We start from the raw sequence: 225,200 nt of genomic DNA, 5'->3' as shown, positions 1-225,200 counted from the left end.
ACATGCTCGGGTTCGTCGCTGCTGTAAGCCCCCTCGCGGGAGCCAGTCGCCCACACCAGATCGGTGCGCAGCGGCTGGCGCGTGAAGGTCTGGGTCAGCTGCCGCTCCAGCCGCGCCTGCACGGCAGCACCGAAGCGCGCGTCCAGCGCCTGGGCCTGCTCGATCCAGCGCCGGTTGCTGGCTTCATGCGCCGGCCAGATGCAGCGCCGGTAGCCGGGCGCCGCCGCATCGAGCTGCTGCGCCAGCGGCTCCGGCACACCTTCCAGACCCTGGGCCCGGACCCGACCGTCATCGGCCTGGCGCAAGGCCTGCTTGATGGCGGACAGGCCCTCGTCAAACAAAGGGTGGCGTCGTTCAAACTGCCCTGCGTAAAAATCGCGTGCCTGGTTCAAGGCGGTGTGCTCGCCTTCTTCCAGTGTGCAGGCGGCCTGCTCGGGCGGCAGCGCCTCCCTGCGGCGCGAGGCATCGAGCAGGAAGTGGTGCAGATTCATCAGGAAACTGCTGTGGTATTCGAAGCGCAGGCGCTGCGCCGGTGGCGCGGCTGCGGGTGGCAACGTCGCCGCGGCGGCCGGATTCAGCGGCCAGCTGCCCAGGGTGGCCAAGGCCGCCCACAGCAGGCCGGCGCCGAGCCGGCGCTTGTGACCGCTGCTCCACACGGCCCGCGTCAGGCCAGCATCGTCATCTGCGAATCTCTCGGGCATGCGTAAGTCTCCTGGCAGGGCTGGGTCTCCGCGACAGAGTCTGGGCGGCGGGCTCGCGAAACCGGTGTCGCGCAGCATAGCCAGCGCTGCGCGGCCGCTTGCGCGCATTGCGCACGAAGGGCCAGCCATGGCAGGCCGGGTGGGGTCGTGGGTCGGATACTGCGCGTTCCCAAAAAGTCGCTCTGACCATGCACCGCCCCTCCGTCCGCATGCCCCTGCGCCCGAGCTTTCGTCTGCGCTATTCCCACCAGGCCCTGGCCTTGTTTCTGGTCCTGCTGGCCGCGCTGTGGCTGTTGCTGGCCCACGCCATGCCGGCGCCGCCCAAGCAGGTGGGCATTGCCACGGCCTTCAAGGGCGGGGCATACGAGCATTTCGGCCAACGCTACCAGCAGGCCTTGCAGGCCGAGCACATCCGCTCGACCCTGCTATCCAGCCAAGGCTCGGTCGAGAACCTGCGCCTGCTGGCCGATCCCGGCTCCGGCGTGCACCTGGCTTTTGTGCAGGGCGGTGTCTCGAACGCGCAGCGCAGCCCCGGCCTGGTCTCGCTGGGCCGCATCAACCACCAGATCCTGTGGATCTTCCACCGTGCCGAGGTGCCCTTCGACACGCTGACCCAGCTCAAGCAGCGACGTCTGGCCGTGGGCCCGCAAGACAGCGGCACCCGGGTGCTGGCCGACCAGGTGCTCAAGCTGCACGGCATCTCGGCCGGCAATGCCCAGTTGCTGCCCCTGGCCGGCGAGGCTGCCGCCGAGGCCCTCCTGAGCGGCCAGGTCGACGCCATCTTCATGGCCTTTGCCGCCGACTCGCCCCTGGTGCAGCGCCTGTTGCACGATCCGCGCGTGCAGCTGCTGAGCCTGCGCCAGGCCGAGGCCATCACCCGGCACCTGAGTTTTCTGGTGCGCCTGGTGCTGCCGCAAGGCGCCATCGATCTGGAGCACAACAAGCCCATGCGCGATATCGAGCTGCTGGCCACCACCAATGCCGTGCTGGTGCGCGAGGACCTGCACCCCGATCTGGTGCAGCTGCTGACGCGCCATCTGGTGGCCGAGCATGGCCAGGCCGGCTTGTTCCAGCGCGCCGGCGAGTTCCCGCTCAGCAGCGACCCCGAGTACCCCATGGCCCCGGCGGCCCTGCGCTACTACAAGCAGGGCCCGAGCTTCTTGCAACGCCTGCTGCCCCTGTCCATGGCCGTGCAGGTGGAGCGTTTGGCGGCCCTGCTGCTGTCGGCCGCGGCGCTGTTCTTTCCCATCTTCAATTACGCGCCGCGCCTGTACCGCTGGTGGATCCGCGAGCGCCTGCACCTGCCCTACCGCCAGCTGCGGGCGCTGGAAGCGCGCCTGCAGCACCGCCTCGATGCAGACGAAACCGCCGCGCTGCTGAACGAGCTTGATGCCTTGAGCGACAGGGTGCGGCAGCTGGGCGTTCCCTCGCGCCACTCCGACCTGTTCTTCGAGCTGCAAAGCGACATCCAGCTGGTGCGCATGCGCCTGCGCGAAAGCCCGGCCGGCAACCCAGGCACGCGCGAGCGGCAGGCTGAAACCCAAACGCTGGCGGCCTGAGCCCTCAGCGGCAGGGACGAGTTTCGCTAGGCATGCTCGGGCGGGCGGATCCGCCTGGGGGTGTCGATGCTGCATCGCTCATCCAAAAACCCTCCCGCGCCTGCCTTCGAACCCTGGACATGACGTCGCAAATGATCGTGCCGACAGACCTTCATGCAACCCGGTCGGGCACATCCCCCTGCATGCGACACTGCCAAGGCATCGCCTCAGGAACCCGCCACCATGATTCTTTGTCCGCCATCGCAGCCGGCCTTCAGCGCCGCGCGCCCCCAGCCATGAGCGCGGGCGGCAAAGCCCACCGAGGACCGGTGGATGTGGATGACATCGACGCTTTCGATGCCCTGATCGATGCCCGCTCGCCGGCCGAGTTCGCGCTCGACCACCTGCCCGGCGCCATCAACTGCCCGGTGCTGGACGACGAGGAGCGGCGCATCGTCGGCACGCTCTACAAGCAGCAAGGCGCTTTCGAGGCGCGCCGGGTCGGCGGTGCCATGGTGGCGGCCAATCTGGCGCGGCATCTGCAATCCGACATGTTCAAGAACCAGCCCATCGGCTGGAAGCCCCTGGTCTACTGCTGGCGCGGCGGCCTGCGCAGCGGCTCCATGGTGCAGTGGCTGCGCCTGGTGGGCTGGGACGCGCAGCAGCTGGCCGGCGGCTACAAGCGCTTTCGCCAGCATGTGATGGCGCAACTGGACCTGCTCTGCCCCCAGCTGCCCCTGCGCGTGATCTGCGGCCCCACCGGCAGCGGCAAGACCCGCCTGCTGCAGGCGCTGGCCGCACAGGGCGCCCAGGTGCTGGACCTGGAAGCGCTGGCCTGCCACAAGGGCTCCATGCTGGGCGAGCTGCCGGGCCAGGCCCAGCCTTCACAGAAGGCCTTCGACACGGCGCTCTACACCGCCTTGCGCGGCATCGATCGAGGCCGGCCGGTTTTCATCGAGGCCGAGAGCCGCAAGATCGGCCGCCTCAGCCTGCCCAGCGGCCTGCTGGCGCGCCTGCGCGACAGCCCCTGCATCGAGCTGCAGCTCACGGCCGAAGCACGGCTGGAGTTCCTGCTGCGGGACTATGCCTACCTGGGCGAGGACGGCGCCGGCCTGGCCCGCATCCTGGACCGCCTGCGGCCCAGCCATGGCCACGAGACCGTCAATCGCTGGCAGGACTGGGCGCGCCGCGGCGAGCTTTCGCCCCTGTTCGCCGAACTCTGCCGCCTGCACTACGACCCGCATTACGCGCGCTCGCAGGCAGCGCAATTCCAGCAGTGGCCGCAGCGGCAGGCCCTGCGGGCCGAGGGCCTGGCGCCGGCGCAGTTGAGCGTGCTGGCGCAGCGCCTGCTGGCGCTTCAGTCCTGAGCACGGGGCGGCGCCGAGCGCGGCTCGCGCGCCTCCTTGGGCTCCAGCTCGGCCTGGCCCAAGCGCCGCATGGCTTCGCGCAAAAAGGCCATCTGCTCATCCACGGTGCGGCAGCTCCGGCACATCACCAGGTGCAGGCGGAACTGCGCCCGCTCGGCCGGCGCCAGCGGGCGGTCCTGCCGGTCGCTGATCAGGCGGGCCACCTCGCGGCAATCGAGCATCAGCTTGGCACTCATGGCGCCACCCCGAACCAGTTCTTGTCCAGGCATTCGCGCAAGGACATGCGCGCCCGGTACAGCATCACGCCGCAGTGGTTGCTGGTGATGCCCAGCTCGCCGCAGATGTCCTCGACTTCCTGGTCCAGGCCCTCGCGCATCATGAAGACGCGGGCGACCTTGGCCGGCAGGCGGTCGATGCAGTCCTGCAAGGTGGCGAAGAACTGCTGCTGCTCCAGCGCCCGCTCGGGCTCGCGCCAGGCGGCAGGCCGCTCCTGCCAATGGCCGCTGCTGGCGAACAAGGCGTCCAGGGCCTCGTCCATGCTCTGCTCGTCGAGCGGTTCAATATGGACCTCGCGCCCGCGCTTGCGCAGCAGGTCGATGATCTTGAACTTGAGGATGCCGGTGGCATAGGTGCGCAGCGAGCTGCGGCCTTCAAAGGCCTCGGGCTTTTCCAGAATGGCAAGAAAGGTCTCGGACACCGCGTCCTCGGCCAGGCTGTCCTGGCGCAGCTGCAGCTGGGCAAAGCGCAGCAAGGGCTGGTGCAGTTCCGCGAGTTGGGATTCCAGAGTCATGGGCAGGCCGGTGGCGAGGAATGGAGCTTGCGCTTGGTCGGCGAAAGACTGGTCCACATTACAGCGCAGAAGTCAGCGCATAGGTCAGCGCACAAGTCGGGCAGCGCCGCGGCGACAATCGCCGCCATGAGTTCCAACGCTTCGCCCACCCGTTTTCGGCTCTACCTGAACCTGATCCGCTGGGATCGCCCCGCCGGCTGGCTGCTGCTGCTCTGGCCCACCCTGGCGGCGCTGTGGATGGCGGCCGATGGCTGGCCGGGCTGGCATCTGCTGACGGTGTTCACCCTGGGCACCATCCTGATGCGCTCGGCCGGCTGCTGCGTCAACGATGTGGCCGATCGCGATTTCGACAAGCATGTCAAACGCACCGCCCAGCGCCCGGTCACCAGCGGTGCGGTCTCGGTGAAGGAAGCCCTGGCCCTAGGGGCAGGTCTTGCCCTGCTGGCCTTCGGCCTGGTGCTGACGACCAATGCGCCCACCATCCTGCTGTCCTTCGCCGCCCTGGCCGTGACCCTGGTGTACCCCTACGCCAAGCGGGTGCTCAACATGCCGCAGGCCGTGCTGGGCGTGGCCTTCAGCTTCGGCATCCCCATGGCCTTCTCGGCCGCGCTGGGCGGCACGGAGTGGAGCCTGGCCGCCGTGCAGGCCTCGGTGCCGCTGGCGGCCTGGGCCCTGCTGGTGGCCAATCTGTTCTGGGTGCTGGCCTACGACACCGAATACGCCATGGTGGACCGCGACGACGACATCCGCATCGGCATCAAGACCTCGGCCCTGACCCTGGGCCGCTTCGACGTGGCCGGCGTGATGGCCTTCTACGCCATCTACCTGGCCGCCTGGACGGCCCTGGGCCTGCGCCTGGGTCTGGGCCGGGTCTTTCTGCTGGGCATCGCCGTGGCCGCGGCCCAGGTGCTGTGGCACTACACCCTCATCAAGGACCGCAGCCGCGAGGGCTGCTTCAAGGCCTTCCGCGAGAACCACTGGCTGGGTCTGGCGGTGTTCGCCGGCACGGTGGCCGACCTGGCGCTGCGCTGAGCGGCCCCGAGGCTTGAGCCCGGGGCCTGCCAGGCTGGGGCTCAGTGGCGGTGGCCGTGCTTGGCGCTGAGGCTCGGTTCCGGCGATTCGGGCCAGAAGCCCACAACCGACAGATCCTGCCAGCAGGCGGCCGCCGCCGCGTCCTCATGCCAGCCGCGGCCCGTGGCCTGACCCTTGGCCTGAGCGGCCTGCAAGGGATCCAGGGCCTTGGCGCTGGCATCGGCCAGCTCGGCCCAGTGGCCGCGCGCCACGCTGTCGCGGGCGCTGCCGGCGGCGCTGGCGAAGCGCTGGCTCAGACGCTTGAGCTCGGCGCGGATCTGGGCGCGGCCATCGTCCATGCCCGCGCCTTCGCCCAGGCGTGAGGCCAGCAGCTCGACGTAGGAGCGCTGCAGATTGCGGCGCGCGGCCTGCGGGCTGCTGCCCTGGGCCAACTCACCGAAGACACCGCCGCGCAGATCGGCCAGCAACTGCTCGACGCGGTAGGCGCGCTCGCCGAGTGCGCTCTCCTGGCCTTGCAGTCGCACCAGGCGCGAGCGATCGAGCAGGTGGCTGAGCATGCCGCGCTGCAGGTTCAGCAAGGCGCCGCTGGGCAGGGACGGGGTCAGGCGCTCGACCACGGCGGGCTCGAACAACCAGCTCGGGGTCTTGAACAGCTGCTCGTTGATCAGGGCCACGGCGCGCGCCTGCTGGGCCTTGCTGGCCGGCTGGCTGATGGCGCCGGCCTGCGAGCCATGCTTGTTCTGGTAGTCATATCCGCCCACCAGCGCGGCCACATGGCCCAGCTCATTGCGCCACTGGCCCCAGACGGCCTTGTACAGATCTTCCAGATCGCGGTCGCTCTCGCCGGCGCGCAAGGCCATTTTGGGCAGGTTCTTGACGATGCGCTGCAGGTTCTTGGTGCCCAGCTCGGTGGCGCGCACCGCGTCGGCATCGCCCACGGCCTCCATCACCACGCCGTAGTCGCCATCGCCCTTGGGCGACTGGAAGCGCAGCCAGGGCTTGCCATCCTGCTCGCGCGCCCAGGCGTCCAGCACCGGCTTCTCGGCGGCCGGCGTGCTGGCCGTCGGGATGGGGGTGTAGCCCCATCGGGTGGCGTAGATGTCGTAGGGGCCGACCTTGGGGATCAGGAGGGCCGGGGCTATCTTGTCCTCGGGCTGGACCACATAGTTCATGCGGCTGTAGTCCATGATGGAGGAGACATGGCCCATGGTGGACAGCCACTTCGCATCGCGCAGCTTCTCGAAGGGGTACTGCGAGCTGGCCTTCATATTGTGCTGAAAGCCCAGCGAGTGGCCGACCTCATGCGTCACCACATAGGCCACCAGATCGCCCATCAGGTCGTCCGGCAGGGGCAGCTGCTGGGCGCGCGGATCGACGGCACCGGCCTGCGTGATGTACCAGTCACGCAGGATCTTCTGGATGTTGTGATACATCACGATGTTGGCGTTCAGGATCTCGCCGCTGCGGGGGTCGCTGAGGTGCGGGCCGTAGGCATTCGGGATGGACGAGGGCACCCAACGGATGATGCTGTAGCGCACGTCCTCGGGGTCGAACTCGGGGTCTTCTTCCTTGCTCGGGAAGGGCCGGGCCTGTACGGCATTCTTGAAGCCGGCGGCCTCGAAAGCCACATTCCAGGCCTCGATGCCCTTCTTGACGTAGGGCACCAGGGCGGTCGGCGTGCTCTTGTCGATGTACCAGATGATGGGCTTGACCGGCTCGCTCAGGGCCGCCGCCGGGTCCTTCTTTTCCAGGCGCCAGCGGGTGATCAGGCGCTCGCGCTCGACGCCATGGCGGTCGCTGCCGAAATCGGTGCGGCTGACATAGAAGTAGCCGATGCGATCGTCCATCAGGCGCGGCATCATGGCCGGCTCGGGCAGCTCCACCAGGCTGTAGGCCAGGTTCATGGTGGCCGAGCGGGCCGGGAAATGCGGCGGCGCCTTCATCGGGCCCATGGGCGTCTGGACCATGGCCGGGGCGCTGTAGGTGTGGACGGCGTCGATGCGCAGGCTGCCCGGGAAGGCGCGGCTGCTTTCCACAAAGCTGCGCGAGGCATCGAGCGAGGTGCCCTGGATCAGGCGGCGGGCGCTGAAATCACCGACCTCGGAGGTGAACAGGCGGCTGACCTCGATCACCGGCGCGCCATCGGCCGCGAAGCTCTCGACATTGAAGGCCAGCAGGATGGCGTCGCGCTGCGAGTCGCGCACCGCCTCGGCATTGGGCCGGTCCGAGCCCGAGACGAAGGCATGGTCCACCGCATGGAAGTAGACCTTGTTGCCCTTGAGGCTGAAGCGCACCACCTCCTGGTTGAGCGACTTGCCGACATGGTCCACATCGGAGGGCACGGCGGTGGCATTGGCCACCATCAGCAGCTGCTTGTCGAGCAGCTTCTTGGGAATCTCGAAGTACAGCTTTTGCTTGACGCTGTGCAGGGTGATCAAGCCCTTCTGGGTCTTGGCCTCCTTGGTGATCACCTTGTCGTAGGGCTTGGGCTCGAGCGCGGCCTCGGGGCCGGCCGGGGCGCCTGGCTTGGCCGCGGCTGCGGCGGCATCAGCAGCAGCCGCCGGCGTCGGGGTGGGCGCGGGTGCGTCCTGGGCCAGGGCGCTGCTGCTCAGGGCCAGGCCGGCGGCCAGGGCCAGCAGGCTGCGCGCGAAGGGAGAGTGGGTGGGGTGTGAGTGCTTCATGGTTGGGGCAGGCAGGGGTGGGGAGAGAAATCAAAGGGTGCGCCCGGTCTCGCCCGCAAGGCGCCGGCCTGTTCTGGGCGGCCACCTCGGGGTTGGGGCTGGGGGCTTGGGCTTGGAGCGGGGTGGTCTGCGGGCCGCGCCGGCGCACGGCAGCAGCCCGAGGGCTCCGCGTTAGAAGCGTTTGCGCAGGGTGAAGGTGTAGCGCAGCATGCGCGGGTCGACGCTGCCGTTGACATTGCCCGTGGGGCTCAGCGGCGGGGCGGTGTCCAGCGCATTGATCAGGCCGAAGGAAAGCCGCGTGTTGTGCAGCCAATGGCCGAGCCAGCCCTCGCGGTCGTGCAGCCCGCCGGTGCCGAAGTCGTACCAGACATTGGTGTTGAACTGCTGTGTCTTGGGGTAGTCGACCACGGGCGGGAACAGGCTGACCGGGAAGCCAGCCTGGCGGATCATGGTCACGCTGGCGCCCAGGCCACGGTAGCTCCAGCTCAGGCTGCTGACCGAGCGGGTCGGGCGCAGCCGGGCCGAAACGTAGGGGCTGGGCGTGGCGGCCGGTGTGGCCATGCTTTCCAGGCGATCGGTCTTGGTGATCTTGCTGCTCAGGATGAACTCGCCCCAGCTGGTGTTGCGCTGGAAGCGCAGCGCGTAGTCGTAGCCCGAGCTGCGGAACTTGGCGATGTTCATGGAGCTGTTGTCCACCCCGTTGATGCGGCCCACGGTGTAGCCGGCGGCGGCATCCGCAGCGCTCAGCGGCGCGCGCGTGTAGGTCTCGGGGAAGTAGAGCAGGCGCTCCTGGCGGGTCAGGCTGCCGACGCGATCGAGGATCTCCGACTGCCAGCGGTCGACCGACAGCGAGAAGCCCTTGGCCGCCTCCCAAGGGGCCTCGAACACCAGGCCGATATTGCGGTGGGTGGAGGTCTCGGGCTTGAGATTGGGGTTGCCGCCCACGGTGGTGGGCAGCACGCCGACAAAGGCCTCGTTCTTGCGGTAGGTGTCGATCAGGGCGCTGCTGCCGGTGGCCGGCACGCTCTGGTTGCTGACAAAGCGCGGCCGCGTGATGTCGATCAGATAGGGCACCCGAAAGGCCTCGTTGTGCGAGGCGCGCAGGGCCAGCCAGGCCGTGGGCTTGAAAAGCAGGCCGTACTGCGGCTTGGTGGCGGCACCGAAGTCGTTGTAGTGGTCGCGCCGCACCGCACCGGTGACGGTCAAGGTGTGGGCAAAAGGCAGGCGCAGATCGGACTTGGTGGACAGCAGCGGGATCGCCACTTCCAGGTACTGCGCATCGACCTTGCGGTCCTGCTTGGGCTCGGCCGCCTCAGACCCGCTGGACAGGGTCGAGCTGTTGAAGAACTTGACCGATTCGACACGCTGCTCGGCCCCCAGGGCCAGATTCACCGGGCCAGCCGGCAGCTGCCAGATCGGGCCGTCCAGCGCCAGCGCCGTGCTGCGGGTGCGCGGCTGGTCCTGGCGCGCATCTTGGAAATACAGGGCCTCGAGCACACCAGCCGCATTGGGGCCCTTGCCCGTGCCCTGCAAGGCCAGGCTGTCGTGCAGCAGCACCGGTTTGCTGGCGCTGTTGATGGCGGCGGTCAGCTTGCCGCCGTCGAACTGGTAGACACCCTCGGGCAGCTCGGGGTTGCTGCGCGCATCAGCCAGGCTGAAGTGATAGCGCCAATCCCCGGGCAGATCGCCGCGCACACCCAGGGTGGTCGATTGCTGCGAATAGCGGTAGTGGCGCGCCGGTGTGCCCTGCTCCCACAGGTACTTGTCCACCATGATGGGCACGCCAAAGGGGTTGCCCGGATAGCCGGCGGGGATGCGGGTGTTCAGACGCACCGGATCGCCGGGCGCCTCCGATTCATTGCGCGACCAGTTGTAGCTGGCATACAGCGTGGCCCAGGGGGCGAACTGGTAGTCGGCATACAGATTGGCCACCTTGCGGGTGTAGGGGTTGATCGCGTTCAGGTACTTGGCCGCGTCATAACGCTCGGTTGCAGCGGCGCCGGCGAAGTCCTTGACCGTGGCTGTGCTGCCATTGGCGCCGGCAGGAATAAAGGCCGTGGACGCCCCGATGCCCGGCAGCTGGCCGCTGACCGCGCTGACCATGCCGCCAATGGGCGCGTTGTTCCTGGTGTTGTCCGCGCCGCCCCAGGGGCGGCGGTCGTCCGAGGCCAGCCACTCGCGGTCGCGCAGGGCCAGCGCGTTCTGCTGCTCGACGGACAGCATGCCGCGCGCCGAAAAGCTGCCCTTGCGGAAGGCATGGCTCAGCGCCAGGCGGTCATTGGCGGCATCGCGATCGACGGTGTTGTCACGCGCGTACTCGAGCTCGGTGCCCGAGTAGCGCTTGCGGGTGATGATGTTGACCACGCCGCCTACGGCATCGGCGCCGTAGATGGCGCTGCCGCCGCCGAGCAGCACTTCCACGCGCTCGATGGCCGACATCGGAATGCCGGTCGCCTCATAGGCCTCGGCCACGGTGCGCGAGCCGGTCTTGGGCAGGCGCATGCCATCGACCAGGATCAGGGTGTTGCCGGCGCCCAGGCCGCGCAGGTCGAAGAGCAGGCGGCCGTCCGGCGCGCCGCGCGAGCTGTTGCCGTCAAAGCTGGCCGATGCGCCGACCGAGAGCTGCGGGATCAGATTGCGCAGCTCGGCCAGGGTGGTGACGCCGGAGCGCTCGATCTCCTGGCGCGTCAGCACCGTGACCGGATTGACGCCCTGCTCGCCGAGGATGGAGCGCAGGTGCGAACCCGTGACCTCGACGCGCCCGATGGTCTCCAGGCGCCGCACCACATACTCGCCGGTGGCCACTTGCACGCCCACGGCCAGGCGGGTGTCGGCGAGTAGGCGCTGAAAGGCCTGCAAGGTGGTGAACTCGCCACTGATGCGGTTGGTGCGCACGCCGCTGAGTTCGTTCTCCTTGAAGCTGACCGAGACCCCGGCCAGGCGCGCCGCCTGCTGCACCGTCTCCAGCGCATCACCGGCGGCCAGGTCAAAGCTGTGCACGCGGGTGGCGGCTTCGGCCAGCACCGGCGCCGGGCGGCGCGGCTCAGGCGTCTCGGCGCTGTCGCCGCCGCGGCCCAGCTCGGCAGCGGCCGAGGCGGCCGACGCGCGCGGGCCCGGCGCCGGGCCACCGGCAGCCCGCAGCGTGGCGGCGTTAGGGCCGGTGTCGATGATCTGCAGGCCGCTGCCTTCCAGCAGGCGGGCCAGCGCCTCACGCGGGCTCATCACGCCGCTGACGGCCTTGCTGTTGAGGCCGCGCAGCAGCTCGGGGGCGTAGAGCAGCTGGAAGTTCAGCTGCTTGACGAAGGCCTGCAAGGCCTGCGCGGCCGGCTGGGCGGGAATCTCAATGGCCTGGGGCTTGGCGGCGGCGGCATCGGCGCCAGCCGCAGGCTGGGCTTGAGCCTGGGCCGGCAGCTGCAGCGCCAGGGCGGCGGACAGGGCCAGGGGACGGAGGTCAAAAGAACGGAATCGGGGCTGCAAGATCAGGGCTCCAAAAGACAAGGTGGTTCGGGCGTCGCGCACAACTGCTGTGTCGACGCGCCAACGATCACCCACCCCCAAAGGACAAACCCTGATATCGGTTTTCCGCGCTAGCAAATGTCAAATTCGACTGATGCGCCAGCGCTGGTCCTGCAGCTTCACCTTGAGGCCGAAGCCCTGCTCCAGGCTGCGCAGGAACACGGCCACATCGCGCGTGGCAAAGGCGCCCGAGATGCGCAGATCCTGCAGCGTCGGGTCGGCCAGCTCGATGGGCTCGGCGCTGTAGCGGTTGACCTCTTCCAGCGCCAGGCCCAGGCTGCTGTTGTCGAAGACGATGCGGCCCTGCTGCCAGGCCAGCTTGCGCTCCAGCTCGGCCGGCGAGGCCAGCGAGAGCTGGGTCTGGCGCAGCTGGTCCAGCGCCACCTGGCCGGCACCCAGGCGCAGAGGCTGAGCATCGGGCTCACCCTCGGCCTTGGCCGCCTTGCGCAGCTCGACCACACCCTCGTAAACCGTCACCTCGACGCTGCCGTCGCGGTGGCGCTGCACCAGGAAGCGCGTGCCCACGGCCCGCACCACGGTGTGGCCGGCCACCACCTCGAAAGGCCGGCTCTTGTCCTTGGCCACCTCGAACAGACCCACGCCCCGCTCCAGCACCACGCGCCGGCGCGACTCGCCGTAGACCACGCCCAAGGACGAGGCGGCATTGAGCTCGGTGCGCGAGCCATCCGGCAGCAGCAAGACCTGCTGCTGCCCCACCGGCGTGGCGTGATTGGCGGCGAACTGGCGCTCGGGCGGCGCCTCGGCCCAGGGCTGACGCAGCATCAGCACCAGCAGCAGGCAGGCGCCCGCCAGGCCACCGACGGCCGAGGCCCAGAGCCAGGGGCGGCGGGGCCGTGCCGCGCGCGCCGGGGCCGGCTGGGCCGGTGCTTCAGGGAAGCGCGCCTGACCGGCCGCCGCCCAGATCAGCGCGTGCTCATCGAGCAGGCGGGCATGGGCCGGATCGCGCGCCAGCCAGTCCTTGAGCTGCTGGCGCTCCGCCGCGCCGAGCTCGCCGGCGTCGATGCGCACCACCCAGCGGCGCGCCTCCTCGGCCGGATCGGCCTGGCGCCCGAAGGGCAGCACCTGGCCTTCGGCCGGTGTCGGCAGGTCGGGGCTGTGGCTCATCGGCGCTGGCCCTCCCGGCGCTGCTGCTGCTGCTGAAGCTCGCCATCATGTTCGGCCATGGCCTCGTGACAGAGCTGCAAGGCACGCGTGATGTGGCGCTCCACCGTCTTGGGCGAAATGTCCAGGCGGCGCGCAATCTCGGCGTGCGAGAGATTGTCGACCTTGCGCATGCGAAACACTTCCAGGCATTTGGGCGCCATGCGCGCCATGGCTGCTTCCACGGCCGCCACGCGCTGACGTTGTTGGATCAGGGCTTCCACACTGGGCCCCGTGTCCTCAACGCGCAAGTCGTCCCATTCCCCCACAGCGTCGGTGGCGCGAGCGATGCGCTTGCGCAGCTCCGTCAAAGCCAGATTGCGCGCCACCGTGTAGAGCAAGGCCTCGCTGACCGGTGTCTGCTCGCCCAGCTCGGCGGCATAGACGCGCAAGAACGCCTCCTGCGACACCTCGGCCGCCTCATCGGCATTGCCCAGCAGGCGCTGAACATAACGTTCCAGCAACTTGCGGCGGGCGCGGTAGATGTCGAGAAGGCTCATGGGGCGGCGACTATATGCCATCCCGGATGCCGGGCCACAATGCGGCATGCACAGCTCGCCCTGGCCGCTCGACGAGGCCCTGATCCTCGCCCTTGACGTCGATTCCGAAGCCCAGGCCCAGCGTGTGCTCGCCCGTCTCGGCGGCGGGCCGCGGGCGCTGAAGATCGGTTTGCAGACCTTGTGCAGCGTCGGCCCGGCCTGGGTGGCACAACTCCGGGCGCAAGGCCACCGCCTGTTTCTCGACCTCAAGCTGCACGAGATTCCAAACTCGGTGGCGGCCGGCGTGCGCGCCGCCGGGCGCCTGGGTGCCAGCCTGGTGACCGTGCACGCTTCGGCCGGCAGCGCCGTGCTGCGCGCCGCGGTCGCCGCCGCCGAGGAGTTTCCGCAGCTCCAGGTCCTGGCCCTGACCGTGATCACCAGTCTGCGCGACACCGATTTGCCCGAGATCGGCCTGCCCGCGGCGGTGGATGCGCAGGTGCTGCGCCTGGCGCTTCTGGCGGCCGACTGTGGCTGCCATGGCATCGTCGCCTCGGCGCAGGAGCTGCCTTTGCTTCGCCCGGTTCTGCCCGCCCACCTACTGCGCGTGACACCCGGCATCCAGCTGCCCGGCACCGCCGCCAACGACCAGGCCCGCGTCGTCAGCCCCGCCCAGGCCGCCGCCGCAGGCGCCAGCCACATCATCCTGGGCCGCAGCATCAGCCAGGCGACCGACCCGGCTGAAGCTTGGGCGCAGGCGCGGGCTGAGTTTGCTAGAGGATGGCTTGCCGCGACAGGACCCGAGGTATCGGGACCACCTCAGTCGAAGGGGTAGCGCACGCCCACCTGGGTGCGCAAGGCGTCCATCCAGGCCAGGGTGGCCAGGGTTTCGGACAGCGGCATCTGGGGGCTCTCGGTCAGGCCGGCGCGCAGGCAACGGCTGACTTCGAGGATTTCGCCTTCAAAACCGTTGATCTGGAAAGGCAGGTGCACGGTCTGTGGCGCCTGGCCGGCCAGGGTCAGGCGGGCCTCGGTGGCTTCCCAGAACTGCTGGGGCAGCTCGATCAGACCGCGCTCGCCAAAGATGCGCAGGCCGTTGTCGGCCATGCCATCGAAGGCACAGACGAACTGCGAGCTGATGCCACCGGGGAAATGCAGGGTGGCGGCCAGGCGCTGGTCCACGCCGGTGGGCGCCAGCACCGCCTGCGCCTCCATCCGCAGCGGCTCGGGGCATGCGCCCAGCGCCTGCTGCAAGACCCAGCGCGTCATGCTGAGGTTGTAGATGCCGATGTCCAGCAGCGCGCCGCCGGCCAGGGCCGGGTCGAAGCAGCGGCTCTGGGCATCGAAAGGAATGGAGAAACAAAAGCTGGACTGGACGCCTCGCAGCGGCCCGATCAGGCCGGCCTGCAGCCATTGCTGCACTTGGGCGTAGACGGGCAGAAAGCGGGTCCAGAGCGCTTCCATCAGAAAGGCCTGGCGCGCTTGCGCCAGGGCCAGCAAGGGCCGGGCCTGGGCAAGACCCGGCACCAGCGGCTTTTCACAGAGCACGGCCTTGCCGGCCTGCAAAGCCGCGGCCACCGCCTCGCCATGCTGGGCATGGGGCGTGGCGATGTAGACGGCGTCGATGTCGGGGCTGCTGAGGGCGGCGCGCAGCTGTGCCTCGCCCGCGGCCTGCTGCAGGCGCGGCTCGTGCCGGCCCGCAGCGCGGTGGGCCGAGGCAAAGGACCGCGCCCGGGCCAGGTCACGGCCCAGGATCAGGCTCAGCTCTTGATCGGGCAGGCCCTGCAGGGCCTGAACGAAGCGCCCGGCGATATTGCCGGGGCCGACCACCGCCCAGCGCAGGGCTGGCTGCGCCTCGCTCACGGGCGGCTCAGCACCGGCGCTCAGGCGCGCGCAGCGGCTTTGCCGGCGGCCTTGCGGGCGACGGGCTTGACCGGAGCTTTTGCCGCCGCCTTCACTGCTGTCGTCTTGGCAGCGGGCTTGGCAGCGGGCTTGACGGCCTTGGGAGCGGCCTTCGGTGCAGCCTTGGCGGCCGGCTTGGCCTTGCTGGCCTTGCTGGCCTTGGCCGCCGGAGCCGCCGCCAGGATGGACTTCAGCTGCTCCTTCAGGACCTTGGCCTCGGCGCGCTTGGCGCGGGTGGCCGCGCGTTGGTAGGCTTCTTCGGCCGATTCACGCAGGGCCACGGCCTTGGCCAGGGCGGCTTGGTACTTCTCCACCGTGTAGGTGTTCTCGGTGCCGATGTAGACGCTGCGGCCGCGCGGCGCGCCGCCAAAACGCGGCAGAGACACGGCAAAGCTGCAGTCGCGGACGCGGCTGCTGGCACGTTGACGAACGATGGGGCCGGAGATACCGACCGGCAGACCACTGCCCTTGTTGCCGCTGGGGCGGCGTTGCAGGCGCGAGGGCGCCGGCATGGTGGCAATGCGGCTCAGCAAGGCCTTGGTAGCCTCTGCCAGCGCTGCGGCGGCGCCGCTGCCATCTTGCGAGTGGTCAGAGAAAAGTTTGGTGCCGCCATAACGCAGCTGCCAACCGTGCGTCGACTGGTGGTCGATACGCTGAATACATTGCGGCACTGCGAAGCGCTGGCCGCTGAAAATGACGACGTCACGAGTTTTCATGAGATTCCTCAAAACAGCTGATGAACCTCCCTACCTTTTATTCTAGGGCCTATTGTTACGCCTCTTTACACACCTAACGCGACCAACTGTCGGCATATTTCCGGCCAGTTCCGGCACAAATAGCTCCATCACCCGTAACTGAGCGCCGCAGCGGCTGAAAACAGAGTTGCGTGACCACAACATTTGAGCCGATGCGGGGCTGCCCGTGGCGGCCAACCACTGCTTTTGCATCTGCCGGCGGGTGTGACCATGGCGGGACAGGCGGCGCGGCTGCAGCTCGCTGCGCCGCACCCGGGGGTCGGCATAGAGCAAATTGGCCAGCGGGCGCGGGCCCAGGCCCTTGAGCGCACGCCATGGGCCGGCCAGGGCGCTCTGGTGCAGGCTGGAACGGGCCCAGACCAGGGGCCGGCCATCGACGCTGAGAATGACCTCGCGCACCACCGTGCAGCCGCGGCGCGGCAGGCCCAGGGCCTTGAGCTCGGCCGCCCGCAGCGGCGCAGTGCGCTGGCTCAGCACCGTCACCTCGAAACGTTCACCCAGGCGCGCCAGGCGCCGGCTCAGCGAACCCGGCGCATGCAGCCATTTGCGCAAACTGTCGCGGCTGGCTATGCCCAAGATGCGGTCCTCAGGCCCGGCGACAGGGGCCGGCGCGTGTTGGGGGTCAGGTCCTGCACCGGCTCAGCCCGCAAATTCGTCGCCCAGCTCACGGGCCCGCTGCTGCGCCGCCCGCACGGCCCGCTGGACTGCAGCGCCGACCTGGTCGGCCTGCAGGCTGCTGATGGCCGCAAAGGTGGTGCCGCCCTTGGAGGTGACCCGCTCGCGCAGCACGGTGGGCGATTCGCTCGACGCCAGGCCCAGGGCGGCGGCACCGCCGCAGGTGGCCAGGGCCAGCTCGCGGCCCTGGGCTTCGCTCAAGCCCATGTCCACCGCCGCGGCCGTCATGGCCTCGACGATGTAGAAGAAGTAGGCCGGGCCCGAGCCCGACAAGGCGGTGACGGCGTCCAGATCCGCCTCGGCCTCGACCCAGAGGCTGCGGCCGGTGGGCGCCAGCACCTGCTCGACCCGGGCGCGGTCTTCGGCCGACACGGCAGCGCGAGCGAACAGGCCGGCGATGCCCTGGCCGATCAGGGCCGGGGTGTTGGGCATGGCGCGGACGATGCGCTCACTGCCGGTCTTGGCCGCCAGGGTGTCGCTGCGGATGCCGGCCATCACCGACAGGTGCAGGGCGCCCTGAAGCAGGCCGGCCAGCGGCGCGGCCGCCTCCCCGAACAGCTGGGGCTTGACGGCCCAGACCACCAGGCTGGCCTCGGCCAGGCTGGGCTCGGCCGCCGCCAGCACATGGAGGCCGGGGAAATCCGTCTGCAGGCGGGCGCGCTGCGGCTCGTAAGGCTCGACCACCCAGACCCGGTCCGGCTTGAGCCCGGCGCGCAGCAAACCGCCGATGATGGCGCTGGCCATATTGCCGCCGCCGATGAAAGCAATGGGAGAACTCATGGCGCTTGCCGTCTTGTATCGATGGAAGGCATGAAGTGTAGGCCGGGCTCAGGCCGACTCAGGCCGAGCCCCGATGGTCAAGCCGCAGGCGCCCCGCTAGGCTCTCCGGGTCGTTCGCCTCGCCCCGGCTGCATGCGCAGCCGATCCACAGTCCAAACCCCGAGGCGCGACGGAGGAGAACTCAGCCATGACCGAAACGACGATTCAACAGGAGCGGCCCGCCCCCGCCATGGAGGCTCTGCCCGCCTTTCAGGAGCTGCCGCCCGAACAGATGATCGAGCGCGCCCGCCGAAACTACCAGCAGCTGCTGCGCCGCCGCACCGTGCGCGATTACGACAGCCGGCCCGTGCCGCGCGAGGTGATCGAGCAATGCCTGCTCGCCGCCGGCACCGCGCCCTCGGGCGCCAACCAGCAGCCCTGGCATTTCGCCGTCATCAGCGATCCGGCCATCAAGCACCAGATCCGCATCGAGGCCGAGGAAGAAGAGCGCACCTTCTACAACGGCCGCGCGCCCGAAGAATGGCTGCGCGCCCTGGCGCCGCTGGGCACCGATGCCAACAAGCCTTTTCTGGACGAGGCGCCGCTGCTGATCGCCATCTTTGCGCAGAAGTACGGCATCGACGCCCAGGGCGAGCGCTTCAGCCACTACTACGTGCCCGAGTCGGTGGGCATCGCCACCGGCTTCTTGATCAGCGCCCTGCACGACGCCGGCCTCGCCACCCTCACCCACACGCCCAGCCCCATGGGCTTTCTGAGCAAGATCTGCGGCCGGCCGGAATCGGAGAAGCCCGTCATCCTGCTGGTCGTGGGCTACCCCAAGCCGGGCTGCCTGGTGCCGGTGCATGGTGGCATCAAGAAGCCGCTGGCGGCGATCAGCAGCTGGCTCTGATCAGGAGCCGCCGGCCAACTGCTCCAGCAGGCGCCGCTCCCAGGCCGGCTGCTCGTTGACCGACACCCAGCCCGAGGCCGCGGCGCGGTAGACGTAACGCGGCCCGCTGGCGGCGTCGGCATGGCGCTGACGCAGCGGCGCCCAGCTGGCTGCCGCCTGCTCGGGCCGGCCCAGGCGGGCCTGGGCGGCGCCCTGGATGATCAGGGCCAGGTCAGCCCAGGGGTCCAGGGCCCGCGCGGCCTCGGCCTGGCGCAGGGCTGAAGCGGCATCGCCGCTCAACAGCGAAGCCCAGGCCTGCAACGCCAGCACGCCGGCATCCTTGGGGTCCAGCAGCGCGGCTTCCTTGAGCTGGGCACGGGCGGGCTCCAGCCGGCCGGCGCGCAAAAGATCGCGGGCCAGATCGCGGCGCAGCTCCACCAGGCCGGTGCGCAGGCGCAGCGCCTGCTCGTAGACGGCAAAGGCCTCGTCCCAGCGCTCGGCCTGGGCCAGGGCGGCGGCCTTGCCCCAGAGGGCCTCGGGGCTGTCGCTCTGATAGGCCAGGGCCGACTCAAACGCGGCCAGGGCCGGCGCGGCCGCGCCCAGGCGCAGCTGGTGGGCGCCCAGGGCCAGGTCGACCCGCTGGCGGTCTTCGCCCGTCAAGCCCTGGGCTTGTGCACTGAGTTGGGCCGTCAATTCGGCCAGGGGCTGGCCGCTGTGCCACAGCGCGTCCAGGACTGAGGTGAGCACGGCGCCGCTGCGCGGATAGCGGCTCTGCAGCTCGGCCGCGAGTTGGTGCACCGCCGCGGCGTCACCGGCCAGCGAGGCACCGTAGAGCGATGCCGTCAGCACCAGCTCGTCCTGCGGCGCCACGGCGCGGGCGCGCTCGAAAAAGCCGCGCGCGGCGGGCAACTCGCCCGACTCCAGCCGGTGGTGGCCGGCGTTGACCAAGGCGATGGGCAGGCTGGCACGGGTGTCGGTCTGATCGAAGAGGCGCTGCACCAGGGCCTGCAGCTCGGGGTCCATGGCCTGCAGGCGCTCACGCACGATCTCGCGCGTGTCGAAGGCGTCGCGGCGTGGCGAGTCGAGGGCATTGGCGCCCTCGGCGAAATACTCCCAGACCGAGCCGCCGGCATAACGCGACAAGAACGCATTCTTGCTGCGCTCATCGCGCAGCTTGGCGCGGCGGTAGAGCTCCTGGATCTCGCGGGCCGTGTCGGCCGTCAGCACGCCGTGGACCTGGTGGCTGAGCTCATGCAGCACGGTGTTGTAACGGCCGAAGATGGAGCGTTCCACGTCCTCGATGCCGGTCACGGTGTTGAAGCCGCCCATGCCGCGCACATCGTCCCAAAGCCGCGAGTCGTAGCCGATGCGCTGGTCCTTGAGTGCTTGCGCGCCAGGGGTTTCGGACAGGCGCATGTCCAGAGGCTTGATGAAATGCGTGGCGCCACCCTCGACCAGCACCGGAATGAAGGCCTTCCAGGGCGCCAGCGACAGAGCCACGCGCTTCTGATGGCGCGGCGAGAGCTGGGCCCAGTTCAGCACATAGCGCTCGATGGCGGGCACCTGGGGCATGGGTGTGGCGGCAAAGCGGGCTTCATCGGCGGCCCGGTGCGGGTCCTGGCGCAGGCGCAGGCCTTCGATGGCCTTGGCCAGCACGGCATGGGCACGGCCATGGCCGGGGCAGCGCGCCAGAGCGCTGGCGGCCAGGCGGCGCGCGGCCAGCAGATCGCCGCGGTCAAAGGAGCGCGCAGCGCGGCGGATCAAGGTGTTGGCGGCGGCAAAAGCGGCCGGTGACTCGGCCGCCAGCTCGCTGTAGTTCTTGCGGGCATAACCATTGCCCAGGTGGTAATGCGCCTGCTCGTGCAAGGGGTCCAGGGCCACAGCACGCTCGGCGGCGGCCACGGCATCGGCCGTGCGGCCCAGGCGGATCAAGGTCTCGGCCAAGGCCTGCTCGCCATCGGCACTGGGCTGCAAGGCCAGGGCCTGCTGATGCAGTGCGAGGGCGCCATCGTAGTTGCGCCGCTGGTAGGCCAGCTGGCCCTGACCGCGCAAGACCGCCGCCCGCTCGGCCACGCTGCGAGCCTGCGCTAGCGCCCGCTGCAAGCACACCTCGGCCCGGTCCAGCTCGCGCAGATCCAGGGCCAGGCGCGCCGCCGCCAGCAAATCGGCGGCCGTGGCGGCGCTGCCTTCCTCCAGCACCGCCGCCGTGCGCCGCCCCACCTCGGCCAGGTTCTCGCTTGCAAACAACCAGCGATACATCAGCTCGCCCTCGCCACTGCCCAAGGCCTGCCCGGCCGCATGGCGGCGCAGCAAAGTCTGCAGCTGCGGCTGAGCCGCGCGGTAGTCCTGCTGCTGCAGCTGCTGGCGCAGACGCTGGAGGGCGGGGGCACTGAGCGGCGCCGCTTCGGCTTGCGCCCGGGCTGCCCCCGGGGGCTGGGCCGGGGCTGGCAATCCACTGGCAACCAGGGCCAAGCCGACCAGGCCCGAATGACAGACCTGGCGAAGCAGGGGCAGGCGGCGCATCAGTGCAAACCAGCCAGCAATGCCGCGTTGCCGCCCGCGGCTGCGGTGTTGATGGTCAGGGTCTGCTCGGCGCTAAAGCGGTATTGCTGCAGCGGGTCTTGCACCTCGGGGGCGGTGATCAGCGGGCGGATGGCGCCGCTGTCGGCGGCCAGCTGGCGGGCCAGGCTGCGCTCGGTCGCAGAATCGGGTGCGGCCAGGATGACACCGGAGACACGCTCGTCGTCGAGCAGCGCGGCCAGGGTGGCCGCACCGCCTTGCGGCAGCACCAGCAAGGCCTCGGCCGGCAGGCCGGCGGCGCGCAGGCGTTGCTGCAGGCGCTCGGCCTCGCCCGGCTTGTCGCTGAGCAGGGCCACGCTGTTGCCGGCCACCAAGGCGGCGGCCAGGGCCAGGGCCAGATCGGGCGCTGCAGCGCCTTGGGCCAGCAAGAGCAGCACGCCGCGGCCGTGCAGGCGCAGCTCGTTGCTCTCACCGGTGGGGCCGGGCAGGCGCTGGTCGGCCAGCACGCGCTCGGCCAGGCTCAGGCGGGCGTTGACCTGCAAGCCACCGGCCTGGCCGTCGAAGGCCTGGCGCAGCACGGTGGCGCGCTCACCCAGGGCGCGGGCGCTCCAGACCTCGTGGCCGGCAGCCAGGGCTGCCACCGTGGCAGCCACGCCTGCAGCGGGCGCGCTTTCGGCGGTCAGCACGGCGGGCACGGCCGGGGCCGGCACCAGGGGCAGGGCGCAGAAACGATAGAGGTAGTTCGGGCCGCCCGCCTTGGGGCCGGTACCGGACATGCCTTCGCCGCCAAAGGGCTGGACGCCAACGACCGCGCCGATGATGTTGCGGTTGACATAGACGTTACCGATGCGGGCCTTGTCGGCCAGGCGCAGGGCGCGGCTATCGATGCGGGTCTGGATGCCCAGGGTCAGGCCATAGCCCAGGGCATTGATCTGTTCGACCACGGCATCCACATCGCCACCCCAGCGCACCACATGCAGCACCGGGCCGAAGATTTCCTGGCGCAGGGCGCTGATGGCGGGGATCTCGAAAGCCACTGGCTGGATCAGGCGCGGCAGCGCGTCGTGCACCGGGGCCTCGGCGATCAGCTTGGCCTCGCGCTTGAGACGGGCCACATTCTTGGCGATGTTGTCGAAGGCCTCGTCGTCGATGACCGGGCCGACATCGGTGGCCAGCTCGGCCGGGCGACCGACCCACAGCTCTTGCAGCGCGCCCTTGAGCATCTCGATCACGCCATCGGCAATGCTCTCGTGCACGCACAGCAGGCGCAGGGCCGAGCAGCGCTGGCCGGCCGAGCGGAAGGCCGACTGCACCACGGCATCGACCACCTGCTCGGGCAGGGCGGTCGAGTCGACCACCATGGCGTTGATGCCACCGGTTTCGGCGATCAGAGGCACGACGGCGCCTTCCTTGGCGGCCAGGGTGCGGTTGATGATCTGGGCCACTTGCGTGGAGCCGGTGAAGCAGACGCCGGCCGTCTGCGGCGCCGCCACCAGGCCGGCGCCGACAGTTTCGCCAGCGCCATGCAGCAGCTGCAGCGCGCTCTGCGGCACGCCGGCGGCGTAGAGCAGCTCGACGAACTGCTTGGCAACATAAGGCGTTTGTTCAGCGGGCTTGGCGGCCACGGTATTGCCCGTCACCAGGGCGGCGACGACCTGGCCGGCAAAGATGGCCAGGGGGAAGTTCCAGGGGCTGATGCAGACGAAGACACCGCGGCCTTGCATGCGCGGGCCGTCTTGCTCGGCCTGGTCGGCGTAGTAGCGCAGGAAATCGACGGCTTCGCGGACTTCGGCCACGCAGTCGCCCTGGGTCTTGTAGGCTTCCTTGACCAGCAGGGCGCAGAACTCGTGGATGCGGCCATCGAGCGCATCAGCGGCGCGGCGCAGGATGTCGGCGCGCTCATGCGCAGGCGTGATGTTCCAGGCGCTGAAACCGGCTTGCAGCTGGGCCATGGCGGCCGCCACGTCCTCGGCCGTGGCCTCGGGCACGGGCTGGACTTCCGTGCGAGCCAGGGCGTCGAGGTAGACCTGGCGCTGGGCCAGATCGGTCAGGTCGGCGCCGGTGGAATTGGCACGGCCCTGGCCCTTGGGATCCTGGTAGAGCGCGCGCGGCAGCGGCAGGGCGCTGTAGGGCTGCACCTGCTCCAGCGGCGAGCCGAGCAGCTCGGGCACCTGGACGTTGACGTCGGCCAGCTGATGGACGAAAGACGAGTTGGCGCCGTTCTCCAGCAGGCGGCGCACCAGATAGGCCAGCAGGTCGCGGTGCTCGCCGACCGGGGCGTAGACGCGGCAGGGGATGGTGCCGGCCCTGAGCACCTCGCGGTACACGCCTTCACCCATGCCGTGCAGGCGCTGCATCTCGAACTTGGCGTTGGCCGTCTTGGCCATCTGCACGATGGCGGCGATGGTGCCGGCGTTGTGGCTGGCGAACTGCGGGTAGATCACATCGGCGTGCTGGATCAGGGCCTGGGCACAGGCCAGATAGGACACATCGGTGTGCTGCTTGTGGGTGAACACGGGGTAGGCGGCCAGACCCAGCTCCTGGGCGCGCTTGATCTCACCGTCCCAGTACGCCCCCTTGACCAGGCGCACCATGAAGCGCAGATGGTGCTTCTTGGCGATGGCGGCCACCTCGTGGATGACGGCCAGGGCGCGGGTCTGGTAGGCCTGCACGGCCAGGCCGAAGCCGCGCCATTGCGGGTAATGCGTGGCGATGCGGGCGGCCAGGGCGTCCAGCACATCGAGCGAGAGTTCGAGGCGGTCGACTTCTTCAGCGTCGATGGTCAGGTTGATATTGGCCTGCGCGGCCAGGGTGATCAGCTCCCAGACGCGCGGCAGCAGCTCGGCGAACACGCGCTCGCGCTGTAGCACTTCGTAGCGCGAGAACAGGGCGCTGAGCTTGATCGAGATGCCATCGGCCGACTCGGGCGAATCCGCCTTGGCGCCGGCGGCAATCGCCTTGATCGCGCCGATGTAAGCCGCGTGGTAGCGGCGCGCATCGGCTTCGGTGCGAGCGCCCTCGCCCAGCATGTCGTAGCTGAAGCGCAGCATGGGCTGGGCTTTGCGCGCCGAAGCGGCCTCGTCCATGGCCTCGCCGATATTGCGGCCCAGCACGAACTGGCGACCCAGCAGCTGGATGGCGCGCACGGTGGCGCTCACCACGGTCTGCGCGCCCAGGCGGGTCAGCAGGCCGCCCTGGCCTTCGGCATCGGGCAGGAATTTCTTGGACAGGGAAATGGCCGAGGCCGAAAGGCTGGACCAGAGCTTGTGCGGGCCGTCCGAGCCGCCGTCAAACTGGCCGCGGCCCAGCTGGTCGGCCGTCAGGGCGATGGCGGTGGGCGCATCGGGCACGCGCAGCAGGGCTTCGGCCAGGCGCATCAGGGCCAGGCCTTCCGAGCTGGTGATGGGGTATTCGCGCAGCAGCGATTCCATGGCCCAAAAGGGCGCGGGGTTGGCGCGCACCTGCTCCACCCAGGGGCGGGCTTGTTCGATGACGGCGGGCCAGTTCAGGCCGGCGCCCAGGCTCTGGGCCAGCGCGTTGACCACGCCGATCTCGTCGCGGTAGGGGTCGGGCAGGCGGGCGGCTTCGGGCGGCAGGGCGAAAGCGGTCATGAAAAACCTCGTAATGGGCGAAACTAGCGAAGCGTCGAACTTTATGTGGGCTGGCCCTGAATTAAATTCAGAACATCAGCACACGCCTAGTCGAAAATTCAGCATGAGCAGCGACACCCCCACCCTGGACAAGACCGATGCCCGCATCCTGCGTGTGCTGCAGGCAGACGGCCGCATCTCCAATCTGAAGCTGGCCGAGGCCGTGCACCTCTCCCCCACCGCCGTGCTCGAGCGCGTCAAGCGCCTGACCCGCGAGGGCTACATCCTGGGCTATGAAGCGCGGCTCAACCCCGAAAAACTGGGCGCGGCCATGCTGGTCTTCATCGAAATCCTGCTCGACCGCACGGTACAGGACGTGATGGACAACTTCAAGGCCGCCGTCCAAGCCCGCCCTGAGATCCTGGAATGCCACCTCGTGGCCGGCGGCTTCGACTACCTGCTCAAGACCCGTGTGTCCGATATGGGCGCCTACCGCGAGTTCATCGGCAGTGTCATCTGGACCCTGCCCGGCGTGCGCGAGACGCGGACCTATGCGGTGATGGAGGAGGTGAAGAACACGACGGCGTTGCCGATTTGAGCGGCAAGCGACCGCCCCAAGTTCAGCCCCCAGCGGCCGGCAAGGCACGCAGGCCCAGGCGGCCCATGCCCAAGGACCCGACCAAGGCACCCGATGTCTTGCTGAACACGACTGCGCTGAAGCGGCAGCCCAGATTTTTGAACACGGCCATGGAGGGCACATTGGTAGCCCGCACATGGGTGACCAGGCGGCTCAGGCCCTGCTCCCGCATGCCCTGCTCGGTGGCGGCGATCAGCAGCTGCGCCGCGCCCCGGCGGCGGAACTCGGGCCAGGTGTAGAGGAAACCGAGGAAACCGTCGCCCGCGGACAGATGCAGGGCCAGCTTGGGATCGTCCACCGCACAGACCGGGCCGGTTTCGATATTGAGCTGGGCCACCACCGCCTCGCCACACAGCAGGACATGGATGCTGCAGCCGCGCTGCAGCAGACGCTCGGGTTCCGGCCCCGACTGAGCGGCGATCTGCGTGGCCGTGCCGGCCGGCAGGCGCGCCAGATCAGCCAGGCTGGAGAGGCGCTGATAGGCCCAGCCCTCCGGCAACTCTGGCGCCGCCGCAGCCGGCAGGGCCTTGCTGGCGAAGCGAAACACCTCCAGCCCGCTGAGCAGCTTGAAAGCGAAGAACGCCGAGGCCGTGAGGCCGCCCGGGCCGAGCAGGAAAGACAGGCGTTGATTCATGCGGCGGCAGTGGCTCAGGCCAGCGAATCCAGGCGGACCGTCCAGGTCGGCAGGGCTTTCTTGGCCACCCAGGCCAGCAGGCCACCGATCAAGCCCGGCTTGAACAACATCACGTCATGCAGCAAGGACGCCTCCTGCGCACCCCAGCGCTGCTTGTAGCCCGAGTCGCCCTGGCCCCAGTCCAGCAAGCGCTTGCCACGCGCGACAGCGTCCTGCAGCACATCAAAGGTCAGGATGGAACCGGGGCTGTGGCTCTTCCATTGTTCGTCGTAGGAGTTGGCGATGATGTAGACCGCGGTCTCGGTCTCCAGATGCGCCGAGAACGCCACCGGCTGGCCGCCGCAGCGCAGCACCCAGAACACCGCCTCCGAGTGGCCATCGGGCTGCTCACCCATCAGCGCCCAGAAACGCTGGTTGGCCGGGCCGATGAACTTGAGTTCGCCGCCCTTCTTGGCCAGCCAGGATTGCGACTCGATGCCGGCCAGGGTGTCGAGGATGTCGAGCGAGCGGCCCATCACATGGCGCTCCACGCTGAGCTCGCCCACCGTCTTGCCCAGGCGCCGGCGCGAATACTCGATGTTCTTGATCAGCGAGTTGCTGAACTTGGGCTTGAGTCCTTCCATGCCTTGCGAGAGATCCAGCTCGAAGACCGCACCGGTTTCCCGGCACAGCGCGCGCCAGCCTTGGCGGCTCAGTTCACGCAGGACGGAGTGCAAAGCGACATCGCGGCTGGACACCGGCCCGAAGCGCAGCACGGCGCCGGGCGGATGGGCAGCCAACTCGCGCCCCAGCGCTTCGGCCGCCGCCAGGCCAGGCTCTTTCTGCGCCCCCACAAACAGGGTTCGGAACGGCCAGTAATAGCCCGCCAGCGAGTGGATGGAAAACAGCGCGATCTTCTGCTTGGCGAAAGGCACAAAGGCCTGGATGGCGCCGTGCTCACGGCTCACCACATGGCACAGCGGGCCACTCCAGCCACGCCCGGGCAAAAAGGCCTGGGCCCAAGCACGCAGACTCCTGGGGCTGCAAAAGGCCTGGTCCTTGAGCTGGTGCGTTGGCCAGGTACCGGTTTGAGACAAGGCCTCGTCACTGATGAGCGCTGGGCCCTCCGATGTTTTCATGTAGCTTCCGACTCAAGAATCAAAACCCGGCGCACCGGCGGCAGCAAAGCCTCAGGCACCGAAGCGCATCCACTGGCGGATGCGTGTCTTCAAATTGTGGCGCTCGAGAAACTCGCCGAATTTCTCGACCGCGGCATTGAAATGGCGATGCCCCTGCACCAGCAACCAATGGGCCAGACTGCGGCGAATGAAAAACACATCGGCACATTGCCGATGGCCGGTGGCGAACAGCTTTTTGTGCTCGGATTCGCCCTCGGTGAAATCGAAATACTTGTGCTTGCCTTCGGCAAAAATGGTTTCCAGCGCCTGCCACTGCAGCACCGTGCCGACCGACAGTTTCATGAAACTGGGGTCGTAGCCCAGATAGGAATACACCAGCACGCCTTCTTCGATCGGGCAGTACAGATAAGAAACGGGTTTGCCCTCGTGGAAGATGATGTAGGCGCGCACGAGATCCTGCGCCGCCAGTTGCATCACCTCGGCCGTGAATGCCTCTGAATTGGGAATCCCGGCGTCGAGCAGTTTCTCCTGATAGGTCAGGGCCGACACCTGGCGGGCCAGTTTCAGAAACTCACCCATCTCCTCGGGGCGTGTGTACTGGCGCCAATCCAGGCTGCCACCACAATGCTCGGCAAATTTCTTGATCTTGCGGTTGATGGTCGAACGCGTCTTGGCCGAAAACTTGGCCTTGTAGTCTTCAAAAGACTGGTTCAGGTCGATGAAATAACGCGGGTAATGCTGGCGGACATACACCAGATAATCACCCTGCGTGCTCAACACGGGCAAGGTGGCCTGCACCGGCAGCGAGCGAATCAGGTAACCCGCGCAATCGGCCGGCAAGGCGCGATCCGGCGCCACGGGCTGCAACACCGGCTCACCGGGGTCGGACAGGCGCACCTGGCTGCATTGCAGGTTCAAATTGAAGCGAAACCAAGTCCAGTCGCTGAACTGAAACTTGAAAGGTACCTGCGCGACAAACCAGGAATTCACTGATATCTCCGGCGATACGCTTGTTCCAGCGTTCGCATCCCGGTTTTCCAGCGTGTGGAAGCCAAGGGCAAGGGTTGGGTTTGCACCGTGCGGGCGTTCAAGCCATGAAAGCCTGACATATTGAAATGGGCACGATTGTCGCTGACGAAACGGCACAGCTTTTCGAGGCGTTTGACGACCACCGCATCGGCCCGGTTCTTGGCCGGATTCAGCAACTCAAAGTTGTGCGAGAGGATGACGAACTCGGACTGGCCGCGCTCCAGCGCCTGCCAGAGCAGGGTTTCCATCTCGGCGCTGGAGGAGGCCGTCAGCTGCGCGTGGCGCAGGCGGCCAAAGCCGTCGTCATAGACGGTCATCGGATGCTCCAGCACGCCATCGAAAGCGCAGCAATCGGTCAGCAGGGTTCCAGGCACCAGGCCGCTGTCCGGGCCAAACATGGTGGCGTTGTAGCTGGAGTCGTGGACGATGCCATGCGCCTGCAAGGCCTGCAGGGTCAGGTGATTGAAGCCAAAGCTGCCGGCGCGGAAGGCATTGGGGCGCCGGGCGCCCGCCTGGGCCAGGTAGTCCAGGCCGATGCCGATCAGCTGGGTCTGCTCGGCCAGATCGAACATGCGCAGGTACTGCCGCTTGTGCGTGCTGTTGGGCAGGATGGTGTTCGGCCGGCCCTCGTCCACCCACTCGGTGTGCAGATGCAGCTGCACCTCATGGCCGGCGGCCTCAATCATGCCAACGATCTCTCGCAGCGGCTCGATACCGAAGCGCGCAGCGAACAGGGGCTCGACAAAGAACACCCCCGTCAGGCCATGGTCACTGAGCAGTTTCAGTTGGAAGGGCAGGCCAAAGTTTCCGGCCGCCGTCGGCCCGTACACATAGCTCTGGAAGGCGGCGGGGAACTTGGAATCGATATCGTTCCAACCGTCACACCACACCTCCACATCGACTGTGTAAAAAACATTGAGCATCAGCAGATCCGTTCCGTCCTTTTCGCGCTGCGGCAGCATACGCGACTTGCTTGAACTTTCTGCTCGCGGCAGGCCCTCGCTTGCGGGTGCCTCCGCGTGAATTCGACCGCTGATCCAGCCTCATTTCTTTTCGGTGGGCACGCCGGTCAAGTCCCCCTCTTCTGGGGGGATGCCTCAGCGAACACCCCCCCACCCTCCCCCATCGCACGCCCCGAAGTGTGATGGGAAGCACGAATCGCGTCGCCGAATATGAATTCCAGACGCCGGCGCAGGCTACTCAGCCTGGCAGCCGGCAGCGGCAACACAAGCAAGCCCTCTGGAGACTTTCATCATGCGCATCCATGCTGCCCTGCCCCCGGCCACACTCCAACGCAAGGCCCCGCTTCCAGGCGACGCTGCCGAGCCGATTCACAGCTGTGGCTGGTTCGAATCGTCCTACGAGCTGAGCCAGGGCCTGCAGGTCACCGAAGGCGGCGATGATGACGAAGGTCTGCTGGCCGAACTGTGCATCGCGACGCTCAGCTTCATGCCGATCTCGGCTGGGTCTCTGGGTGACGCCGCCAAGCCGACCTGCCACTGAGGCCCCTCAAGCCAACACTCAAGACGTCGGCTCTTGCAGGTGCTGCAGTTCCGGCCCAGCCTCGGGCTCCTGAAGATCCCGCCGATCGACCGGCTGCTGACGGCCCGACAACTGCAGCGCCCAATGGGTGACCCAATCATGGCTGCGTGACGGCGGCGCCATCGAGGGCATCAGCAGCAAGAGCGCCAAGGCAGCCATGGGCAGACCGCGCGGCAAACCGCGCCGCAGCGTCGGCGCCAGCCACAAGCTGGCGCCACTGGCCACGGCGCCGAGCAGAAAACCGGTCACCGACTCTGAAACAGAGTGCGCACCAACTTTCAGGCGTGAGTAAGCAATCAAAGCCGCCAGCGCGTAGGACAAGCCAATCCAAGCCCAAGTAGCGGTCGAAAACCGACCTCGGTCGGATTCACGATCCGCCCGAACCGAGACAGCCGGAGAAGCCGCCAGCGCCAGCCAGGTCAGCAGGGGCAAGACCGCTGCGGCGAACATGGAATGCCCGGAAAAACCGGTGAAATCCCAGCGCGCGATGCCCAGGCCCCAGCCCATGAAAGCCAGCTTGCTGGCCGTGGTCACGCCGATCACAGCGGCCAACAAGGCCAGAGCGCGCCAGGCCCAGGCCCTTTGGGCGGCGCGCGCTCCCGCACTGCGCCAGACCCAGGCCAGGCCCAACAAGGCCAGCGGAAGTAGAAACTGCGCCTCGCCCAGGCGGGTCAGCCAGGGCCACAGCGTGACGGCGGAAGATGCAAAGCCCCAATTCATCGTGCCGATCCTAGCGCCTGCACGCGCCCTCAGCGGTCGGCGCCGGGCGCTCCGCGCGCTTCAGCGAGACCTCTGCCACGCAGAACCCTCGCCTGAAACCGGACCGACGATCACAGCGTCTTCATCGAGAGGGTGCCGTCCTCGGTGATCAGGCTGAGGCTCATGAAAGGGCCGAGGCTGCCATCGGCCAGCACCTGGTGGCATTGGCTGCCCACCCGGGTGAAGCCACTGGCCACCACTTTGGAACTGCGATTCAGACACAGCAGGACCCGACCGCCCTCTTCCTTCAGCTGCCAGGTGTCGACGTAATTGGCCTCCACAGCGGCGCCCGGCGCGCAACTGACGTACTCGAACCCGCTGCCATTGGCGCCACTGTCGCCGACCTTGGCCGCGCGCGAGAAGCTGCCCTTGGTCTGGGCCTGCTCGCAGGTGTCATCGCTGCGTGCGCTGACCGCCTCGGTCTGCATCACGGTCGCGTCAAAAAACAGCTCGCCCATGGTGTTGGTGGTCTGCCCATTGACCGTCAGCTTCATCTCTTGCTGCGTGTAGGTGTAGGCCTTGCCATTGACCGGGAACACCGCCGTGCCCGTCTTGGGCGCCACGCTCAGGACCGCGCTGACCGGCACAGCGCCAACAGTTCCGCTCAAGCTCCAGCTCTGGGCCTTGGTGTAGTACTGGCTCATCGTCGCCTGCAAGTCATAGCTGCTGGGCTTGACCGGCTCAGGCGTCGTGTCGTTCCCCCCACCGCCGCCGCCGCAACCCTGGATCAATCCCAGGCTCAAGGTCAGGGCAGCCCAAAGACTGGTGCGCGTGGGGACAGACGAAAACAAAGATGTGTTTGAAGCAGAGGTCGGCTGGAAGAACATGGAGGCGCTCGCAAGCAGGGAGTCAATCGGCGGCCGGATTGCAGCCCGGCTCACCTTCGCAGTCCATCACCCGAAATGGGGAGACTTCAGTACAACTCCGGCACCACCATCTCCGGCGGCACGGGTTGGCGTTCGTAATCCTCGTGTCGCTCGCGCGAGGGCAGGATGACCGGCGGGTGCGGGATCTCGTGGTACGGCATCTGGGCCAGCAAATGGGCCATGCAGTTCAGGCGGGCCTTTTTCTTATCGTCGGCCTGCACCACCCACCAGGGCGCCTCTGCAATGTGGGTGCGCTCCATCATCACTTCCTTGGCCTTGGTGTAGTCCTCCCAGCGGCGGCGCGACTCCAGGTCCATGGGGCTGAGCTTCCACTGCTTGAGCGGGTCGTGGATGCGGCCCAGGAAGCGGGTGTGCTGTTCCTCGTCGGAGATCGAGAACCAGTACTTGATGACCTGGATGCCGGCGCGCACCAGCATTTTTTCGAACTCGGGCACCGAGCGGAAGAACTCCTCGTACTCGTCGTCGCTGCAAAAGCCCATGACCCGCTCGACGCCGGCGCGGTTGTACCAGCTGCGATCAAACAGCACGATCTCGCCACCGGCTGGCAGATGAGAGATGTAGCGCTGGAAATACCACTGCGTGCGCTCGCGGTCGTTCGGTGCGGGCAATGCCGCCACCCGGCAGACGCGCGGGTTCAGGCGCTGGGTGATGCGCTTGATCACGCCGCCCTTGCCCGCGGCGTCGCGGCCCTCAAAGATGATGACGGCCTTGTGCTTGCTGGCCACCACCCAGTCCTGCAGCTTGACCAGCTCGCCCTGCAGGCGGAACAGCTCCTGGAAATAGGCGCGGCGCTGCAGGCGCTGCTCGGGCGTGAAGCGGCTGCGGATCGCGTCTTCATCGAAGCCGCGGTCGTCAATCTCCATCTCCAGCTCTTCGTCATAGCTGTCGATCAGGTCCGCCTGCATGCGCTGCATCAGGTCGGCGGGGTCCACATTCGAGTTCGGCGGCGTGCTCATGGTTGGGCGGAAAGAAGGGAGGGGGGAACACAGAGGGAGCAAAGAAAGCGCCCACCTCGACATGGACAGCCTGCCTGCGCGGCATGACAGGCGCGTGAACTCAGGCCTTCACCAGCTCCAGCGCTGGTTGCTGCCGCCGTTGCAGCTCCACAGCAGCACCGGCTGCTTGGGCCGAGCGCGGCCTTCCTTGATGTCCAGGCATTTGCCGTTCATGCGGCTGCGGATCTCGCTGCCCTGACGGGTCCAGCGCTGGTTGACGCCGCCGCTACAGGGCCAGGCGATCACGCGCGCGCCGTCCTCGCGGTTGCCTTCGGCCACATCGAGACACATGCCGCCCACGCGCAGCTCGCCGCGGTTGCTCCAGCTGAAGCGCTGGTTGTTGCCGCCGTGGCAGTTGAAGACGATGGCCTCGGTGCCGCGCTCGACCCGGCCCGACATGTCCAGGCACAGGCCGTCCTTGCCGCGGATCTGGCCGCTGCCCCATTGCGGGCGGTCCGGGCCCTGCCAGTCACCGTCGTTGTTGTTGCTGTTGTTGTCTTTGTCCTTGCCCGATTTGGAGGCCAGCAGGGCAATGGCCGCCACGGCCGCCACACCCGCCACCACGGCACCGGTGCTGATGCCCGAAGACTCCCTGCCACCGTCTTCGCCGTTGATGGCATCGCCAAACAGCTTGAAGCGAGCCGAGCAGCCGTCATTGACCCAGAGCTCGCGGTTGCTGAGGTCGAAGCCCCAGCTGCGGTTGAAGCGGCAGGCACCGCTGATCTGATGGTCCAGCTCCACATCGCGCACGCCTTCGTCGAGGCGCAGGCTTTCATAACGGCCGCTGGAGCGCAGCTCCACGGTCTTGAGTTCCACGCCGCGATCACGCGGCTCCGCAGCCCAGGCGGGCGCGACAGGCGCCGCGAGCAGCGCGAACGCACTCAGGCTGCAAACAATGGAACGACGCGGGTGCTGGGGGCTCATGCGGGTTTCTCCTCGGGCAGAACTGGGCTGCCAGCGGCAAGCCACCCCGGGAGCGTAACGCAAGGCCGAGGCGGTCTCCGCCATCTCGCCCCGCCGAGCGTGCACCAGCCGGCTCAAGCCAGCTGCAAATGCCGCAGCGTGCGGCGCGGCCCGTCGGGCAAGGCATGTGGGGTCAGCACAAAGTCCTCGGCCGGCATGGGGCGGCCGTAGTGCCAGCCCTGGGCCCAGTCGCAGCCCTCGCGCTGCAGCCAGGCGGCCTGCTCGGCGGTTTCCACGCCCTCGGCCAGCACATCGAGGTTGAGGCTGCGCGCCAGCACGATGACGGTGCGGGCGATCGCCGCCACATGGGCGTCCTGGCCCAGCTCGGAGACGAAGCTGCGGTCGATCTTGAGCGTGCGCACCGGCATGCGGCGCAGATAGGACAGCGAGGAATAGCCGGTGCCGAAGTCGTCGATGGCAACCCGCACGCCGCGCGCGGTCAGCGCGCCCAGCAGCTCGATGGCGGCCTCGGCGTCCTCCAGCAGCAGGCTTTCGGTCACCTCCAGCTCCAGGGCCTGGGCCGGGCAGCCAGTCTCGGCCAGGATGAAGTCCACGGTCTCGATGAAGTCGGGCTGGCGCAGCTGGCGCGCCGACACATTGACGGCCACCTGCTGCGGCTTGCCCGGCTGGCCCTGCCAGCGCGCGGCCTGGGCGCAGGCGGTTTCCAGCACCCAGCGGCCGATCGGGATGATCAGGCCGGTGTCCTCAGCCAGGGGGATGAACTCGGCCGGCGAGATCGGCCCGCGGGTCGGGTGGCGCCAGCGCAGCAAGGCCTCGGCGCCGATCAGGGCGCCGTCGGACAGGCGCACCTGGGGCTGGTATTCCAGGCGGAACTGCGCCGCCTCATTGGCATGGCGCAGGGCATGGGTCAGCTCAAAGCGCTGCTGCACCGCCTGGGTCAGCTCGGGCCGATAGGCCTGCACAGTGTTGCGGGCATGGGCCTTGGCCCGGCACATGGCCGCCTCGGCATTGCGCAGCAGCTCGTCCACGCTGACGCCATCGGCCGGGAACAAGGCCAGGCCGATGCTGGCGCCCAGGGTGAAGCTCTTGTCGCCCAGCAAGATGGGCTCGCGCATGGCGTCGATCAGGCGCTCACCCAGGCGCATGGAGGTCTCTTCGTCCACCAGGCCGGACAGCACGACCACGAACTCGTCCGCGCCCACCCGGGCCACCGAGTCGCTGGCGCGCACCACATTGATGAAGCGGGCAGCGGTTTCCTTGAGCACGGCGTCGCCGGCGGCATGGCCGGCGATGTCGTTGACGTCGCGGAAGCCGTCGAGGTCGATGTAGAGCACGGCCACGCAGGTGTGGTCGCGCTGGGCCAGGCCGACCTGGCGCTCGATGCGGTCGCGCAGCAGGGCCAGATTGGGCAGGCCGGTCAGGCGGTCATGCAGCTTCTGGTGCAGCAGCTCGGCCTCGGTCTTCTTGATGCGCGAGATGTCGGTCAGCACCGAGAGGTAATGCGGCTGGCCGTGGCTTTCGGCCGGCGGCACCTTGACGATGGTGCCCCAGAGCGGCACGGTCTCGCCGTTCTTGTGGCGGTCGGTCAACTCGCCGCTCCATTTGCCGTGGGCCTCGACCTCGGCCCAGAGGCGCTCGAGGAAGTCCGGGTCCTGCTCATTGAGGCGCAGGTAATGCGGCATGCTGCCTTCCAGCTCCTCGCAGCTGTAGCCGGTGATGGCGCACAGGGCCGGGTTGACGTCGCGGATGCGCAGATCGGCATCCATCACCATGATGCCTTCGCCGCAGTGCTCGAAGACCGTCACCGCGCGGTGCAGCTGGCTCATGGCCTCGCGCAGGGCGGTGACATCGCGCGCCACCCCGACCTGACCCAGGCACTGGCCCTCGTCGAACACCGGCGCCTGCACCACGTCCAGGCAGGCCCGGCTGCCATCGGCCTGGGTCAGCCAGCTCAGGGTGCGCTGCGGGCCGGGCTTGCCCGGTGGCTGCGGGCCCAGGGCCTGGCTCCAGGCCGGGCGCTCGGCCAGCTGCTCGTCACGGCGGCCCACCAGATCGGCTTCGCGCAGGCCTGTGCATTGCTCGAAAGCCGGATTGCAGCCCTCGTAAGCGCCATTGGCATCCTTGAAATAGACCGGGTCGGGAATGGCATTGAGCAAGGCGCTCAGCTTGGTGCGTTCGCGCCGCACCAGCAGCAACTCGGCGCGGCGCTGGCGCAGCTTGAGGCGCTGGAACTGCACCAGGCCCAGCACCAAACCCAGGCCGAGGGCGCCCAGCAGGCCAAACACGCTGAGCCAGAACATGGGGCTGCGCAGGTCCAGGGCGATCACATCGCCGCCGCTCACCTGCGCCCAAGCCGCCGGGGTGCAGCCCAGCAGCCAGATCGTGCGTGCCGCCGGTCGCAGTCGCGCCCGCCAGCGTTGAAAAAATTCGCTCATGCCTGAAACCCGTCTCGTCGGTCAGGACTCGCCTTGCGTCACCGCGGGGTCACCGCTGAGCGCTGCGTCTTGCCTGTTGTGATGTGTCGATCCGACGTCACCCCGCACCACAGGTGACCCCTCGTTCTCGCCGTTTCGGTAGTGTCCGCGGCGCGCTTGAGGGTGGCTAGGGTTTACAGGGACGCTGCGAGCCGGGTTCCCTGCAAGATTGCACGCTTTGCATCCAATTCGCCGGCCTCGAGTGCGCCGCCGATCACATGGACGCGGGCGCCTGCCGCACGCAGCGGTGCTTCCAGCTCGCGCAGCGGCTCCTGGCCGGCGCACAAGATGATGCTGTCGCAGGCGATCAGCTGGCTGTCGGCATGCTTCTCGCCGTAGCTGACCCACAGGCCTTCGGGGGTGATGGCCTCGTAGTTGACGCCGGACAGCATCTCCACCTGCTTCATCTTCAGCGCGGCGCGGTGGATCCAGCCCGTGGTCTTGCCCAGGCCGGCGCCCGGCTTGCCGGCGCGGCGCTGCAGCAGGGTGATGGCGCGGGCCGGCGCGGCCGGCTCGGGCCGCACATAGCCGGCACGCAGCTGGACCGGATCACCCACACCCCATTCGCGCTGCCAGGCGGCCAGGTCCTGCGTCAGCGAGTGGCCGTCCTCCGCGCCCGCTTCGGCCAGGTACTCGGCCACATCAAAGCCGATGCCGCCGGCGCCAACGATGGCCACGCGCGCGCCCACGGGCTTCTTGTGCCGCAGCACGTCGATGTAAGTCAAGACCTGACCCCGTGCCTGGCCTTCGGCCTGGCCTTTGATGCGAGGGTCGCGCGGCGTCACGCCGGTGGCCAGCAGCACTTCGTCAAAGCCCAGCAGCGCGTCGGCATCGACACGGCGGTTCAGGTGCAGCTGCACACCGGTCAGCTCGATGCGGCGCGCGAAATAACGCAGGGTCTCGCGGAACTCTTCCTTGCCCGGGATGCGGCTGGCCATGGTGAATTGGCCGCCGATCTGCGCCGCGGCGTCGAAGAGGTGAACCTCATGCCCGCGCTCGGCCAGGGTGGTGGCCGCCGCCAGACCCGAGGGGCCGGCGCCGACCACGGCGACCTTCTTGCGCGGCGCCTTCAGCGCGGCAATCGGGATGATGGGCAGCTCCTGCTCGTGGCAGGCACGCGGGTTGACCAGGCAGGAGGCGATCTTCTGCTGGAAGGCATGGTCGAGGCAGGCCTGGTTGCAGGCGATGCAGGTGTTGATCTCGTCGGCGCGACCCTCGCGCGCCTTCTTCACAAAAGCCGGGTCGGCCAGGAAAGGCCGGGCCATGCTGACCATATCGGCCGCGCCCTCGGCCAGCAGGTTCTCGGCCACCTCCGGCATATTGATGCGGTTGCTGGTGATCACCGGCGTGGTGATGCCCTCGGCACGCAGGGCCGCGCGCAGCTGGGCGGTCACGCCGGCAAAGGCCGCGCGCGGCACCGAGGTGGCGATGGTGGGCACGCGCGCCTCATGCCAGCCGATGCCGGTGTTGATAAGCGTCGCGCCGGCCTTGACCACGCCGCGCGCCAGCTGCAGCACCTCGTCCCAGCTGCTGCCGTCGGGGATCAGGTCCAGCATGGACAGGCGGTAGATGATGATGAAGTCCGGCCCCACGGCCTCGCGCATGCGGGTGAGGATCTCGAGCGCGAAGCGCATGCGATTGGCGTAGCTGCCGCCCCAGGCGTCCTGGCGGTGGTTGGTGTGGGTGACCAGGAACTGGTTGATCAGATAGCCCTCGGAGCCCATCACCTCGACGCCGTCATAGCCGGCCTCGCGGGCCAGCTTGGCGCAACGGATGAAGGCGCGGATCTGCCGCTCGATGCCGCGGGCCGAGAGCTCGCGCGGCGTGAACGGCGTGATCGGCGACTGGATGCGCGAGGGCGCCACGCACAGCGGCGAATAGCCATAGCGGCCGGTGTGCAGGATCTGCAGGGCGATCTTGCCGCCCTCGGCATGCACGGCCTCGGTGACCACCCGGTGGCGGCGCGCCGCGCCGCTGGTGGCCAGGGTGCCGGCGAAAGGCTTGGTCCAGCCCTCGATATTGGGCGCATAGCCGCCGGTCACCATCAGGCCCACCTCGCCGCGCGCGCGCTCGGCGAAATAGGCGGCCATGCGGTCAAAGTGCTTGCGGCCATCTTCCAGGCCGGTGTGCATGCTGCCCATCAGCACGCGGTTCTTCAGCGTGGTGAAGCCCAGGTCCAGCGGTTCAAGCAGGTGCGGGTAGTTCATGGCGGCGGCTCGCTGAAGGTGGCTCTTGGTGGCAGGACAAAAAGGCTGCGGGCGATGCTAGCAGCGCACCCCTGCGGTGCGCGCCGTCGGGCGGGGCTTTGGAGAGCTGCCCCCAAATGTAAAGAAGCGGCCCAGCAACACAAGTTCACTGCGGCGACACAGGGGCACATGGGCGAGCAACACGCAGCCCGCCCAATCGCGCCGGTACGCCCTGCCCCGATTCCTTTCTTCTCTCTTCTCTATTTTTCGGAGTTCTCCTCGATGCGATTCAAGCAAATCTGGGGCTCAGGCCTGAGCTGCCTGGCCCTGAGCGCGGTCACCCTTCTGAGCGCCTGCGGCGGCGGCAGTGGCAGCAGCAGCAACACCCAAGTCCGCCTGCTCAATGCCAGCGTGGGCTACAGCTCGCTGGACCTGGCCGTCAACAGCACGACGCTCAACACCGGCGTGGCTTACGGCAACGTGGGCAGCTATGCCAGCGTCGACATCAACGCCACCAGCTCGCAGATCCAGACCACCGGCGTGGGCGCCACCGTGGCCAACCTGACCCCCACTCTGGCGGCCGACAGCCACTACACCTTGATCGCCTACGGCTGGGGCGGCGCGGTGCGCAACAGCCTGCTGCAGGAGACCGAGACCGCCCCCGATGCCAACAAGAGCAAGCTGCTGGTCTTGAACCTGGCGCCCGATGCCGGCGCGCTGGACGTCTACATCACCGCCGCCAACAACAGCGACAGCCTGGAGACCGCCACCCCGGTGGACAGCGCCATCGCCGGCGGCACCGGCAGCGGCTACAACACCCTGAACTCCGGGACCTTCCGCATCACCCTGACCGGCAGCGGCAAGCCCAGCGACATCCGCCTCGACCTGCCCAGCGTCACGCTGGAATCCACCGGCGTGGCCACCCTCGTGGCCACCGCCACCTCCGGCGGCCGCCTGGTCAATGGCATGGTGCTCAAGCAGCAGGGCGCCGTCAGCAACCTGCCCACCACCAAGGCGCGGGTACGCGTGGCCGCCACCCTGGCCGGCTCCGCCTCGGTGAACGCCAGCATCGGCGGCCAGAGCGTGCTGCCCTCCACCCTGGCGCCGCAGATCGGTGCCTACACCACGGTGGAGGCCGGCGCCCCGGTGCTGGACCTGCGCGTCAACGGCATCGCGCTGAACACCAGCAACCCCACGCTCAAGGCCGGCGGCGACTACACCCTGCTGGTCTGGGGCACAGCCGCCAGCCCGCAGCTCAGCGTGCTCAGCGATGACAACCGCCTGCCCACCGCCAGCGGCACCGCCAAGATCCGGCTGATCAATGGCCTCTCGGGCGCCAACACCGGCCTGGGCATGGCGCTGGACTACAGCAGCATCGCCAGCAACATCACGCCGGGCAGCGCCTCCAGCGCCGCCGTGGTCAACGCCAGCGCCACCGCCTCCCTGCTGACCGTGAACTCGCCCGCCTCCGCCACCGCCATCTACAGCAACGCCAGCCTGATCGTGCCGACCAGCGCGGTGTTCAGCCTGTTCATGATGGGCGACCCGGCGGCGCCGATCGGCCAATTGGTGCGCGACGACCGTTGAGCACCTGAGGCGGGGTGTTTGGCTGGCAAGATGCCGGCCATGCCCTCGCCAACGCTCGCCACTTCCGTCTCCTCCGCCCCTCACCGCCTCAGCCTCTGGGCCGGCCTGGCCGTCATCCTGGCCTGGGGCCTGAACTTCCCGCTGCAGAAAACCCTGCTCACGGCCATGGGCCCGGAGGGTTTTCTGTTCCTGCGCTTTGCGCTGATGCCGGTATTGGTGACCGGCCTGCTGCTGCAACAGCATGGCCTGCGCTGGCCGCGGGTGTCGCGCGCCGACGCCTGGGCGCTGCTGCGCCTGGGCTTTCTGGGTCAGGGCCTGCACCTGGCCCTGTCCAGCTACGGCATCCATTTCTCCACGCCCTTTTCCAGCTCGGTGCTGCTGGCCTGCGGGCCGGTATTCACCCTGCTGATCCTGCGTGCCTGGGGCCTGGAGCGCCTGCGCCGGCCGCAGCTGCTGGGCATGGCGGTGGCCGCCGCGGGCGCCCTGCTCTTCATGTCCGACAAGCTGCTGGCCGCCAACTGGCGCGCCGGTGGCGGCGACCTGGTACTGCTGACGGCCGCTGCCTTGTTCAGCTACTACACCGTGGCCGCCAAGCCCCTGATCGAGCGCCACGGTGCCGTGCTGGTGATGTGTTATGCCTCACTGGCCGCCACCGTGCCGGTGCTGGCCTATGCCACGCCCGCCGCCCTGCGCGTGGACTGGGCCGCGCTCAGCCCCTGGATCTGGCTGGGCGCGCTCTGGGCCATTGTCGTCATCGGTTTCCTGACCTGGCTGGCCTGGGGCTGGGTCAATGCCCAGCGCGGCGTGGCCCGCACGGCGCCACTGATTTACCTGATGCCGCCCATCGCCGGCGTGGCCGCCTGGCTCAGCACCGGTGAAACCTTCAGCGCCGTCAAGCTGGCCGGTGCCGCCCTGGCCCTGGGCGGCGTGGCCTTGGCCCAGTTCGCCGGCCAAAGCCGCCCCGCCCCTGTCGACACCAGCCCCGCCGCCACATGACCCTCGCGTACACCATCGAGGCCTTGAACGCCGCACAGTTCCCCGAGTTCCGCGCCTATCTGCACGAGCATCTGCAGGACAACGGCAGCCCCGAGACCGGCTACTTCCAGCCCCAGCCGCGCGGCCAGGCCGAGTTCCCGGCCGAGCGGGCCGCGGCCTTCGAACGCGGTCTGGGCATCGCCGTGGGCCAGCCGGGCTGGCGTCGCGCCTGGCTGGCACGCCGCGTGGCCGATGGGGCCATCCTCGGCCACGTCGACCTGCGCGCCCATCCCATGCCCCATGTCGAACACCGCGCCCAGCTGGGCATGGGCGTGCATGCCAGCGCGCGCCGCCAAGGCCTGGGCCAGGCCCTGATTGCCCACGCCCGCGACTGGGCGCTGGACCAGGGCAGCCTGTACTGGATCGATCTGCAGGTGCTGAGCAGCAACCCCGGCGCCCAGCGTCTGTATCAGCGCATGGGCTTTGTGCTGTGTGGCGAGCGGGCCGATCTCTTCCGCATCGATGGCCGGTCCCTGGGCGACCTCACGATGAGCTTGCGCCTGCGGCCCGCGACGCACACGGGCTGAGCACCCGGCCGGCGCGCGCCCGCTCCACCCCGGCCTCCAGCGCCAGCCGGCCATTGACCCAGACCGCCTCGATGCCGCGGGCCGGGCGGCAGGGGTCGGCATAGTCCGCCGCGTCCTGGACCACCGCCGGGTCGAAGAGCAGCAGGTCGGCGGCGGCGCCCGGCCGCAACTGGCCACGCTCGTGCAGCAGGCCGAAGCGCTGAGCACTCTGGCCGCTCATCTTGTGCACCGCGCGCTCCAGGCTCAGCAGGCCGCGCTCGCGGCTGTAATGGGCCAGCACGCGCGGGAAGGCGCCCCAGAGCCGGGGGTGGGGCTGGCGGTCGTGCGGCAGGCCGTCCGAGCCGATCATGGCCAGCGGGTGGGCGAGGATGCGATCGACATCGTCCTCGCACATCTGGAAGTAGCAGGCCCCGCCCGGCTGCAGGCGACGGCAGGCCTCCACCTCCGTGACGCCCCATTCCGACGCCACCTCGGCCAGCCACTGGCCGCTGCGCTCCGGATGCGGCGCCGACCAGGTCAGGCGGATGGGCGTGTGGCCATCCACCAAGTCCTCGCGCAGCACGGTGGAACCGGCCAGATAGGGGTAGACATCGAGGCCCAGGTCCTGGCGCCGGGCCAGGCGCTCGATCAAGGCCAAGGTCTCGATGGCGCGGCCCCATTGCCGGTGGCCGGCGCATTTGTGGTGCGAAATCTGCAGCGGCAGGCCGGCCTGGTGGGCGGTGTCGGCCGCCTCCTCGATGGCGGCCAGCACGCCGGCCATCTCATCGCGCAGATGGGTGGCGTAGATGCGGCCGCTGTGGCGCGCGGCCACCCGGGCCAGGGCCAGCAGCTCCTCGGGCGGCGCGGCGGCGGCCGGGGCGTAGAAGGTGCCCGAAGACAAGCCGCCGGCGCCCTCGGCCAGGGCCTGATCCAGCAGCGCGCACATGGCGGCCAGCTCGGCCGGGCGGGCCGGGCGATCCAGCTCGGGCATGCAGGCCGCGCGCAAGGCGGTGTGGCCGACCAGGGCCAGCACATTGACCGCCGGTTGCGCGGCCTCCAGTGCCGCCCGGTAGTCGGCGAAACGCGCGTAACGGTAGGCCTCAGCGGGCAGCAGGTTCAGCGGCGGCGGCAGCGCCTGATCCGGCGCCAGGCGCAGCGGCACCAGCGAGATGCCGCAATTGCCCACCACCACGGTGGTGACGCCCTGGCTGAGCTTGGGCCGCATGGCCGGGTCCAGCAAGAGGGCGGCATCGTCGTGGGTGTGCACATCGATGAAGCCCGGCGCCAGGGCCAGACCCTGGCAATCGCGGACCGACACATGGCTGCCCACCCGGCCGGACAGATCCGGGCCTATCTCGAGGATGCCGCTGGCGTCGAACAGCAAATCACCGGTCCAAGCCGGGCTCAGAACGCCGTCCACGATCAGCGCGCCGCGCAGCAGCTGCATGGTGCCTGCCTCAGAAATGCGTCAACACCGCATCGACGATGCGGTAGTCCTCGCCCTCGACGATGGGCAGCCAGGTCCATTTGTCGAAGGTGGTGCAGGGGTGGGAGATGCCCAGGCCGACCCGGTCGCCCACGGCGGGCACCGCAATGGCCGGGTCCTGCGCGTCCCAGCGCAGGTAGGCATGCTGGTCGTTCATGGCTTCGATGCGCCAGCCGGCCGGGGCCGGGCCGGGCTGCAGCTGGCCCAGCGGGGCCCAGGCGATGGGCGTGGGCATGCCCTGGTCGTACGAAAGATCACGCCGGCCCGCGCCCAGCAGGGCCAGGCCCGGCTCGGGGCAGGACAAGACCTGGCACCAGACCTCCAGCGCGCCTTGCAGGCCGGGCTCGCCGGCTTCCGACAAGCCCTCGGCCGCGATGCGCGGCGCGGCCACATCGACCAGGCGCTTGTACAAACCATGGTCGTGGGTGATGTAGCAGCCCGAGCGCAGCAGACCGCGCCAGCGGTGGCGGCTTGGCGGGCGCAGCGCGCCACAGACCAGATCAAACAGCGCCGAGCCGCCGGCCGAGATCAAGAGCTCCTGGCCATCGGCCAGCTCGAACAAATCTTCCGCCTCGCAGGCGGCCAGCAGGGCATGGGCGCGCTGCGTCCATCCTGCCATCCAGGCCCGGTCGGCCTCGTCCTCGCCGCGCGCCCCCAGGCCCTCGTAAAAGGCCAGGCCCACCAGGCGCAGGCCCGGCGCGGCTCGGACCTGGCGGGCCAGGGCCAGAGCCGCGTCGTGATCACGCACGCCGCAGCGGCCGCCCTCGGAGCCCAGCTCCAGGAGCAGCTCCAGCGCTGGCGCCCCGGGCCCCTGGCGCCCCTGCCAGGCTTGCAAGAGCTGGCACTGAGCGGGCGAATCGGCAAAGCTGGCCACGCGCAGGCCCGGGGTCTGGCGCAGCAGCTCGGCCAGCAGGCCCAGCTCAGCCTCACCGAGCAGTTGGTTGGCGATCAGTGCGCGGCGCACGCCGCCGGCCTGCACGCCGATGCGCAGCTGCTGCACATTGGCAAAGCTCAAGCCCCAGGCGCCGGCATCGAGCTGGCGGCGAAAGAGCTGCGGGCTCATGGTGGTCTTGCCATGCGGCGCCAGGCTCAGGCCGCGCTGGCTGGCGAAGCGCTGCATCCAGGCGATGTTGTGGGCCAGGGCCTCGCGCCGCAGCAGGGCCAAAGGCATGGGCATCTCAGGCCCCAGCGCCTGCCAGCCCTGGGCGGCCAGCGCGCTCAAGAGCAGGGGCGCCTGCAAAGGCGGAAAGCCCTTGAGCCAGGGGCCGAGCAGCTCGTGGCTGCGCTCGGGGTGGTGAGGTGAAACGGAAAGGGTGGGAGCGGTCTTGGTATCCATGCACCATCATCATCGCTGCACAGCAGCCGGCAGTGGCCCGGCCATCTCAAGGTCAGCTTAAGAAGCCGCAGATCGCCCTCGTTCCGGCCGGCCAAGGGCGACGGAGCGACCTAGACTGCGGCGCCATGAACAGCAGCCGCCTACCCACCGAAGAGCCGATCAGCCACCTTGAATACCTGGGCGTACCGCCCACGGCCAGTGATCAGCAGCCCCGCCCGCTTTCGCCCGCCGTGCGCGCCGGCGATTTCGTCTACGTCTCGGGCCAGGTGCCCACCGATGTGCATGGCGAGGTGGTGGCGGGCGGCATCGAGGCGCAGACCCGCCAGGTCATGGCCCATCTGCAAGCCGCCCTGGCCCTGGCCGGCTGCACCCTGGACGATGTCTGCAAGACGACGGTCTGGCTGCAGGACGCGCGCGATTTCGGCGCCTTCAACCGCGTCTATCTGAGCTATTTCCCGCGCGGCAAACCGGCCCGCTCCACCACCGAGGCGCGGCTGATGATCGATGCGAAAGTGGAGATCGACGCGGTGGCCTACCGGCCCGTGGCGGCGATCACCAGAACCGGCTGAACCAGGACGGCTTGCGCCGGGCCTTGCGCTTGAAGCGCAGCAGGGGCAGAGATTCAGGCTCCAGCAGGCGGGCATCCACCAGACCCTCCAGGTGGTAGCCAAAAAGCTCGCGCAGGGCCGCATCACCGAGCTCCAGCGGATGAAAGGGCAGCGGATAGGGCGCCTCGCCCGCGGCCAGCTCGTCCGGGTCATCGACCGGGTGGGCGCCGTCCCAGAACGGCAGCTCGAAGGCCCAACGCGTGCCCTGGTCCTCGATCAGCCCGTCGTCGGGCGCCACGCTGAGGGCTCGCAGCAGACGCCCCTCGCGCCAATGCGCCAGAGCCAGCCAATCGGCGGCGCTGTGCATGGCGTGCAAGAACACATCGCGCCCCTGCGCGTGGGCCAGAAAGCGCGCCTCCAGCGTTGAAGGCCGATCGAGCGCAAACTCCTTGGCCGCCAGCACGGTCAAGCCGCCCGAAAAGCAGCCCACCAGCAGCTCCTCATCGGGCGGCGCCGTCCAGCCCAGGTTGCCATCGGCCAAGGGCTGCAACTCATCCGCAGCGAACAGCTGCGCGGCCACACGGGCACTCTCGGCACGGTCCAGGGCCGGCCGCGCCGCCAGCTGGACGCGCGCCTGCCCTGCATCCGCGTAAACCAACATCCAGGTTTTGGCACCCATGTATCCGACTCCTATCCATCTGCATCAAGCTGGCAAGGGGCAAGCAGCTGCATGCTCAAAGCGCCGCATCGATGGGCTGCCAAGTCCCATGCACACGCGGCGGGTTCAATTCGAAGCGATAGAAATTGCCGCCGCCATTGGCCGGCTGGTCCCAGCGGCGCGAGATGGGCAGGCCGGCCAAGTGGCAGTAGAGCAAAGTGCCGACGGCACCGTGCGACAGGATGGCGACGGCGCCCCCTTCATCGCCTTCTCCGCCCTGGCTGGCGTGGCTGCGGGCCACTTGCTGCACGGCGCCCACGATGCGGGCCTGGGCTGCCGCTGCGGTCTCCCAGCCGCGCACCGACTGCTCGGGCCGGGCGAAAAATTCATCGGCCACCTGCTCAAACTCCGCCGGCGGCAGGAAGCCAGTGGCGGAGCGGTCGTTCTCGCCCAGGGCCTCCAGCACCTGCACCGGCAGGCCCAGATGCCCGGCCAGGATCTCGGCACTGTCCAGGGCCTTGCGCTCGGCGCTGGAGAAGATCGCCCCGATGTTCCCCAGCCAGGCCTCTTGCTGCTTCAGCGCCGCATGCATGCGCCGCCGGCCCAGCTCCGACAGCGGCCACTGCGGCACCGGCACCTCGGCGCTGATCTGCACATTGGGGTGGCTGATGAAGTAATAGCGGGTGTTCTTGCCTTCGCTCATGCTGCGCCTGTCGCTTCCCCGGGCTGGCTGCGATCACGCACGCCACAGCCTCACCAGCCAGGACCGTGGCGGCGCCCGCTCCGCCGGCAGCGGCGGCACGCCACGCGCCAGCAAGGCCTGCTCCACCGCAGCCAGGCCGGCCTTGCGCGCAGCGATCAGAGGCGTGGCCTGGTCAAACTCCGAGGGCAGGTCGGGGTTGGCACCGGCCTGCAGGAGATAGAGCGCCACCGCCTCCTGCCCGGCCAGAATGGCCGCCACCAAGGGGGTGCTGAGAAACTCCGGGTGGGCGTAGTTGATGTCCACACCGCGCTGGACGTGGTACTCCACCAAGGCCAGATCGCCGGTCTCGGCCGCCTCGAACATCTCTTTCCAATTGCCTCCGGACATGGCCGGTGCTCCCTTCAGGTGAAGCCCGAAGCCTAACTCAGCGCTTCGACGCTGCCCAGCTGGGCAAACACGGGCAGGAGCCTGCGCTCAACGCAGGCCGCACAAGCCCCCCTCCGGTACAGCCCCCGAAACAGCCCCCGGTCTTGAGACAACCTGAAGACAAGCTTGAGACAGGCTGCACATGGCCGAAGCCATGATGGACGCATGTCGATTGCGTTCATGGATGAGGGCGAGGCCGCTGCTGCAGCGGACCTCAAGCCACTGAAGCCACTGCAGACCTGGGGCCACAGCCTGGTGCCCTGGCCCGCAGAGCTGAAGGGCCGGACCGGTGAGTTGCCCCTGGCGGGCTGGTGCTGCCCGGAAGAGGGGCCGCTAGCCCTGCGCGCACTGGCACGGCGCCTGCTTCCCGATTTGCAAACGACGGCAGCTGCGGAGGGCAAGGTCTGGCTGCGCCTTGAGATCAGCGATACAAGCCCTGCGATTCCGCAGCTGGGCGATGACGAGTCCTACCGGCTGGAGATCGCCACGGCCGAGGGCGAAATCCGCCTGAGCGCACCCCGCCTCTGGGGCGCGCAGCACGGCCTGCACACCCTGAGCCAGCTGCGGCATGGCGCCCTGCTGGCGGGCCGCACGACCCTGCCCGGCCTGCGCATCGAAGATGCACCCCGCCACCCCTGGCGTGGCCTGCTGGTCGACGTGGCACGCCGCCCCCTGCCCTTCGAAACCCTGACGCGCTTACTCGACGGCATGGCTGCAGCCCGGCTCAATGTGTTGCACTGGCATGTCTGCGACGACCAGGCCTGGCGCCTGGCCTCCGATCGCCACCCCGAGCTGGCGGCGCGCGCCGGCGCCGGCTTCAGCTACAGCCTGGACCAGGCCCGCAGCCTGGTGGCCCAGGCGGCCGAGCGCGGCATCCGCGTCGTGCCCGAGCTGGACCTGCCCGGCCATTGCTGGGCCCTCGGCCTGGCGCGGCCGGATCTGCTGTGCCCGCCCGCGCCCCAGCAGGCGCAGCGCGGCTTTGGCATCTTCGGTGCGGCGGTGGACCCGCGCCAGGAGGCGCTTTACGACTTCATCGCCAGCTTGCTGGACGAATGGGCCGAGGTCTTCCCGGACGCCTTTGTACACATCGGCGGCGACGAGCTGACGCCCGAGCCCTGGCGCCGCCTGGGCCTGCCCCTGGCCGAGACGCAATCGGGCTATGTGCGGCGCATGGCCGAGCTGCTGGCCGCACGGGGCAAGCGCCTGGTGGGCTGGGACGAGCTGCGCGGCCCGGGCCTGCCCGAGGCTGCGGTGCTGCAATGCTGGCGCGGCGCGGCGGCGCTGCAGGCGGACGATGCTCCTGGGCAAGACCTGACCCTGGCCCTGCTGCGCTCGGCCGGTTTCTACCTGGACCAGTTCCACAGCGCCGCCTTCCACTGGCGCACGCCGCTGAGCCAGCCGGCCCCTCCCTCGCCTCCCCTGGCCCCGGGCGCGGCGCGCTGGCGGCTGCAGGCGGCGCTGACCCTGCACCTGCTCCAGGCCGAGCTGCGCTGCGATGCCCGCGGCCGCGCCCAGCTGCTGCTGCAAGCCCAGGGCCCGGGCAGCCTGCACAACGAAGTGCCGCTGCACACCCTGAGCATCGAGGGCACCGGCACGGCCGACCTGCCCTGGCGCCTGCGCGCGCGTGGCGATTGCGATCTGGGCGAGCTGGAGCTTTGGTGCACGGTGGTCGCCCAGGGCCCGGGGGAAGGCGTGCTGCGCCTGGGCAATCTGCGCCACCGCTGCACCCTGCAGGCGCTTGAGCCGACCGAGGATGAAGCCGCCGCGCGAGCCACCACGCACATCGCCCCGCGCCCGCGCCTGCTCGGCGGCGAAGCCGCACTCTGGAGCGAGCTGGTGGCGCCCGCGCAACTGGACCTGCGGCTCTGGCCGCGCCTGCTGGCCGTGGCCGAGCGACTGTGGAGCGACCCGGCCCCCGAGGCGGCGGCGCTTGAATCCACCTTGCCAACCCGGCTCGGCGCCGCCCAGGCTTGGGCCGAGCAGCATGTCGGTGTGCAGGCACGCGCCAGCATGCAGCGCGCCTGGGCCGCGCTCTGCGAGGGCGATGCCGGCGACGCGCTCAGCCTGGCCGGCCTGGCCGCACTGCTGGAACCGGCCGGCGGCTATGCCCGCCACCACGACAAGAAGCGTGAGGGCCGCTACCACCTGGACGAGCCCCTGAACCGCCTGGCCGACGCACTGCCGGCCGAGAGCGCCTGGGCCCTGCGCCTGAACCAGATCAGCCTGCCCGACGCCTGCGCGCAGCTGCAGCGCTGTCGCGAGGCCCTGCCCGAGTGGCAGGCCCTGCTGCAGCGCCATGCCCGGCTGCGCCCGCTGCTGCCCTTGCTACCGACGCTGGCGGCCCTGCTCGACCTGGGCCTGCGGCTCTGGCAAGACCTGGCCCCGGGCGCGCTGCCGGCGGCGGAGCGCGCGCAGGCCCAGGCCACCCTGCATGCCGCAGCCCAGATGGTGGACGAGCTGGTGCCCGCCCTCGTGCAGGCCCTGCAGACCCGGCTGGATGCGTTGTGAGCGCCTGCACCGTGTCCATGCAACGCCGCGAACTGCTCGGCCTGGCCGGCGCCCTGGCCTGGCCGCTGGGCAGCCGCGCCGAGGCGGGCCCGCCCGCCCTGGAGCTGCTGCACTGGTGGACCTCGGGCAGCGAGGCCGCCATGCTGGCCGAGCTGCGCCGCAGCGCCCTGGCCGCCGGCCTGCCCTGGAAGGACACACCGGTGGCCGGCGCCGGACACGCCAACACGGTGCTCAAAACCCGCTTTCTGTCCGGCCACCCGCCGGCGCTGGCGCAGATCGACAAGTCTGTGCGGCTCTGGGGCGAGGCCGTGCCCCTGGCCGACCTGAGCCCGGTCAGCGCCGACTGGCCGCGCCTGCTGCCGGCCGCCATCGACCGCGAGCTGCGCTGGCAGGGCCGGCCCGTGGCCGTGCCGCTCAATGTGCACCGGCTCAACAGCATGTGGAGCAACCGCCGCCTGCTGCAACGCCTGGGCCTGGCGGCGCCGCGCAGCTGGGACGAGTTCTTCCAGGTGGCCGAGGCCTTGCAGCGGGCCGGCGTCATCCCCCTGGCCATCGGCAGCTCGGTGGGCCAGAAGCTCAGCGTTTTCGTCAATCTGGTGCTGGGCCGGGGCGGGCCGGCCTTCTTTGAGCGCGCCCTGGTGCAGGGTGACGCCAGCCTGCTGGGCGGCAGCGCCATGCTGGACATGCTGCGCGAGTTCAAACGCATCAAGCGCTACACCGATGCCGCCCAGGTCAGCCGCGACTGGGCCGGCGCCACCGGCCTGCTGCTGCAGGGCCGGGCCGCGCTGCAATTCACCGGCGACTGGGCCAATGGCGAGTTTCAGAAAGCCGGCTGGCAGCCCGGCGAAGACTACGACTGCCACGCCGCACCGGGACATGCCGATCTGCATTACTTCGAATTCGATCGGTTGCTGTTCTTCAAACCCCAGAGCCCCGGGCACGCGCTGCTGCAACAGCGCCTGGCCGCGACTCTGATGCAGGCCGAGGATTCGGCGCGTTACGCGCGGATCAAGGGCGGCATCCCGGTGCGGCGCGATGTCAGCCTGGCCGGCTTCAACGCCTGCGCCCGGCAAAGCCATGCCGATTTCCGCGCGGCCGAGGCCAACGGCCGACTGGTGCTGGCCCTGGGCGCCCGCCTGCCCGAGGCCGGCTACGGCGCGCTGCGCGATGTGGTGGCCGCCTGCTGGGCGAGCGAGCGGCTGACGCCCGAGCTGGCGCAGAAGCGCTTGCTGCAGGCGGCCAAGGTGCGCGATTGAATCTGGAAAAACGGACGATGCATTTGCAACTCACCCGATGGCGATTCAGCGACCGTGCCACGGCCCTCTGGCTGATCACACCGGGCCTGCTACTGGGCGCCCTGTTCTTTTACGGCTTTCTCGGCTGGACGGCCTGGCTCTCACTGACCCGCTCGGGCATGCTGCCCAGCCATGAGTTCGTCGGCCTCTTGCAATACCAGCGCCTGTTCGAAGACCCCCGCTGGCTGGCCGCGCTGTGGAACCTGCTGCGCTTCGCCAGCCTCTTCGTCGCCCTGCCCCTGCTGATCGGCCTGGGCCTGGCCGTGCTGCTGGACCAGAAGCTGCGCGCCGAGGGGGTTCTGCGCTGGATCTATCTGCACCCCATGGCCTTGTCCATGATCGTCTGCGGCAGTGCCTGGCGCTGGCTGATGGACCCCGATCAAGGCCTGGCCGAGGGCCTGCGCGCGCTGGGCTGGACGAGCTTCCGCTGGGACTGGCTGGCCGATGAAGACATGGCCGTGTATGCCCTGGTGGTGGCCGCCGTCTGGCAGATCAGCGGTTTTGTGATGGCGCTCTTCCTGGCCGGCCTGCGCGGCATCGACGAGAGCCTGGTGCAAGCCGCGCGCCTGGACGGCGCCTCGGGCTGGACCCTGTACCGCCGCGTGCTGCTGCCGCAGCTGGGGCCTAGCCTGTTCTCGGCCCTGCTGATCCTGCTGCCGGCGGCCATCAAGACTTTTGATCTGGTGGTGGCGCTGACCGAGGGCGGGCCGGGCCAGAGCAGCGAGCTGCCGGCCTTCTATATGTTCCAGATGGCCTTCGAGCGCAGCCGCCTGGGCCTGGGCGCGGCCAGCAGCATGGTGATGTTGATGATGGTGCTGGCCGTGGCCCTGCCCTATGCGCTGGCGCGCTCGCGTGGCGATGCCCGCAGGAGGGCCGGCGCATGAAAAAAACCTGGCCCCTGCGCGCGCTGCTGCACGCCCTGGCCCTGGCGGTCGCGCTGCTGATGGCCGGGCCTTTGCTGCTGATGTTGATGAACAGCTTCAAAAGCGGGGCCGAGCTGAGCGCGGGCCACTTCATGGCCTGGCCGCAGGCCTTCAGCGCCCAGGCCTGGCGCGAGGCCTGGGTCTTGCTGCACGGCAGCTTTGCCAGCAGCCTGATGCTGGCCGTGCCGGCCGTGCTGCTGTCCAGCCTGCTGGCGGCGCTGAACGGCTTTGTGCTGTGCAAATACCGCTTCCGGGGCGAGCAGTGGGTGTCGCTGCTGCTGATCGTGGCCTTTTTTCTGCCGGTCAAGGTCTATCTGCTGCCCCTGGCCATCAGCATGGCCAAGCTGGGCCTCAGCAAGAGCCTGGGCCTCTTGATCGCCATCCATGTGATCTACAGCCTGCCCCTGGCCCTGTTCTTCCGCAACCATTTCCTGGGCTTCCCGGACGAGCTGCTGCAGGCCGCGCGGCTGGACGGCGCGGGCTTCTGGGCCTTGTTCACGCGCCTGGTGCTGCCGCTCTCGCGGCCCATCTTCGTGGTGGTGATCATTCTGCAGTTCACCACGCTGTGGAACGAGTACCTGTTCGGCCTGGTCTTCGGGCCCGACGAGGCCCGGCCCATCACCGCCGCCCTGGCCCAGCTGGCCGCCCACAGCGAGGGTGGCGTGCGCGCCTACAACCTGGAGATGGCGGCCGCCCTGCTGGCCGCCCTGCCCACCCTGGCCGTCTACCTGATCGCCGGGCGGCACTTCGCCCGCGGCCTGGTGGCCGGTGCGGTGAAGGGTTAGGCCATGTCCTCGTTTCATTCCCTGGAAGCTCTCCCATGACCGGCGGCCTCAGCCTTTCCCACATTCACAAGCACATCGGCAAGCAGCCGGTGCTGCACGACATCAGCCTCGACCTGGATGAGGGCGAGATGCTGATCCTGGTGGGCCCCTCGGGCTGCGGCAAGTCCACCTTGCTGAGCCTGATTGCCGGCCTGCAGCAGGCCGACGGCGGCGAGATCCGGCTCAAGGGTCGGCGCATCGACACCCTGGCGCCGCAGGCGCGCGACATCGCCATGGTGTTCCAGAACTACGCGCTCTACCCGAATATGAGCGTGGCCCAGAACATCGGCTTCCCGCTGGAGATGCAGCGCTGGCCGCGCGCACGGCGCGAGGCCCGGGTGCGTGAGGTGGCCCAGCTGCTGCAGCTGGAGCCGCTGTTGCAGCGCCGCCCGGCCCAGCTCTCCGGCGGCCAGCGCCAGCGCGTGGCCATGGGCCGGGCCCTGGCGCGCCAGCCCCAGCTGTTTCTGTTTGACGAGCCCCTGTCCAATCTCGACGCCCAGCTGCGCGCCGAGATGCGCAGCGAGATCAAGCTGCTGCACCAGCGCCTGGGCACCAGCGCGGTCTACGTCACGCACGACCAGGTCGAGGCCATGACCCTGGGCCAGCGCATCGCCGTGCTGAAGGATGGCCGCCTGCAGCAAGTGGGCACGCCGCAAGAGGTCTACCAGCGCCCGGCCAATCTCTTCGTGGCCGGCTTTCTGGGCGCCCCGGCCATCAATCTGCTGCCCGCCCGCGCCATGCACGACGGCAGCCTGCAGCTGGACCTGGGTGACGCCGCCCTGCCCATCAGCTGGACGCCCTCGGGTCCAGCCTGGCCCGCCTCACGCCTGCGCCCGCTGGCCGGCCGCAAGCTGATGCTGGGCTGGCGCGCCGAACAGCTGCGCCTGGTGCCGCCTGAATTCGAGGTCAGCGATGGCCAAGGCCTCGTGCTCTCCGCGCCCCTGCTGCTGGTCGAACCCACGGGCGCCGACAGCATCCTGCAGCTCGAACTCGGCCCCACGCAGCGCCTCAGCCTGCGCTGCCCCGGCTGGCAGGCCGAACGGCCGGGCACGCGCCTCAGCGTCTACCTGCCGGCAGAGGCTTGCCTGGTGTTTGAGGCGGAGAGTGGGGAGCGGGTGGGGTGAAGCTGGTCCGGTTGGCTGCTGGAGCCAGCCTTCCGCCCTATCCACCCGGGCGCAAATCAGCGCCGATTCACTTCGGTGTGCGCTTGGATCGCGGTCGGGACGAATGATCCGGCGGGATTGCGAGGCGCGGCTGCGGCGCGGCCATCACCTTCAGGCTGAAGCGTTGCGTCGCCGCCCGGCCCCCTTCCGCATCGGACAACACGGCCGCGCGGAAGCCCAAAGTGCCGGCCCGCGTGGGCACGCCGCTGAGCAGGCCGCCGGGGCTGAGTGTCAGGCCCGCGTCCTCCAGATCGCCACTCAAGAGCAGAAAACGCAGCGCTTCGTCACCACCTCGGGCAGGCAGCTGCCGTGCGTAAGGTCGCCCCAGCACAGCCGCCGGCAAAACGACCGCCTGGGCACCCGGCTTCGCCTGTAGGGGCTGCTTGTGCGCGGGCTTTGATTGCGGAACTCCGCCCGCGGCTTGCACGAGCAAGGGATTGAAACTCAGCAGCGTGAGTGAGCACAACAGCAGAGGCAGGGTGCAGCGAAGGCGCATGGATGGATGGAAGGAGGGAAGGATGCGAGGGATGGGTGAGTGAATGCATGTGGGCCGAGCCAGCGAGCGCGGGGCAGCTGGCCCTGCTCCGCATTATTTGCTCTGCTTTCGCTTCACAGGGCCTGCGCGCCCGGCTTGACCCATTCCACCCTGAAGTCCTCACATTCCTGCGCCTCAGGTGGCTCCCAGAGCTGGCTGGCCATGTCAAAGATGGCATCGGGGACCACCATGGAAAAGGTCGGGCCCTGCTCGGCATTGCGACGCTGCACGCGCTCGCGGCGCAGCTCGGTGGGCGCATCCAGCACGTGGATGCACAAAGGATGACCGGCCGCGATGACCTGTCGGCAAAACGGCAGCCGGGCCGCGCGCTGGATCAAGCCGAGTTCGAGGATCACATCGTGACCTGAGTCCAGCAGATGCTCAGCATGAGCCCAGATCAGGCGCAGCAGCCGGTCCTTGCGCTCGAGGTACCAGGGCAGCCAGTGCTCGGCCGGCCGGTCCGGGCTGAACAGCGCGGCAAACCATGCGTCCAAGGCGATGTGCACGCCCTGCCCCTGCAGCTCCAGGCCGCGCGCGTAAGTCGACTTGCCCGCGCCCACCGGGCCTTCAATCAAATGGACTTGAGCCATCGCGGTCCTTGAGGGTCTCCGGAAACTTTACACTCAGCCCGCATCAAGAGCGGGAATGAACAGCACCTGGCCACGGGTGGTCAGCTCATCCTGGCGCAAACGCTTCAGCGGCGCGTACTCTGCCGATTCATACATGGCCTGCGCCGCCTCTCGGGACGGAAATCGCAGAACGGCCGTGAAGTTGCCGCCCAGCGCCCCTTCCATCGCCTCGGCCTGCGGTGTGGCCGCCAGGAACTGAGCACCAAACTGCGCGGCAAGGGCGGCCATCTTGGAGGCGTAGTCGGCGCGGTAGCGGGCGAAATCGTTCACTTCGAACTGCACAAATACCAGCAGGGCTTGGGTCATCTTCATCTCCGATCTCGGGTGACATGAGAACGCCGCCATCGGCGGGCGCAGTTTGCCACCTGGAAATCTAGCATTGGATTCAAGCGGACTTGCGCCCTGCGGCCGCCAAGCGCACCGCCGTGCGCCGGTTCTTTCAATCCAGCTTTTCGAACCCCCAAACCCCACGGGCCTGCGGAAAACCCTCGCCGCCCAGAGCCGCCGCCCAGAGCCGCCGCCAGGGCCAAGCGCAGCGCGCCCAGCGAAGAAGCCCAGTTGGGCAGGCCGCTGCTGTGATTGAGCAGGCAGCGCAGCGGCGTGCGCACCAAGGTTGCGGCAGGAAGCGCTGCGTCGACACCAGCAGCAGGTTGCTTGCGCAAGTAACCCTGGGCCAGGTAGCGGGACAGCGGCGCGTCCAGATCGAGCAGGCCTTCGCGTACCAGCTGCAAGGCCAGGTAGGCCACGGCCGGCTTGGTCAGCGAGACCGCTTGAAAAAAGGGCGGCGGCGCTGCCTCACGCGATTCCCTCCCGTGCGAGGTCTCGCCACAGCCGGTGCCCAGCAGACGTGGCGCCTGCGGCTGAGCGCCCTTCAGGGTGACCAGGTGAGCCAGGCAGATGCCTTGCTGGGCGGCCAGCGAGTCAAGATCCCGGCCACGGAAGCTGCGCAGATCGCGGCTGGCGCAGCCGCTGCTGCCCAGGGCCGACAGGCCAGCAAGCATCAGATGGCGGCGGCGTGGATCGAAGAATCTGGAGTCCATGAAGGCAGGCCCGATCACGCGGCCAGGATGCGCCGAGCTGGCGGTGCGGCGGACTCCAAACGCTGAATTCGACGCCACCCGGTTCCGGCAGGAGGGCTCGCCGCAAGCGCCCCGGCGTAGCGCGCAGCGGCTCAGCTTGGCTTGGCTCGGCTCCGTCCGATCCTCAAGCCGCCACCATCACCTCCGCACAGGCCGGGCTTGGCACCGGCACATACTGGCCGGCAAAACGGGGCAGGCCGGTGGCGGCATCGACGGCAAACACCGCCACATGGTCGCTGCGCTGGTTGCAGACGTAGAACCAGCGGCCGCAGGGCGAAAAACGGGCGCTGCGTGGGTAGGAGCCGCGGGTCCACTCGTGGGTGAGCAGGCGCGGCGTGCCATCGGCCGCCAGGGCAAAGACGGCGATGCTGTCGTGCAGGCGGTTCAGGGCGTAGAGGAAACGGCCATCGGCCGATGCGATCAGGTCGGAGGCGAAGTTGCTGCCGGCGAAGCCCTCGGGCAAGGCGCTGATCTCGAGGCGCTGGCTCAGGCGGCCGCTCTGCGGCTCCAGCTGCAGCCAAGCCAGGGTGGACGCTTCTTCGTTGAGCAGATAGAGCTGAGCCGCATCGCGCGGGTGGAACACGAAATGCCGCGGGCCGGCGCCGGGGCTCAGGGCCAGGTCTTGCCTTGGGCCCAGGGCGCCGGTTTCCGTGTTGAAAGGCCACACCGCCAGCCGGTCGCGGCCCAGATCGCTGGCCAACACCCAGCGGCCATCGGGGCTGCTCAAGGCCATGTGCATGTGCGGCGCTTCGTGGCCGCTGATGGCATAGCTGCCCGGTGGTGCCTTGGCGGCACGGTCGGGGCCGGGTCGGCAGTCTTCGGCCTGGCTGCGATTGCAGCTGGGGTGCAGGCCCACGGCGCTGAGCCGGCCATCGGCGGCGCGGCGCAGCACGGCCAGATCGGCACTGCCGTAGTGCGGCACGAAAACAAAACCTGCGCTCGGATGCAGGCTCAGGTGCACGGGGCCCTGGCCGCCGCTGGGCAGGCTTTGCAGCAGCTGCAGCGTGCCATCGGCCTGCTGGCGGTAGACATGGACGCTGCCGCCGCCTTCGTTGGCGGTGTAGAGCAGGCCGGGCTGCCTGGGGTCGGCCTGCAGCCAGCTGGGACTGTGCGGATTGGGCGTCAGGCCCGCGGGGCGCAGATGGCCCGTGGCCGGGTCGGCCACGAAACCGTAGAGGCCTTCACAGTGCGGGGCATAGCCGCCGACATAGACCTTGAAGCCGGCGCGGGCCGCAGCGCCAACCGGAGCAGCTGCCCCCGCCAGCGGGGACAGGGCGGCCATCAGCAGCAAAGCCCGGCGCTGCCGGGCGTGAAAGAAAGCAGGGTTGCAGGCGTCATCGGTCACGGGTGTGGGAGATTGGCGGGCCAGGGGTCAATCCAGGATGCCGTCATCCAGGCGCGCGCAGTATCGATCAATCCGCGGGCGGGCCGCTTGCTCCAGCCCATGGGCTCAGCCACGGCCGTGACAGCGCCGGCAGAAAAATGCGGGCGCTGCCGGGGCCTCCCAGCCCGGCAGCGCCCGCTCAAAGCCTCCGGCTGCAGGCGACCGGAGGGAGGAGACACACAGACATGACAGGTCATCCCTGGAGCGGCCCTCAAGCCGCCCCGGGGCCTGCGAGCGATCAGTAGTTGACGGTCGCACGCACGCCGAACATGCGCGGCGGGTTGTAGCTGTTGAAGGTGTAGCCGCCCGCCATGCCCTGACCCATCCAGTTCTTGACGATGTTGTTGCTCAGATTGGTACCCCAGAGCTCGACATTCCACTTGTCGCTGGTGGGCGCGAAGCGAACCGAAGCATTCCAGTTGGTGTAGGCCTTCTGGAAGTCACCGATCTTGTCGTTGTCCAGATTGCGCACGGTGAAGTACATGCGGCTCTGGTAACGCATGCCGATGGTCGGCGTGATGCTGTACTCACCCACATGCATGTCGTGCGAGTAGTTCAGGGCGAAGGAGGTCTTGGGCGCGTAGGGCAGCTGGTGGCCGGTCACGTCCAGGATGCGGCGGCCGCGCTTGCTGGGATCGGTGCCCAGGTAGACCGGCGCGCATTCGGGCGCGCCGAACTCCTTGCGGTAGCCGCACATCCAGCTGTCGTCATAGGTCGGGTAGGACTTGACCTTGGCGTCCAGCCAGGCGAAGTAGCCCGAGAAGTTGCCACCGGTCCAGGGCAGCAGCTTGAACTCCAGCTCCAGACCCTGGATCTTGGCGTCACCGATGTTCTCGGTCTTCCAGGCGTTCACCACATCGCAGGCCGGTTCCCAGTCCGCGCAGGTGCGGGTCAGCTTTTTCTGGCCCACGGCGGTGGAGCCGGTCACATGCATGCCCTTGTACTGGGTGTTGAAGTAGGTGGCGCTCAGCTCCAGCTTGTTGGCGAAGTGGCGGCCCTTGTAGCCCAGCTCGAAGTTCTTGGTGGTCTCGGGGCCGTAGTCCAGGAAGCTGTATTTCTTGCTGCCGCCGTCCACGCATTCGCCGCCGCCGCAGGTGTCGAACTTGTCGCCAAAGCCGCCCGGGCGATAGCCGGTGGCGATGGAGGCGAAGACCATATCGGTCTTGCTCAGGTCGTACTGCATGCCGAAGCGGTAGGTGGTCTTCTTCCAGCTCTTGCTGTAGCTGTTGACGACCGGCTCGGGGTAGACACCCAGGCCGGCGAAGGGGCCCATGCCCAGGGTCAGGTCCGTGCCGTTGTGCGGGGTGCACAGGCCGGGCTCGCAGCCGGGCTTGTACTTGCCGTTGTAGTACCAGGGCGTGCTGGCATCCCAGAGGCCGGCGGAGATGCCGCCGTTGTCGCTGCGCTTGTCGCGGCTGAAACGCACACCGGCCGTGGCCGTCAGGCGGTCTGTCAGGGCCAGGTCGCCCTGGGCGAACAGACCCTTGGATTCGATCTGGCGATCGGGCTGGGCATAGAACTGGCCTTGCGGCATGGCATAGGGCGCAGCGACCAGATTGTCCTGGGCGAAGTTGATCGCGTTCTTCTCGTTCAAGAAGAAGGCGCCGGCCACATAACGCCAGTTCTTGGTCTGCTGCTTGAGCTGGAACTCATGAACCCAGGACTTGTAGTTGGAGTCCAGGGTGTAGCTGGCCTGATCGATGGCGTGCTGGCGGCCCCAGTTGCCCCAGGGCTGCATGATGTCGACCTCGCTGTCCAGCCAAGCCTGGCCACCGTCGTCGTCGTGGTGCTGGGCGCGCTTCTGCACCGCGTAGGCGACCTTGTAGCCCAGCTCCGTTTGCTCATCGAGCTTCCAGACCAGGTTGCTGCGCACGGTGTCGATGGTCATGTCGATCTTGCCGGGCACATTGATGATGGCGCTCCACTGGCCCTTGGGACCGCAGGCCCATTTGGTGCCTTCGGCCATTTCGCAATCCTTCAGGCCCACTTCGCCGGCGCCGCTGTTCTGGTAGTGCTCAAAACCGCCGGTCCATTCCAGCGCCTTGCTGATGGCCCAGCGCGCCGTCAGGCGGGCGGCCCACTGGTCGGAGTTGCCGTAGGCATCCGAGGCATCGACCTTGCGGTTCAGGCGCTGGTCGGTGTCGGGCTTGCCATCGGGCGTGAACTTGCCCTTGCCATCGGGTGTGGGCAGCTTGACGCCGCGGTCGCGCAGGTCCTGCTCCTGGTCGATGTAGCTGTTGCGCTTGTCCACCATGAAGGCGGCGCGCAGGGCGAAGTTGTCACCAAAGCTCTGGTTGTGGACGGCGCGCAGCTGCTTGGCGTTGTAGTTGCCCAGCTGCACCGAGGCCCAGCCGTAGTTGCTCTTGAAGTCGGGCTTGGCCGGGATGATGTTGACCACGCCGGCGGTGGAGTTGCGGCCGAACAGCGTGCCCTGGGCACCGCGCAGCACTTCAACCTGGTCCAGGTCGAACATCAGCGCCAGCGAGCCCTGGGGCCGCGGCGAATAGATGCCGTCGATATGGATGCCCACGGCCGGGTCGCCGATCTCGGTGAAGTTGGTCGAGGTCACGCCGCGGATGGAGGCCAGCACGCCCGAGTCGCCGCTGGACAGGCCCAGCTGCAGATTGGGCACGTAGCCGCTCAGATTGAGCAGTTCCTTGACGTTCTCGCGCACCAGGTCGTCGGCCTGCAGGGCCGTCACCGACACCGGCGTCTTGAGCGCGTCGGTGCTGACTCGGGTGGCGGTCACGGTGACCTGGGGCAGCTCGGTCTTCTCGACCTTTTTGGCGTCCTTCTTGTCGTCCTTGCCGGCATCGGCGGTCTGGGCCAGGGCCGGCAGGCTCAGCAGGCTCACCAAGGCGGCGGCCGCCAGGGCGGTGGGTTTCATCAGGCGTTGTGCGCGGGGTTCAGCGGGGCTCATGCTTGTTGTCTCCATGCGTTTGTGCGAAAGATCGTTTGTCTCGGTTCCATCACGTCAAGGGTCGGCCAACTGCTCCAACACTGACTCATCCACTTCTTGCTTTTGTGTCCCTTGTCTTCACTCGTTCATGCCATCGGTCCTTCCGTGATTCGTTCCTGGCGCTCAGCAACCCAGGGGCTCGCTCAGCGGCACCGCCAGCAGCGTGCTGGCTCGGCGGTAGAAATCGATGCGGCGGTTCAGCTTGCGCAAGGTGTCGGGGTCGGCACCCTTGTCGCACTCGATCACGCCGTTGATGGCGCGGGTGGTGGCGCCAAAACCCTTGCCGGCCCACATGGCCTCGTGGGCCGACTGCGGCGCCACGCCGGGCTGGGTCATCCAGTACCACAGCGCCGTCTGCCAGGCCACCTTGGAATCGCGCGCCACGCGGTCGGGGTCGGCCCAGAGGTCCAGGCCCAGGTGATCACCGGCGGCCTTGTACTGGTAGTTCCAGCTCAGCTGGATGGGGCCGCGACCGTAGTACTGCTGGCCCGGGGCGCAGCCGATGCCATCGTCGCGGCGGCAGTAGTGGTCCCAGTTTTCGCGGCGGTATTCGCGCTGGGCCTTGAGCTGGTCGGACTCATGGGCGATCTGGCCCAGAAAAGCCGCCATCTCCTGGCGCTTTTGCTGCTCGCTGCCGCGAGCAGCAAAGCCCGGGGTCTGGCGTACAGCCTCGGCAAAGCCTTCGTAGCTGTAGAAAGCAATGCGTTCGGGGAAGAGCTGATCGAACTGCGCCGGGCTGGGCAGAAACTGAGCCTGAGCCTGAGCTTGGCCCTGTGCCAGCGCCGCCGCCGGGGCCGCCAGCGCCAGCAGGCTTGTCACGAGCAATTGCAGCGAAGTCGTCATGCCGAACACAATGAGATGAAGGTGGAAGAATGGGCTGTGGAATGCAGCACCGCCCTGCACAGGCACACAGCCTGGCTCAGCGTCTGCATTGCACTATCCGCCCACCCGCCTACACAGCGCGCAAAGAGACTGTTAAGACCTCCTTAAGACCAGATCGAGACCCCCAAAGCACCGGCTGCCGCAGAGCGGCCAAGCATTGCTAGAGTCCGCACCATCATGAAAATCTGTTTGGTCGAAGACGATCTGGAACTGGGCCGGGCGGTGCAAGCCCTGCTGCAGGACGCCCAGCACGAGGTGATCTGGCTGCGCCGCGTGGCCGATGCCCGCTTCTGGACGGCCGAGCAGGAGTTCGATGCCGTGGTGCTGGACCTGGGCCTGCCCGACGGCAACGGCATGGACCTGCTGCGCAGCCTGCGCCAGGCGGACAAGAAGCTGCCCCTGATCGTCATCACCGCGCGCGACAGCATCGAAGACCGGCTCAGCGGCCTGGACAGCGGCGCCGACGACTACCTCGTCAAGCCCTTTGCCGGCCCCGAGCTGCTGGCCCGGCTGCGCGCCGTGGCGCGCCGTGCCGGCATCGAGGAAGGCGATGACTCGCCCCACCAGTGGCAGATCAAGGACCTGGTGCTGGACGAGCACCGCATGGTGCTGAGCCGCGGCGGCGAGCGCATCAACCTCTCGCGCACCGAGTTCGCCATCCTGCTGACCCTGCTCAAGCTGCCCGATCGCGTGGTCACGCGCCGCCAGCTGGAGAGCAAGACCCTGAACCAGACCGACGGCCGCAGCCTCGATGTGCACATCTCCAATCTGCGCCGCAAGATCGGCGAGGGCTATATCCGCACCGTGCGCGGCATTGGCTACCTGATCGAGCAGAACGCGTGAGCCTGCTCGCTGCCGCGCCGGCCACCCGCCGCCCCGCCCACCGCTCGCTGTTCCGGCGCAGCCTGGGCGCGGTGTTTGCGGTCATCTTCCTGACCTGGGCGGCCTTGATCGCCCGCGAGCTGATCGACATCGGCCTGCTGCAAAGCCGCAACGGCCAGGCCGAGAACCAGCTCTGGGCCGAGCTGGCCAAGCTGCAAGCCCTGCCCCGGCTGGACCAGCCTCAAGCGCTGGAGGCGCGCATGGCCGAGCTGGACGGCCTGCTGCGCGACGAATGGCGCCACAAAGGCCACCGTCCGCCCTTCTACCTGCTGCAGGTCTGGCACGAAGGCCGCCTGCTGCTGCGCCGCGACCCCGACCTCAGCGGCCGCGACCGCAGCCCGCCGCAAGAGGGCGTCTACGCCAGCGATTCGCGCTGGCTCTACGCCGAGGCCAGCGAGCCCGAGCAGGGCCTGATCGTGCGCCGCTGGCAGGAGAAGCCGGGCGACTGGCATTTCTCCGTGGCCGGCTTCAGCTACTACGCCCGCCCCCTGCTCTACGGCCTGCCCCTGCTGATCCTGCCGGTCTGGCTGCTGTTCCGCCTAGGCTTTGCGCCGCTGCAGCGCATCGGCCAGCAGATCTCGCAGCGCTCGGCCAAGGACCTCTCACCCCTGCCCGACTCGCCCTATGTGGAGCTGGCGCCCCTGGTCAATGCCGTCAATTCGCTGATGGCGCGGCTGCAGCTGCGCCTGGAGCGCGAGCGCGAGTTCCTGCTCGACGCGGCGCATGAGCTCAAGACACCGCTGGCCGTGGTCAAGCTCAGCGCCGAGGCCCTGGACGGCGGCCAGGACACCGAGCGCCGCGCCGAATCGGCCCAGCGCCTGCGCCAGGGCGTGGACCGCGCCACCCACACCGTGCACCAGCTGTTGGCCCTGGCCCGCTCGGGCGCCGATGCGCTGGACATGGCCCAGCGCGAGCATGAGCTGGTGGCCCTGGTCAGCGACCGCGTGGTGCTGGCCAGCCCCATGGCCCTGAGCCGCCAGATCGAGCTGGAGCTGCAGGCGCCCGAGGAATGCTGGCTGCGCGTCAACCGCGAATCGGTCGGCGCCCTGATCGACAACCTGGTGGACAACGCGATCAAGTACTCGCCCGCCGGCGGCCATGTGCTGGTGCGCATCAGCGACACGCCCGAGGCCGTGCAGCTGGAGGTGCTGGACCAGGGCCCGGGCATCCCGGCCGAGCTGCAGGCCAAGGTGTTTGAGCGCTTCTACCGCATCCCAGGCCAGGAGCAGCATGGCAGCGGTCTGGGCCTTGCCATCGTCGAGCGCGCCGCCGCCCAGCATGGCGCACGGGTGCAGCTGGGCACCGGCCTGGAGGGCCGCGGCCTGGGCGTGGCCGTGCGCTTCCCGCGCGAGGCTGGCGCGTCGAGCAGCCCGCCCGCGCCTTCGGGCGAGGCCTGAGCCCGGTAGGACAGCGCGGCAGCGGCAGCAGCGACCTCGCGCCGCTATAGTGCCGCCCTCCCCCGCCCCGCCTTCTTCGCCCTCCCCAGCCCATGAGCCTGGCCGACCTCCGCGCGGCGCTGCACGCCGAACTGGCGGCCACGCCCGAGTACTACGACTTCAAGGTCCTGCGCAGCGAGCGCGAGGGCACGCTCTGGCGCGTCAGCCTGGAGCCGGGCTATGTGTTCGCTGAAGGCCAGCGCCCGGGCACCGCCTCGGCCCTAAGCCTGCTGGATGACAGCCTGGACGGCGCCGCCGCCTGGTGGGGCGCGCCGGTCAAAGGCGGCGCCAGCGTGCTGGCCGTGCTGCCCGAGGATGACCAGCTGCTGCTGCAAAACGCCAGCAGCCCGCCGCCCGGACCGGACGCCCTGATCCGCCTCTACCCCAGCCGCTTCCTCAAGGCCGTCAGCGATGCCTGGTGGGACACGCCCTGGGCCGAGCGCGCCCTGGCCTGCCTGCCGGCGCTGCAGCGGCCCGCCGCCTGGCCCGAGGGCCCGCTGCTGACGGGTGCACCGTTTCGCTGGCTGCGCCCGGGCCAGCGCCAGGCCCTGGGCTTGCTGCAGCAGCAAGCCGCCTTCCTCTGGGGCCCGCCCGGCACCGGCAAGACCACCACCCTGGGCGTGATGCTGGCCGAATACCTGGAGCAGCGCCCACAGGCCCGCGTGCTGCTGCTCTCCAGCACCAACCAGGCCGTGGACCTGGCCACGCTGGCGGTGGACAAGGCGCTGGAGAAAGGCCGACGCGAGTCCCTGCGCGCCAGCGTGCAGCGCCTGGGCACCCGCTTCGACGCGGCGGCCTTTGAGGGCCGCGAGCACCTGATCCCGGCCCAGGACCGCGAGCTGATCCAGCGCCTGGCGCGCGCCGAGGCCGCCCGGCCCAGCGGCCGCGCCAGCGCGGGCGAGGCCAGCGCGCTGAAAGCCTGGCACGACCGCGTGCAAGACCTGCGCGAACAGCTGCGCGCCTCCTCGCTGCAAGTGCTGCAGCGCTGCCGCCTGGCGGCCATGACCACCACCCGCGCCGCCTTCACGCTCAAGACCCTGCGCGCCCTGGCGCCCGAAGGCCAGGACGACAGCACCCCGCCCTTCGACCTGTTGGTCTTCGACGAAGCCAGCCAGGTCAGCCTGGCCCATGCCCTGGTGCTGATGCCGCTGGGCCGGCAATGGCTGTTCGCGGGCGACCCGCAGCAGCTCTCGCCCGTGCTGCGCAGCCGCGAGCGCGAGGCGCGCCGCTGGCTGGGCCGCTCCGCATTCGCCGAGATGCCGCGCCAGGGCCCGGCCCTGGCCTTGCTGGACGAGCAATCGCGCATGGCCGCGCCCATCAGCGATTTGGTCAGCCAGCTCTTTTACGAGGGCGCTTTGCGCGTGGCGGCGGACGCCAGCGCCTCGCCCGCCTGGCTGCAGGCGCGCCAGCGCCGCTTCGCCGAGGTGCCGGCCGAGACCCACATCCATGTGCAGACCATGCGCGCCTCGGGCGCCTGGTCGGCCGCCGACCGCGGGCCGCTGCGGCGCGAATCGGCCGAGGCGATTGCCGACATGATCGAAACCGCTCTGGCCGAAGACCCCGGCGGCGGCTGGCAGCCGCATGAGCTGGTGGTGCTGACGCCCTTCCGCGCCCAGCGCGCCCTGATCCGCCAGCGCCTGCGCGCCCGCGGCCTGCCCGAAGCGCAGATCAAGGTCAGCACCGTGCACCGCGCCCAAGGCAGCGAGGCGCCGGTGCTGCTCTTCGACCCGGTGGACGGCAGCCAGCCCTTTTTGCAAACGGACGAAGCCCAGCGCCTGTTCAATGTGGCCTGGAGCCGCGCGCAGGCGAAGTTGATCGTCTTTCTGGCGCCGGGCGACAGCGCCCACAACCCGTTTTTGGCACCCATCGTCCAGCGCCTGCGCCTGGCCGGCGACACCCGGCCCGTGCACGCCCTGCTGGAGCTGGCCGCCCAGCCCGGCTTCCCCGCCAATGCGCTCGGTTTGCGCGTCAGCGCCGGCCGTCTGAGCGGCGAGATCAGCCAGCTCAGCCCCGACGGCCGCCAGCTCGTTTTGATCAACGAGCGCAGCGGCGCGGCCGTGCCCATCGATGTGGCCTTCTGGCGTGCCAAAGCGCTCGCCCAAGCGCAGGCCTCAGCCGGGTGACAATGCCCGCCATGGCACAAGGCAAACGCATCTCCGTGGACATCGACGAACAAGCGCTGTCCTCCATCCGCGCCCTCGGCGCGGCCGCCAAGCAGGCCCGGCTCGCCGCCGGCGAAGGCCAGGCCACCGCGGCCACCCGCCTTGGCGTGCATGTGCAGACCATTGCCCGGATTGAGTCTGGGGAACCCGGGGTGTCGGTGGGCCACATGCTGGGCTTGTTGGCGCTGTATGGCTTGGCGGTGACGCTTCAGCCACCAGGCAGCCACTGAAACGCAAGTCAAACGCTGCGCGGTGCCTACCTGCTGAACTCCCGCACTTCACACAAGGACAAGCCCGCATGCAGCACACCGGTTCCTGTCACTGCGGCGCCGTCCGCCTTACCTTGCCTGCCACGCCCGAAACGGCCACCTCCTGCAACTGCTCGCTGTGTCGACGAGTCGGCGGCCCCTGGGTGTATTTCGAGTGGGGCACGGTGACGATTGATGCGGCGCCTGATGCCATGCAGGCTTACGTCCAGGGTGACAAAACCCTGCGCACCATGCGCTGCCGGCACTGTGGCTGCGTGACGCACTGGGAGCCGATCTCCGCAGAGCCGGGCGGCAAGCACGGCGTGCATCTGGGCAACTTCGACCCGGCCTTGATCGCCTCGGTGCGAATTCGCAGGTTCGACGGGGCGGAAACGTGGAAGTTCTTGGAAGAGTGAGATGCTCCGCCGGGCCAGTGTGGTCGCTCAGGGAGAAGCTATTTTTGAACTTTAAGTTGGCTAACCCGCGCGCGACTTGCTGAACCCAAGCTTGGGCAGAATTCGCTAGTGATCGGCAGATAACAAGTTAGACATCCACATGACCGTCCGCGAATCATCCGCACTCGACAATGCCGCTGAGTTTGAATGGCAGGCGGACGACATATTCGGCCGCATCGCCACGCGGTACGACAGACTTTGTGACGCTTTCAGCTTTGGCATTCATCGCCTGTGGAAGCGGAAAGTCGCGCGGCGGATCGCTAGCGAGAACTGGGATGTTCTCCTTGACGGCGCCACTGGAACTGGTGACATCATTCTTCGCGTTTTGACGCAGGAAGGCGTCGAAGGGCGAACGATCCTGGCGTCGGACGTGAGCGCAAAGATGCTTGCCATCGCAGGGGAACGGTTGAGTAGGCATTCCGCTGCAGTCGTTCTAAAGCTATTGGACGCCGAGAACATGCCGTCGGTCCCGACGCATAGCGTCGATGCCTATTCGATTTCCCTCGGCCTGAAGATCTGCAACCGACGCCTTGCGTTGCAGGAGGCGTTGCGAGTGCTCAAGCCTGGTGGTCGTCTCATCATTCTGGAGGCTTCCAACATTCCCTGGGCAGTCTTGCACCGTGTGTACTTGGCATACATGTCCGTTTGCATGCCGGTTCTAGGCTGGCTGGCGACTGGCGGCGATGCTTCTGCGTACAAGTATTTGCTGCAAGGCATTCGAGAATTTCCAACTGCTGAAGGTCTGGCCGAAGAATTGGAGAACATGGGCTTCGAAAACGTTGTGTTCGAACGGCTGTCGCTTGGTATCGTCGCCATTCATACCGCCCGTTCGCCGAGCGAGGAAAACGGTGCCTAGCCAGTCACTCAATCGGACCCGTACCGGCATCACCTCTACGGGCCTCATTTCATTCTGGCCCTGCGGCGTGCTGCCGACGAAGACAAGTACAAGGTCAAGGACCCCATGCCAACTCTGACTCCCTGCGCATGGCCACGCCGCGCAGCCACCCTGCTGCTCCTTGCCTTCGCCCTGTCAGGCTGCGTCCAAACACCGGTGATCTCGCCCCAGCCCTCCGTTCACGCCCAAAGCCTAGACGACACAGTGCGGCTTGCCATGGCCGCCACCGGCACCCGGGGGCTCGCGCTGGCTGTGGTCGACGACGGCCAGCTGGTGTTCACCAAGGCTTACGGCGTGCGCAACGCCAGCGGCGACCCGCTGCAGGAAGACACCGTGATGTACGGCGCCTCGCTGACCAAGGCCGCCTTCGGCTATCTGGTGATGCAGTTGGTCGAAGAAGGCAAACTGGGCCTGGATGTGCCGATGGCGAACTACCTGCCGCAGCCGCTGCCAAGCTATGCCTCGCCGGACATCGTGCGGCGCTACTCCGCGTTTGCGGGCCTGGCCCGCGATGAGCGCTGGCGCCGGTTGACCGCTCGCATGCTGCTCACGCACAGCAGCGGTTTTGCCAATTTCTACTTTCTGGAACCGGACCAGCAGCTGCGCATTCACTTCGAACCGGGCAGCCGCTATGCCTACTCCGGCGATGGGCTGATCCTGCTGCAATTCGTGCTGGAGCAGGGTCTGGGCTTGGATGTCGGTGCGGAAATGAATCGGCGGATCTTTGCGCCAAACGGCATGAGCCGCAGCAGCCTGATCTGGCGTCCCGACTTTCGGCCCAATCTGGCCGACGGCTTCACCCTGGACGGGCTGCCGGAGCCTCACGACGAGCGCAGCCGGGTGCGCGTCTCGGGCTCCATGGACACCAGCATTGCCGATATGGGCCTTCTTGCCGCCAGCTATGTGCGCGGCGATGGCCTGAGCGCTGCGGCGCGCGCCGAGCTGACCCGGCCGCAACTCCCGATCACCACGCGCAGCCAATTCCCTTCGCTCCAGCCGACCCTCGCCACGACGGCCTTTCCATCACTCGGCGCTGGGCTGGGGGTGATCGCGTTCACCGGGCCGCAAGGTGCTGGCTTCTTCAAAGGCGGGCACAACGACTCCACGGCCAATATGTGGGTCTGCATCGAAGCAAAGAAGCGCTGCCTGGTGATGCTCTCCAACGACGTGCGCGCCGAGCCCGCGTTTCCGGCCTTGGTGCGGTCCATCTTGGGCGAAACCGGCCTGCCCTGGACCTGGGAGTATGGCGACATGAAGTTCTGGTCGCCGGAACCTTGAATCCCGTCCGGACGATTGGTCTCAGGACTGCGCTGAAAGAAGGAAGGCTCAAACCGCCCGACCCGCGCTCGCCCATAAAATGGCGCCACAAGCAGAGCCCGTTGAGGCGAGGGAGAGTTCATGATTCGTTCACCACTTGCAGTTGCCGGTCTGGCCGCGGTGATCCCTATGGCCTCATATGCCGCCGACTCATGCGCCCTACAGGCCGCGCAGCAGCTGTCGCAGGGACAGTTCAACGAGCTGGCGGCGATGTTCGCCGAGCCCAAGGACAAGGTGAGCCTGGCCCGAGCCCTCGAGGACTTGGCGCGCCCGCTGGGCTCGGTCCAGGAAGTGATTCCGCAGCCGCGTCAGACTGCGGGTCTGTCCACCCGGCAGTCTGTCGCGCCGACCGCCCTGCAAACAAGCGCCCCGTTCGAGGCCAGTTGGGCGCTCGCCATCACGCAAGGCGGTGCACGCTACGAACTCCAGGCTTCGTCGCAGCCGGGATCTTCTTGCACGCTGCTGGCACTGCATGTGAGCCGTCTGGTCGGTGAGTGAGTAAGTGACTGAACGACTGAACAAGTCGAGTCGACATTGCGCACAGCGACCGGACATGACTTTTCGCATCAGGGATCCACACTGGCATAACAGACCAAATCAGCGTCCATCCCGACTCGATCCATTCATCCATCCAGCCCGCCCGATACCGCTCCATCCCATGCAACGCGAAACCAAACTCTTCGCCTGGTTTGCCATCACGCTCGGTGCTGCAGCCATCCTGATGGGGCTGGCGGCTCTTTTGGGTCGGCCCCTCCAGGCATCCGGCAGCAGCTGCAAAGCCATCTGTGGGCTGAGCCTGCTGTTCACAGAGCTGCTTGGCGACCGCGCGGGGATGTGGGTGGGCGGCCTGCTCTGGATGGCCGTGGGCCTCGGGTTCTTCGGTTTCGGCTGGCGGCTGCTCAAAGAGCAGGCGGCTGGATAAGTTCGCCTTGAGCAGCAGCTTTGCCATCGGCATCTTGGTCCTGGTGAGCATCGCCATGCTGCCAGCTGGCCTGGCGGCTGCCATCCGGCAGCTGGTGTTCGTGGGGCGCGCGCGCAAGGTGGAGGGGCGAGTCGTCAGCGAACACTGCTACCGCATGTTTGGACGCAAGCGACGCTACTACCGCGTGGAGTTCGAGCTTTCAACGGGGCAGCGCGCTCAGTTGCGGAGCAGTGTGGCCACCTCGCCCAAGATAAGCCCCAAGCTGGGCCAGGCCGTGCCGGTGCTGCTCATCGAGCGGTCGGGGCGCCAGCCCAAGGCGAAGATCGGAACCTGGCTGGAGTTGTGGTTCTCCTCGGCACTTTTGCTCTTCTTCGGCTCCATCGGATTCCTCGCGGTCGCCCTGGCAAGCGCTTCCAGCATCTGAGTCACCGCGACTCATCATCAATCCCGCATGAAACTCATCGTGGCTGTACATTTCGAGGACGCGCAGGCGACCCGTGCCAGGGCTGCTGCGGTGGCTTTCGACGCCTGGGATGCGGCGGAAGCGACCCGCACTTACCTCTCGCGCATCGCCCATGTCGAGCCGGCGGTCCGGGGAATGCTGGACTTGCGCGAGCTGCCCTGCGTGATGCAACTGCTGCGCGAGCACAAGCTGGAGCCAGAGCTCATCTTGATCGACGGTTTTGTGCATCTGGATGCCGACGAAACGCCGGGCCTGGGCCAGCACATCTTTCACGCACTGGGCGGCAGCGTGCCCATCGTCGGCGTTTCGAAAAAGCGCCTGCCAGGCCTGACCGCACAGTTCGAGGTGATGCGGGAGGAGGAGACGCAGCCGCTGCTGGTCACCTGCGCGGGCATCGACATCGGCGCGGCCAAGGCTCGCCTGCGGGCCATGCACGGCAGGAAGCGCGTGCCCACGCTCATGAAACTCGTCGCGCGCCTGGCGAAGAACAAGGACTGACTGCGGCCGGCGTCAAGACCATGCAAGGCGTTCTCTTCATCTGCAGCATGAACCGCTGGCGCAGCCCCACGGCCGAGCAGATCTTTTCCGAGCATCCTGGCATCGAGTGCAGCTCCGCCGGCCTGAACCATGGCGCTGAAAATCCGCTGACACCTGAGTTGCTGGCGTGGGCAGACCTGATTTTTGTGATGGAACGCAGCCACAAAGACAAACTGGCCCGTGACTTCAAGCCCCATCTGCTCGGCAAGCGTGTGATCTGCCTGAACATCCCCGACAACTACAAGTTCATGGACCCGGCCCTGGTCAAGCTGCTCCATGCAAAAGTCGACAGATTTCTGCCGCGGGCCGCTGAGCGATCTGCCTGAGCGCGCCGAGAACCGGGCGGCCCTGGCGCGGGGCCAGTGCATCTCTGCCGTGCCCACTCATATTGATCGCATGGGAAAGGAGAGCTCTTTCACTGATACCAGCGAGCCGCCCAGTGCAGAATCTTGCTCAAACTGCGCGCAGCCTGCCCTTGAACTGCAGAGCAGAACGAGCAACTGCTGGTCGTGCCCTTGGCCGGCCCGTTTGACCAGGAAGCGTTCCATGAACATCTTGAAGCGAAGCAATGTCAGGGTCATCGGTGAGACCGGGCCCGTGCTGCTCTATGCCCATGGCTTCGGCTGCAACCAGGACATGTGGAGCCGCGTCACGCCCGCCTTTGCCGGCACGCACCGTCAAGTGCTGTTCGATTACGTCGGCAGCGGCCACTCGGATCGTGCCGCCTTTGACACCCAGCGATACACCGAGCTGAGTGGCTACGCCCGAGACGTCGTCGAGGTTTGCGACGCGCTGGGGCTGCACGAAGGGGTGACCTTCGTTGGCCATTCCGTCAGTTGCAGCATTGGCATGCTGGCATCGATCGCGCGGCCTGAGCTGTTCAGCCAACTCATCCTGCTGGGCCCATCGCCTTGCTTCCTGAACGATCCGCCCGGCTATTTCGGTGGCTTCGAACGCGAAGATCTGGAGGGCTTGCTGGCCCTGATGGACCAGAACTACATGGGCTGGGCCCAGTACCTGGCGCCTGTCGTCGCCGGCGCCTCAGGAGCAGGCGAAGTGGCGAGCACCCTGAACGACAGCTTTTGCTCCACAGACCCTGCGGTGGCCCGTGTGTTCGCGCGCGCCACCTTCTTTGCGGACAACCGCGCGGACCTGCCCAAGGTGCCACGGCCCTCGCTGCTCTTGCAGCACCACCGCGACAACCTGGCCCCCGTGAGCGTCGGTGAGTATCTGCACGCCCACATGCCGGCAAGCACCTTGCGCATCCTTGAGGTTGAGGGTCATTGCGCACACATGAGCAACCCCGCACTGGTGATCGAGGCGATGCAGGAGTACCTGGCTTCGTCCACCGCCGCCTCAGCCGCCTGATGTGAAGCCTTCGCCATGACGCCGTGGGACGAGCTGCCTTGCGCCGTGGTGATCACGGCTGCAACGGGCCGCGTACTGGACGTCAACTCTGAGCTTCTGATCCTGGCGGGCGGCTCGCGCGAGAGCCGCATCGGTGCGTCGATCGAAGACCTGCTGCCGCCCGCCGGCCGCATCTTCTTGCAAACCCATGTGTGGCCGACCCTGCTGCGCGATGGGCGCATTCAGGAGATTCACCTGCAGCTGAGCTGCGCCGACCGCACGCGCGTGCCCGTGCTGTTGAATTGCAGGCTGGGTGCGCATCTGGGCCAGCCGGCGTACTACTGGACCCTGTTTGCCGCGCGAGATCGCCACCGCTTCGAGGCCGAACTGGTCGAGCAGCGCAATCTGGCGGAAGCGACGAATCGAGCACTCGTCGAGAGCCAGCGCTTCATCAAGGCCATCACGGACGCCATTCCAGGGCTGGTCGCCTACTGGGACAAGGATCTGCGCTGCCGCTTCGCCAACAAAGCGTATGAGGACTGGTTTGGACGGCGCCCCGATGAGTTGCTGGGTGTGTCGCTGAGAGACCTGCTGGGCGAGCATGTGTTCGGCTTGAATGCGGTCTACATCGAAGGCGCGCTGGCGGGCCAGGAACAACAGTTTGAGCGCCAACTGACCAAAGCCGACGGCAGCATCGGCCACACCTGGGCTCACTACATACCGGACGTCGTCAACGGGGAGGTTCAAGGCTTCTTCGCGACAGTCAGTGATGTCACCGCCCTCAAGTCGACGCAGCTCGCACTCGAAGAGGCGCAGAGACTGGGGCAGACCGGCAGTTGGAGCTGGCGTGTGGACGGTGACCGGGTCGTCTGGTCGCCGCAGATGTATGCCATCTTGGGCTGCGACCCGAAGGCGCCCGCCCCAAGCTTCGCAGAGCAGGCCAGCCTCTACGAAGCGCAGGACTACGCCAGGCTCGGCGAACAGGTGGGGCGCACGCTGCAGACCGGCGAGCCTTACACCTTGGAGCTTCGCTACCGTCAGCCCAGCGGCCAGGGCGGCTGGCTGGAGGCCCGCGGCGAAACCGTTCGCGGCATGTCGGGCCAAATCACCGGCCTGCGCGGGACCGTCCAGGAAATCACGCAGCGCCGCGAACAGCAACTGGCGCTGGAACTGGCGCAAGACCGCTTGCAAGCGATGTACGAAACCACGCCGGCCATGCTGCATTCGATCGATGCCCAAGGCCGCTTGCTGCACGTCAGTGATGCCTGGCTGGCTTGCCTGGGCTACCGCCGCGAGGAGGTGATCGGGCGGCCGTCCGCAGACTTTTTGACTGAAGAGTCCCGCATTCACTCGGGGCAAGAGGTTCTTCCTCGTTTCTTTGCGACCGGCCGCTGCGACGACGTGGCGTATCAGATGGTGACGCGGACGGGCGAGCTCGTGGATGTGCTGATGTCGGCCATCCTCGAGCGCGACGAGGAAGGCCAACCGGTTCGCAGTCTGACCGTGGTGCAGAACGTGACGCTGCGTCGGCGTGCCGAGCGAGAACTCGCCAAGGAACACGAGCGCCTGCGCAATCTGATCGAAGGCACGAACGCTGGCACCTGGGAGTGGAACGTTCAGACAGGAGAGGTGATCGTCAACTCGCGCTGGGCCGCCATCCTGGGCTGGTCCGTCGAAGAGATCGGCGCTGTGACGAATCAGTTCCGCGCCGAGATTGCACACCCCGACGAACTGCCTCTGACGCGAAAGCTCCTGCGCGAGCATTTCAAGGGGAACAGTGACGCCTACGTGGCTGAGGTGCGCCTTCGCCACCGCGACGGTCATTGGATCTGGGTCGAGGACCGCGGGCGGCTGATCACGCGCACGGCAAACGGACGCCCGGAATGGGTGTTCGGCATCCAGATCGACATCACCGAGCGCAAACGCCGCGACGAGGTCGTGCTGCGCCTCAGCGCAGAGTTGGCGGAACAGCATGAATTGATGCGGGTCACCTTGGAGTCCATTGGTGACGCGGTCATCACGACCGACGCCGCAGGCTTGATCAACTGGCTCAATCCCGTGGCCGAGCGGATGACGGGCTGGCTGTCCTCGGAGGCGCTGGGCCGGCCGCTGCTGCAGGTCTTTCAGATCCTCAACGAAGAAACCCGCGAACCCGCACCTGATCCGGTGGCCGCATGCATGGCCGAAGGCCGCATCGTCGGCTTGGCCCACCAGACGATCCTGATCTCGCGGGACAACACCGAGTACGGCATCCAAGACTCTGCCGCCCCCATCCTGAACGCGCAGGGAGAGATGCTGGGCGTCGTTCTGGTGTTCCATGACGTCAGCGAGCAGCGGCGCTTGAGCGGCGAGATGACCTATCGCGCCACCCACGACGCGCTGACCGGCTTGGTCAATCGGGCCGAGTTTGAGACTCGCATGCTGCGCACGCTGCGCCAAGCGCAGGAGAACGACAGCCATCACGCGCTGATGTACATCGATCTGGATCAGTTCAAACTGGTCAACGATGCCTGCGGCCATGCGATCGGCGATCAGCTGCTGCAACAGGTCAGCAAGCTGCTGGCCGATGCCGTGCGCACTCGCGACACCCTGGCTCGCCTCGGCGGTGATGAGTTCGCGATCATCCTGGAACACTGCACGATGGAGCAGGCGAATCGCGTCGCTCAAAAGATCTGCGACCGCATGGATGATTTCCGCTTCGTCCACGAGGACCGGCGCTTCCGCATTGGCACCAGCATCGGCCTTGTGCCCGTGGACAAGCGCTGGTCCAGCACCGCGGCCATCCAGCAGGCCGCGGACACCTCGTGCTACGCCGCCAAAGAAGCAGGTCGAAATCGTGTCCACGCCTGGTTCGACAGCGACGCCGCCATGCGCGCCCGGAGCCACGAGATCCAGTGGACCTCCAGAATCGAGAGCGCGCTGGATGGCGATGGTTTCGAGCTGTTCGCGCAACGCATCGAATGCCTGAAAGGGCAGGCGCAAGGCATTCATGCTGAGGTCCTGCTGCGCATGCGCAACGCGGATGGAACCCTGGTTCAGCCTGGCTCCTTCCTGCCAGCGGCCGAACGTTTTCATTTGGTCTCGCGGGTGGATCGTTGGGTGCTGAGCCGATCGGCGCAGTGGCTGCGAAACCTGGCTTCGCCCGAGCGCATCGAGAGTCTGAGCGTCAACCTCTCAGGCCAGTCGGTCGGAGACCGGGCCTTCCATGCCTGGGCCTGCGAACTGCTCGCCCAGCTGGGTCCCGCGGTCTGTTCCAAGCTGAGCCTTGAAATCACCGAAACCGTTGCGGTGACCAACCTCGCCGACGCGGCGGTCTTCATCGAGCAGGTCAGAGCAGCCGGGGTGAAGGTTTCGCTGGACGACTTTGGTGCGGGCGCCTCCTCCTTCGGCTATCTGAAGGCCTTGCCGGTGGACTACCTCAAGATCGACGGACAGTACATCCGCACCTTGGTCAGTGACCCGCTGAACGACGCTGCAGTTCGCTGCTTCATCGATGTCGCGCGGCTCATGGGCTTGAAGACCGTGGCCGAGTTCGTGGACAAGGCGGACGTGTTGGATCGCCTGCAGGCCATCGGGGTGGACTATGCGCAGGGCTATCTTCTGCACCAACCCGAGCCCATCAGCGGCTTGCTAGAAGCCAGGGCACAAGCAGTCACCTGAAGAACAAAGAATCGCTGCGCCACGCTCATGAATCTGGTCGCGCGCCTGGCGAAGAACAAGGCTTGAATGGAGCAGCGGGCGGGCGGGCCAGTGTGAGAATTTCTGGCCTGAGCTTCCCCCTATACGCTCCGCACCTCAGCGCCTTCTACAAGCCCCGTTTGGACGGACATGTCTTCGATTCCCTTTCCGACCCGCGCCGCCACGTCCCTCGTACTCATCGGCGCTCTGGCCCTGGGCGCGTGGTTCTGGTGGCCCGCCAGCAACGACACCGTGCCGATGCCCAAAGAAGAACAAGCCATGGCGACAGCGCCCAAGGCGTAAGCGTCCGGCCAACCCGTCTTGACGACAATGTCGAGGTCAGCCCATCGAGGTCGGCTGCCAGCGATGCGGCAGCAACTCGGCGACGCGACTGGCCGGCGTCGTCGGCAGCCGCTCCAACACATCGCGCAGATAGGCGTAGGGGTCAAGCCCGTTGAGCTTGGCCGAGTGGATGAGGCTCATCACGGCCGCAGCCCGCTTGCCCGCACGCAGGCTGCCGGCGAAGAGCCAGTTCTGCCGCCCCAGCGCAATCGGCCGGATGCGGTTCTCCACCCAGTTGTTGTCGATGGGCAGATCGCCGTCGTCCAGGTAGCGCGTCAGCGCCGCCCAGCGTTTGACGCTGTAGTCGATGGCCTTGGCCGTGGCCGAGCCGTCGGGTACTTTCTGCCGCTGCAGCCGCAGCCACTGATGCAGTGCGTCGGCGACGGTCCTGGCCTGGCTCCGGGCTTCAAGCCTGGCCTCGCTGCCGGCATCGACCACGCTGCGCTCGATGTCGTAGAGCTGGCCGAAGAACTTCAGCGCCTGCTCGCCGACCTGGCTGCCGTGGTTGGCCCAGAGCTCGTGGAACTTGCGCCGGGCGTGCGCCATGCAGCCCACTTCCGTCACGCCCCGCTCGAAGCAGGCCTTGTAGCCGGCGTAGTCGTCGCAGATGAGCTTGCCTTGCCAGCCGGGCTGGTCGTTCGCCCCCGACAGGCCCAGGAAGTCGCGCGCATGCTGGCCTCCCCGGCTGTCGGCGAAGTCGAAGACGACGGCCTGCAAGGCGCTGAACTGCGTGGTGCAGTAGCTCCACAGGTAGGCGCGATGCGTCTTGCCGTCCCTCAGCTGCGCCTGCTTGAGCATGGCCACCGGCGTCTCGTCCGCGTGCAGCACGCCCTGACGCAGCAACTCGGCGCTCAGCGCATCGACGAGCGGCTGCAACTGCACGCCGCATTCGCCCACCCACTGCGCCAGGGTCGAGCGCGCGATGGCGTGCCCGGCTCGCTCGAAGATGGCTTCCTGGCGGTACAGCGGCAGGTGGTCCAGGTACTTGGCCACCAGCACTTGCGCCAGCAGCCCTGTGGTGGGCAGGCCCTTGTCGATGACGTGCGGATCGACCGGCGCCTGCACGATGCGCTCACAGCACAGCATTTGCACACCCACTTGCCACGGACATGGCGCTCGACCGTGAAGACGCCGGGCTGGTAGTCCAACTTCTCGGCCACGTCTTCGCCGATACGCTGCATCGGCGTGCCGCAGCCGCAGGTGGTGTCTGTGGGCTCGTGGCGAACCTCGCGGCGCGGCAGGTGCGCCGGCTGCTTCTCGCGCCGGGGCTGCTGGCGCTCGCTCGCCGCCTTGCCTGGCTGCAGGGCCTCGATCTCCGCCGCCACCGCCGCCAGATCGCTGTCCAGGGTCTCGTCCAGCAGGCTCTTCTGCTCGGCGCAGAACTTCTCGCTTTGCGCGGCGAACTTCAACCGCTTGAGGATGGCGTTCTCGTGCGTGAGCTTGTCGATGACGACCTGCTTGAAGGCCGCATCGGCCCGCGCCGCGCGCAAGGCGGCGCGCAGTTGCTGGACATCGAGGGCGTCAAGGTCGTCGGCGATCACGCAGGGCATCGTGCCTGGCCAGGCCACCCCTGGCCATCGGCAGATGCCGCAATGGACGAGCAGTCCTACAGCACGGTGATGACGCCGGCCTCGCCGATGCGCTGCCAGGGCAGGCCCAGCACCAGCGCGTCCAACTGCGCCTTGGTGAGCGCCAACATGCCGCCGTGTTGGGGCCAGATGAAGCGGCCGGCATTCAGGCGCCGGGCCGCCAGCCATATGCCGATGCCGTCATGCACCAGCGCCTTCATCCGGTTGGCACGTCGATTGGCGAACAGGTAGGCGTGGTGTGGCCGGGCTTCGCCGAAGACCAGGACCACGCGGCTCAGCGCCGTCTCGGTGCCAGCGCGCATGTCCAGTGGCTCGCAGGCCAGCCAGATCGCGTCCACCCGGATCACCGCAGCAGCTCGCGGGTCCAGGCGGCGAAGTCCGCCGCGGCGCTGGCCGGCCAGCTGACGTTCATCGTGAGCGAACCGCGGCGCAGTTCAACGCGGATGTCTGCCGGTGCCTTGTCAGGCACGGCCATTGCTGCAAGCGGCAAGGCGATGAACTCGCCTGTTCCGCCGAGGGACTCGGCCTTGCCGCCCTCCCGGGCTATTTGCCGCCAGCGGTGCACGACATTCGTGTTGATGCCATGGGCCATCGCCACCTTGGCCACCGACATGCCCGGCTCGCGGCATTCGGCCAACACCTGCGCCTTCGTCGCCGCGCTGTAGCGCCGTCTCGTGTCTGTCTTCTCGCTCGTCATCGTGTCCACCTAAGCTACGTGGACACGATCCTTCCCGTTCCGCACGACGGATTCAAGATGACTTGGCTGGACGCTTACCCCAAGGCAGCGGAAGCCGTGCTCGCAGCGCCTGCGGCCTTGCCTGTTGGCAACGCTGCCTTGGCGGCCTCAGCGCCCGGGGAGCAGGCACGGCGGCCTGAGGCTTCACCGATTGGCTCGGAGGGCTACGGCCCGCACATCGACCGCGCCCGTGACGGCGCAAGCCCCAAGGCCGCATGGCAAGCTGTGGCCTGGCTGCAGGCTTGCCGCCAGAACGCCTCGGATCTGCAGGCCTACCAGCAAGCGAGAGACGACGGCGCCGTACCTGAGGTCATGACGCGGCTGATCGTTGAAGCACAGGCCGAAGCGCGCCGCTGCCAGACCGTCACGGCGCCACACCAGGCCTTGCTGCCAGAGCTGGCCTTGCGGGCGATGCGCGGCGGCATCGCCGGTGCGGGCGCGGCCTATGCCGGCGATCAGGGTTTCGAGCAGGCCGACGCGGCCCTGCAAGCAGAGCTGCGCAGTGCGATCCGGCGCGACGCCAATGCAGGCGAACACATGACCCTGATCAATGCGGGGCTCTCGGACGCCGCCTGGGGCCTCAGCTACGAGGAGCGGCTCAGCTATCTGCTCGCCTTCGGTCTGCTCTCCGCGGGCGGGCCGCAGCACCTGCAAGCCCTCGGCAAGAGCGGCCAGATCAAGATGCCCGCACCCAACAGCGCGCAGGCCGCCGCCGCCCAGGCCGCGGCGCAGAAGATTGCAGACGCCGCCAAGGCGAAGGCGTCTGTAGGTCCTTGATCTCGCCGGCAGGAACTGAGGGCCTGCCCGCCCGCGAATGGTTGGGTTCGGCTGAAAGCCGATTGGCGCAGACGTTCTAGGCACCCTGCCGATACTGCCCCCGATAGCCCTGCGGCGTGAGCCCCGTCGTCTGCTTGAACATGCGGTGAAGAGCCGCCTCGTTGCTGAAGCCCAGATCTTCGGCCAGGCGCTTCAGCGGCTCGGGGCCGCGCGAGAGGCGCTCGGCCACCTGGCGCAGCTTGACGCGGCGCAGCCAGGTGGCGACGGGCAGGCCGGTGGCAGCTTGCACATGTCGGCTCAGGGTGCGCGGTGACAGCTTCAGCGCCGCTGCGGCGGCCGCCACGGTCAGCGCCTCGGCCGGGGTGCGCTGGGCCCAGAGCAGCAGCTCGCGCAACCAGGGCTCGCGCAGGGCCATCAGGCTGACCGCGGCAAAAGCCGGGTGGCGCTGGCGCGGCTGGGGCAGCATCAAGACCTCCTGCACCTCGCGCAGGCTCTCACTCTCCATTCGGCGCGCCAGCTGATCCAGCATCAGGGCCAGGTAGCCGTTGGCACCGGCCGCAGTGACCGTGCGGTCGCTGTCCACCAGGGCCTCGTCGAACTGCCAGGCCACCTGCGGGAACAGCGCTTGCAGATGGGGCGCCAGCCACCAGGTGGCCGTGGCCGCCTGACCCTGCAGCCGGCCGCTGGCGGCCAGCAAGGGCACGCCTGCGCAATAGCTCCAGAGCGCGCAGCGGGCAGGCAAGGCGCGCAGGGCGGCGATCTCGGCACGGCGGGCCTGCAGGGTCTGTTGCAAGCCTTCCAGGGAACTGACCCAGAGGCCGGGCAGCAGCAGAGCATCGAGTTCATCCGCGCTGTCGACCAAGGCGCCCTCGGGAGTCAGCGTCGGCCCGCCCTCGATTCCACCACTGATTCCATTCACCGACCGGCCATCCACCGTCAACCAGCGCCAGCGCATCAACTCCCGGCCGGCGCGCAGATGGGCCGCGCGCAGCAAGTCGGCCACGGCGAACAGTCCGGCCGGCATGCAGCCCTCGAACAGCAGCAGGCCCAGGGTGAAGGGTGGGCTTGCGGCCGTGCGGCGAATTGAAGATGGCATGAATGGCAAATTTAATTTCCGATTCAGCCATTTTGCGATCAGGCTGAACTTTCAACAATGGCGCCATCCCCTCTCACACCGGCCCGCCATGAAGATCACCCAGCTCCGCAATGCCACCGTCGTGCTCGAGTTCCACAGCCAGGGTCAGGACATCACGTTCCTGGTCGACCCCATGCTGGCCGAGGCCAGCGCCCTGCCCGCCCTGCGCTACTTCGGCGGCCAGCGCCGCCGCAACCCGCTGGTGCCGCTGCCGCCCGGCAGCCAGGCCCTGCTGGGCCGCGTCAACCACGGCCTGATCACGCATTGCCAGCGTGGCCACTTCGACCATCTGGACCGCGCCGGCAAGCGCTGGCTGCGCGAGGCCGCCGTGCCCGTGCTGGCCATGCCGCGCGACGCCGCCTACCTGCGCCAGCGCGGCCTGCAGGTGCAGGCCCTGCAAGGCCCGGGCCGCCAGCCTCTGCTGCCCGCCCAACTCAGCGGCGCCTTCATCACGCCGATTCCCTGCGTGCACGGCCGCGGCATGGCCGGCCTGCTGATGGAGCATGGCCATGGCTATCTGATCGAGGTGGCCGGCGAGCCCAGCGTCTACCTGGCCGGCGACACGGTGATGTGCGCGCCGCTGCGCGATTGCCTGAGCACCCTGCGCCCCGATGTGGCGGTGCTGCCGGCCGGCGGCGCGCGCTTCGACCTGGGCGCCGAGATCCTGCTGACGCCCGAGGCCCTGATCGAGGCCGCTGCGCTGTGCCCGGGCACTCAAATCGTCGCCAACCATCTGGAGGCGCTGGACCATTGCCCGGGCACGCGGGCGCGGGTTCGAGAGTTGGCGCGGGCGGGCGGGATGCAGGATCGGGTCTGGGTGCCCGAGGATGGTGACACGCTGAGCTTCCAAGCCCGCGCAATCACAAACGACGAGCGACTCAGTCCTTCAGGTACTTGTCATAAATCGCCTGAAAGCGACCCGATTCCTTCAGCTGCTTGAGACCCTGGTTGAAGTCATCGCGGATTCGGGGGTCGCGGAAGACCGGGCGGTAATCCTGCGGGTTGAGCTTGACGAAGGCGGTTTCGTCCACCGGCTGCAGCTCGGTGAAGCCTTCGCTTTTGAGTTGCAAAGCGAAATACTTGAAGATGTTGCGGTCGCTGAGCACCACGTCGTAGCGGCCCAGCATCAGGGTCTTGACCTGAACCGACTGGTCGTTGATCTCGGTGTAGAGCCCGGCGCGGCGCACCGGCTCCAGCCACTCGGGATAGCGCTTGATCGCCCCGGCAAAGGACACCACGCTCAAGCCCTTCAGATCCGCAGGCGTGCTGATCTTGATCTGGCGCCGGCTCAGGGTGATGAAGACGTTGTCGTAGAGCACGGCCGGGTCGGCATAGTGGCCGCCTGCGCTGCTGAGGTCCTGGCCCAGGTCGGTCATGACCGCATCGACCGTGCCATCGCGGAAGGACACCGGGATGCGCGCAAACGGGAAGTACAGGGGCTTGAGCTGGTGGCCCTTGTAGGCCAGTGCAGCGCGAATCACCTCCAGCTCGATGCCGCTGTCGGTCTTGGGGAAGCAGAACGGCGGGATCTTCTCGCCAAAAGCCATGCGCACTTCGGCGGCTTGGGCGGGGCCATCGGGACACAGCAACAGTAGCGGCCCTATCAACAACAAGCACGCCGGCCAAAGCCGCGAGGCCTGGCCGCTACGGCCCGAATCGCGCACGCGTTTCAGCATCCTCATCATGGAGCGAGCCTTCCACCAGGGTTGAACTCAAGGCCTCGGTGGAAGGCTATCACGGCCGCCGCGCTTCAGGACGGCAGGGCATCCCCTGAACGTGGACGCGAGCGTCCGCCAGCCAGCAGGACCGCCGCCAGACCCAGGCCCAGCAAGACGGCACTGGCCGGCTCAGGCACGGGCTGGGCCTCGAAGGCCACCTCGCTGAGCATGGTGGCGGTGTCGTGGCGCAGGACCTGCAGCTGCAGGCTGCTGCCGACAAAGCCGGGGCCCAGATTCAGCACCGAGGCAAAGGGCGCGTCGCCAGCCGGGTCGATGATGTCAAAGCTCTGCGACTGGCCGCCCACCGTGACGATGAAACCGCGCGGTGTGGCGACATTGCCATAACCGTTGGCATCGTCGTGCCAGATGGTCAGCTGGCTGAAGACCAGGGATTCGCCGAAGTGGAAGGTGATGACCGGGTCCATGGCCGACCAGCCGACGTAGGGGCCCGTGCCTTCGAGGTTCTCGACCCGGTCCCAGCGCTCGGTGGCGATGATGCCGTCGGTCAGGTCGCCCAGTCCGCCGCTCAGCGGCGCGAAATCGAGCTGGGTGTTGCCGCTGCCGCTGTAGCCGCGGTCCCAGTAATTGAAGCTGCCGCCGCTGGCGGTGCCGTAGCCATTGGGCATGTCGTAAGTGGTGGGCGACACCGGCGCGGCCAGCGCCGCGGCGCTTGAAAGGGCCAGCAAGGCGGTGGCGCTGACTAGCAGGCGGCGGAAGGTCGGGCGACGAGCAAGAAGACGGTTCATGGTGAACTCCTGTGTGGATGCGTTGTGGAACTGAAGTCAAAGGAAGTGGAATGAATGAATGAACGAGGAAGGAGCCCCGCTCCGCCCTCTGCCACTCCTTCAGTCCTTACGCATTCCGCCGCCCACAGCGGCCACACAGAGATCGACAAACTAGGGGTGCACCCCGCTCCAGCGCCGCAGCAGCAGCAAGACCAGCAGCATCGAGCCGCCCGTCGCCAGACCCAGGCCCAGCGAGGCCGGGCTCAGCGCGGCGAAGCGGAACACCTCGCGCAGCGGCGCCAGCCAGAACACCGCGGCCAGCAACACGGCGGTGGCGGCCAGCACCTGCCAGAGCACGCGGTTGGGCCGCAACAAGGCCTCGCGCCAGCGCCCGCTCAGGCTGCGGCTGGCCAGGATCAGGGCGATATTGCAGCTGACCAGGGCCAGGAAAGCCGTGCCCCGCACCGCCTCCTGGCTCATCGGGCCACGGCCAAGCAGGACGGCGTACAAGCCGCCCACCACCGCCAGGATCAGCGCGCCCTGGGCCACGCTCCAGGCGATCAAGCGGCCTGAGAACAGGGGCGCGGCCGGGTCGCGCGGCGGCCGGCTCATCACATCGGCCTCTTCTTCTTCGGCCTCGAAGACGATGGAGCAGACGGGGTCGATCAGCAGCTCCAGAAACGCAATGTGCACCGGCGAGAGCAGAAGCGGCCAGCCGAACAAGAGCGGCAGCAGCGACAGGCCGGCAATCGGCACATGCACGGCCAGCACAAAGGCCATGGCCTTGTGCAGGTTGTCGTAGATGCGGCGGCCCAGGCGGACTGCGCCGACGATGGCCGAGAAACGGTCGTCCAGCAGCACCAGGCTGGAGGCCTCGCGAGCCACATCGGTGCCACGCCCGCCCATGGCAATGCCGATGTGGGCGGCCTTCAGCGATGGGGCGTCGTTGACCCCGTCACCGGTCATGGCCACCACCTCGCCCTGCGCCTTCAGCGCCTCGACGATGCGCAGCTTCTGCTGCGGCTTGATGCGCGCGAACACGCTGGCACCCGCCGCCAGGCGCTGACGTAGGGCTTCATCGGACAGCTGGGCCAGCTCCGGCCCGGTGATGACGGGCTGGGCCACATCCAGGCCGGCCTGGCCGGCGATGGCGCGCGCCGTGGCCGGGTGGTCGCCGGTGATCATGAGCACGCGCAGGCCGGCGGCGCGGCATTGGGCAATCGCCTCGGGCACCTCGGGGCGCAGCGGGTCGGCAAACGCCAGCAGCCCCAGGAAACGCAGGCCGGCGAAGCCCTGCGGCCCGGCCGGCCAGGGCGGACCCGGCAGCGCTGCATCGGCGCAGGCCACGCCCAGCACGCGCAGGCCGCGCTCGGCCATGGCCTGCGTCTCGGCCGCCACCTGGGCGCGCTGCGCCTCGCTCAGGCCGCAGAGTGCCGCCACCGCCTCGGCCGCGCCCTTCAGCGCCAGGCGCGAGCCGGCCAGGCCCTCGCCCTGCCAGACATGGCCCATGGCCGGCAGCTCGGGGCTGAGCCCGTACTCATGCACCAGGCGCCAGCCGGGGTGGCGGCGCTCGGGGGGCAGCTGGGTCTCGGCCAGGCTGTGCAAGGCACGCTCCATCGCGTCGATGGGCGCGATCTCGCTGGCCAGCACGGCCACGTCCAGCATGTCCATCAAAGCCTCGGGCAGCGCCTGCCCGCCTGCGGCCACCCAGCGCACAGGCGTCTCGCCGAGCGCGGCCAGCTCGGCCACGGCCATGTCGTTGACGGTCAGCGTGCCGGTCTTGTCGCTGCACAACACGGTGGCGGCGCCCAAGGTCTCGATGGTGGCGGCGCGGCGCGCCAGCACGCGCTGCTGCGACAGGCGCCAGGCGCCCATGGCCATGAACACCGTCAGGATCAGCAGGAACTCCTGCGGCAGCATGGACATGGCCAGGGTGATGCCGGCCAGCACGCCGCCCAGCCATTCGCCGCGCAGCAGGCCGAAGAGCAGCAGCACCAGCACGCTCAAGGCCAGGCCCAGGATGGAGAACAAGCGCACCAGGCGACGCGTCTGCTGGTGCAGCGGCGTGGGCGGAATCTCGATCTCGGCCAGCGAGCTGCCGATGCGGCCGATCTCGCTGCGCACGCCAGTGGCCGTCACTCGCGCCAGGCCCTGGCCACCCACCACCAGCGAGCCGGCAAACACCCGGCCGGCCTCCTGCTCGGCGCCGGCGCGCTTGTCCACGGCCAAGGATTCGCCACTGAGCAGGGATTCATCGGTCTGCAGGTCGTGGCTGCTGAGCAGCAGCGCATCGGCGGCCACCCGGTCGCCCTCCTCCAGCAGCAGCAGATCACCACACACCACCTCGCGGCCGGCGATGCGCTGCGCCTGGCCGCCGCGCCGCACCAGGGCGCGCGGGCTGGTCAGGTCGCGCAGGGCCTCCAGAACCTGGGCCGTGCGTTGCTCCTGGCTGACGCTGATGATGACCGTCAGCAACACAAAGGCCAGCAGCATCAGCGCCTCGCCGCGATTGCCCAGCAGCAGGTAGATGGCGCCGGCCGCCAGCAGCAGCTGCAACATGGGCTCGCGGATCAGCTCGGCCAGGATGTGCCAGACCGTGCGGTGCTGGGGCGGGCTCAGCTCGTTGGGCCCGTCCTGGGCCAGACGGCGCGCCGCCTCGGCGGGGCTCAGACCTTGCTGGCTGTCGTCGTCAAGGGCCGGGGGCGCTGGATGTGGCTTCATCCCCTCAGAGTATGGCCAGGGATGTGACCGCGGCATGTAGGAGAGCGCCGCGCTGGGACATGCCAGCCAACTTCAGATAGCGCTAAGCAAGCGCGCGCAGCATGGAGGCATTGCCTCAGTCAGGACCCGCGCCATGCCCCGTTTCCCCAAGATCAAGCGCCATTTGCTACGGCCCCTGCTGTTGGGGGCCGCCCTCCTCGGCACCAATCTGGCCCGCGCCGCCACCCCGGCCGAGCTGCTGGATGGCTATGTGGCCGCGGCCCAGGCGCCGGCCGATGCCCGCCGCGGCCAGGCGTTTTTCACCCAGCGCCACGTTGCGGAGTGGAGCTGCGCCTCCTGCCATCAGGCTGTGCCGACGCGGGCGGGCCTGCACGCCGGCACCGGCAAGGAGATCGGCGCCCTCGCACCGGCCTTCAACCCACGGCGTTTCAGCGAGCCGGCCAAGGTGGAGAAATGGTTCCGCCGCAACTGCAAGGACGTGTTGAACCGCGAGTGCAGCGCCGGTGAAAAGGCCGATGTGCTCGCCTGGCTGATGACGCTCAAACCCTGAACCGAAAGGCTCACCCATGAACACAAGCACCGCCCGACTCCGCCGGCTCGCCTTAATCGGCCTGGCCCTGGTGGCGCCGCTCTGCCCCGCCGATGAAGGCCGGCGCCTGAAGGTGCCGCTGCTGCCTGCCTACCAGCAGGAATGCGCGGCCTGCCACATCGCCTACCCGCCGGGGCTCTTGCCGGCGGCGTCTTGGCAGCGCATCAGCCAGAACCTCGGCAAGCACTACGGCAGCGATGCCTCGCTGGACCCCGCCACCGTGGCGCAGCTGAGCCAATGGCTGAGCGCCAATGCCGCCACAGGCATGCGCAGCCGCGAGTCGCCACCCGAAGACCGCATCACCCGCAGCGCCTGGTTTGTGCGCGAGCACGATGAAGTGCCGGCCGCCACCTGGAAGCGCGCCTCCATCAAAAGCGCTGCCCATTGCGCCGCCTGCCACGGTGACGCTGAACAAGGAGATTTCAATGAACACCGCATCCGCATTCCCAAGTGAGGGCGACACCGGCTCGCCCGCCCCGGCGCCGCAGCGCCGCGTCATCGACGCACCGACGCGCGCCCTGCACTGGCTGCTGGCCTTGAGTTTCAGCGGCGCCTACCTCTCCGCCGAGAGCGAGCGCTGGCATCTGCTGCACATCACCCTGGGCTACACCGCCCTGGGCCTGGTGCTGGCGCGCCTGCTGTGGGCGCTGCTGGGGCCACGCCGGGTGCAGGCTTCCGTCTGGTGGGGCAAGGTCCGCACGCTGCCGGCGCAGCTGCAGGCCTGGCGGCAGGGTCGCGGCTCGGTGCCGGCGGGCTTTCAGGCCCTCAATGCGGTGCTGGTGCTGGGGCTGCTGGCCACGCTGATGCTGGCCACGCTCAGCGGCATGGGCCTGGAGCTGGAATGGTGGAGCGCGAGGGCCGAATGGCTGGACGAGGCCATGGAAGAAGGCCACGAGCTGATGGGCAATCTGGTGCTGGCCCTGGCACTGGCCCATATCGGCCTGGTGCTGGGTGTCAGCCTGCTGCGGCGCCAGAACCTGGCCGGCCCCATGCTCAGCGGCAAGGCCCCCGGCCGCGGCCCGGACCTGGTGCAGCGCAATGGCGGGCTGCTGGCCACGCTGATCGTCGCCGCGGTGCTGGGCTTCTGGGCCTGGCAGTGGCAGCAAGATGCACCATGGGGCGCGGGCCCCGACCGAGACCGGGCCAGCAGCTCACAGGGCCACGCCGAGGCCAAGGCCGGAAGCCATGACGACGACGATGATGACGACTGAATGAATGAGAGAAAGAAGCGGTAGGCCGGCGATCCCGGCCCGTCCGTCACATCAGGCTTGAGCGGCTGGAGCCCCGCGCCCCGCGCCCTGCGCGGCGCCGGCTGCCCGCCAGGGCCAGCAAGGCGATGCCGCTCAGCGCCACGGTGCCAGGCTCGGGCACGGCATTGCCGAAGACCTGCACGTTCACATCGCTGGTGAAGGCGCCGCCGACGCAGCCGGCATCCTGGCCGGTGCAGGCAAAGCCGGTGAAATCGGCGGTGCCGGGAATGCTGTCGCTGAGTTTGAACAGGCGGTAGCGGTCGTCGGCACCGGGTTGCGGCAGGCCGCTCAGGGCGGCGTTGCTGGCATGGGCAAAGGTGCCGCGGCCACCGTCCAGATCGATGCCGAACTGCACCAGGGTGTTGGACGCGAAATGCAGGCCCAGGTTGTCGAAATCCACGCGGTAAAGCGCGCGCGGACCCTCGGGGCTGTCGAAGGTGCTGCCATCGACATAGGCCACGCGGGTGGCGCTGATGCTGGGGCCGCTGCCGCTGCCCGGGGTGGCGTCGCTGCCGCTGCTCAGGTTGGAGAAGGCCAGGCGCTGCAGGCCGTCGCCATCGGCGTCGCCGATGTAGAAGGACAGCGAGCGGTACAGATCGCCCAGAAAACTGTCGGTGGCGCCGCCCACCACCCAGGTGCTGATCTTGCTGACGTTCCAGCCGAGCAGGCTGTTGCCGAGCTGGAAGTCATCGCCCGCGAACTCGCGCGGTGCGCCCGCATTGACGGCGGTGTTGCTGCGCGGGCTGCCGGCCGGGCTGTTCAGATTGGCCGTGGGCAAGCCGCGATCCACCAGCAGCGTGGGCGTGGCCAGGGCGCTGCCGGCGCTGCCCAGGAAGAGGCTGGCGGCGGCCAGGGCACCGAGGGCCAGGCGGCCGGGCATGGCAGCAAGAGAAAAGGCGTTCTTCATCATCGTCATCGGGGCACTCCATCCACTCGGGGGATTCTCGTCATCAACAAGGGCAAGGGCGGCAGCCTCATCAGCGCCGAACCGGCCGGATTCAGGCGCTGGCGGGCGGCGACCCCGGCCTCTGCAGCGAGGGTATCGCCTGGGGCCGCGCTTGTCCCCCCTAGGTCATGGGAAAAACCCGGCCTTTTCACCACGGTTCGCCCCCGGGGGCAGCGGTGGGAACAGGGTCAGGTCTTGCTCGATCTAGGTGTCGCCGCAGCCGGGCGAATCTCGACCGTGGCCTTGAGCGTCAAAGGCACGCCCTTGCGCAGCGAGCACACGCCCACCACCGAGCGCACATGGCGGCCCCGCACCGGGCCGAAGACCTGGTGCAGCAGATCCGAGGCGCCGTCCAGCACCTCGGCATGGGCCTCGAACTCGGGCACGGTGTGAAGCGAACCCTGCAGCTCGACGAACTGGACCACCTCGTCGAGCGAGCCGAGCTCGGCCCGCAGCGCCGCAATCAGCTCCAGCGCCGCCGAGCGCGCGAAGGCATAACCCTGCTCGGCGCTGAACTCGCGGCCCAGCTTGCCGCGCGGCAATACCCCGTCCACCGGCGACGGTGCCTTGCCGGACAAGAACAGCCAGGGCCCGCTGCGCAGCGCAGCCACATAGTTGCCGGCCGGCGCGCTGCTTGGGGGCAGGACCAGGCCCAGCTGGGCGAGACGTTGTTCGGTGCTCATGGGTGGGTGAATGCGTGATTGGGTGAACGGGTGAAGGAGTGAAGATGCGTGCTCAATCGGCAGGGCTGGGGTCAGGGCTGCGGATCAGCTCGCGCCAGGCGTCGGCGCCGATCCAGCGCGCGCTGGGCTCGGGGCGCTCGCGCAGGCGCTTCGCGATGAGCAAAGCCCGGGCGCGTAGCACCGGGTTGCGCTTGCCGATCTGGCGCAGGGCCCAGCTGACCGATTTCTTGACGAAGTTACGCGGGTCGGCCGCGGCGGCTTCGATTCTTGGAAATTGCTCGCTGAAGGCCTCGTCCGAGCAGGCCTTGTCATGCACGGCCAGCACCGCCAGCAGCGAAAACGCCGCCCGCTTGACGAACTCTGCCTCGTCCTCCGCCCAGACCTCGATGCGGCCCCAGGCCAGCGGCGTGCGCCGAAAGGCGTTCAGGCAGGCCTGATCGCAGACGTCCCAGGACTCCATGCTCTGCGCCCAATGGTCCATCTCGGCCGCACTCAGACGCTCCGGCTCTGCCAGCAAAGAAGCGAGGATCTGCGCCTCCGGAATGCCGCTGTCCCAGAGCGCCAGCGCCAGCGCATGGTCCTGGCCCAGCGCCTTGCCCAGACTGCGCAGCGTGGGCACCGCCAAGCCCAGGCGCTTGGCCCCGGTCAGCCCGAAGCGCGCCATGCCCGCCAACTGCTCGGGCCGCGCCTCGGCCCGCAAACAAGCCAAGGTCTTTTCCAGGCGTTGCGGGAGGGAATCGCGAGAGGGTGAAGGCGGCACGATTCGGAGCTGGGGTTTGGCGGGCGGCATGGTGGGCTGGGATTCGCTGGCTGGGGCTCCATCATGCAGGGGAACAAGGAGTCTGCGTCGCCCGGGACCGCAGACGCCACGCGGACAGCTGCGCTGGGTAGATCACCCGCGTCAAACTCGATTCATTTCCAGCACGTAGACTGTCCATGCCACTTGACGTTATGGCCCGGCAAAGTCGGCTTTCACCCGATCTCCCATCCTTGGTTGGTTCGCCACAGCCGGGCACCGTCACCCTACCCTGTCCTGTCCCCGGGAGGCCCACATGATCATCGTCACCACATCGTTCAGCTTGCCAAGGCCGCTCAGCGGCGAAGAAGCACGCCAGATCTTTCTCAGTACCGCTCCCAAGTACCTGGGCGTGCCTGGCCTGCTCCGCAAGCACTATGTGCTGTCCGAAGACGGCCAAACCGCGGGGGGCGTCTACTTGTGGAACTCTCGCGCCGAAGCCGAATCGATGTACACCGAGGCCTGGCGCGTGTTCGTTCGCGAGAAGTACCAAACCGAGCCTGTCGTTCGCTATTTCGAGAGCGCGGTCACGGTTGACAATGGATCGAATCAGATCAGCGCTTGAGGGCCATCGGGGTCAAACGTGCGGTGGAGAGAGAAAGCACACGCCTCGGTCGCGGGCGGTGCGAAGAACACGGGCCTTCCTCGATCCGTATCGGCCCCCGTGTTTTCCCATCGTTCAATCAAAGCCCTGACCTTCTGCCCCACACTCAACCAGCGGAGTTCCCATGAAAATCACCGTCACCACCCTCGTCCCCGCTCCCCTGCCTGCGGTCTGGCTGGCCTACACCACGCCCGAGGACATCAAGGTCTGGAACACCGCCTCGCCGGATTGGCACACGACCGCGGCCACCGTCGACCTGCGGCCGGGCGGCAAGTTTTCTTCGCGCATGGAGGCCAAGGACGGCTCCTTTGGTTTTGATTTCGCGGGCGAGTACACGCACATCGCACCGCATCAGCGCATCGAGTACGTGTTTGGCGACCGCAGCGGCATCGTCGAGTTCAGCGAGAGCGCCGCAGGCGTCCAGGTGACGGTCACGTTCGACGGCGAGACCACCCACTCGGAAGCGCAGCAGCGCACGGGCTGGCAAGCCATCCTGGACAACTTTGCGCGCCATGTGAAGGGCAAGCTGGCGGCGGAATGAGCCCCAGCCCTATCGGGCGAGAATCACCGCAACATGACCGAACCGAGCAGAGCCCGAGGAAAGGCAGCTGACCCACCATGCAACAGGTGATCCATCACATCCCACCCCGCGCAGCCGCGCGCATCGTGGCCGCCGTCGGCGGAGCGCTGGCCTTGGCCGGCATGCTTCTGGCCGGCCTGCTGAGCATCTGGCTGCCCGGTGTCGCCACGTTCCACAACATGCCCATGGCTCTGGCCTTGTTCCTGGTGCCGGTCGGCTGGTGGCTGAGCCTGTACCTGAGCACCTGGATCGTCTGCGGCATGTACAACCTGTGCGCCCGTCACTTCGGCGGCATCACTCTCGTTCTGGACGACGCCACCGCGGTTCAGCGTCCGCGCTGAGGGCATGACATGGCCGACAGGCTGCCCGCATGAGAAGCCTTGCGCTGATCGTTGGGGGCCTGTTCGCCCTTGTTCACCCCGCATGCGCCCAGCAGCCCGAACGCCATCCCCCGGCCGGCATGGTGGGCGTGCTGCGCTGGCCCGGGCTGTTCGGCGCCGATCCCTGCGACCCGACGCCGGCCAAGCCTGTCCCGATCTTTGCAAAACCTCGGGCCAAGGTGCCCATCGGCACGCTCGAGCTCGTCCGCGCGGCGAAGCCTGAACCGGAGGGCGGTTGCAGCAGCGGGCGAGTTGTGGGCCTGCGACGGTATGGTGCCCCGCAGGCCGAGGCCCTGCCGACGATCGAGATCGAGTACGAGCAGCCGGCCGCCATCGCCATCGCAAGATCGGGCCCCTGGTGCCAGCTGCTCCTGCGCTCGGGCAGCGCCTGGGTCCATGAATCTTGCGAAACAGGCTTCATCTCGCTCGAAGCGCTCTGGGCCGACAAGCCCTGGCTCTACCTGCTGGAGGGCGCCATCGAACAGGCGCGCAGCCAGCCGGGCAACTCAGGGCAGAGCCTGCAGATTGGCGATCGCGCCAAGGCCCCGGCCTTGCGCTCGGCCCATGTGCTGGGCCGCCGCATCGTGGATGGGCAGACCTGGCTGCATCTGGCCGCAAGCGGGGTGAAGGAATGCGAGCGCAGCCCCCTGCCGGATGAAGTGTTCGAGCTGTGGCTGCCGCTGCGGAATGCGGCCGGCCGGCCGAACCTCTGGTTCCACGCGCGTGGGTGTTAGTTCGCGAGCCCTACAGCGCCTGCCGGTAGCGTTGACCTTTGAAGCGCAGCACCAGCTCGCGCGTGCCGATTTGTTCGAGTACATGCTCGGGGCCGAGCTTGGCGCCTTCGCGCAGCACCTCGCCATTAGCGATCACGAAACGGCTGGCCGGGTCTTCGGAATAGACGGAACCGCTGATCGCCAGCTTGGGCAGCTCGCGTCGCAGGCTCTCGGGCAACTCGGCCAGGCGCGGGATGGGCGCGGCCTCCGTGGGCGCGCTGGCCTTGGCGGCCAGCACTGGGGCGGAAGCGGAGGGCTTGAGCGCGGTGACGGGCGGCGCGATGACGGGCGCCGGGGCCGCAAGCGGCGGAGGCGGCAGCGTTGGGACCGCAATTCGTGTGGATGTCGGCGCTGATGCCGGCAATGTTGGGGCAGTGCCAGCGACGGCTGGCAGCGGCGGCGCCTCGGCACGCTGCTGCTGCTGCGGCAGCTGACCGACAGGCCCACTGACAGGTACATCCGCCGGGCTGCTGCCGCCGGCCCACCAGCTGCCCACGCCGACCCCCACCAGCAGGAGCACAACGACGGCGCCGCCAGCGGCCCAGAGCCGCCCTCGGCGCGGGCTCAGAGCAGCGCCCACCGCGGCGGCGCCGCCTGCGGGTGGCTGGGCGTGCAGGCCGGGGACCTGGCCGCGCTCGCGTTCGCGGTCGGCTTCGGCACGGCGCAGGGCGTCGAGGATGTAGGACATGGCGGCTCGTTTGATCTCTCTTCTATCGTTCGTTCGGTCGTCCGCTGCGTTCAGCGCGCTGGCGCCAGCCGCGGCTCGTCCACACCCGCGGCGCGGTTGAGTTGCATCAGCGTGATCGGGCCGACGCGGCCGTCCGGCTGCAAGCCCTGACTGGCTTGGAAAGCCTGGATGCGCGGGCTCAGCTCGGCCCAGCCGGGCAGCACAGCGGAAGCGGCAGCAGGGGCGCCGCCCGGCACGGCGCTGCGACTCAGGGCGTCCAGCTGGCCGGCCAGCCATTCGCGCAAGGGCCCGGCATTGGCGGCCCGCTCGGCATAGCCCGGCGGCGCGCGCCACAAGGTGCTGAACTCACCGCGCCAGGCGCTGGCCAGCTCCGCCAGCGCCAGCCGGCGCGGCCGGCCGTCCACCCACAGCGTCAGCTCCTGCCCGTCCAGGCCCACCAGCGCGGCCAGGGCCGGCGCCTGGCCCGGGCGCTGCAGGGTCAAAAGCACCGGCCGGTCCATCAAGCGGATCAGGGACAGGCTGCCGCTGACGCTGCGGTAGCACTGCAGGCCTTGCAGGGCGGCCGCGTCACAGGGTTTTGCCTCGTTCGGCGCCAGGGGCAAGCCCCAGCGCTCGGCCAGCGCGGCCCAGGCGCCAGCATCGGATGGCGTCCAGTCGGCCAGTTGCAGCGGCTCGGCAGTTGGCCGCTCGGGCGGGGGCATGCTGCTGGCAGCCGAGGCCGGCGGCGCCGCGGCGCTGGCGGCGGCCGGGACCGAGGAGGCCGCGGCAGAAGCCGGAACTGAAGGGGTCGCAGCCAACAAAGCCGCCGAGCTGGCGGCTTGTTTTCGTCCTGCCGAAGATTGCGTTTGCACGGCCCAAGTCAGCCCGGCGCCGACCAGCACCACCGCCGAGAGCACCGCCAGGCCGAACCCCAGACGCGGCAACCCGCGCCCCGGGCTGGCCGGCGGCGCATCGAACACCTCAGCCGCGGCCTGGCGCACGATGGCCGGCGTGACCTTGGCCTGGCTGCCGGCATAGGCCCCCAAAAGCGCGCGATCACAGAGCAGGTTGATGCGGCGCGGCACGCCGCGGGTCAGGCGGTGAACCCTGCGCAGGGCGGCGTGATCCAGGGGCAGCGGTCCGGTGAGGCCGGCCACTTTCATGCGGTGCTGGATGTACTGGGCCGTCTCGGCCTCGGACAGGGCGCCCAGGTGGAAGCGCGCAATCACGCGCTGGGCCAACTGCTCCAGCTCCGGCCGGGCCAGCATGCCGCGCAGCTCGGGCTGGCCGATCAGCACCACCTGCAGCAGCTTGCGCGTGGCGGTTTCGAGATTGGTCAGCAGGCGCAGCTGCTCCAGCACATCGGCCGAGAGGTTCTGCGCCTCGTCGATGATCAGGACGTTGTTGCGACCGGCGGCGTGCTGGGCCAGCAGGAAAGCGTTGAGCGGGTCGAGGTAGTCCTTGACCGTCTGCGCGCCCGCGGGCACCGGCACATGGAACTCGTCGCAGATGGCCTGCAGCAGCTCGCGCACCGTGAGCTTGGGGTTGAAGATGTAGGCGACGTTGCAGTTCGGCGGGATCTGCTCCAGAAAGCAGCGGCAGACCGTGGTCTTGCCGGCGCCGATTTCGCCGGTGAGCAGCACGAAGCCGCCGCCGCCCTCCAGGCCATAGAGCAGATGGGCGAGGGCCTCGCGGTGGCGCTCGCTCATGAAGAGGTAATGCGGGTCCGGCGCGATCGAGAACGGGGCGTGTTTCAGGCCGAAATAGGACGCGTACATGGGGCGGCAGGATAACCGCTGCCTCGGCCGGCGCCGGGAATGGCCAAGCCACCCGCTTCGGCCGCCTGCGGTGCGATAAGCGCATGGCATGCGCCACAAAACGCCTAAGCTCAGGAGCGCCCCGCATAGGCAGGTTTTGCGCAGACGCCGCACAATCCTGCATCTGCTTGCAATCCAACCCTCCATTCATCCCACCGCTTCGCGCCGACCCGGCACGGGGTGGCCCAACGAGTGACCGACACCACGATGAGCCTCGCCACCGCTTCCCAAGCCCGCAGCCCCCTGCTGCGCCCGAGCACCCTGGCCCGCGCTGCGGCGCTGAGCCTGGCCTTGATGAGCGCCGGAGGCGCCAGCACCTGGCTTCCCGCGGCCCAGGCGGCCGCCAGCGCCACGGCCAGCGTGGCCTGGCAGCCGGCCGCCGGTGATGCCGACATCGAACGCGCTTTCGCTCAGGCCCGCGCCGAGAAAAAGCCGGTGCTGCTGTACTGGGGCGCCAAGTGGTGCCCGCCCTGCAACCAGCTGAAGGCGACCCTGTTCAACCGCGTGGATTTCATCGAACAGACGCGTGCCATCGTGCCGGTGCACATCGACGGTGACCTGCCCGGCGCGCAAAAGCTGGGCACCCGCTTCAAGGTGCGCGGCTACCCGACCATGATTCTGTTCAACCCCGAGGGCCAGGAGCTGACCCGCCTGCCGGGCGAGATCGATGCGCCCCAGGTCATCAAGGTGCTGCAGCTGGGCCTGGCCGGTGGCCGCCCGGTCAAGAGCGTGCTGGCCGATGCCAAAGCCGGCAAGAAGCTGAACGCCAACGAGTGGCGCCTGCTGGGCTTCTACTCCTGGGAGACCGATGAGCAGCAGCTGGTGCCGCCGGCCGAGCTGCCGGGCCTGCTGGCCCAGCTGGCCGCCGCCTCACAAGGCGTGGACGCCGACACCGGCACCCGGCTGTGGCTCAAGGCCCTGTCGGCCAATGACAATGGCAAAGCCCTGAAGGTCGATGCCGCCCTGCGCGAACGTGTGAGCAAGGTGCTGGAGAGCGCCGAGCAAAGCCGTGCCCAGATGGATGTGCTGGCCTACGGCGCGACGGACATCGTCAAGACCCTGGCCCCGGCCGCCGGCGCGGAGCGCAATGCCCTGCTGGCGCAGTACGAAACCGCGCTGAAGCGCCTGGAAGCCGATGCCACCCTGTCGCGCGGCGACCGTCTGCAAGCCCTGCTGACCCGGGTGCAACTGGCCCGTCTCGATGTCGCACCGACCGAGCTGCATCCCAAGCTGAACCCGGCCCTGGTCAAGGAAGCGAAGGACCACGCCGCCCGCGCCGCCCGCGAGATCACCGATGGCTACGAGCGCCAGGCCGTGATCACCTCGGCCGCCTACCTGCTGGGCCAGGCCGGCCAGTGGAAGGACAGCGACGATCTGCTCAAGGCCAGCCTGAGCAAGAGCCACTCGCCCTACTACCTGATGAGCTCCCTGGGCAGCAATGCCAAGAAGCAAGGCCGCAAGGACGAGGCCCTGAAGTGGTACGAGGAGGCCTTCAACAAGAGCGAAGGCCCGGCCACCCGCCTGCAGTGGGGCTCCGGCTATTTCGCCGCCCTGACCGAGCTGGCGCCGCAGGACGCCGCCCGCATCGAGAAGACCGCCGCCCAGCTCTTCAACGAAGCGGCGCAGGACAAGGGCAGCTTCTACGAGCGCAGCGCCCGTTCGCTGCAGAAGGTGGGCAGCTCGCTGGCCAAGTGGAACGACAAGGGCCAGCATGATGCCGTGCTCAGCCGCCTGAAGACCCAGCTCGACGGCATCTGCGCCAAGGTCGACACGGCCGACAAGCAACGCGAAACCTGCGAATCGCTGGTGAAGGCACCCGGCAAGAAGGCCTGAGCGCGCAAGCAGCCCGACCCCGCCGATCAAAAAGCCGGCTCGTGATGGCGAGCCGGCTTTTTCTTTTTCGGATGCCTGCGTGCGGCGCGGCGCTCAGCGCTGGGTGACCACGACCTCGGGGTCGAAGCGCAAGACCTTGTTGAAGGCCGGCACCCCCCCTTGGATGAGAGCCACCAGCACCAGACTCAGCTCCCAGCGCAGGGACTTGCTGGCCGGTGCCTTGACCGTGACCGGGTCGGAACGCAGCACATATAAGCCATCCACGGCTTCCATGGGGCTGCTGAAGGCCAGCGTGGTCCAGGGGCTCTCCTCGCCCTCCGCCTCGAAGGGGCTCAAGGTCTGGTTGCTGCCACCGGCCTCGTTGAGCACGGTGTAGAGCTTGGCTTCACGGACCGTGTAGTTGACATCGGCGTACTCGTTCGCGAACGACATGATCAGCTCGACACGGAAATCGTCGCCTTGCTGCAGCTCGATGGCCCCCGCGTTCTCGGGCCGGGTGCTGAGTTCGCCGGGATTGACCCAGACGAGATTGCGGCTGATCTGCTCGCCGTTGAAAGACAGTTTCAGGACCTTGGTCATCTTCATATTCGAACCTCCTTGATGAATCGTCACTGGGCTTGCTGATGGTGATAGCGCCGCTCGCTGCGCAGGGCCGCCAATGTCGGCTCCTGCTCGATGAGATGCGCGGGGTAGCCCGCAGCGCGGGCTTGCTGCAATCGGGTCAGCGCCAGATCGCGCTGCCCCGAAAGTTCGGCGGCCAGGCTGGCCCGGAACAGGACATCGGGCACCAGCGGCGCCAGCTGCAGGGCGCGCTGCGTCCAGTCGGCCGCGCGCTGGCGGTCCTGGCTGCGCGCGGCGTAGAGGCCGGCACGGCTGAGCAAGGTGGCGTCCTTGGGGTAGCGCGCCAGCAGGGGCTCGATCAGCTGCAGGGCGCGGCCATAGCCCTCGCGCGCCTGCTCGCCACGGCCGGGCAGCAGCAACAAGGTGTCGGCCCAGTTGGCCCACATCAGGTAGTCGCCGGGCCGGCCCTTGTCAGCCGACAAGGCGGCTTCAAAGGCCTCAGCCGCCTGCACGTATCGGCCGCGGTTGTAGAGCAGATTGCCGAGGTTGGTGTAGAGCTGGCTGCTGGGCCTGGCCTTCAGGCCTTGTTGCAGCAAGGCCTCGGCTTCATCGGCCCGGTCGGTGCGCAGCAGCACCGCGCTCAGATTGGCATAACTGTTCACCCCGCCGGCACGCTGGGCGATGCTGCGGCGGAACAGTGCTTCGGCAGCGGCCAGATCGCCCTTTTCGTAAAACACCGTGCCCAGGTTGTCCATCAAGCGGCTGTCCTGGGGGTGGCGCTTGAGCGCGCTCTCGAACAGCAGCTGTGCTTCGTCCAGCCGGCGCTGGCGGGTCAGGAACATGCCGTAGCCATTGATCACCTGCACATCCTGGCCGTCCAGCAGCAAGGCCTTGGCATAGGCCGACTCGGCCTCGGCGCTGCGGCCCTGCAGCTTGAGCACCATGCCACGGGCCGCATGGCTCAGGGCCAGCATGGGGTCGTGGCGCAGGGCCAGCTGCGAGCTGGCATCGGCACGCTGCAGCCAGGCCTCGTCCACGCTTTCGTTGTGATAGCGGGTGGCATAGGCCAGGGCCAGGGTGGCCTGCACCCAGGCATGCTGGGGCTTCTCGGCGGCCAGCTGTTCCAGCAAGGCCAGGGCTTGCTCGAGCGCACCCAAGTCTTCGTCCGAACCTTGGATCAGCTGCTCCGCCTGCGCCAGGCGCTGCGGCCAGGGCGCCGGCTGGCCCGGCAGGTGCAGATAGCCCTGGCTGGCGGCCAGGCCCAGGCCCAGCAGCAAGGCCGCCGCCCCGCTCCACAACCAGCGGCGCGTGCCGGCCGCGGCAGGCGATGGAGGCAGACCCTCAGCCTGCAGCAGCGGGCGAGCGGGCGCGGGCACCGAGCGCGGGCGCGGGAAGGTGCTGCCCGGCAGCCAGCCGTCCTGCAGAGTGAGCAGGGCCTCGTTCACCTCGGCCATGCTGGCCGGGCGCAGCTCGGGCTGGCGGCTGACCATGCGCTGCACCAGGGCGGCCAGCGGCGCCAGGCCGGGCGGCAGCTCGGGCAGGGCCAGGATCAACTCGCTGCCATGCAGCTTGTGGTGGGCCAGGGCCAGAGGGTCGGGTTCCATGAAGGCACGCTGGCCGCTGAGCATCTCACCCAGCACCAGGCCGAGGGCGTAGATGTCGCTGGCCACGCTGGCCGGCCGGCCCAGCATCTGCTCGGGCGCCATATAGGCCAAAGTGCCGGAAAACAGGGGCTGGGCGCTGGCGCCTGAAGTGCCGAAGGTGCCCGATACGCCGGGGCCCAGGGTGGCCATGCGGTCGATCAGCCGGGCCACGCCGAAATCGAGGATGCGCAGCCGGCCGCTGTCATCGATCATCAGATTGGCGGGCTTGATGTCGCCGTGGGCGATGTTCAGCTGATGGGCTTCGGCCAGAGCTTCGCTGGCTTGCAGGGCCCAGTCCAGGGCCTGCTCCACGCTCAGCGGGCCGGCCGCCAGCACACGGCTGAGGCTGCGACCCTGCACCCGCTCCATGACGATGTGACCGGCGCCCTGGTCGACGAAGACGTCGTAGACGGTAACGAAGGCGCGATGGCTGACGCGGGCGGCCAAGCGGGCCTCCTGCACCCAGGCCTCGGCATCGCCGGCGGCGCCGACCTGCAGGTTGAGGCGCTTGAGGGCCACGCTGCGCTGCAGGCGGCTGTCCCAGGCGGCGTAAACCGCGCCATAGCCGCCCTCGCCCAGCAGCTCGCGCAGCTCATAACGGGCAAAGTCCACACGGCCGGCGCTCGGCAGCAACTGGGGTGCGTCCACCCAGCCCCGCAAAGGCAGGGGCTCGGTGCTCTGAACCGTCGACTTGTCCTCACCCCCGTCCCGCATGCGCTGCGCATCCCCAAGCTTGGTGTGATGTTTCAAACTGAAACACACCACCCCGAGCTAACGCCAAAGCTGCGGGGTGTCCGCGTCATTCTCAGCGGCGGCAGGCCGGGCACCGCTCAGGGTTTGCACCGGACGCCCCCAGTTTGAAAACCCGGGGGCCTCAGGCGCTCAAGGGCAGCTGCGTGGGCTGCTGCTGTTGCCGCTGAGTTTCTGCAGTTGCAGGAGGTTGAGCAGCTGGCCGTCTTCGCTGCGCAGCTCCAGCTGCAGGCCCGGCACGCTTTCCAGATTGGACGGAGGCAGGGCCTTGACCGCGCCGGTGGCCAGCACCGGCTGGATCAGCTTGGCGTTGAGGTAGCCGCCGAAATACAGCGGCACTGCGCTGCCCACCTGGCCCCATTCGCCAGTGAAACTGACGCGCGGGCAGCCGCCTTCCAGGCTGATCTTGTTGCCCTCGAGGCTGAGCACCCATTCGGGCTGGGCACTGCTGTCGCTGGCGTACTGGATCTTGGTGGTGCCCGGGTGGTCAGCGGCCACGGCGTTGCTGTTGATCACCGGCGGCTGGCAGTTGAGCAAGCCAGCCCAAGCAGCACTGCACACCGGCACCGGCTGGGCGCCGGCCTGAACGGCAAACTCGCGCGGCTCGGCGGTGCGACCGGTCCCCCCGACGCCCGGACCGCAAGCGCTCGACAGCGCCGCGATCGTGAGCGCCAACACATGCTTGGGTTTCACGGCTTCTCCCCCTCGTTCATCGATTCAGAATAGAAATACACACCGAAGCGCGCCCGCTGGTTTCTGTCGCCGCGGGGCGCGGTCTTGGCGTCTTCATCAAAACGGATCTGGGCTTCGCGCAGCACCTGCTTCAAGGCCTGAGGCCAGGCCTGGCGCGCCACCTCGTGCAGCTGATGGGCGGAAGCTGCGGTGATCTCATCCACGAACACCGCCTGTTCCAGGAACTTGGCCTCGCCCTGCAGATTGGCGCTGGCCGCGGCCAGGGCGTCGCTCATATTGTTGGCATACATCCAGGCCATCTCTTCCATGCCCTGGTGGGGCGTGAAGCCCGCCTCGTTCAGGCGCAGGCCTTCGGCGCTCTCCTCGACGCCCCCGAGGCGCAGGAGTTCATCGAGCAGCGCGCGCGGGCGGACATCGCTGCTGACCCGGGCGACCAGGGCGTCGAAGCTGTCCTCGCTGCCGCTGCGCGGCAACACGCGCGGCTGGCCCTGGGCATCGACAAAAGGTGGCAGATTGAGCCAGACACCCACCACCTCGGCCGCCAGGCTCAGCGGGCGGGCCAACTCGGCCTCGTCCACCTTGGGCTCGGCCGGGCGGGTCAGGTTGCGCACATCGCGGCGGTGCACACCGGAGAGCAGGCTCAAGGCGCTGTCGGTCTGCGGCATCTGGCGCTCTTGCAGCTCGCGCTGCGCGGCCGCCAGGAACTCTGTCTTGAGCGCCTGCGCAAAAGCCGGGTAAGCCACGCCGCGCTTGACCAGCATGCGGATCAGCGGCCGCATCACCTTGAGGCTGGCTTCCAGGGTCAATGTGGCGACGGACTTTTTCATCATCATCGGAGTCATCGGGCAGGGCTCCGCCGGGCGATGCTGCGGATCGAGATCAGGCGCTGGGCCTGCGGCAGGGCGGTCGGCATGGCGATGGACGAACGTGGAGGGTCCATGCAGCCCGAGGGCTGCGACGATGGTGTGGAACATTGTCCCACACCCCTCCCCTCGCTCACCAGCGGCTGCTGAGATTCACGGCCAGCAATCGCCCTTGTCGTTCGGCATAGCTGCCGCTACCCCGCAGCTCCAGGCTGCGGTGGTTCAGGGCATTGCTGAGCAGGAGGCGCAGGGTGCTGGGCTGGCCGCCCAGCTGCAGCGGCCAGCGCAGGCCCAGGTCCAGCTCGCTGAGGGCGGGCAGCTCGACCCGGTTGTCGCGCGTGGCCGGCATGCGGCCGGTGTGCGAGAAACCGGCGTCGAAACTCAAACCGCCGAGTGCGGCCGGGCGATAGACCGCGTTGAGCTTGAGGATGCGCTCGGCCTGGCCCACCGGCCGCGGGCCGACCCGGCCCAGGGCCACGCCCTCGCCGCGCACGCGCGGCTGCATCAGCACCGCACCGGCCACCAGCTGCCACTCGGGCGCCGGCCGGCCGTTCAGCGAGAGCTCGAGGCCGCGGTGGCGCACATCGCCGAGCTCGGTGTAGAGCTGCTGGGCATCGAGGTTGTAGTAGGGCTTGCGCACATCGAACACGCCCGCCACCAGCTTCAACCGCGGGCTCATCTGCCAGCGCAAGCCGGCATCCATCTGCGTGGTCAGGATGGCCGGCAGGGCCTGGTTGCGGTTGCTGGCGTTGCCGGGCGCCACGCCGCTTTCCTCCAGGCCGCGAGTCAGGCCGGCGTAGGCCGCCAGCTCGGGGCTGAAATGCCAGGCGGCGCTGAGGTTGTAGAGCCAGGGCGTGGCTTGAGTTTCGGTCAGCGGCAGGCCGGGGCGGTCGACGCGCTTGCGGTAGTCGCTGTGCTGCAGGCCGGCATTGAACTCCAGCTGCTGGTTCCAGCGCAGCTCGTAGGACAGGCCCAGCCAACGCTGCTTGACCTCGTCCAGGCTTTGCGCGCCGAAGGCAAAGGTGGGCTGCGGCGGCTGGAAGGGCTGGAGCTGGCTCATCGTGCCGTAGTCCAGGCTTTGCGAACCGCCGGTGCGGCGGTCGCGGGCGCGGCCGGCCAGCTGCAGATGCAGGCGCTGCGCCCAGGGCGCCGGGGCGAAGGCCCAGCTCAGGCGCAGCTCGCCGCTGTTGGAGGCCACGCGGCTGGCCGGGTCGGCAATCACCAGGCGCTGGGCCTGGCCCTGCGCGTCCATGCCCAGCAGCAGGTTGCTGAAGCTGGCGCGGTCGTCGTTTTCGGAGTGGAAGATGCCCGCGCGCAGCTGCCAGGCCGGGTTGAAGGCATGGCGCAAGGTGGCACCATAGTTGCGGCCGACGCCGCTGTAAGCCGCCCAGTCGGGGCCCTTGAAGACCCGCGCCTCGCCCAGCGGCGGCAGGCTGGGGGTGGCGCTGGAGACCTGCGGGCCCATGCGGTCGTAAGGCGTGTCGATGGCCGAGGCGAACACCATGGCCTCGGTGTGCACATCGGGTCGCCACCAGAGCGCAAGGCTGCCGGTGGTGAACTCGCCATCGGTGCCGTTGCCGTATTCGACATGGGCTTTGGAGAAGCCACCGGTCACGGCCCAGCGGCCGTCGGTGCTCAGCGGGTGGCTGAAGTCCAGATCGATATAGCGGCCCCGCCACTGGTCCAGGCCCAGCACCAGCTGCGCGCTGGGCTCGGCGTCCGGGCGGCGCAGGCTGAGGTCGACGATGCCGGTGGGCGCGGGGAAGACAAAGCCCTGGGCCGAGAGGCCGACGCGCACATTGCTGGACTGGCGCAGGCGCGCGCTCAAGCCCCAGACCTGGTCGAAGTACAGGCCGTCGATGCGCACATTGCCGGCCGCCGTGGGCGAGAAACCGCGCACGCTGCCGCTGGTGTAGAGGCCGATGGTCTCGCGGCCGATGCTGGTGCCGAAGGCATCGCTGGCGGCTTGCACCGCGGCGTCATTGGCGCGCGCGGCCAGCGGAGCCAGAGACAAAGCCGCCATCATCGTCAACAGGCCGGCGGCCAGCGGGGTCAGAGGCAGGGCGGGAGCAGCAAAAGAGCGATCGGGCATGGGGCGCAGCGCAGAAGCAGGCAAAGCTGCGCAGTGTAGGTGGCAGGTCCGCCGCAGGCGAAAGCCATGGCGGCCCACCCGCTCAAGCCAGGCCCAGCGCCGCCAGCTTGCGCGCCACCGTTTGAAAACGCAGATCGGGCGCCTCGGCCCAGGCGCGCACCGGCTGCCAGGCGGCGGCATGAACCTCGGCCAGCTGCGGGCGCAGCGGGGCGCGGCTGTCGGCCAGCAGCAGGTAGGCGTAGTCATGGTGCCAATGCGCACCTTCCTGCTTTCGCGGGTTGGCGGGGATGGCATGGCTGTCGATGTCCAGCGGCAGGGCCAGGCCGCTGCCAGCGTCGACGTATTCGGGGTGCGGCTGCAGGGCCTGGACCCCGGTTTCCTCGCGAGCCTCGCGCAGGGCCGAGGCCAGCAGGGGATCGGCCGCCTCGTTGGGCTCGAAATGCCCGCCCGGCTGCAACCAGCGCTGCAGGGTCTTGTGATGGATCAGCAGGAGCTGGCGGGTGGCGGGGTCCAGCACGATGGCGCTGGTGGTGATGTGGCCGCGCATCTGGGCGCGGTTGAAGGCATCGCCCTCAGGGTCTTGCAGCTGGGCCTGCAAGGCTTGCAGCCGCGCGCCTTCTTCGGGAAAGCGCTGGCTCAGATAGGCCTGCAGGATCAGGCAGGCCTGGGCGTGAACAGGGGAGCAGGAGGTTGACATGGGGCCATTGTCTGATCCCTGACTTGAAAGAGTGAGTAAGTGAACGGGTGCACGGTGGGGTGAACGAGTGAACAGGTGAACAAGTGAAGGGGCTGCGCTCCACCATTCACCATTCACCATTCACCATTCACCTGTTCACCCGTTCACTTCAGCAAGCCTTCGGCCTTCATCGCTTCCTGCACCGCCGGGCGGGCCGCCACGCGGGCGCGGAAAGCCACCAAATGCTCGAAGCCGCTGACGTCCACACCGACGTACTGGCCCCAGTTGCTGACCACGAACAGGTAGGCATCGGCCACCGTGAACTGATCGCCCATCAAGTACTGCTTGCCTTCCAGCTGGGCGTTGACCCAGGTGAAACGCGCCATCAGCGCGGCGCGGGCAACCGGCTTGTAATCTTCCGGCGTGGCCGGGTTGAACAGCGGCGAGAAGCCCTTGTGCAGCTCGGAGGTGATGTAGTTCAGCCATTCCTGCAGGCGGTAGCGCGCCATGCTGCCGGCGGCCGGAGCCAGGTTCGAGGCGGGCGCCAGGTCGGCGATGTACTGGACGATGGCCGGGCCTTCGGTCAGGCGCTCACCGTTGTCCAACTCCAGCACAGGCACCGAACCCTTGGAATTGATGGCGTAGAAATCGCTGCCGTCCTGCAGCTTCTTGGTCTTGGTGCTGGCCAGCACCAGATCAAAACTCAGGCCCGCCTCGCGCAGGGCGATGTGCGGGGACAAAGAGCAGGCGCCAGGGCTGTAATAGAGCTTCATGGTTCAGGTTTCCTTGCGAGAACTTGCCGGCGGACCTGCCGGCAAAGCCCGAACCATACGCCGGATTGGCGACTCTTGCAGGCAGGCGCCCAACGGCCGCCGGGATCAATCCTGCGGCACAAAGATCCAGAGCAGCAGGTAGACGAACAAGCCCGTGCCCACGCACAGCACCAGCAGGGTGAAGAGCAGGCGCCAGACCCAGGAATCCAGGCCGGTGATGCGAGACAAGCCACCGCAGACACCGCCCAGCCAGCGATCCTCGCGGCTGCGGCGCAGCTCGTTCAGGCCGTTGGCGGCCGGCGCAAAGCCCGCGCTGGTAGAAGCGCCTGGCGCTGCCTCGCCGCTCAGCAGCCGGGCCTTGGCCTGCGCGAACTCAGCGTCACTGAGCACACCGCGCTGGTGCAGCTCGGCCAGTTTGTGGAGTTCTTCGGCGACGGACATCTGGGTTCCTCCTTCTGAATGCCGGGGCCGTCATTGCCCCAGGCCTCAATCTAACGCCATCGGCGGGCTGAGTCCGTGCGCTGCGACAAACTGCAGCGCCGGGCGACTGAACGGCCGCCCCGCATTCCCCGCAGCTTGTCGCCGCGTTCCGCCATTCGCCGCAGGCAGGAGTCAGAGCGCTGCAAGCGCTGCCCATAATCCGCCCCCATACAAGCACCCAAGTCTGGAGACGACGCTGATGTGGAAACAAAGACAAGGAACAGGAGCCGCCCCGCTGCTGAGCGGCCTGGCCCTGCTGCTGGGCACGGGCCTGGCGGCGGCCGCCGCGAGCGAAGGCGGCACGAGCAAGCCGGGCAGTGGCCCCACCCACGCCTGCCGCATCGAAGGCATGCCCAATGAGATGCAATGCGGCAGCGTCATGCGGCCGCTGGACCCGGCCAAGCCGCAGGGCACGCAGATCGAGATCCACTACCTGGTGGTGCCCGCCATGGCGCGCAACAAGCAGCCCGACCCGGTGCTGATGCTGGCCGGCGGCCCCGGCCAAAGCGCCATTGCGGTGGCACCGCGGGTGCTTGGCGTGCTCAAGCGCTTGAACAACCGACGTGACCTGGTCTTCATCGACCAGCGCGGCACCGGCAAGTCTGCCCCGCTGCAATGCGCCGATGACAGCAAGCTGCCGATCGCCGAAGCCCTGGACCCGCAAGCCCAGGAGCGCCGCCTGCGCGACTGTCAGGAAAGCCTGAGCCGTCTGCCCCACGGCGATCTGCGCCTGTACACCACGACGATCGCCATTCAGGACTTCGAGGCCGTGCGTGAACAGCTGGGCGCGCCACAGTGGAACCTCTACGGCGCCTCTTACGGCACGCGTGCGGCACTGGAATACATGCGCCAGTTCCCGAGCAAGGTGCGCCGCGCCCTGATCGACGGCGTGGCGCCGCCGGACATGGTGCTGCCCGCCAGCTTCTCGACCGACAACCAGGCCGCGCTGGATGCCGCCTTCAGCGCCTGCGATAAAGAACCGGCCTGCCAGGCCCGCCACCCGCAGCTGCGTGCCCAGTGGCAAGCGCTGCTGGCCAGCGTGCCGCGCCAGATCACGGTGCGTCAGCCCATGACCGGCAAGCAAGAACAGTTCACGCTGACCCGCAGCCAGCTGCTGCGCGCCGTGCGCGGCCCGCTCTACATGCCAGCCCTGGCCGCCGCCCTGCCCGCCGCCATCGGTGAGGCGGCCGAAGGCCGCTTTGACGGCCTGATGGGACTGACCAGCACCATGAGCTCGAACAAGAGTTCGCGCCTGGCCATGGGCATGCATTTCTCGGTGGTCTGCGCCGAGGACCTGCCTCGCCAGCCGCAAGCGAGCGACAAGCCGGGCGCCGACTACGGCAACAGCGACGCCCTGCTCTACAGCGCCGCCTGCAAGACCTGGCCCCGCGGCGAGGTGCCCGAAGCCTTCTACCAAGTGCCCAAGGCCGCCATGCCCGTGCTGGTGCTCAGCGGTGGCGCCGATCCGGTGACCCCGCCACGCCACGGCGAGCGGGTGACAAAAGCCCTGGGCGACAAGGCCCAGCACATCGTCGTGCCCGAGGCCGGCCACGGCGTGGCCACCATCGGCTGCATGCGCGATGTGATGTTCCGCTTCTTCGACGCCAAGACCGACGCCGCCGCCCTGCCCCAGGACGCCGCCTGCGCCACCCGCATCCCGCGCCCGCTGGCCTTTGTGCCGGTGCAAGACGCTTCTGCCACCAAGGTGCAGCCATGATCGAAATCAAGAACGTCAGCAAGAGCTTTGTCAGCGCCAGCGGCGGCTCTTCTCTCTTCAAAAAGGGCAAGAAGCAGACCGTGCAAGCGGTGCGCGATGTCAGCCTGCATGCGCCGAACGGCCGCATCACCGGCCTGCTGGGCGCCAACGGCGCCGGCAAGACCACCACCTTGCGCATGCTGGGTGGCTTGTTCGAACCCGACCAGGGCCAGATCAGCGTCGATGGCATCCAGGTCAGCCAGGCGCCGCGCCAGGCCCTGGCCCGCATGGGCATTCTGGGCGATGCGCACGGCCTCTACCCGCGATTGAGCGCCCGCGAAAACATCATCTACTTCGGCCGCCTGCAAGGCATGGAAGCCGATGCGGCCAACGCCCGCGCTGAGGAGCTGGCGCGGCTGCTGGACATGCGCCATATCCTGGACCGCCGCAGCGATGGCTTCAGCCAGGGCGAGCGCATGAAGACCGCCCTGGCCCGCGCCCTGGTGCATGACCCGGCCAACATCGTGCTGGACGAACCGACCAACGGCCTCGATGTGCTGGCCACCCGGGCACTGCGCGAAGCCCTGCGCCATCTGCGCTCGCCCGAAGGTGGCGGCAAGTGCATCGTCTTTTCCACCCACATCATGCCGGAGGTGGAACAGCTCTGTGAGCATGTGGTGGTGGTGGCGCAAGGCCGCAGCGTGGCCGAAGGCTCGGTACCGGAGCTGCTGGCCCTGGCCGGCGAGAAGCACTTCGAGGACGCCTTTGTGAAGCTGGCCTTCACTCAGCAGCAGCAACAGCAACAACAAGAGGTGGCGGCATGAGCGCGAGCATCACCAGCAGCAACAACAACAGCGGCAGCTCCAGTCTGCTGAGGAACTTCTGGATCGTCTTGCGCAAGGAGGTGGTCGACGCCTTGCGTGACCGCCGCACCCTGATGCGCCTGTCCATCCCCGCCGTGCTGATGGGCCCGCTGCTGCTGCTGGCGCTCTCGGGCCTGATCTCCTCGCTGGAGGGCCAGGCCGACAAGCGCGAGGTGCAGGTGGTGGGCATCGAGCATGCGCCCAGCCTGCGCAACTTCCTGGAGCGCCAGACCTACACCCTGAAGCAGGCCCCGGCTGACTACGAAGCACGCTTGCGCGCCAGCACCTTGCTGGAGCCGGTGCTGGTGATCGGCAAGAACTTTGAGGCCGAACTGCTGGCCGGCGACAAGCCAACGGTGGAGCTGGTCAGCGACAGCGCCAACCAGCGCGCCAGCGCCGGCGTCGGCCGGCTGGAACGCCTGGTCAACGCTTTCAGCCAGGAGCGCGCCGCCCTCAGCCTGGCCTTGCGCGGCGTCTCGGGCGAATTGCTGCAGCCCGTGGCCATCGAGGAACGCGACCTGGCCAGCGTGCAGGCCCGCGCCGCCCGCATCACCGGCATCATCCCCATGTTCATCATCATGGCCGTGCTCTACGGCGCCCTGACGGCCGCCCTGGACAGCACGGCCGGCGAGCGCGAGCGCGGTTCACTGGAGCCCTTGCTGATGAACCCGGTGCAGCACATCGCCCTGGTGCTGGGCAAATGGGGTGCGGTGGCCTTGCTGGGCATGGCGGTGGCGTTGATTGCCTGCGTCAGCTTCGTGCCGGCGCAGTGGCTGCTGCAGAGCGACAGCCTGCAAGCCATGTTCCAGTTCGGCAGCTATGAGGTGATCGCCTTCCTGCTGCTGCAGCTGCCGCTGGCCGTGGGCATCAGCGCCGTGCTGATGGCCCTGGCCATCCGCTCCAAGACCTTCAAGGAAGCGCAAGCCGGCAGCACCATGGTGATGACGGCGGTGAGCCTGATGCCCATGGTCACCCTGCTCAACCCGGGTGGCGAAGCACCCTGGTATCTGTGGGTGCCCGGCCTGGCGCAGAACACCTTGATGATGCTGGTGCTCAAGGGCGAGACGCTCAGCGCCGCCCAGGTCCTGCCCGGCGTCGCCGTGGGCCTCGCCCTGATGGTCGGCGGCCTGCTCTTCGTGGCACGTTCCATGCGCGGCGCGGTGTCCAAGTAAGCACGGCGGCGTCTCCCGTCTTCTTTCTCTCTCCAAAACAAGCCCGGGCATGCCCGGGCTTTTTCATGGGTACAGGGAGGCGGGGAACGGCACATTGCGGACCTCGGCTGTCTGGATCTTTCTCGCTGCGGTGTCTCGTCCCGCCGCCGGGCTCATGGTTCGCGGGTCGGCTCTGTGAGCCGACTTCCCTCGCTGCTCACTGCGCGGCTCAGCGGCGCCAAACACCCTCCGTTCGCTGCGCTCACTATGGTCAAACAGTGGCGCCGAGTCAGAGCTTGAAGCGCGCGGGTACACGCGCCTGAGCCGCTCCGCTGCGCCCTCGGCCGCGCACAAATCGCCCGTCGGCGGGCCGAGCCACCTCCGAAGTGGGTGTTCTTCACCGACGAGGGGTACATCGACCGCGATGCAAGCGCCCTGCAGCCCGGGCCGCTGCCGGGCGATTTGTGAAGGGCCGAGCAGCGCAGCGCCTCGGGGCGCGCACGTACTCGTGCGCTTCAAGTTCTGACTTGGCGCTTCTGTTTGAACGGAGCGAACGCAGGGAGCGAAGTGAGTTATGCGCCAGCCCCGAGGCGCGAGCAGCGCAGGGAAGTCGGCCCGCCAGGGCCGACCCCGGAACCATGAGCCCGGCGGCGGCACGGGCTGCAGGGCCTCACGAGCAAAACCACCAAAGGTTGCTTCGTGCCGAGAGCTGCCCTCAATGCTGCCCGAGCGCTCGCTGAACTTCGTACTGCCAGGGCAGGGTGTGGACGATCTCGTTGAGCTGGCGGGCGGATTCCAGCGGAGCCAGCACTTCGCCTTCGGCGTTCAGGAACTGGAGATTGGTGACCAGGGCGAGAGGGTCCACCATGGCCACCACACCCGCCGACATGCTGACCCAATCCCAAGCCACGCCGGCGACGGTGTCGCCGTCGTCACCTTGCCACAGGGTTTGTCCCATGGCGGGCCGCCCACCTTCGCCTGGAACCAGCACCTGGGTGCTGCGGTGCGCAAACTGCAATCGCGGCGCATGCTGCGCCTCACAAAGAACCCGCGGCCATGCGTACACCATCCAAGCTGGAGTCATAGAACAATCACTTCGAATTGCTAATGTGGATCAACGAGCGGACAGACTTGCGTAACTGTTTGTGCAGTGTGCAAGCAGCGTTTTCGGCACGCCAGCTGTAAACCTTGCCAGGGGTATAACCGAGTTGACCGCGAGCCCGCGGTTTATTGCAATGCGCGCCATGGACGGGAGCAATTCAATGCTGCAAGGGGGTTATCAGGCGGTGCTGGAGGCACGCAGCCGCGAGGAGTTTCGCCACGAGGTGATCCGCTTCGCGCAAAGCCTGGGCTTCTCCACCGTGTCAGCCACGGTGGTGCTGGATCACACCGTCGGCGAATCCGAGTTCGAGACGGTGGACAACACGCCGGAGTCTTTTTCCTCGGTGTTTGCAGATCGTTCGAGCTGGCGCCAAGACCCAGTGATGCAGCACTGCAAGCGACACAGCGTGCCCATAGTCTGGAATCAGAAAACCTATGTGGCGTCCGGGCAGGCTGAGATGTGGGAAGAACAAGCTCGCTTCGGCTATCACACAGGGATTGCCTTGGCTCTGCACCTGCCGGAAGGCCGACACTTTTTCCTGGGCGTGGACCGAGACAGCGACTTGCCCCGCGAGCCCGTAGCCATGACGCAGATGGTTGCCAACCTACAGCTGTTTGCTGTGTACGCACAAGAAGCCGCGTGGCGCGTAGTCATGCCCAAAGGTCACGAGAGCGTCACATTGCCCAGCCGACTCACTCCGCGCGAGCTGGAATGCCTGCGTTGGACCATGGATGGCAAGACGGCTTGGGAGGTCGGCACCATCCTCAGCATTACCGAGCGCACCGCCGTGCTGCACCTCAACAACGCCATGCACAAGCTGGGCTGCACCACCAAACATCAGGCGGTGTTGAAGGCGCTGCGCATGGGCTTGATCCGTTGAAACCCGAGTTCTCTCGCAAACCCGCAGCCCTGGCGCTGCGAGGCTGACATAACCTCCAGGCTTCGCGCAACTGTAAGAGTTGACAGTTTCCCTTCGGACGCAAGCTTGCTGAAATAGCGACAAGCACTCGTGGGAGTGAGTTCTTAGAACGGATTCCATCATGAACCATCAAACCCGCACTGAACTGGATTCTTCTGCATCGACACCCGTGGAACTGACCTTGGAACAACTGGCCCACGTGGCAGGTGGTGGTCCCAAGGGTGGTTGGGGCCCGCTGCCCGGCGCCCCCGTGGTGCCCGATGCACCGACGCCAACCGAAGCGCCTGTCCCCGGCCCCAAAGGCGGCTGGTAATCCCTTTCTCGCTGTCACCCCCCGCTCCTGAACCGAGCGGGCTTTGACGGGCAAGAAGGTAGCAAAGACCGGTCTTCGCCACACATGCTGTTCCGCCGCGAGGCCTTGCAAGGCCAGCAGCACAGCGGCTTGGGCAGGGTGCACGTCCTGCCACCGCTGTCTCTCACACTGCTCACGGCGGTTGCCGTGGGCAGTGTTGCTTTGGTGCTCGCGTTTCTCTGTACGGCGGAGTACACCCGCAAGGCCCGGGTCAGTGGCTATCTGGTGCCGGACCGCGGCGTGCTGCGCATCCAGGCTCCGCAATCGGCCACGGTGCTGAGCCGCGAGGTCGGCGAAGGCCAGGCGGTCAAGGCCGGCGATGTGCTGTTTGTGCTGGCCCTGGACAGCGCCAGCCAGACCATCGAAGGCATCGCCCAGACCCTGCAAAGCCGTCAGCTGAGCCTGCAAGGCACGGCCAGCCAGCAGCTGGCCCTGGTGCGCACCCAGTTGCAAACCCTGACTCAGAAACGCGCCGGACTGCTGCGCGAACAGGCCCAGCTGCAGGTCGAGCGCCAGCTGCACGGCGAGCGCCTGGCCCTGGCGCGCGAATCGCTGGAGCGGCAGGAAGACCTGGCCCGCAACCACTTCATCTCGCCCGCCCAGCTGCAGAGCAAACGCGAGGAACTGCTCGGCCTGCAATCGCAGACCCAGGCCCTGGCCCGCCAAGGCGAGGCGCTGCAGCGCGATCTGCAAGCGACCGAGGCGCAGATGCGCGAGCTGCCGCTGCGCAGCGAAGTGCTGCAGGCCGAAATTGCCCGTGACCTGGCCGAGCTGAAGGAGAAAGGCCTGGAGACCGAAGGCCGGCGCCGTCTGGTGCTGCGCGCACCCAGCGACGGCATCGTCTCCACCCTGCTGGCCGAGCCCGGCCAAAGCATCCAGGGCGGCGCGGCCCTGGCCCAGCTGTTGCCGGCGCGCACGCAGATGCAGGCCCAGCTGTTCGCGCCGTCCAGCGCAGTCGGCTTTTTGCAGGCACAACAAGCGGTGCAGCTGCGCTACCAGGCCTTTCCGTACCAAAAATTCGGCCAGCAAAGTGGGCGCGTGCTTCAGGTCTCGCGCACGCCCCTGGCCCCGGCCGAGCTGGCCACCCTCAACCTGCCGGCCGCGCTCAGCCAGGGCGCGGGCAGCGAGCCGCTCTACCGCATCACGGTCAGTCTGGACCACCAAACCGTCAGCGCCTACGGACAGCCTCAAGCCCTGGCCGCCGGCATGCAGCTCGATGCCGATGTCATGCTGGAGCGGCGCCGCCTTATCGAGTGGATTTTCGAACCCCTGCTGAGCCTGGCCCAACGTGTCTGATCCCGCGCCCTCCACCGACGCCGCCCCCGGCATGCTGTCCCGTCTGCACCTGGGCTGGCGCCGCCGTGGCCGCGTGCCGGTGATTCTGCAGACGGAAGCGGCCGAATGCGGCCTGGCCTGCCTGGCCATGGTGGCCAGCGCGCGCGGCCTGCACCTGGACCTGCCGGAGCTGCGCCGGCGCTTTTCGCTCTCGCTCAAGGGCGCGACCATGGCCGACCTGCTGCGCATGGCCGCGCCCCTGGGCCTGGCCGGCCGCGGACTGCGCGCCGAGCCCGCGCATCTGGCCCGGCTGGAGCTGCCGGCCATCCTGCACTGGGATTTCAACCATTTCGTGGTTCTGGTTGAGGTGCGCGGCCAGCAGGCCCTGATCCACGACCCGGCCCATGGCCGGCGGCAGATCTCTCTGGCGGAGCTCTCGCGCCACTTCACCGGCGTGGCCCTGGAGCTGCGCCCTGGCCCGGACTTCACACCCCAGGCTCCGGCGCCACGCCTGCGCTGGCGCCAGCTGTTCGGCCGCATCAGCGGGCTCAAGCGCTCGCTGGGCCAGATCCTGCTGCTGGCCCTGGCGCTGGAGCTGCTGGCCCTGCTCTCGCCCTTTTTGCTGCAGTGGGTGGTGGACGGGGTGCTGGTCAGCGCCGACCGCGACCTGCTGGTCACCCTGGGCCTGGGATTTGGCCTGCTGGTACTGCTGCAAACAGCCATCAGCGCCCTGCGCTCCTGGGCGGTGCTGGTGCTCTCGGCCTCGCTCAATCTGCAGTGGCTGACCCAGGTCTTCGGCCACCTGCTGCGCCTGCCGCTGGCCTGGTTCGAGAAGCGCCATCTGGGCGACATCTGGTCGCGCTTTTCCAGCGTGCAGCAGATCCAGCGCACCCTCTCCACCCGTTTCGCCGAGGCGCTGCTGGACGGCGCCATGGTGCTGCTGACCCTGGCCATGATGGCCGTCTACTCGCCGCGGCTGAGCGCTGTAGCGATGACCGCGGTGCTGGGCTATGGCCTGCTGCGCTGGGCTTACTTTGGGCCGCTGCGCGAGGCCAGCGAAGAGGCCCTGGTATTTGAGGCCAAGCAGAACAGCCACTTCCTCGAATCGCTGCGTGGCGCCCAGGCCATCAAGCTCTACAACGCCGAGGCCGAACGCAGCGCCGCCTTTGCCAATCTGGTGGTCGAGCAGATGAACGCCAGCATCGCCACCCGACGGCTGGACCTGGGCATGGCGGTGGGCCAGCGCCTGCTGTTCGGCCTGGAGCGCGTGGCCATCGTCTGGCTGGGCGCCTTGCTGGTGCTGGACCGTGAGCTCTCGGTCGGCATGCTGTTCGCCTTCCTGGCCTACAAAGAGCAGTTCAGCGCCCGTGTGGCCGGCCTGATCGACAAGGGCGTGGAGCTGAGCATGCTACGCCTGCAGGGCGAGCGCCTGGCCGACATCGTGCTGAGCGCAGCCGAGCCGGCCGACCTGAGCGCGGGGCCCAAAGTGAGTGCCGGCTCTCCGGAAGCGCTCGAACTGGTGGACCTGAGCTTTGCGTACGCCGAAGGCGAGACGCCGGTGATCCAGGGCTGCAGCCTGCGCATCGAGCCCGGTGAGGCCGTGGCCATCGTCGGCCCCTCGGGCTGTGGCAAGACCACCTTGCTCAAGCTGATGCTGGGCATCCACAGCCCGCAGCGCGGCGAGATCCGCATTGGTGGCCGGCCGCTGGCCCAGCTGGGTCTGGCTGCCTGGCGCGCACGCATCGGCACCGTGATGCAGGACGACCAGCTCTTCGCAGGCAGCATTGCCGACAACATCAGCTTCTTCGACCCCGAGGCCGACGCGGCCTGGGTGCAGGAATGCGCCCGCATCGCCTGCGTGCACGAGGACATCAGCGCCCTGCCCATGGGCTACCAAAGCCTGGTCGGCGACATGGGCAGCAGCCTCTCGGGCGGGCAGCGGCAGCGCGTGCTGCTGGCGCGCGCACTCTACAAACGGCCGCACTACCTGTTTCTGGACGAGGCCACCAGCGCGCTCGATGTCGAGAAAGAACGCCAGCTCAACGCCTCGCTGCGCACGCTCAACCTGAGCCGCATCGTCATCGCCCACCGGCCGGAGACCATCGCCTCGGCCCAGCGCATCATCGCCCTGCAAGGTGGGCGGGTGGCGCAAGATCTGCGCAGCGTGCCGCCGGCCAGCAACCAGGCCGGTTGAGCAGGGGCTATTGCCGCCATCGAGATTGCCAAATGGACGGCGAGTCGCCGCGCTTTTAGCATTCGCCTATTGAAATCAAAGCATCAATAGGCGAACCCACCATGGCCAAAACCGCAAGCTTCGGCGTCCTCCATCTGGGCACCTCCTTCGGCGTCACCTACGCCTTGACCGGCAATGTGGCCGTGGCCGGCGCGGTGACCTTTGTGGAACCGGCCGTCAACACGGTGATGCACCACTTCTTCGACAAGTACTGGGGCCACCCGCGCTTGAAAGCCTGGTTCGCCGGGCGGCGCCTGCGCCGCAACGCGGGAGCAGCCCAGATCAATCCGGCTTGACCTTGGCCCGGTTCAGCACCGGCTTCCAGCGCTGCTGTTCCTGGGCAATGAAGGCGGCGAACTGAGCGGGCGTGTTGCCCACGGCCTCGGCCGAATCGGCGCTCAGGCGCTCGGCGGAGGCGCTGCTGCGAATGGCCTTGGCCGATTCCGTGGCCAGGCGGTCGAGATGGGCCGGGGCCAGGTTGGTCGGCGCGAGCAGGCCGTACCACTGCGTCATCTCGAAGCCCGGAAAGCCCTGCTCCGCCACGGTCGGCACATCGGGCAGCTGCGGCAGGCGAGCTTTAGAGCCGGTGGCCAGGCAGCGCAGCTTGCCGGCCTTGATGAACTGCAGCACGGCCGGTGCGCCGACCGAGGCGGCATCGAGGCGGCCGGCCAGCAAATCGGTCAGCTGCGGGCCGGTGCCGCGGTAAGGCACATGGACGATGAAAAGCTCGGCCGCCATCTTCAGATACTCCATGGCCAGATGGCCGGCGCTGCCATTGCCGGCCGAGCCGTAATTCAGGCGGCCCGGCTTGCTGCGCGCCAGAGCCACAAATTCCTTGAGGTTGCGCGCCGGCACATCGGGGTGGACCACGTAGAGGCTGGGCACCTTGGCCAGCAAAGTGACGGGCTTGAAGTCCTTGACCGGGTCGTAGGGCAGCTTGTCGTAGATGAAGGGGTTGACCGCCAAGGTGCCGATATGGCCCAGCACCAGGGTGTGCTGGTCATCGGCGCGGGCCACCTCGGCCATGGCGATATTGCCGCTGCCGCCGGGCTTGTTTTCCACGTAGACGGTCTGGCCCAGGGTCTTGCCCAGCTCGAAGGCGGTGGCGCGGGCGACGATCTCCGAGCTGCCGCCGGGCGCAAACGGCACGACCAGGCGCACGGAACGGCTGGGCCAGGCCGCCTCGGCCCAGGCTGGCAAGCCCAAGCCGGAGGCCGCACTGGCCAGGCCGCTTCGCAGCAAAAATTGGCGGCGGGCCCGCGAGTCGGGGGAAGCGTGAGGGTCGTTCAAGTCCTGGGTCATGGCTCTTGTCTCCGTGGGGTGTTTTTGGGGAAACTTTGTTGAGCCAGTCTAGGACGCAGGCCTGTCAAGGCGCTGTCGCCTGCTCCATCCAGCCCAGCCAGCGCATGGCCTGCTCACGCGATTCGCCGCACATCTGCTCGCAGGGCTGCAGGGAGCCGCAGACGGCGGGGCGATCCGGGTGTCCGAAGATCTGGCAGCGGTCTTGCGCATCGAGCTGGATGCAGCGCACGCCCGCCGGCTTGCTGACCCCGTTGATGACGGGCATGCCCGGGATGGGCGAGCTGATCGAAGGCGCTATGCAGCAGGCGGCGCAATGGGGACGGCAATTCATCGCGATATTGTCGGCGCAGGGATGGCCTGCGGCCGTGACTTATCCACAGCCGATCCGTAAAATCACGGGTTTGCCCGCGCCAGCTTTGGCGCTGTGGAAACGGGTCCGAATCACCCAAGACCCTGCGCAAAAAATGCGCAGCCGATCGGGCCACTATGAAAGCAGCAAGCCCCATGCAATACCCCAAGGAATTCGATGTCATCGTGGTCGGTGGCGGACATGCCGGCACCGAAGCGGCGCTGGCCGCCGCCCGCATGGGCTGCGCCACCCTGCTGCTCACCCACAATATCGAGACCCTGGGGCAGATGAGCTGCAACCCCTCGATCGGCGGCATCGGCAAAGGCCATCTGGTCAAAGAGGTGGACGCGCTGGGCGGCGCCATGGCCGCGGCCACCGACGAGTCGGGCATCCAGTTCCGCATCCTCAATGGCTCCAAGGGCCCGGCCGTGCGCGCCACCCGTGCCCAGGCCGACCGTGTGCTCTACAAAGCCGCCATCCGTCACCGCCTGGAAAACCAGCCGAATCTGTGGCTTTTCCAGCAAGCCGTGGACGACCTGCTGGTTGAGTCCGACGGCCTGGGCGAGCGCGTGGTGGGCGCCGTCACGCAGATGGGTTTGCAGTTCCGCGCCCGCGCCGTGGTGCTGACGGCCGGCACCTTCCTCGATGGCCGTATCCATGTCGGCCTGGAGAACTACAGCGCCGGCCGCGCCGGTGACCCGCCGGCCATCAGCCTCTCGGCCCGGCTGAAAGAACTGAAGCTGCCGCAAGGCCGGCTCAAGACCGGCACGCCACCGCGCATCGACGGCCGCAGCATTGATTTTTCCAAGTGCGAAGAGCAAGGCGGCGACCTCGATCCCGTGCCCGTGTTCAGCTTCCTCGGCGACGCCGCGCAGCACCCGCGCCAGCTGCCCTGCTGGATCACCCACACCTCGGAGGCAACGCACGCCATCATCCGCTCCGGCTTCGACCGCAGCCCCATGTTCACCGGCGTGATCGAAGGCGTCGGCCCGCGCTACTGCCCCAGCATCGAGGACAAGGTCAACCGCTTCGCCGACAAGGACAGTCACCAGATCTTTCTGGAACCCGAGGGCCTGACGACCCACGAGTACTACCCCAACGGCATCTCCACCTCCCTGCCCTTCGACATCCAGCTGGCTGCCGTGCGCTCGATCCCGGGCCTGGAGAACGCCCACATCATGCGGCCGGGCTATGCCATCGAGTACGACTACTTCGACCCGCGCGGCCTGAAGTCCAGCTTCGAGACCCGCGACATCGGGGGCCTGTTCTTTGCCGGTCAGATCAACGGCACCACGGGCTACGAGGAAGCCGCGGCCCAAGGCCTGTTCGCCGGCCTGAACGCCGCCCTGCAGGTGCGCGGCCAAGGCCCCTGGTTGCCGGGCCGCGACCAGGCCTATCTGGGCGTGCTGGTCGACGACCTGATCACCAAGGGCGTGACCGAGCCCTACCGCATGTTCACCAGCCGCGCCGAGTTCCGCCTGCAACTGCGCGAGGACAACGCCGACATGCGCCTGACCGAAATCGGCCGTCAGCTGGGCCTTGTGGACGACATCCGCTGGACCGCATTCAACCGCAAGCGCGACGCTGTTTCACGTGAAACAGAGAAGCTGAAAGCGACCTGGGTGCACCCCAGCATCCTGCCGGCGGCCGATGCCGAGCGTCTGGTCGGCAAGGCGCTGGAGCGCGAATACAACTTCATCGACCTGCTGCGCCGCCCGGGCGTGGTCTACGACACCCTGGCCGAAGTGGCGGCCATCGCCCGCCCGGAAGCCGCTGTTTCACGTGAAACACTGACTGCCGATTTGGGCAAGACCATGGCCGACGCCGTCATCGAGCAGATCGAAACCAGCGTCAAGTACGCCGGCTACATCAACAAACAGGTCGAGGACGTGGCTCGTGCGGCCAATCTGGAGAACCTGCGCCTGCCCGACGAACTGGACTACAACGAGATCCAGGCCCTGTCCTTCGAGGTCCGCCAGAAGCTCAACACCCACCGGCCTGAGACCCTGGGCCAGGCTTCTCGCGTTTCGGGCGTCACGCCCGCCGCCATCTCCCTGCTGCTGGTGCACCTGAAGAAGAAACGCTTCAAGGGCTTCAGCGACGCCCACGACAAGGTCGGCGCATGAGCCACAGCGAACCGGCGCTCGATCTAGAGCGCGCCGCCCTGCTGGTGATCGATATGCAGTGCGGCGCCTTCGATGGCCGGCTTTGCCCGCCCATGCCGGACGGCGACGCCCTGCTGAGCGCCTGCCGCAGCGCCCTGGACTGGGCCCGCCGGCAGCGCGTGCCGGTGTTCTGGATCCAGCACTCCGAGCCCGGCGGACCGATGGACGGCCCCGGCTTCGACATCGATCCGCGCCTGAACCCGGCCGCCGAAGAACCCCGCTTCACCAAGACCGTGCCCGATGCCTTTGAGGAAACGAGCCTGGCCCAAGCCCTGCAGCAGGCCGGGCGCAGCCAGCCCATCCTGATCGGCTTGCAATCCGATTGCTGCATCGAGGCGACCGCCCGCGGTGCACTGGCCCAGGGTTTGAAACCTTGGCTGGTTCCCGACGCCCACCACACCTGGCCCGACCAAGGCCTGAGCGCCGAGGCCTTGCGCGACCAGGTCTCGCAAGCGCTGGCACAAGCCGGCGTGCCGCTGATTCCTCTCTCCACGCTGTACACGGTGACCCACAAGCAAAGCCACTCCGCATGAGTTCCGACGCCCTTTTTGCCCCCTTGCACGATGCCGCCCAGACCCTGGGCCTGAACCTCAGCGACGCTCAGCTGCACCAGCTGTTGGCCTACCTGGCCATGATCAGCAAGTGGAACAAGGTCTACAACCTGACCGCCGTGCGCGAGCCCCAGGCCATGCTGACCCAGCATCTGGTGGACAGCCTGAGCCTGCTGCCCGCCCTGCGCCGCCATCTGCAGAGCACCGGTCAAAGCAGCCTGCGGCTGATGGATGTGGGCAGCGGCGGTGGCCTTCCGGGTGTGGTGGTGGCCATCTGCGAACCCAATATCGACGTCAGCTGTGTAGACGCCGTGGCCAAGAAGGCCAGCTTCATCAAGCAGGTGGCGGCCGAATTGCGCCTGCCCAATCTGCATGGCGTGCACTCCCGCGTGGAAGCACTGGACACCCCGCCCTTCGACCTGATCACCTCGCGCGCCTTCGCTTCCCTGCTGGACTTCACCACCCTCACCCGCCAGCACCTCAAGCCTGGCGTCGAATCCGGGGCGATTTGGTTGGCCATGAAGGGGCAACATCCGGCGGAAGAACTGGCCGCCCTGCCCGCCGACCTGGATGTGTTTCACGTGGAACAACTGCAGGTTCCTGGCCTCGACGCCCAGCGCTGCCTGATCTGGATTCGCCCCAAGGCCTGAGAAATTTCTCTGCGCCGCAGCCCTGAGGGCCCCGCGCCACAAAAGCAGCCCCCATCTCCCGCTACCATCACGCCTGCTTAGAAAAACGAGACCATGGCCAAGATCTTCTGCGTTGCCAACCAAAAAGGCGGAGTCGGCAAGACCACCACCACCGTCAACCTCGCTGCTGGCTTGGCCAAGGTCGGCCAGCGCGTGCTGGTGGTGGACCTGGACCCGCAGGGCAATGCCACCATGGGCTCGGGCATCGACAAGCGCGCACTGGAGCTCAGCGTCTACGACGTGCTGCTGGAATCGGCCTCGGTGAAAGAGGCCAAGCAGACCAGCGAAAAGGTCGGCTACGACGTGCTGGGTGCCAACCGCGAGCTGGCCGGCGCCGAAGTCGAGCTGGTCGATCTGGAGCGCCGCGAACGCCGCCTCAAGGCCGCCCTGGCCGCCGCCAACGACGACTACGACTTCGTCCTGATCGACTGCCCGCCCTCGCTGTCCATGTTGACCCTGAACGGCCTGTGCTGCGCCCACGGCGTGGTCGTGCCCATGCAGTGCGAGTACTTCGCGCTCGAAGGCCTCTCGGACCTGGTCAACACCATCAAGCAGGTGCACGCCAATCTCAATGCCGACCTGCAGATCATCGGCCTGCTGCGCGTGATGTTCGATCCGCGCATCACCCTGCAGAACCAGGTCAGCGATCAGCTCAAGCAGCACTTCGGCGACAAGGTGTTCGACACCGTGATCCCGCGCAATGTGCGCCTGGCCGAAGCGCCCAGCTACGGCCTGCCCGGCGTGGTCTTTGATCCGAGCTCCAAAGGTGCCCAGGCTTTTGTCGATTTCGCCCGCGAAATGGTGCGCCGCGTCGGCAGCATGTGAAGTGAATGGGTCGGCGATGAGCGAAGAGGCTGCGCTGCCGTCCGGCGACTGGGACCTGGCCTGGCGGGCCGAACAAGCCGGCCTCAACGCCAGCGCCCCGCCCCAGCAGCAGCGCGTCGAAGGCTGGCTGATCCGCCTCTCCCCAGGCAAGGCCAAGCGCTCGCGCTGCATCAATGCCCTGGAAGCCGGCAGCCTGCCGCTCGATGACTTGCTGTCGCGCTGCCAGCATGCTTTCCAGGCCGCTGGCCTGCCGCTGATCGTCCGCCTCACGCCCTTCACCCAGCCGGCCGATCTGGACGCCACCCTGGCCGCCAAAGGCTGGCCCAGCTATGACGCCGCCGATGTCATGACCCGCAAGGATCTACTGGGTCTGCCTGAGACCCTGGCACCCGGCCTGCGCCTGGAGCGGCTCAGCGCCACCGAATACGCGGCCTTGGTGGGCCAGCTGCGCGGTTCCAGCGCCACCGAGATCGCCGCCCACGCCGAGCGCCTGCAAGCCTCGGCCGTGCCCTATCTCGGCCATGCCTTGCGCACCGCCGAAGATGGGCGTTTGCTGGCCCTGGGTCAGTACGCTCGGGAAGAGGTCATGGTGGGCCTGTACGACATCTTCACGCCGCCCGAGGCACGTGGCCAGGGCCATGCCACCCAACTCTGCGCAGCCCTGCTCCGCGCGGCCCAGGCCGAGGGCGCGCAGCAGGCCTACCTCCAGGTGGGCAGCGACAACCACAGCGCCCAACGCGTCTACCAGCGCCTGGGTTTCCGGCTGGCCTACCGCTACCACTACCGCTCGCCCGAACCGTCGATTTGAGCGGTGCCTGCGCGAACCAAATCAATCGCGCGGCTTCCAGACCTTGAGCAAGGTGTGGCGTGTGAAGCCCGGCACGAAATCGTGCACATGGCTGATACAGACGTAGCCGAGGTGTTCGTAGAGCGCGGCCGTCTCGTCGGACAGGGTTTCGATCAAAGCGTCGACACAGCCGCGACGCAAGGCCTGGGCCTCGATCTGGCGCAGGCAGGCACTGCCCAAGCCCTGCCCGCGCAGGTCCTCCCGGACCCACAGGTAGTCAACATAAAGCCGCTGGAACTCGGTGCGGCCGCTGGCGCCCACCAGCAGCTCGCCCTGTTCATCGAAGCGTGCGCAGGCGATGTTCTGCGCATCGCTGCCCTGGGTCTGCTGGCGGCCGAACAGGCGCACGCGCTCACGCAAGCCCTGCACCGCCGACGGCGAGACCTCCTCATCGCGCCACCAGCGCTCGGCCTCTCCGCGCGGCGCCGGGCTCACACCAGGCCCAGGCTTTCTTCCAGCCCCAGATGCACATTCATGGCCTGTACGGCGGCGCCGCTGGCGCCCTTGCCGAGGTTATCCAGGCGGGCCATGACGAGGATCTGCGTCTCCGAGCCGAAGACGAACAGGTCCACCCGGTTCGTGTCATTGCAGCCCTGCACATCGAAGAAGCCCTCGGCAAGGGTGTCGGCATCGCGCAGCGGCATCACGCGGATGAAGCGCTCGCCCTCGTAATGCGCGGCCAGGGCTTGCTGCACCTGCTCGGCCTGGGTGCCGGCACGCAGCTGGCTCAGGTGCAGAGGCACGGTCACCGCCAGGCCCTTGTAGAAATTGCCGACGATGGGCATGAAGACCGGCGCAGTCTTGAGGCCGGTGTGGGCCATCATCTCGGGCAGGTGCTTGTGCGCCAGGCCCAGGGCATAGGGGCGGGGCGAGAGCAGCTTGGTGTTGCCGCCCGCTTCGTACTCGCCAATCATGCCCTTGCCGCCACCGGAATAACCGGTGATCGAGGTGGCCGAGACCAGGGCCTCGGGTGCCAGCAAACCGGCATCGACCAGAGGGCGCAAAGCCAGGATGAAAGCGCTGGCATGGCAACCCGGGTTGGCGATGCGCTTGGCGGTGCGAATGGCCTCGCGCTGGCTCTTGCACAGCTCGGGCAGACCGAAGGCCCAGCCGGGCACGGTGCGGTGCGCGGTGCTGGCGTCGATCAGGCAGGTCCTGGGGTTGCTGATCATGGCCGCGGCTTCACGTGAAGCGGCATCGGGCAGGCACAAGAAAGCCACATCGGCGGCGTTCAGCAGGCGCGCGCGCTCGGCCGGGTCCTTGCGCTTGTCGGCGTCGATGCGCAGCACTTCCACATCCTGACGCGCGGCCAGGTACTCATGGATGCGCAGCCCCGTCGTGCCCTCTTGTCCATCCACAAAAACCGCGTACGTCATGACTTCTCCAGCACAATCAAATTCAAGAAAGAAGTGAAAGCATAAGGCAAACGAATGAAAGCAAGCACCGTCCTCCTGCTGCCCGGCTGGTTGAACTCCGGCCCTGGGCATTGGCAAAGCCTCTGGGAGGCGCAACTCGGCCACCAGCGGGTTGAACAATCCGACTGGGAGCGCCCGCTGCGCGGCGACTGGATGGCGCGCCTGGATGAGGTGCTGCAAACCCAGGCGGAGCCCGTGGTCCTGGTGGCCCATTCCCTGGGCTGCCAGCTGGTGGCCAGCTGGGCCTCGCATTCCGGCCACACGGCGCGCGTGCGCGGCGCCCTGCTGGTGGCGCCGCCCGACACCGAGGCACCAGGCACTCCGCCGCAGCTGCACAACTGGCGCCAGATCCAGCGTGCCCGACTGCCCTTCCCCGCCATCGCCGTGATCAGCAGCGACGACCCTTTCTGTACGCCCGAGCGCGGCGCGCAGATGGCGGCCGACTGGGGCGCCAGCCTGGTGATGGCTGGGCCGCGTGGGCACCTCAATGCCGATTCCGGCCTGGGCAACTGGCCCAAGGGTCAGGTCTTGCTCTCCCAGCTGATGCCCCAGCCCGCATAAGGGACAATCAATCCATGGTCACCAAGAAACCCAAAGGCCTCGGCCTCGGCCTCGAAGCGCTGCTCGGCCCCAAAGTCAACGAAGCGGAAGCCGCCGCCGCCCGCGAAGGCAGCCCCAGCCAGCTGCGCCTGGAGCAGATGCAAGCCGGCAAATACCAGCCGCGCACGCGCATGGACGAAGGCTCGCTCTACGAGCTGGCCGAGAGCATCAAGGGCCAGGGCATCATGCAGCCCATCCTGGTGCGCCCGATCGCCCCGCCCTCGCCGCTCAGCGATGTGCGCTATGAGATCATCGCCGGCGAACGCCGCTTCCGCGCCGCCAAGCTGGCCGGTCTGCGCGAGGTGCCGGTGCTGGTCAAGGCCGTGCCTGACGAAGCCGCGGCCGCCATGGCCCTGATCGAAAACATCCAGCGCGAAGATCTGAATCCGCTGGAAGAAGCCCAGGGCCTGCAGCGCCTGGTCAACGAGTTCCACCTGACCCATGAGCAGGCCGCGCAAGCCGTAGGCCGCTCGCGCAGCGCCGCCAGCAATCTGCTGCGCCTGCTGCAACTGGTCGAGCCGGTGCAGAACATGCTGATGGCTGGCGACATCGACATGGGCCATGCCCGCGCCCTGCTGCCGCTGGACGGCGCGCACCAGATCACCTGCGCCACCGAGATCGCCGCCAAGAAGCTGAGCGTGCGAGATGCCGAGAAGCTGGTCGCGCGCCAGGGCGCCGGCCGCCAGACGCCACTGCTGCGCGTCAAGAACGACAAGAGCCGCGACCTGCTGCGCTTGGAAGAGGAGTTATCCGACCTGCTGACCGCGGTGGTCGAGGTGCGGGTCAAGAAGCGCACCAAGCGCGGTGAACAGGGCGAACTGTCCATCCAGTTCGGCTCCCTTGATGAGCTTAACGGCTTGATCGAACGCCTGCGCAAAAGCGAGTGAATATCGGTGTGAGGAAAGCGCATCAAACGCCTTCACACCAAACTTTTCAGATCGGCGTAGCATCAGACCGTGGCTTGATTTCGAGCCCGGTTTGAACCCCGGAATCAAGAGCGGAAATTGCCGCTCTTTTCAGGGCTTCAGCAGGGTCTTGAACGGCCAAGCTTGAATCACTGCCGCTGCACCTCGGAAAGCTCTGATGACGCCCCCAGCCACACGTGGCCGGTGCGCCAAGGGACTTCATCAGAACTTCCCAGGCGATGCGCCGACGAGCCATGTCTGCGCGCTGCCCGGGACCTTACCGGAGGTCAGCATGGACGTGATCAGCAGCTTCACCAAGCGCTACGAGCGCACCCGCGTCGAAGAGCTCTCGCTCGAGGATTACCTCAACGAGTGCAAACGCAACCCCCTCGCCTACGCCACTGCGGCCGAGCGCATGCTCAAGGCCATTGGCGAGCCCGAGATGGTGGACACGCGCCACGACGCCCGCCTGTCCCGGCTGTTCGCCAACAAGACCATCAAGATCTACCCCGCCTTCGCCGAGTTCTACGGCCTCGAGGAAGCGATCGAACAGGTGGTCAGCTACTTCCGCCACGCCGCCCAGGGCCTGGAAGAGAAGAAGCAGATCCTCTATCTGCTGGGCCCGGTGGGCGGCGGCAAGAGCTCCATCGCCGAGCGGCTCAAAAGCCTGATGGAACAAGTGCCTTTCTACGCCCTGGCCGGCTCGCCGGTGAACGAATCGCCGCTGGGCCTGTTTGACGTCAACGAAGACGGCCCCTTGCTGGAGCAGGAGTACGGCATCCCTCGGCGTTATCTGAACCGCATCCTCAGCCCCTGGGCGGTCAAGCGCCTCGACGAATTCGGCGGCGACATCCGCCGCTTCAAAGTGGTCAAGCGCTACCCCAGCGTGCTCAAGCAAGTGGGCGTGGCCAAGACCGAGCCGGGCGACGAAAACAACCAGGACATCTCTTCCCTGGTCGGCAAGGTGGACATCCGCAAGCTGGAGACCTATGCCCAGGACGACCCCGATGCCTACAGCTACTCGGGTGGCCTTTGCCTGGCCAACCAGGGCCTGCTGGAGTTTGTGGAAATGTTCAAGGCGCCGATCAAGGTGCTGCACCCCTTGCTGACCGCCACCCAGGAAGGCAACTACAAGGGCACCGAGGGCTTCGGCGCCATCCCCTTTGACGGCGTGGTGCTGGCGCACAGCAACGAGAGCGAGTGGAAGACCTTCCGCAACAACAAGAACAACGAGGCCTTCCTGGACCGCATCTACATCGTCAAGGTGCCCTACTGCCTGCGCGTCAGCGAAGAGGTCAAGATCTACGAGAAGCTGATCCGCGGCTCCTCGCTGGCCGAAGCCAAATGCGCCCCAGGCACGCTCAAGATGATGAGCCAGTTCGCGGTGCTGACTCGGCTGAAGGAGCCCGAGAACTCCTCGCTCTATTCCAAGATGCAGGTCTACGACGGCGAAAGCCTCAAGGACACCGACCCACGTGCCAAGAGCTTCCAGGAATACCGCGACTACGCCGGCGTCGACGAGGGCATGAGCGGCATTTCCACCCGCTTCGCCTACAAGATCCTGTCCAAGGTCTTCAACTTCGACAGCGCCGAGGTGGCGGCCAATCCGGTGCACCTGATGTATGTGCTGGAGCAGCAGATCGAGCGCGAGCAGTTCCCGAGCGAAGTGGAGCAAAAGTACGTCGGCTTCATCAAGGAAGCGCTGGCGCCGCGCTATGCGGAGTTCATCGGCAAGGAGATCCAGACCGCGTATCTGGAGAGTTATTCCGAGTACGGCCAGAACATCTTCGACCGCTACGTCACCTACGCCGACTACTGGATCCAGGACCAGGAGTACCGCGACACCGACACCGGCGAGGTCTTCGACCGCGTGGCCCTGAATGCCGAACTCGAGAAGATCGAGAAGCCCGCGGGCATCAGCAACCCGAAAGACTTCCGCAACGAGATCGTCAACTTCGTGCTGCGCGCGCGCGCCAACAACGCCGGCAAGAACCCGGCCTGGACCAGCTACGAGAAGCTGCGCACGGTGATCGAGAAGAAGATGTTCTCCAACACCGAGGAGCTGCTGCCGGTGATCAGCTTCAATGCCAAGGCCAGCGCCGACGAGGCCAAGAAGCACGAGAACTTCGTGCAGCGCATGGTCGACAAGGGCTACACAGCCAAGCAGGTGCGGCTGCTGTGCGAGTGGTACTTGAGGGTCCGCAAGAGTTCTTGAGGACGAGGACGAGGCCACGCAGGAGCAAGCACCCATGCTGCAGCAGATCATCGACCGAAGGCTTTCCGGCAAGAACAAGTCCATCGGCAACCGTGAGCGCTTCCTGCAGCGCCACAAGGCCCAGATCCGCGAGGCGGTGCGCCGCGCGGTGGACGGCCGCGGCATCCGCGATCTGGAGCGCGGCGAAGATGTGCACATCCCCAAGAAGGACTTGAGCGAGCCCGTCTTCGGCCACGGCGAGGGCGGCGTGCGCGAGGTGGTGCGGCCGGGCAACAGCGAGCATGTCAAAGGCGACCGCATCGCCAAGCCCAAGGGCGGCGGTCAAGGCCAGGGCGGCGGCCAGGCCAGCGATTCCGGCGAGGGCGAGGACGACTTTGTCTTCCACCTGAGCCGCGAAGAGTTCATGCAGGTGTTCTTCGAAGACCTGGCCCTACCCAATCTCGAGCGCACCCAGCTGGCCGAAACACCGGAGTGGAAAAGCCATCGCGCCGGCTTCACCAGCGATGGCACGCCAACCAACCTCCATGTGGTGCGCTCCATGCGCGGTGCCCTGAGCCGCCGCATCGCCCTGGGCACTGGCAAGCGCCGCGAGCTGCACGAGCTGGAAGAACGCCTGGCCCTGCTCAAGCGCGAGAACCCGGCCGATCTGGAAGTGCAGCGCATGCTCAAGGAAACCGAGGATCGCATCGCCTTCCTCAAACAGCGCATTGCAGCGATTCCTTTCCTCGACCCCATCGACCTGCGCTTTCGCAACCGCGTGCGCACACCGGTGCCGACCAGCCGGGCCGTCATGTTCTGCCTGATGGACGTGTCCGGCTCCATGGACGAAAGCCGCAAGGATCTGGCCAAGCGCTTCTTCATCCTGCTCTACCTCTTCCTGACCCGACATTACGAGAAGATCGATGTGGTCTTCATCCGCCACCACACCCAGGCCCAGGAGGTGGACGAGCAGAACTTCTTCCACGCCACCGAGACCGGCGGCACCGTGGTCTCCAGCGCCCTGGTACTGATGGAGGAAATCATCCGCGCGCGCTATCCCAGCAGCGAATGGAACATCTACGGCGCCCAGGCCAGCGATGGCGACAACTGGCACCACGACAGCGGCCGCTGCCGCGAGCTGCTGGCCCAGCAGATCCTGCCGCTTTGCCGCTATTTCGCTTACGTGCAGGTGGCCGAGCAGGAACAGAACCTCTGGGACGAGTACAGCAAGCTTGCCGAAGAGGTGCGCCACTTCGCCATGCGCAAGGCCACCGAGGCCGCGCAGATCTACCCGGTCTTCCGTGAACTCTTCAAGAAGGAAGGGGCACAGGCATGAGCCAGATCGAAAACCGCCGCCAGATCGGCATCGCCCCCTTGACCGATGAATACGGCGGCCGCCGCACACGGGCGCCCCTGCGCGAGATGAAGCCCGCCGGCCCCCGCCCGGCCCAGCCCCTGCCCTCGCCCAGCGACTGGACCTTCGAGCTGATCGACGAGTACCACGACGTCATTCGCGCCACCGCCGAGCGCTACGGCCTGGACACCTACCCCAACCAGCTCGAGATCATCACCGCCGAGCAGATGATGGACGCCTACGCCTCGGTGGGCATGCCGGTCAATTACCGGCACTGGAGCTATGGCAAGGAGTTCATCGCCACCGAGCGCAACTACAAGCGCGGCCAGATGGGCCTGGCCTACGAGATCGTCATCAACTCCGACCCTTGCATCGCCTACCTGATGGAAGAGAACTCCATGGCCATGCAGGCCCTGGTGATCGCCCACGCCAGCTACGGCCACAACAGCTTCTTCAAAGGCAATTACCTGTTCCGCATGTGGACCGACGCGTCCAGCATCATCGACTACCTGGTCTATGCCAAGAACTTCGTCGCCGACTGCGAGCAGCGCCACGGCCTGGCCCAGGTCGAGCAGGTGCTGGATTCCTGCCATGCGCTGATGTCCTACGGCGTCGACCGTTATCGCCGCCCGGCCAAGCTGTCCCTGGCCCAGGAACGCAGCCGCCTGGCCGACCGCGAGGCCCATGCCCAGCTTCAGATCAACGAGCTCTGGCGCACCCTGCCCAAACGCGTCGAGAAGGGCGATGAAGCCGCGGCTACCCGCCGCTTCCCCGACGAGCCGCAAGAGAACCTCCTCTACTTCATCGAAAAGAACGCACCCCTGCTGGAGCCCTGGCAGCGCGAGATCGTACGCATCGTGCGCAAGATCGCCCAGTACTTCTACCCGCAGCGCCAGACCCAGGTGATGAACGAGGGCTGGGCCACCTTCTGGCACCACCGCCTGCTGAACCAGATGTATGACGACGGCTATCTCAGCGACGGCATGATGATCGAATGGCTAAAGTCGCACACCAATGTGGTGGCGCAACAGCCCATGGCCAATCTGAACCCCTATGCCCTGGGTTTCGCCATGTACACCGACATCAAGCGCATCTGCGAAAAGCCCACCGAGGAAGACCGGCGCTGGTTCCCCGACATCGCCGGCGGCGACTGGTTGCCCACGCTGGACCATGCCATGCGCAACTTCAAGGACGAGAGCTTCATCGGCCAGTACCTGAGCCCGCATCTGATGCGCGAGTTCCGGCTCTTCTCCATCCTCGACGATGAAAAGCAGTCCGAGTACGAGATCTCGGCCATCCACGACGAGAGCGGCTACCAGCATGTGCGCGAAGCCTTGTCGCGCCAATACGACCTCAGCACCCGCGAGCCCAATATCCAGGTCTGGAACGTCAATCTGCGCGGCGACCGCTCCCTGACCCTGCGCCACACCCAGCACATGGGCCGACCTCTGCACGACAGCGCGCAAGAGGTGCTCAAGCATGTGGCCCGGCTCTGGGGCTTTGGCGTGCAGCTGGAGAGCGTCAACGAGGCCGGCGACATCAGCCGGCGCTGGAGCGTGCCGGCGCCGCCGCACGGATGATGAGGCCACCGAGCCGCCCTCGGGTGGGCTCGGTGGCTCTGCCAGCCCCGGAAGGGAGCATCCAGCAGCACCTGGCACAAAGCCACCTAACTCACCACTCAGGGGGAATCTCGGCGTCACACAAGCCCCGTACCATCACCAGCCTCAAGACTCGGAGGCTGAGATGATGATCACGACCCGGACGCTGACCCCTCGCACCGCTTTCCCCAAGCATCGCATCGCCACGCCTGCGGCCTGGTTGCTGATCGGCCTTGGCAGCCTGGGCCTCAGTGCCTGTGGCGGTGGGGGCGGCAGTGACAACACCCAGGTCGTTCCCGTGCCAACACCGGTGCCTGAGCCGACCAAGCTGATTGCCCCGCCGACCACGGCCGGCACCCTGGCCCAAAGCAGCGAAGTGGCGCAGGACAGCGTCAAGGCCACCACAGCCGCCGCGGCCGACCTGGTGCGCCGCAGCGAGGACCCCAGCAATCTGTTCCTGCCCTTCGGCGAGCTGATGAGCGGCCGCCAGAACAGCCCCAAGCCCAGCGCCGCTGAACCCGAGCGCCGCAAGATCCTGGAGACCACCACCGTCAGCTGCAGCAGCCTGGGCATCAGCGTCATCCGCAACTGCAGCGGCTCCATCGTGGTGGACACCAATGTGAGCAACAGCGCCACGTCCTTGCCGGCCGGCAGCTACATCAGCATGCGCTTTGACAAGATCAGCGGCATCGCCGATGGCCAGAGCCTCAGCATCGACGGCGGCATGCGCATCGATTTCCTGACCGCCATCAGCAATCTCGACAACCCAGGCAACAACGTCCGGCTGCAGCTGAGCTTCGACAAGCTGAGCGCCTCCGGCGGCGGCGAAAGCTTTGGCCCGTTGACAGCCGTGGCGCTCCTGGAAGTGGACGGCCAGGGCAAGCCCAGCCTGACCCTGAACGGCGTGCAATACGCGGGGCTGAATGAGCTCAGCGTCACCGACGCCAACAACTACAGCCTCGGCCACAGCAAGCTGCGCAGCGCCCACTGGAGCGACAGCAAGGCGTTTGTGGACACCCAGTTCAGCAACTGGCAGACCAGCAACGGCCGCCCGCTGCAAGGCTCCAGCGCCACGCTGACCACCGGCAAGGACAGCGCCTTGATCACGGTGGAATCGAGCAGCAGCAGCCAAGTCAGCTACCGTGTGCAGCTGAGCAGCGGCGGCGTGGCCAAGAACTACCAGGTGCTGGCCAGCTACAGCGGCAGCACGCTCAGCTACAGCGTCAAGGCCTTGTGATCCCGCGCGAGCTGCGGGCTGCACAAGCCCTCAGCTCGCAAAGATCTTGCCCGGGTTCATGATCTGGGCCGGGTCCAGCGCCGCCTTGATGCTGCGCATCAGGGCCACCGCGCCCGGCCCGGCCTCGTCGAGCAGAAAGCCCTGCTTGTGCAGGCCGATGCCATGCTCGCCGGTGCAGGTGCCGCCCAGACGCAGGGCGCGGGCCACCATCTGCGCGCTCAGGCGCTCGGCCAGCTCCCGCTCCGCGGGTTGCTGCGGGTCGATCAAATAGCCCATATGGAAATTGCCGTCGCCGACATGGCCGACGATGAAATAGGGCAGATCGGTGGCCTCGACCTCGCGCACCGATTCATTGATGCTCTCGGCCAGGCGCGAGATGGGCACGCAGGTGTCGGTGGTCACACAGCGGCAGCCGGGGCGGGTCTGCAGGGCTGACAGGTAAGCATGGTGGCGGGCTGTCCACAGCCGCGTGCGCGCCTCGGGCGTGCTGGCCCATTCAAAGGCCTCGCCGCCCTGCTCCGCTGCCAGCGCCTGCACGCTCTGCGCCTGCTCGGCCACGCTGGCGGCCGAGCCATGGAACTCCATCAGCAACATCGGTGATTCACGCAGGCCCAGATGGTCATGGGCATTGACGGCGCGCACGGCATGGGCATCGAGCAGCTCGCAGCGGGCGATCGGAATGCCCATCTGGATGATGGCGATGGTGGTCTGAACCGCGGCATCGATGCTGGGGAAAAAGCAGATGGCAGCCGACACCGCCTCGGGCAGCGGATACAGACGCAAGGTCAGCTCGGTGATCACGCCCAGCGTGCCCTCGCTGCCCACGAACAAGCGGGTCAAGTCATAGCCGGCACTGCTCTTGCGCGCGCGGCTGCCGGTGCGGATCTGCTCGCCGCTGGCGGTCAGCACGGTCAGGCCCAGCACGTTCTCGCGCATGGTGCCGTAGCGCACCGCATTCGTGCCACTGGCGCGTGTGGCGGCCATGCCGCCCAGCGAGGCATCGGCCCCCGGGTCGATGGGAAAGAACAGGCCGCTGTGGCGGATCTCCTGGTTCAGCTGCTGGCGGGTCACGCCGGCCTGCACGGTGACCGTCAGGTCCTCGGAATGCAGCTGCAGGATGGACTTCATCCGGCTCAGGTCCAGGCTGATGCCGCCCTGCACCGCCAGCAAATGACCTTCGAGTGAGGTGCCGGTGCCGTAGGGAATGACGGGCACGCGGTGCTGCTGCGCCAGTTGCAGCACGAAGGCCACCTCCTCGTTGCTCTCGGCAAAAACCACGGCATCGGGCGGCGCCACGTCGAAGGGCGACTCGTCTCGACCATGCAGTTCGCGCTGAGCCAGTGCGGTGCTGCAGCGGGCACCAAAGCGCCGGCGCAAAGCCTGCAAGACCTCGTCCGGCAGAGAAAACGGTGCCTGCGCAGAATCGGCCAAAGCCCTCATTCGCTGAGCCGGATGCTGCGGTAGTTGGGATCGGCCTGGATCTCAGCCTCACTGAACGGCAGCTTGATCCAGGCACCACCCTTCATGTAGATGTCCGAATAGACCTTGGTCTGGTCCGAGAAATGGGGCGAGAGGATGTGGCTGGACTGCGAGTAGGTCAACACCCCCTCGGCCACCGGTCCCTTGGCATCGAAGGTGACGAACTGCATATAGCTGTTGCCGTAGACCGGGTCACCATACAGGCCGGCATTGAGATTGCCGCGGACATTGTTGAAGGTGTAGGGGCCGCCAGGAATGGGGATGGGTGCGCTGTCGCGCACGATGATCTGCCGACGGGCCGTCACCTCTTCGAGCGGGATGTTCTGGGTGGCGAACCATTGCACCGCATCGGCCAGCAAGGTGGCCGCTTTGCTGTTGGCGGTGTTGAAGCCGCGCGGGGTGTCAACCGGATCGGCCGGGTTGTAGGCCACGCGCCAGTAGCTGGCGTCCTTGAGCTCACCCGAGAGTTCGTAGAACTTGCGGAACAGCAAAGCCCCCGGGTCGAGCAGGCCCTCGGTCTTCTTCCAAGCGGCCAGCACGGCGCAGGCCTTGCTGAGATCGGTCAGCTTGCCTGTGCTGTCCTTGGTGCTGGGCGACGTGCCGCTGCAGGCCGCGGCCAGGAACTCGTCCAGCCATTGCTCGGCCTTGAAGAAACGGGCCTTCTGGTAGACCTGCTGCAGCTGGGCCAGGGTGAAGCCCTTGCCGGCCAGGCCATCGCGGCCCTCGATGCGATCCAGGGCCTGGGCAATGCCCATGCGGGTGCGTTCGCCTTGAGGAGCGCCTTCGGCATTGGGGCCGGTGGCGATGATCTTGGGGTAGCCGCTCAGCCGCACCTGATCGTTGGGCAGCCAGTGGCTGTCGTTGGCGTTGACGATGAAGTCATCGCGCAAGACATAAGGCCGCTGGGCCGCGGGGATGGCGCCATTCCAGTTGCAGGCCGACTTGCTGCCATCCATCAGCACCAGGCCACGCGTGGCCAGCAGGAACTGACCGGTGGGGCTGTTCACGCAGCTGGCCAGCTGGGCGTCGCTGACATTGGCCGCCACCGAGTAATTGGCATAGAGCGCGCGGCCGCTCTTGTCCGCAGCCATGGTGTTGACCCAGGGCAAGGCGTTGAAGGTGGCCAGGTTCTCGCGCAGGCTCTCGGCGCTGCTGGCCTTGCCGTTGAGCAGGGCCTGGTCCAGCAGCTTGGTGTTGCTGTAGTTGGCGTCACGCAGCGCGAAGCCAGCCGCACCGCTCCAGGCAAAGCTGGCGCCATCGCTGACCATCGGTCCAAAGTCAGTGCTGTAGAGCGTGCGCGTGATGGTCTTGAGGCTGCCATCGGGCTGCAAGGCCTGCACCGACAGCGGCGTCTGGCTCATGGGCTTGTAGCCCCCATCGACCCAGTAGCGCGTCGGATCGGCCGGATCAAGCTTGAGCTGAAACAGCGTGAAGCGGTTGTCGGTCGAGAAGGTGTGGGTCCAGGCCACATCCTTGTTGAAGCCGATCAGGGGCACCACCGCGCCGAGCAGCGTGGCCCCCATGACGTCGTACTTGCCTGGGATGGTCAGGTGCAGCTGGTGCAGACGCAATGCGCCCCACCAAGGAAAGTGCGGGTTGCCCAGCACCATGCCGGCCCCGCTCTGCGTGGCACCCTTGCCCAGGCCATAACCATTGGAGCCGATCACATGCTCTTCCAGCTGGCGCAAGCCCTGCAGCAGGGGTGTGCGCGCCAGGGCGAGCTGGGTGGACTTGGCGCGCAAGGCCTTGGCCGACAGCAGCACCGGCTCGGCGCCCGCCGGCTTCACCAGCGGTGGCTGGGCGCTGCCCAGGGCGTGAATGAACTGCAGCGAGCTGCCGGCGATGGCCGCCTGGGTGAAGCGGAAGTAGGCGTCGTCCTCGTTCATCGGACGCACCCAGGCGGCGCCCTTGCATTCCAGCGGCAGGCCGTTCAAGCCCTTGTCGCTGAGGTAGCGGTTGTAACCGGCCACAAAGCCGGCGACCAGATCGCGCACCTCCGCACCGGCTCCGTTCTTCATGGCCTGCGCCTGGGCTGGCGTCATCAAGGCCTTGTAGAAAAAGTCCGAGGACAGATTGGGCGTGAAGTCGCCAAACTGCCCGAGGTAGTTGACCGGTTTGCCGTTGGCATCGACATCGCCAAAAAAGCGCGAACGCTCGCCACGCAGGGTGATGATTTCCTGGGCAAACAGGCAGATGTGATCCTGGGCAAAGGCATAGCCATAGCCATAGCCCGCCCCCTTGAAGCTGTCGGCCTTGATGTGCGGCACACCGTAGCTGGTGTAGCGGATCTCGGCGGAAAACTCAGGCGCCGAGATCGGCTCAGGCGCCAAAGGGTTGCTGTCGCCATTTCCGCCACAAGCACAGAGCAAAGCAGCGCTGGCCAGGGCCGAAAACACAGGGTTGATACGGAGAGGGTTTCCCGAACTTGTACGTATTTGCACGAAGTTGTCTCCAATGTGACTACCGTCCGTGGGTAGATCGCTCTAATTCGCTATCTGCGCGGGCGCTAATTTGTAGCCCCAGGCTATCATCAAAATGGTAAAAAGCCCATCAAAAGGGCGTACCACGACAACACTGGAGACATTATGAAATTCAAGCTTTCCGCGCTTGGCATGGCCGTCATCGGCGGCCTGTGCGCCCAATCCGCCCTGGCCTCCGGCTACCACTTCGGCTCGCAATCGGCCTCGGCCCAAGGCACGGCGAACGCCAACACCGCGGAAGCTTCGGACGCTTCGGTGCTGTTCTACAACCCGGCCGGCATGACCCGCCTGGACGGCACGCAAGCCTCCGGTGTTCTCAACGTGGTCCTGCCCAAGGGCACGTTCGAAGACCAAGGCAGCATCACCAGCTTTGGCCTGCCCACCAAGGGTGGCAACGGCGGCAAGTTCGTGCACACCACCGCCGTGCCCCATGCCTACCTGACCCACAAGCTGAACGCAGACACCTCGATCGGCATGGCCTTCTTCGTGCCCTTCGGCTCCAAGAGCGAGTACGACAAAGACTGGGCCGGCCGCTACAACAGCATCGGTACCGAGCTCAAGACCATCGCCCTGAACCCCTCGATCGCCTTCAAGGTCAATGAAAAGCTGAGTGTGGGTGCAGGCCTGACCGCGCAGTACATCGAAGGCAATCTGGCCAAGGGTGCGGACTTCGGCTCCGGTGCACTGGCCCTGATCATCGAACAGCAGGTCGCGGCCAACTCTGCCCCCGGCGTGCCGGTCGATATGGTGCGTGCGGCCGTCATCAACCGCCTCGGTGGTCTGATCAAAGCCGCTTCCGGCAACCCGCTGTACTCCGGTGGCGTGGAAGTGGAAGGCAAGGATTGGGGCCTGGGCTTCAATCTGGGTCTGATGTATTCGCCCAACCAAGACACCCGTTTTGGCATCGCCTACCGCTCCAAGATTGCGCACAAGCTCAAGGGCGAAGCCGTCTGGAACGTGGCCACCCCGGCAGCCAACCTGGCCACGCTGCTGAACGGCGCCCTGCCCGGCGCTGGCACCACGGTGCAGCAACGTCTGGTCGGCCTCTACACCAACAGCGACGCCAGCCTGAAGGTCGACACGCCCGAGTCGCTGTCACTGTCCTTCTTCAAACAGCAGGACAAGTTGGCCGTGATGGGTGATGTGACCCTGACCCGCCACTCGCGTTTCAGCGAACTGCGCATCGATTTCGCCAACAACCTGCCGGATTCGCTGACCCCGGAGAACTGGATCAACACCATCCGCGGCTCCTTCGGTCTGAACTATCAGTGGAGCGACGACCTGAAGCTGCGCGCCGGCATCGCCTACGACCAAAGCCCGGTCAAGGCCACGACCCGCACCCCTTCGATTCCTGACAATGACCGCACCTGGATCTCCGGTGGCCTGAACTGGAAGCTGGACAGCAAGAACTCCATCGACTTCGCCCTGAGCTTCATCCGTGTGGCCCCGAGCCAGATCGATATGTACGACAACGGTGCCCAGGTCAACGCCGCGGGCTCCGCCGTCTGCAATCCGTCCGGCAACACCTCCAGCTGCGCCACCATCAAGGGCCGCTACAAGCTGAACTCGGCCCTGCTGGGTCTGCAGTACAACCGCCAGTTCTGACGCGATACCGCTCACGCGGCGCCTCGGCCTGCCAAAGCCACCGGCTCACCCCGGTGGCTTTTTTCTTGCCTCCTGCAAACAAACACGGGCGAAACAAGGGCTGACTGTCAAAGCCGTGGACGACAGCGCCAGGCCGTGACACCATGGGCGTATCGGCTGCTCTGCCGATGTTTGTCAGTTCGATGGAGGCTTGAACACCATGGCTGATCTCTCGACCCTGCTGATCTTGCTGGCTTTGCTGCTGGCTCTGGTGGGTGCTTTGCGGCTGGATCTCTTGCGCCTGGCCGTGAAAAACCTGTTGCAGACGCTCATGCCCGAAGCCAAACCCTTGCGTGACGACCCCGGCTTGAAAGTCAGTGCGCCCGCCGAGCCACCGCGCCACGCACAAATGGCCGGCCACAAGCCGGCTTTCCATCGCAGCGGCCGTCGCCACTGAAGCCACCGGGCCATTGAACTTGGGGCAAGATGCCGGCTTCTTCACAGACCACGCCGGACCCGGCAAGCCCCATGGCCAATCGACTTTCCAATATTGCCACCCGCACCGGTGACGACGGCAGCACCGGCCTCGGCGATGGCAGCCGCGTGCCCAAGGATCACCTGCGCGTGCAGGCCATGGGCGATGTGGACGAGCTCAATTCCAACCTCGGGGTGCTGCTGGCCGAGCCCCTGCCCGAGGATGTGCGTGAGCTGCTGGTGACCATCCAGCACGAGCTGTTCAATCTCGGCGGCGAGCTGTGCATGCCCGGCTACGAGTTGCTCAAGGAAGGCGCCGTGCTGCGCCTGGACCAGGCCCTGGCCCATTACAACGCCGCCCTGCCCCGGCTCAAGGAGTTCATCCTGCCGGCCGGCACGCGCAGCGCCGCCATCGCTCACGTCTGCCGCACCGTGGCCCGCCGCGCCGAGCGCGCCGTGGTCACCCTGGCCGCCTCGGAGACCATCAACGCCGCGCCGCGCCAGTACCTGAACCGCCTGTCCGACCTGCTCTTCGTGCTGGCCCGCGTGCTCAACCGTGCCAACCTGGACGGCCTGGGCGGCGACGACATCTACTGGCACAGCGAGCGCCTGGCCCGCCTGGATCAGGACGAAACACCGAGCTCCGACGCCTGAGGCTTGCCTCAGGCAGCCAAAGCATCGACCGCCCCGCGCAAGCGCTTGGCATACGCCGTGCGCAAGCTGGCCGGCCCCAGGACGTCGACCTGGCCGGCATGGCGCAACAAGTCCATCAAGAGCTCGGTGGCATCGACATAGGGCACCTCCAGGCGCCAGCGCCCGTCGTCCAGCCACTCACTGCGCTGGCTCGGGTGCCATTCCTCCTTGCTCACCCATTGCGCGGCCTCGGCGCTGAACAGCAGCTGGGCTTGCTGGGCCTGGGCGCCGGCAAATATGCCGTAACCCTGATCCAGCTCCGCCTCCAACTGCTTGAGCGGCACGGCCTTGGCGCGCTCTGACAGCAACTCAACGCCCTCCATGGCATCGAGCGCAAAGCGGCGAAAGCCCTCGCTGTCATGGCACCAGGCATCGAGATACCAGGTGTTGCGGTAATGAACCAGGCGCTGGGGTGACACCGTGCGGCGGCGCAGCTGCCCCGCCCGACCACCCTGGCTGCGGCTGCGATAGCCCATGCTCAGGCGCTGGCGTTTGACCACGGCACTGCCCACGGTCTCAAAACACTCGGCCACCACGCGGCGGCGGGCCGTGCTGATCAGCTTGATGCGCTGGGTCAGCTCCTTGGCCTCGGCCTCATCCACACCCAGCATGCTGGTCAGCTTGTCGAACATGGGTTGCAGATGTCGGCTCAGGATGCCCTCTTCGTCCAGGCTGGACAGCATCTGGTGCATGGTCAGCAAGGCATGCAGCTCTTTCTCGCTGAACCAGACCCCTGGCAACTCGTGCTGGCGGCCCCGCCATTGCTGGCCGAAACGGTAGCCATTGGCGCTGGCGTCGTATTCGATGGGCGCGTCCATGCGCTCACGCAGGTACTGCAGATCACGCTTCAAGGTGGCCGGTGACACCTCCAGTGTCTCCAGCAAGCTGGCAAAACTGACGCATTCGCGGCTGCGAATCATCATCTCGATCTTGTAGAAACGCTCGGTGCGATCCATGCGATCTCCTGTTTTTCGGTAGCTCACGTCATGAGCCAGAGAGCCCAGACACTGTGCCACAAGGTCGCTCAAGTTCGTGGTGACCGGCACCAGGAGATTTCCCATGGCATCGATCGCAGCACGCACCCTCACCCCCGTGAACGCCAGCGCCACGCCGGGCGCCGCACGACAACAGGATCTGGCCTTCATCCACGTAAGCCCTGCCACTTCAAGCCCGGAAGGGCAAGACCTGACCCCAAACTCGCCGCTGCCGGCCCACCAGGCCCTGGGCCAGGCGCTCGGCTGGGACTATGCCCACCACGGCCTGACCCCGCCGGTCGAGCACCTCTACCCCAACTCGCCCTTGCGCCAGGGCTGGCTGGCCGGTGCCGCCACCTTCGGTGCTCGCACCCTGCCCGCCACCATCCACACCCAGCGCTGGCTGGCCCTGCGCAGCCATGCCTGGGCACGCGGCCGCAGCTTTGAGCTGGTGCAGCTGACGCCCAATTTCCTGCAGCAGATCGACTCGGCGTTCTGCCCCATCCTGCGCCAGGCGCTGAATGACAAGCCTGCCGATGCACTGCAAAAATCCATCGACCGCGTGCGTGACGATGCCGGCTATGCCGCCGGCAATCTGGTCAACCTGAGCCGACAAGCCAATGCCGCCAAGGCCAGCCATGATTGGCACAGTGCATCAGCCCTGGCGAGCAGCCTGCAACAGGGTCCGATCCGACAGACAGCGGGACTGGACGCCACACAATGGGCCCGCATCGCCACCCTGTGCAGTTTTGTCACCGCCCTGCCCCACGAGGAGGCTGCACGCATCCCGCTTCATGTCTTGCCACCCAACCGCTTGCGCCTGTTCAACCCCATCCAGGCCTTGCAAGCCCTGGTGACGCGCCAACTGGCGCGCCCCGGTTGGAGCCAGCGCCTGGCCCGCATCGAAGCCCTCCTGCCCAGCGACAAGCTGCGTGGTGACTTCAACCGCTTTGTGCTGGCCCTGGCCCCCCGTGTACTGGCCGTGAAGTCACTCGATCGCGAGGAGGACATCCGCTGGGCCCTCGAGGATGCATGGTCAGACTCGCTTCTGCAGCGACGTTGGACCCTGTTCGCCCTTCAACTGAGCCCGGCGCAAGCCGAAGCACTGGTGCAACGGGCGGCCGCCAAGAAGCTCAGCGCCCAGTATGTGCAAAGCCACTGCGAACACAGTGCCACCGAGGGTTGGGCCTTGGAATACCACGGCTACTGCCCGGCCGCCATCCGGCCGCGTCTGCACTGAACCTCAAGCCGTGATCGGGAGCCTCAGCCCGGCAGGCCCACAGTGAGCCGTTCCAGTTCCCCGGATTGATCCTGCAAAGCCACGTGGTAACCGCGCTCACCGAACCAGCTCGCCCATTGCCGGGCGAGTTGCTTGCTGGTGAGCCAGGGCCCGGATCGGTCGAGGCGCACACGATTGGCGCGCCGCTCGTAAAACACCACCCGCCACATACCGGTGGTCGGAGAACTTTGGTCGAATCGATTCATGATGCTGAGGCGCGCAGCCTAGCAGACTAACCCGTTACATCGTGTCCAGCAGATGACAGGCCGGCGAGAAACTCTTCGCCGCTCACGCCCTTCAAACCCGGGAGCTGACGGCGGCTGATCAAGCGCTGGCCGCGCAATCTCAGAGCCGGGTCACTGCACAACCACAGCTCGGCCTTGGCATGCTGCGACAAGGCCAGTTCCAGGGCGTGCGAAGCCTCGCGCGAACGTCGCCGATCCGCTTGCGCGGGTGGCCCCACCACCTCGGCGTAGGGCAGGAAATCAGCCAAAAGCTCCTGCTGCTGGACCTCGCTGAGCGCCAGGCGAGGAAAACGCAAGGCCGTGATCAAGGCCTGCGCCATCTCGGCATTGACCAAGGGCACACAAGCCCCGGACTGCCAAGCCTGACGCAGCGCCTGAGCGGCGTCATCGCTGCACAACAAGGCCTGCAGGAGCAGAGGCAGGTCCAGGACGACGCGGCGGGCCTGCACGGCTTTCATGGACCGCGTGCGGACCCGACTCACCGCTTCACCGCCTTGGTGCGCGCGAAGACTTTTTGCGCCGACACCGGCTTGGGGCTCGCCTGCTTGCGGGTGGCGCTGCGGGGTTTGGGCGCTGCTTTCGCGGTCTCAGTGGTTTTCACCGCTGCCGCCTTGCGTGTTTTTGCCGCCGCGTTTCTTGTTGCGATCGATTTCGCGGCACTCAATGGTTTTGCCAGCGTTTTTTTGACCGGAACCGTTTTTTGAGCTGCAGGCTTTTTTCCTCCGGAGGCTGCTTTTTTTCGAGCCGGGGTCTCGATGGTTTTGTCGGCCCAGCGCAGGGCGGACTCGATGGTTTTGGCGTCGATGTCGAGCTCGGCGAGTTTGGCGCGCAGCGCGTCGCCTCGCTGGATTCGCACGGGGGTCAGGATGATTTGGCCGGCTTGGGTGTGGACCTCGAAGTACTGCACGGGTCCCAGGGGCTGGGTCACGCTTTTCGGAAGCGTCAATTGATTCTTGGAAGTCAGCTTGGCCAGCACGTGTCGTCAATTCAGAAAGTAAGGGGGCATTACTTTACCCTCTCCTTGCTTTGACTTTGGCCCGTCGCCATCGAAAAACACACGCATCTCTTCAGCTGCAAGAATCCGCTTGAATGAAGCGCTAGGTCTTTCAAAAAAATGGACGAAAAAAAACCAGCAACCCGAAGGCCGCTGGTTGTCATGAGGCTGGAGAAGCTCAGGCGCCAAAGCGCCGATGCGCTCAGACCAGGGATCGATGCAAGCGCAGTTCTTCCAGACGAACGCCACCGACTTCGGTGGTCTTGGCGCTGCCCAGCTCGCGCTTGAAGCCGGCCAGGTCAAAGAAGCGCAAGGCACGTTCATTGCGCAGATAGGTCCACAGCGTGACCTTGGTGCAGCCTTCTTCTTGCAGGCCATCGCGGGCCGCATCCCACAAGGCCAAGCCCACGCCCTTGTCCCAATGGATGGGGTTCACATACATGGCCCAGATCTCGCCGGTGCTCGAAGGCGTGCCCTTGTCGCGCGAACGGTCGAAACCGACAAAGCCCATCAACTCGTTGTCGATATGAGCCACCACCACCTGGGGCTCGCACAGATCGATCGCTTCGCGCCAGAAGGCTTGGCGCTTCTGCACCGACAGGGCGTCCAGCACGGAATCGGGCAGCAGACCTTTGTAGGCGTCTTGCCAAGCCGCGACATGGATTTCTGCAATGCCCTTGGCATCACGCAGCGTGGCGGGGCGAACCTGAATACTCGACATACAAGAAAGAACTCAAAAGGAAACCAAGAACGAACCACTCCCGAAGTTCCGAACCACCAGCCGCCATCGGCTCAGACCGGGCGGCAAATGCTCTTGTGCGGGAACACGAAACGGAAGGGCGGTATTTTGCTTGCCATTGCGCGCCGGGCTGGCGCTTGACAGCGCGATATTTTCTAGGCCGAAAGAAGAAGGGCCTGCGCCCCCAGCCTGGCCTTGGCATGCGCTTGCACGGCGCGCTTCAGGGCCGTCTTGCTGCTGCGCTGCAGACAGGACAAGACCGCATGGTCCACCGCCAAAGGCCCCAGATCCGCGGCGAAACGCTCGGCCACGTCCTGCTTCATGCGCAAGAGCAGGTGGGCCGTGGTGCTGGCATCGGCCAGTGCACGGTGGGCCCGGCCCGAATCGGGCAGTTGGAAATGTCGCGCCAAGGTGCCGAGCTTGCAGTTGGGCGCATCGGCATAGAGACGGCGTGCCAGGAGCACGGTGCAGACAAACTCGTGTGCAGGATCCGGCTCGCAACCCGCCCAAGCCATCTCCGCCTGCCAGAAGCCGCGATCGAAGGAGGCGTTGTGGGCCACCAGAGGGCAGCCACGGGTGAACTGGGCCAGTTCGCGCATCACCTCAGCCGCCGGCGGGGCGTCGTCCAGCATGGCGTTGCTGATGCCAGTGAGTTGCTCGATGAAAGGAGGCACCCAGACGCCAGTGTGCATCAAGCTCTGAAAACGATCGACGATCTGACCACCCCGTACCAGCACAGCGGCAATCTCGGTGGCTCGGCCACCACTGCCAGGGCCCAGACCCGAGGTTTCAAAGTCGATGACGGCCACCGTCTCCACGCCTTTGCTGAACACGCTCATGCTTTGGCGGGCACCGGGTGCTTGATGGCATTGAGGGCCAGCTTGCGTTCGACAGCGGCGGCGATATCCACCGAACTTTGGTCGGCGATCTGCAGCAGGTAGAGCAGGACATCAGCGATCTCTTCGCCCAGATGCTGGTGCTTGGCGGGGTCTTGGGCAATGGCTTGGGATTCCTCGGGCGTCAGCCACTGAAAGATTTCCACCAGCTCAGCGGCTTCCACCACCAGGGCCATGGCCAGGTTCTTGGGGGTTTGATAGGGCTGCCAGTCGCGTTCGGCAGCAAAGCTGCGCAAGCGCTTTTGCAGGTCTTGGATGTCCATGGGATGCAAGTGTGGCATGCCCTCAGCCCGCTTCCAGCGCACTGTGCAGCTTCTGAAGAATCTCTCCCCTTCTCTTATTCATAGGTATTTCAATTTTTTAAGTTGGTAGTCTTAGTAGAGGGCGATCTTTTCTGTGGACAAGTGGTTTTTCATGAATGAGCTCAATGGTTTAGCTCACTTCAAACCATGTGGGTACGACCCGGGATTGAAGACTGCACAACCGACAACAAGTCCGGACTTTCCACTTTCCCTGTGGATAAACCCCTGCTTGTCCTTTTTTTATCCACAAGCTTGTGCCTTGACAGCCTGAAATCCACCGACGTCCTGTTTCCGACCGGCGACAACTTGTCCCGCGTGTGACAAGTTCCTGGAGGATTCACTCTAAATTCAGGTTTTTGGAGCGAATTCAGGCCTCGTTCTGGGGCAAACACGCAGAACCCCGGGCCAAGTTGGTGCCTAGAGTTCGCTTCAGCCCCAAGACGAGGCCCCGATCGGGGCCCGGCCTCCCTCTTCGCAAAAGCAAAGGTTGTCCCATGCAACAGTTTCAGAAGCTCCTCGTTCCGCTGGCTGCCGCCCTGGCCTTGAGTGCCTGCGGTGGCAATGGCGACCCGGTGCCCGACGCTCCCGCGCCGGCCAAGATCACGGCCGTCAAGGTCTTCGGTGACAGCCTGGCCGATTCCGGCACTTTTGGCTTCCGATTCACTGTGCAAGGCGCCGACACGCAGATCTATCCGGAACGCATTGCCGCCAGCATGGGCAGCAGCCTGTGCAATTACTACGCCTTCACCGGTACCACCTTCACCACCAACAGCAAGCCGGGTTGCAGCAACTACGCCATCGGTGGCGGTGTGATCAACCAGACCAATGCCTCCGATCCGCGCGGCATCGTGCTGCAGATGATCACCGCCTCTTTGTCCGGCCCCTACAAGGCTTCGGATCTGGCCCTGATCGATGGCGGTGGCAATGACGCCGCTGATCTGGTCGGCGCCTACCTCAAGGCTCCGACAGACAAGGCCGCTGCCTTCTCGACCCTGTTGGGCACGGTGCTGAGCGCCAGCCAGGTCACCACCATCGTGACCGGCGGTGCGGCCACCATGGCCACTGGCGGCGCCACTTACATGGAAGCCCTGGCCGACAAGTTTGCCGATGGCATTCAGAGCTATGTGCTGGGCAAGGGCGCGCAGCAGGTGGTCGTCCTGAACCTGCCCAGCATCACCATCACGCCGCGCTTCCAGCGCGTGCTGGATGGCATTGCCCTGGCCAGCGGTGGCGGCACCGCCGGTGCCACGGCTCGCGCTCAATCCGAAGCCTTGTTCAAGAGTTGGATCACGGCCTTCAACAAGCGTCTGGAGAGCCGCTTTGCCGGTGAAGCCCGGGTTGCCGTGGCCGACTTCTACAGCATGATGAACGACCAGTTCGCCGATCCGGCCAAGTACGGCCTCAGCAACGTCAAGACACCGGCCTGCCCGCAAACCGGCACCGGCGCCGATGGCCTGCCGACCTACACCTTCCCGACCTGCACGCAAACAGCGCTGTCGGCCAGCATCCCGGCCGGCGTCAGCGGTGGCGCCAACTGGTGGAAGACTTACGCTTTCTCGGATGGCTTCCATCCCACTCCGGCCGGTCATCAGCAGATCGCCGATCTGGTGAACCGCAGCCTGGCCGCCAAGGGCTGGAAGTAAAAGGAACGCGATTCAGCGAACCATGCACGGGCTCTTGTGGCCCGTGCGGACAAAAAAAGGGGAGCTTCAAGCTCCCCTTTTGTTCTTCATGCCTTTCGACCCGTACTTCACTCGATGCCGATGACCTTGTGCATCTGCACCGACATGCGCCATTGCGGGTGTTGCATGCAGTAGTCCACCACCTCGCGGGTGTGCTGGGTCTTGAGCACGCTGTCCAGCGGCTGCAGGAAGAAATGCTGGAAGTCCAGCCCTGCAAAACGTTCGGGCCGCGCCAGCGGCTGGGGGTAGACCAGCTTGAGCTCATGGCCGCGGGTCAGCACCAGTTCGGCATCGGCCTTGGGGCTGACGCAGATCCAGTCCAGGCCTTCGGGCGCCGGCTGCGTGCCGTTGGTCTCGACGGCGATCTCGAAGCCGCGCGCATGCAGAGCTTCGATCAGAGGCGTGTCGAGCTGCAGCAGGGGCTCCCCCCCGGTGCAGACGACATAAGGCTTTCCAGGCCGGTCTGCGGGCCAGCGCGAGGCAATCGCGTCGGCCAGGGCCTCGGCGGTGGCGAACTTGCCGCCGCCCTGGCCATCGGTACCGACGAAATCGGTGTCGCAGAAGTTGCAGACGGCGCGCGCGCGGTCTTCCTCGCGCCCGCTCCAGAGGTTGCAGCCGGCGAAGCGGCAGAACACCGAGGCCCGGCCCGCTTGTGCGCCCTCGCCTTGCAAGGTGTAGAAGATTTCTTTGACGGCGTAGGTCATGCGTGTGTGCTTGCTTCGTTCGCTTCGTGACGTTCAGACCGGGATCAGGTCCACTGCGGTGGCCACGCTGACGATGGAACCGCAGCCGCGGGTCTCGTACATGTCCACACGGTCCAGCTGCGGCAGGTCGACCCGGGCCTTGCCCAGCACCCAGGCCGCCAGGCTGGCGGTATCGCCATCGGGTAGATCGGCAATCTCGTAGAGCGGCCGGTGGTCGATGGCCTTGAAGATGGGGTCGAACAAGGTCTTCACATCGCCAAAGTCCACAGTCCAGCCCATCACCGCATCGAGCTCGGCGCTCAGGTGCAGGCGCAAGGTGTAGGTGTGGCCATGGATGGCGCGCAGCGGGCTGTCGGCCGGCGCGGCCTTGAGCTGGATGGCGCTGTCCAAGGTCAGCTCTTTCCAGATGCGGTAGTTCTGGCCGTCGAAGTTGGCGCCGCAGGAGCCCGTCTCGTAGACGGTCAGCCAACTCAGCTCGGGCAACAGCGGCTTCATGCGCGCCCACAGCCAGGCCGAGATCACCTCGCTGGTCGGGTTGCTCAGGCCCTCGATCTCGTTCAGGCAGTGGTAGTTCAGCTCGGCATGGAAGGGTGCCCAGACCTCGTCCAGATGGTCGTAGTCGATGCTGATGTCGCGCTCGCCCAGGTCCTGGTTGGCATGGACGATCACCTCGAAACCATGGCCGTGCATGCGGCCGCATTTGTGGCCCATCGGCACATTGGGCAGTTTGTGGGCCGCTTGAAAACGGTAGCGGCGCCAGACATGGGCCATGCCCTTGACGTCCAGATCGACCCCGCTGTGCTGGGTGCTCTGGATGCCCACTTGCTGAATGCCGGGCACGCCGAACTCATGCTCCAGGCGCAGGCGGATCCAGCGGGCGATGTTCTCGTCGGTGGGTTGTTCGATGGTCTGGTTCAGCAGGGCATGGTCCAGCGGCGCCACGCAGGCTTCCAGCCGGCGCCGCAGTTCTTCCACTTCGGCGCCTGGAAACGGCGCCCAGCCCGCGGGCAGCTGGGCTCGGATGGTGGCGAAATAGCTGTGCCCATGCAGGCCGCGGCTGCGGTGGCCCGAGGGCAGCGCCGGGATTTGGCAGGCCGACTCAAAGCCAGAGGAGGCGGAGTACAGGGTGTCGGTGTTCATCAAAGACTTCGCCTTGCAATATCAGTATGGTTTTTAGATTTTTAAGAATGGTAGTCGTAGTAAGGGTGAACCCTGGCTGTGGACAAGCGCAATTTTCTCAGTCCTGACAAGTGTTTGGCAGCTTCCAAAGCATGTGGACGCCAGGCCTTGAACTTTTCACTCGAGAGATAACAACTTTGGATGCAAGCGCCGGCCTGTGGACAAGCGGGTACTTGTTCAAGATTCGTCCACAAGTTTGTCCACAGGGTTCGACTGACCCTGGACCATGCCCTGGTGGTGGCTGAGAAACACCTCCCCCTCGAACCAACGGGTCCAGTTGGCGGCGCGCAGGCGGTCCAGCACGGGGCCCTTCACCTCGCTCAAATCCAGGCGCAGGCCCTGGCGTTTGAGGTGGCTGTGCAGCTCGCGCAAGGCCTCCAGGCCGCTGAAATCGATGCTGTTGACCGGGGACATCAGCAGCACCACGCGGCGCATCGGCTCAGCCCCCGGTTCGGTGTGGTTCAAGAAACTTTGCACCACCTCCGCCAGGCTGCGCGCATTGGTGAAGAGCAGGCTTTCATCGATGCGCAGGCCCAGCACGCCGGGCTGGCATTGCACGGCATGCCGGCCGACATTGCGGTAATGCTCGGTGCCGGGCACCCGGCCGATCAAGGCCACATGGGGCCGCGCCGTGCGCTGCAGCAGCAGGGCGATGGAACCCAGCACGCCCAGGGCCAGGGCCGCGCTGACGCTCCAGCACAGCACGATGGCAGCCACGCCGGCCATCAGCAGCGCCTCGGCGCGGGCATAGCGCCAGGCCTCGACAAAGGGTTGGAACTTCAGGCCAGAGAGCACGGCCACCAGAATCGTCGCCGCCAGCACCGATTTGGGCAGCGAGGCCAGCGGCCCGGCCAGCAAGCCCATGGCCAAGCCCATGAAAAGGGCGACAAACACGCCGCTGAGCCGGCTGCGGCTGCCGGCTTCATGCAGCAAGACGCTGCGCGAAAAACTGCCCGCCACCGGCATGCCGCCGCTGAAGGCCGCACAAAGATTGGCTGCCGCCAGGCCGCGCAGCTCGGCGCCGGCCTGCACTTTCTCGCCGCGCCGGCGCGCCAGCGATTCCGCTACCACCAGGCTGGAGACGTAAGTGATCAAGGCAATCAGCAGGGCGCTGGGCGCCAGGTTCCACCACAGTTCGGCTTCCGTGCGTGGAAGGCTGGTGTGCAAATCCATGGGCGGCAAGGTGCCGACCAGGGCCACGCCGTGTGACGCCACATCACCCGCGCTGGCTGCAGCCATGGCGAGCAACAGCAGACCCATGGGTGCCAAGCGCGCCAGCCCCGGCCGCAACCAGCGCCGCCCGGCCAGCAAGAGGCCGCAGGCCAGCAGGCCGAAGCCGGCCGTCCAGCCATGCCAGGCAAAGCCGCTGCTCTGGGCGCTCTGCCACAAGCCGGGCAATTCAAAGCCTTGCGCCGGGCTGCCCAGCAAGACCGGCAGCTGGCTCAGTGCAATCGTCAATGTCGCTCCGGTTTCAAAGCCGTGCAGCACCGGCACCGAGAGCAGCGAGGCCAGGGCATCCAGGCGCAAGGCCGCGGCCAGCAGCAGGATCAGGCCCACCTCGGCCGCCAGCACCAGGGCACCTTCCGAGGGGCTGACCCCCGGCGGCAGTGCGCCCAAGGCCTGGGCAATCATCAGGGCCAGCACCGCCACTGGGCCGACCGCCAAGACCGGGCTCGATCCCCACAAGGCATAGGCCAGCAGAGGCAGCAGGCTGGCGTAGAGTCCGATCTGCGGCGGCAGGCCGGCCAGCATGGCATAGGCCAGGCTTTGCGGAATCAGCAGCACGCTGACCACCAGGGCTGCCATCACGTCGGCGCGCAGGGCATCGGGTGAGCGCTGCAGCAAACGACGGCGCAGTGTGGCCAACCAGGGCTCGGAGGCAGAGTTCATCGGCCGGATTGTCTCAGCCGCTGGGCTGCCTCAAGCCGCTCCGGGCCCGAGGATCTGCTGCAGGCTGACCTGATCGTTGGAGCAGGCGGCTTCGAAATCCGCCGCGATCGATTCCAGGCTGGCGCGGTCGGCCGCACGCACGGCGGCAATGCCCATGGCCCGGTTGCGGCCGCGTGATTTGGCGGTGTACAGCGCCATATCGGCCCAGTTGACCGCCTGCTCCCAGTGCAGGGGCAGCTCGCCCGGTGGCAGCGGGAAATGGGCAAAACCCAGGGACACGGTGATGCGCAGCGGCCCGTCGGCGCTGTGCACCGGCGTGTCGGCCACCGTGTGCAGGATGCGCTCGGCCAGCGAGGCCAGCTGCTCACTCGTCACCGCGGAGGCGAAGACCAGGAATTCCTCGCCGCCCCAACGCACCACCAAATCGCCTTGCCGAACGGCATGCGAGAGCCGCCGCGCCACCTCGCAGATCACCACATCGCCGATGCCATGGCCATGCTGGTCGTTGACATGCTTGAAGTGGTCGATGTCCACCATCAGCAGGGCACCGTGGAAATCCTGTTGCGTCTGCTCGTTCATCACGGCCAGGAAATGGCGGCGATTGGCCAGATCGGTCAGCGGGTCGCGCTCGCTTTGCGCGCGCAACAGCAGTTCATTGGCCTTGAGTCGCTGGTTGGCCAGGTGCATGCGTCGCACCATCACCCCACCCAAGAGCAGTGACAGGCCCAGCAAGACCGCCACCGCATAACTCACCTGGCTGGCCAGCTGGCGGTTGCTGAGCTGGCGGTCGACCAGGGCCTGCTGGCTGACCAGCAGGTTCAGATCGCGTTGCTTGCGTTCGCTGTCGTACTTGATCCTGAGCTGCTGCATGGCCGACTCACGGTTGCGGGCATTGAGCTGGGCACTGAGCTTGCGTTCCTCGTGGTAAGCCAGGATGGCCTCGCGGGGGCGGCCCACCGAGGCCCAGGCCTCGCCCTGTTCGCGCAGCTGGGTCGAGAGCTGCACCAGATCGGTGTTGCCCTGGTTCAGCTCGCGCAGCCGGGCCAACTCCTGGCGGGCCTGCTCGAACTGACGCAGCTGGATGCGCGTCACCACCATATTGCTGCGGATGACCCGCTCAAATCGCGCGTCAGGCAGGCTCGACAACATGGCCAGAACCGGTTGCGCGGCCTGCAGGGCACGCAAGGGCTGGCCGACCTGCATGTAGTAGTCGTTCAGGCCGATGTAGAGCTGGGCCGTCAATCGCTTAGAGCCGGCCTCACGCGCCAGCGCCAGTCCTTCATCGAGGGCCTGGCGCTGGGCTTTGCGGTCTCCCACGCGTGCCGCCAGGATGGCTTCGTTGGATTTCACCTGACCCATGGCTTGCGGATCACCCTGGGCGGTCTGCAAGGCCAGCGTTATCCAGCGCCGACTCAGCTCGGGCTGACTCTGGTCTTGATAGAGCATGGCCAGGGTGGCCATGCTGAAAGCGCTGCGGCGGTGGTCTTCGGCCGCCTGGGCCAGCTCCAGCGCATATTTCTGGCCGGCTTCGGCGGCCGAGACTGCGCCCTCGGCCATCTGCGTGCGGGCCAGCAGGCGCAGTGCCGTCCAGGCCAGGCGATAGTCGCAGACTTGCTGGGTGACAGCTGACTTCAGCGTCTGGCGCGGGCAGTTGCGTTCCAGCGTCTGCAGGGCCAGGCGGGCCCACTCGGCCGTGCTTTGCAGGTGGCCATCGCGGTTGGCGATCTCGCCGCGCAAAACCTGGCTGCGCGTCAGCTGGCCGGCCTGCAGGGCCAGCTGATCGGCCATCTTCTGAGCGCCGATCCGGTCGCCATGAACCAGGCGGACCATGCCCTCCGCGAAATCGATGCGCGCTTCCTGTTCGGGGCCGGGCCGCTCTGTCCCGGCCAGCTCCTGGCGCAGTGTCTGCAGGGCATGCAGCACCTCATCCAACTGATCGTCTTCGCGCCGCACCAGCTGATCGAGCTGGCTTGGCAGGGCGGCAGCCAGTGCCTGCGGTGGCTGAGCTGCCCAGGCCGAACCCAGCAGCAGGCCGGTGCCGAGAATGCTTGCGTGCAGCGCCCGCTTCACAGCCGGCTCTCCTCGAAACGGGCCGGGCCGTTCAGGGTCAGCAGCTGGACCTGACCCGATTGCCAGGCGGCTTCCATGCCCTTGGCCAGCTCCTGCAGGCCGTCTTCATCGCTGGCCTGCATGGATTCAATGCCATAGGCCTTGTTGCGGCCATGGGCCTTGGCTAGGTACATGACCGTGTCCACCAGGTCGATGGCGCGCTCCCAGTTGACTGCCACCTCATGCGGCGCCACCGGGAAGCTGGCAAAGCCGATCGATGCCGTGACCGGGATGTGTTGCGCACCATGCCGCACCGTGGGTGCGGCAATCTGGTCGAGCAGGCGCTGGGCCAGGGTGCTGGCATAGCTGACCTCGCGGGTCTCGACCAGGATCAGGAACTCTTCACCGCCCCAGCGCACCACCAGGTCTTCATCACGCAACGTCGCTTGCAAGCGGCGGGCGATTTCAATCAGCACCGTGTCACCGGCGGCATGGCCATGCTGGTCGTTGATGCGCTTGAAATGGTCGATGTCGATCAGGAACACCGTGCCGCTCAGCATGCCCTTGTCGGCCAGGCGTTTGATGGCAGCCTGGAAATGGCGGCGGTTGGCGAGGCCGGTCAGCGGGTCGCGCTCGCTGGCCATCTTGAGCGCGGCATTGCTGTGCGCCAGAGCTCGGTTGGTCTTGCGGATGCGTTGGTAGGCCAGGCCCAGCAGCACGGCAGACAACACGATGCAGCCGCCCAGCGCCGCCCACAGGCGCAGCTGCAGATCGCGGGCGCGCAACTGCTCGGTCTTGAGGCTGTTGTCGCGGTTGAGCAGCTCGATTTCCTTGGCGCGGCGTTCGTCTTCGTAGCTCTCCTGGATCTCCAGCAGGGTCTTTCGGGTTTCGTCGCGCAGCACCTTGTCGATCTTGCGGCGGTGCTGGTGAAACGCCTCCACGGCCGCGCTGAGGTCGCCGGCCCGCTCCAGATGCATGCCCAGCTCCAGCCAGGCATTGGCGACGATGGTGTCGGCACCCCGTTGCTCGTCGCGCGCCAGGGCAGCCAGCACCTCGCGCTTGCCTTCTTCCACACGGCGCAAGCCGATCTTGGCGATGCCCCGGTTGTGGCGGGCCAGCAGCTCGTAGTCGATGTGCTGGGTGGCCAGGGCCAGAGCCAAGGCCTCATCGGCGAACTTGAGAGCCTGGCTGTAGCGGCCCTGATTGAGGTGGAAATCGGCGAAATTGCCCAGGGCCAGCGAGGTCAGTGTGTCCGAGCCTGCCTGGCGGGCGGCATCCAGGGCCGCCTGCTTGGCCTGCTGTGCACCGTCCATCAAGCCCAAGGTCTGCAGCACGATGCCGCGCATGGTGTAGATGTCGTAGAGCAGGGCCGGGCTGGGGTCTTGGTCAACCTCGGCCAGGGATTTGTCGCTGAACTGGCGGGCCAGGTCCAGCTGTTGTGCCTGGTGGTAGATGAAGGCCAGGTTGCTCAGGGTCTGGGCGCGGCGCCAGGGTTTGCCGATCGCATCGGCCAGCCTGAGCGCCTCGGTGGCATTGGCAATCGCTGCGTCGACATCGCCGGTCTCGCTCTGCACAAAGGACAGGAAATCATGGCAGCGCAGCAGCAGCAGCGGCCCGGTTTCTTGCACCGTGTAGCCGGCCAGGGGGGCCATGGTGCGCTCGGCCTGGCGCAGCCCGTCGCTGAAGCGCTGCTGGCGGGCGCGGATGTAAATCAGGGCCAGGTTGGCAGCGCGCCGATTTGCTTCGTTGGGCCACTCTTCCAAGTCCTTGATGATGCTGGCCGTCAGTGCGGCATCGCGCATCTCGGTACTCAGATAGCCCCGCAAGGCCAGCAGCTGCACACGCGCCAGACTGCCCGGCGCGGTGCGTGGCTGCATCTCATGCAGCACATGCTCGCTGGCCGCCGGGTGGCTGCGCCCTTCGCGTTCGACGCGCTCGAGCTCGTCCCAGATGGGGTCTTGCTGTTCGGTCTGAGTGTTCTTGCCGCTGGTTTGCTGCGCCCGGTTCGAGGCATCCGGCTCGGGCACGCCGGGCTGGCAGGCGGTCAGCCCGAGCAAACTCAGGCTCAGCAGCCAGCCGGCACAGGCCGGCATGGCGCGCGCCCGTGCAGGCACAGGCGATTCAGCCTTCGTGAAAACGGATGCTCGGCTCATTGACGGCGGTATCGGCACAGCAGGGGTCGAATTGAGTGCAGGCTCAGGGGTGGTGAGCAATCAAGCGGTCAAGACCGAGAACAAATGGACAGGCCGGGATGGGGCCGCGGATTTCTTCCAGCGTGGTGCGCAAGAAACCCGCTGCAGTGAGCCGGTCACACCCGACCCGCGATCTCAGGCCCGGCCCATGGACCGCCCGGGCAGTGTAGTGAGCGCATAGCGCCCAGTTCCCGGTGATTTCCCCGGGGTTGGGTCGGCGGCGGGGCCTCAGCGGGCTTGAACCAGCACCATGGTGGCCTGCATCAAGGCCACAACCTTGAAGTCGCGGGCGTCCTCGCTCAGAAAGGCCCGCACCTCGCCGCTGCACACGGTCAGCAGGCGGCCGGCGTTCTGCACCTTGCCCACGGCCAGGAAATGCGTGCCGATGGCCGGCCGCATCAGATTGATCTTGAACTCGGCCGACACCACCTCGAAGCCCGGCGCCGCCAGGCTCAGCGCCGCGTAGCCGCAGGCGCTGTCGACGATGCTGGTGATGGCGCCGGCATGGACAAAGCCCTGCTGCTGCGAGACTGCGGGCGAGTTGGGCATGGCGATGTGCACCTCGCCCTCGCCCACCCAGGCCAGGCGGGCGCCGAGGGTGCGCATCAGGCCCTGGGCCTCGAAACTGCGGCTGATGCGGGCGGCGCGGTCTTCGCAGTCCTCACTCATGGGGCAGCCCTTCGGCCATGGCCAGCAAGGTTCCGAGCATCACGAAGGCAATGGCCACCAGCAGCGCCAGTCCAAGCGGCTTCAGCCAGGACTTGCGCGGGTAAGTGCGTCCGTAACGGGCCAGCACCAGGCCAACCTGTTCCTTGCCGTTGGCGTAGTACCAGGCCACCAGAAAGACCAGGCCGGCGACACGCGTCAGCAAGTCTGCCGCTTTCTCACTCGGCAGCACGGCGCTCACACCGACCGTCACCACGAGGAACACCAGATAAGCCCAGACCCACTGCAGCGAGCGCGCCGCCTTGTCGGGATGTCCCATGGCCAGCCAGTTGGATCGCTGCAGCAGGGCGCCAAACACGGGGCTGAAGATCAAGCTCCAGCTGGCCGCTGCGTTGGGGTTCCACAAGCGCGGCGCCGTCGCTGCGGGTGGTTCGATGGGTGCTGAATCGGGGGCCAGGGACGGCGATGCATCGATCATGGGCTGCGTTCCTCGTGGTCTTGAAGCCGGGCTTTGAGTCAGGCTATGAGCCGGGCTGGATCTGGAAACACCAGCATAACGGGGGATCGGGACGTCAGGCGGCGGGCTGGGCGCTCGTCATCCGCTGCGCCAGGATCACCACATCCACGGTGGCCTGCGAGGCGTTGGCGGGGCTGGGCAGGCGTTCGAGCTCAAGATCGCCAAAGCCGGCCGCCGCGAGCCAGCTGGCAATCGTCTCCGGCTGGCGGTAGAACAGATGCACCCGGTCGCCGCTGCTGCTCAGCTGCACGCCGCTGTCGGCCGGGTCACCGGTGATGCTGCTGAGCAGCAGGTGGCCACCGGCGCGCAGCAGGCGGGCCAGCTCGGCCAGCACCTGGCACGCGTCGTCGTCGTTGAAATAGCTCAGGCCGAAGCAGAAGGCCAGGGCGTCGAAACCAGGGCTCAGGGCCGACAGGTCGCGGCAGTCGGCCTGGTGCGTGGAGATGCCGGGCAGGCGTTGCTGCGCGGTGGCCAGCATGGCGGCCGATTGGTCGACGCAGAGGATGTCGGCATCGGGCCGGCAGCGGCGCACAAAAGCCGCCACATTGCCGGGCCCGCAAGCCAGGTCGAGCAGGCGCGGCGCCTTGTCGGGCAGGCGATCGACCAGGGCCTGGTAGTGGCGGTCGTAGTCGCGCAGCTCGAAGTATTTCTCGGCATAACGCTGGGCATGCTTGTCAAAGCAGGCCACCGATTCGGCGTTGTAGTCCTCGGACACGGCATTCCTCCATGGGCTGCCGATATTAGCCGCCGAGGAAACTTGCGCTCAGCGCTGGAAACGCAGCAGGTGGCCGCTGTACTTTTCGGCCGCCTCGGGCGCCGAGCGCAGCAGGCGGTCGTCCAGCGCGAAGCCCAGGCCGGCCATGCGTTTGCTGAAGGCTGGGCGGTTGCCGCGGTTGGGATCCACGACCAGCACCTCGCAATGCGGCAAAGCGTGGCGTTCGATGAAGCCACAGAGTGCACCGCCGTCGTCGCGTTCGTAGAGGATGTCGCTGCCCATGATCAGGTCGAAGCGGCCCTGCACGCGCGGGCGATGGCGGCGTGCTGCGGCCGGATGGCGCTTGGCGCTGGCCGCGGCGGTGGCCAGGGCAAGGAGCTCCTCGTCCCAGCTCTGGCCCGACCAGTCGCCGTGGCAGTAGCGCATCGGCGGCAGGTCGTTGAGCCGCAGGTTTTCCATCAAGAAGTGGCCGGCCAGGGGGTGGCAATCGCTGGCCGTGACCAGGGCGCCGCGGCGGTGGCTGACCAGGCTGGCCAGGCCCAGGCCGCAGCCGATTTCCAGAATGCTTTCGCCCTCCACCAGGGGGCGCAGGGCCATGGCCTCGGCCAGGCGCAGGCCCGAGGGCCAGAGCAGGCCGAACAAGGGCCAGGTGGCCGAAGAGATGCCCAGGGCTTCGGCCTCACCGAGGGGATCGCTGAACTGCTGGCGGTCCAGCAGGGAGCGGATCTGCAGATCGGCCACGCCGGCAATGGCGATGGATTCCAGCTTGTAGGCCAGCGCCGGGTCGGCGTCGGTCAGGGTCAAAGCCGTGTCAGACATGGCGGGAGCTTTCGAGTTGCATGCACACATCCAACCGGAATGCTCGGGACTTTCTTTGGGTGAACGGGTGAACAAGTGAGCGGCGCTGCGCGCCTGGTGAACCCGTCACCCTCACCCCTTCACCCCTTCACCCCTTCACCTGTTCACTTGTTCACTTGTTCACGACTCACCGCCGCCCGCCCCGCGTCTGCCACAGCGGCTTCTTGCCCTTCAAGTGGCGCTCGATGCCGTCGTTCAGGCGGCTGCGCAGGTCCACCACCTCGGCCACCTGGCCGTAGACGCCGGGGAAGCGCAGGTCCAGCCAGAGCCAGAGCGTGCAGCTGCGCAGGGCCTGCTCCATGCGGTCGAGGCGGCTGTGTTCGTCCACGTCCTGCAGGAACCAGGGCGAGCCGGCCTTGCCGTTGAGGGCGTGGCGGTGGGCCCAGTCCAGGTACTCCTGCACCTGGGCATCGGTGCGGCTGTCCACCGGCGCTTGCGCGTAGATGAAGCGTTGCTTGAGCGTCAGGCCGCCCGCGGCCTGGTCGAGCTGGGCGGCCAGGTCCAGCATCTGCTCCAGCTCGGCCACGGCGAAGTGGGCGTCGTCCAGGCGCAGCTGTTCCATGAAGACACTGAGCACCTCGCGCAGGCGCTTCAAGCCCAGGCGGCTGGCAATGGTGTTGACATGCCACCAGTTCGGCGCCACCGCGGCCTTGAAATCGCGCGGTGCCCGCGGCTGCTTGGGCAGCAGCTCCTTCAGTACCTTGGCGGCCTGCGGTTCGGCCTCGCGCAGCACGCCGCAGAAGCCTTCGTCGTGCATGCCATAACGCCCAGCCCGGCCGGCGATCTGGTGCACCTCGGAGACGGTCAACGCGCGGTCGCCCTGGCCGTCGAACTTGCTCATGGTGCTGAACAGCACGCGCCGGATCGGCAGGTTCAGGCCCATGCCGATGGCATCGGTGGCAACCAGGATGTGGGCGGCGCCGTTGGCAAAGCGCTCGGCCTCGCGCCGCCGCACCTCGGGCGGCAGCGCGCCGTAGATGACCGAGACCGGGTGGCCGGCTTGGGCGATCTGGTCGCGCAGCATCAGCACCTCGCGGCGGCTGAAGGCCACCACGGCGTCGCCTTTTTTCAGCGCGGCGATGGGCACGGGGGCGGGCAGCAGCTGCACCTCCTGCTTGCGCTCGAAATGCCGGACCGTGCAGCGCTCGCCGCACAGGCCCAGCAGGCTCTCGATCGCCGGCACGGCATAGGCGGAACAGATGATGATCACCTCATTGGCCGGCACCGCGACGATGGCTTGGGTCCAGGCCCAGCCGCGGTAGAGGTCGAAGAGCATCTGCGCTTCGTCGATCACCGCCACGTCGATGGGCTTGTTGGTGTTGACCATCTCGATGGTGCTGGAGACGACGCGGGCGCCATCGGCCGGCACGTTCTCCTCGCCCGTCAGCAGCGAGCAGGGCACGCCGCGGCCGACCAGACGGTCGCGCCCTTCCAGGGCCAGCAGGCGCAGCGGCGCCAGGTAGGCGCCCTCGTGGGCTCGCGCCAGGCGCTCGAAGGCGGCGTAGGTCTTGCCGCTGTTGGGTGGGCCCACGTAAAGCGTGACCGTGCGCTGCAGGCGGCGCGCGGCATCAAAGGTGTCGGGGTAGCCCTGGAAGGCCAGCTCGCTGTTCAAACCGGCCAGGGTGTTGAGCTCGGCAACGCGGTGCTCCCAGCGGTCCTGGGCGCGGGTGCAGCCGGCCTTGAGCAGCTCGAAAGCCTGGGGCATGGCGCATTCGGCCTGCAGGCGGGGCAGCAGGGAATCGAGATGCTCCGGGTGGCCGGCCTCGCTGCGCGCCAGCAGCTGGGCCAGATGGGCTTGCAGCTCCGCCGCGTGGGCATAGGGCGGTTGCTGGCCCAGGGCGGCCTTGAGGGCGTGCAGGTCGCCGTCGCGGTAGAAGGCCCAGACCGGGCCGTCGTCCTCCAGCGGCACGCGGAAGGCCACCGGGATCTGCCAGCCCGGCAGGGCCAGCTTGAGGTTGAGGCGGCAGAGCCGGCTCCAGCCCTGGCCCTCACGGCTCAGGCCCAGGCCGTCCAGCAGCACCGTGCGCTGCTGCATCAGCGCGCGCACGGTGGGCGCGGTGCCGACGACATCGAGATGCGCCAGGGCCACGGCCATCAGGCGCGGCGCGATCCAGCGGCTGGGGCGGGCACCGGCCACGGCTTTTTGCAGCAGCACCAGGCCGGCGCGGTCCAGCGCCGCCTCCTGGGCGCTGGCCTCGCCACTGGCGGCGCCGAAATCAGCCGGCGTCAGCACCTGGGGCAGTTGGTAGGCCGCCTGGCGGATGCGCAAGAGCTGCTCGGGCCCGATGCCGGCTGGCAGGCGGCTGGCGTGCTGCGGCCGGGGCAGGTTCAGGGGCACAGGCTTGCCGGCAGACGCCGCCGACGCGGGCTCGGCGCGCGACGGATCCGGCGAACCGGCGGAAGAAGAAGTCGTAGAAAAAGGATCACTCACCCTGGGAGTGGACCACATGTTCAAGCCGCCCTGGCCGCTCCACAATGCGCGCCAAGCGAGCTTTGCAAGGAACCCCGTGCTATGTCGACCCCGAATCCCGTCCCCGCCACCGCGCTCGAGAGCGCGCCGCCTGCCGCTTCGGCCAGCGCCGCCCCGGCCGATTCGTCCTACATGCTCCTGATCGTGGAGCCCCTGGGTCAGCGCCAGGCGCGCGGCCGCGCCGGGGGCGAGCAGGCCTATGCCCGCATGCTGGCCTTTGGTGCCGATCTGCAGGCGCGTGGCCTGCTGGAAGCCAGCAACTCGCTCGCTTCCACCCGCCAGGCGGTGCGCCTGCAGGTGCGCGAGGGCCAGACCCAGCTGACCGATGGCCCGTTTGCCGAGGCCAAGGAAATGATCGGCGGCTTCTTCCTGCTCAAGAACTGCAGCCGCGCCCTGGCTCTGGAAATGGCGGCCCGCTGCCCGGCGGCCGAGTGGGCCACGGTGGAGGTGCGCCAGGTCGGCCCCTGTTTCGAGGACGCAGAGCCGGCCTGATCCTCAGCGCTGAGGAGGGATAGACGGACGGACGCACGGAAAGTTCGTGCGAGCTCCGCCCCGGTGATGTCGAAAACGCAGGGCCTGCTTCGTCGTGTGGGCAAGGGCGGCCAGAGGGCGCGCCTCTGGCCATGCGGCCTCATCGCTCAAACCCAGTTCGGAGAAAGAAGCTCTTTATGGTCCTCACCCTGTTCAAACTGATCGGCGGCCTTCTGGTCCTGTTGCTGCTGGTCTTGCTGTTCCAGGCCTCGCGCCAGCCGGACCATTTCAAGGTCGAACGTCAGCTGCGCATCCAGGCCTCGCCCGAGACCTTGTTTGCCCTGATTCAAGACCTGCGCCAGTTCAACCGCTGGAACCCCTACGAGAAGAAAGACCCGCAGATCCAGGGCCAGTACAGCGCCCAGACCGCCGGCCCCGGGGCGCGTTACGCCTGGCAAAGCAAGGAAGTGGGCGAAGGCAGCCTGGAGATCACCGAGCTGCAAGCCCCGCAGCGTGTGGCCATGCGCCTGGATTTCATCAAGCCCTTTGAGGCCCACAACCAGGCCGAGTTCCGCATCGAAGCCCTGCCCGGCGGCGCCTCGCAGGTGAGCTGGACCATGACCGGCCCCTCTCCCTTTGTCAGCAAGCTGATGGGGGTGATCTTCAATATGGACCGCATGATCGGCCGTGATTTCGAGGCCGGGCTGCAGAACCTCAGGGGCCTGGCAGAGCCGGCGCCCGCTGCATCGGCGACCTGAACCGTCATCAGATCCAAACCCAGCCACCGCGAGACCCACCACACCATGCATCAGCAAATCTTCGTCAATCTGCCCATCCGCGACATGGCGCGTTCGCGCGCCTTCTTCGAAGCCATGGGCTACGCCTTCAACCCGCAGTTCAGCAACGAGCAGGGCGCCTGCCTGGTGCTCGGTGAGAACCTCTTCGCCATGCTGCTGGTGCACGAGTTCTTCCAGGGCTTCACCGGCAAGCCCATCGTCGATGCACGCCAGGGCACCGAGTTGCTGCTCTGCCTGTCCTGCAGCAGCCGCGCCGAGGTGGACGCCTTGGTGGCCAAGGCCGTGGCCGCCGGCGGCAGCGCACCCCGCGCGCCGCAGGACCATGGCTTCATGTACGCCCATGGTTTCGAGGACCTGGACGGCCACATCTGGGAGCTCTGCTTCATGGACACCAGCGCCTGTGCCGACCCCGGCAGCGATGCCTGAAGACAGCGCCCTGCACGACACCGTGGCGGCCATCTGGCGCCAGGAGTCGGCCCGCATCGTCGCCCATGCGGCCCGCCTGGTGCGCGATCTGGACCGCGCCGAGGAGCTGGCGCAAGACGCCCTGCTGGCCGCCCTCGAGACCTGGCCGCGCGACGGCCTGCCCCACAATCCGGCCGCCTGGCTGATGACCACGGCCAAACACCGCGCCCTCGATCACCTGCGCCGCGTGGCCATGCAGGCGCGCCAGGAGGAAGCCCTGGCCCAGGATCTGCAAAGCCTGCAGGCCGATGTGGAGCCCGATTTCGCGCCCGAGTTGATCCGCAGCCTCGACCAGGCTGCCGATGCGGCCCATATCGACGACGATCTGCTGCGCCTGCTCTTCATCGCCTGCCACCCGGTGCTGCCGCCGGCCAGCCGCCTGGCCTTGACCCTGCGCCTGCTCGGCGGCCTCAGCACGGCCGAGATCGCCCGCGCTTGTCTGCAGCCCGAGCCCACCGTGGCCCAGCGCATCGTGCGCGCCAAGCGCACCCTGGCCGACAGCGGCCTGCCTTTTGAGCTGCCCCAGGGCGAGGCGCGCAGCGAGGCCTTGGGCTCGGTGCTGGCCGTGATCTATCTGATGTTCAACGAAGGCCACGCCGCCAGCCAGGGTGAGGACTGGATGCGCCCCACGCTGTGCGAAGAGGCGCTGCGCCTGGCCCGGGTGCTGGCCGGCCTGAGCCCGCAGGAGGCCGAGGTTCACGGCCTGCTGGCTCTGCTGGAGATCCAGGCCTCGCGCCTGGCGGCGCGGCTCGATGAACAAGGCCAGCCCGTGCTGCTGATGGACCAGGACCGGCGCCGCTGGGATGCTTTGCTGATCCGCCGTGGCTTGGGCGCTTTGGCCCGCGCCGAGGCCCTGGCCCAGCACGAGGCGACCGGCCCCGGGCCTTACCAGCTGCAAGCGGCGATTGCCGTCTGCCATGCCCGCGCGGCCACGGCCGAGGCCACCGATTGGGCGGCGATTGTGGCCGGCTATGACGCCTTGATGGCGCGTTATCCCTCGCCCGTGGTGCGCCTGAACCGGGCGGTGGCCGTCAGCCGCCAGTCACCCGAGCAAGGTGGCGGGCCGGCCGTGGCCCTGGCCCTGCTGCAGCCGCTGCGCGAGCTGCCGGCCTTGCGTGACTACCCCTGGCTGGCCAGCGCCGAAGGCGATGTGCTGGAGCGGTTGGGGCGGCGCGAGGAGGCCCGGGTCGCCTTCGAGCGCGCGGCGGCCTTGAGCGGCAATGCGCAGGATCAAGCCCTGCTGCGCGCCCGGGCGCAGGCCCTGAAGTCGGATTGAGGTCGGCAGATTACTTGTCGGCGACCCGCTCGCCCAGCATGCGCTGCATCAGGCTGAAGAAGCGGTCGTAGAAGGCGCCGGCCGGGATGGTCTCGCTGGCCACCTTGACCAGGGACTCATCGGTCGAGGACATGGGCACCGAGATGGAGCCCAGGGCGCTCACGCCGATGCTGGTGGAATTGCTGCTTTTTTTCAGCGAGTAACGGTCTTGCTGGGCGGATACAAAGGCGGTGGTCACCTGGTCCTGGCGGCCATCGGGCGCGCACACCACATTGAAGCTGATCTCCACATGGACATCGCCATCGGGCTGGAAATGCTTGCGACCCGTGACCGAGCTGTTGTTGCTGCTCGGCGGCACGGCATTGGCCGGTGTCGGGCTGATGACATAGCCCTGGCTCAGCAGGGCGCGGCGCGCCGCTTCGCAGGTGTCTTCGACGCTGCCGTCGAACAGGCGCGAAAAGGTCTCGTCCGCCTGGAAGCGCTCGTTCTGGTAGACCGTGGTCTTGCCGGCCTTCTCGGCCGGTGCCTGGAAGGGCATCTGCACCGCACAGCCCGCCAGACTCAGGGCCGCGGCAGCGCCCAGACCGAGCAGGCCGGCCCGGGCCCGCAGGGCCAGGCTTCGCCGTGTCATCGGGCTGGGGGGCAACCGGACGGGCTGCATCATGGCTGAGCGCTCCTTGTGAGGTGTGGGTGAACGGGGGTATCAGGGGTATCAGGGCTGACGCAGGCCAGGCCTGGCGCGCAGGGGGCATTATCCCGTGAGTGCTGAGCAGGCTTGTTTAGTAGCCCATATGCGGTCTCAGGCCTTGTGCGACCAGTAGTCGCGCATCAGCTCATGCGACCAGGGCGGCTGACGCAGCGGCCCCCGCGGCAGGAACTCGGCCATCACCGGCTTGATGTCCAGCACCGGCGTGCCGTCGATCGCATCGAGCTCGGCCACGAAGAGCTGCGTCCCATCCACGCGCAAGAGTCGGCAGATGGTGCTGCCGATGCGGTTGGGCCGGTTCTTGGCCCGCTGGGCAAAGATGCCCACGGCCGGCCAGGCCGGGTTGTTGCGCGGGTGGCGGGCGCCGCGCACCACCTTCTCGGGCGCCACACAGTGGAAGAGAAAGAGCAGCTCCACATGGGAAAACGCATCCAGGCCCTGCAGAGCCTCCGCGTCAAAGCCCTCGGCCAGGCGGATGCACGATTCCTCGCCGCCCCAGAAATCATCTTCCGACGCGGGGCGGCGCGCGTGGACGGTGGCGATGGCTTCGATCTCGGTCTTCATGGGTCCTCCCGTGCTGGCTGGGGTCGTCGTTTGATCGCGTTGAGTGGAGTGGGGTGCGGCTCAGTCTAGCCCTGCCCTTGCCGCGGTCTGCGGCGTTCTACGGTGTCTGCAAGGGCCTGCGCGCTGAACCTGGGCGTATCGAAAGCAAAGCCCGAAGGTCGCCGCGCTTGCGCTTGGCGCGCCAGCCGATCAGCCCCTGCCGCACGGTGCGCGCAGGTGCCGGCAGCGCACAGGTAACCCAGCGGTAACGCGCAGGGAGCTGGCTACACTGCCCGCCTGGCCGGCCCGCCGCCGGTTTCTCGCTCCCTCCGACTCACGCCCCCGCACCCGCCCATGAATACGACCATCAATTCCCGTCCTCGTCTGCGCAGCCTGGTGGCCAGCCTGGTCTTGCTCGGGAGCCTCAGCGGGGCGCAGGCCGCCGGCGGCCTGGCGCTGGCGGGCGCACAGGCGGCGAATGCCGCGAGCATCGCGACCGCCGCTGGGACTTCGGCCGCCAGCCGCGCCTTCGATCGAGAGGTCGATGTCTTTTTGAAAGAGTACTGGCGCCTGGTGCCCGAGATGGCGGTGGCCGCCGGCCAGTACGCTGCCGCGGCCCAGCTGCCGGCGCCGACCGAGGCCTTGCGGCAGGCCCAGCTGGCCTTCGCCGAGCGCTGGATCCAGCGCCTGCAGGCCCTGCCCACCAAGCTGGCGCTCGATGCCGGCCAGCGCAGCGACCTGGCCCTGCTGGACAACCACCTGCGCGGCCTGCAGTGGAGCTTGAGTGAGCTGCGCAGCGACCAGTGGAACCCGTCCGAGTACAACGTGGCCAATGGCTTCTCCGAGCTGCTCAGCAAGGAAGACTTCGCGCCCCTGCCGCAGCGCCTGGCCCTGGTGGAGCGCCGCCTGCAGCAGGTGCCGGCCTACTACCGCGCCGCCCTGCTCAAGCTCAAGGACCCCAGCTCCATGCATCTGCGCCTGGCCATCCGCCAGAGCGAGGGGGCGCTGGAGACCTTCCGCAGCAGCATTCCCGAGGCGGCGGCCAAGGCCAAGCTCTCGCCGGCCCGCAGGGCCTATCTGCTGAAACATAACGAGGCGGCACAGCGCAGCCTGGAGCAGTTCATCGCCGAGCTCAAGGCCCTGGATGCGCGCCAGACGGCCGCCGGCACCGGCCGCGATTTCCGCCTCGGCCGCGCCCTGTTCGAGAAGTCTTTTGGCTATGAGATCCAGGCCAGTGTCGATGCCGATGGCCTCTACCAGCGCGCCCTGGCCGAGAAGGCCGCCCTTCACCAGAAGATGGGCGAGCTGGCCCTGGGCCTGTGGCCCCAGCTCTTCCCGGACGAGGCCGTGCCCGCCGAGCGCCTGGACCTGATCGCTCGCGTCATCGACAAACTCAGCGAGCGCCACGCCACGCCCGAAGGCTTTGTCGACGAGATCAAGGCCCAGATCCCCGCGCTCTCCGCCTGGGTCACAGAGCATGACCTGCTGACCCTGGACCCCAGCCGCCCCCTGCTGGTGCGCGAAACCCCGGCCTACATGCGCGGCGTGGCCGGCGCCTCGATCAGCGCGCCCGGCCCGCTGGACCCCAAGGGCATGACCTACTACAACGTCGACCCGCTGGACAAATACAGCCCGGCCGAGGCCGAGTCCTTTCTGCGCGAGTACAACCACTGGGCCCTGCAGGTGCTGAGCATCCACGAGGCCGTGCCCGGCCACTATGTGCAGCTGCTGTACTCGAACAAGTCCAGCTCCAAGGTCAAGAGTCTGTTCGGCAACGGCGCCATGATCGAAGGCTGGGCCGTCTACGCCGAGCGCATGATGATGGAAAGCGGCTGGGGCTCCGTCAACGGCCAGCCCAGCCCCGAGATGGGCCTGATGTACGCGAAGTGGAACCTCCGCGTCGTCTGCAACGCCATCCTCGATTACCAAACCCATGTGCTGGGCCAGGGCGAGGCCGAGGCCATCCAGCTGCTGCAACGCGAGGCCTTCCAGGCCCGGACCGAGGCCAAGGAAAAATGGCACCGCTCCCAAGTCAGCGCCGTGCAGCTGAGCAGTTACTTTGCCGGCTTCTCAGAGATCCTGGCTCTGCGCGAGCAGCTCAAACAAGCCCAAGGCCCGGCCTTCCAGCTCAAGGCCTTCCACGAGAATTTCCTCAGCTACGGCAGCGCCCCGGTAAAGGTGGTGAGCGAGGCGATGTTGAAGGCGGCCGGGGCCCGGCCGTGAGTCCCGCTGGCGCGGCTGCTGCAAATGGCTGAATTTTTTCAGCTAGGACATGCCATGTGCGGATCTTGGTGCCCTGCCTCAGCCCTAGCTAGGGTTGAGGCGACCGTTCAATGCTGGAGCTAAGCGGCCACATCAATCGCAAAGCGATTGATGTGGCCGCTTGAGAGAAATGTTAGGCACCACTTTACTGATCCTGAGCGTAGGGTGCGACCAAGCTACGGTGCCGCTTATCCAGCCTGCGCAAGAGGCTCGTAATCCTCTCAGCGCGAATGCTCAGCTCCTCAGCTAGGGCAATAAGCTCCTCCGAGCTGCAAGGTTGCCGGCGATAAAGGACCAAGAATGCTTGATGCGCTACTTGGTTCCTGTGCTGAACTTCCGCTTGAAGGTCCTCGACTAGGCTTGTATCGGGGCATGTTTTTGCGAAGACCTTTAGCAATGTTCCCAAGGCGGCATTGTCATAGTCGTGGCCCGAGAATCCGAAGTGCAGATCCGCTCCAACCCGGTGCTTGACGATCTCGAAGTAGTTTCGGAGATATGTCTTGAGCAAGGCCTCGATCAATTGGTAGCCACCAAGCGCCAAGCTCGCAATCTTCTGGAAGCTGTCTTCTCGGGCTTGCAAGTCGTTTTCCATGGCGCCTAACTTGGTTGTATCCGGATCGTTGACGAATTCTGCCGAACATTTGAGCAATCGATCGGTCTGCTGGCCACAGAATCTCAGAGCCGAACAGCAGCCGACCGACGTGGCCTGTCTTTTGTGGTGGGCAGCAGTTTCATACAGAGAATTGCCGGCTCGCTGAAGGCCCCAATTCAAAACGTTCAAGCGACTCAGGAACTGCTGCGCCAATTCAGCGGGGTAGCGAATTACGTCGTGCGCGACACGGGATCTGCCGGTCGGCGGCCTTGATTGAACCCGCTAGGGCCATGGGCCGCGTGGCAAGGCAAAGCCCGAGGCGTCGACTCCCAGCGTTAGCGCCGCATCTCGAAGCTGGCCTCGCCATGGGCGTCGATGCCCAGATAAGTCCAGCCCGTGGCACGGTAGAAGGCCTCGGCCCGGGTGCCCGGTGCCGTGCCCAGGCTCAGGCGCTCAAGGCCCTCGCTGAACAGCCAGTCCACCATGACGGCTTGTAACTGGCGGCCGAAGCCGCGGCCTTCATGCTCGGGGTCCACAAACAAGGCCCAGATATTGCCGGTCTGACCATTGCCCACGGCAAAGGCGCGCACCTCGCCGGCTTCCTCGATCACCCACCCACGACCGGTGTCCTCGATGGCGGGGATGTAATGCTCCTCGCGGATCACATCGCTGGTGAGCGGGTTCTCGCGCACGGCGCGGCGCACGCGGTGCATGCCGGGGATGTCGCTGCGCAAGGCCTGGCGCAGCAGACCGTGGGTGGCGGCGGTGTTTTCAGGCATGGGTCATGGGGTCTCGAAGAAGCGGTAGGCGGCACGGTAGCTGATGCGCGCTTCACGGCCGAGGGTTTCGGCGCTGCAGCCTTCGGCGGGCGCCTGGCCGGCCACGGTGTCGATGCGTTGGATGGCAGCGGTCTTGGCAAAGACGCCGCTGCCGCTGTTGGATTTTGCGCTCAAGAGCAGCCAGGGAATGGCCTTGGGATCGGGGCCGGCATCGCGCGCGCGCACTTCGCCGACGACCTTGCTGCCGTCCTGAAACTCCCAGCTCGGGCCGGCGTAATGCTTGCCCACGCTGCGGCCTTTGGCATCGAAGAGTTCCGCTTCGGGTGCTTTGAAGGCCCACTCGAAACGGGCCGGCACGGCATCCTTGATGGCTTTGCATTCATAGATCTGCACGCCGGTGGCTTGCAGTTCCAGGGTCTGCTGCTGCGAGGCCGCGGCTTTCAAGGCCTCGGGCAGCGCGGCTGCGTGAAGCAGGCTGGTGGCGAAGAGCAGGCCGGCGGCAGCCAGGGCCTGGCGGGTGGTGAAGTTCAGGGTATGGGTCATGTGCGCATCCTAGGTGTCGCCATCCGGCGGGGCTGGAAGTCATGAGGCCCGCCTACACTGGCCACATGAACAGCTGGCTCTGGATCAAGTACCTGCTCACCGCCGCCGTGGTGGTGGCGGTGTCGGAGTTCGCGCGGCGCAACGACAAGCTGGGCGGGCTGGTCGCCGCCCTGCCCTTGATCACGGTGCTGAGTCTGGTGTGGCTGCAGCTGGAGCAGCAGCCGGTCGAGAAGATCGCCAACCATGCGCGCTACACCTTCTGGTATGTGCTGCCGACCCTGCCCATGTTTCTGGTCTTTCCCTGGCTGCTGGCCCGCTGGGGCTTCTGGCCGGCCCTGGGCTGCAGCCTGGTGCTGACGCTGGTCTTGTTCGCGGCGTTTGCCTGGTGCATGGCCCGGCTGGGCGTGGTTGATCTGCTGTGAGTTCTGGCGCCCGGCTGGCCCTGGTTTAAGCTGGCCCTTCTCTTCTTTTCTCTCGGTGTTCTGGAGCGCGGTGATCCCCATGTTTGGCACGCAAGACCTGACCCTGTTCATCGTTTCGGGCCTGCTGCTCAATATCGCGCCCGGGCCGGATTCCCTGCTCATCATGGCCCGCAGTGCCAGCCAGGGCTTTCGGGCCGGTTCGGCCGCGGCGCTGGGCGTGGGCAGTGGCACCTTGGTGCATGTGCTGGCGGCAGCGCTGGGCCTGTCGGCGCTGATGGCGGCGTCGAGCTGGGCCTTCGGCCTGGTCAAGCTGCTGGGCGCGGCCTATCTGGTCTACATCGGCCTGAGCCTGCTGCTCCGCCGCGCCGCGGCCGAGGGCCCCCGCGAAGCCGCCGCGACGCTGCCGCCAAAGCAAAGCCTGCGCAGCATCTATCTGCAGGGCCTGCTGACCAATGTGCTCAACCCCAAGGTGGCCTTGTTCTTCCTGGCCTTTGTGCCCCAGTTCATTGCGGCCGATGCGCCGAGCAAGCCGCTGGCCTTTGTCTTCCTCGGCCTGGTCTTCAATCTCAACGGCATGCTCTGGTGCCATTTCTTGGCCTGGAGCACGGCGCAGGCCAGCCGCCGCATCACGGCCAGCCCGCGCGTGGTGAGCTGGCTGAACCGCGCGATCGGTGCCGTGTTCCTGGGTTTTGGCCTGCGCCTGGCGCTGGCCCAGCGCTGAGGATGGGTGCTGCATGAGCCTCAAGCGCTTCAAACTCAAGCACTGGCTGCTGGCCGCGCTGGCCCTGGCTGGCCTGGCCTTGTATGCCAGCCCCTACCTGGCCTTGATGCAGATCCGTGAGGCCGCGCGAGAGCGTGATGGCGCGGGCCTGGCGGCCTGGGTCGACTTTCCCAGCCTGCGCGCCAGCGTCAAGCAGGGCGTGCACGAGCGCCTGCTCTCCTCCGCCAGCGACCGCACGCAGCCGCCCAGCCCGGCCCGAGCCATGGGCGCAGCCGTGGCGGGCGCCCTGCTCGGCCCCATGGTCGAGGCCTTGATCACGCCGGCCAGCCTGGCGCGCCTGGTGCAAGGCGTGCCACCGGCCAGCGCGGCCCTGCCGCAGCCTTCAGCAGAGGGCTCAGGCGCTCGCCCGCGCGTGGAAACGCGCATGGGCTACGAGCACCCGCAGCGCTTTGTCTTCAGCATCCGCCAGGCCGGCGAAGACGAGGACCCGGTCGAGCTGGTGCTGCACCGTCAAGGCATGTTCCGCTGGCAGATTGCTGAGTTGCGCTTGCCTTGAGTGGTTTCGCTTCGGATCGGGTGTGAAACCACCCACGAAGGGTGATTCTCAAAAGTCCCGATGGTGTGGATACTGCACGCCGCTCGCAGTCTAGGGGTGAAGGCATGCGGGTGCATCTTGGGATGACCTGCTGATCCATGAAATTAGAGGGAGTCTCGCCATGAACAATGGATTCAAGAGGACCGTCTTGGTCCTGTCTTGCGTATGCATGACCGCATGCAGCAGCATGCAACTGACGCCGATCACCAAGGAAATGCCTGAAACTCAGCGCCCGGCGCTTGCAGTCAACGACCAAGTCACCGTCGTTTTGAACTCTGGGGAACAGCTGAAATTACAGGTCACCGCCACTGACAAAGACGCGCTGAGCGGCCGATTGGACGCCAGCGGTGAAATCCACCGCGTGCCTTGGTCAGAGATGCGTCAGGTCGAACACCGTGTGTCTGAACCCATCAAAACGACTTTGCTGGCGGTGACGATCTACGTTGTTCTGGGCGTAGCTTTGGCCAATTCGGTGGCCAGGGGAGTGGCCAAAAGCCTGGGTCTCTGATCCTGGCCGAGCCGCTGGGGCCGTAGCCGGGCTAGGCCCGCCGGATCCAATCGGCTCACACCTCCATCCGCTCCGGCGCCAGGTAGTGCTGGCGGTAGGTCTCGAACGGCAAGGTGTCGGCCTGCTCGATGCGCGTCTGTTCGGCCAGGGATTCGGCCGCTTGCGCGGCGAAGCGCTGGGCCAGTTCGGCGCTGTAGGGCAGGTCCAGCAGCTGGGCACGGGTGGCCTCGGACTGCTGGCGGATGAAACCGATGTAGGAGTCATCGAAGCTGCGCGCCATGGCAGCGAGCACCCGGGCCGAGGGGGTGCTGTCGGGTTCGGCCAGGGTGCGGCGGGCGGCGGCCAGGGCGTCACGGTAGTCGTGGCCGCCATGTGCGGCGTCGAGCGCGGCGGCCATGGGCGCACAGCCGTCCAGCAGCTCGGTGCCCCAGTCTTGCAAGGTGCGGCTGCCGCCGTCCGGGGTTTGCAGGCGCAGACCCGGCTCACGACCGCGTGCGGCCACCAGGTGCTGGTTCTGGCCCAGGGCGCGGATCTCTTCGGGGGTGTCCGGCGGGCTGTCGCTGAGCAGGCAGTGCAGCAGGAAGACATCGAGGAAGCGCACGGTCGGGGCCGCGATGCCCACCGGCACAAAGGGATCGAGGTCCATGCAGCGAACCTCCACATACTCGACGCCGCGCTCGCGCAGCGCGTGCAGGGGGCGCTCGCCCGAGCGGATCACGCGCTTGGGGCGGATGGTGCCGTAGAACTCGTTTTCGATCTGCAGCAGGCTGGTGCTGAGCTGGTTGTAGTCGCCGCCGGGGTTCTGCACGCCGATGGCTTCATAGGCCGGATAGGGCCGGGTCAGCGCGTCCTGCAATGAATCGGCATAGCTTTCCAGGCAGTTGTAGCTGACCGCCAGCGAGGCCTGCGCGTCGCTCTGGTAGCCCAGGCGGCCCATGCGCAGCGAGGTGCCATGCGGCATGTAGAGCGTGCCGCCATTGAGCGACTGCAGCTCGTGCTGGCGACCCTGCACAAAGCTGGAGCACAGGGCCGGCGAGGCGCCGAAGAGATACAGCAGCAAGAAGGAATGGCGGCGGAAATTGCGGATCAGGGCGAAGTACTGCTCGCTGCTGACGCCGGGCAGGGACCAGTTGTAGTGGATGCCCGAAATCGTCTGCATGCGCCGGCCGTAGCGCTGGCCCAGGCCCATGCGGTAGACGCTCTTGCTGCGGCCGACATTGGAGTGGCCATAACGGCCCAGGGGGATGGTCTCGTCGGTGGGCAGGCCGCAAGGCATGGAGCCGACCCAGAGCCGCTCCTCCTCGCTGCTCTGACCGCAGCAGCTCATCTCGTGCAGGGTCTGGTAGACGGCCTGGTGCACCTCGGTCAGCTCCTGCAGGCAAGACTCGACCCCGGCGTGCACGCCGGTGATCAGCTCGACCTGGGATTCGCTGAAATCGGTGGTGATGTGCGGGTGCGTCAGGGCCGAGCCCAGGGCTGCCGGGTGGGGGGTGAGTGCCAGCTGGCCGTTCGGGCGCGCGCGCAGGCTTTCCTTCTCGATGCCGCGGCGTATGCCCAACAAGTCAGCCGCACTCAGTTGCTCCAGACGCTTGTTGGTTTGGCTGTTCATGCTGTGTGTCCCCGATCACCCTCTTTGCAATCGCGCACGGTACCAGAGGGCAATGAATCTTGTCTCGGCGCGGGACACTTGTCTTTTGTGCTAGGGGCACACACAGGGCCCGGGTTTACCCGGCCCCCCAAGGGTGGGCTGGGCGTTGCGGGCGGGCCTGGGTACGCTGCGGCCTCCCATGAAGTCCTACAACCCCGATGCCGCCATCCGCTGGCTGCCCCTGACCGTCGTGCTGGCCCTGGCTTTGCAGCTGGGCGTGTTCTGGGTCGACCAGGCCAGCGAGCCCGACCCGCGCTGGCTGCCCGGCCTGGCCGAGCTGAGCCTGGGCTTCAACCTGGTCCTGGCCCTGCTGGCCACCCTGGCCCTGCGCCGCGCCCGCGAGCGCATCCGCGCTGCCAACCGCAGCTTGGCCGAGGCCATCGATGCCCTGCCGGCCAGCGTCGAGATCTTCGATGCCGACGACCGCCTGGTCGCCTACAACCAGCAGCTGGCCGCCAACTACCCGCATATGGTGCCGGACTTCCAGCGCCACGCCAGCTTCGAGGAGCTGGTGCGCCGCTCGGTGCGCGAAGGCGCCATCCCCGCCGCCGTGGGCCGCGAGGAGGAATGGCTGGCCCAGCGCTTTGCCGACCGTGCGCGCGGCCAGGAGGCCTTGCTGCAGCGCCTGAGCGATGGCCGCTGGCTGCGCATCTTCGAGCGCCGCACGCCTTCGGGCGGCATGGTCGGCGTGCGCCTGGACGTCAGCGACCTGATCCTGGAGCAGCAGCGCCTGGCTGCCAGCCAGGCCCATCTGCAAGCCTTTGTGCGCGCGGCGCCGAATGGCGTGCTGACCCTGGACACCGAAGGCCATGTGCTGGAGCTCAACCCCGCTGGCGAGCGCCTCTTTGGCTTCAGCGCCGCCGAGCTGCGCGGCAGCCACATCGACCTGCTGTTCGGCATCTGCATGGGCGACAGCCCGGCCGAGCTGCTGGGCGAGCCGCGCGAGCTGAGCACGCGTCGCCGCGATGGGCAAGAACTGACCCTGCAGCTGAACATGGCCGAGGTGCGCACCGACACCACCCACCGTTTCGTCTGCATCATCACCGACCTGAGCGAACGCAAACGCCAGGAGGTGGCCCTGCAGCTGGCCAATGCCCAGCTGGCCCGCCAGTCCACCACCGATGGCCTCACCGGCGTGGGCAACCGCCGCCATTTCGACCACCTGCTGCAGCAGGAATGGCTGAACAGCGCGCGCGAAGGCCACAGCCTCGCCTGCGTGATGGTCGACATCGACCATTTCAAGCAATACAACGACCACTACGGCCACATTGCCGGTGACGAGACCCTGCGCCGCGTGGCCGAGCTGCTGCACACCTGCGTGGGGCGCAGCGGCGGCACGGTCTGCCGCTTCGGCGGCGAAGAGTTCGTGCTGCTGCTGCCCGACACCGACCTGGCCCAGGCGCAAACCCTGGCCCAGCGCTGCCTGGACAGCCTGCGCCTGGCCGCCATCGAGCATGCCGCCTCGCCGCTGCGCCGCAGCCTGAGTCTCAGCATCGGCCTGGCCGCGGGCGTGGCCGAGGCCCATGCCAGCCCGCTGCGCCTGGTCGAGCAGGCCGACGCGGCGCTCTACGCCGCCAAGCAAAACGGACGGGCCCGCCTGGTCTGTGCCCCGACGGTGCGCGCGGCCTGAGCGGAGCCCGCCGCGCTGAGGCAGCCCTGAGCCTGCCCCGAGCCTGACTCATTGCGGTCCAGGCTCGCTACCATCGGGGCTTCCGTCTGCTTTCGTTCCGGCCCTTCGGAACCCCCTGCCATGCCCACTTCTGCCGCCGATGCCGCCATCGGTCACTACCTGCGCAGCCACATCCGCACCGTGCCCGATTGGCCCAGCGCCGGCGTGCAGTTCCGCGACATCACACCCCTGCTGTCCAACCCGCGGGTGTTCCGGGTGCTGATCGACCAGTTCGTGCACCGCTATTTCGACCTCAAGCCCGATGCCATCGCCGGGCTCGATGCGCGCGGCTTCATCATCGGCTCGGTGCTGGCCTACGAGCTGAACATCGGCTTCATCCCCATCCGCAAGAAAGGCAAGCTGCCCTTCACCACGGTGGAGGAAACCTATGAGCTGGAATACGGCAGCGCCACGGTCGAGATGCACACCGACGCGGTGCGCCCGGGCGAGCGCGTGGTGTTGATCGACGACCTGATCGCCACCGGCGGCACCATGGGCGCCGGCGCCAAGCTGCTGCAGCGCCTGGGCGCCGAGGTGGTGGAGTGCGGTGCCATCGTCGACCTGCCGGAGCTCGGCGGTTCCGCCCAGTTGCGGGCGGCGGGGCTGCCTTTGTTCACCTTGGTCGACTTCGCGGGCCACTGAACCGGGCCCAAGCAAGGGACAATCGCGCCATGGCCAAACCCATCCCCCGTCTCAGCGCTGAAGAAATCAAGCGCGTCATCGCCACCGCCTGGACCGATCTCCCGCCCTACAGCAAGGTGCTGATGGAGCATGGTCTGGGTCAGGGCGAGCTGGTGCAGCTGATGAAGCGCGAACTCACGCCCACGGCCTACAAGCAATGGGCCGCCCAGGGCAAGGGCGTGAAAGCGCCGACGCGCAAGGCCCAGTGGCCTTACGGCAAGTAAGTCAGCCGTTTCAGCCGCGGCCGGCTGCTGCCGGCGGGTCCAGCGGGAACTTGGTGCAGCCCAGCCGGGTCGAGATGTCGCGGCTGGCGGCCGTCAGCATGGCGATGATCTCCGGCGCCTTCTCCTCGTCGTAGCGGAAGGTCGGGAAGGAAATGCTCATGCCCGCGATCGGCTGGTTCAGCCGGTCGAAGATGGGGATGCCCAGGCAGCGGATGTGGTCGTCGAACTCTTCGCGGTCTTCGCCGTAACCCTGGGCGCGCACGCGCTCCAGCTCGGCCAGATAGGGACCGCGCTCGACGATGGTCTTGTCGCGGAAACGCTTGAACTCGGCACTGTCGAGGATGCGATCGCGCCGCTCCGGGTGTTCCCAGGCCATCAGCACCTTGCCGATGGCGGTGCAGTGCAAGGGCGCGCGGCGGCCGATCTTGGAATACATGCCCAGGGTGTGGCGCGAGTCGATCTTGTGCACATAGATGATCTCGCTGTCGATCAAGGTGCCCAGGTGCACGGTCTCGCCGGTCTTGTCGGCCAGCATCTGCATGTGGTGCTTGGCCAGGTCCACCAGGTCGGGGTACTGCAGTGCCTTGGCGCCCAGCTCGAAGGCCTTCATGCTCAGGCCGTAGCGCTCGCTGTCGGCCTGCTGGCGCACATAGCCCAGAGTCATCATGGTCTGCAGAAAACGGTAGACCGTGGCCTTGGGCATGGCCAGGCGCACCGACAGCTCGGAGATGCCGGTTTCGCTGCGCTCGGACAGGGCTTGCAGGATGGCAAACACCTTGAGCACCGCGGCCACCGATTCGGGCTGCTTGCCGCCGCTGTCGACTGAATCGTCATCCATTGTTTTGTTTTCCCCGGGCTGGTGTTTCATTTGAAGTGGATTGTCCACGGCTTGGCGTTTGCGCTCTACCGGGCTAGCCCGGCCCCGGCCCCAGCAAGAACTCGGGCCTCGACCTGCTCGGCCGGCTCGACCGGCGCCGCCAGCACCGGCTGCCAGCCCAGGTCGGCGGAAATCACCACGCCCGGGTTGGCCGCGCGCAACTCGGCCAGCAGGTCCACCGGCTGGCCGTTGTGCAAGGAGCCACGGTCGGCGAAATGCTGGCCCTTCCACCATTTCACCAGCTGCCGGCTCGACAGGCCCGGCGCGCTGCGCCAGACGTTGGCCTCGCTGAGGACGCGCGACTGCACGCCCACGCCGATGCTGTAGTCATAGGCTTTCAGGTTCGGCACGCTGAACAGATTGTTGTAGAGGTGCACCTGACCGTAGCGCACCCGCGGGGTGCGTGCCTGGGTGCGTTCCCAGTGGTTGTGGTGGAAGCTGACGCGCAGATGGCCGGCGTCTTCGCTGCGGCTGTCGCTGCTGCCGATCAGATGGGTTTTGTCGTGGTCGCGGAAATGGCTCCAGCTGACCGTCACCAGATCGGACTGCTGGGTGATGTCCAGCAGGCCATCGTGGTGCTGCATGGGCCGACCCAGGGCCCAGCGCTCGGCGCGGTCGGGGCGCTCGCCGTCGTCAAAGGTGCAATGGTCCACCCAGACCCGGCGCGCGCCGCGCAGCGAGAGGTTGTCGTACTCGGAGTTCCACTCGCCGCTGGCATTGTCCTTGGGGTCCCAGGCGGGGAAGAAATCGTAGGCATCGGAGAAATGCAGGCCGCGCACGATGATGTTCTGCACCCCGTCCAGCAGCAGCATGCCGTTCTTGAAGCCGGCCTCCGGGCCCAGGCCGACCAGGGTGGTGTCGGAAGGAATGCGCACCGTGGTGTGGGCCGATTGCCGGCGTGCCGAGCGCAGCCGCGCTTCTTCCATCGGCCCGCTCGGTGGCACCTTGCCCCAGGTGGCCGGGGCGTAGGCGGCTTCAAAGGCGGGCCAGCTGAAAGCCGGGTCGCGGAAGTCCTCTTCCTGCAGCGCCCGGCCCTGGGCATCGGCGCTGAGGTCGATGCGGCCGCGCACCTGGATGATGCGCGGCCGGGCCGGGCCAGCCAGCGCCGCCAGCAGCTCGCTGCGGCTGCTGACGGTGAACACATCGGCCGCGGCGGCATCGGCGCCGCCGCGCGTGCCGCCGTTCAAGGAGGCCCAGCCGTCGCCAGGCGCCAGCACGCTGCGGGCCCAGGGGCTGAGTTCGGTGCTGACGCGCTCGACCGGCAGCACGCTGCAAGCGATCAAGCTGCAGGCCGGCAGGATGAGAAGAAGGCGGCGGCGGAGGGGCTTCATGGCACATCCTGGTTGCGGTGTTCGAGCAGGCGGTTGGCGGCCTCGCCCTCGGTCTGGTGCGGCCGGCGTGCGGTGGAGGGGCCCCAGACGCCCTCGCGCCGTGCGTGGATGTGGGCGCCGATGCGGCTTTCGCGCACCACGGCCAGGCCATTCGGTGCCGAGGGGCCGGCGCGCCACTCGCCCTTGGCCACACCCTGGTCCCAGGCGCGGCCGAGCCAGACGCTGCCCGGTGCCAGGCCGGGCTCGGCCAGGAAGCGGCTGTCCTGCACGATGAAGCCGAGGGGCTCGTTCGCGGCCGTGCTCGGCGCCAGCACGATGCCGCCCTCGCCCGGCGTGCGCCGCCCGGCGCGGCTGAGCACGGTGCAGCGCTCCAGCAGCAGGCGGGCATCGCCGAAGATGAAATCGACATCGCCGGCGATCAGGCTGTCATGGACCCAGACGCGGCTCAGGCCCGAGCCTTCACTTTCACCCTCACGGCGGCGGCTGGCATAGAAGGTGTCCTGATGGCCCCAGAGCTGAACCCGGTCCAGCTCGATGCGGTCACCGCGCGTCATCAAGGCCACGGCCTGGGCGCCGCCGCCCTCGCCCACCTCGGGCGGGTAGCCTTGGCCGGCGCGCACGCCGTCCAGGGCGCTGTTGACGATGCTGAGATGGCGCAGCGTGACCTCGTCGCTGAACACCGCCACGCTGGCGCTGCCGGCCGTGCCGTGGCGGGCCGCGCTGCTGGCTGGAAAGCAGGGCGAGGCACTGCCGGGCTCGCGCGGCTGGGCGGCAAAGCGGCCGGCCACCAGGCGCACCTCGCCGGGTTCTTCGCCAGCGCCGTAGATCGTCAGCGGCGGCTTGTCGTGGATGCAGACGTTCTCGACGTAGCGGCCTGGCGCCAAGCGGATGAAGTAACGCGTCGGCGCACCGGCCACGGATGCTGCGTTGCGCGAGGGCAAGGCATCAATGGCCGCTTGAAGGCTGCGGTGGCTGCCGCTGCCGTCGGCCGCCACGCTGAAATGGGCGGGCAGCTCGCCGAGTGGTGGCGCCGCTGCGGGCTGCCAATCCGCGAGGAGGGCGGCGCGGGTGTGCAGCCGGGCTTGGCCTTCGCTCAGCTGCGGACGCAGCTTGGGGTTGGCCTGCCCGCTGCCGGCCAGCAGGGCAAGGGCCAGTGCAAGTGCACTTCGACCCATACGTAGTACCTTCACTCCAGATCAGCCAAATAGAGCGCCGGCTCGCCCTCCGCGTCCGAGCTGAACAGCACCTGGCGCTGGTCGGGCGTGAACGAGGGGTGCGGGTGGGTGACCTGGCGGTTGCCCTTGTGCACGCGCCAGGAGCTGTTGTGCCGGGCGATGGGCCGGGTGCTTCCGGCGCGCAGGTCGAAAAGGTGAAGGAAGGGGTCGTTCTGGATCTCGTGGCCGCGTGTGTTGGCCACATCGGTGGGCGTGCCGCTGCCGTCGCCCACCAGCAGGCTGCCGTCGCCATTGCTCATCAGGTGGGAGCAAGGCGGCATGGCGCTGAGGCGGCGGCTTTCCAGCGTCACCGGGTCGAGCGAGCAGATCCAGCGGTCCGTCTGGCCTTCCAGGTAGGAGACAAACATCATGGACGAGCCGTCGGGCACCCAGAACTCGTGCGTGATGCTCTCGCCCGGTTCGTGCTCGCGGCCGCAGCGCAGGCCGCTGCCGTCCTCGTTGATGAACCAGATGCGCGCGTCAATCAGGTCGTGCGGGCCCTCGTGGCAGAAGGCCACGGTGTGGTCGTCGAAGGGGCGGTACTGCGGGTGGCCGAGCCAGCCCTTCTTTTCGAGAATCACCTGGCGCTCGCCGGTGGCCAGGTCGATGCGGAACAGGCGGCAGCGCGGCTGCGCGTGGTACATCTGGTGGAACTTCTGCCAGTCGGACAGGGGGAACCAATCGTCGGCATGGATCTCGATGCCCACCATCTGCGTGCAGGCGCTGTTGGACACCCAGGTGCCGTAGCCGACCCAACCCTGGGGCACGGTGTAGACCACCTCCTCGCTGAGGTCGCCCAGGTCCAGGCGGATCAGCTGGCGCTCGGCGCGCACGAAGTAGAGGTGGCGGTCGTCGGGGCTGAGGAAGCCGCCAAAGGTGTTTTCACCCGCACCATCGCTGAGCTGGGTGGCGACCTGGCTTTGCAGGTCCAGCAGGTGGTAGTTCCAGTCCGTGCCCGGGCCGAACTCGGCGCCGAAGATCAGGCGCTGGCCGTCATTCGTGAAGCACTTCTGGTAGAAGTAGTTGCGATGGCAGGTGATGTCGGTCGGCGTCAGGCGGGTGACGCGGCCGCCCTCGCTGGCGCTCAGGCGCAGCTGGGGGCAGTCGGTGAAGTGGAGCTGGCGTTCGGTGCGTTTCATCGGGTCGTTCCAGGCAGGGGCGGGGTCACTTGATGCGCTGCAGCAGGGCATTGCCCTCGGTGATCAGGCGGCGCGCGGCGTCTTCGTCGCCGGTCTTGCCGTAGGCGATGGTCTCGAACACCTCGCGCATGAATTTGTGCAGGCGGGCATGTTCGAACAAGGGCGCCGGCAGGGCGATCTGGCCGGCCGCGCGCTGCTGGCGGATCTGCTCATGCGCTTGCAGCTCCAGCGGCGGCAGCTTCTTGGCGGCCAGCAGCACCTCGACCTGGGCCTTGGCGACGGGCACGCCGCGGGTGCGGCCGAGGATCAGCGCCGCCTCGCGGCTGGTCAGCAGATAACTGAGCAGCTCGGCGGCCAGCGCGGCATTCTTGCTGTTGCGGCCCACGGCCAGCATCACGGTGGGGCGGCCGAACATGCCGCTGTTCTTGGCGCCAGGCAGGGTCGGGTAGTCGCCCAGCACCAGGCGCTGCTTCTTGTCCAGGGTGGCGGCGCGCAGGCCGATCACGGAATCCCAGGTGTAGTTGCCGGCCCAGTTGCCGACCACCCAGTCCTGCTGCTGCTCGGTGGCCTTGTCGGCGCCGCCCAGGCTGGCGCGCAGCTTCAGCGGCGTGGCGACATGGCCGTCCACCAGGCGGCGGTAGGTGCGCACCCAGTCCAGCGCGGCGGCGAAATCCATGGCCACGCGCGGTGAGGCTGGGTCGACGTAGGGCGTGCCGTGCTTTTGCTGCACATAGCTTTGCGACAGCAGCATCATGTCGTAGAGCTCGCCGTCCAGCGGGTAGGCCTGGGGGCCCAGGCGGGTGCGCATCAGGGCGCCGGCGGCGAAGAGCTCTTCCCAGGTCTTGGGCAAGGCCATATTGGCGCGATCAAACGCCGCCTGGTTCCAGAGCAGCACGCGGGCGCTGTAGCTGACCGGCAGGGCGTTCAGGTGGCCGGCCACCATGCCGGTCTGCACGTCTTCGGCTTCGAACTGGTCCAGGGCCAGGTGCTGGCGCTGCTGCAGCAGGTCGGCAAAGCCATTGCCGCGCTTGGAGAACATGGCCAGCCAGGCCCAGTTGATCTGCATGAGATCGGGCTCGGAGCCTCCGGCGATCTGGGTCGTCAGGCGCTCCAGATACCCATTGAAACCCATGTACTCGCACTTGATCTTGACGCCCGGGTGCGCAGCCTCGAAGGCGGCCACGGCTTTGAGCGTGGCCTCATGCCGGCTGGCGCCGCCCCACCAGGCAAAGCGCAGCACGGTCGGAGCGCCTGTGCTGGCGCTGCCGTCCGGCCCGGTGGGCGAGCAGCCGGGCAGCAGGCTGCTGGCGGCACCGGCCATGCCGGCGGCCAGCACCGTTCGCCGTTGCAGCAGGGCGGGCTTCACAGCAGCAGGTTCGCGCCGGTGTCGGCGTCGAACAGGTGGGCGCAGGCCATCTGCAGATGAAACAGGTGGCTGTCGCCGCGTCGCTTGTCGGCCAGGCCGTTGAGCTGGTCGGCCGGCACGCGCGCGGTCAGCGGCTGATCACCGATGGACAGGTGCACGAAGACTTCGCTGCCCATGTGCTCCATGAAACGCAGCGTGGCCGGCACGGCCAGGCTGTCGCCTTGCGGCCGGGCCTGGGCGCTGATGTGTTCGGGCCGCAGGCCGAACTTGATGGCGGCGGCGCGGCCGCGCAGGCGTGCGGCCTTGGCCGGCGGCAGCGGCAGGCGCTGGCCGCCGAGCAGCACGGCCAGGCCGTCTTCGCCCGCATCTCCGCCGATGGCTTGCAGCTGGGCCTCGAGGATGTTCATCTCGGGCGAGCCGATGAAGCTGGCCACAAAGGCATTGGCCGGCCGGTCGTAGAGCGCGGTGGGTGTGTCCACCTGCTGGATCACGCCGTCCTTGAGCACGCAGATGCGCTGACCCATGGTCATGGCCTCGACCTGGTCATGGGTCACGTAGATGACGGTGGCGGGCTGGCCCGATTCGCGCAGGGTGCGGTGCAGCTCGGTCAGGCGCACGCGCATGGAGGCGCGCAGCTTGGCATCGAGGTTGGAGAGCGGCTCGTCGAAGAGAAAGACCTCGGGCTTCTTGACGATGGCGCGGCCCACGGCCACGCGCTGGGCCTGGCCGCCGGAGAGCTGCTTGGGGTAGCGGTCCAGCAGATGCTCCATCTCCAGCAGCTGGGCGGCCTGGCGCACGCGCTGGTCGACCTCGGCCTTGGGCGTGCCCGCCAGCTTGAGGCCGAAGGCCAGGTTGTCGTACACCTTCATATGCGGGTAGAGCGCATAGTTCTGGAACACCATGGCGATGCCGCGCTGCTTGGGCGCCAGATCGTTGACGCGCCGGCCGCCGATCTGCAGCTCGCCGCCCGAGATGGTTTCCAGGCCGGCGATCATGCGCAGCAGCGTAGACTTGGCGCAGCCCGAGGGCCCGACAAAGACCATGAACTCGCCGTCCTGCACTTCCAGGTCCACGCCATGTACGGCCTTGAAGCCATTGGGGTAGACCTTCTCGATTTTCTTCAGGCTCAGGTGGGCCACGTGTGTGTCTCCGTCTCGTGTTTTTCCTTGCAGGAGCTGGGTGACCGGACAGGCAGGCGCCTGCTTCCGCTCATGTCCCCCGTCGCGGGCCTGCGGCCCGCGCCTCCTCCTTGACTTCGCTTCAGCAGGCACCTGCCCGTCCGGTCTTGCGGCGCAGCGGCCATGTCGCTCATCCCTTCACCCCACTCGAAGTCGCGCCTTCGATGAAGTGCTTCTGCGCCAGGAAGAACACCGTCACCGAGGGCACCAGGGCCAGCACGGAGATGGCGATGACGCTGGCCCACTCGACCTCTTCGGTGGCGCCGATGCTCATCTTCAGCGCCAGCGAGACCGGGTATTTTTCGACCGTGGAGAGGTAGATCAGCGGGCCCATGAAGTCGTTCATGGTCCAGATGAACTGGAAGACGATGACCGAGATGATGGCCGGCTTGAGCAGGGGCACGATGATGTGCCAGAGCAGCTGCAGGGCGTTGCAGCCGTCGATCTGCGCGGCCTCTTCCATGTCGCGCGGGATGCCGCGCAGGAACTGCACCAGCATGAAGACGAAGAAGGTGTCGGTGGCGAAGGCCGAGGGCACGATCAGGGGCAGGTAGGAATCCAGCCAGCCCACCTCCTTGAACACCAGGTACTGCGGCAGGCGCAGGATGATGAGCGGCAGCATCATGGTGCCCACCATCACCGAGAACAGCAGCTTCTTGCCCCAGAACTCAAAGCGGGCGAAGGCGTAGGCGACCAGCACGCAGGAAATCACCGTCACGACGATGCGCGGGATGGTGATCAGAAAGCTGTTCAGAAAGTAGGTGGCGAAGGTGTATTCGGTGCTGGTCTTCCAACCCTTGGCGTAGGCGCCGAAATCGAAGTGGGCCGGCCAGAAGCCGATCTCGGTGTAGATCTCGGTGTTGCTCTTGAACGAAGCGCCCACCAGCCAGAGCAGCGGGTAGAGCATGACGATGGCCACGGCGCCCAGGGCCAGATAGCGCAGCCAGGGCCGGCCGCGCTCGCGCACCAGGATCAGTTCGGAGGCACCGCTCATCGCTTGCTCTCCTTCTCACCGGCGTAGAACACCCAGTAGCGTGAGCTCCAGAAGGACAGGCCGCTCAAGGCCGCCACCAGGGCGAACAGCACCCAGCTCAGCGCGGCGCCGTAGCCCAGGTTGAAGAAGCGGAAGCTCTGGTCGTAGATGTAGAGCGCCAGCACATAGGTGGAGCTCAGCGGCCCGCCCTCGGTGATCATGTAGGGGCCGTTGAACTCCTGGAAGGCGTGCACCATCTGCATGATCATGTTGAAGAAGATCACCGGCGTGATCAGGGGCACGGTGATGCGGAAAAACTGCTGGCGCTTGCTGGCGCCGTCGCATTCGGCCGCCTCGTAGAGCGCGATCGGCACGTTCTGCAGCGCTGCCAGAAAGATCACCATGGCCGAGCCGAACTGCCAGGTGAAGAGCAGCACGATGGTCCACATCGAAAAATGCTCGTCGGCCAGCCAGGAGATCGGCTCGATACCGAACTTGCCCAGGGCGATATTGACCAGGCCATGCTGGGAAAAGATGAAGCGCCAGAGCACAGCCACCGCGATCGAGCCGCCCAGGATGGAGGGCAGGTAGAAAGCCGAGCGGAAGAAGTTGATGCCGCGCATGCGGAAGTTCAGCACATGGGCGATGAAGAGCGCGAAGCCCACGCGCAGCGGCACGGCCAGCATGGCGAACAGCAGGGTCACACCCAGCGATTTGCGGAACAGTGGGTCCTGCGTGGCCAGCTCGCGGTAGTTGTCCAGGCCGACGAACTCAGGCGGGTTGATGATGTCGTACTGCGTGAAGCTGAGCGCCAGGCTCATCACGAAGGGAAACAGCTTGAACAGCAGCACGCCCAGCAAAAATGGCAGGACGAACAGAAAGCCCAGCTTCTTGTTCTCATACATACACCGTGTCTCCGGCGGTCTCGTCGTCTGTCGCGACGGTTGGGGGGGCAGGGCGCAGTCGCGCCCTGCGGGTGGGTCCAACTCAGCGGGCTAGCCAGCCGCCGTCGACGGCGACGGTATAACCATTCACATAATCGGACGCTTTCGAGGCCAGAAACACCACCGGCCCGGCCAGATCCTCGGGCAGGCCCCAGCGGCCGGCGGGGATGCGCTCCAGGATGGCGGCGCTGCGGCCTTCGTCGGCGCGCAGCGGCGCGGTGTTGTTGGTGGCCATGTAGCCGGGCGCGATGGCGTTGACATTGATGCCGTGGTTGGCCCATTCATTGGCCATGGCCCGGGTGATGCCCATGACCGCGCTCTTGGAGGCGGTGTAGGAGGGCACGCGCACGCCGCCCTGGTAGGACAGCATGGAGGCGACATTGATGATCTTGCCGCCGCTGCCCTGGGCGATGAAACAGCGCGCCACGGCTTGCGAGAAGAAGAACACCGACTTGAGGTTGAGGTCGATGACATCGTCCCAGTCGGCTTCGCTGAACTTGATGGCGTCTTCGCGGCGGATGATGCCGGCGTTGTTGACCAGGATGTCGACGCGGCCGGTCAGGCTCTTGGCTTGGTTGAGCAGGCCGTCGATGCAGCCGATGTCGCTGAGGTTGGCGCGCAGGTCGAGGAAGCGGCGGCCGGTGGCTTCGACCTGGGCGCGCGTGTCGGCCGGGTCGGTGACGTTGACGCCGACGATGTCAGCCCCGGCTTCGGCCAGCGCCACAGCCATGCCCTGGCCCAGGCCGGTGTTGCAGCCGGAGACGATGGCCACGCGGCCTTGCAGTTGAAATTGATCGAGGATCATGGGGTGCTTTCGTGTGAGGTGGCGTTCAGCGCAGCGCGCTCATGGGCACATGGTCCATGTCCTTGAAGACCTGGTTCTCGCCCACCATGCCCCAGATGAAGGTGTAGGCCTGGGTGCCGACGCCGGAGTGGACGCTCCAGCTCGGGCTGATCACCGCCTGCTCGTTGCGCACCACCAGGTGCCGGGTCTGGCTGGGTTCGCCCATCATGTGGAAGACGGCGGCGTTCTCGTTCATGTCGAAGTAGAAGTACACCTCCATGCGCCGGTCGTGCGTGTGGCAGGGCATGGTGTTCCACAGGCTGCCGGGTTCCAGCTGGGTCATGCCCATCAGCAGCTGGCAGGTGGGCAGCACATCGGGCACCAGGAATTTGTAGATGGTGCGGCGGTTGCTGGTCTCGGGCGAGCCCAGGGTCTCGGGCGAGGCTTCAGCCAGCGTCACCTTGCGGTGCGGGTAGGCGGTGTGGGCCGGCGCGCAATTGAAGTAGAGCTTGGCCGGTTGCGCCGGGTCCACGCTGCTGAAGGCCAGCTCGCGGGCGCCCTGGCCCACGTACAAGGCCTCGCGCGGGCCGATCTCGAAGACCTGGTCATCGACGCTGACGCGGGCGGCGCCGCCGATATTGATCAGGCCCAGCTCGCGGCGCTGCAGGAAGAAATCGGTGCCAGTGTGCTTGCCCAGCTCGGGCGCGAAGCGCACGGCCTGGCCGACCGGCATGATGCCGCCGACGATGATGCGGTCGATCTGGCTGTAGGTCAGCGTCGCTTGGTCGGGCTGGAACAGGTCCTGGACCAGGAAATGGCGGCGCAGGCCCTCGGTGTCCAGGGTTCGTGCGTGTTCGCTGTGGATGGGTTGGCGGATGTCCATGGCTGGGGTCCTAGCGGTCGGGCGGGAGGCCGGCGAAGCCGCGCGCGTCAGGCGGCGGTCGGGGTGCGGGGGGGGGGTGGCAAGCCCAGGCAGAAGGCCTGTGGCGTTGCGAATGGGTGCAAGCCTAACGCAGCTCAGGACTTTCCCGGAATTATGGTTTCTATTTAGTGAACCGCTGTTTCATTTATCAAGCGGAACGCTATAGTCTGAGCCATCGATGCGTGAAACGGCCGTTCGCGCCGCAGCAGGAGACCTCCCCGATGAGCACACCGTACTTCGACAACGCCAGCAGCGCCTGGACCGAGCTGGGCGATGGCATCCGCCGCAAGATCGTGGGCCACACGCCGGAGCTGATGTCGGTGCTGGTGCAGTTCGACCAGGGCGCCATCGGCAGCGTTCATGCCCATGATGCGCATGACCAGATCGCCTTTGTGGTCAGCGGCTCGTTCGAAGCCGATGTGGCCGGCATCAAGAAGATTCTGCGCGTCGGTGATGCCTTCACCGCGCCGCGCCTGACCCCGCATGGTGTGGTGGCCCTCGAAGCCGGCAGCACCTTGCTCGACCAGTTTTCCCCGCCTCGGCAGGACTACCTCTAAGCCTCTGCCACCGGAGGCGGCCGCACTGCAGCGGCCCGCCCCGGCTCTCCCGATGTAGCGGTGCCCTGCGTGCGCCCTCCAAGCCAGAACCGAACCGGCCAAGCCGCACAGACGGCGCCGGCTCGTGCGAACCCCGCATCAGAGCGTCAGCCGGCCCCGACCGAGCGACGCCGCCCCAAACCATTGGAGACAAGCCATGACCTCGCGCCCCGCTTCGCCGCAGACGCCCCAATTCACTTGCCGCCGCAGCCTGCTCTCGCTCGCCTCGCTGGCGGCCCTGAGCACCTGGGCCGCCGGCGCCCAGGCGCAGAGCGCGCCGCCAGCCGCCACCCAGGCCGCCCCGGCCGCCCCGGCCGCGCCCTCCAAGGCCAGCCTGGAAGCCGTGACCGTCACCGGCCTGCGCGCCTCGCTGGAAAGTGCGCTGCGCGCCAAGCGCGATGACAACAGCATCGTCGATGTCATCAAGGCCGAGGACATGGGCAAGTTCCCCGACACCAATCTGGCCGAATCGCTGCAGCGCGTGCCCGGCGTGGTGATCGACCGCGACGCCGGCGAGGGCCGTAACATCACCGTGCGCGGCCTGGGCCAGGATTTCACCCGCGTGCGCATCAATGGCATCGAAGGCCTGGCCACCACCGGCGGTACCGACAGCTCGGGCGGCGCCAACCGCTCACGCGGCTTTGACTTCAATGTCTTCGCCTCCGAGCTGTTCAACTCGCTGACCGTGCGCAAGAGCAGCTCTGCCGATGTGGACGAAGGCTCGCTCGGCGCCACGGTGGACCTGCAAACCACCCGGCCCTTCGACCTGAAGGGCTTCACCGGCATGGTGTCTCTCAAGGGCGGCTACAACGATCTGTCCGGCAAAACCACGCCGCGCGCCGCCTTCCTGCTGTCCAACACCTTTGCCGACAAGAAGCTCGGCGTGCTGATCTCGGGCGCCTACTCGCAGCGCAAGGTGCTGGAAGAAGGCTTCAGCACCGTGCGCTGGGACAACGGCCCCTCCTCCGGCGGCTGGTGCGCCCCGCAGGGCGTGACCCCGGCCAACCCGAGCAACTCCACCGCCACCACCTGCGGCCCCGCCGCCCAGGGCGTGCTGCGCCTGGCCAACACCGCGGCCAATATCGCGGCCTACAACGAGGCCAGCAAGGCCGAAAACTTCCACCCCCGCCTGCCCCGCTACGGCCGCCTGACCCATGACCAGGACCGCCTGGGTGTGACCGCCGCCGTGCAGTTCAAGCCGGCCGATGGCACCCTGCTGACCCTGGACCTGCTCTACTCCAAGCTTGACGCCACCCGCCAGGAAGACTTCCTGGAAGTGATCTCCTTCAGCCGCAACGCCGGCCAGGGCGGCAAGCCGCAGACCAGCGTGGTCTCGGCCAGCTACGCGCCCAACGGCGCCCTGATCAAGGGCGTGTTCAACGGTGTGGATGTGCGCGCCGAGTCGCGCTTCGACGAGCTCTCCACCACCTTCACCCAGCCCACCCTGACCCTGGAGCAGGACTTTGGCGAGCATGTGCGCCTGACCGCCCGCGCCGGCCGCGCCACCAGCAAGTTCCGCAACCCGGTGCAGACCACCACCACGCTGGATGCGCTCAATGTCAACGGCTACAGCATCGACTTCAGCGCCGATGACCGCGCTCCGGCCATCAGCTACCCCTTCGACCCCACCCAGGCAGGCGGCGCCCTGACCCTGGTCGGTGTGCCGGTGGCCAGCAGCGGCACCCAGGCCGGCACCATCACCAACACCACCAGCAGCGAGATCCGCATCCGCCCGCAAGGTGCCAGCAACACCAACGATGTGTTCCACCTGGACCTGGCCTGGGACGTGATGCCCAACAAGCTCATGCTCAAGGGCGGGGTGGATTACAAGAAGTACAGCTTCGACTCCTACGAGTTCCGCCGCGTCAACCAGAACGACACCATTTTCCCAGTGCCAGCCGGCAGCACGGTGGCCAGCCTGACGACCAGCCTGACCGGCTTCGGCAAGGGCCAGAACCTGCCCGCCGGCACGGCCACCAGCTGGGTCATCCCCAATCTGGCCGCCATCGCCCAGGCCTACGACATCTATTGCAACTGCATCAAGAGCGGCCCGGCCGGCGGCCCCGGTGACTTCACGCTCTCGTCCATCACCAACGGCAATGCGCGCGGCAACAACCGCAGCGTCACCGAGCAGGACGAGGCGGCCTTCTTCCAGCTGGACTTCAACACCCGCCTCGGTGACATCCCGGTGCGCGGCAATATCGGCACCCGCTATGTCAAGACCAAGCTGGCGGCCACCGGCTACCAGGCCGCTGGCGGCGGCACCGCTGTGACGGTGGACCATGTTTACGACGACCTGCTGCCCGCCGCCAACCTGGCCGCCACGCTGAGCAAGGATGTGATCGTGCGCTTCGCCGCGGCCAAGGTCATGGCCCGGCCGCAGCTGGGCAATCTGAGCCCGGGCGGCACCATCTCCACCACCGGCACCTTGTCGGTCACCAGCGGCAACCCGCTGCTCAAGCCCTTCCGTGCCACCACCTTCGATTCCAGCATCGAGTGGTACTTCGCCAAGAACGCCTTCCTGGGCCTGGGCCTGTTCCAGAAGAACATCAGCACCTACATCCAGAGCATCCGCAACAACGTCCCGTTCAAGCAGACCGGCCTGCCCATGAGCCTGCTGCCGAGCAACTTCAGCGGCGACGAGGTCTTCCAGGTCACCGCCCCGATCAACACCGACGGCGGCAAGCTGCAGGGCTTCGAGCTCAACTACCAGCAGCCCTTCAGCTTCCTGCCCGGCTGGGGCAAGAACTTCGGCGCCCTGCTGAACTACACCTATGTGAAGAGCAAGATCGAGTACGTGGTCTCGCCCACCAGCACGGCCACCATCACCGACGACTTGATCAACCTTTCGCCCAAGTCCTGGAACGCCACGCTGTACTACGACGACGGCGCCTTCAGCGCCCGCATCTCGGGCTCGCAGCGTTCCGGCTTCGTCACCCGCGTGCCGGGCCAGAACAACAACGATGTCGAGGGCAAGAACAAGACCTTCAACGTCGATGTGTCGCTGAGCTACAAGGTCAATGACAAGCTGGAAGTCACCCTGGAAGGTGTCAACCTGACCAACCAGGCCAACGACCAGTTCATCAGCCGGGCGCGTGACAGCGTGGTGGTCAACAACGTCACCGGCCGTGAGTTCCTGGCCGGCTTGCGCTACCGCTTCTGAGGCGGCGATGCGGCGGGTTTGGGGACTTGGGCTGCTGGCGCTGGCAAGCACTCACGCGTGGGCCGAGCCTGAGGCAAGTCGGGCGCCCCAGGCCCGCGTGGTCCTGGTGGGTGATTCCACCCTGGCCACGCGCAGCGGCTACGGCGACGCCTTGTGCGCCCGCTTCAAGCCCGAGCTGCAATGCCTGAACCTGGCGCGCGGCGGCCGCAGCAGTGCCAGCTACCGGGCCGAGGGCCTGTGGGATGCCCTGCGTGAGCGCCTGCGCCAGGAACCGTTGCGGCCGACCTGGGTCTTGATCCAGTTCGGTCACAACGACCAGCCGGGCAAGCCCGGCCGCTCCACCGATCTGGCGACCGAGTTCCCCGTCAACCTGGCCCGTTACTTGAGCGAGCTGCGTGAGCTGGGCGCCACGCCGGTGCTGTTGACCCCCTTGACCCGGCGCAGCTTCCGCGAGGGCCAGCTGCTCAATGACCTGCGCCCCTGGGCCGAAGCGACCCTGCGGGTGGCGGCTGAGGCCGCGCCGCCCGTCGCCGCCATCGACCTCAATGCCCTGAGCCATGCCCGGGTGCAGGCCATGGGCGAGGACGAGGCCGACCGCCTGGCCATGGCGCCCAAGCCCAGCGCGGCCGAGCCCGTGGCTTCGGCCGCGTCGCCGGAGCGTGCGGGCGCTGCCAAGAGCGCGTTTGATCGCACCCATGTGGGCGAGCGGGGCGCGCAGCTGTTCTCGGCCCTGGTGCTGCGCGAGTTGCTGCGTGTGCAGCCTGCGCTGGCGCCCTATGCCTTGAGCCCAGCCGCCGCCGAGTGAGACGCCAAAGCCGCGGCAAGGGGGAGACAGCCCAGGCCGCGCAGACTGTGCGCCACCGCCTCGTCGAGCGGTGTGTGCGGCTCTTCGCCGAGCACGGCTCGCAGGCGCGCGTTGTCCATGCTTACGGGCTGGCGCCAGAGGTAGCGCATCTCCTGCATCTCGCGCAGCGTGGCTTTGAACGGCGCGAGCACACGCATCAACCACCAGGGAAAGGCGCGCAGCCGCGGTGTCGGCAGGCCGTGCTGTGCCATCACGCGCTGAATGGCCTCGCCCATCTGGCGCCCGTCGGCGTCCCAGTGGCCGGCCATGTGGAAGCTTGCAAAAGCCGGCAGCTCCGCGCGCCGCTGCACCAGGGCCACCATGGTGCGCGCCACATCGGGCAAAAAGGCCCACTGGTGGCCCACGCCCGGCGTGGCCGGCAGCAGCACGCGCTTGGGCGGCCTTCCCGGCTGGATCAGGCCTTGTGAAAACCAGCTGTTGCCCGGCTGCGGGCCAAAGAAATCGCCAGCGCGCACGATCAGCACCTGGCAGGGGCGCTCGGCGGCTTCGCTTGCAGCTTCCTGCAGGCGCCACTCCATCTCCACGCGGATGGCTCCTTTGCGGCTGGGCGGCTGCTGCGGCGCGTCCTCGCGCAGCGGCATGGGCGCATCCGGCGCGTAGTTGTAGACCGTGCCGGGCAGCAGCAGGCAAGCGCCCTGCTCGCGCGCCGCAGCGATGCTGTGCTCCAGCATGGGCAGCACCAGCTCGGCCCAGCGAAGGTAGCCGGGCGGGTTGACGGCATGCACGATCAGCTGGCAGCCCTGGGCGGCCTGCCGCACGGCCGTGCCGTCCAGCGCATCGCCGCGCTGCCAGGCGATGCCGCTGCGGGCCTGGGCCTCGCTGGGCGGCTCGCGCTTGAGGCCGCGCACCTGCCAGCCGGCGGCCAGCAGCTGGCGAGCGACTTCGCCGCCGATGCCGCCGCTGGCGCCCAGGACCAGGGCGATGCCTGGAGTGGAAGAAAGAGAGACGGGGCTGGGTGTGGTGTTCATGGCCGCCAGTCTCGGCCGCCCGAGCCCCGCGCGGAACTGCCGACGATGTGCCAGCGGCTATACAGTTCTGCATGGATTCCAAGAACAAAGATCTCGACAACAAACCCGGCAAGGACATCGGCTGGGAGCTCTACCGCACCTTCCTCGGCGTGCTGCAGGAGGGCTCGCAATCGGGCGCCGCGCGCGCCCTGGGCCTGGCCCAGCCGACCGTGGGCCGGCACATCGAGGCGCTGGAGCAGGCCCTGGGCCTGCCGCTCTTCACGCGCTCGCAGCAAGGCCTCTTGCCCACCGAGGCGGCGCTGACCTTGCGAGAAGGCGCCGAGGCCATGGCCCACCAGGCGGCCTCGCTGCAGCGTTTGGCACAAGAGCGCCAGCTCGGCGCCCAGGGCCAGCTGCGCGGCGTGGTGCGGGTGACGGCCAGCGAGGTCATGGGCGTGGAAGTGCTGCCGCCCATCTTGGCCCGGCTGGCGCAGGAGGAGCCCGGCCTGGTGGTCGAGCTGGTGCTCAGCAACCGCATGCAGGACCTGCTGCAGCGCGAGGCCGACATCGCCGTGCGCATGACCGCGCCCACGCAGGAGCAGCTGATCGCGCGCCGCCTGGGCACGTTGGAGCTGGGGCTGTTCGCCCGCAGCGACTACCTGGACCGCGCCGGCCGCCCGGCCACGCTGGAGGATCTGGCCACGCACCGCCTGGTCGGCTATGACCAGGAGACGCCTTTCATTCGCGCCGCCCGCCAGGGCTTCCCGAGCTGGCGCCGCGAGGCCTTTGCACTGCGCAGCGACAGCGATCTGGCCCAGCTCGCCCTGCTGCGCGCCGGCGCCGGCATCGGCGTCTGCCAGGTTGGCTTGGCGCGGCGCAGCCCGGGTCTGGAGCGCGTGCTGCCCGAGCAGCTCAGCCTGCCGCTGGATACCTGGCTGGCTATGCACGAAGACCTGCGCCAAAGCCTGGCCTGCAAGCGCGTGTTCGAGGCCTTGGCCGAGGGCTTGAGTGAAATGATGGCGGCACCGGCCTGACGGGGCCGCGCCAAATCGCGGAAAATGCCGGCATCCAGCCCCACCCGGGGCCTTTTGTTTTTTGACGATTGCTGCCGCCATGACCGACACCGCCGCTCCCACCGACCGCCCCGCCATTCCCGACCATCTGTCGATCGACCCGCGCAGCCCGCACCACGATGCCGCCGTGTTCCAGCACGACATCGGCATCCGCCTGAACGGCAAGGAGCGCTTCGATGTGGCCGAGTACTGCATCAGCGAAGGCTGGGTCAAGGTGCCGGCCGGCCGCACCGTGGACCGCAAGGGCAACCCGGTGATGATCAAGCTCAAGGGCACGGTGGAAGCCTTCTACCGCTGAAGCCTCTCCGGCCAGGACGCGCGCCGCCCGCATGCTGGACCCCGCGTATTTTTCTGCCGCGCAGATTTTTGGTTATGTCGCGTTTGCCTGCGGCGTGGCCTGTTTTGCGCAGACCGACGATCGCCGCTTCAAGGTCTTCATGGCCCTGGAGTGTTTCGCCTATGTGCTGCATTTCTGGCTGCTGGGTCAGCCCACGGCTGTAGCCAGCAGCCTGGTTTCGCTGGGCCGTTCGCTGGCGTCGCTGCGCAGCCGCTCGCCCTGGGTGGGCCTGGGTTTCATCGGCCTGAGCGTCGGCCTGGGCCTGTGGCTGCAGCAGGGCTGGCTCTCGCTGCTGCCGATCGCGGCCTCCTGCATCGGCACGACGGCGCTGTTTTTCTTGAGCGGGCTGCGCATGCGCCTGCTGATGCTGCTGGGCACCTTGCTCTGGCTGGTCAACAACCTGGCGGTGGGCTCGGTGGGCGGCAGCTTGCTCGAAGCCACCATCGCCCTGACCAACAGCTGGACGCTGTGGCGGCTTTGGCGCCGCCCGCCGGAGGCCGCTCAGGCCACGTGAGCTTCAACCCGATTCAGCGCCCGCGGCGGAACAGCGAGGCCCAGCCGGCACGCGGGCTCATGTCCCCGAGATTCCAGGCCTCGGGCTGAAACGCCTGCTGGCTGGGCGCGTAGCGCGGGTAGCCGCTGGCGTTCTGCAGCTCGCTGTCGATGATCTGGCCACGGCCCTCGGCCACATCGGACAGCAGCTTGAAATCAATCGGGTCGCGGTCCCAGGGCCGGGCGCCCACGGCCAGAGGCAGCTCCGCCTCCAGGCGCCGCGCCGGCAGGATGCGGCTCAGCGGCAGATCGGCGGGCAGCTCGGGCGCTAGCAGTTGCAGGATGCGCGCCTGTCCTGCGCTGTAGATGCCGGTCTGGGCCACCGCGGCGCCGTACTCGTCCATCGCCAGGTTGTCGTGCAGGAACAGCGCCACGTCGCCGTGGCCGCCGAGTGCGAACAAGGGCGTGTTGGGCCGCGTGTCCGGGCCCTGGCGGTAGGCGTTGCCGATCAGGCTGATGCGGCCGGTCTGCCAGGGCTGGGGCGCCCACTCATGCGCGACCAGGTTGTAGTGCACCGCCTTGTTGCCGGGGTTGTAGATCAGGTTGTTAACCATGGCCGCCTGCACACCGCCTTTGAACAAGGCATTGCGCTCGCGGTTGGAGGCGTAGAGATTGGCGTAGAGCAGGATGCCGCTGGCGTTGTCGTGCACCAGGCTGCCCTTGGAATGCTCGCCCTTCTCGTGCACCGAAGTGCCCAGGCCTTCGTAGATCAGGTTGTGGCTGTAGGTGATGGCGTGGGAGGTGTTGCGGCGCCAGTCCTCGGGCGTGGCGCCCTCGAAACGCGGGCCGCCGACCGACAGGTTTTCGTCCGTGGCCCAGGACAGGCTGCAGTGGTCGACGATGACGTGGTGAGCCGCGCCCTGGGTGGAGATGCCGTCCTGGTCGGCGCCGCTTTTCTTGGCGCGGCCGAACTCACCAGGCCGGAACATCAGGTGCTGGACGATCACCTGGTGGGTGGCGATATTGACCTCGCCCTTGATCACGGTGATGCCGGGATTGGGGGCGGTCTGGCCGGCGATGGTCAGGTAGGGGTGGCGGATGTTGATCGTCTGGCCGGCCAGGTCGATGACGCCGCCGACTTCAAACACCACGATGCGCGGCCCTTCGGCCTCCAGCGCTTCGCGCAGCGAGCCGGGGCCGGATTCGTTCAGAGTGCTGACCCGCAGGATGCGCCCGCCGCGGCCGCCCACGGTGCCGGCGGCCCAGCCTTGCACACTGATGCCGGCACGGTCCAGCTGGGGCGGGGCTGGGCTCTCGGCCTCGGCGCTGGCGCTGAAAGACAAGGCCAGCAGGCAGGCGCTGGCGAGCAGATGGCGACGACGCATGGCGGTGCTCATGACTGGGGCTGCAGCAGGTCGGCCATCAGCGCCGTCTCGATCAAGGCGCCACGGTGCTGGATCACGCGCGCGGCCAGGCGGTTGCCGAAGCGGGCCGATTCCAGCGCCGGGCGGCCGCGCAGGCGCTGGCTCAGATAGCCGCCGGCAAAGGAGTCGCCGGCCGCGGTGGTGTCGACCACGCGCTCGACGCGCTCGGTGGCGGCTGCCTGCCAATCCGGGGCGCCGGCTGCGGGCGCGCGCACCAGGGTGGCTTCGGCGCCGCGCTTGATCAGCAGCTCGCGCGGGGCCAGGTCTTGCGCGGCGGCCACCGCCTCGGCCAGGCTGGGCAGTTCGAACAAGGCCTGGTGGTCGTCGGCCGTGATCAGGCCGACGCTGGCCAGGTCCAGGGCGCGGCGAAAGACCGCCTGCGCCTCGGCGCGGCTGGCCCAGAGCCGCGGCCGGTAGTTGTTGTCGAACACCACCATGGCGCCCCGTGCGCGCAGCGTCTCCATCAAGGCAAACACGCGCTCGCGCCCGGCCGCCGGCAGGATGGCCAGGCTGATGCCGCTCAGGTAGAACAGGTCCCAGTCGGCGGCCTGATCCTCCAAAGGTGTGCGCTCGCTCTCAAAGTAGGCCTTGGCAGCGCTGGTGTCGCGCCAGTAGTTGAAGCTGCGTTCGCCGCGCGCATCGACCTCGATCATGTAAAGCCCGGGCATGCGGCCGGGGATCTGGCGCACCAGATCCAGGGCCAGGCCTTCGGCCGCCCAGCGCTCCATCAGGCCCCAACTGAGGCGGTCATCGCCCAGGCCGGTGGCGTAGTGCACGGTGTAGGGCGCGGCGGTCTTGGCCTCGTTCTGGCCTGGGTCCGCAGCACAGCGCGCCAGATAGACGGCGGTGTTCAGGGTGTCGCCGCCAAAGCCTTGTTGCAGCGCGCCAAAGGCCGGGCCGACCAGCTCCAGCATGCATTCACCGAGCACCGCCACCTGCTTTGTTGAAGCTACCCTCATGGAATCCCTTAGTTATTTGGAACGCTGTTTCGTTATTCTATTTGCGAGCGAACAAATTTCGAAACAAGGGCTGACCCTGATGCGCCAAGGCTGAGGCCGCGCGCGGGCCGTGGCAGACCCTCACTCACTCGCCAGGAGACGCCCCCCATGTTTTGCCCCCGCTTCAAGATCCTGCCCGCCGCCGCCTTGCTGGCCTTGGCGCTGAGCCAGCCGGCCGCCCAGGCCCTGACCTTGCGCGCCGCCGATGTGCACAACAGCAATGAGTACCCGACCGTGCTGGCGCTCAAACGCATGGGCGAGCTGCTGGAGCAGCGCAGCGCCGGGCGCATCAAGCTCAAGGTCTTCAACAAGGGCGCACTGGGCACCGAAAAGGAAACCATCGACCAGCTCAAGATCGGCGCGCTCGAGCTCACCCGCGTGCACATCAGCCCCATGAACGCCATCTGCCCGCAGACCCAGGTGCCGACCATGCCCTTCTTGTTCCGCTCGGTCGCACAAATGCGCCGCGCGCTGGACGGCCCGGCCGGCGAGGAGATCCTGCGCGCCTGCGAGCCGCAGGGCTTCATCGGCCTGGCCTTCTACGACAGCGGCGCCCGCTCCATCTATGCCCGCAAGCCGATCAAGACCCCGGCCGATGCCAAGGGCTTGAAGATCCGCGTGCCGCAGTCGGACCTCTGGGTGGCGGTGGCCGCGGCCCTGGGCGCCAATGCCACGCCCATGCCGGTGGGCGAGGTCTACACGGGGCTCAAGACCGGCTTGGTCGATGCGGCCGAGAACAACCTGCCTTCGTTTGAAGGCTTCAAGCATTTCGAGGCGGTCAAGTTCTACTCCCGCACCGAGCATTCCATGGCGCCCGAGCTGCTGCTGATGAGCAAAAAGGTCTACGACGGCCTGCCGCCCGCCGACCAGCAGCTGATCCGCGCCGCGGCCAAGGAGTCGGTCGCCTTCCAGCGCCTGCGCTGGGACGAGCAGGAGGCGAAATCGCTGGCCTTGGTGAAAGCCGGCGGCGCGCAGATCGTCGACGTGGACAAGAGCGCCTTCCAGGCCTTGATGCCGCCGGTCTACGCCCGCTTCATGAACACGCCCGAGCTGCAGCGCCTGGTCAAGACCCTGCAGGAGACACCGTGAACGTCCCCGCATTCACGCGCTTGTGCGCCGCCCTGTCCAAGCTGGCGCTGGTGTCCGCGGTGGTCTGCCTGATCGCGGTGCTGCTGTGCGTGCAGTTGCAGGTGCTGGGCCGTTATGTCTTCAACGACACGCCCACCTGGACCGAGGGCCTGGCCATGCTGCTGGTGCTTTATGTCACGGCCTTTGGCGTGGCCGTCGGCGTGCGCGATGCCGGCCACATCGGCCTGGAGTCCTTGCTGGTGCTGCTGCCCGAGCGCTGGCGCCTGCGCCTGGAGCTGTTGGTCCATGCCCTGGTGGCGGGCTTTGGTGCGCTGATGGCGCAGTCGGGCTGGGTATGGACGCAGCTGAAGTGGAGCGAGCCCAAGCCCATGCTGGGCGTGCCCGAGGGCCTGGACTACCTGCCGCTGCTGATCGCCGGCGTGCTGATCGTGCTGTTCTCGCTGGAGCATATGCGTGCGCTTTGGCGAGGTGAGGCGGTGCGCCCGTCCTGGTACTGAACCCAGCGCAGCACGCCGCCTGGCGAAGCCTGCCCCCCTTTTGATTCACAAGGATTTGATGCGATGGAACTCTGGGTTCTGGGCCTGAGCTTTGCCCTCTTGCTGCTGCTGGGCGTGCCGGTGGCTTTTGCCATCGGCCTGTCTTCGGTGGCCACCATGCTGGCGGCCGATCTGCCGCTGGCCCTGGTCTTTCAGAAGATGGTCGGCGGCATGCAGGTCTTCTCCTTCCTGGCCATTCCCTTCTTCGTGTTCGCCGGCGAGCTGATGCTTTACGGCGGCATTGCCGACCGCATCGTGCGCTTTGCCAACAGCTTGATCGGCCATGTGCGCGGCGGTTTGGGCATGAGCAATGTGCTGGGCTGCACCTTGTTCGGCGGGGTGGCGGGCTCGCCGCTGGCCGATGTCTCGGCCATGGGCTCGGTGATGATTCCGCTGATGAAGAAGGAGGGCTACCACGCCGACTACGCGGTCAACGTGACCACGCATGCGGCCCTGGTCGGCGCGCTGATGCCAACCTCGCACAACCTCATCATCTTCGTGCTGGCCGCCTCCGGCATCGCCTCGGTCAGTGTCTTCGGCCTGATCCTGGCGGCGCTGATCCCGGCCCTGCTGCTGACCCTGGCCAATCTGGCCGCGGCCTACGGTGTGGCCGTGCGGCGCGGCTACCCCACGCATGACGCCTTCCCCGGCTGGGCGGCGGTGGGCCGCGCTTTTGTCGGCGCCCTGCCGGGCCTGCTGGTGGTGGTGATCATCCTGGCCGGCATCCTCAGCGGGGTCTTCACCGCCACCGAGTCGGCCGCCACGGCGGTGTTCTGGGCCTTGGGGGTGACGGTCTTTGTCTACCGCTCGCTGAGCTGGCAGAACTTCCTCAAGGCCTGCGCCAAGGCCTGCAAGACCACGGGCGTGGTGCTGCTGCTGATCGGCATCTCCTCGGCCTTCGGCTACTTCATGGCCTTGTACGAGGTGCCGCAGCGCACCGGTGAGCTGATGCAAAGCGTCAGCCAGAGCCCCTGGGTGATCTTTCTGATGGTCAACCTGCTGCTCTTCGTGCTCGGCACCTTCCTGGACATGGCGGCCACCATCCTGATCTGCACGCCGATCTTTCTGCCCATCTGCCAGCAGTACGGCATGGGCCCGCTGCAGTTCGGCATCCTGATGCTGATCAACTGCGCCCTGGGTCTCAACACCCCCCCGGTCGGCAGTACCCAGTTCGTCGGCTGCGCCATCGGCGGCATCTCGGTCGGCCAGGTCATGCGCTCGATCTGGCCCTTCTACGGCGCCTTGCTGGCCACGCTGGCGCTGGTGACTTTTGTGCCGGCGATCTCGCTCTGGCTGCCGGCGCTCATGAAGTGAGCGGGCCCCTCACTTGCCGATGCAAAACTTGCTGAAGATTTCTCCAAGCAAGTCGTCGGCCGAAAAGGCCCCGGTGATCTCGCCCAGCGCATCGTGTGCCAGGCGAAGTTCTTCGGCCAGCAGGTCCAGTGCCGGCGGCTGCTGATGGGCCACGGCTTGGGCCATGTCCAGGTGTTCGCGAGTGCGGCGCAGGGCCTGCACATGGCGCTCGCGGGCGATGTAGAGGCCTTCGGGCGTGGCTTGCCAGCCCACCTGCTGGAGCAGGCGCTGGCGCAGGGCTTGCAGGCCGGCGCCAGACTTGGCGGACAGGCTCAACGCGCCCTCGGGCACCGGCGCGGCATTCGGCGCATCGCTCTTGTTGAACACTTGTAGGATGCGCTCGGCTGACACGTTAGCGAGACGGTCTGAGATCAAGCGGTCTTCGGCCTCGTAGTCGGCCTGGCCAACACGGGTCAGGTCGTGCAGGAAGAGGATCACATCGGCATCGGCAATCGCCTCCCAGCTGCGCGCCACGCCGATGCGTTCGACCTCGTCCTCGGTGTCGCGCAGGCCGGCGGTGTCGCTGATGTGCAGGGGCACGCCCTCGATTTGGATGGTCTGGCTGACCTTGTCGCGCGTGGTGCCCGGGATGGGCGTGACGATGGCCAGCTCGGCGCCGGCCAGGGCGTTCAGCAGCGAGCTCTTGCCCACATTGGGCTGGCCGGCCAGCACGACCTTGATGCCCTCGCGCAGCAGGGCGCCCTGGCGGGTGCGGTCCAGCACGGCGTCCAGGCGCTGCTGCAGCCGGCTCAGGCGGCCGAGTGCATCGGCCTGCTGCAGGAAGTCGATCTCTTCCTCGGGGAAGTCCAGGGTCGCCTCGACCAGCATGCGCAGCTTGATCAGCGCGTCGCGCAGCTCGCCCACCTCGCCCGAGAGTGCACCGCCGAGTGCCCGGCTGGCGCTGCGGGCCGCGGCCTCGGTGCTGGAGTCAATCAGGTCGCTGACGGCCTCGGCCTGGGCCAGGTCCAGCTTGCCGTTGAGAAAGGCGCGCTGGGTGAACTCACCCGGCTCTGCCAGGCGCAGGGCCAGGCCCTGCTCACGCCCCGCTTCCAGGCAGCGCGCCAGCAAGAGTTGCAGCACCACCGGGCCACCGTGGGCCTGCAGCTCCAGCACATGCTCGCCTGTGTAGGAATGCGGCGCCGGGAACAGCAGGGCCAGGCCCTGGTCGATGGCCGCGCCGGCTGCGTCGCGAAAAGGCAGATACGTCGCCTCGCGCGCCTTCAGGGCTTTGCCGCAGACGGCGGCCACCAAGGGGGTCAGGTCTTGCGGGGAGGACACCCGGACGATGCCGACGGCCCCTCGACCCGGGGCGGTGGCAATGGCGGCGATGGGGTCGTGGTGGCGGGAGAGCATGGCGGAATTATCGGGCTGCCGCAGCGGGCAAAAAAATGCCGGCGCTGAACGGCAGATCAGCGCCGGCTTGGGGCCTGGCGGCTTGCGGCGCGATGGGCCCAAGATATGGCGCGGGGGAGGCCGGGTTCCAGCGCTCGCGTGAGGCTGGATCTCGGGCCTGGGTTCACCGACCGGTGTGGCGATGAAGCACTCTGCCCCGCATGACTCGATTGAAGGCTTGTTTCGCCCAAGAAAAAAGCCCTCAGTTACGGGGTAACTGGGGGCTTCGTGAACTATTGCAAGTGCCGGGCACTTGCGAAAGGCGGGGGCAGCTCTAGTTCTGCACGCCCAGTTTCTTGTTGATGTACCACTGCTGGGCGATCGACAGGATGTTGTTCACCAGCCAGTACAGCACCAGACCCGAGGGGAAGATGAAGAACATGAAGCTGAAGGCCAGCGGCATGATCCACATCATCTTGGCCTGCATCGGGTCCGGCGGGGTCGGGTTCAGCCAGACCTGGAACAGGCTGGAGGCCGTCATCAGCAGGGGCAGGATGAAGTAGGGGTCCTTGACCGACAGATCGGTGATCCAGCCCAGCCAGGGCGCGCCGCGCATTTCCACGGTGGACAGCAGCACCCAGTACAGGCCCATGAAGAAAGGCATCTGCAAGAAGATGGGCAGGCAACCACCGATGGGGTTGACCTTCTCCTCGCGGTAGATCTTCATCATCTCCTGCTGCATCTGCTGCGGCTTGTCCTTCAGGCGCTCACGCATTTCCTGAATCTTGGGGCCGACGGCCTTCATCTTCGCCATGCTCTTGTAGGCGCTGGCGTTCAGCCAGTAGAAGGCGATCTTCAGCAGCACGACCAGGGCGATGATGGCCCAGCCCCAGTTGCCCAGGATGGAGTGCAGCTTCTCCAGCAGCCAGAACAGCGGCTTGGCCAGGATGGCGAAGATGCCGTAGTCCTTCACCAGCTCCAGGCCCGGGGCCAGAGCGGCGAGCTTGTTTTCTTCCTGCGGGCCGACGAAGAGTTGGTCCAGCTTGGTGGCGGTGGCGCCCGGAGCCAGCTGGGGCAGGGTGAAGACCATGCCGACGGCGAACTGCTCGGGCACGGCGCCCTTGAGCTTGTTGACGAAGAACTCGCGCGGTGCGGCATCGTTGTGCAGCCAGGCGCTGGCGAAGTAATGCTGGACCATGGCCACCCAACCGTCGTTGGCGGTCTTCTCGTGCTCGGCCTTGCCCTTGGCCAGGTCGCTGAACTCGAACTTCTGGAACTTGTTCTTGTCGGTGTAGATGGCCGGGCCGGTGAAGGTGCCGGTGAAGGCCGTGCCGCCCGGGCCGGCCACGCCGTCGCGCACCAGCTGCACATAGACCTGCGGGGTCAGTGCGGCCGCGCCCTTGTTGATGACCTCGTGCTTGACGCCGATGACATAGTCGCCGCGCTTGAAGCTGTAGGTCTTCACATAGGTCACACCGCCGACTTCGGCCGACTCCAGGCGCACCAGCAGCTCGTTGGCGCCGTCGGCCAGCTTGCGCTCGGGCGTGGTCACCGTCATCAGCGTGTTGTGCGTGGGCAGCTGCTCTCCGCGCGTGCCCACCAGGCCGGTCTGGGCCTTGTAGCTTTGCGAAGCGGCATCCAGCAGCACGATGGGCGTGGGCTCCACCTTGGGCTTGTCCTTCAGGCCCACGGCTTGCAGCAGCGGGTCGAACAGGCCCGGTTCGGGCGAGTGCAGGTACTTGGGCAGCTCGACGCGGGTGACATCACCGCCCTGGGTGTCCAGGGTGACGGTCAGCACATCGGTGGTGATGGTCAGCTTCTCGCTCTTGGCGGCGAGCGGCGCACCCGGCACGGCCGTGGCACCCGCGGCCTGGCCGGCGGTGGCTGGCACGCCCGCTTGCGCGGCCGAACCGGCGGCGGCCACAGGCTTGGCAGCCGGCGGGCTGAACATCGACGGGTGTCCGTTGTGCTTTTGCCAGCCGTCCCAGAGCAGGACGAGAGACATGGTGAACACCACCCACAGGACGGTGCGGCGAATATCAGTCATGAGGAGGCTTCTGATTGGGTGGAATTGCGGGGGGAAGGGGAAGGCGAACTCGGCGCGCACAGCCCGAGTCGGCTGAACAGCGCAGGCGGATTGTCAGGCACAGCGTCATGGCCGCCCGCGCAAAAGGGGTGGCAGCGCAACAGACGGTGCACGGTGAGATAGCTGCCGGCCGCCGCGCCGTGGCGCTGCAAGGCTTCGATCGAGTAGACCGAACAGGTCGGCTCGAAACGGCAGGCGCTGCCCAGCCAGGGGCTCAGCAGCAGGCGATAGCCACGCACCAATCCGACCAAGGCGCGCTGGGCGAGCGAGGGAGCGGTGGGGTCGTGGGCCATGGCGAGTGGAGTGGCAAGGCAGACCGGGTGGAAGGCGAAGCGCTGCGCCGCGCTTCAGGGCTGGGCCGCGGCAGGCGCAGCGGCACTGGCCGCGGGCGGCGTCGGCGTGGTTCTGGACAGCAGCCGGCCCACCAGCTGGCTCAGTTCGGCGCGCGCAGCAGCGCGCAGCGCGTCAGAGGCAGCGCTGGGGAACAGCTTGCGATCGAAAGGCGTGCGCAAACGCACCACCCACAGGCCGGGCGGCAACTGCGGCTGGTCGGCAAAGGCGGCGCGAATCTGGCGCTTCAGCAGGGAGCGCGTCACGGAGCGACGGGCGTGGCGCTTGGGTACGATGACCCCCAGCCACTGGCCGTCCGGCCGTGCTTCATCCACAGGGCTGTGGGCTTCTTGTGCATCACCTGTTGATAACTTGGCTGCGTCGGTGGATAAGACCTTGGCAGGCAGGCTCGGCGAGGCCGACAGATGGTGCACGGCGAAGTGGGGGCTGCGCACGCGGCTGGGGCGACCCAGCACGCGTTCAAAGTCGGCCGATCGCACGATGCGGCCGATCATGATTCAGGAAGGAAGAACCTGAATTAGACAGCCAGACGCTTGCGGCCCTTGGCGCGGCGCGCAGCGATGACGGCACGGCCACCGCGGGTCTTCATGCGGACCAGGAAGCCATGGGTGCGGGCGCGACGGGTCTTGGATGCTTGGTAAGTACGTTTCATGATGGAGGCCTCTTGAGAAGGTCTAAGGACGTCGGATGACGCTTTAGCTGTGGTTGGCGATCAATCGCCGGGTGCAAAACGAGTTGCGGATTGCACCTCAAGCGTCGGCTGGATCGGGGGCTGGTGCTCTGCGGGGCGGATCGCCCGGCGGTTTACAGCTCTTTCACCAACAGCCACTGATGTGTGCCGCGCCGGGGCGCCGCTCATGCGTTTGCAACAACAAACCCTGAGCCAGTCGCTGACCTGTGAACAAGTCGGCGGCCCCGCCTGGGGTTTGATGCTGCGACGATCGCCAAGTTCGGCCCAAGCCAAAGTCAGCCAAAGCCAGCCTGGTCACGAGGATGATTGCCTGGCGCCGGCTCTGGGCTTGAGCCCACCGGGGCAGCGTGCTGCGCCCGAGAGTTGGCACCAAACACCCGACCCAAGGTCCGCAGCGTCCGGAAAACCCGCGATTACACCAAAGAATGCCCCTTCGGTCAATGCCCGGGGATTTGCCAGCCGGGTTTGCCGGGGATTGACCGCGCCGAAAAATCTGTGGATAACCTCTAAATTTGCGGCCCCGAACCCGTACAATCCGGCCGCTCAAGAACAAGTTTTCCACAATGAGCGCAGACATGTTTGGGGCAGAGGGCCTGAGCCCGCAACCGATGCAGCAAGACCCGGGTTTCGACCTGTGGCAGCGCGGTTGCGAGAGGTTGGCCGCCGAGTTGCCCGAGCAACAATTCAACACCTGGATCCGGCCCTTGCCGCCCGCCGTGGTGGCCGATGGCGCGGGTGCCGAGGGCCTGGTCGTGTCCCTGCGGGTGCCCAACCGCTTCAAGCTGGACTGGATCCGCAACCAGTACGCCGGCCGCATCGAATCCATTCTCAGCGAACTCGCCGGCAAGCCCGCCCGCCTGGAGCTGGCCCTGGCTGCGCGTGAGCCGCTGGCGCCGATGAGCCGTTCGGCCGCGGTGAGCTCGCCGTCCAGCCAGCCCATCACCGTGGGCCAGGTGCTGCACAACGGCCTGCGCCCGGTCAGCCACCCTTCTGCCTCCCCCGCCGCCCCAGCTGCGGGCCCCGTGGTGGCTGGCCAGCCGCTTGCGGCCGCGCCGCAGCAGGCGCCTTCCGCCGCTGCCAACCTGCCGCCGAGCGCCAGCCGCCACCGCATCAACAGCGCGCTGACCTTCGACAACCTCGTGCCCGGCCGCGCCAACCAGATGGCGCGCACCGCCGCCCTGCACGTGGCTGGCGCCCCGGGCCAGATGTACAACCCGCTGTTCATCTACGGCGGTGTCGGCCTGGGCAAGACCCATTTGATCCACGCTGTGGGCAACGCCCTGCTCAAGGACAAGCCCGATGCGCGCGTGCTCTACCTGCACGCCGAGCAGTTCATCTCCGACGTGGTGAAGAATTACCAGCGCAAGACCTTTGACGAGCTCAAGGCCAAGTACCACTCACTCGACCTGCTGCTGATCGACGATGTGCAATTCTTCGCCGGCAAGGAGCGCACACAGGAGGAGTTCTTCAACGCCTTCGAAGCCCTGCTGGCCAAGCGCGCCCACATCATCATGACCAGCGACACCTACCCCAAGGGCCTGGCCGACATCGATGAGCGCCTGACCAGCCGTTTCGACGCCGGCCTGACGGTGGCCATCGAGCCGCCCGAGCTGGAGATGCGCGTCGCCATCCTGATCAAGAAGGCCGAGGCCGAACAAACGCCCATGCCCGAAGACGTGGCCTTCTTCATCGCCAAGAACGTGCGTGCCAATGTGCGCGAGCTGGAAGGCGCCCTGCGCAAGGTGCTGGCCTACAGCCGCTTCAGCCACAAGGAAATCAACATCCAGCTGGCGCGCGAGGCGCTGAAAGACCTGCTCTCGATCCAGAACCGCCAGATCTCGGTCGAGAACATCCAGAAGACGGTGGCCGATTTCTACAAGATCAAGATCGCCGACATGTACAGCAAGAAGCGCCCGGCCAGCATCGCCCGGCCGCGCCAGATCGCCATGTACCTGGCCAAGGAGCTGACGCAGAAGAGCCTGCCCGAGATCGGCGAGCTCTTTGGCGGCCGCGACCACACCACCGTGCTGCACGCCGTGCGCAAGATCGGTGGCGAGCGCCAGAAGAACACCGAGCTGAACCAGCAGCTCCACGTGCTCGAGCAGACCCTGAAGGGCTGAAAAACCGCCGGGAACGGCCCGCGCTTCGGGCCTCAGCCCCTCCCGGCGCCCCCACTGTGCAAAGACAGGGTTCCCACCCCCGGGAAAGACCCCAATCCTGGGTCAAAATGCGGGTTGTTTCCGCGCGCGCGACTGACTGACTGGTGAAGGATGGAGCCCATCGCGCCGCCTGAGCCCGTTCAGAGCTCTTGGCCCGGAAACGCCGTACCGACGAACAGACAGACAGACAAGCAAACAAGCGACAGAGCGAGGTTGACATGATTGTGTTGAAAGCCACCCAGGACAAGGTGCTGAGCGCCCTGCAGGCGGTCGCCGGCATTGTGGAGCGGCGCCACACCCTGCCCATCCTCGCCAATGTGCTGATCCGCAAGACCGGCGGCCAGCTGGAGCTGACCACCTCCGACCTGGAGATCCAGGTCCGCACCTCGGCCGAACTCGGCGGTGATGCCGGCGACTTCAGCACCACCGTCGGTGCCCGCAAGCTGATCGACATCCTGCGCTCCATGCCTGCGGACCAGACCGTCTCGCTGACGGCCAATGGCTCCAAGCTGACCCTGCAAGGCGGCAAAAGCCGCTTCACCCTGCAGACCCTGCCCTCGGATGACTTCCCCCTGGTGCAAGAGGCCGCCGATTTCGGCCCCGCCTTTGCCGTGCCGCAGAAGACGCTCAAGCACCTGATCAACCAGGTGCACTTCGCCATGGCGGTGCACGACATCCGCTACTACCTGAACGGCATCCTGTTCGTGGCCGAAGGCAAGAGCCTGACCTTGGTGGCCACCGACGGCCACCGCCTCGCCCTGGCCCAGGCCGAGCTGGAAACCGAAATCCCCAAGCAGGAAGTCATCCTGCCGCGCAAGACCGTGCTCGAGCTGATGCGCTTGCTGAAAGACGGCGCCAAGGCCGACAAGAGCGGCGACAGCGAAGAAGCCCCGATCGAGATGCGCTTCGCCGGCAACCAGGCCAAGTTCAGCTTCTCGGGCATGGAGTTCGTGACCAAGCTGGTCGAGGGCAAGTTCCCTGACTACAACCGCGTCATCCCCAAGAACCACAAGTTCAACGTCACCCTGGGCCGGGTGCAGTTGCTGTCCAGCCTGCAGCGCGCCGCCATCCTGACCAGCGAGAAGTTCAAGGCCGTGCGCCTGTCCTTCGAGCCGGGCCTGCTGAGCATTGCCTCCAGCAACGCCGAGCAAGAGGAAGCCAAGGAAGAAATCGAAATCGATTACGGCGGCGACCTGATCGAAACCGGCTTCAACGTGACCTACCTGATGGACGCGCTGCAGAACATGAGCCAGGACATGGTCAGCATCGACCTGAACGACAGCTCCGCCAGCGCCCTGATCACCATCCCCGAGCAAAGCGGCTTCAAGTACGTCGTGATGCCGATGCGGATCTGAGCTCGCGGGCGCGAGCCCAGATCCGCTGCGCGGTGAATATTGCGCTCCCCCCTGCCCCCCGCCAAGCGGGGGGTTCTAGTTTGAGAGTTGTACTGGCCGCACGGCGGCCTTGAAAGAGTCCCCGATGAGTGATGTGCCGAACAACGAGATGAATCCCGACGGTCTGACCGACAAGCAGCAGGCCGCCGCCGATGCGGACGTGACGGCGGGCGCGGTTTACGGCGCCGATTCCATCCAGATCCTCGAAGGCCTGGAAGCCGTGCGCAAGCGCCCCGGCATGTACATCGGCGACACCTCGGACGGCACCGGCCTGCACCATCTGGTTTTCGAAGTGGTGGACAACTCCATCGACGAATCCCTGGCCGGCCATTGCGACGACATCGTCGTCACCATCCACACCGACAACTCCATCAGCGTCAGCGACAACGGCCGGGGTATCCCCACCGATGTGAAGATGGACGACAAGCACGAGCCCAAGCGCAGTGCCGCCGAAATTGCACTGACCGAGCTGCACGCCGGCGGCAAGTTCAACCAGAACAGCTACAAGGTCTCGGGCGGCCTGCACGGCGTGGGCGTGAGCTGCGTGAACGCGCTGTCCAAGCACCTGCGCCTGACCGTGCGCCGCGAAGGCAAGATCCACCAGGTCGAGTTCAAGAAGGGCGTGCCGCAAGACCGCCTGCTCGAGATGCGCGACGGTTTTGAAGTCAGCCCGATGAAGATCGTCGGCGACACCGACAAGCGCGGCACCGAAGTGCACTTCCTGCCCGACGACGAGATCTTCACCAACGTCGATTTCCACTACGAAATCCTGGCCAAGCGCCTGCGCGAGCTGAGCTTCCTGAACAACGGCGTGAAGATCCGCCTGGTCGATGAGCGCAACAACAAGGAAGACAACTTCGCCTACGCCGGCGGCGTGAAGGGCTTTGTTGAGTTCATCAACAAGGGCAAGAACACCCTGCACCCGACCATCTTCCACGCCCAGGGCGACAAGATCAGCGAGCAAGGCACCAACGTCGGCGTGGAAGTCTCCATGCAGTGGAACGAGAGCTACAACGAAAACGTGCTCTGCTTCACCAACAACATCCCGCAGCGCGACGGCGGCACCCACCTGACCGGCCTGCGCGCCGCCATGACCCGCGTGCTGAACAAGTACATCGCCGACAACGACCTGGCCAAGAAAGCCAAGGTCGAGGTGGCCGGTGACGACATGCGCGAAGGCCTGGCCTGCGTGGTGAGCGTCAAAGTGCCCGAGCCCAAGTTCAGCTCACAGACCAAGGACAAGCTGGTCTCCAGCGAAGTGCGCGCCCCGGTGGAAGACATCGTCGGCCGCCTGTTGACCGACTTCCTGCTCGAGAACCCCATCGACGCCAAGATGATCTGCGGCAAGATCCTCGACGCCGCCCGCGCCCGCGAAGCCGCCCGCAAGGCCCGCGAAATGACCCGCCGCAAGGGCGTGCTCGACGGCCTGGGCTTGCCCGGCAAGCTGGCCGACTGCCAGGAAAAAGACCCCGCCCTGTGCGAGATCTACATCGTGGAGGGCGACTCCGCCGGAGGCTCCGCCAAGCAAGGGCGCGATCGCAAGTTCCAGGCCATCCTGCCCCTGCGCGGCAAGATCCTGAACGTCGAGAAAGCGCGTTATGAAAAGCTGCTCACCAGCAACGAAATCCTGACGCTGATCACCGCCCTGGGCACCGGCATCGGCCGCGGCGCCGGCAGCGATGACTTCAACCCCGACAAGCTCCGCTACCACCGCATCATCATCATGACCGACGCGGACGTGGACGGCGCCCACATCCGCACCCTGCTGCTGACCTTCTTCTACCGCCAGATGCCTGAGCTGGTCGAGCGCGGCCACATCTACATCGCCCAGCCGCCGCTCTACAAGGTCAAGGTCGGCAAGCACGAGCAGTACCTGAAAGACGGCCACGAGCTCGACGGCTTCCTGCTCAAGATCGCCATGCAAGACGCCTACCTCCACACCGGTGTGGGCGACAACGTGCTCAGCGGCGACGCGCTCGAAACCCTGGCCCGCCGCTACGTGGCGGCTGAAAGCGTGATCACCCGCCTGTCCAACTGGATGGACTTTGAAGCCCTGCGCGTGCTCTCTGGCGGCTTGGCCATCAACCTCGACAGCAAAGACGCTGCCGAAGCCGCCGCCGCCGCCATGCAAGGCGCGCTGCACCAGGCCGAGGTGTCCAGCGAGTACGACGAGCGCAGCGACAAATACCTGCTGCGCATCAGCCGCAAGCAGCACGGCAACACCCGCTCCAGCGTCATCAACGCCGACTTTTGCCACAGTGCCGATTACGAAGTGCTCAGCGCCGCCGGCGCCTCCTTCAAGGACCTGCTGACCGAAGGCGCCACCGTCCGCAAGGGCGAGGGCGAGAAAGCCAAGGAAAGCAAGGTCAGCGACTTCCGCGCCGCCATGGCCTGGCTGATGCAGCAAGCCGAAAACTCCGTCGGCCGCCAGCGCTACAAGGGTCTGGGCGAAATGAACCCCGAGCAGCTCTGGGAAACGACGATGGACCCCAACGTCCGCCGCCTGCTGCGCGTGCAGATCGACGACGCCATCGAAGCCGACCGCGTCTTCACCATGCTGATGGGCGACGAGGTGGAACCGCGCCGCGACTTCATTGAGACGAATGCGTTGAGGGCGGGGAATATCGACGTTTGATTGCACTGTGAGGCTCTATGGCCCGCAAGCAATTGAAAGCGCCCGGCCCCGCCCGGGCGTTTTCAATTTGAAAATGGGGTGATGCGCTCGGTACCGCAGTTGCTTGGCAGGTCTATCGCAGCAGAATGAGGGTACGAACATGCGGGGTGGCGTTGCTGCAAGAGGGGTACCACTCGCGTACGACTTCTCCGGCAGTGTCAGTCTGACCGCACTCATCAACAGTGCACGGCTCACTCGCTCCACAAATGGCGCCTTCAATGCCCCGCACTGCAATAGCTAACGGTCACAATCCATAGCAACCTAGCGCTCACTCGCATTGCCCCTTGGGCTAAAGCCAACGCACGTTACTCCGCCATGCCTTCATCCAAGTTCACCTACGACCTGCCGTCCGGAGCCCCGAGCCCTGTCGTCAAAGAAGAGCACATCGAACACGGCTTCATTGGCAAGCTTCAGGACCTGAAGTACGAATACCGCGCAGACATCCGCGATCGCGCCGCTCTGGAAAGAAACTTCCGCGAGAAGTTCAATGCGCTCAATCGGGTCACGCTGACAGATTCCGAGTTCGCCCGGCTGCTGGATGAAATCGTCACTGCCGATGTCTTCACCGCTGCCAAGACCCTGCGAAGCATCAATGCCTTCACCCGCGACGATGGCACGCCGCTGAACTACACGCTGGTGAACATCAAGGACTGGTGCAAGAACCACTTTGAGGTCATCCACCAGCTGCGCATCAACACCGACTACAGCCACCACCGCTACGACGTCATCTTGCTCATCAACGGCGTGCCCTGTGTGCAGATCGAGCTGAAGACCTTGGGCGTGAACCCGCGCCGGGCCATGGAGCAGATCGTTGAGTACAAGCACGACCCGGGCAACGGCTACACCAAGACGCTGCTGTGCTTCATGCAGCTCTTCATCGTCAGCAACCGCGACCGCAGCTACTACTTCGCCAACAACAACGCCCGCCACTTCGCCTTCAATGCCGACGAGCGCTTCCTGCCCATTTATGAGTTCGCCGGCGAAGACAACCGCAAGATCACCCAGCTCGACGAGTTCGCTGAAGCGTTCCTGAAGAAGTGCGACCTCGGCCGCACCATCAGCCGCTATATGGTGCTGCTGGCCGGTGAGCAAAAGCTCATGGTCATGCGGCCCTATCAGGTCTATGCCGTGCAGCACATCGTCCAGTGCATCGCCGAAGACAACGGCAATGGCTACATCTGGCACACCACGGGCAGCGGTAAGACGCTCACCTCCTTCAAGGCCGCCACGCTGCTGAAGGAGAACGAGCACATCCACAAATGCGTGTTCGTCGTGGACCGCAAAGACCTCGACCGCCAGACGCGGGAGGAGTTCAACCGCTTCCAGGAAGGCTGCGTCGAAGAAAACACCAACACCGCCGCCCTCGTGCGCCGCCTGCTGTCAGAGGACTACGCCGACAAGGTCATCGTCACCACCATCCAGAAGCTGGGCCTGGCGCTGGACGAGAACAGCAAGCGCAACAAGCAGCGCAGCAAGAACGGCCAAGCCACTTACAAGGAACAGCTCGAAACGCTGACGGACAAACGCATCGTCTTCATCTTCGACGAGTGCCACCGCTCGCAGTTTGGCGACAACCACAAGGCCATCAAAGCCTTCTTCCCCAGGTCGCAGCTCTTTGGCTTCACCGGCACGCCCATCTTCGACGCCAATGCCGCCTCGCAGAAGATCGAGGACAACCAAGCCTCGATGCGCACCACGGCTGACCTCTTCGAGAAGCAGCTCCACGCCTACACCATCACCCATGCCATCGAGGACGGCAACGTCCTGCGCTTCCACATCGACTACTTCAAGCCAGAGGGTAAAAAGCCGCCCAAGCCTGGCGAGGCCATTGCCAAGAAGGCCGTTGTCGAAGCCATTCTTTCCAAGCACGATGCCGCCACCGGCGGGCGCCGCTTCAACGCCGTCCTGGCCACCGCGTCCATCAACGACGCCATCGAATACCACGCGCTGTTCAAGACTCTGCAGGCCGAAAAACTGGCGGCCGATCCCGAGTTCAAGCCGTTGAACATCGCCTGCGTCTTTTCGCCTCCCGCTGAACTGGCAGAGAACGACGAGGCCAAGAAAGACATCCAGCAGCTCTCCAGTGATCTGCAGCAGGAGCAGGAGGACAACAAGGTCGAGCCAGAGAAGAAGAAGCTCGCGCTTCAAGGCATCCTGGCCGATTACAACGCCCGTTACGGTAGCAACCACCGCTTGAGCGAGTTCGACCTCTACTACCAGGATGTTCAAAAGCGCATCAAAGACCAGCAGTGGCCGAACAGTGACTTTCCTGCAGCGCAGAAGATCGACATCACCATCGTGGTGGACATGCTGCTCACCGGTTTTGATTCCAAGTTCCTGAACACACTCTATGTGGACAAGAACCTCAAGCATCACGGCCTGATCCAGGCCTTCTCGCGCACCAACCGCGTGCTCAACGGCAGCAAGCCCTACGGCAACATCCTCGACTTCCGCCAACAGCAAGATTCGGTCGATGCCGCCATCGCGCTGTTCAGCGGAGAGAAGACCGCTGAGCAGGCTCGCGAAATCTGGCTGGTGGACAAGGCCCCCGTGGTCATCCAGAAGCTGGAAACCGCCGTGCAGAAGCTGGACGAATTCATGAAGTCTCAAGGCCTGAGCTGCACACCCTCCGCCGTGGCCAACCTGAAGGGCGACGCAGCCCGCGCCGCGTTTGTTACGCACTTCAAGGAAGTGCAGCGGCTCAAGACCCAGCTGGACCAGTACACCGACCTCAGCGAGGACAACAAGGCCAGCATCGAGCAGGTGCTGCCCAACGAAAACCTGCGCGGCTTCAAAGGCCAGTACCTGGAAACCGCCAAGCAGCTCAAAGCGCAGCAGGGTAAGGGCGGCAAGGAAGGCGGCAGCCCTGGCGAAGAGAAGGAAGTGGACCAGCTCGATTTTGAGTTCGTGCTCTTCGCTTCCTCCGTCATCGACTACGACTACATCATGGGCCTCATCGCCAAGTACTCGGCGGGTGAGGGCAAAGGCCGGGGCAAAGCCAAGATGAGCCGCGATGAACTCATTGGCCTGATCAGCGCTGATGCCAAGTTCATGAATGAGCGCGACCTGATCGCCGAGTACATCGGCACGCTCAAGGCTGGTGAGGGCCTGTCCGAGGCGGCAATTCGCGACGGTTACGTCCGCTTCAAGGCCGAGCAGAGTGCCAAGGAGCTCGCTGCCATCGCTGCCAAGCACGGCCTGGCTACCACCGCGCTGCAAGCCTTTGTGGACGGCGTCCTGGACCGCATGATTTTTGATGGCGAGCAGTTGAGCGACCTCATGGCCCCACTGGACCTGGGCTGGAAGGCCCGCACGCAGGCTGAACTCGCTCTGATGGGAGACCTGCATCCTCTGCTCACCAAGCGCGCCGGTGGCCGCGACATTTCAGGACTCAGTGCATATGAGTAGTAAGAACCAGACCACCTCGGCAGAGGACCAGGCAAGGCATGCACTGGCACCAAAGCTGCGGTTTTCAGGATTCAGCGCTCCGTGGACTTTTGAGCCGATTGCCAAGGTCCTCAAGGAGCACAAGCTCAAGAACACTGCGGGCCGGGACGTCTTCTCAGTGTCGATGGAGTTCGGCGTAGTCAACCAGATCGAACTCTTGGGCCGCAGCTTCGCTGCCGCTGACACCTCCCACTACACGATCGGCAGGCGCTACGACATCGTCTACACGAAGAGCCCTCTCAAGGCATTTCCTTTCGGCATCGTTAAGCAATGCAAGTTCGATGGGGAAGTCGCACTTTCTCCGCTGTACGGTGTCTTCACGCCGACCAACCCGCATTTGGGTTTGCTGATCGAGGCGTACTTTGAATCGCCAAACCGGGCAAATTCGTTTCTTTCTCCGCTTTGCCAAAAAGGCGCGAAGAACACGCTTCAAATCACAAATGCCACGTTCCTTTCGGGCCGTTTGCCACTTCCTGCACCGCCTCTCGAGCAACAAAAAATCGCCGAATGCCTGAGTTCGGTGGACGATCTGATCGCCGCGCAAGCGCGGAAAGTGGATGTGCTCAAGACCCACAAAAAAGGGCTGATGCAGCAGCTTTTTCCCCGCGAAGGAGAAACTCAACCCCGCCTTCGCTTCCCCGAGTTTCGAAACGCCTGTGAGTGGCAGCAGAAGAAGCTTGGTTCCGTCTGCGACATTCAACGTGGCAAGTTCTCACATCGGCCACGCAACGATCCGCGGTTCTTCGGAGGGCAATATCCCTTCATCCAAACTGGAGACGTTGTTAAATCAGAAGGCGGAACGGTGATTGCCAGCCAGTCCTTGAACGAAGAAGGCCTGGCAGTTAGCAAGCTATTCAAGCCGACGATCGTGTTGATAACAATCGCCGCAAACATTGGAGACACGGGGTTGCTTCAGACCGAAGGATGTTTCACTGACAGTGTGGTCGGTCTGATTCCCAAAAGCGACGTTATTCCCGTCTTTCTCGAACTCATCATGCGGGGTCAGAAAGAGAATCTGAACAAGGTCGCGACAACAGGCGCACAGAAAAACATCAACAACGAAATCCTGCGTGACGTCAGAGTGTTGTTGCCGTCCGTTCCCGAACAACAACGCATCGCCTCTTGCCTGAGCAGCCTTGACGCCCAAATCACCGCCGAGACCCAAAAGCTTGAAGCCCTTAAGACCCACAAGAAAGGGCTGATGCAGCAACTATTCCCGTCGCCGGAAGAAGCTGACGCATGAGCACCAAACCGAAGATCAACAAGTACGCCAACCTCAGGACTCTTGCGAGAAAGCTGCGTGACGATTTAGGCGGTGTCGAACTCATCCTGCTTTATGCCTACAACCGCACCGGCAAGACGCGGCTATCGATGGAGTTCAAGGACGAGGGCAAGCGCAAGAACAAGGGCACAGCCGACACGCTTTACTTCAATGCCTTCACCGAAGACCTGTTCACCTGGGACAACGACCTGGACGGTGATGCGGTGCGGACGCTGCAGCTCAACCCCGACTCCACGTTCTTCAATGGCCTGAAGGACCTGGCGCTCGACGAAACGATTGCCGGCTACCTCGACCGCTACGCGGACTTCGATTTCGACATCGACTACGACACCTGGAAGGTCTCATTCCGCAAAGACGATGCCGACAGCATCAAGATCTCCCGGGGCGAGCAAAACATCTTCATCTGGTGCCTCTTCATGGCCATCTGCGAGCGCATGCTCGATGGCCACGTCTCGTATCAGTCGATGAGGTACCTCTACATCGATGACCCCATCTCATCGCTGGACGACAACAACGCGATCGCCGTTGCCTGCGACCTTGCACAGCTCCTGCGTCGGGCTGCAAACCGTAAAGATCAGCAGGGCGCTTCTGCGCCCATCAAAGTGGTGTTTTCGTCCCATCACGCGCTGTTCTTCAACGTGATGTGCAACGAACTCAGCAGGGCGAAAGAGGGCGAGGCTAGGGTGAGCCACAAGCGCTTTTTCCTGCATCGCCCGAACGGCGACGGTACCTACACGCTGCGTGCCACTGAGGACACGCCGTTCTTTCATCACGTTGCGTCACTCGCTGAGCTCCAGCGAGCCGCGGATCCCAAGAACGGCAAGCTCTACACCTTCCACTTCAATGCCCTGCGCAGCATCATGGAGAAGACCGCGTCGTTCTTCGGCCATGCGGATATCTCCTTCTGCCTCAAGGCCTTGAACAACGAAGAAGACTTGGCGCTTTACAACCGTGCCCTCAACCTCCTGAGCCACGGCAAGTACGCCATCCACGAACCAACTGAAATGGGCGAGGACAACCAGGATTTGTTCAGGCGCATCCTGGGCGACTTCGTCACCAAGTTTCAGTTTGACCTGCCAGAGATCATGGGGGCCGAGGCTGTCGCAGCGGCACCCGCAAAGGCGGCTGCGGCATGAACGACCTGATCCTCTACACCACGGAAGACGGCCGCAGCCAGATCAAGCTGCGGGCGCAAGAGCAGACCGTCTGGCTGACGCAGCTGGAGATGGCGGAGCTCTTTGATGCCACCAAGCAGAACATCTCGCTGCACCTGAAGAACATCTTCGAAGACGGGGAGCTGGATGCGGTGGCAACTGTCAAGGAATCCTTGACAGTTCAAATCGAAGGCAACCGGGAGGTGCAGCGTTCCATCACGCTCTACAACCTTGATGCCATCCTGGCCGTGGGCTACCGCGTGCGCTCGCCGCGCGGCGTGCAGTTCCGCCGCTGGGCGTCCACCATCCTGAAGGAGTACCTGACCAAGGGCTTCGTGATGGACGACGAGCGCCTGAAGAACCCGGACGGCCGCCCGGATTACTTCGACGAGATGCTGGCGCGCATCCGCGACATCCGGGCCTCGGAGAAGCGCTTTTATCAAAAGGTGCGTGACCTCTTTGCGCTCTCCAGCGACTACGACAAGACGGACAAGGCCACGCAGGTTTTCTTCGCCACGGTGCAGAACTTGTTGATCTATGCCGTGACGCAGAAGACCGCCGCCGAACTGATCACCGCCCGGGCGAACGCGGCAGACCCGCATTTCGGCCTGCTCGTCTGGAAGGGCGACAAGGTGCGCAAGACCGACATCGTGGTGGCCAAGAACTACCTGAGCGAAGACGAGATAGACACCCTGAACCGGCTCGTGGTCATCTTCCTGGAAACCGCCGAACTGCGGGCCAAGGGCAAGCAAGAGACGCGCATGGCCTTCTGGAAGCAGAACGTGGATCAAATCATCACGTTCAATGGCTTCCCCTTGCTCACTCACGCCGGCAGCATCAGCCATCAGCAGATGGAAGCGCGCACGGGCGAGCTTTACCAGCAGTTCGACCAAGAGCGCAAACGGCAAGAAGCCATTGCAGCCGACCAGCAAGACGAAGCCGATCTCGCTGCGCTCGAAACCAAGATCAAACGACGCCCGAAGCCATGACCGAAGCCAATCAAAAACAACTGGGCAACACCCTCTGGAGCATCGCCGACCAATTGCGCGGGGCGATGAATGCGGACGACTTCCGCGACTACATGCTGTCCTTCCTGTTCCTGCGCTATCTGTCTGACAACTATGAGACGGCAGCGAAGAAGGAACTGGGCAAGGACTACCCCGATGTGGGCGGGGACGCGCGCAAGGTGCCGCTGGCACTGTGGTATGCCAACAATGTGGACGACATCCCGGCCTTCGAGAAGCAGATGCGCCGCAAAGTGCACTACGTCATCAAGCCCCCGCACTTGTGGAACAGCATCGCCAATATGGCGCGTACTCAGCATGAAGAGCTGCTGGGTACGCTCTATGCGGGTTTCAAGTACATCGAAACCGAGTCTTTTGAGAGCACGTTTCAAGGGCTTTTCTCGGAGATCAACCTTTATTCCGAGAAGCTGGGAAAGACACAGTCAGATAAGAACAAGAAGCTCTGCGCCATCATTCAGAAAATCGCTGAAGGGCTGGCCGAGTTCTCGACGGGCGTGGATTCGCTGGGCGATGCCTACGAGTACCTGATCGGCCAGTTCGCTGCAGGGTCTGGCAAGAAGGCAGGCGAGTTCTACACCCCGCAGCAGGTGTCGGACATCCTCTCGGCCATCGTCACGCTGGACAGCCAGGAGCCCAAGACCGGCACCAAGAAGCGGCTGGACAGCGTGATGGACTTTGCATGCGGTTCGGGCTCGCTGCTGCTCAATGTGCGCAAGCAGGTCGCCAAGGCCGGTGGAACCATCGGCAAGATCTACGGCCAGGAAAAGAACATCACCACCTACAACCTCGCGCGCATGAACATGCTGCTGCACGGGGTGAAGGACACGGAGTTCGAGATCTTCCACGGCGACACCCTGCTCAACGAGTGGGACACGATGCGCGAGCAGAACCCGGCCAAGAAGCCGAGCTTTGACGCCATCGTCGCCAACCCGCCCTTCAGCTACCGCTGGGAGCCGACGGACGCGCTGGCCGACGATGTTCGCTTCAAGAGCCACGGCCTCGCGCCCAAGTCCGCCGCCGACTTCGCCTTCCTGCTGCACGGTTTTCACTACCTCAAGGACGAGGGCGTGATGGCCATCATCCTGCCGCACGGCGTGTTGTTCCGGGGCGGGGCGGAGGAGCGCATCCGCACCAAGCTGCTCAAGGATGGGCACATCGACACAGTGATCGGCCTGCCCGCCAATTTGTTTTATTCCACAGGCATCCCCGTCTGCATCCTGGTGCTGAAGAAGTGCAAGAAGCCGGACGACGTCTTGTTCATCAATGCGGCCGAGCACTTCGACAAAGGCAAGCGCCAGAACCAGCTGTCCGGCGAGCACATTGCCAAGATCATCCAGACCTACCAGTTCCGCGAGGAAGAGCAGCGTTACTCACGCCGCGTGGGCATGGCAGAAATCGAGAAGAACGATTTCAACCTGAACATCTCGCGCTACATCAGCACCGCGGTGGGTGAGGCGGAGATTGATCTGGACAAGACGCATCAAGACCTGGTGGCGCTGGACAAGCAGATCAAGGCAGCGACTGAGCTGCACAACAAATTCCTCAAGGAGTTGGGGCTGCCGTTGCTGCCTTGACCAGGGACAGTGAGCCTATGAGCGACATCAAACTCTTCCGCCTCCAATCCGGCCGCGCCACCGAGCTGCAAGGCGACGCCCCCGATCTGGAAAAGCCGCTCCAGAACCTGATCGAGGCCAATCTCGAAACGCTGCTGGGTATTCGCTTCCTGGCCACGGAGTACTCCACCGGCAAGACGCATGGCGGGCGCATCGACACGCTGGGCCTGGACGAGAACCACTGCCCGGTGATCTTGGAATACAAGCGCTCGGTGGGCGAGAACGTCATCAACCAGGGCCTGTTCTACCTGGACTGGCTGATGGACCACCAGGCCGAGTTCAAGCTGCTGGCGCTGGAGAAGTTTGGTAAGCAAGCGGCTGACGCCATCGACTGGAGCGCGCCGCGCTTGGTGTGCATCGCAGCCGACTTCACCAAGTACGACGGCCACGCGGTGCAGCAGATCAACCGCAATATCGAGCTGATCCGCTATCGCCGCTTTGGCGATGAGCTGTTGTTGTTTGAATTGGCCAATGCGTCTTCCGCCTCCGCTTCCTCCAAGAACGGGGCAGGCATTCACAAGGTCGGAAAGCTGATCAAAGACGTGAAGGATGCGCCGGCCGAGAAAGCCATCGGCCCCGACAAGCCGTATGCGGAAGTCGTTACGGGCTTGCCTCCGGTGTTGACCGATCTGCTGGCCTCTCTGGAGGACTACACCTTGTCGCTGGGCGACGATGTGCAGCGCAAGGAGCTGCGCCTCTACGTGGCCTTCAAGCGCTTGAAGAACTTCGCCACGCTGGTGCTGCAGCAGAAGCGTCTTTTGCTGTACTTGCACCTCCCTCCAGCGCCGGTGGTTCTGGCTCTGACGAATGCCCGGGATGTATCGGACATAGGCCATTGGGGCACCGGCGATGTGGAGATCTCATTGAGCACGCTCGCGGAACTAGAAGCGGCCAAGCCCTTCATCGCCGCGGCCTACGAGGGGCGAGTACAAGCGGCGGCCGCCTCATGACTGTTGGTTGGTAGGGCGTGTCGATGCATTCTTCAACTACCCAGCAATCCGCACAGCACCTGAAACTGTTCGATCGTGGCCTTGCTCTTGGCCTTTGCCTTGCGCGGGTATCGATCAAGGTACAAGGCGATCGATAGGGATTCTTGATGCCATCTCCGTTTGAGATGCCTCTGGCGCCGCCTCAGGATAATCCCGCCAATCCCGCCAATCCCGCTTCCCCACTTCAGCCGCCTTCAAGCCCCATGACCTCCTCACCCCTCCCCGAACGCCTGCACGCCCTGCTCGACGAGCGCGTGTTCAACTTTGCGCAGGCGGCGCAGCGGCACTTCAAGACCAATGACTTGGTGGTGCTGCTGGATTTCCGCGCCGAGACGCCGGAGCTGGAGGCGCTGCCGCGGCAGGCGCTGGCTGAGGCGGAGGAGCTGTCGCTGGAGGCGAAACTGAAGCTGGCGCGGCCGGCCTCGGCCTTGAGCCCGGTGTTCGGGGCGCCCGAGCAGGTGTTCTGGTTTGTGGTGATCCACGAGGATGAGGATGCCGACTGCGGCGCCATCAGCGCGGCGGTTCAGGGCGCGCCGTTTGCGGACAAGCTCTCGGCCCAAGGCTGACGGGCTGGCGCTGGCGACCTTTTTGCAATCTGGCACTCTGGCACGTTTGCTCGCTGGCCTGCTTCCCGTACCGCATCGATGAACAAACCCTCCCCTCTGCGCCGCCTGCTCTCCCTGCGTGCCCGTTCTCCTGCGCCCGCGCCGGCCGGGCCGGTGGACGAGCTGGCGCAGGCGCGCGCCCTGATCGCGGCCATCGATGCCGGCGGCATTCCGCTCTACCCGGGCAAGGTGAACCAGATCGCGCGGGCGCTGGGGCTGGAGGTCTCGCGCGAGGCGCCGGTGGAGGCGACCGTGGCGCGGATACGGGCGCTTGTGCGGGCGGGCCGCTGATCGCGCGGAGCCACCAGGACAAGAGGTGCAGGCTCTTGCTTCGGCACCTTTTGCGCCTGCCGGCCGGGCTTGATGCAATGAAACGCGGCTGGGCGTGGCGCCCGATGCCACCGCACCGGGCGCCATCGCGGGCTTGAGTTACCAGCTCAGGCTCAGCGAGTAAGGCACCGCCGTGCTGCCGCTGTAATAGACCACGCGGACGAAGAAGTTCTGCGTCGTTGCGCTGGTGTTGCGGTAGCTGGCGTTGTCGGTCACGCCGACATCGAGCTCGCTGCGTGCCACCACGGTGCCGGCGCTGTTGTAGATCTGCAGGTCGTAGTCGGTGCTGCCGTTGGGCATGGGCAGGCTGGCCCTCAGCGTGCTGCCTGCCGGCAGGCTGACGCGGAAGTAGTCGGTGTCGCTGCTGGTGCCCAGGGCGGCGCGCAGGGTGCGCGGTGTCGTCACGGCGTTGGCTTGCGCTCGCGTGTTGTTGGGCTCGACTTCATCGAATGGCGGCGGCAGGGTGTCGCTCATGGCCAGCACGGCGGCGTTGGCGTCGAGCAGGCCGCTGCCGCATTGGCTGCAGCTGCCGGGGAAGGGGCGGGCGCTGCTCTTGAGCTTGCTGGCGATCTCATCGGGCGTGGCCGTGGGCTTTTTGCTGAACATCAGCGCGGCGACCCCGGCCACATGGGGCGCGGCCATCGAGGTGCCTTGGTAGAAGGCGTAGCTGTCGGCCCCGGGCGAGCTGGTGCCGGCGTTCAGTGTGGACAGGATGCCGTTGCTGGTGCCGGCGCCGGTGTTGCCGCCGGGCGCGGCCAGGGCCACGACCGAGCCGTAGTTGGAGTAGGGCGCGCGGGCGCCGTAGCGGTCGGTCGCGGCCACGGTGATGACGCCAGAGCAGTTGGCCGGGGTGAAGTTGGCGGCGTTGGCATTGGAATTGCCCGCGGCCACCACCACCACGGCGCCGCGCGAGCGGGCGCCGTTGATGGCGTTCTGGCTGGTGTTGTCGCAGGCGCCGCTGCCGCCCAGCGACAGGTTCAGCACTTTGGCCGGCGTGGCATTGGCCGGCACGCCGGGCACCGTGCCGCCCGAGGCCCAGATCATGCCGTCGGCGATGTCGGAGTTGTAGCCGCCGCAGCGGCCCAGCACGCGCACGGCCTGCACCTTAGCGTTGAAGGCAATGCCGGCGATGCCGGCCGCGTTGTTGGTGCGCGCGGCGATGGTGCCAGCCACATGGGTGCCGTGCCAGGAGCTGTTGCGGGCACCGCCGCCGCCGCATTGGCCGGCGGTGTTCCAGTCACCGGGGTCGCTGGGGTCGCTGTCGCGGCCATTGCCATCGTTGGCGGTGGCCACGTCGGCAATCATGTCGTAACCGGCCACGGTTTGGCCGGCCAGGTCGGCGTGGGGGCGGATGCCGGTGTCGATCACCGCCACCACCACGCCGCTGCCGGTGGCTTGGTCCCAGGCGGCCGGGGCGCGGATGCCGCCGGTGGCTTCAGACAGATCCCATTGCTGGTTGTACTGGCTGTCATTGGGGGTCAGCAGGGCGTACATCTTGCGGTCGGGCTCGGCGTATTCGACCGTGGCGTCTTCGGCCTTGATGCGGGCGGCCAGGGCTTGCACCTCGGCCAATGGCAGGGGGCGGTCCAGGCTCAGCACATGCGACCCCAGGCCGCTCTGGCGCAGCATGCGGAGCTGCAGGCCACGCTCGGCGGCCAGCTGGCGGGCACGGTCGACGCGCTGGTTCAGCGTGTTCGTGTCCAGGGCGCGGGCCCGAATCACCTTGCGGCCGTCTTCCATCGCAGCTTCGCTGGCGTCGAAGTATTTGACGATCAGTCGGTCGGTGTCGCTGCTCTGGACGACTCGGGAGCCGGGCGCATCAGCCTCGGCGACCGATTGGCCGGCCTGTGCGGCGCTGGTGGCTGCCAGCAGGGCCAGGGCGAGGGCCACCGGCTTGGGGCTGAAGCGGTGGGGGCGGCGTGAGGACGAAGAAGAGGAAAGGGACTTCATGGGGCAACTCTCTCTCGATCAAGCAAGACCGGCGCGCAAGGGCAGTTCAAGTCGATGTTTGTGCCGAACGCGTCGAGGCGCTCCCCGCGGGGGAGCCTGAACCCGCCGACACGGGCGATTGCCCGGCAGCGGCACCACTCGCGGCATGCCGGAGGGGTGCGCCGGCAACCGAAAGCGGCCGCAGTGTAGGCAGGCTTGGCGGCGCGCAAACGCCCCACCTGTCAGAGCTGCCGAGGGGGGAAATCCGGTGTCGAAAAATGGCACACCGGCCCGTGCCGCTGGCTGCAGTGCTGCTTTGATCTGTGTCAAGCGCCGCCAGGTGGGGGCGCGTTGCCGTGTCAAATTGCGCGTTGTTCGCCCATGTTCAATGCGCTTTCAGCTCATTTGCTGGCCCGAGAATCCATGCATGCTTGCTTGCTCGCCTGTGCCCGTCTTGCGGGCCAGGCTGAGCGGCGTTCATTCAATGGAGTTGGACGATGCTGAATCAATGGCGGATCTCGCAGCGCTTTCTGGTCATCATGGGCCTGTACTGGCTGACCTTTGTGCTGTTGGCCGGTTTGGCGGCCTGGGGCCTGTCGGGCAGCGCCCGCGCCTTGCGCGAGGTGGCCGACCAGCGCATGGGCGCGGTGTTCGAGTTGAACCAGCTGATCAAGAACAACCAGGCCAACCGGACCGAGGTGCTGCTGGCATTCCAGCATGCGCCGGACAGTGTGCTCGCGGGCATTCACGACCATGAGACCTCGGTGCATCTGCAGGCGCTGGAAAAACGCCGCAACGAGAACGACAGCGCCTGGCCCAAGGTCAAGGCTGCCGCTGCCATTGACGCGGCCGGTGCCGCCTTGGCCGCCGATGCCGACGACAAGCGCCAGGCCTGGACGCGCAAGTCGGACGAAGTCTTTGCCGCGCTGCGAGCCGGCAACTTTTCGCCCCAGGTGATGGCCGACTTTCTCAAGGCCGGACGCACCGAGGGTGCAGCCCTGTTTGCCGCCTTGGACAAGATGGCGCACCACGAGCAGGAGCAGGCCAGGTTGGCCGCTGTGGCTGCGGCCAACCGTGTACATCAACTGCAGATGGTATTTGCGCTGATGGCCCTGGGCATTGGCGCGCCGACCACCTGGATGTTCTTGACTTTGCTGCGCCGCATCCGTGGCGGCTTTGCCAAGGCCGACGAGCTGTCCACCGCCATCGCCGAGGGGGATCTGACGGTCGATGTCCAAGGCCTGGGCGGCGATGAGATCGCCCATCTGCTCAACCAGATGCACACCATGCGCGAGCGTCTGATCCAGCTGATCAGCGCCGTGCGCCAGACGGCCGATGGCGTGCAGACTGCGGCCGTCGAAGTGGCAGCGGGCAATATGGACCTCTCCAACCGCACGGAGCAGACGGCCAGCAATCTGCAGCAGACCGCCAGCACCACCGACCAGCTGCGCGTGACGGTGGCGCGCAATGCCGAGCACGCGGATCAGGCCAACCAGCTGGCGGTGGCGGCGAGCGACGTGGCCGAGCGAGGCGGGGCCGTCGTGGGCGAGGTGATCAGCACCATGCGCGGCATCAACGAGAGCAGCCGCAAGATCTCCGACATCATCGGCGTCATCGATTCGATCGCATTCCAGACCAACATCCTGGCCCTCAATGCCGCTGTGGAAGCGGCTCGCGCCGGCGAGCAAGGCCGCGGCTTTGCTGTTGTGGCCTCCGAGGTGCGCAGCCTGGCGCAGCGCAGCGCCGAGGCGGCGCGCGAGATCAAGTCCTTGATCTCGGCCAGTGTCGAGCATGTGGAGCAAGGCAGCAGCCAGGTCAATCGCGCCGGCGAAACCATGCAAGAGGTGGTGGACTCGATCCGCCGCGTCACCCAGATCGCCGGCGACATCCGCATCGCCAGCAAGGAGCAGAGCGAAGGCGTCAACACCGTGGGCCAGGCTATTTCGCAAATGGACCAGGCCACCCAGCAGAACGCGGCCCTGGTGGAAGAAAGTGCTGCCGCCGCGGCCAGCTTGCGCGATCAGGCGCAGCAACTGGTCACGGCTGTGGCGGGCTTTCGCATGCCTTGAGCGCGAGACCGCGCCGGTCGTGGTCCGTGGTGATGCAGGGTGGCGGCCCGCTTAGGCGCCGCTGGAGGACACCGGCAGGCTGGTGCGCGCAATCACCTGTTGCAGCACAAAGCTGGAGTGCACGCCGGTGACGCCCTGGATGCGGGTCAGCTTGCCCAGCAGCAGGCTTTGGAAATGGTCCATGTCGCGGACGATGATCTTGAGCTGGTAGTCGGCCGCCTGGCCGGTGATGAGCAGGCATTCCAGCACCTCGGGCAGCACCCGCACCGAGGCCTCGAAATTGGCAAAGCGCTCGGGCGTGTGCTGGTCCATGGAGATGTGCACCAGGGCCATCAGCGACAGGCCCAGTTTCTTGGCGTCAAGCAGGGCGCGGTAGCCGGTGATCAGGCCGCTCTCTTCCAGCGCCCGCACCCGGCGCAGGCAGGGCGAGGGCGAGAGGCCCACCCGGTCAGCCAGGTCCTGGTTGGCGATGCGGCCGTCTTCCTGCAGCACATCGAGAATCTGGCGGTCAATGCGATCCAATTCCATGGCGATGCCTTTGAATTTTAGATTTGAGCAATTTTCTGCCAAACAAACACCGAAGTCTGCCATCTTCGCAATTTTCTGCCCGAGCCCGCGGCCTACACTGAAATCACTGCGAGAGATCGCAAGACACCACCGCCGAGCCGGACCCCGGCCCGACGGACATGCAGCCCCGCGGCACCCCCGCGCGGTGCAGGGCCGGCGCCAAGAGCGCCGCAACTACAGCCCCTGCAGCCCCGAGAACCCCGAGCACCACAAGCGCTTGGGGTTTTTTCTTTGCGGGGCCTCGTTTTACTGGCGCGGGGCGTGCGCTTTGCGCAGAAGCCCCGGCCCGCGGGCGCCGGTGCGCTGGCGAAGCTGGGCACAATGGCGCGCGCGCAACCGTTTGCGCGTGGATGGCGAGCCGCTTCGGGCTGTGCATCCCGGCCCTCCGTTTTTCTCCGCTTCTCTCCGTTTCTTTGAGCTGGATTTCTCTTGCAGATCGCTTTCCGCCCCCACGCCTCCCCCGCTTCTTCAGCTCCCTTCGCCCTCTCCCTCTCGCGCTTTCGCCCGCTGGCGCTGCTGGCCGGCCTGGCCTTGGCCGCACCGCTGCTGCTGAGCAGCGCGCCGGCCCAAGCCTGGGGCGCCGAGGGCCACCGCCTGGTGGCCAGCGTGGCCGAGCAGGGCCTGAGCCCCGCCGCTCGCGCCGAGGTGCAGCGCCTGCTGGCGCTGGAGCCCGGCAGCACCCTGGCCTCCATCTCCACCTGGGCCGATGAGCACCGCTCGCCGCAGACCGGGCCCTGGCATTACGTGAACTTCCCGCGCGACGGCGGCTGCAACTACGAGCCGGCGCGCGACTGCGAGGACGGTGCCTGCGTGGTGAGCGCCATCGAGCGCCAGGTCGAGGTGCTCAAGAACGACAAGGCCTCGGACGAAGCGCGCTTGAAGGCGCTCAAGTACGTGGTGCATCTGGTGGCCGATGTGCACCAGCCCCTGCACGCCGGTTTTGCCGACGACCGCGGCGGCAACAGCTACCAGGTGCAGGGCTTCGGCCGCGGCTCCAATCTGCATTCGCTGTGGGACTCGGGTCTGATGCGCAACCGCGCCGGTGGCGCCGAGGGCTTGATGCAGGATTTGATGCTCAAGGCCGGCTCGGGCAGCCAGCGTGTGCCCGCCACCGACAGCCGGGCTGCGGCCCAGTGGGCGGTGGAGTCCTGCCGTCTGGTGTCGGCTCCGGGCTTCTACCCCGATGGCCACAAGGTCGACCAGAGCTATGCCGATGCCCACGACCCGGCGCTGCGTCAACGCCTGGCCGAGGCGGCCCGCCGCCTGGCCGGGGTCTTGAACAGCAGCCTGCAATAAGCGAGGCCGCTTGCTTACTTGCCGACCCGCAACTCCACAAAATCGGAGCCGCGGCGCTGTTGCGGCCCCAGCTGCAGGCGGAAGCCGCCGAGGTCGAGGCTGCCGATGGCATCCAGGCCTTGGCCCACGCTTTCGCGCGACAGCGGCAGGTGGGCGCGGCGCAGGCCTTCGGCCATCACGCGGGCGGCGATATAGCCTTCCAGGCTGATGGCGTCGAACTGCCGGTCGCCATGGCTGCGCATGGCCTGCTGGTAGTCGGCCACCACGGGCAGGTGGCGGTTCTCGGCGTCGGGCACCACCTGGGCCAGGGTCACGCCCTTCATGGCCGGGCCCAGGGCTTGGCGCAAGGGCTCCAGACCGGTGAATGACAGGGCGTAGAAGCGGCCGCGATAGCCTCTGCGGCGCGCCAGCTTGATCGCCGCGGCGCAGCTGCCGTAGGTGCTGATCATGAAGATGGCCTCGCCGTGGCCATGGGTCAGCAGGCGGCCGATCGCTTCGTCCATGTCTTCGCTGTTGCGCTTGTGCGGAGCTGCCACGCCCAGGCTCAGGCCCAAACGCGCTGCCGCCTCGCGCATGGATTCCAGGCCGGCGCGGCCGAACAGATCGGCCTGGTAGAGCAGGTCCACGGTCTTGACGCCGTCGTCCTTCATGGCGCGCGCCAGGGCCAGGCCTTCTTCGTTGTAGCCGGCGCGGATGTTGAACACCTGGGTTTGCTGCGGCTCGCGCAGAAAGCTGGCTCCGGTGTAGGCGCCGACAAAGGGGATGGCTGCGCGTTTCACCAGCGGCAGCACCGCCATGGTGGTGGGCGTGCCGACATAGCCGAACAGGGCCAGCACGCGCGGGTCGTCCAGCAGCATGCGGGTGTTGGCTTCGGCACGTTCAGGTTCGTAGGCATCGTCGCGCACATTCAGCACGACGCTGGCACCGTGGATGCCGCCCAGGTGGTTGATGTGGGTGAATGCGGCCTGCGCGCCGGCGTGGAAGCGCCGCCCCAGGCTGGCGGCCGGGCCACTGAGCGCCGCCGAGGCGCCGAGATGGATGTCGCCCACCGTGGCCGCCCGCAGCGGGCCCGTGACTACCGCGGCCGACACTGCCGCCAGATCGGCAAACCAGCGACGCCGGGTGGTGTCAGGGGAGGAGAGCGAGGTCAGGCGGGTTGGCATCAGGCGTGAGCGGTGGAGGGCGTGCAAGCCAAAGGGGTGCGAGCCGTGGGCGGGCAGGTGTGCGGGACAGTGAGGCGGCGACACAGCTCAGTCTACGCGCTGGCCTGGGGCTTGTTCCGGGCGGACTGGCCCGCGGGTGTGCAAGCTTTCGCGCTCCGGTGGGTGCCGCAGTGGCAGCGGCTCCGGGCGCACGGCTCTCGGCCCTCGGCCCTCAGAGGTCGGGTGGTTCCCAGACCCCGGCGCCGCCCGGCGTGTGCGCCGCTTGCTGGCGGTAGCTGGATGGCGCCATGCCGACGATGGACTTGAACTGGCGGCTGAACTGCGCCTGGTCGTAGAAGCCGCAGGCCAGGGCCACCTCGAGCAGGGGTTCTTGCGTGCCGCGCAGCAAGGCACAGGCGGCGCGCACGCGGCTGCGCAGGATGAAGGCCATGGGGCTGAGTCCGTAGATGCGCTTGACCAGGGCCGACAGGCGCTCCGGGCTGAGGCCGGCTTCCTCGGCCAGCTCGGACAGCAGCACGCGCCGCTCGCTGTGCTTGGTCATGCGGTCCACGGCCTGCACCAGCCCGGCTTCGGCCGCGCCGCGCGGCACGCCAGGCACATCGCGCGACAGGCAGAGCAGGCCGGCCAGCTCGCCTTCGCGGCTGCACAGCGGGTACTTGTGGGTGACGCACCAGCCGGGCTGTCGGTCGGGCAGCAGGATGGGGTCGAGCTGGTAAAGCAGCGGCTGTTGGCGCGTCAGCACCCACTCATCCTGCTCGCGGTAACGCGCCGCCAGATCGGCGGGCCAGATCTCGGCCGCCGGGCGCCCGTGCAGTTGCTCGTCGCAACTCAGGCCCAGACGCTGCTGCAGCGATTGATTGAAGGACACATAGCGCCCGGCGCGGTCCTTGACCACAAAGAGGTAGCCCGGCACGCCGTCAAACAGCAGAGCGGTCTGGGCCGCACCAAACAGCAAGGCTTGCTCGGCCGCGGAGGGCGCTGCGGCGGCCGGTGCCGCCGCGCTGCGAGGAAGGGGTGGCATGGAATCACGCCTCGAATTCTTTCGATGGCCGCATCGTCGCTGAAAAATCCGGATCTCGCCGCCCTTGCAGGGCAAGTCCCGATGTCGCTTTCCCTGCGTCGGCAAGGCCTGGCCGGGTGGGCTTCGGCGGCGACGGCGAGCAGCCGCGGCGGGCGGGCTTGAAACATGCGGGTGGTAGAACCTCGCCATGCCGATTTCCCTTCTTGACGCCCGCCACCGCACCGTCGCCGCACTGGGTGTGGCACAAACGCTGGCCTGGGCGTCCAGCTACTACCTGCCGGCGCTGCTGGCCCAGGCCATGGCGCGGGAGCTGGGCCTGGCCCCGGCGACGGTGTTCGCCGCCTTCTCCGTAGCGCTGCTGGCCTCGGCCGTGGTTGGGCCCTCTGCCGGGCGCTGCATCGACCGCTGGGGCGGGCGGCCGGTGCTGATGCTGAGCAATGGCGTGTTCGCCCTGGGTCTGCTGGCCCTGAGCCAGGCGCAAGGGCTGTGGAGCTTGTTCGGGGCCTGGCTGATTCTCGGCCTGGCCATGGGCGGCGGGCTGTACGAAGCCGCGTTTGCCACCCTGGTGCGCTTGTACGGGCGCGAGGCTCGCAACTCCATCACCGGCATCACCTTGATTGCCGGATTCGCCTCCACCGTGGGCTGGCCCTTGACCGGCTGGCTGGAGGCCCACTGGGGCTGGCGTGCCGCTTGCCTGGCCTGGGCCGGCCTGCATCTGCTGCTGGCCCTGCCGCTCAATTTCAGCGTGCCTCGGGCTCAGGGCTTGGCGGCGGCCGCGCCCGAACCGGCGGGCGCCCAGGATTCGCCGGTGGTGGAGGGCGTCCCGGCCGGCGCACCCGCCTGGCGCGCGGTGCTGATCTTGTCCTGGGTGTTCGCGGTGACCTGGTTCATCAGCACCGCCATGGCCGCGCACCTGCCCCGCTTGCTGATGGCCAGCGGCGTCAGCCTGGCGGCGGCGGTGGCCGTGGGCGCCCTGATCGGGCCAGCCCAGGTGGCCGCCCGGCTGCTGGAGTTTGGCGTGCTGCGCCATGTGCACCCGCTGCTGTCGGCGCGCCTGGCCACACTTTTGCATCCGGTGGCCGCGGCCCTGCTGGCGCTGTTGGGCGCGCCGCTGGCCTCGGCCTTTGCCCTGCTGCACGGGGCAGGCAACGGCATCCTCACCATCGCCAAAGGCACCCTGCCCCTGGTCTTGTTCGGCCCGCAGGGCTATGGCCAGCGCCAGGGCTGGCTGATGGTGCCCGCGCGTGTGGCGCAGGCGCTGGCGCCCTGGTGGTTCGGCCTGTGTCTGGACCGTTGGGGC

Annotated in this window: 204 protein-coding genes and 3 pseudogenes (2 of these 207 only partly in view); 100 read left to right on the top strand and 107 right to left on the bottom strand. The window is 67.1% G+C overall.

Features of this window, described 5'->3' with window-relative positions:
- Window positions 1-701 carry the 5' portion of a hypothetical protein gene (locus C1O66_RS16560; protein ID WP_102768896.1) on the bottom strand. The gene continues 394 nt to the left of window position 1, outside the view, so only the first 701 of its 1,095 coding nucleotides appear in the window; the start codon lies at window positions 699-701; its stop codon lies off the left edge, out of view.
- Between the two features lie 188 nt (window positions 702-889).
- Between C1O66_RS16560 and C1O66_RS16555 the strand changes: the two genes are divergently transcribed.
- Both C1O66_RS16555 and mnmH read left to right on the top strand, forming a co-directional pair.
- On the top strand, window positions 890-2,260 hold the full coding sequence (locus C1O66_RS16555) for a TAXI family TRAP transporter solute-binding subunit (RefSeq protein WP_102768895.1): 1,371 nt from the start codon (window positions 890-892) through the stop codon (window positions 2,258-2,260).
- Window positions 2,261-2,535: 275 nt separating this feature from the next.
- On the top strand, window positions 2,536-3,606 hold the full coding sequence (gene mnmH, locus C1O66_RS16550; protein WP_102768894.1) for a tRNA 2-selenouridine(34) synthase MnmH: 1,071 nt from the start codon (window positions 2,536-2,538) through the stop codon (window positions 3,604-3,606).
- On the opposite strand, the gene C1O66_RS16545 is transcribed toward mnmH, so the two are convergent.
- Window positions 3,597-3,842, bottom strand: a complete 246-nt coding sequence (locus C1O66_RS16545; RefSeq protein WP_102768893.1) for a zf-HC2 domain-containing protein — start codon at window positions 3,840-3,842, stop codon at window positions 3,597-3,599. The genes mnmH and C1O66_RS16545 overlap by 10 nt on opposite strands.
- Complete coding sequence (locus C1O66_RS16540; protein ID WP_102769698.1) at window positions 3,839-4,396, bottom strand: sigma-70 family RNA polymerase sigma factor; 558 nt, start codon at window positions 4,394-4,396, stop codon at window positions 3,839-3,841. Before C1O66_RS16540 ends, C1O66_RS16545 begins: the two co-directional genes overlap by 4 nt.
- Window positions 4,397-4,522: 126 nt before the next feature.
- Here C1O66_RS16540 and ubiA point away from each other — a divergent pair, with 126 nt between their 5' ends.
- The gene (gene ubiA / locus C1O66_RS16535) at window positions 4,523-5,428 is read left to right on the top strand and encodes a 4-hydroxybenzoate octaprenyltransferase (RefSeq protein ID WP_102768892.1); all 906 of its coding nucleotides are present in this window, start codon (window positions 4,523-4,525) and stop codon (window positions 5,426-5,428) included.
- Window positions 5,429-5,469: 41 nt separating this feature from the next.
- On the opposite strand, the gene C1O66_RS16530 is transcribed toward ubiA, so the two are convergent.
- The 4 genes from C1O66_RS16530 to C1O66_RS16515 form a co-directional block, all read right to left on the bottom strand.
- Window positions 5,470-8,109, bottom strand: a complete 2,640-nt coding sequence (locus tag C1O66_RS16530) for a zinc-dependent metalloprotease (protein ID WP_102768891.1) — start codon at window positions 8,107-8,109, stop codon at window positions 5,470-5,472.
- A gap of 171 nt (window positions 8,110-8,280) precedes the next feature.
- A complete protein-coding gene (locus tag C1O66_RS16525; RefSeq protein ID WP_133155254.1) occupies window positions 8,281-11,586 on the bottom strand; it encodes a TonB-dependent receptor in 3,306 nt (1,101 codons plus the stop codon).
- Window positions 11,587-11,706: 120 nt separating this feature from the next.
- On the bottom strand, window positions 11,707-12,750 hold the full coding sequence (locus C1O66_RS16520) for a FecR family protein (protein WP_102768889.1): 1,044 nt from the start codon (window positions 12,748-12,750) through the stop codon (window positions 11,707-11,709).
- Entirely contained in the window at window positions 12,747-13,286 is a 540-nt protein-coding gene (locus tag C1O66_RS16515; protein WP_165794647.1) for an RNA polymerase sigma factor, read from the bottom strand. Before C1O66_RS16515 ends, C1O66_RS16520 begins: the two co-directional genes overlap by 4 nt.
- A gap of 46 nt (window positions 13,287-13,332) precedes the next feature.
- Between C1O66_RS16515 and pyrF the strand changes: the two genes are divergently transcribed.
- Window positions 13,333-14,097, top strand: a complete 765-nt coding sequence (pyrF, locus tag C1O66_RS16510; RefSeq protein ID WP_102768887.1) for an orotidine-5'-phosphate decarboxylase — start codon at window positions 13,333-13,335, stop codon at window positions 14,095-14,097.
- Here the strand turns inward: pyrF and C1O66_RS16505 are convergent.
- From C1O66_RS16505 to proC, 4 genes are all read right to left on the bottom strand, one after another.
- Window positions 14,082-15,125: a Gfo/Idh/MocA family protein gene (locus C1O66_RS16505; protein ID WP_165794646.1), complete on the bottom strand. Its 1,044-nt coding sequence runs from the start codon at window positions 15,123-15,125 to the stop codon at window positions 14,082-14,084. The genes pyrF and C1O66_RS16505 overlap by 16 nt on opposite strands.
- A 20-nt stretch (window positions 15,126-15,145) precedes the next feature.
- A complete protein-coding gene (locus C1O66_RS16500; protein ID WP_207795971.1) occupies window positions 15,146-15,880 on the bottom strand; it encodes a hypothetical protein in 735 nt (244 codons plus the stop codon).
- 42 nt (window positions 15,881-15,922) lie between these two features.
- Window positions 15,923-16,495: a chorismate--pyruvate lyase family protein gene (locus C1O66_RS16495; protein ID WP_165794645.1), complete on the bottom strand. Its 573-nt coding sequence runs from the start codon at window positions 16,493-16,495 to the stop codon at window positions 15,923-15,925.
- 63 nt (window positions 16,496-16,558) lie between these two features.
- Window positions 16,559-17,374, bottom strand: a complete 816-nt coding sequence (gene proC / locus C1O66_RS16490; protein ID WP_102768884.1) for a pyrroline-5-carboxylate reductase — start codon at window positions 17,372-17,374, stop codon at window positions 16,559-16,561.
- Between the two features lie 187 nt (window positions 17,375-17,561).
- Between proC and C1O66_RS16485 the strand changes: the two genes are divergently transcribed.
- Window positions 17,562-18,263, top strand: a complete 702-nt coding sequence (locus C1O66_RS16485) for a nitroreductase family protein (protein WP_243392832.1) — start codon at window positions 17,562-17,564, stop codon at window positions 18,261-18,263.
- Here C1O66_RS16485 and C1O66_RS24640 read toward each other — a convergent pair whose 3' ends face one another.
- Both C1O66_RS24640 and C1O66_RS16475 read right to left on the bottom strand, forming a co-directional pair.
- The gene (locus tag C1O66_RS24640; RefSeq protein WP_102768883.1) at window positions 18,264-20,765 is read right to left on the bottom strand and encodes a tetratricopeptide repeat protein; all 2,502 of its coding nucleotides are present in this window, start codon (window positions 20,763-20,765) and stop codon (window positions 18,264-18,266) included.
- A 623-nt stretch (window positions 20,766-21,388) separates the two neighbouring features.
- Window positions 21,389-24,373: pseudogene (locus C1O66_RS16475) on the bottom strand (L-glutamate gamma-semialdehyde dehydrogenase); the annotation flags it as partial.
- A gap of 103 nt (window positions 24,374-24,476) precedes the next feature.
- Here C1O66_RS16475 and C1O66_RS16470 point away from each other — a divergent pair.
- Window positions 24,477-24,950 (top strand): Lrp/AsnC ligand binding domain-containing protein, encoded by a 474-nt coding sequence (locus C1O66_RS16470; RefSeq protein ID WP_102768881.1) that lies wholly within the window; start codon window positions 24,477-24,479, stop codon window positions 24,948-24,950.
- A gap of 22 nt (window positions 24,951-24,972) precedes the next feature.
- On the opposite strand, the gene C1O66_RS16465 is transcribed toward C1O66_RS16470, so the two are convergent.
- The 4 genes from C1O66_RS16465 to C1O66_RS24450 form a co-directional block, all read right to left on the bottom strand.
- A complete protein-coding gene (locus C1O66_RS16465; RefSeq protein ID WP_102768880.1) occupies window positions 24,973-25,623 on the bottom strand; it encodes a GNAT family N-acetyltransferase in 651 nt (216 codons plus the stop codon).
- Window positions 25,624-25,637: 14 nt separating this feature from the next.
- A complete protein-coding gene (locus C1O66_RS16460; RefSeq protein WP_102768879.1) occupies window positions 25,638-26,741 on the bottom strand; it encodes a GNAT family N-acetyltransferase in 1,104 nt (367 codons plus the stop codon).
- A 51-nt stretch (window positions 26,742-26,792) separates the two neighbouring features.
- Window positions 26,793-27,494 (bottom strand): GNAT family N-acetyltransferase, encoded by a 702-nt coding sequence (locus C1O66_RS24455; RefSeq protein WP_223696638.1) that lies wholly within the window; start codon window positions 27,492-27,494, stop codon window positions 26,793-26,795.
- 233 nt (window positions 27,495-27,727) lie between these two features.
- Window positions 27,728-28,732, bottom strand: coding sequence for a polysaccharide deacetylase family protein (locus C1O66_RS24450; RefSeq protein ID WP_243392831.1), 1,005 nt, complete (start codon window positions 28,730-28,732; stop codon window positions 27,728-27,730).
- A gap of 292 nt (window positions 28,733-29,024) precedes the next feature.
- On the opposite strand from C1O66_RS24450, the gene C1O66_RS16445 reads away from it, so the two are divergent.
- Window positions 29,025-29,273: a hypothetical protein gene (locus C1O66_RS16445; protein WP_102768877.1), complete on the top strand. Its 249-nt coding sequence runs from the start codon at window positions 29,025-29,027 to the stop codon at window positions 29,271-29,273.
- Window positions 29,274-29,291: 18 nt separating this feature from the next.
- Here the strand turns inward: C1O66_RS16445 and C1O66_RS16440 are convergent, their stop codons facing one another.
- The 6 genes from C1O66_RS16440 to C1O66_RS16415 form a co-directional block, all read right to left on the bottom strand.
- Window positions 29,292-30,032, bottom strand: coding sequence for a phosphatase PAP2 family protein (locus tag C1O66_RS16440; protein ID WP_102768876.1), 741 nt, complete (start codon window positions 30,030-30,032; stop codon window positions 29,292-29,294).
- Window positions 30,033-30,142: 110 nt separating this feature from the next.
- Window positions 30,143-30,814 (bottom strand): hypothetical protein, encoded by a 672-nt coding sequence (locus tag C1O66_RS16435; RefSeq protein ID WP_133155253.1) that lies wholly within the window; start codon window positions 30,812-30,814, stop codon window positions 30,143-30,145.
- Between the two features lie 170 nt (window positions 30,815-30,984).
- On the bottom strand, window positions 30,985-31,872 hold the full coding sequence (gene ppk2, locus C1O66_RS16430) for a polyphosphate kinase 2 (RefSeq protein WP_394341043.1): 888 nt from the start codon (window positions 31,870-31,872) through the stop codon (window positions 30,985-30,987).
- 150 nt (window positions 31,873-32,022) lie between these two features.
- Window positions 32,023-32,877 (bottom strand): lectin, encoded by an 855-nt coding sequence (locus C1O66_RS16425; RefSeq protein WP_165794644.1) that lies wholly within the window; start codon window positions 32,875-32,877, stop codon window positions 32,023-32,025.
- Between the two features lie 113 nt (window positions 32,878-32,990).
- Window positions 32,991-35,312: a putative bifunctional diguanylate cyclase/phosphodiesterase gene (locus tag C1O66_RS16420; RefSeq protein ID WP_102768872.1), complete on the bottom strand. Its 2,322-nt coding sequence runs from the start codon at window positions 35,310-35,312 to the stop codon at window positions 32,991-32,993.
- Window positions 35,313-35,485: 173 nt separating this feature from the next.
- Window positions 35,486-37,558: an NADPH-dependent 2,4-dienoyl-CoA reductase gene (locus C1O66_RS16415; RefSeq protein WP_102768871.1), complete on the bottom strand. Its 2,073-nt coding sequence runs from the start codon at window positions 37,556-37,558 to the stop codon at window positions 35,486-35,488.
- A 261-nt stretch (window positions 37,559-37,819) separates the two neighbouring features.
- Between C1O66_RS16415 and C1O66_RS16410 the strand changes: the two genes are divergently transcribed.
- The 3 genes from C1O66_RS16410 to C1O66_RS16400 are packed head-to-tail and all read left to right on the top strand — an operon-like array spanning window position 37,820 to window position 40,686.
- The gene (locus C1O66_RS16410) at window positions 37,820-39,124 is read left to right on the top strand and encodes a DUF4397 domain-containing protein (RefSeq protein WP_165794643.1); all 1,305 of its coding nucleotides are present in this window, start codon (window positions 37,820-37,822) and stop codon (window positions 39,122-39,124) included.
- A gap of 39 nt (window positions 39,125-39,163) precedes the next feature.
- Window positions 39,164-40,120, top strand: a complete 957-nt coding sequence (locus tag C1O66_RS16405; RefSeq protein ID WP_243392830.1) for a DMT family transporter — start codon at window positions 39,164-39,166, stop codon at window positions 40,118-40,120.
- On the top strand, window positions 40,117-40,686 hold the full coding sequence (locus C1O66_RS16400; protein ID WP_102768869.1) for a GNAT family N-acetyltransferase: 570 nt from the start codon (window positions 40,117-40,119) through the stop codon (window positions 40,684-40,686). Before C1O66_RS16405 ends, C1O66_RS16400 begins: the two co-directional genes overlap by 4 nt.
- Here the strand turns inward: C1O66_RS16400 and C1O66_RS16395 are convergent.
- Together C1O66_RS16395 and C1O66_RS16390 are read right to left on the bottom strand one after the other, a co-directional pair.
- Window positions 40,643-42,112 carry an N-acyl-D-amino-acid deacylase family protein gene (locus C1O66_RS16395; RefSeq protein WP_102768868.1) on the bottom strand — a complete coding sequence of 490 codons (1,470 nt, stop codon included), beginning with the start codon at window positions 42,110-42,112 and terminating at the stop codon, window positions 40,643-40,645. The genes C1O66_RS16400 and C1O66_RS16395 overlap by 44 nt on opposite strands.
- 10 nt (window positions 42,113-42,122) lie before the next feature.
- Window positions 42,123-43,487, bottom strand: a complete 1,365-nt coding sequence (locus C1O66_RS16390; RefSeq protein WP_102768867.1) for an alanine racemase — start codon at window positions 43,485-43,487, stop codon at window positions 42,123-42,125.
- A gap of 125 nt (window positions 43,488-43,612) precedes the next feature.
- Here C1O66_RS16390 and C1O66_RS16385 point away from each other — a divergent pair, with 125 nt between their 5' ends.
- Complete coding sequence (locus C1O66_RS16385) at window positions 43,613-44,056, top strand: RidA family protein (protein ID WP_102768866.1); 444 nt, start codon at window positions 43,613-43,615, stop codon at window positions 44,054-44,056.
- Here the strand turns inward: C1O66_RS16385 and C1O66_RS16380 are convergent.
- From C1O66_RS16380 to C1O66_RS16370, 3 genes are read right to left on the bottom strand one after another with little or no spacing between them, the layout of a single operon-like run.
- Entirely contained in the window at window positions 44,040-44,714 is a 675-nt protein-coding gene (locus C1O66_RS16380) for a DUF6928 family protein (RefSeq protein WP_102768865.1), read from the bottom strand. The genes C1O66_RS16385 and C1O66_RS16380 overlap by 17 nt on opposite strands.
- Window positions 44,715-44,769: 55 nt before the next feature.
- Window positions 44,770-45,396: a histidine phosphatase family protein gene (locus C1O66_RS16375; RefSeq protein WP_102768864.1), complete on the bottom strand. Its 627-nt coding sequence runs from the start codon at window positions 45,394-45,396 to the stop codon at window positions 44,770-44,772.
- Window positions 45,397-45,429: 33 nt separating this feature from the next.
- Window positions 45,430-45,783 carry an ankyrin repeat domain-containing protein gene (locus C1O66_RS16370; protein WP_102768863.1) on the bottom strand — a complete coding sequence of 118 codons (354 nt, stop codon included), beginning with the start codon at window positions 45,781-45,783 and terminating at the stop codon, window positions 45,430-45,432.
- A 204-nt stretch (window positions 45,784-45,987) separates the two neighbouring features.
- Here C1O66_RS16370 and C1O66_RS16365 point away from each other — a divergent pair, with 204 nt between their 5' ends.
- The 5 genes from C1O66_RS16365 to C1O66_RS16345 are packed head-to-tail and all read left to right on the top strand — an operon-like array spanning window position 45,988 to window position 52,496.
- On the top strand, window positions 45,988-48,330 hold the full coding sequence (locus tag C1O66_RS16365) for a family 20 glycosylhydrolase (protein WP_102768862.1): 2,343 nt from the start codon (window positions 45,988-45,990) through the stop codon (window positions 48,328-48,330).
- Window positions 48,331-48,347: 17 nt separating this feature from the next.
- Window positions 48,348-49,586 carry an ABC transporter substrate-binding protein gene (locus tag C1O66_RS16360; protein WP_102768861.1) on the top strand — a complete coding sequence of 413 codons (1,239 nt, stop codon included), beginning with the start codon at window positions 48,348-48,350 and terminating at the stop codon, window positions 49,584-49,586.
- Between the two features lie 17 nt (window positions 49,587-49,603).
- Window positions 49,604-50,509, top strand: coding sequence for a carbohydrate ABC transporter permease (locus C1O66_RS16355; protein ID WP_102768860.1), 906 nt, complete (start codon window positions 49,604-49,606; stop codon window positions 50,507-50,509).
- Window positions 50,506-51,333 carry a carbohydrate ABC transporter permease gene (locus C1O66_RS16350; RefSeq protein WP_102768859.1) on the top strand — a complete coding sequence of 276 codons (828 nt, stop codon included), beginning with the start codon at window positions 50,506-50,508 and terminating at the stop codon, window positions 51,331-51,333. Before C1O66_RS16355 ends, C1O66_RS16350 begins: the two co-directional genes overlap by 4 nt.
- A 35-nt stretch (window positions 51,334-51,368) precedes the next feature.
- Window positions 51,369-52,496 (top strand): ABC transporter ATP-binding protein, encoded by a 1,128-nt coding sequence (locus C1O66_RS16345; RefSeq protein WP_102768858.1) that lies wholly within the window; start codon window positions 51,369-51,371, stop codon window positions 52,494-52,496.
- Window positions 52,497-52,563: 67 nt separating this feature from the next.
- On the opposite strand, the gene C1O66_RS16340 is transcribed toward C1O66_RS16345, so the two are convergent.
- From C1O66_RS16340 to C1O66_RS16310, 7 genes are all read right to left on the bottom strand, one after another.
- On the bottom strand, window positions 52,564-53,031 hold the full coding sequence (locus C1O66_RS16340) for a hypothetical protein (protein WP_102768857.1): 468 nt from the start codon (window positions 53,029-53,031) through the stop codon (window positions 52,564-52,566).
- 113 nt (window positions 53,032-53,144) lie between these two features.
- Entirely contained in the window at window positions 53,145-53,660 is a 516-nt protein-coding gene (locus C1O66_RS16335) for an AAA family ATPase (RefSeq protein WP_102768856.1), read from the bottom strand.
- Between the two features lie 33 nt (window positions 53,661-53,693).
- The gene (locus C1O66_RS16330) at window positions 53,694-54,011 is read right to left on the bottom strand and encodes a DUF1330 domain-containing protein (protein ID WP_165794642.1); all 318 of its coding nucleotides are present in this window, start codon (window positions 54,009-54,011) and stop codon (window positions 53,694-53,696) included.
- Window positions 54,008-54,739: a serine hydrolase gene (locus C1O66_RS16325; RefSeq protein ID WP_133155251.1), complete on the bottom strand. Its 732-nt coding sequence runs from the start codon at window positions 54,737-54,739 to the stop codon at window positions 54,008-54,010. Before C1O66_RS16325 ends, C1O66_RS16330 begins: the two co-directional genes overlap by 4 nt.
- A 163-nt stretch (window positions 54,740-54,902) precedes the next feature.
- Window positions 54,903-56,123: a lactonase family protein gene (locus C1O66_RS16320; protein WP_102768853.1), complete on the bottom strand. Its 1,221-nt coding sequence runs from the start codon at window positions 56,121-56,123 to the stop codon at window positions 54,903-54,905.
- A gap of 277 nt (window positions 56,124-56,400) precedes the next feature.
- Window positions 56,401-59,082 carry a TonB-dependent receptor gene (locus C1O66_RS16315; protein ID WP_165794641.1) on the bottom strand — a complete coding sequence of 894 codons (2,682 nt, stop codon included), beginning with the start codon at window positions 59,080-59,082 and terminating at the stop codon, window positions 56,401-56,403.
- Between the two features lie 162 nt (window positions 59,083-59,244).
- Window positions 59,245-59,964 carry a chitinase gene (locus C1O66_RS16310; RefSeq protein ID WP_102768851.1) on the bottom strand — a complete coding sequence of 240 codons (720 nt, stop codon included), beginning with the start codon at window positions 59,962-59,964 and terminating at the stop codon, window positions 59,245-59,247.
- A 216-nt stretch (window positions 59,965-60,180) separates the two neighbouring features.
- Between C1O66_RS16310 and C1O66_RS16305 the strand changes: the two genes are divergently transcribed.
- From C1O66_RS16305 to C1O66_RS23950, 15 genes are all read left to right on the top strand, one after another.
- Window positions 60,181-60,846 (top strand): response regulator transcription factor, encoded by a 666-nt coding sequence (locus tag C1O66_RS16305; protein WP_102768850.1) that lies wholly within the window; start codon window positions 60,181-60,183, stop codon window positions 60,844-60,846.
- Entirely contained in the window at window positions 60,843-62,282 is a 1,440-nt protein-coding gene (locus C1O66_RS16300) for a sensor histidine kinase (RefSeq protein ID WP_102768849.1), read from the top strand. Before C1O66_RS16305 ends, C1O66_RS16300 begins: the two co-directional genes overlap by 4 nt.
- A gap of 92 nt (window positions 62,283-62,374) precedes the next feature.
- Window positions 62,375-64,444 (top strand): DEAD/DEAH box helicase, encoded by a 2,070-nt coding sequence (locus C1O66_RS16295; RefSeq protein ID WP_102768848.1) that lies wholly within the window; start codon window positions 62,375-62,377, stop codon window positions 64,442-64,444.
- Window positions 64,445-64,455: 11 nt separating this feature from the next.
- On the top strand, window positions 64,456-64,713 hold the full coding sequence (locus tag C1O66_RS16290; protein WP_102769694.1) for a helix-turn-helix domain-containing protein: 258 nt from the start codon (window positions 64,456-64,458) through the stop codon (window positions 64,711-64,713).
- A 68-nt stretch (window positions 64,714-64,781) separates the two neighbouring features.
- Entirely contained in the window at window positions 64,782-65,147 is a 366-nt protein-coding gene (locus C1O66_RS16285) for a GFA family protein (protein ID WP_102768847.1), read from the top strand.
- 139 nt (window positions 65,148-65,286) lie between these two features.
- The gene (locus C1O66_RS16280) at window positions 65,287-66,042 is read left to right on the top strand and encodes a ubiquinone/menaquinone biosynthesis methyltransferase (RefSeq protein ID WP_102768846.1); all 756 of its coding nucleotides are present in this window, start codon (window positions 65,287-65,289) and stop codon (window positions 66,040-66,042) included.
- A 105-nt stretch (window positions 66,043-66,147) separates the two neighbouring features.
- Entirely contained in the window at window positions 66,148-67,359 is a 1,212-nt protein-coding gene (locus tag C1O66_RS16275; protein ID WP_102768845.1) for a serine hydrolase domain-containing protein, read from the top strand.
- Window positions 67,360-67,479: 120 nt separating this feature from the next.
- Window positions 67,480-67,896 (top strand): hypothetical protein, encoded by a 417-nt coding sequence (locus tag C1O66_RS16270; protein WP_133155250.1) that lies wholly within the window; start codon window positions 67,480-67,482, stop codon window positions 67,894-67,896.
- Window positions 67,897-68,056: 160 nt separating this feature from the next.
- Window positions 68,057-68,320, top strand: a complete 264-nt coding sequence (locus tag C1O66_RS16265) for a hypothetical protein (protein WP_102768843.1) — start codon at window positions 68,057-68,059, stop codon at window positions 68,318-68,320.
- A gap of 7 nt (window positions 68,321-68,327) precedes the next feature.
- Window positions 68,328-68,744 (top strand): DUF3592 domain-containing protein, encoded by a 417-nt coding sequence (locus C1O66_RS16260; RefSeq protein ID WP_102768842.1) that lies wholly within the window; start codon window positions 68,328-68,330, stop codon window positions 68,742-68,744.
- Between the two features lie 27 nt (window positions 68,745-68,771).
- Window positions 68,772-69,281 carry an endonuclease V gene (locus C1O66_RS16255; protein ID WP_102768841.1) on the top strand — a complete coding sequence of 170 codons (510 nt, stop codon included), beginning with the start codon at window positions 68,772-68,774 and terminating at the stop codon, window positions 69,279-69,281.
- A 20-nt stretch (window positions 69,282-69,301) separates the two neighbouring features.
- Window positions 69,302-69,646 carry a low molecular weight protein tyrosine phosphatase family protein gene (locus C1O66_RS16250; RefSeq protein ID WP_102768840.1) on the top strand — a complete coding sequence of 115 codons (345 nt, stop codon included), beginning with the start codon at window positions 69,302-69,304 and terminating at the stop codon, window positions 69,644-69,646.
- Between the two features lie 220 nt (window positions 69,647-69,866).
- Window positions 69,867-70,688 carry an alpha/beta fold hydrolase gene (locus tag C1O66_RS16245; RefSeq protein WP_102768839.1) on the top strand — a complete coding sequence of 274 codons (822 nt, stop codon included), beginning with the start codon at window positions 69,867-69,869 and terminating at the stop codon, window positions 70,686-70,688.
- A gap of 15 nt (window positions 70,689-70,703) precedes the next feature.
- Entirely contained in the window at window positions 70,704-74,327 is a 3,624-nt protein-coding gene (locus C1O66_RS16240; RefSeq protein WP_102768838.1) for a bifunctional diguanylate cyclase/phosphodiesterase, read from the top strand.
- Window positions 74,328-74,495: 168 nt separating this feature from the next.
- The gene (locus C1O66_RS23950; protein WP_165794640.1) at window positions 74,496-74,648 is read left to right on the top strand and encodes a hypothetical protein; all 153 of its coding nucleotides are present in this window, start codon (window positions 74,496-74,498) and stop codon (window positions 74,646-74,648) included.
- A gap of 36 nt (window positions 74,649-74,684) precedes the next feature.
- Here C1O66_RS23950 and tnpC read toward each other — a convergent pair.
- The 3 genes and pseudogenes from tnpC to C1O66_RS16225 all read right to left on the bottom strand — a co-directional run bounded on the left by tnpC (window position 74,685) and on the right by C1O66_RS16225 (window position 76,973).
- Window positions 74,685-76,237 (bottom strand): annotated as a pseudogene (gene tnpC / locus C1O66_RS16235) (IS66 family transposase).
- A gap of 56 nt (window positions 76,238-76,293) precedes the next feature.
- Complete coding sequence (gene tnpB / locus C1O66_RS16230; protein WP_133155249.1) at window positions 76,294-76,614, bottom strand: IS66 family insertion sequence element accessory protein TnpB; 321 nt, start codon at window positions 76,612-76,614, stop codon at window positions 76,294-76,296.
- A gap of 5 nt (window positions 76,615-76,619) precedes the next feature.
- Window positions 76,620-76,973 (bottom strand): transposase, encoded by a 354-nt coding sequence (locus tag C1O66_RS16225; RefSeq protein ID WP_102768836.1) that lies wholly within the window; start codon window positions 76,971-76,973, stop codon window positions 76,620-76,622.
- Window positions 76,974-77,030: 57 nt separating this feature from the next.
- Between C1O66_RS16225 and C1O66_RS16220 the strand changes: the two genes are divergently transcribed.
- Entirely contained in the window at window positions 77,031-77,789 is a 759-nt protein-coding gene (locus C1O66_RS16220) for a hypothetical protein (RefSeq protein ID WP_102768835.1), read from the top strand.
- A 76-nt stretch (window positions 77,790-77,865) separates the two neighbouring features.
- On the opposite strand, the gene C1O66_RS16215 is transcribed toward C1O66_RS16220, so the two are convergent.
- Window positions 77,866-78,885 (bottom strand): GlxA family transcriptional regulator, encoded by a 1,020-nt coding sequence (locus C1O66_RS16215; protein WP_102768834.1) that lies wholly within the window; start codon window positions 78,883-78,885, stop codon window positions 77,866-77,868.
- 88 nt (window positions 78,886-78,973) lie between these two features.
- On the opposite strand from C1O66_RS16215, the gene C1O66_RS16210 reads away from it, so the two are divergent.
- On the top strand, window positions 78,974-79,864 hold the full coding sequence (locus C1O66_RS16210) for an MBL fold metallo-hydrolase (RefSeq protein WP_243392829.1): 891 nt from the start codon (window positions 78,974-78,976) through the stop codon (window positions 79,862-79,864).
- Here C1O66_RS16210 and C1O66_RS16205 read toward each other — a convergent pair.
- The 3 genes from C1O66_RS16205 to C1O66_RS16195 form a co-directional block, all read right to left on the bottom strand.
- Window positions 79,803-80,513 carry a substrate-binding periplasmic protein gene (locus C1O66_RS16205; protein ID WP_243392828.1) on the bottom strand — a complete coding sequence of 237 codons (711 nt, stop codon included), beginning with the start codon at window positions 80,511-80,513 and terminating at the stop codon, window positions 79,803-79,805. The genes C1O66_RS16210 and C1O66_RS16205 overlap by 62 nt on opposite strands.
- Before the next feature lie 161 nt (window positions 80,514-80,674).
- Window positions 80,675-81,388, bottom strand: a complete 714-nt coding sequence (locus tag C1O66_RS24115; protein ID WP_108724349.1) for a PEP-CTERM sorting domain-containing protein — start codon at window positions 81,386-81,388, stop codon at window positions 80,675-80,677.
- Between the two features lie 150 nt (window positions 81,389-81,538).
- Window positions 81,539-84,088, bottom strand: a complete 2,550-nt coding sequence (locus C1O66_RS16195; RefSeq protein WP_102768833.1) for a cation-translocating P-type ATPase — start codon at window positions 84,086-84,088, stop codon at window positions 81,539-81,541.
- Window positions 84,089-84,221: 133 nt separating this feature from the next.
- Between C1O66_RS16195 and C1O66_RS16190 the strand changes: the two genes are divergently transcribed.
- From C1O66_RS16190 to C1O66_RS16180, 3 genes are read left to right on the top strand one after another with little or no spacing between them, the layout of a single operon-like run.
- Window positions 84,222-84,638 carry a DUF1924 domain-containing protein gene (locus C1O66_RS16190; RefSeq protein WP_102768832.1) on the top strand — a complete coding sequence of 139 codons (417 nt, stop codon included), beginning with the start codon at window positions 84,222-84,224 and terminating at the stop codon, window positions 84,636-84,638.
- A gap of 16 nt (window positions 84,639-84,654) precedes the next feature.
- Window positions 84,655-85,131, top strand: coding sequence for a diheme cytochrome c (locus C1O66_RS16185; protein WP_102768831.1), 477 nt, complete (start codon window positions 84,655-84,657; stop codon window positions 85,129-85,131).
- Window positions 85,103-85,888: a cytochrome b/b6 domain-containing protein gene (locus tag C1O66_RS16180; RefSeq protein ID WP_102768830.1), complete on the top strand. Its 786-nt coding sequence runs from the start codon at window positions 85,103-85,105 to the stop codon at window positions 85,886-85,888. Before C1O66_RS16185 ends, C1O66_RS16180 begins: the two co-directional genes overlap by 29 nt.
- Window positions 85,889-85,934: 46 nt before the next feature.
- Here C1O66_RS16180 and C1O66_RS16175 read toward each other — a convergent pair whose 3' ends face one another.
- The 3 genes from C1O66_RS16175 to C1O66_RS16165 all read right to left on the bottom strand — a co-directional run bounded on the left by C1O66_RS16175 (window position 85,935) and on the right by C1O66_RS16165 (window position 88,265).
- On the bottom strand, window positions 85,935-86,843 hold the full coding sequence (locus C1O66_RS16175; protein WP_102768829.1) for a PEP-CTERM sorting domain-containing protein: 909 nt from the start codon (window positions 86,841-86,843) through the stop codon (window positions 85,935-85,937).
- A gap of 218 nt (window positions 86,844-87,061) precedes the next feature.
- Window positions 87,062-87,556 carry a RidA family protein gene (locus C1O66_RS16170; RefSeq protein WP_102768828.1) on the bottom strand — a complete coding sequence of 165 codons (495 nt, stop codon included), beginning with the start codon at window positions 87,554-87,556 and terminating at the stop codon, window positions 87,062-87,064.
- A gap of 52 nt (window positions 87,557-87,608) precedes the next feature.
- Complete coding sequence (locus C1O66_RS16165; protein ID WP_207795968.1) at window positions 87,609-88,265, bottom strand: DNA alkylation repair protein; 657 nt, start codon at window positions 88,263-88,265, stop codon at window positions 87,609-87,611.
- Between the two features lie 343 nt (window positions 88,266-88,608).
- Between C1O66_RS16165 and C1O66_RS16160 the strand changes: the two genes are divergently transcribed.
- The 4 genes from C1O66_RS16160 to C1O66_RS16145 all read left to right on the top strand — a co-directional run bounded on the left by C1O66_RS16160 (window position 88,609) and on the right by C1O66_RS16145 (window position 90,650).
- Window positions 88,609-88,917: a YdhR family protein gene (locus tag C1O66_RS16160; RefSeq protein ID WP_102768826.1), complete on the top strand. Its 309-nt coding sequence runs from the start codon at window positions 88,609-88,611 to the stop codon at window positions 88,915-88,917.
- Window positions 88,918-89,080: 163 nt separating this feature from the next.
- Window positions 89,081-89,497 carry an SRPBCC domain-containing protein gene (locus C1O66_RS16155; RefSeq protein ID WP_102768825.1) on the top strand — a complete coding sequence of 139 codons (417 nt, stop codon included), beginning with the start codon at window positions 89,081-89,083 and terminating at the stop codon, window positions 89,495-89,497.
- A 77-nt stretch (window positions 89,498-89,574) separates the two neighbouring features.
- The gene (locus C1O66_RS16150; RefSeq protein ID WP_102768824.1) at window positions 89,575-89,877 is read left to right on the top strand and encodes a hypothetical protein; all 303 of its coding nucleotides are present in this window, start codon (window positions 89,575-89,577) and stop codon (window positions 89,875-89,877) included.
- Window positions 89,878-89,906: 29 nt separating this feature from the next.
- Window positions 89,907-90,650: a hypothetical protein gene (locus C1O66_RS16145; protein ID WP_133155247.1), complete on the top strand. Its 744-nt coding sequence runs from the start codon at window positions 89,907-89,909 to the stop codon at window positions 90,648-90,650.
- A 10-nt stretch (window positions 90,651-90,660) separates the two neighbouring features.
- Here the strand turns inward: C1O66_RS16145 and C1O66_RS16140 are convergent, their stop codons facing one another.
- Together C1O66_RS16140 and C1O66_RS16135 are read right to left on the bottom strand one after the other, a co-directional pair.
- Complete coding sequence (locus C1O66_RS16140) at window positions 90,661-91,377, bottom strand: general secretion pathway protein GspB (RefSeq protein ID WP_102768822.1); 717 nt, start codon at window positions 91,375-91,377, stop codon at window positions 90,661-90,663.
- A gap of 50 nt (window positions 91,378-91,427) precedes the next feature.
- Entirely contained in the window at window positions 91,428-93,134 is a 1,707-nt protein-coding gene (locus C1O66_RS16135) for an ExeA family protein (RefSeq protein ID WP_102768821.1), read from the bottom strand.
- A 246-nt stretch (window positions 93,135-93,380) separates the two neighbouring features.
- Between C1O66_RS16135 and C1O66_RS16130 the strand changes: the two genes are divergently transcribed.
- On the top strand, window positions 93,381-95,006 hold the full coding sequence (locus C1O66_RS16130) for a thioredoxin family protein (protein ID WP_102769692.1): 1,626 nt from the start codon (window positions 93,381-93,383) through the stop codon (window positions 95,004-95,006).
- A 93-nt stretch (window positions 95,007-95,099) separates the two neighbouring features.
- On the opposite strand, the gene C1O66_RS16125 is transcribed toward C1O66_RS16130, so the two are convergent.
- The 8 genes from C1O66_RS16125 to C1O66_RS16090 all read right to left on the bottom strand — a co-directional run bounded on the left by C1O66_RS16125 (window position 95,100) and on the right by C1O66_RS16090 (window position 103,498).
- Window positions 95,100-95,591: a hypothetical protein gene (locus C1O66_RS16125; RefSeq protein WP_102768820.1), complete on the bottom strand. Its 492-nt coding sequence runs from the start codon at window positions 95,589-95,591 to the stop codon at window positions 95,100-95,102.
- Window positions 95,592-95,614: 23 nt separating this feature from the next.
- Window positions 95,615-97,924 (bottom strand): protein kinase domain-containing protein, encoded by a 2,310-nt coding sequence (locus tag C1O66_RS16120; RefSeq protein ID WP_102768819.1) that lies wholly within the window; start codon window positions 97,922-97,924, stop codon window positions 95,615-95,617.
- 168 nt (window positions 97,925-98,092) lie between these two features.
- Complete coding sequence (locus C1O66_RS16115) at window positions 98,093-98,653, bottom strand: hypothetical protein (protein ID WP_102768818.1); 561 nt, start codon at window positions 98,651-98,653, stop codon at window positions 98,093-98,095.
- Window positions 98,650-99,486 carry a DUF6502 family protein gene (locus C1O66_RS16110; RefSeq protein WP_102768817.1) on the bottom strand — a complete coding sequence of 279 codons (837 nt, stop codon included), beginning with the start codon at window positions 99,484-99,486 and terminating at the stop codon, window positions 98,650-98,652. The genes C1O66_RS16115 and C1O66_RS16110 overlap by 4 nt, the downstream gene beginning before the upstream one ends.
- Before the next feature lie 163 nt (window positions 99,487-99,649).
- Window positions 99,650-101,608 (bottom strand): TonB-dependent siderophore receptor, encoded by a 1,959-nt coding sequence (locus C1O66_RS16105; protein WP_165794639.1) that lies wholly within the window; start codon window positions 101,606-101,608, stop codon window positions 99,650-99,652.
- An 82-nt stretch (window positions 101,609-101,690) separates the two neighbouring features.
- On the bottom strand, window positions 101,691-102,305 hold the full coding sequence (locus C1O66_RS16100) for an NUDIX hydrolase (protein WP_165794638.1): 615 nt from the start codon (window positions 102,303-102,305) through the stop codon (window positions 101,691-101,693).
- A gap of 143 nt (window positions 102,306-102,448) precedes the next feature.
- Window positions 102,449-103,057 (bottom strand): glutathione transferase GstA, encoded by a 609-nt coding sequence (gstA, locus tag C1O66_RS16095; RefSeq protein WP_102768814.1) that lies wholly within the window; start codon window positions 103,055-103,057, stop codon window positions 102,449-102,451.
- 105 nt (window positions 103,058-103,162) lie between these two features.
- Window positions 103,163-103,498 (bottom strand): PspC domain-containing protein, encoded by a 336-nt coding sequence (locus C1O66_RS16090; protein WP_102768813.1) that lies wholly within the window; start codon window positions 103,496-103,498, stop codon window positions 103,163-103,165.
- Window positions 103,499-103,736: 238 nt separating this feature from the next.
- On the opposite strand from C1O66_RS16090, the gene C1O66_RS16085 reads away from it, so the two are divergent.
- From C1O66_RS16085 to C1O66_RS16075, 3 genes are read left to right on the top strand one after another with little or no spacing between them, the layout of a single operon-like run.
- Complete coding sequence (locus C1O66_RS16085) at window positions 103,737-105,254, top strand: alpha/beta hydrolase (protein ID WP_102768812.1); 1,518 nt, start codon at window positions 103,737-103,739, stop codon at window positions 105,252-105,254.
- The gene (locus C1O66_RS16080; protein WP_102768811.1) at window positions 105,251-106,057 is read left to right on the top strand and encodes an ABC transporter ATP-binding protein; all 807 of its coding nucleotides are present in this window, start codon (window positions 105,251-105,253) and stop codon (window positions 106,055-106,057) included. Before C1O66_RS16085 ends, C1O66_RS16080 begins: the two co-directional genes overlap by 4 nt.
- Complete coding sequence (locus C1O66_RS16075; protein ID WP_102768810.1) at window positions 106,054-107,268, top strand: ABC transporter permease; 1,215 nt, start codon at window positions 106,054-106,056, stop codon at window positions 107,266-107,268. The genes C1O66_RS16080 and C1O66_RS16075 overlap by 4 nt, the downstream gene beginning before the upstream one ends.
- A gap of 694 nt (window positions 107,269-107,962) precedes the next feature.
- Here C1O66_RS16075 and C1O66_RS16070 read toward each other — a convergent pair.
- Window positions 107,963-108,205, bottom strand: coding sequence for a hypothetical protein (locus C1O66_RS16070; RefSeq protein ID WP_133155246.1), 243 nt, complete (start codon window positions 108,203-108,205; stop codon window positions 107,963-107,965).
- A gap of 277 nt (window positions 108,206-108,482) precedes the next feature.
- Here C1O66_RS16070 and C1O66_RS16065 point away from each other — a divergent pair, with 277 nt between their 5' ends.
- The 5 genes from C1O66_RS16065 to C1O66_RS16050 all read left to right on the top strand — a co-directional run bounded on the left by C1O66_RS16065 (window position 108,483) and on the right by C1O66_RS16050 (window position 113,424).
- Window positions 108,483-109,229 (top strand): helix-turn-helix transcriptional regulator, encoded by a 747-nt coding sequence (locus C1O66_RS16065; protein WP_102768808.1) that lies wholly within the window; start codon window positions 108,483-108,485, stop codon window positions 109,227-109,229.
- A 160-nt stretch (window positions 109,230-109,389) separates the two neighbouring features.
- Window positions 109,390-109,581, top strand: a complete 192-nt coding sequence (locus C1O66_RS23740; RefSeq protein ID WP_133155245.1) for a hypothetical protein — start codon at window positions 109,390-109,392, stop codon at window positions 109,579-109,581.
- Between the two features lie 84 nt (window positions 109,582-109,665).
- Complete coding sequence (locus C1O66_RS16060) at window positions 109,666-110,916, top strand: HlyD family secretion protein (RefSeq protein WP_102768807.1); 1,251 nt, start codon at window positions 109,666-109,668, stop codon at window positions 110,914-110,916.
- Window positions 110,909-113,089 carry a peptidase domain-containing ABC transporter gene (locus C1O66_RS16055; protein ID WP_243392827.1) on the top strand — a complete coding sequence of 727 codons (2,181 nt, stop codon included), beginning with the start codon at window positions 110,909-110,911 and terminating at the stop codon, window positions 113,087-113,089. Before C1O66_RS16060 ends, C1O66_RS16055 begins: the two co-directional genes overlap by 8 nt.
- A gap of 101 nt (window positions 113,090-113,190) precedes the next feature.
- Window positions 113,191-113,424 carry a DUF2061 domain-containing protein gene (locus tag C1O66_RS16050; RefSeq protein WP_102768805.1) on the top strand — a complete coding sequence of 78 codons (234 nt, stop codon included), beginning with the start codon at window positions 113,191-113,193 and terminating at the stop codon, window positions 113,422-113,424.
- Here the strand turns inward: C1O66_RS16050 and C1O66_RS16045 are convergent.
- Window positions 113,411-114,430 carry a Bug family tripartite tricarboxylate transporter substrate binding protein gene (locus C1O66_RS16045; protein WP_102768804.1) on the bottom strand — a complete coding sequence of 340 codons (1,020 nt, stop codon included), beginning with the start codon at window positions 114,428-114,430 and terminating at the stop codon, window positions 113,411-113,413. The genes C1O66_RS16050 and C1O66_RS16045 overlap by 14 nt on opposite strands.
- Window positions 114,431-114,494: 64 nt before the next feature.
- Window positions 114,495-114,761: a YkgJ family cysteine cluster protein gene (locus C1O66_RS16040; protein WP_102768803.1), complete on the bottom strand. Its 267-nt coding sequence runs from the start codon at window positions 114,759-114,761 to the stop codon at window positions 114,495-114,497.
- Window positions 114,762-114,934: 173 nt separating this feature from the next.
- Between C1O66_RS16040 and mnmG the strand changes: the two genes are divergently transcribed.
- The 5 genes from mnmG to C1O66_RS16015 all read left to right on the top strand — a co-directional run bounded on the left by mnmG (window position 114,935) and on the right by C1O66_RS16015 (window position 119,817).
- Window positions 114,935-116,905, top strand: a complete 1,971-nt coding sequence (mnmG, locus tag C1O66_RS16035) for a tRNA uridine-5-carboxymethylaminomethyl(34) synthesis enzyme MnmG (RefSeq protein ID WP_102768802.1) — start codon at window positions 114,935-114,937, stop codon at window positions 116,903-116,905.
- Window positions 116,902-117,477 (top strand): cysteine hydrolase family protein, encoded by a 576-nt coding sequence (locus C1O66_RS16030; protein ID WP_102768801.1) that lies wholly within the window; start codon window positions 116,902-116,904, stop codon window positions 117,475-117,477. Before mnmG ends, C1O66_RS16030 begins: the two co-directional genes overlap by 4 nt.
- Window positions 117,474-118,145: a 16S rRNA (guanine(527)-N(7))-methyltransferase RsmG gene (gene rsmG, locus C1O66_RS16025; protein WP_102768800.1), complete on the top strand. Its 672-nt coding sequence runs from the start codon at window positions 117,474-117,476 to the stop codon at window positions 118,143-118,145. Before C1O66_RS16030 ends, rsmG begins: the two co-directional genes overlap by 4 nt.
- Window positions 118,146-118,238: 93 nt before the next feature.
- Complete coding sequence (locus C1O66_RS16020) at window positions 118,239-119,009, top strand: ParA family protein (RefSeq protein WP_102768799.1); 771 nt, start codon at window positions 118,239-118,241, stop codon at window positions 119,007-119,009.
- A gap of 16 nt (window positions 119,010-119,025) precedes the next feature.
- Window positions 119,026-119,817 (top strand): GNAT family N-acetyltransferase, encoded by a 792-nt coding sequence (locus tag C1O66_RS16015; RefSeq protein ID WP_102768798.1) that lies wholly within the window; start codon window positions 119,026-119,028, stop codon window positions 119,815-119,817.
- A gap of 21 nt (window positions 119,818-119,838) precedes the next feature.
- Here C1O66_RS16015 and C1O66_RS16010 read toward each other — a convergent pair whose 3' ends face one another.
- Together C1O66_RS16010 and argC are read right to left on the bottom strand one after the other, a co-directional pair.
- Window positions 119,839-120,291, bottom strand: a complete 453-nt coding sequence (locus C1O66_RS16010) for a GNAT family N-acetyltransferase (protein WP_207795967.1) — start codon at window positions 120,289-120,291, stop codon at window positions 119,839-119,841.
- On the bottom strand, window positions 120,288-121,232 hold the full coding sequence (gene argC / locus C1O66_RS16005; protein WP_102768797.1) for an N-acetyl-gamma-glutamyl-phosphate reductase: 945 nt from the start codon (window positions 121,230-121,232) through the stop codon (window positions 120,288-120,290). The genes C1O66_RS16010 and argC overlap by 4 nt, the downstream gene beginning before the upstream one ends.
- A gap of 54 nt (window positions 121,233-121,286) precedes the next feature.
- Between argC and C1O66_RS16000 the strand changes: the two genes are divergently transcribed.
- The 6 genes from C1O66_RS16000 (at window position 121,287) to C1O66_RS15975 (ending at window position 129,159) form a co-directional block, all read left to right on the top strand.
- Window positions 121,287-121,832: an RBBP9/YdeN family alpha/beta hydrolase gene (locus C1O66_RS16000; protein ID WP_102768796.1), complete on the top strand. Its 546-nt coding sequence runs from the start codon at window positions 121,287-121,289 to the stop codon at window positions 121,830-121,832.
- 14 nt (window positions 121,833-121,846) lie between these two features.
- Complete coding sequence (locus tag C1O66_RS15995) at window positions 121,847-122,758, top strand: ParB/RepB/Spo0J family partition protein (protein ID WP_102768795.1); 912 nt, start codon at window positions 121,847-121,849, stop codon at window positions 122,756-122,758.
- Window positions 122,759-123,068: 310 nt separating this feature from the next.
- Window positions 123,069-124,991 carry a PrkA family serine protein kinase gene (locus C1O66_RS15990; protein ID WP_102768794.1) on the top strand — a complete coding sequence of 641 codons (1,923 nt, stop codon included), beginning with the start codon at window positions 123,069-123,071 and terminating at the stop codon, window positions 124,989-124,991.
- A gap of 34 nt (window positions 124,992-125,025) precedes the next feature.
- The gene (locus C1O66_RS15985; RefSeq protein WP_207795966.1) at window positions 125,026-126,306 is read left to right on the top strand and encodes a YeaH/YhbH family protein; all 1,281 of its coding nucleotides are present in this window, start codon (window positions 125,026-125,028) and stop codon (window positions 126,304-126,306) included.
- Window positions 126,307-126,392: 86 nt separating this feature from the next.
- Entirely contained in the window at window positions 126,393-127,904 is a 1,512-nt protein-coding gene (locus tag C1O66_RS15980; RefSeq protein ID WP_243392887.1) for a SpoVR family protein, read from the top strand.
- A 163-nt stretch (window positions 127,905-128,067) separates the two neighbouring features.
- Window positions 128,068-129,159: a hypothetical protein gene (locus C1O66_RS15975; protein ID WP_102768792.1), complete on the top strand. Its 1,092-nt coding sequence runs from the start codon at window positions 128,068-128,070 to the stop codon at window positions 129,157-129,159.
- 30 nt (window positions 129,160-129,189) lie between these two features.
- On the opposite strand, the gene C1O66_RS15970 is transcribed toward C1O66_RS15975, so the two are convergent.
- Window positions 129,190-130,599, bottom strand: coding sequence for an FAD-binding oxidoreductase (locus C1O66_RS15970; RefSeq protein WP_102768791.1), 1,410 nt, complete (start codon window positions 130,597-130,599; stop codon window positions 129,190-129,192).
- Window positions 130,596-132,968 (bottom strand): penicillin acylase family protein, encoded by a 2,373-nt coding sequence (locus tag C1O66_RS15965; protein ID WP_165794637.1) that lies wholly within the window; start codon window positions 132,966-132,968, stop codon window positions 130,596-130,598. Before C1O66_RS15965 ends, C1O66_RS15970 begins: the two co-directional genes overlap by 4 nt.
- 255 nt (window positions 132,969-133,223) lie before the next feature.
- Between C1O66_RS15965 and C1O66_RS15960 the strand changes: the two genes are divergently transcribed.
- The 3 genes from C1O66_RS15960 (at window position 133,224) to C1O66_RS15950 (ending at window position 135,830) form a co-directional block, all read left to right on the top strand.
- Window positions 133,224-134,723 (top strand): OmpP1/FadL family transporter, encoded by a 1,500-nt coding sequence (locus C1O66_RS15960; protein WP_102768789.1) that lies wholly within the window; start codon window positions 133,224-133,226, stop codon window positions 134,721-134,723.
- 199 nt (window positions 134,724-134,922) lie between these two features.
- Window positions 134,923-135,159, top strand: a complete 237-nt coding sequence (locus tag C1O66_RS15955; RefSeq protein ID WP_102768788.1) for a hypothetical protein — start codon at window positions 134,923-134,925, stop codon at window positions 135,157-135,159.
- Window positions 135,160-135,230: 71 nt separating this feature from the next.
- Window positions 135,231-135,830, top strand: coding sequence for a cob(I)yrinic acid a,c-diamide adenosyltransferase (locus C1O66_RS15950; RefSeq protein ID WP_102768787.1), 600 nt, complete (start codon window positions 135,231-135,233; stop codon window positions 135,828-135,830).
- Window positions 135,831-135,838: 8 nt separating this feature from the next.
- Here C1O66_RS15950 and C1O66_RS15945 read toward each other — a convergent pair whose 3' ends face one another.
- Window positions 135,839-136,825 (bottom strand): helix-turn-helix transcriptional regulator, encoded by a 987-nt coding sequence (locus C1O66_RS15945; RefSeq protein WP_102768786.1) that lies wholly within the window; start codon window positions 136,823-136,825, stop codon window positions 135,839-135,841.
- A gap of 103 nt (window positions 136,826-136,928) precedes the next feature.
- Here C1O66_RS15945 and C1O66_RS15940 point away from each other — a divergent pair, with 103 nt between their 5' ends.
- Window positions 136,929-138,083: a hypothetical protein gene (locus C1O66_RS15940; RefSeq protein WP_102768785.1), complete on the top strand. Its 1,155-nt coding sequence runs from the start codon at window positions 136,929-136,931 to the stop codon at window positions 138,081-138,083.
- Between the two features lie 23 nt (window positions 138,084-138,106).
- Here the strand turns inward: C1O66_RS15940 and C1O66_RS15935 are convergent, their stop codons facing one another.
- The 6 genes from C1O66_RS15935 to C1O66_RS15910 all read right to left on the bottom strand — a co-directional run bounded on the left by C1O66_RS15935 (window position 138,107) and on the right by C1O66_RS15910 (window position 141,259).
- Window positions 138,107-138,328 (bottom strand): hypothetical protein, encoded by a 222-nt coding sequence (locus C1O66_RS15935; protein WP_133155244.1) that lies wholly within the window; start codon window positions 138,326-138,328, stop codon window positions 138,107-138,109.
- A 26-nt stretch (window positions 138,329-138,354) separates the two neighbouring features.
- On the bottom strand, window positions 138,355-138,825 hold the full coding sequence (locus tag C1O66_RS15930; RefSeq protein WP_102768783.1) for a PIN domain-containing protein: 471 nt from the start codon (window positions 138,823-138,825) through the stop codon (window positions 138,355-138,357).
- Between the two features lie 20 nt (window positions 138,826-138,845).
- On the bottom strand, window positions 138,846-139,343 hold the full coding sequence (locus C1O66_RS24445) for an AbrB/MazE/SpoVT family DNA-binding domain-containing protein (protein ID WP_243392825.1): 498 nt from the start codon (window positions 139,341-139,343) through the stop codon (window positions 138,846-138,848).
- Window positions 139,344-139,563: 220 nt separating this feature from the next.
- The gene (locus C1O66_RS15920; RefSeq protein ID WP_102768782.1) at window positions 139,564-140,082 is read right to left on the bottom strand and encodes a GNAT family N-acetyltransferase; all 519 of its coding nucleotides are present in this window, start codon (window positions 140,080-140,082) and stop codon (window positions 139,564-139,566) included.
- 173 nt (window positions 140,083-140,255) lie between these two features.
- Window positions 140,256-140,939: a 3'-5' exonuclease gene (locus tag C1O66_RS15915; protein ID WP_102768781.1), complete on the bottom strand. Its 684-nt coding sequence runs from the start codon at window positions 140,937-140,939 to the stop codon at window positions 140,256-140,258.
- A complete protein-coding gene (locus C1O66_RS15910) occupies window positions 140,936-141,259 on the bottom strand; it encodes a nucleotide pyrophosphohydrolase (RefSeq protein ID WP_102768780.1) in 324 nt (107 codons plus the stop codon). The genes C1O66_RS15915 and C1O66_RS15910 overlap by 4 nt, the downstream gene beginning before the upstream one ends.
- A 533-nt stretch (window positions 141,260-141,792) precedes the next feature.
- Between C1O66_RS15910 and C1O66_RS15905 the strand changes: the two genes are divergently transcribed.
- Window positions 141,793-142,941 carry an SGNH/GDSL hydrolase family protein gene (locus C1O66_RS15905; RefSeq protein WP_102768779.1) on the top strand — a complete coding sequence of 383 codons (1,149 nt, stop codon included), beginning with the start codon at window positions 141,793-141,795 and terminating at the stop codon, window positions 142,939-142,941.
- A gap of 107 nt (window positions 142,942-143,048) precedes the next feature.
- Here the strand turns inward: C1O66_RS15905 and queE are convergent, their stop codons facing one another.
- From queE to C1O66_RS15855, 10 genes are all read right to left on the bottom strand, one after another.
- A complete protein-coding gene (gene queE, locus C1O66_RS15900; RefSeq protein WP_102768778.1) occupies window positions 143,049-143,684 on the bottom strand; it encodes a 7-carboxy-7-deazaguanine synthase in 636 nt (211 codons plus the stop codon).
- Window positions 143,685-143,717: 33 nt separating this feature from the next.
- The gene (locus C1O66_RS15895; RefSeq protein WP_102768777.1) at window positions 143,718-144,824 is read right to left on the bottom strand and encodes a 6-carboxytetrahydropterin synthase; all 1,107 of its coding nucleotides are present in this window, start codon (window positions 144,822-144,824) and stop codon (window positions 143,718-143,720) included.
- Window positions 144,825-145,040: 216 nt separating this feature from the next.
- Entirely contained in the window at window positions 145,041-146,753 is a 1,713-nt protein-coding gene (locus C1O66_RS15890) for a SulP family inorganic anion transporter (protein WP_102768776.1), read from the bottom strand.
- 30 nt (window positions 146,754-146,783) lie between these two features.
- Window positions 146,784-148,823, bottom strand: coding sequence for a GGDEF domain-containing protein (locus C1O66_RS15885; RefSeq protein ID WP_102768775.1), 2,040 nt, complete (start codon window positions 148,821-148,823; stop codon window positions 146,784-146,786).
- On the bottom strand, window positions 148,820-150,895 hold the full coding sequence (locus C1O66_RS15880; RefSeq protein ID WP_165794636.1) for a diguanylate cyclase: 2,076 nt from the start codon (window positions 150,893-150,895) through the stop codon (window positions 148,820-148,822). The genes C1O66_RS15885 and C1O66_RS15880 overlap by 4 nt, the downstream gene beginning before the upstream one ends.
- A gap of 327 nt (window positions 150,896-151,222) precedes the next feature.
- Complete coding sequence (locus C1O66_RS15875) at window positions 151,223-151,663, bottom strand: PaaI family thioesterase (protein WP_102768773.1); 441 nt, start codon at window positions 151,661-151,663, stop codon at window positions 151,223-151,225.
- On the bottom strand, window positions 151,656-152,138 hold the full coding sequence (locus tag C1O66_RS15870; RefSeq protein WP_102768772.1) for a hypothetical protein: 483 nt from the start codon (window positions 152,136-152,138) through the stop codon (window positions 151,656-151,658). Before C1O66_RS15870 ends, C1O66_RS15875 begins: the two co-directional genes overlap by 8 nt.
- Before the next feature lie 94 nt (window positions 152,139-152,232).
- Window positions 152,233-152,892, bottom strand: a complete 660-nt coding sequence (locus C1O66_RS15865; protein WP_165794635.1) for a class I SAM-dependent DNA methyltransferase — start codon at window positions 152,890-152,892, stop codon at window positions 152,233-152,235.
- A gap of 48 nt (window positions 152,893-152,940) precedes the next feature.
- The gene (locus tag C1O66_RS15860; RefSeq protein ID WP_243392824.1) at window positions 152,941-153,711 is read right to left on the bottom strand and encodes a class I SAM-dependent methyltransferase; all 771 of its coding nucleotides are present in this window, start codon (window positions 153,709-153,711) and stop codon (window positions 152,941-152,943) included.
- Window positions 153,712-153,877: 166 nt separating this feature from the next.
- Window positions 153,878-156,088, bottom strand: a complete 2,211-nt coding sequence (locus C1O66_RS15855) for a helicase-related protein (RefSeq protein ID WP_243392823.1) — start codon at window positions 156,086-156,088, stop codon at window positions 153,878-153,880.
- A 264-nt stretch (window positions 156,089-156,352) separates the two neighbouring features.
- Between C1O66_RS15855 and C1O66_RS15850 the strand changes: the two genes are divergently transcribed.
- From C1O66_RS15850 to C1O66_RS15835, 4 genes are all read left to right on the top strand, one after another.
- Window positions 156,353-156,712 (top strand): YciI family protein, encoded by a 360-nt coding sequence (locus C1O66_RS15850; RefSeq protein ID WP_243392886.1) that lies wholly within the window; start codon window positions 156,353-156,355, stop codon window positions 156,710-156,712.
- A 176-nt stretch (window positions 156,713-156,888) separates the two neighbouring features.
- Entirely contained in the window at window positions 156,889-157,449 is a 561-nt protein-coding gene (locus tag C1O66_RS15845) for an SRPBCC family protein (RefSeq protein WP_102768769.1), read from the top strand.
- A gap of 45 nt (window positions 157,450-157,494) precedes the next feature.
- Entirely contained in the window at window positions 157,495-157,914 is a 420-nt protein-coding gene (locus C1O66_RS15840) for a VOC family protein (protein ID WP_102768768.1), read from the top strand.
- Window positions 157,907-159,229 (top strand): RNA polymerase sigma factor, encoded by a 1,323-nt coding sequence (locus C1O66_RS15835; RefSeq protein ID WP_102768767.1) that lies wholly within the window; start codon window positions 157,907-157,909, stop codon window positions 159,227-159,229. Before C1O66_RS15840 ends, C1O66_RS15835 begins: the two co-directional genes overlap by 8 nt.
- Window positions 159,230-159,239: 10 nt before the next feature.
- Here the strand turns inward: C1O66_RS15835 and C1O66_RS15830 are convergent, their stop codons facing one another.
- Both C1O66_RS15830 and C1O66_RS15825 read right to left on the bottom strand, forming a co-directional pair.
- On the bottom strand, window positions 159,240-159,860 hold the full coding sequence (locus C1O66_RS15830) for a DUF2242 domain-containing protein (protein WP_243392822.1): 621 nt from the start codon (window positions 159,858-159,860) through the stop codon (window positions 159,240-159,242).
- Window positions 159,861-160,028: 168 nt separating this feature from the next.
- Complete coding sequence (locus tag C1O66_RS15825; RefSeq protein WP_102768766.1) at window positions 160,029-160,499, bottom strand: SAM-dependent methyltransferase; 471 nt, start codon at window positions 160,497-160,499, stop codon at window positions 160,029-160,031.
- Window positions 160,500-160,832: 333 nt separating this feature from the next.
- Between C1O66_RS15825 and C1O66_RS15820 the strand changes: the two genes are divergently transcribed.
- A complete protein-coding gene (locus tag C1O66_RS15820) occupies window positions 160,833-162,701 on the top strand; it encodes a DUF885 domain-containing protein (RefSeq protein ID WP_207795965.1) in 1,869 nt (622 codons plus the stop codon).
- 184 nt (window positions 162,702-162,885) lie between these two features.
- Here the strand turns inward: C1O66_RS15820 and C1O66_RS15815 are convergent, their stop codons facing one another.
- The 3 genes from C1O66_RS15815 to C1O66_RS15805 form a co-directional block, all read right to left on the bottom strand.
- Window positions 162,886-163,521, bottom strand: coding sequence for a hypothetical protein (locus C1O66_RS15815; protein WP_133155243.1), 636 nt, complete (start codon window positions 163,519-163,521; stop codon window positions 162,886-162,888).
- 146 nt (window positions 163,522-163,667) lie between these two features.
- Entirely contained in the window at window positions 163,668-164,111 is a 444-nt protein-coding gene (locus C1O66_RS15810; protein WP_102768764.1) for a GNAT family N-acetyltransferase, read from the bottom strand.
- 3 nt (window positions 164,112-164,114) lie between these two features.
- Complete coding sequence (locus C1O66_RS15805) at window positions 164,115-164,654, bottom strand: DUF3455 domain-containing protein (protein ID WP_102768763.1); 540 nt, start codon at window positions 164,652-164,654, stop codon at window positions 164,115-164,117.
- 65 nt (window positions 164,655-164,719) lie between these two features.
- On the opposite strand from C1O66_RS15805, the gene C1O66_RS15800 reads away from it, so the two are divergent.
- The 4 genes from C1O66_RS15800 (at window position 164,720) to C1O66_RS15785 (ending at window position 166,900) form a co-directional block, all read left to right on the top strand.
- Window positions 164,720-165,076, top strand: a complete 357-nt coding sequence (locus C1O66_RS15800; RefSeq protein ID WP_102768762.1) for a DUF3147 family protein — start codon at window positions 164,720-164,722, stop codon at window positions 165,074-165,076.
- A 79-nt stretch (window positions 165,077-165,155) separates the two neighbouring features.
- Window positions 165,156-165,797, top strand: a complete 642-nt coding sequence (locus C1O66_RS15795) for a LysE family translocator (protein ID WP_102768761.1) — start codon at window positions 165,156-165,158, stop codon at window positions 165,795-165,797.
- Between the two features lie 13 nt (window positions 165,798-165,810).
- Entirely contained in the window at window positions 165,811-166,353 is a 543-nt protein-coding gene (locus C1O66_RS15790; protein WP_133155242.1) for a DUF2939 domain-containing protein, read from the top strand.
- A 226-nt stretch (window positions 166,354-166,579) separates the two neighbouring features.
- On the top strand, window positions 166,580-166,900 hold the full coding sequence (locus C1O66_RS15785) for a hypothetical protein (protein WP_133155241.1): 321 nt from the start codon (window positions 166,580-166,582) through the stop codon (window positions 166,898-166,900).
- 55 nt (window positions 166,901-166,955) lie between these two features.
- Here the strand turns inward: C1O66_RS15785 and gshA are convergent, their stop codons facing one another.
- Entirely contained in the window at window positions 166,956-168,509 is a 1,554-nt protein-coding gene (gene gshA / locus C1O66_RS15780; protein WP_102768758.1) for a glutamate--cysteine ligase, read from the bottom strand.
- 178 nt (window positions 168,510-168,687) lie between these two features.
- Here gshA and C1O66_RS15775 point away from each other — a divergent pair, with 178 nt between their 5' ends.
- The 3 genes from C1O66_RS15775 to C1O66_RS15765 all read left to right on the top strand — a co-directional run bounded on the left by C1O66_RS15775 (window position 168,688) and on the right by C1O66_RS15765 (window position 171,122).
- Entirely contained in the window at window positions 168,688-170,178 is a 1,491-nt protein-coding gene (locus C1O66_RS15775) for a GGDEF domain-containing protein (protein WP_102768757.1), read from the top strand.
- A gap of 120 nt (window positions 170,179-170,298) precedes the next feature.
- Window positions 170,299-170,859, top strand: coding sequence for an adenine phosphoribosyltransferase (locus C1O66_RS15770; protein ID WP_102768756.1), 561 nt, complete (start codon window positions 170,299-170,301; stop codon window positions 170,857-170,859).
- A gap of 29 nt (window positions 170,860-170,888) precedes the next feature.
- Complete coding sequence (locus C1O66_RS15765; RefSeq protein WP_102768755.1) at window positions 170,889-171,122, top strand: DUF2805 domain-containing protein; 234 nt, start codon at window positions 170,889-170,891, stop codon at window positions 171,120-171,122.
- A 10-nt stretch (window positions 171,123-171,132) separates the two neighbouring features.
- On the opposite strand, the gene kdgR is transcribed toward C1O66_RS15765, so the two are convergent.
- The 10 genes from kdgR to kduI all read right to left on the bottom strand — a co-directional run bounded on the left by kdgR (window position 171,133) and on the right by kduI (window position 181,811).
- Window positions 171,133-171,960: a DNA-binding transcriptional regulator KdgR gene (gene kdgR / locus C1O66_RS15760; RefSeq protein WP_102768754.1), complete on the bottom strand. Its 828-nt coding sequence runs from the start codon at window positions 171,958-171,960 to the stop codon at window positions 171,133-171,135.
- A 65-nt stretch (window positions 171,961-172,025) separates the two neighbouring features.
- Window positions 172,026-173,330 carry a pectate lyase family protein gene (locus C1O66_RS15755; protein ID WP_102768753.1) on the bottom strand — a complete coding sequence of 435 codons (1,305 nt, stop codon included), beginning with the start codon at window positions 173,328-173,330 and terminating at the stop codon, window positions 172,026-172,028.
- Complete coding sequence (locus tag C1O66_RS15750; RefSeq protein WP_102768752.1) at window positions 173,327-174,505, bottom strand: pectinesterase family protein; 1,179 nt, start codon at window positions 174,503-174,505, stop codon at window positions 173,327-173,329. Before C1O66_RS15750 ends, C1O66_RS15755 begins: the two co-directional genes overlap by 4 nt.
- 11 nt (window positions 174,506-174,516) lie before the next feature.
- The gene (locus tag C1O66_RS15745) at window positions 174,517-175,683 is read right to left on the bottom strand and encodes an oligogalacturonate lyase family protein (RefSeq protein WP_102768751.1); all 1,167 of its coding nucleotides are present in this window, start codon (window positions 175,681-175,683) and stop codon (window positions 174,517-174,519) included.
- 25 nt (window positions 175,684-175,708) lie between these two features.
- A complete protein-coding gene (locus tag C1O66_RS15740; protein ID WP_102768750.1) occupies window positions 175,709-177,049 on the bottom strand; it encodes an ABC transporter substrate-binding protein in 1,341 nt (446 codons plus the stop codon).
- On the bottom strand, window positions 177,046-178,188 hold the full coding sequence (locus C1O66_RS15735) for an ABC transporter ATP-binding protein (protein WP_102768749.1): 1,143 nt from the start codon (window positions 178,186-178,188) through the stop codon (window positions 177,046-177,048). The genes C1O66_RS15740 and C1O66_RS15735 overlap by 4 nt, the downstream gene beginning before the upstream one ends.
- A gap of 169 nt (window positions 178,189-178,357) precedes the next feature.
- A complete protein-coding gene (locus tag C1O66_RS15730) occupies window positions 178,358-179,221 on the bottom strand; it encodes a carbohydrate ABC transporter permease (RefSeq protein ID WP_102768748.1) in 864 nt (287 codons plus the stop codon).
- A complete protein-coding gene (locus tag C1O66_RS15725; protein ID WP_102768747.1) occupies window positions 179,218-180,105 on the bottom strand; it encodes a carbohydrate ABC transporter permease in 888 nt (295 codons plus the stop codon). Before C1O66_RS15725 ends, C1O66_RS15730 begins: the two co-directional genes overlap by 4 nt.
- 82 nt (window positions 180,106-180,187) lie before the next feature.
- On the bottom strand, window positions 180,188-180,949 hold the full coding sequence (gene kduD, locus C1O66_RS15720; protein ID WP_102768746.1) for a 2-dehydro-3-deoxy-D-gluconate 5-dehydrogenase KduD: 762 nt from the start codon (window positions 180,947-180,949) through the stop codon (window positions 180,188-180,190).
- Window positions 180,950-180,974: 25 nt separating this feature from the next.
- Window positions 180,975-181,811 carry a 5-dehydro-4-deoxy-D-glucuronate isomerase gene (gene kduI, locus C1O66_RS15715; RefSeq protein ID WP_102768745.1) on the bottom strand — a complete coding sequence of 279 codons (837 nt, stop codon included), beginning with the start codon at window positions 181,809-181,811 and terminating at the stop codon, window positions 180,975-180,977.
- Window positions 181,812-182,071: 260 nt separating this feature from the next.
- Between kduI and C1O66_RS15710 the strand changes: the two genes are divergently transcribed.
- The 3 genes from C1O66_RS15710 (at window position 182,072) to C1O66_RS15700 (ending at window position 186,414) form a co-directional block, all read left to right on the top strand.
- Window positions 182,072-182,407 carry a cupin domain-containing protein gene (locus tag C1O66_RS15710; protein ID WP_102768744.1) on the top strand — a complete coding sequence of 112 codons (336 nt, stop codon included), beginning with the start codon at window positions 182,072-182,074 and terminating at the stop codon, window positions 182,405-182,407.
- A 196-nt stretch (window positions 182,408-182,603) separates the two neighbouring features.
- A complete protein-coding gene (locus C1O66_RS15705; RefSeq protein WP_102768743.1) occupies window positions 182,604-185,609 on the top strand; it encodes a TonB-dependent receptor in 3,006 nt (1,001 codons plus the stop codon).
- Between the two features lie 106 nt (window positions 185,610-185,715).
- Window positions 185,716-186,414 (top strand): GDSL-type esterase/lipase family protein, encoded by a 699-nt coding sequence (locus C1O66_RS15700; RefSeq protein ID WP_243392821.1) that lies wholly within the window; start codon window positions 185,716-185,718, stop codon window positions 186,412-186,414.
- Here the strand turns inward: C1O66_RS15700 and C1O66_RS15695 are convergent.
- A complete protein-coding gene (locus tag C1O66_RS15695) occupies window positions 186,384-187,442 on the bottom strand; it encodes an NAD-dependent epimerase/dehydratase family protein (protein ID WP_102768741.1) in 1,059 nt (352 codons plus the stop codon). The two genes, C1O66_RS15700 and C1O66_RS15695, sit on opposite strands and share 31 nt — an antisense overlap.
- Window positions 187,443-187,513: 71 nt before the next feature.
- On the opposite strand from C1O66_RS15695, the gene C1O66_RS15690 reads away from it, so the two are divergent.
- The 3 genes from C1O66_RS15690 to C1O66_RS15680 all read left to right on the top strand — a co-directional run bounded on the left by C1O66_RS15690 (window position 187,514) and on the right by C1O66_RS15680 (window position 189,345).
- Entirely contained in the window at window positions 187,514-188,455 is a 942-nt protein-coding gene (locus C1O66_RS15690; protein ID WP_102768740.1) for a LysR family transcriptional regulator, read from the top strand.
- Between the two features lie 79 nt (window positions 188,456-188,534).
- Window positions 188,535-188,792, top strand: coding sequence for a DUF3297 family protein (locus C1O66_RS15685; RefSeq protein ID WP_102768739.1), 258 nt, complete (start codon window positions 188,535-188,537; stop codon window positions 188,790-188,792).
- A gap of 31 nt (window positions 188,793-188,823) precedes the next feature.
- The gene (locus C1O66_RS15680; RefSeq protein WP_102768738.1) at window positions 188,824-189,345 is read left to right on the top strand and encodes a YgjV family protein; all 522 of its coding nucleotides are present in this window, start codon (window positions 188,824-188,826) and stop codon (window positions 189,343-189,345) included.
- A gap of 13 nt (window positions 189,346-189,358) precedes the next feature.
- On the opposite strand, the gene C1O66_RS15675 is transcribed toward C1O66_RS15680, so the two are convergent.
- Together C1O66_RS15675 and C1O66_RS15670 are read right to left on the bottom strand one after the other, a co-directional pair.
- Window positions 189,359-190,720, bottom strand: a complete 1,362-nt coding sequence (locus C1O66_RS15675) for a pectate lyase family protein (protein WP_207795964.1) — start codon at window positions 190,718-190,720, stop codon at window positions 189,359-189,361.
- A complete protein-coding gene (locus C1O66_RS15670) occupies window positions 190,717-191,706 on the bottom strand; it encodes a sugar kinase (protein WP_102768737.1) in 990 nt (329 codons plus the stop codon). The genes C1O66_RS15675 and C1O66_RS15670 overlap by 4 nt, the downstream gene beginning before the upstream one ends.
- A gap of 147 nt (window positions 191,707-191,853) precedes the next feature.
- Here C1O66_RS15670 and C1O66_RS15665 point away from each other — a divergent pair, with 147 nt between their 5' ends.
- From C1O66_RS15665 to C1O66_RS15655, 3 genes are all read left to right on the top strand, one after another.
- The gene (locus C1O66_RS15665) at window positions 191,854-192,834 is read left to right on the top strand and encodes a TRAP transporter substrate-binding protein (protein ID WP_102768736.1); all 981 of its coding nucleotides are present in this window, start codon (window positions 191,854-191,856) and stop codon (window positions 192,832-192,834) included.
- Complete coding sequence (locus C1O66_RS15660; protein ID WP_102768735.1) at window positions 192,831-193,331, top strand: TRAP transporter small permease; 501 nt, start codon at window positions 192,831-192,833, stop codon at window positions 193,329-193,331. Before C1O66_RS15665 ends, C1O66_RS15660 begins: the two co-directional genes overlap by 4 nt.
- 63 nt (window positions 193,332-193,394) lie before the next feature.
- A complete protein-coding gene (locus C1O66_RS15655) occupies window positions 193,395-194,684 on the top strand; it encodes a TRAP transporter large permease (protein ID WP_102768734.1) in 1,290 nt (429 codons plus the stop codon).
- A gap of 9 nt (window positions 194,685-194,693) precedes the next feature.
- Here the strand turns inward: C1O66_RS15655 and mnmE are convergent, their stop codons facing one another.
- The 5 genes from mnmE to rpmH all read right to left on the bottom strand — a co-directional run bounded on the left by mnmE (window position 194,694) and on the right by rpmH (window position 199,144).
- Window positions 194,694-196,076 carry a tRNA uridine-5-carboxymethylaminomethyl(34) synthesis GTPase MnmE gene (mnmE, locus tag C1O66_RS15650; RefSeq protein ID WP_102768733.1) on the bottom strand — a complete coding sequence of 461 codons (1,383 nt, stop codon included), beginning with the start codon at window positions 196,074-196,076 and terminating at the stop codon, window positions 194,694-194,696.
- Window positions 196,077-196,389: 313 nt separating this feature from the next.
- The gene (gene yidC / locus C1O66_RS15645; RefSeq protein WP_102768732.1) at window positions 196,390-198,102 is read right to left on the bottom strand and encodes a membrane protein insertase YidC; all 1,713 of its coding nucleotides are present in this window, start codon (window positions 198,100-198,102) and stop codon (window positions 196,390-196,392) included.
- Entirely contained in the window at window positions 198,099-198,434 is a 336-nt protein-coding gene (gene yidD / locus C1O66_RS15640; RefSeq protein WP_102768731.1) for a membrane protein insertion efficiency factor YidD, read from the bottom strand. The genes yidC and yidD overlap by 4 nt, the downstream gene beginning before the upstream one ends.
- A gap of 54 nt (window positions 198,435-198,488) precedes the next feature.
- Window positions 198,489-198,986, bottom strand: coding sequence for a ribonuclease P protein component (locus tag C1O66_RS15635; RefSeq protein WP_102768730.1), 498 nt, complete (start codon window positions 198,984-198,986; stop codon window positions 198,489-198,491).
- A gap of 23 nt (window positions 198,987-199,009) precedes the next feature.
- On the bottom strand, window positions 199,010-199,144 hold the full coding sequence (rpmH, locus tag C1O66_RS15630) for a 50S ribosomal protein L34 (protein WP_054021782.1): 135 nt from the start codon (window positions 199,142-199,144) through the stop codon (window positions 199,010-199,012).
- A 647-nt stretch (window positions 199,145-199,791) separates the two neighbouring features.
- Between rpmH and dnaA the strand changes: the two genes are divergently transcribed.
- From dnaA to C1O66_RS15575, 11 genes and pseudogenes are all read left to right on the top strand, one after another.
- Complete coding sequence (gene dnaA, locus C1O66_RS15625; RefSeq protein ID WP_102769684.1) at window positions 199,792-201,303, top strand: chromosomal replication initiator protein DnaA; 1,512 nt, start codon at window positions 199,792-199,794, stop codon at window positions 201,301-201,303.
- Window positions 201,304-201,560: 257 nt separating this feature from the next.
- Window positions 201,561-202,697, top strand: coding sequence for a DNA polymerase III subunit beta (gene dnaN / locus C1O66_RS15620; RefSeq protein ID WP_102768729.1), 1,137 nt, complete (start codon window positions 201,561-201,563; stop codon window positions 202,695-202,697).
- A 217-nt stretch (window positions 202,698-202,914) separates the two neighbouring features.
- Window positions 202,915-205,371: pseudogene (gene gyrB / locus C1O66_RS15615) on the top strand (DNA topoisomerase (ATP-hydrolyzing) subunit B); the annotation flags it as partial.
- 354 nt (window positions 205,372-205,725) lie between these two features.
- Window positions 205,726-208,818 carry a type I restriction endonuclease subunit R gene (locus tag C1O66_RS15610; RefSeq protein ID WP_102768727.1) on the top strand — a complete coding sequence of 1,031 codons (3,093 nt, stop codon included), beginning with the start codon at window positions 205,726-205,728 and terminating at the stop codon, window positions 208,816-208,818.
- Window positions 208,811-210,100, top strand: a complete 1,290-nt coding sequence (locus C1O66_RS15605) for a restriction endonuclease subunit S (RefSeq protein WP_102768726.1) — start codon at window positions 208,811-208,813, stop codon at window positions 210,098-210,100. Before C1O66_RS15610 ends, C1O66_RS15605 begins: the two co-directional genes overlap by 8 nt.
- Window positions 210,097-211,275, top strand: a complete 1,179-nt coding sequence (locus tag C1O66_RS15600) for an AAA family ATPase (protein WP_102768725.1) — start codon at window positions 210,097-210,099, stop codon at window positions 211,273-211,275. Before C1O66_RS15605 ends, C1O66_RS15600 begins: the two co-directional genes overlap by 4 nt.
- On the top strand, window positions 211,272-212,282 hold the full coding sequence (locus C1O66_RS15595) for a virulence RhuM family protein (protein ID WP_102768724.1): 1,011 nt from the start codon (window positions 211,272-211,274) through the stop codon (window positions 212,280-212,282). The genes C1O66_RS15600 and C1O66_RS15595 overlap by 4 nt, the downstream gene beginning before the upstream one ends.
- Window positions 212,279-213,892: a type I restriction-modification system subunit M gene (locus C1O66_RS15590; RefSeq protein ID WP_102768723.1), complete on the top strand. Its 1,614-nt coding sequence runs from the start codon at window positions 212,279-212,281 to the stop codon at window positions 213,890-213,892. Before C1O66_RS15595 ends, C1O66_RS15590 begins: the two co-directional genes overlap by 4 nt.
- A gap of 17 nt (window positions 213,893-213,909) precedes the next feature.
- Window positions 213,910-214,881, top strand: a complete 972-nt coding sequence (locus C1O66_RS15585; protein WP_102768722.1) for a DUF5655 domain-containing protein — start codon at window positions 213,910-213,912, stop codon at window positions 214,879-214,881.
- 242 nt (window positions 214,882-215,123) lie between these two features.
- Entirely contained in the window at window positions 215,124-215,486 is a 363-nt protein-coding gene (locus tag C1O66_RS15580; protein WP_102768721.1) for a hypothetical protein, read from the top strand.
- Window positions 215,487-215,564: 78 nt separating this feature from the next.
- Window positions 215,565-215,816 (top strand): hypothetical protein, encoded by a 252-nt coding sequence (locus tag C1O66_RS15575; RefSeq protein ID WP_243392819.1) that lies wholly within the window; start codon window positions 215,565-215,567, stop codon window positions 215,814-215,816.
- A 138-nt stretch (window positions 215,817-215,954) separates the two neighbouring features.
- Here C1O66_RS15575 and C1O66_RS15570 read toward each other — a convergent pair whose 3' ends face one another.
- The gene (locus C1O66_RS15570) at window positions 215,955-217,805 is read right to left on the bottom strand and encodes a S8 family peptidase (RefSeq protein ID WP_102768720.1); all 1,851 of its coding nucleotides are present in this window, start codon (window positions 217,803-217,805) and stop codon (window positions 215,955-215,957) included.
- Window positions 217,806-218,281: 476 nt separating this feature from the next.
- Between C1O66_RS15570 and C1O66_RS24635 the strand changes: the two genes are divergently transcribed.
- Window positions 218,282-219,853 (top strand): methyl-accepting chemotaxis protein, encoded by a 1,572-nt coding sequence (locus C1O66_RS24635; protein ID WP_102768719.1) that lies wholly within the window; start codon window positions 218,282-218,284, stop codon window positions 219,851-219,853.
- Window positions 219,854-219,904: 51 nt separating this feature from the next.
- On the opposite strand, the gene C1O66_RS15560 is transcribed toward C1O66_RS24635, so the two are convergent.
- Window positions 219,905-220,381 carry an Lrp/AsnC family transcriptional regulator gene (locus C1O66_RS15560; RefSeq protein ID WP_102768718.1) on the bottom strand — a complete coding sequence of 159 codons (477 nt, stop codon included), beginning with the start codon at window positions 220,379-220,381 and terminating at the stop codon, window positions 219,905-219,907.
- 468 nt (window positions 220,382-220,849) lie between these two features.
- Between C1O66_RS15560 and C1O66_RS15555 the strand changes: the two genes are divergently transcribed.
- Window positions 220,850-221,716, top strand: a complete 867-nt coding sequence (locus C1O66_RS15555) for a S1/P1 nuclease (RefSeq protein WP_207795963.1) — start codon at window positions 220,850-220,852, stop codon at window positions 221,714-221,716.
- A 14-nt stretch (window positions 221,717-221,730) separates the two neighbouring features.
- Here C1O66_RS15555 and C1O66_RS15550 read toward each other — a convergent pair whose 3' ends face one another.
- Both C1O66_RS15550 and C1O66_RS15545 read right to left on the bottom strand, forming a co-directional pair.
- Entirely contained in the window at window positions 221,731-222,879 is a 1,149-nt protein-coding gene (locus C1O66_RS15550) for an ABC transporter substrate-binding protein (protein ID WP_102768717.1), read from the bottom strand.
- Between the two features lie 211 nt (window positions 222,880-223,090).
- Entirely contained in the window at window positions 223,091-223,900 is an 810-nt protein-coding gene (locus C1O66_RS15545; protein WP_165794633.1) for a helix-turn-helix domain-containing protein, read from the bottom strand.
- Window positions 223,901-224,087: 187 nt separating this feature from the next.
- On the opposite strand from C1O66_RS15545, the gene C1O66_RS15540 reads away from it, so the two are divergent.
- Window positions 224,088-225,200 carry the 5' portion of an MFS transporter gene (locus C1O66_RS15540; protein WP_102768715.1) on the top strand. It continues 90 nt past the right edge of the window, so only the first 1,113 of its 1,203 coding nucleotides appear in the window; the start codon lies at window positions 224,088-224,090; its stop codon lies off the right edge, out of view.

The organism is Paucibacter aquatile, assembly GCF_002885975.1.
GTDB classification, from domain to species: domain Bacteria; phylum Pseudomonadota; class Gammaproteobacteria; order Burkholderiales; family Burkholderiaceae_C; genus Paucibacter_A; species Paucibacter_A aquatilis.
Note: the sequence above shows the minus strand (reverse complement) of the source record. Positions and strands in the feature narration are given on the sequence as shown.

Coding starts and splice junctions, on each gene's coding strand:
- C1O66_RS16385 (WP_102768866.1), top strand. CDS start 43,613: ATGAACAGCAGCCGCCTACCCACCGAAGAGCCGATCAGCCACCTTGAA.
- C1O66_RS15905 (WP_102768779.1), top strand. CDS start 141,793: ATGCAACAGTTTCAGAAGCTCCTCGTTCCGCTGGCTGCCGCCCTGGCC.
- C1O66_RS15595 (WP_102768724.1), top strand. CDS start 211,272: ATGAACGACCTGATCCTCTACACCACGGAAGACGGCCGCAGCCAGATC.
- C1O66_RS15560 (WP_102768718.1), bottom strand. CDS start 220,381: ATGGAATTGGATCGCATTGACCGCCAGATTCTCGATGTGCTGCAGGAA.
- C1O66_RS15945 (WP_102768786.1), bottom strand. CDS start 136,825: ATGGATCGCACCGAGCGTTTCTACAAGATCGAGATGATGATTCGCAGC.
- C1O66_RS16545 (WP_102768893.1), bottom strand. CDS start 3,842: ATGAGTGCCAAGCTGATGCTCGATTGCCGCGAGGTGGCCCGCCTGATC.
- C1O66_RS15655 (WP_102768734.1), top strand. CDS start 193,395: ATGGAACTCTGGGTTCTGGGCCTGAGCTTTGCCCTCTTGCTGCTGCTG.
- C1O66_RS15785 (WP_133155241.1), top strand. CDS start 166,580: ATGCAACTGACGCCGATCACCAAGGAAATGCCTGAAACTCAGCGCCCG.
- C1O66_RS15995 (WP_102768795.1), top strand. CDS start 121,847: ATGGTCACCAAGAAACCCAAAGGCCTCGGCCTCGGCCTCGAAGCGCTG.
- C1O66_RS16220 (WP_102768835.1), top strand. CDS start 77,031: ATGACTTGGCTGGACGCTTACCCCAAGGCAGCGGAAGCCGTGCTCGCA.
- C1O66_RS15745 (WP_102768751.1), bottom strand. CDS start 175,683: ATGAAACGCACCGAACGCCAGCTCCACTTCACCGACTGCCCCCAGCTG.
- C1O66_RS15575 (WP_243392819.1), top strand. CDS start 215,565: ATGAACAAACCCTCCCCTCTGCGCCGCCTGCTCTCCCTGCGTGCCCGT.
- C1O66_RS16265 (WP_102768843.1), top strand. CDS start 68,057: ATGCAACGCGAAACCAAACTCTTCGCCTGGTTTGCCATCACGCTCGGT.
- C1O66_RS16090 (WP_102768813.1), bottom strand. CDS start 103,498: ATGTCCGTCGCCGAAGAACTCCACAAACTGGCCGAGCTGCACCAGCGC.
- C1O66_RS16445 (WP_102768877.1), top strand. CDS start 29,025: ATGCGCATCCATGCTGCCCTGCCCCCGGCCACACTCCAACGCAAGGCC.
- C1O66_RS16360 (WP_102768861.1), top strand. CDS start 48,348: ATGCAACGCCGCGAACTGCTCGGCCTGGCCGGCGCCCTGGCCTGGCCG.
- rsmG (WP_102768800.1), top strand. CDS start 117,474: ATGAGTTCCGACGCCCTTTTTGCCCCCTTGCACGATGCCGCCCAGACC.
- C1O66_RS16040 (WP_102768803.1), bottom strand. CDS start 114,761: ATGAATTGCCGTCCCCATTGCGCCGCCTGCTGCATAGCGCCTTCGATC.
- C1O66_RS16335 (WP_102768856.1), bottom strand. CDS start 53,660: ATGGCTCAAGTCCATTTGATTGAAGGCCCGGTGGGCGCGGGCAAGTCG.
- C1O66_RS16120 (WP_102768819.1), bottom strand. CDS start 97,924: ATGCGGGACGGGGGTGAGGACAAGTCGACGGTTCAGAGCACCGAGCCC.
- C1O66_RS15710 (WP_102768744.1), top strand. CDS start 182,072: ATGAGCACACCGTACTTCGACAACGCCAGCAGCGCCTGGACCGAGCTG.
- C1O66_RS16110 (WP_102768817.1), bottom strand. CDS start 99,486: ATGATGATGAAAAAGTCCGTCGCCACATTGACCCTGGAAGCCAGCCTC.
- C1O66_RS15960 (WP_102768789.1), top strand. CDS start 133,224: ATGAAATTCAAGCTTTCCGCGCTTGGCATGGCCGTCATCGGCGGCCTG.
- C1O66_RS16540 (WP_102769698.1), bottom strand. CDS start 4,396: ATGACTCTGGAATCCCAACTCGCGGAACTGCACCAGCCCTTGCTGCGC.
- C1O66_RS16015 (WP_102768798.1), top strand. CDS start 119,026: ATGAGCGAAGAGGCTGCGCTGCCGTCCGGCGACTGGGACCTGGCCTGG.
- C1O66_RS15580 (WP_102768721.1), top strand. CDS start 215,124: ATGACCTCCTCACCCCTCCCCGAACGCCTGCACGCCCTGCTCGACGAG.
- C1O66_RS16315 (WP_165794641.1), bottom strand. CDS start 59,082: ATGAGCCCCGCTGAACCCCGCGCACAACGCCTGATGAAACCCACCGCC.
- C1O66_RS16270 (WP_133155250.1), top strand. CDS start 67,480: ATGATTCGTTCACCACTTGCAGTTGCCGGTCTGGCCGCGGTGATCCCT.
- C1O66_RS15955 (WP_102768788.1), top strand. CDS start 134,923: ATGGCTGATCTCTCGACCCTGCTGATCTTGCTGGCTTTGCTGCTGGCT.
- C1O66_RS15820 (WP_207795965.1), top strand. CDS start 160,833: ATGAATACGACCATCAATTCCCGTCCTCGTCTGCGCAGCCTGGTGGCC.
- C1O66_RS16170 (WP_102768828.1), bottom strand. CDS start 87,556: ATGAGCACCGAACAACGTCTCGCCCAGCTGGGCCTGGTCCTGCCCCCA.
- C1O66_RS16125 (WP_102768820.1), bottom strand. CDS start 95,591: ATGAAGATGACCAAGGTCCTGAAACTGTCTTTCAACGGCGAGCAGATC.
- C1O66_RS16415 (WP_102768871.1), bottom strand. CDS start 37,558: ATGAACTACCCGCACCTGCTTGAACCGCTGGACCTGGGCTTCACCACG.
- C1O66_RS16155 (WP_102768825.1), top strand. CDS start 89,081: ATGAAAATCACCGTCACCACCCTCGTCCCCGCTCCCCTGCCTGCGGTC.
- C1O66_RS16500 (WP_207795971.1), bottom strand. CDS start 15,880: ATGAAAACTCGTGACGTCGTCATTTTCAGCGGCCAGCGCTTCGCAGTG.
- C1O66_RS15810 (WP_102768764.1), bottom strand. CDS start 164,111: ATGCCTGAAAACACCGCCGCCACCCACGGTCTGCTGCGCCAGGCCTTG.
- C1O66_RS15985 (WP_207795966.1), top strand. CDS start 125,026: ATGCTGCAGCAGATCATCGACCGAAGGCTTTCCGGCAAGAACAAGTCC.
- C1O66_RS15875 (WP_102768773.1), bottom strand. CDS start 151,663: ATGAGTGAGGACTGCGAAGACCGCGCCGCCCGCATCAGCCGCAGTTTC.
- C1O66_RS15970 (WP_102768791.1), bottom strand. CDS start 130,599: ATGAGGGCTTTGGCCGATTCTGCGCAGGCACCGTTTTCTCTGCCGGAC.
- C1O66_RS16440 (WP_102768876.1), bottom strand. CDS start 30,032: ATGAATTGGGGCTTTGCATCTTCCGCCGTCACGCTGTGGCCCTGGCTG.
- C1O66_RS16245 (WP_102768839.1), top strand. CDS start 69,867: ATGAACATCTTGAAGCGAAGCAATGTCAGGGTCATCGGTGAGACCGGG.
- C1O66_RS15765 (WP_102768755.1), top strand. CDS start 170,889: ATGGCCAAACCCATCCCCCGTCTCAGCGCTGAAGAAATCAAGCGCGTC.
- C1O66_RS15755 (WP_102768753.1), bottom strand. CDS start 173,330: ATGAAGCCCCTCCGCCGCCGCCTTCTTCTCATCCTGCCGGCCTGCAGC.
- C1O66_RS16305 (WP_102768850.1), top strand. CDS start 60,181: ATGAAAATCTGTTTGGTCGAAGACGATCTGGAACTGGGCCGGGCGGTG.
- C1O66_RS23740 (WP_133155245.1), top strand. CDS start 109,390: ATGAACCATCAAACCCGCACTGAACTGGATTCTTCTGCATCGACACCC.
- C1O66_RS16365 (WP_102768862.1), top strand. CDS start 45,988: ATGTCGATTGCGTTCATGGATGAGGGCGAGGCCGCTGCTGCAGCGGAC.
- C1O66_RS16160 (WP_102768826.1), top strand. CDS start 88,609: ATGATCATCGTCACCACATCGTTCAGCTTGCCAAGGCCGCTCAGCGGC.
- mnmG (WP_102768802.1), top strand. CDS start 114,935: ATGCAATACCCCAAGGAATTCGATGTCATCGTGGTCGGTGGCGGACAT.
- C1O66_RS16410 (WP_165794643.1), top strand. CDS start 37,820: ATGCGATTCAAGCAAATCTGGGGCTCAGGCCTGAGCTGCCTGGCCCTG.
- C1O66_RS16210 (WP_243392829.1), top strand. CDS start 78,974: ATGAAGATCACCCAGCTCCGCAATGCCACCGTCGTGCTCGAGTTCCAC.
- C1O66_RS15870 (WP_102768772.1), bottom strand. CDS start 152,138: ATGATCGATGCATCGCCGTCCCTGGCCCCCGATTCAGCACCCATCGAA.
- C1O66_RS16485 (WP_243392832.1), top strand. CDS start 17,562: ATGACCGAAACGACGATTCAACAGGAGCGGCCCGCCCCCGCCATGGAG.
- proC (WP_102768884.1), bottom strand. CDS start 17,374: ATGAGTTCTCCCATTGCTTTCATCGGCGGCGGCAATATGGCCAGCGCC.
- C1O66_RS16375 (WP_102768864.1), bottom strand. CDS start 45,396: ATGAGCGAAGGCAAGAACACCCGCTATTACTTCATCAGCCACCCCAAT.
- C1O66_RS16150 (WP_102768824.1), top strand. CDS start 89,575: ATGCAACAGGTGATCCATCACATCCCACCCCGCGCAGCCGCGCGCATC.
- C1O66_RS16340 (WP_102768857.1), bottom strand. CDS start 53,031: ATGCGCCTTCGCTGCACCCTGCCTCTGCTGTTGTGCTCACTCACGCTG.
- C1O66_RS16215 (WP_102768834.1), bottom strand. CDS start 78,885: ATGCCATCTTCAATTCGCCGCACGGCCGCAAGCCCACCCTTCACCCTG.
- C1O66_RS23950 (WP_165794640.1), top strand. CDS start 74,496: ATGTCTTCGATTCCCTTTCCGACCCGCGCCGCCACGTCCCTCGTACTC.
- mnmE (WP_102768733.1), bottom strand. CDS start 196,076: ATGCTCTCCCGCCACCACGACCCCATCGCCGCCATTGCCACCGCCCCG.
- C1O66_RS16280 (WP_102768846.1), top strand. CDS start 65,287: ATGACCGTCCGCGAATCATCCGCACTCGACAATGCCGCTGAGTTTGAA.
- C1O66_RS16135 (WP_102768821.1), bottom strand. CDS start 93,134: ATGTACGCGTCCTATTTCGGCCTGAAACACGCCCCGTTCTCGATCGCG.
- C1O66_RS15790 (WP_133155242.1), top strand. CDS start 165,811: ATGAGCCTCAAGCGCTTCAAACTCAAGCACTGGCTGCTGGCCGCGCTG.
- C1O66_RS16130 (WP_102769692.1), top strand. CDS start 93,381: ATGAGCCTCGCCACCGCTTCCCAAGCCCGCAGCCCCCTGCTGCGCCCG.
- C1O66_RS16070 (WP_133155246.1), bottom strand. CDS start 108,205: ATGGGACAAACCCTGTGGCAAGGTGACGACGGCGACACCGTCGCCGGC.
- C1O66_RS16295 (WP_102768848.1), top strand. CDS start 62,375: ATGAGCCTGGCCGACCTCCGCGCGGCGCTGCACGCCGAACTGGCGGCC.
- C1O66_RS16390 (WP_102768867.1), bottom strand. CDS start 43,487: ATGGATACCAAGACCGCTCCCACCCTTTCCGTTTCACCTCACCACCCC.
- C1O66_RS16355 (WP_102768860.1), top strand. CDS start 49,604: ATGCATTTGCAACTCACCCGATGGCGATTCAGCGACCGTGCCACGGCC.
- rpmH (WP_054021782.1), bottom strand. CDS start 199,144: ATGAAACGTACTTACCAAGCATCCAAGACCCGTCGCGCCCGCACCCAT.
- C1O66_RS16195 (WP_102768833.1), bottom strand. CDS start 84,088: ATGAAGCCACATCCAGCGCCCCCGGCCCTTGACGACGACAGCCAGCAA.
- C1O66_RS16520 (WP_102768889.1), bottom strand. CDS start 12,750: ATGAGCCACAGCCCCGACCTGCCGACACCGGCCGAAGGCCAGGTGCTG.
- C1O66_RS16185 (WP_102768831.1), top strand. CDS start 84,655: ATGAACACAAGCACCGCCCGACTCCGCCGGCTCGCCTTAATCGGCCTG.
- C1O66_RS15610 (WP_102768727.1), top strand. CDS start 205,726: ATGCCTTCATCCAAGTTCACCTACGACCTGCCGTCCGGAGCCCCGAGC.
- C1O66_RS15570 (WP_102768720.1), bottom strand. CDS start 217,805: ATGAAGTCCCTTTCCTCTTCTTCGTCCTCACGCCGCCCCCACCGCTTC.
- C1O66_RS15805 (WP_102768763.1), bottom strand. CDS start 164,654: ATGACCCATACCCTGAACTTCACCACCCGCCAGGCCCTGGCTGCCGCC.
- C1O66_RS15795 (WP_102768761.1), top strand. CDS start 165,156: ATGTTTGGCACGCAAGACCTGACCCTGTTCATCGTTTCGGGCCTGCTG.
- C1O66_RS16105 (WP_165794639.1), bottom strand. CDS start 101,608: ATGCCCGATCGCTCTTTTGCTGCTCCCGCCCTGCCTCTGACCCCGCTG.
- C1O66_RS15590 (WP_102768723.1), top strand. CDS start 212,279: ATGACCGAAGCCAATCAAAAACAACTGGGCAACACCCTCTGGAGCATC.
- C1O66_RS16470 (WP_102768881.1), top strand. CDS start 24,477: ATGAGCAGCGACACCCCCACCCTGGACAAGACCGATGCCCGCATCCTG.
- dnaA (WP_102769684.1), top strand. CDS start 199,792: ATGCAGCAAGACCCGGGTTTCGACCTGTGGCAGCGCGGTTGCGAGAGG.
- C1O66_RS15890 (WP_102768776.1), bottom strand. CDS start 146,753: ATGAACTCTGCCTCCGAGCCCTGGTTGGCCACACTGCGCCGTCGTTTG.
- C1O66_RS15975 (WP_102768792.1), top strand. CDS start 128,068: ATGATGATCACGACCCGGACGCTGACCCCTCGCACCGCTTTCCCCAAG.
- C1O66_RS15680 (WP_102768738.1), top strand. CDS start 188,824: ATGCTGGACCCCGCGTATTTTTCTGCCGCGCAGATTTTTGGTTATGTC.
- C1O66_RS15605 (WP_102768726.1), top strand. CDS start 208,811: ATGAGTAGTAAGAACCAGACCACCTCGGCAGAGGACCAGGCAAGGCAT.
- C1O66_RS16075 (WP_102768810.1), top strand. CDS start 106,054: ATGAGCGCGAGCATCACCAGCAGCAACAACAACAGCGGCAGCTCCAGT.
- C1O66_RS16190 (WP_102768832.1), top strand. CDS start 84,222: ATGCCCCGTTTCCCCAAGATCAAGCGCCATTTGCTACGGCCCCTGCTG.
- pyrF (WP_102768887.1), top strand. CDS start 13,333: ATGCACAGCTCGCCCTGGCCGCTCGACGAGGCCCTGATCCTCGCCCTT.
- C1O66_RS16425 (WP_165794644.1), bottom strand. CDS start 32,877: ATGAGCCCCCAGCACCCGCGTCGTTCCATTGTTTGCAGCCTGAGTGCG.
- C1O66_RS16290 (WP_102769694.1), top strand. CDS start 64,456: ATGGCACAAGGCAAACGCATCTCCGTGGACATCGACGAACAAGCGCTG.
- C1O66_RS16240 (WP_102768838.1), top strand. CDS start 70,704: ATGACGCCGTGGGACGAGCTGCCTTGCGCCGTGGTGATCACGGCTGCA.
- C1O66_RS16465 (WP_102768880.1), bottom strand. CDS start 25,623: ATGAATCAACGCCTGTCTTTCCTGCTCGGCCCGGGCGGCCTCACGGCC.
- yidD (WP_102768731.1), bottom strand. CDS start 198,434: ATGGCCCACGACCCCACCGCTCCCTCGCTCGCCCAGCGCGCCTTGGTC.
- C1O66_RS15665 (WP_102768736.1), top strand. CDS start 191,854: ATGTTTTGCCCCCGCTTCAAGATCCTGCCCGCCGCCGCCTTGCTGGCC.
- C1O66_RS15940 (WP_102768785.1), top strand. CDS start 136,929: ATGGCATCGATCGCAGCACGCACCCTCACCCCCGTGAACGCCAGCGCC.
- C1O66_RS15685 (WP_102768739.1), top strand. CDS start 188,535: ATGACCGACACCGCCGCTCCCACCGACCGCCCCGCCATTCCCGACCAT.
- C1O66_RS16085 (WP_102768812.1), top strand. CDS start 103,737: ATGTGGAAACAAAGACAAGGAACAGGAGCCGCCCCGCTGCTGAGCGGC.
- C1O66_RS16420 (WP_102768872.1), bottom strand. CDS start 35,312: ATGAGCGAATTTTTTCAACGCTGGCGGGCGCGACTGCGACCGGCGGCA.
- C1O66_RS15880 (WP_165794636.1), bottom strand. CDS start 150,895: ATGCCGGCCTGTGCCGGCTGGCTGCTGAGCCTGAGTTTGCTCGGGCTG.
- C1O66_RS15725 (WP_102768747.1), bottom strand. CDS start 180,105: ATGTATGAGAACAAGAAGCTGGGCTTTCTGTTCGTCCTGCCATTTTTG.
- C1O66_RS15550 (WP_102768717.1), bottom strand. CDS start 222,879: ATGCCAACCCGCCTGACCTCGCTCTCCTCCCCTGACACCACCCGGCGT.
- mnmH (WP_102768894.1), top strand. CDS start 2,536: ATGAGCGCGGGCGGCAAAGCCCACCGAGGACCGGTGGATGTGGATGAC.
- C1O66_RS15705 (WP_102768743.1), top strand. CDS start 182,604: ATGACCTCGCGCCCCGCTTCGCCGCAGACGCCCCAATTCACTTGCCGC.
- C1O66_RS15690 (WP_102768740.1), top strand. CDS start 187,514: ATGGATTCCAAGAACAAAGATCTCGACAACAAACCCGGCAAGGACATC.
- C1O66_RS16350 (WP_102768859.1), top strand. CDS start 50,506: ATGAAAAAAACCTGGCCCCTGCGCGCGCTGCTGCACGCCCTGGCCCTG.
- C1O66_RS16345 (WP_102768858.1), top strand. CDS start 51,369: ATGACCGGCGGCCTCAGCCTTTCCCACATTCACAAGCACATCGGCAAG.
- C1O66_RS15775 (WP_102768757.1), top strand. CDS start 168,688: ATGAAGTCCTACAACCCCGATGCCGCCATCCGCTGGCTGCCCCTGACC.
- C1O66_RS15800 (WP_102768762.1), top strand. CDS start 164,720: ATGAACAGCTGGCTCTGGATCAAGTACCTGCTCACCGCCGCCGTGGTG.
- C1O66_RS15920 (WP_102768782.1), bottom strand. CDS start 140,082: ATGTCGAGTATTCAGGTTCGCCCCGCCACGCTGCGTGATGCCAAGGGC.
- C1O66_RS15545 (WP_165794633.1), bottom strand. CDS start 223,900: ATGCCACCCCTTCCTCGCAGCGCGGCGGCACCGGCCGCCGCAGCGCCC.
- C1O66_RS16330 (WP_165794642.1), bottom strand. CDS start 54,011: ATGAAGATGACCCAAGCCCTGCTGGTATTTGTGCAGTTCGAAGTGAAC.
- C1O66_RS16250 (WP_102768840.1), top strand. CDS start 69,302: ATGCAAGGCGTTCTCTTCATCTGCAGCATGAACCGCTGGCGCAGCCCC.
- C1O66_RS16080 (WP_102768811.1), top strand. CDS start 105,251: ATGATCGAAATCAAGAACGTCAGCAAGAGCTTTGTCAGCGCCAGCGGC.
- ubiA (WP_102768892.1), top strand. CDS start 4,523: ATGAGTTCCAACGCTTCGCCCACCCGTTTTCGGCTCTACCTGAACCTG.
- C1O66_RS15990 (WP_102768794.1), top strand. CDS start 123,069: ATGGACGTGATCAGCAGCTTCACCAAGCGCTACGAGCGCACCCGCGTC.
- C1O66_RS16310 (WP_102768851.1), bottom strand. CDS start 59,964: ATGACGACTTCGCTGCAATTGCTCGTGACAAGCCTGCTGGCGCTGGCG.
- C1O66_RS15935 (WP_133155244.1), bottom strand. CDS start 138,328: ATGAATCGATTCGACCAAAGTTCTCCGACCACCGGTATGTGGCGGGTG.
- C1O66_RS15730 (WP_102768748.1), bottom strand. CDS start 179,221: ATGAGCGGTGCCTCCGAACTGATCCTGGTGCGCGAGCGCGGCCGGCCC.
- C1O66_RS15840 (WP_102768768.1), top strand. CDS start 157,495: ATGCATCAGCAAATCTTCGTCAATCTGCCCATCCGCGACATGGCGCGT.
- C1O66_RS15670 (WP_102768737.1), bottom strand. CDS start 191,706: ATGAGGGTAGCTTCAACAAAGCAGGTGGCGGTGCTCGGTGAATGCATG.
- C1O66_RS16180 (WP_102768830.1), top strand. CDS start 85,103: ATGAACACCGCATCCGCATTCCCAAGTGAGGGCGACACCGGCTCGCCC.
- dnaN (WP_102768729.1), top strand. CDS start 201,561: ATGATTGTGTTGAAAGCCACCCAGGACAAGGTGCTGAGCGCCCTGCAG.
- C1O66_RS15950 (WP_102768787.1), top strand. CDS start 135,231: ATGGCCAATCGACTTTCCAATATTGCCACCCGCACCGGTGACGACGGC.
- kduI (WP_102768745.1), bottom strand. CDS start 181,811: ATGGACATCCGCCAACCCATCCACAGCGAACACGCACGAACCCTGGAC.
- C1O66_RS16285 (WP_102768847.1), top strand. CDS start 64,782: ATGCAGCACACCGGTTCCTGTCACTGCGGCGCCGTCCGCCTTACCTTG.
- C1O66_RS24450 (WP_243392831.1), bottom strand. CDS start 28,732: ATGCTGCCGCAGCGCGAAAAGGACGGAACGGATCTGCTGATGCTCAAT.
- C1O66_RS16530 (WP_102768891.1), bottom strand. CDS start 8,109: ATGAAGCACTCACACCCCACCCACTCTCCCTTCGCGCGCAGCCTGCTG.
- queE (WP_102768778.1), bottom strand. CDS start 143,684: ATGACCTACGCCGTCAAAGAAATCTTCTACACCTTGCAAGGCGAGGGC.
- gshA (WP_102768758.1), bottom strand. CDS start 168,509: ATGAACAGCCAAACCAACAAGCGTCTGGAGCAACTGAGTGCGGCTGAC.
- C1O66_RS15675 (WP_207795964.1), bottom strand. CDS start 190,720: ATGAGCACCGCCATGCGTCGTCGCCATCTGCTCGCCAGCGCCTGCCTG.
- gstA (WP_102768814.1), bottom strand. CDS start 103,057: ATGAAGCTCTATTACAGCCCTGGCGCCTGCTCTTTGTCCCCGCACATC.
- C1O66_RS16370 (WP_102768863.1), bottom strand. CDS start 45,783: ATGTCCGGAGGCAATTGGAAAGAGATGTTCGAGGCGGCCGAGACCGGC.
- C1O66_RS16060 (WP_102768807.1), top strand. CDS start 109,666: ATGCTGTTCCGCCGCGAGGCCTTGCAAGGCCAGCAGCACAGCGGCTTG.
- C1O66_RS15835 (WP_102768767.1), top strand. CDS start 157,907: ATGCCTGAAGACAGCGCCCTGCACGACACCGTGGCGGCCATCTGGCGC.
- C1O66_RS16460 (WP_102768879.1), bottom strand. CDS start 26,741: ATGAAAACATCGGAGGGCCCAGCGCTCATCAGTGACGAGGCCTTGTCT.
- C1O66_RS15850 (WP_243392886.1), top strand. CDS start 156,353: ATGCTCCTGATCGTGGAGCCCCTGGGTCAGCGCCAGGCGCGCGGCCGC.
- C1O66_RS16395 (WP_102768868.1), bottom strand. CDS start 42,112: ATGCAGCTGCTGCGCGGCGCGCTGATCGTGGACGGCGTTCTGAGCCCG.
- C1O66_RS16325 (WP_133155251.1), bottom strand. CDS start 54,739: ATGGACTCCAGATTCTTCGATCCACGCCGCCGCCATCTGATGCTTGCT.
- kduD (WP_102768746.1), bottom strand. CDS start 180,949: ATGATCCTCGATCAATTTCAACTGCAAGGCCGCGTGGCCATCGTCTCC.
- C1O66_RS16255 (WP_102768841.1), top strand. CDS start 68,772: ATGAAACTCATCGTGGCTGTACATTTCGAGGACGCGCAGGCGACCCGT.
- C1O66_RS16400 (WP_102768869.1), top strand. CDS start 40,117: ATGACCCTCGCGTACACCATCGAGGCCTTGAACGCCGCACAGTTCCCC.
- C1O66_RS16275 (WP_102768845.1), top strand. CDS start 66,148: ATGCCAACTCTGACTCCCTGCGCATGGCCACGCCGCGCAGCCACCCTG.
- C1O66_RS16405 (WP_243392830.1), top strand. CDS start 39,164: ATGCCCTCGCCAACGCTCGCCACTTCCGTCTCCTCCGCCCCTCACCGC.
- C1O66_RS16045 (WP_102768804.1), bottom strand. CDS start 114,430: ATGACCCAGGACTTGAACGACCCTCACGCTTCCCCCGACTCGCGGGCC.
- C1O66_RS15585 (WP_102768722.1), top strand. CDS start 213,910: ATGAGCGACATCAAACTCTTCCGCCTCCAATCCGGCCGCGCCACCGAG.
- C1O66_RS15895 (WP_102768777.1), bottom strand. CDS start 144,824: ATGAACACCGACACCCTGTACTCCGCCTCCTCTGGCTTTGAGTCGGCC.
- C1O66_RS16050 (WP_102768805.1), top strand. CDS start 113,191: ATGGCCAAAACCGCAAGCTTCGGCGTCCTCCATCTGGGCACCTCCTTC.
- C1O66_RS16380 (WP_102768865.1), bottom strand. CDS start 44,714: ATGGGTGCCAAAACCTGGATGTTGGTTTACGCGGATGCAGGGCAGGCG.
- C1O66_RS16100 (WP_165794638.1), bottom strand. CDS start 102,305: ATGTCAACCTCCTGCTCCCCTGTTCACGCCCAGGCCTGCCTGATCCTG.
- C1O66_RS24115 (WP_108724349.1), bottom strand. CDS start 81,388: ATGAACCGTCTTCTTGCTCGTCGCCCGACCTTCCGCCGCCTGCTAGTC.
- kdgR (WP_102768754.1), bottom strand. CDS start 171,960: ATGGATGACGATTCAGTCGACAGCGGCGGCAAGCAGCCCGAATCGGTG.
- C1O66_RS15750 (WP_102768752.1), bottom strand. CDS start 174,505: ATGGGTCGAAGTGCACTTGCACTGGCCCTTGCCCTGCTGGCCGGCAGC.
- C1O66_RS16140 (WP_102768822.1), bottom strand. CDS start 91,377: ATGTCCTACATCCTCGACGCCCTGCGCCGTGCCGAAGCCGACCGCGAA.
- C1O66_RS15635 (WP_102768730.1), bottom strand. CDS start 198,986: ATGATCGGCCGCATCGTGCGATCGGCCGACTTTGAACGCGTGCTGGGT.
- C1O66_RS15915 (WP_102768781.1), bottom strand. CDS start 140,939: ATGAGCGTGTTCAGCAAAGGCGTGGAGACGGTGGCCGTCATCGACTTT.
- C1O66_RS15910 (WP_102768780.1), bottom strand. CDS start 141,259: ATGGACATCCAAGACCTGCAAAAGCGCTTGCGCAGCTTTGCTGCCGAA.
- C1O66_RS15980 (WP_243392887.1), top strand. CDS start 126,393: ATGAAGCCCGCCGGCCCCCGCCCGGCCCAGCCCCTGCCCTCGCCCAGC.
- C1O66_RS24640 (WP_102768883.1), bottom strand. CDS start 20,765: ATGCGCCGCCTGCCCCTGCTTCGCCAGGTCTGTCATTCGGGCCTGGTC.
- C1O66_RS16515 (WP_165794647.1), bottom strand. CDS start 13,286: ATGAGCCTTCTCGACATCTACCGCGCCCGCCGCAAGTTGCTGGAACGT.
- C1O66_RS16145 (WP_133155247.1), top strand. CDS start 89,907: ATGAGAAGCCTTGCGCTGATCGTTGGGGGCCTGTTCGCCCTTGTTCAC.
- C1O66_RS16000 (WP_102768796.1), top strand. CDS start 121,287: ATGAAAGCAAGCACCGTCCTCCTGCTGCCCGGCTGGTTGAACTCCGGC.
- C1O66_RS24635 (WP_102768719.1), top strand. CDS start 218,282: ATGCTGAATCAATGGCGGATCTCGCAGCGCTTTCTGGTCATCATGGGC.
- C1O66_RS16020 (WP_102768799.1), top strand. CDS start 118,239: ATGGCCAAGATCTTCTGCGTTGCCAACCAAAAAGGCGGAGTCGGCAAG.
- ppk2 (WP_394341043.1), bottom strand. CDS start 31,872: ATGCAGCGCATGCAGGCGGACCTGATCGACAGCTATGACGAAGAGCTG.
- C1O66_RS16555 (WP_102768895.1), top strand. CDS start 890: ATGCACCGCCCCTCCGTCCGCATGCCCCTGCGCCCGAGCTTTCGTCTG.
- C1O66_RS16225 (WP_102768836.1), bottom strand. CDS start 76,973: ATGACGAGCGAGAAGACAGACACGAGACGGCGCTACAGCGCGGCGACG.
- C1O66_RS15930 (WP_102768783.1), bottom strand. CDS start 138,825: ATGAAAGCCGTGCAGGCCCGCCGCGTCGTCCTGGACCTGCCTCTGCTC.
- C1O66_RS15695 (WP_102768741.1), bottom strand. CDS start 187,442: ATGAACACCACACCCAGCCCCGTCTCTCTTTCTTCCACTCCAGGCATC.
- C1O66_RS15825 (WP_102768766.1), bottom strand. CDS start 160,499: ATGAAGACCGAGATCGAAGCCATCGCCACCGTCCACGCGCGCCGCCCC.
- C1O66_RS15770 (WP_102768756.1), top strand. CDS start 170,299: ATGCCCACTTCTGCCGCCGATGCCGCCATCGGTCACTACCTGCGCAGC.
- C1O66_RS15845 (WP_102768769.1), top strand. CDS start 156,889: ATGGTCCTCACCCTGTTCAAACTGATCGGCGGCCTTCTGGTCCTGTTG.
- C1O66_RS16030 (WP_102768801.1), top strand. CDS start 116,902: ATGAGCCACAGCGAACCGGCGCTCGATCTAGAGCGCGCCGCCCTGCTG.
- C1O66_RS15830 (WP_243392822.1), bottom strand. CDS start 159,860: ATGACACGGCGAAGCCTGGCCCTGCGGGCCCGGGCCGGCCTGCTCGGT.
- C1O66_RS16175 (WP_102768829.1), bottom strand. CDS start 86,843: ATGACGATGATGAAGAACGCCTTTTCTCTTGCTGCCATGCCCGGCCGC.
- argC (WP_102768797.1), bottom strand. CDS start 121,232: ATGACGTACGCGGTTTTTGTGGATGGACAAGAGGGCACGACGGGGCTG.
- C1O66_RS15860 (WP_243392824.1), bottom strand. CDS start 153,711: ATGTCTGACACGGCTTTGACCCTGACCGACGCCGACCCGGCGCTGGCC.
- C1O66_RS15600 (WP_102768725.1), top strand. CDS start 210,097: ATGAGCACCAAACCGAAGATCAACAAGTACGCCAACCTCAGGACTCTT.
- yidC (WP_102768732.1), bottom strand. CDS start 198,102: ATGACTGATATTCGCCGCACCGTCCTGTGGGTGGTGTTCACCATGTCT.
- C1O66_RS16065 (WP_102768808.1), top strand. CDS start 108,483: ATGCGCGCCATGGACGGGAGCAATTCAATGCTGCAAGGGGGTTATCAG.